The following is a 230,686-nucleotide window of genomic DNA, read 5'->3' as shown; positions in this document are numbered from 1 at the left end:
CGCATCACCCTGTTGCGCGACGCCGATCACGATGGCGTGGCCGAGACGCGCACGGTGTTTCTGCAAAATCTCAACTCGCCATTCGGCATGACGCTGGTCGGCAACGATCTGTATGTCGCCGACACTGATCGACTGCTGCGCTTCCATTACGAAGCCGGCGCCACCGAGATCAAGACCCAGCCGATCAAAGTCGTGGATCTGCCCGGCGGCACGCTGAACCACCACTGGACCAAAAACGTGATCGCCAGCAAGGACGGCAGCAAGCTGTACGTGACCGTAGGCTCAAACAGCAACGTCGGCGAGAACGGTCTGGATAAAGAGGAAGGTCGCGCGGCGATCTGGGAAGTGGATCGCGCCACTGGCAATCACCGCATATTCGCTTCGGGTATCCGTAATCCCAACGGCTTGGCCTGGGAGCCGCAGAGCGGAGCTTTGTGGACAGCGGTGAATGAACGTGACGAAATCGGCAGCGATCTGGTGCCGGACTACATCACCTCAGTCAAGGATGGCGGCTTCTATGGCTGGCCATTCAGCTATTACGGTCAGCACGTCGATGTGCGCGTAGAGCCGCAGAATCCGGATCTGGTAGCCAAGGCAATCGCGCCGGATTACGCGGTCGGCCCGCACACTGCTTCTTTGGGACTGAGCTTCGCTGAAGGCAACACACTGCCGGCACAGTTCAAGGAAGGCGCATTCATCGGCCAGCACGGCTCGTGGAACCGTAAACCGCACAGTGGCTACAAAGTGATTTTCGTGCCGTTTGCGGCGGGCAAGCCGACTGGCAAACCGGTGGATGTGCTGACCGGGTTCCTCGACAAAGACGAGAACGCGCTGGGCAGACCGGTAGGCGTGGTAATCGACCAGCAGGGTGGATTGCTGGTGGCGGATGATGTCGGGAACAAGGTTTGGCGGGTTTCGGCCAGTAAATAACCGATCATTGCCTGACGCATAAAAAATGTGGGAGCCAGCCTGCTGGCTCCCACATTTGTTTTGTGCAGCTTGGGTTACGGGTTATGCGCCAGATGCTCCGGCTGCAACACTCGTTTGGCGCTCAAGTAAGCTTTCTGCCAATAAGCCTTGGACAGACTGTCCAGTTTCACCGTCCCGCCAGTCGCCGGCGCATGCACAAACCGCCCTTCCCCGACGTAAATCCCCGCATGACTGACCTGCGAGCCGCCATTGGTGGCGAAGAAGATCAGGTCACCGGTCTGCAAGCCTTCTTTGCCGACATTCGGCGCCCGCATCACGATCAGCTCGCGGGTCGAACGCGGCAGGCTGATGCCGGCCGCATCGCGGTAAACAAAACCGATCAGACCACTGCAATCAAAACCTGAATCCGGCGTGTTGCCGCCCCAGCGATAAGGCGTGCCAACCAGACCAAGCGCGCGGAACAGCACGTCTTCGGCAGCAGGCGAAAAACTTTGAGAAGGACTGAACACGACCGGCGCGCGAACAACCGGCGCGGGCGGCGGCGTGCGACTGGCGCAGCCACTGAGCAGCGCTGCGAAAAGCATGAAGGTGAGGCGGGCCGACATCGTCATAAGCAGAACATCCTGATCTGGCTGCGGCTTTAACTGCCGATTCGACAGAAAACAAAACCGCCTGCGTCAGACGCAGGCGGTTTGCCATCAATATAGATTCAGGATTCTAGCGGCTACGCGGCAAACTTCAAGTAAGACTTTAACTTCACCTTGTAAAGTTTAGGTCTATTACCCCTGAAGGGCCGTTTTTTGTCGCCACGAACGTGGCGACAACAGGGTGATTACTTGCGAGCGGTAACCACGGTAGGCGCGTTCGCCAAAGCGCGTTTGGCTTCGATGAAGGTCTTGCTCCAGTAGCTGTCACCCAGGCTGTCGATGCGAACACCGCCGCTGCGACGACTGCTGGAATGGATGAACTGATTGTCACCCAGGTAGATCCCGGCGTGACTTACGCGACCGCGACGACCGTTAGTGGCGAAAAACAGCAAATCACCCGGCTCAAGGTTGCTGCGCGCAACCAGCGGTGCATCGACGTTGATCATTTCGCGGGTAGAACGCGGCAGGTTCATGCCGGCCTCTTCGCGGAACAGATAGCCAATGAAACCGCTGCAATCGAAACCGGCTTCAGAGGTACCACCGAAACGGTAACGGGTACCGATCAGGGACATGCCGCGCTCAAGGATGCTGTCAGCCAGAACTGGAAGCTGGTAAGGCTTGCTGCCGTTGAAATTGGCCAGTTCTTTTTCGGTGTCCAGTTCTTCCTGATAAATAACGGAAGACTGAGCAGTGGCAGAATTTTTAACCTGTTGAGGCTGCTCTTGGACTGGAGAATGAGCAGCGCAACCGAATAACAGGGTGACGAGTGCGAGAGGCACGAGGGGTGCGAAGCGCTTTAGCATGGGCACGACCGTGGCTGATAGTTGTAAAGAAGCCGAGACTATGCCCGCTATCATCCTCATTTGCAAATTCAATCGATCTTTTTGTGACTTCCGAGTTTCTCGTTTACATCTAAGCGCTTAAGCCCATTTGAAACGATACGCAGCTGGCACACCGTGCCGGAAAGCGGATTTTCTGGCGCCTGAAAGATGCCGAAACGCGCTGAAAGGTACGTTTCAAGCGGGTCTCACCAGCCGAGGGTTTCTTTCAGAAAGGGGATTGTCAGCTTGCGCTGAGCTTGCAATGACGCCTGATCGAGCTGCTCCAGCAGATCAAACAGTGCGCTCATGCTGCGCGTGCCGCGAGTCAGAATGAAGTGCCCGACTTCATCGGTCAGGTGCAGACCGCGACGCGAAGCGCGCAATTGCAGCGCACGCAATTTGTCTTCGTCGGAAAGAGGACGCATCTGGAAAATCAGCGCCAGGGTCAGGCGTGATTTCAAGTCAGCGAGTTTCACTGGCAGCTCACGTGGCGAAGTCGATGCGGCGATCAACAAGCGCCGGCCGCTGTCACGCAACCGGTTGAACAGGTGAAACATCGCCTCTTCCCAGTCAGCCTTGCCGGCAATCACCTGCAAGTCATCCAGACACACCAGTTCGTACTGCTCAAGGTTGTCGAGGATGCTCACGCCGCGATCCATCAACTCGGCCAGCGGCAGGTACACCGCCGGTTCCCCCATCTGTTCGAAGCGCAGACACGCAGCCTGCAACAGATGCGTACGCCCTACCCCGTGCTTGCCCCACAGATAAATCAGGCTCTCCGTCCAGCCGGCGTCGGCTTCGCAGAGGCGCTCGACATAGCCGAGTGCAGCGGCATTGGCGCCTGGGTAGTAGTTGATGAAGGTGGCGTCGTCACGCAGACGCACACCTAGGGGCAGCTGAATCGGTTTCATGCTGACTGAACAGTTCCCAAGGAACCGTTAGTGGCCTCTGTGTAAAGTGAGCGGAAGTTTATACCCGTCAAGCGGAGCGCACAATGCGACAGACCCCAAGCAAAATCAAAGGTTTGCGTTAATGCAGCGGTTTTATGACAGTTTTACTGACGCTGCAGAGACAAGTATCACCTGCAGAACACGGGCCAACCCGGTTATCCACCGGGCGGCCCGTCGCGATGATTACAGCTTGGGTTCATCCAGGCCGCTGTAAATGTCGGAGTCCTTGTACACATCATGCATATGACGCACTAGCACCATGATGACCGCCGCGACCGGCAATGCCAGCAGCACACCGGTGAACCCGAATAACTCGCCACCCGCCAGGATCGCGAAGATCACCGCCACCGGATGCAGACCAATGCGGTCCCCCACCAGCCATGGCGTCAGCACCATGCCTTCCAGCGCTTGACCGACCATGAATACAGCAACGATTCCGATCATCGGGTACAGATCTCCGCCAAACTGGAACAGTCCGGCGATCAACGCCGCACCGATACCGATCACGAAGCCCATATACGGCACAATCGCCGCCAGACCGGCAATCAAACCGATCAAAAGCCCCAGTTCCAGCCCGACAATCATCAGACCCGCCGAATAGATCACGCCAAGCGCCAGCATCACCAGCAATTGCCCACGCACGAACGCGCCGAGCACTTCGTGGCATTCGCCGGCCAGCGCAACCACACGCTCCTCGCGATCACGCGGCAGCAAGCTGCGGATCTTCGCCATCATCACGTCCCAGTCGCGCAGCAAATAGAAACTCACCACCGGGATCAGCACCAGATTCGCCAGCCAGCCGATCAACGCCAGACTCGAGGCGGTAGCCTGACTCAGTACCACACCGACGATATCAGTGGTCTGGCCCATGTGTTCACTGATCGCCGCTTTGACTTTATCGAACTTCCAGAACCCGTCCGACAATCCGAGCTTGGCCTGCGCCCATGGCACGGCCGTGTGTTGCAGCCAGTCGAGCATTTGCGGCGCCAGTTCATACAGGCGCATCAGTTGCTTGGCGAGCATCGGCACCAGCACCAGCATCAGCGCGGTGACAATCAGCGTAAACAGCGCAAATACCGAAATCACGCCCCAGGTGCGCGACAACCCCAGCTTCTCCAGACGATCCACCAGCGGATCGAAGAGATAGGCGAGCAACAGCGCCACCAGAAACGGCGTCAGGATCGGGTGCAGTAACCAGACAAATGCGCAAAGCAGGGCAACCCCACCGAGCCAGAACCAACGCCGTGTATCGGCCATTTACCACTCCTGCTTCATCTATATAAGGAAAGACTTACCAACGGAAACGCAATGACGGCGCGGCAGGTGTCGGAGCCGGAGCAACGACCGGCGCTGCACCGGGAACCGCAGGCTGCGGCGCCGCTACCGGCGCCGGCGCTTCGGCGGGCAACTCTTGCAACTTGGCCAACGACAATTGCGCGCGCATCTGATCGGCGCTGCCATTCACGCGATACACAATACGATCGCCGTCAACACTCTGCAGACGCACGCCAAACGGTTCGAGTAACCGCAACAGTGCTGCGTAATGCTCAAGATTCATGCCCTGCACTTCCAGGGTCTGCTGACCCGAAGCGCCTGGTCTGGCAATAAAGCGTGGCGCCAACCGCTCGGTGACCGCCAGCATAACCGCATCAGCGACCGCAGCCTGATCGGCGCCCTGCACGTTGCCCGCTTCTTTTTTATCGCCAAGCCACAGCTGCCATTTGGCCTGCCATTGCCCACCCTCTTCACGCGCATGCACTGCCAGCAAGGCGTCAGCGTTATAGCGCTCAGACGCATCACGCAACGGCGCCGGGTCCGCGCCTTCGAGGACTGGGCCGGTAGCCACCAGTTGCTCGCTCAGATCAGCCAGCGGCAGACGCAGTGGCAAACCACGATGCTGAGCCGCGCGGCGCAACGGCGCCGCCGTCGCCTGACCATCGCCAACCAGACTCGAACCTTCAGCGGAATCGTTCAGCCACCAGCTCAGAATCGACGGCCGACTGGCGCCCCACAACGCCAGCCCGGCGCGGCGCAATGCCTGCTCGGTAGTGCCCGGATCGAAATCGACCTTCAACACTTCCGGCGGCCCGGCGTCGAAGCCGAACTGACTGATGATCTGTTGCGGCTCCTTGCGCACTGGCGCCAGCCCTGGGTTCTGCACGGCTTTCGGATCGCCCGTCAGGCGCAGCACCAGCGTGTCCAGCGCAGCCTGCGTCGCGCGATCACGCTCTTCAGGCGTCTGGCCAGTCACCGGCTCACGCACTTGATAAAGACCTTTGAGATTTTCGGCATGACTCGCCAGGCTGACCAGAGACAAACAGCCCACACACAACAATTTACAAAAACGCATGGAGAATTCCCGTCGACAGGAGCGGCTGGAACAGGCCGCGTGAACCGGTTGAGCAATGGCTGTGACCCCCGGCCGTTGCAAAACATTCACACGCTGGCAGTAAGTTTTTGCACAGTGTTAACGATAGACGGTTAATCGCCACACCTTATACAGGCACCCGTAACAGCTTCTAAACCTTCGATTGCAAAATTTTTCCGGTGATATGGCCCTGCCCGTCGGCGCGAGGATGGCCGCTGCCCCTCAAGCCTGATAAAATCGCGCGCCTTCGCAGACCGGCAACAGCCGGGCGTCATGAAAATCGCGTGAGGCAATCGCCCCGTCGATTTTGGCGTCCCCGCTGAATTCGGTCGTTACCCAGAAATCCCCCCTAAAGGCCTGGATCATGAGCAAGCAACCCTCCCTGAGCTACAAGGACGCCGGTGTAGACATCGACGCCGGTGAAGCATTGGTCGAACGCATCAAGAGCGTCGCCAAGCGCACTGCGCGCCCGGAAGTCATGGGCGGCCTGGGCGGTTTCGGCGCCCTCTGCGAAATCCCGGCCGGCTACAAGCAGCCAGTGCTGGTGTCCGGTACTGACGGCGTCGGCACCAAGCTGCGTCTGGCTCTGAACCTGAACAAACACGACAGCATCGGTATCGACCTGGTCGCCATGTGCGTCAACGATCTGGTGGTGTGCGGCGCCGAGCCGCTGTTCTTCCTCGACTACTACGCCACCGGCAAACTCAACGTTGAAACCGCGACCCAGGTTGTGACCGGTATCGGCGCTGGCTGCGAATTGTCCGGTTGCTCGCTGGTTGGCGGCGAAACCGCTGAGATGCCAGGCATGTACGAAGGCGAAGACTACGACCTGGCCGGCTTCTGCGTCGGCGTCGTGGAAAAAGCCGACATCATCGACGGCTCGAAAGTCGCCACCGGTGACGCGCTGATCGCGCTGCCATCGTCCGGTCCGCACTCCAACGGCTACTCGCTGATCCGCAAGATCATCGAAGTATCCGGCGCCGACATCGAAAACACCCAGCTCGACGGCAAACCACTGACCGACCTGCTGATGGCCCCGACCCGCATCTACGTCAAGCCGCTGCTCAAGCTGATCAAAGACACCGGCGCCGTTAAAGCCATGGCCCACATCACCGGTGGCGGCCTGCTCGACAACATCCCGCGCGTTCTGCCTAAAGGCGCTCAGGCCATCGTTGACGTGGCGAGCTGGACCCGCCCTGCGGTGTTCGACTGGCTGCAAGAGAAAGGCAACGTTGACGAAACCGAGATGCACCGCGTGCTGAACTGCGGCGTGGGCATGGTGATCTGCGTGGCGCAAGAGCACGTTGAAATCACTCTGAACACCCTGCGCGAAGCTGGCGAGCAGCCTTGGGTCATCGGCGAGATCGCTGCAGCTGCCGAAGGCGCTGCTCAGGTTGAACTGAAGAACCTTAAGGCTCATTAATGTCCGCAACCTGTGATGTCGTGGTGCTGTTGTCCGGCACCGGCAGTAACTTGCAGGCTTTGATCGATAGCACGCGGACCGGCGACAGCCCGGTCCGCATCGCTGCGGTGATTTCCAACCGCGCCGACGCTTACGGCCTGCAACGCGCCAGAGACGCGGGTATCGAAACCCGCTCGCTGGATCACAAGGCTTTCGAAGGTCGCGAGACCTTCGACGCCGCTCTGGTCGAACTGATCGACGCCTTCAATCCGAAACTCGTGGTACTGGCCGGTTTCATGCGCATTCTCAGCGCTGACTTCGTGCGCCACTATCACGGTCGCCTGCTCAATATCCATCCGTCGCTGCTACCCAAATACAAAGGGTTACACACTCATCAGCGCGCGCTGGAGGCCGGCGATGCCGAACACGGCTGCTCCGTGCACTTCGTCACCGAGGAACTCGATGGCGGACCACTGGTCGTACAGGCAGTAATACCGGTAGAGTTGCACGATTCGCCGCAAAGTCTGGCGCAACGGGTTCACGTTCAAGAACACCTGATCTATCCGCTGGCCGTACGCTGGTTCGCCGAAGGACGGCTGAGCCTCGGCGAGCAAGGTGCTTTACTGGACGGCCAGCCACTCGCGGCCAGCGGTCACTTGATTCGTAACTAGGAGATATTATGCGTCGCGCCCTGCTCTTCGCTTGCGCTCTGCTCGCCCTGCCCTTCGCACAGGCTGCAGACCTTCAACCGTTCTCCGCCAGCTACACCGCCGACTGGAAACAGCTGCCGATGAGCGGCACCGCCGAACGCAGCCTGTCCAAGGATGCCAAAGGCGTCTGGACCCTGAGCTTCAAGGCTTCGATGATGATCGCCAGCCTGACCGAGACCAGCACTCTGACGCTGGACAAGGACACGCTGCTGCCGCAGTCCTACCACTTTGAACGTGGTGGTCTGGGCAAAGCCAAGAAGGCCGATCTGGACTTCGACTGGGCCAACAAACTGGTGACCGGTACCGACCGTGGCGACGCGGTGAAAATTCCGCTGAACCGCGGCATGGTCGACAAATCCACCTACCAACTCGCGCTGCAACATGACGTCGCCGCCGGCAAGAAAAGCATGAGCTATCAGGTGGTTGATGATGGCGAAGTCGACACTTACGACTTCCGCGTGCTGGGTTCGGAGAAAGTCGAAACCAAGGCCGGCCAGATTGATGCGATCAAGGTCGAGCGCGTACGTGACCCGACGCAGAGCAAGCGCATCACGGTTCTGTGGTTCGCCAAGGACTGGGATTACCTGCTGGTGCGTTTGCAACAGGTTGAGACTGACGGCAAGGAGTACAACATCATGCTTCTTGACGGGACGGTCAACGGCAAAGCAGTTAAAGGCAGTTGATTTGACTGGTAGTAAAAGAGCCCCGTGAATGCGGGGCTTTTTTTTGCCTGTCGATCAGTGCTCAAACCGAAAACTTCGCCACCATCCCATTCAAATCCACCGCCAGCCGCGACAGCTCCTGGCTCGCCGCACTGGTCTGATTGGCGCCCGCCGATGTCTGCATCGCCAGATCACGAATATTCATCAAGTTGCGATCCACCTCGCGCGCCACTGCTGCCTGCTGCTCCGAAGCACTGGCAATCACCATATTGCGCTCGTTGATCAGGGTGAACGCCGAAGCAATCTCCTCCAGCGCCACCCCGGCGGCCTTGGCTAACTCCAGCGTCGAACGCGCGCGCACGTTGCTTTGCTGCATCGAGCTGACAGCCGAATCAGTACCCTGCTGAATCCCGCCGATCATCTGCTCGATCTCTCGCGTCGATTGCTGCGTGCGATGCGCCAGCGCGCGCACTTCGTCCGCCACCACTGCGAAACCACGCCCGGCGTCACCGGCCCGTGCAGCCTCGATCGCCGCGTTGAGCGCCAACAAGTTGGTCTGCTCGGCAATCGAGCGAATCACGTCCAGCACTTTGCTGATGCTGTAGACCTTTTGCGCCAGATCTTCGACCTGCGTGGCATTGGCAGTGACGTCGCCGGCCAGTAACTCGATCGAAGAGACCGTTTGCCGCACTTGCTCGCGACCATGCTGAGCAATGCGATCCGACTCGCGCGAGGCCTCGGAAGTGGCCACCGCATTGCTGGCCACCTCTTCAACCGCTGCGGTCATCTGATTCACCGCTGTGGCGGCCTGCTCAATTTCCAGGCTCTGCTGATGCAGCCCGCGCGTGGCGTCTTCCGTGACGCAGCTGAGCTCTTCCGAAGCCGAGGCCAATTGGCTGGAGGACTCGGAAATACGCCGAATGGTGTCGCGCAGGTTGTGTTGCATTGTCTGCAACGCTTGCAGCAATCGCGCCGGCTCGTCCTTGCCGGAGATGTTGATATCACCGGTCAGATCGCCACCGGCAACCACTTCAGCGACATTCAACGATTGCGAAAGCGGCAGGACAATGCTGCGGGTCAGCGTCAATGCCAGCGCAATAGTGATCAACGCAGTGACGCCGATCATCACCCCGACCCACACCCGCGAGTTGCTGAACACCAGTCGCGCCGCCTCAGTGGCCAAATTGGCGTTGTGTTTGTTCAGCTCGACCAGCTCACGCAGCGTGACGGCAATTTCGTCGGCCAACGGGCTCATCTGGCCATTGAGAATCGCCGCCGCCTCGCCCACCCGGTCTTGCGCCGACAGCGTCATCACCTGTGCCTGAAACTCCAGATACTTGTGCTCGGCAGTTTTAAAGCGATCAAACAGCGCGCGCTCCTCGGGCAACACGATCAACACGTTGTAACGTTGCTGGGCCTCGCTGAGCACGCCGCGCAGCTCGGTGAGCTTGGCGATATTCTGTTCCAGTGCCTGCGGATCGCGATTAAGCAGCAGACGCATGGTCAACGCGCGCAAGCGCAGCATGTCCTGGCTCATTTCGCCGACCGCCATCACGCTTGGCAGCCAGTTGTTGTCGACCTGATCGGACTGGGCGCGCATGTTGGACATTTGCAGCAGTGCGAACGCGCCCAGCGCGAACACCATCAACGCCAGCAAGCCAAAACCCAATCCGGCCCGCGGCGCAATATTGAGACTACGGATACTCATTGCTCTGGTTCCTTCCAAAAGCGCTGCATCAACCCTGCAGCTGGTTGCTCTAGAAGGTATCGGCCCTTTAATAATTTGCGTAAGACCAAAACGTGATATCAAAGAGCCTTGATACTTCGAACACTCGGCATTAACGATTCAGCGCTATTGTGCGGACTTCACGACCGTTCGCGGCAAGATTGCCAGAAAGTTATCTCGCGCGACTTTTTGCGCCACGTCCGCTGGCAAAGCATCGAGGAACGGCTTGAAGCTGTGCATTTCCTTACCGAGCTTGTCAAAACGTCCTACGACGTCGGAGCCGAGCATGAAGCGCTCCGGATGACGTTCGACCAACGCCAGCCACTCCGCGCGCGGCTTGCCCTGCTCGTCCAGCAGATAGGGCGTGAGCATGCTCCACGACAGATCGACGTACAGATTCGGATAGGCCTCAAGCATGCGGCTCAAGGTCGGCAGCAGAAAATCCAGTTGGGTTTGATGCCGGTGAATCTCGGCACTGGTGCCGGCGTGCGCCCAGATGATCCGCGTGTGCGGATGATTACGCAGCGGCTGCTCGATTTCCTGCAAATACAGCGGATTCTTCTCACGCTTGGAGGTGATGTTGGAATGCACCATCACCGGAAGATCGTTTTCCGCCGCCAGGTGATAAATCCGCGTCATGGCTTCGTTGTTGGCTCGCGGCGTGTCGCCGGAGGTCAGCGCCGTCAGGTCGTCATGCCGGGTGAAGACTTCGCCAATGCCTTGCCACAGGCCCGGGTACAGATCAAGCATGCGCTGAATGTGCGCAGCGGAGTTCTTGTCGTTGGGGTTGAAGCCCGACAGGAACGGATGGAAATGCCCGCGCTGCTCTGTGGGCAGTTTCTGCACCGCGTCAGCGATGATCACGTCAGTCGCGCTGTACCAATAGGCATCCGCGTCGTCACCAGCGTAATAGCGCGGTCGTTTGGGCTCGTCTTCGTGCCATTTCTTGGCCACGGGAATACCGGAAATCATTACATGCTCGATGGCATTTTCTTTCATGGCCGTCAGCAATTTCGGCATGCCCGCGCTTTCCTGGAAAAAATCCACGTAATGCAGGTGCGCGTCGCTGTAGGTGTATTCCCGCGCATGCGCAGCGCCGGCACACATCAACAGGCAAGCAAGACTCAGACGATACAAGGACACAAGCGTTCTCCGGCAGATAGGCATAGCCTAGACCTCCGCCGCACGAGCAGGGTTCAGCCGGCAACAAAGTGGAACGCGACTCTGTCGGAATGCTCTATACCTGCAAGATCTTTTGATCGAATGACTTCTCCAACCGCATGCGAGGTTCACATGACTGTTACCGTCAATACCGTCTCCGCCGAAGGTTTGCGTCACACCGTACAGATCGATGAGCATGAATTGTTTGCCGATGCCCCGGTCGCTGCGGGTGGCGAAGGCTCGGCACCCGAGCCGCACGATTACTTCGATGCCGCTCTGGGCGCCTGCAAAGCCTTGACGCTGAAGATGTACGCGAAGAAGAAAGATATCCCGCTGACCGGCGTGGGCGTCGAGGTCAAACGCGACAACAGCGAAGAGCAAAAAGGCAAATACGCCCTGCACGTTACCCTGACGCTCAAAGGCGTACTGACCGATGTTCAGCGTGAAGAATTGCATCGCGTGGCCGACCGCTGCCCGATTCACAAGCTGATGACCACCAGCGAAGTCACCATCGAAACCCACGCGCCACAAGGCTTCGACAGCCAGTAATCACTCCGACTGCAGCGGCGGGTTATGCTTCGCGCATCGCCCGCTCAGCCTGGAATGCACCATGGACACGCCACTTCTGATCATCCGCCCGCGCGCCGAAGACGTCGAAGGCCAGCCGATTCTGCGCCCGCTGCCGTCAGCCAAATGCCGCAATGTCGGACCTTTCGTGTTTTTTGACCACATGCTCGAAACGGTTTATCCGCCTGGCACAGGTATGAACATCCGACAGCATCCGCACATCGGTCTGTCGACACTCACCTATTTGTTTGAAGGGCAGATCCAGCACAAGGACAGCCTCGGTTCGGATCAGGTTGTGAGTGCTGGTGATGTCAGCTGGATGACGGCGGGGAGCGCGATTGCCCACGTCGAACGCACGCCCGAGCCGTTGAAGGATAGCGGTTTCAGGTTTCACGGCTTGCAGATCTGGCTGGCTTCGCCGAAAGAACATGAGCAAGGCCCGGGGCATTACAGCCATCACCCGGCCGCGACTTTGCCGATCAGCGATAACCTCGGCGTGCAGATCCGCATGATCGCCGGGTCAGGCTTTTGCCTGGAATCGCCAGTGCCGGTGCTTTCTCCTACGTTGTATGCCGAGTTGAAAATGCAGACGGCGACCACGCTGTTGATTCCGACCGAGCATGCAGAGCGAGCGTTGTATGTGTTGAGTGGCGATGCGCAGTTGAATGGCGAAGCGCTGGAGCCGCATTCGCTGGTGGTGTTGCCGGCGGGTGAAGAGATGAGCTTGTTCGCTGACAGTGACTGTCACGCGGTGTTGTTCGGGGGTGCGCCTCTGGATGGGCCACGGCGGATCAACTGGAATTTTGTCGCGAGTGATCCGGCGGCGATTGATGAAGCGCGGCGCAAGTGGGCGGCTGGGGATTGGCCGACGGTGCCTGGGGAAGTTGAGCGGATTGAGTTGCCGCGTTAGACCGCGTCAGGCCGATGTACCCTCACCCCAGCCCTCCCGAAACGTCGGACCGCCCACAGGGAGAGGGAGCCGACCGAGGTGTCTGGCGCTGTACATTGACCTGAACGGCCGAGTCGATTGTGGATTCGGTGCTGCACGTTCAGGTCGATGTATCTATCAAGCATCCCACGCTCAGTCCCCTCTCCCTCCGGGAGAGGGTTAGGGTGAGGGGCTTTTCAGCCTTTAAACACTTCATCCAGCAGATTGTGCATCGACTTGAACGCCCGCGCAGCGGTCTTCGCGTCATACATCATCTTGCCCGGCACGTTCGCATGCGGATCGGTAAACGAGTGCACCGCACCGCCGTAACTCAACAACTGCCAATCGACACCCGCCGCATTCATTTCATCTTCGAACGCCGGCAACTGCTCTTTCGGCACCAATGGATCGGAAGCGCCATGCAGCACCAGAACCGAGCCTTTGATGTTGTTGGCATCGGCCGGATTCGGTGAGTCCAGCGTGCCATGGAACGACACCGCCGCCTTCACCGGAGCGCCAGTGCGCGCCAGATCCAGCGCGCAACAACCGCCAAAGCAGAAACCGAACACCGCCAGTTTTGAGGTGTCCACTGCCGCCTCACCCTGCGCCTGCAACTGCTCGAAAGCCGCCTGCATGCGCTTGCGCAGTAACGCACGATCGTTCTTCAACGGCATCATCGCCGCGCCAGCCTGATCGGCATTTTGCGGACGCACAGATTGACCATAAACGTCCGCGATCAACACCACGTAACCTTTGGCCGCGACTGACTTGGCGATTTCTTCAGCGCCAGCGCTGACGCCCATCCAGTTCGGCGCCATCAACAAACCCGGACGCGCGTCTTTATGCCCAGCATCAAACGCCAATCGACCTTCATAAGGCTGGCCATCAATCTGGTAGACCACGGAACGCACAGTGACTTGGCTCATTTCTCACTCCTGATTGGCTAAACACCAGAATGAAAAAACCCGCCGAAGCGGGTTTTTCCTACAACGTGATCAAGCTGACAGTTCGACCAGCAGCTTGTTCAGACGGGCCACGTAAGCGGCCGGATCTTTCAAGCTGTCGCCGGCAGCCAAGGCAGCCTGATCGAACAGGATGTGCGAGAGGTCGCCGAAGCGCTCTTCGCTCTGCTCGCTGTCGAGCTTGGCGATCAGCGGGTGAGTCGGGTTGAATTCGAAGATCGGCTTCGAATCCGGTACCTTCTGCCCACTCGCTTCGAGGATCTGACGCATTTGCATACCCAGATCCTGCTCGCCGATAGCCAAAATGGCCGGCGAATCGGTCAGACGATGGGAAACCCGCACTTCAGCAACCGAATCGCCCAGCGCGGCTTTCAGACGCTCAACCAGACCTTCTTTGGACTTGGCGACTTCTTCTGCAGCTTTCTTGTCTTCTTCCGAATCCAGGTTGCCCAGATCGAGGTCACCGCGCGCCACGTCGACAAAGGTCTTGCCGTCGAAGTCGCTCAGGTAGCTCATCAGCCACTCGTCGATACGGTCGGTCAGCAGCAGCACTTCGATGCCTTTCTTGCGGAAGACTTCCAGGTGCGGGCTGTTCTTGACCTGCGCGTAGGTTTCGCCGGTCAGGTAGTAGATCTTGTCCTGACCTTCCTTGGCGCGAGCCAGGTATTCGGCCAGACCGACAACTTGCTCGCCATCGGTGTTGGTCGATGCGAAACGCAGCAGACCGGCGATTTTTTCCTTGTTGGCGAAATCTTCTGCCGGGCCTTCTTTCATGACCTGACCGAAGTTTTTCCAGAAGCCTTTGTATTGCTCAGGCTCGTTTTTCGCCAGTTTTTCCAGCATGTCCAGCACGCGCTTGGTCAGCGCCGATTTCATCGAGTCGATGATCGGGTCTTTCTGCAGGATTTCCCGCGACACGTTCAGCGACAGGTCGTTGGAATCGACCACGCCTTTGATGAAGCGCAGGTACAGCGGCAGGAACGACTCGGCCTGATCCATCACGAACACGCGCTGCACGTACAGCTTCAGGCCTTTCGGCGCTTCACGCTGGTACAGATCGAATGGCGCACGGGCCGGCACGTACAACAGCGAGGTGTATTCGAGCTTGCCTTCGACCTTGTTATGGGTCCAGCTCAGAGGATTCTCGTAATCGTGACCGATGTGCTTGTAGAACTCCTGGTATTCCTCGTCCTTCACTTCTGTGCGCGGACGGGTCCACAGAGCGCTGGCACGGTTGACGGTTTCCCACTCAACGGCCGGCTGCTCTTCGCCTTCGGCAGCCGCAACTTCTTTCGGCACTTCGATCGGCAGAGCGATGTGGTCGGAGTACTTCTTGATGATGTTGCGCAGACGGTAGCCGTCAGCGAACTCGTCTTCACCGGATTTCAGGCGCAGGACGATGCGCGTACCGCGTTCGGTTTTTTCGACGTTGGCGACTTCAAACTCGCCCTCGCCTTTCGACGACCAGTGCACGCCCTCGCTGGCAGGTGCGCCGGCACGACGGCTGTATACGTCAACCTGGTCGGCAACGATGAACGCGGAGTAGAAACCCACACCGAATTGACCGATCAGGTGCGAATCTTTCTTCTGATCGCCCGACAGGTTTTTCATGAAATCGGCAGTGCCGGACTTGGCGATGGTACCCAGATGGGTGACCACATCGTCGCGGTTCATGCCGATGCCGTTGTCTTCGAGGGTGACGGTGTTGGCCGCCTTGTCGAAGCTCACACGGATTTTCAGTTCAGCACCGCCTTCGAGCAACTCTGGCTTGGCCAGGGCTTCGAAGCGCAACTTGTCGACGGCATCAGAGGCGTTCGAGATCAGTTCGCGAAGGAAGATTTCCTTGTTGGAATACAGCGAATGAATCATGAGGTGCAGCAGTTGCTTCACCTCGGTCTGGAAGCCCAGGGTTTCCTTTTGAGTTTCCACGCTCATGGTCATCAAACTCCAATCAGATGGCATTGGCCGCGACCCAAATGGTCGGCGGCGGGTTGTTCATTGAGTTGGGGGCAGCGTTCAGGATTTCAAGGGCTCATCAATTTTGAAATGCGCACGCGCGGTGGCGATCGGTTCGCCCTCGGTGGACTGCCATGCAGTGATCGCGACGTTGGCCACACGCCGACCCTGACGACACACCTGACACTTGGCCCAGGTGTCGCGAAACTGCCCGGTGCGCAGGTAATCCAGCGAGAAATCGATGATCTTCGGCACACCCGGCGCCCCGGTAAAAATCAGCAGATGCAGGGCCGCGGACAACTCCATGAATCCGGCAATCACCCCGCCGTGGATTGCCGGCAATAAAGGGTTACCAATGTTGTCCTTGTTCGCTGGCAGCTTGAACAGCAGCTCATCGCCGACGCGCGAACACTCGATGCCGATCAGACCTGCGTAGGGGATCAATTGCAGCAGCGGCGCGTAGTCGCCATTTTTGTGAGCGTCTTGTAATTGCTGCTTGAGGTCGTCGCTCACAGGCCTTCTCCCCTGATCGCGCCGCCGAAGCCTTTGGTGCCTTTGATGTTCTTACCCATACGCATGAAAGTGCCGACCACATGGGCGATGGGTTGCTCGGGGTCATCCTGATAAGCGAAGCCGCGAGCGAAAATCACGTCGGTGGTGACGCGGTAGCATTGCGCGAAGCCGTAGACGTCTTTGTGCGGCTCGGCGGCGTGCATATAGTCGATACGCAGGTCGAGCGTCGGGCAGACCTCGAATTCCGGCAGCACGCACAGAGTGGACATGCCGCATGCAGTGTCCATCAACGAGGTCAGCGCGCCGCCATGAATGACTCCGGTCTGCGGGTTGCCGACGATTTTTTCGCTGTATGGCAGGATCACCGTCAAGCCGTCATTGCTCGCGCTATGCACTTGCAATCCGAGTACCTGGCAGTGGCGCAAGGCTGAGAGAAATCGTGTCGCACGCTCAAAAACGAGGTTTTCGGCCATTTGATAATTACTCTCGTTAGTCGTCAATTCAGGTAGTAGAGCCTGCACTAAAAGTTCCACTGTAAAAGAAAGTTATATATCTAGAAGAAACGTGGAACTTAACCTGAGGGACCGTGCTCGAAAGGCCAGTAGTTATTTTCCATAAGGAGAAACACCCCATGCGTAAGACTTTAGCTATTGCCTTGATGTTGACCGCTTCCCTCGGTCTCGCTGCCTGCGATAAAAAATCCGAGGACAAAGCTCAAGATGCAAACCAACATGCTGAGCAAGCTCAGCAAGACATGAACAAAGCTCAGGATAAAGTGAACGACGCAGCGAAAGAAAACGCCAAAGCTGCCGAAGCTCAGGCTGAATCGAACAAAGCTGCAGCAGAAGAAGCTGCCAAGAAGCAATAAGCTGCTTCTTGCTTTGATCGCTGTACAAGAAAACCCGCCTAGTGCGGGTTTTCTTTTGCCTGTCACTTGCTGCTAAACCAACTCACCCACCACTAGTTGCCAGCGGCTGAAAGGCACAATCACCGGGATAACCCGGGCGACCATCACACACCTTCAGACAGCCCACCCCGTCCTTGAACTTTGCACTGACCGATAGTACATAGCCGTACTCCGGCGTTATCACGTTCAATGTCGATGCACAGGACGTCTTCGTATCGAAGCGAAAAGTGATCGTTTCATGTCGCTGCCGACGTTGAAACAGCAGAGCGAAGGTATGACCGCTGTTCCACCTCGATTTACTCGGCACCACAAAACGATAGTGCTGTTCGTTCAGGCGCTCGCCAAATACCTTGAATTCGCTGCGTCCCTTCTCAATCCCCGGTATCGGGTAGGGAATTGGCAGTATGTAAGGCAGCCCGGTCAGGCCTGCTCTGACGTCCAGACCCTTCTGGTAATAAGGCACTTCGATATGAGGAAAACCGTCGTGAGTGATCCGGTCATCGCCATGAAATTGATTTTGCGAGGGTGTGTAATCCGGGGGCAACGCGAACTGGACGTCGAAGGTGAGCAATGCCTGGCTGGCATCCAGATTTTCCGAGAGGAATTCTCTGTTGCTCGCGCCATCGTCACTGACACAACCCTCCAGCGACACCACCATTCCTATCAACAGCAGGAAGCCACAACCCGATAGTGAATTTTTCATCAGACTCAGCGCTCGGACAGGGGAAGTGCGGGGCCGAGGCCACGGCCAACCAGTTCCCATGTGTCGTTTTTGGCCTGCCATTGGAAGCGCGTTGCAAACCAGGCAATCTTCATATTCCGGGCCAGCCGGTGTTCGCTGACTTGAGGTACGCCATTCTTGAGCGCCTGGGCTGATTGGGCGCGGGCCGCCCTCCAGATGTCCGTCAGCTCACCAACGTTGGCATCGGGTGGCAACTGATAAGCGGCGGTCAGGCCGTCCTCTCGGCCGGCCACCAATATTTCCTTGGACGTCAGGTACGCCGCCAGCCTATTGTCGGGCGACACCGCCAGCAGATCTCCCCATACCCGATTGCCGTTGGCCTTGACACTCGTATCGAACCACAGCACTTCGCCCGTTCGGGTGTCCAGTGCACGGCCGGACTCGGCGAATAGCAACATGTCTTCACGGCCTGGTTGCGGCACGCCCCAGTCGGGAAACTTTTCATTTTTGAGAGGGCTGAGCTGACGCGACAGGGGCGTGCCGTTCTGGACGCTGACGAGCAGTGTGCTGACCCCATCGTAGCCCGATGTGACGGCCAGAAGCATCGGCTGCCCTTCCCTCAGCGCTATGATCGGACGCACCTCTTTGACTACGCGGGCGCCGAAAGGCCAGTACTCCTGCGACCGAAACGCAATGGCGTAGTGCGGCCCCGGGCCATAGACACTGTCTGCACGCGGGCTGATCAGGAAATCGCCGAATCGCCTTACCCCGGGCGCATCAGCCTCAACGGGTGGCGAAGCTTGCGCTAAAGCAGCGCACGCCATAAGGCCCCATATCCAGCGACCGAGTCGACGGTATGGCGGCTTACACATTTGAAATCCTTTCAAGAACTGCCTTCCATGAAAAACCGAAGCCGGATGTTACAACGTCATTTGCACTAACGCCCAATGATCTGCATAACCGCAGGACCGTCCGCTAGAGCAATAACGTTTTGAATGTCGGACTGATCATCAGCAGTAACGAACACACTAATCCCACCAGCCATACCAGACTGCGAGGCGTGGGCAGATCCGCCAGGTAGAACCACAAGTAGAGGATTCGCGCGATCACGAAAATGATCGCCAGTGTATCGATCAGCCATCCTGCCGTTTGCGTGGTGTGCGCCATCAACACACCCACCGCAAACAATATGAACGCTTCGATACTGTTCTGGTGCGCAGCCAGCGCCCTTGCGCCGTAGCCGGTCAGTTGCGCCTGTTGCTGACGCGGCAGGTGGTTGTTGTAACCGCCCTGCTCTTTCATGGCCTTGCCCACCGGCATACGCGCCACATAGATCATCAACGCGCTGACAAACACACACCAGAACGGAATACTCATTCAAACAACCTCTTTGTTCGCCTCAGGAATAGGCGCCTCTGTAGGGGTATAGACCATCACGTCGAGAACGTCGGAATGGAACTCGCGGCGATACAACACCAGCACCACACCCGTGCTCATCAGCATGAACAGCCACGGGCTGACGAACCAGGCGAGCATGGTCATGCCGAAGTAGTAGGAACGCAGCCCGAAGTTGAACTGGTTGGCCGCCATCGAAATGACTCGTGCGGCGCGCGAAGCGAACGCTTTGCGTTCCTGCTCCGAGACATGCCGCTCACCAATCATCGGCGCCGAACCGATCAGAATCGCCGCGAAGTTGTACTGGCGCATGCACCAGCTGAAGGTGAAGAACGCGTAGACAAACACCATCGCCAGACACAGCAACTTGATCTCCGACATGCCCTGCGACGCCTGCTGCACCATCGGAATATCCGCCAACAACGACACCGCCCGCTCGGACGCGCCGAGCACGGTAAGAATACCGGCGAGGATAATCAGGGTGCTGGAAGCGAAGAACGAGGCGTTGCGCTCGAGGTTGCCGATCACGCTAGCGTCAGCGATGCGGTTGTCACGCAGCAACATGCGGCGCATCCAGTCTTCGCGGTACAGGTGCAGCACGCTGGCCAGACACGCGGTGTCGCGGCCCTTCCATGAGGCATAACGGGTGTAGCCGCCCCAGCAGATGACAAACCACAGCGCGGCGAGCAGGTGGATCAGGTTGGCTTGAATGAACGACATGCAATTCCCTGTGATGAAGATTTCGGCAACCCTTCGACGTTAGCTCAGGGAAAAAGACACTGCCTGACGCGCATAAAAAATGCCCCGTATCGATTGATACGGGGCATTTCTGTTTAAGCGCTCAGAACCCGCTTGTGGCGGACCGGCAATCTTATGCGAGGGCTTCGCTGCGCTTGCCCAGCAGGCGATCGCACACCACCGCGACCATCAGCGTCATCACGCACGGCACCAGCCACGCCAGACCCTGCTCGCTCAGCGGCAACTGAGCCATCTGCGACGGCAGCCAGTCAGCCAGACCAGCGCCTTTCAGGGCGTCGATGCTGCCGAACACGAACGATACCAGCATCACCGGGCCGAGAATGCGGCTGTGCTCATGCCAGAAGTCCTTGCAGAAGCTCAGGCCGACCAGAACGATGCACGGCGGGTAGATCGCGGTGAGCACCGGGATCGAGAACGCGATCAGGTTGGTCAGGCCGAGGTTGGACACCAGCAGCGAAAACGCGGCGAGGATAATGACCAGCGTCTTGTAGGACAGCGGCAGCACGCCGCTGAAGTATTCGGCGCAGGCGCAGGTCAGACCCACAGCAGTCACCAGACACGCCAGAGAAATCAGCACCGCAAGGAAACCGCTGCCCAGCGAACCGAAGGTATGTTGCACGTAAGCGTGCAGCACCGCGGCGCCGTTGGTAGCGCCCGCAGCCACTTCATGGCTGCCGGAACCGAGACGGAACAGGCTGACATACACCAGCGCCAGGCCGACGCCGGCGATCAGCCCGGCGATGATCGCGTAACGGGTGATCAGCGCTGGCGACTCGACGCCACGCGAGCGGATCGCGTTGACGATGACGATGCCGAATACCAGAGCGCCCAACGTATCCATGGTCAGATAACCATTGATGAAGCCTTGGGAGAACGGTGCCGCCACGTATTCCGGCGTGGCCACGCCGATATCACCGGCCGGCAGCGCGAACGCGGCAATGCCGAGCACGGCCAGGGCGATGATCTTCAGCGGCGCGAGGAAGCGGCCTACGGTATCCAGCAGACGGCCCGGATACAGCGAGATGAAGAACACCAGCAGGAAGTACACCGAACTGTAGAGGAACAACGCCAGCGGACTTTCGCCGGTCAATGGCGCCAGGCCCACTTCGAACGATACGGTCGCAGTGCGTGGCGTCGCGAACAACGGGCCGACCGCGAGGTAGCACGCAGCTGCCAGCACACCACCGGCGATTTTGCCGATCGGGCTGCTCAGGGCATCCATCGCACCGCCGACCTTGGCCAGCGCCACGACAGTGATGACCGGAAGGCCAACCGCCGTGATCAGGAAGCCCAGCGCTGCCATCCAGACGTGAGGCCCGGACTGCAGACCGACGATAGGCGGGAAGATGATGTTGCCGGCCCCGACGAACAGGGCGAAGGTCATAAAACCAAGTGCCAGGATGTCCTGACCTTTCAAAACTTTCATTAAGGAAATACCACACTACTGAATCGGAATTTAGAGGGGGATTGCCCTGTGGGATTAGGGAAATGCTGTCGATCCGTATGGGATTGACCCTTATAGCGCGGTGCTGCCTTGTGGGCGGCGGACGCAAAAATGGCTGCTAGCCTAACGAATTTGCCTGACAAACGCACTGTTAGAGGGCGAACTATCCGATACGCGACGTTGCTGTGTCGCATTTACGTATCTAAATTTCCTGCAGAGAACTCTGTGGCGAGGGGATTTATCCCCGTTGGGCTGCGCAGCGGCCCCGAAGCATTTGGGGTTGGAACACCAGACAGAGCACGGTCGCTTGAATTAGGGCCGCTTCGCAGCCCAACGGGGATAAATCCCCTCGCCACAAAAGCCCTCCTATCCTTTTAAGCCAGAAACAACAAAGGCCACCCGAAGGTGGCCTTTGTCTGGTGTAGCGTCAGCTAAGCGCGTGGCTTACTTGACAGCCCAACCGGTCAGCTCGGCCAGGGCCTTGCCGATGTCTGCCAGCGAACGCACGGTTTTTACGCCTGCGTCTTGCAGCGCAGCGAATTTCTCGTCTGCAGTGCCTTTGCCGCCAGAGATGATTGCACCAGCATGGCCCATGCGCTTGCCCGGAGGAGCAGTCACACCAGCGATGTAGGAAACAACCGGCTTGGTCACGTGTGCCTTGATGTAGGCAGCAGCCTCTTCTTCAGCCGAACCGCCGATCTCGCCGATCATCACGATCGCTTCGGTCTTCGGGTCTTCCTGGAACAGCTTCAGGATGTCGATGAAGTTCGAACCCGGGATCGGGTCACCACCGATGCCGACGCAAGTCGACTGACCGAAACCGGCGTCAGTAGTCTGCTTCACAGCTTCGTAGGTCAGGGTGCCGGAACGCGAAACGATACCGACCTTGCCTGGCAAGTGAATGTGACCTGGCATGATGCCGATCTTGCATTCGCCTGGAGTGATCACGCCTGGGCAGTTAGGACCGATCAGGACAATGCCCAGCTCGTCGCAAACTACTTTGGCATCCAGCATGTCCAGGGTAGGAATGCCTTCGGTGATGCAAACGATCAGCTTGATGCCGCCGAAAGCCGCTTCCAGGATCGAGTCCTTGCAGAAAGGAGCCGGAACGTAGATCACGCTGGCGGTAGCGCCAGTGGCCGCTACAGCGTCTTTCACAGTGTTGAACACTGGCAGACCCAGGTGCTCGGTGCCGCCCTTGCCCGGAGTTACGCCACCAACCATCTTGGTGCCGTATTCGATGGCTTGCTGGGTGTGGAAACTACCTTGCGAACCGGTAATACCCTGGCAGATAACTTTGGTGTCTTTATTGATCAGGACGCTCATTACTTGCCCTCCGCAGCTTTAACGACTTGTTGAGCAGCGTCGGTCAGGCTGGTAGCAGCGATGATGTTCAAACCGCTTTCTGCCAGTACTTTAGCGCCCAGTTCAGCGTTGTTGCCTTCAAGACGAACAACAACCGGGATTTTCACGCCGACTTCTTTCACTGCACCGATGATGCCTTCGGCAATCATGTCGCAACGAACGATGCCGCCGAAGATGTTGACCAGTACTGCAGCGACGTTGGAGTCGGACAGGATGATCTTGAACGCTTCGGTAACGCGTTCTTTGGTAGCACCGCCGCCCACGTCGAGGAAGTTGGCTGGTTTGCCGCCATGCAGGTTGACGATGTCCATGGTACCCATGGCCAGGCCAGCACCGTTGACCATGCAACCGATGTTGCCTTCCAGTGCTACGTAGTTCAGTTCGAACTTGGCAGCGTGCGCTTCGCGCGGATCGTCTTGCGACGGATCGTGGAAAGTCTTCAGCTTAGGCTGACGGTACATGGCGTTGGCGTCGATGTTGATCTTGGCGTCGAGGCAGTGCAGATCGCCGTCAGCCTTGATCACCAGCGGATTCACTTCCAGCAGAGCCAGGTCGTGATCCTTGAACAGTTTGGCCAGACCTACGAAGATCTTGGCGAACTGAGCAACCTGCTTGCCTTCCAGACCCAGCTGGAATGCCAGCTCGCGACCCTGGAATGGCTGAGCGCCAACCAGTGGATCGATAGTGGCTTTCAGAATTTTTTCTGGGGTTTCGTGAGCGATCTTCTCGATGTCCACGCCACCTTCGGTGGAAGCCATGAACACGATGCGACGGCTCGAACGGTCAACGACAGCGCCCAGGTACAGCTCTTTAGCGATATCAGTGCACGATTCAACCAGGATCTTGGTGACTGGCTGGCCATTGGCGTCAGTCTGGTAAGTCACCAGACGCTTGCCCAGCCACTGCTGTGCGAAGGCTTTGGCGTCTTCTCTGCTACGAACCAGCTTTACGCCGCCCGCTTTACCGCGACCACCAGCGTGGACCTGGGCTTTGACAACCCACTCACTGCCGCCGATTTTGTCGCAAGCTTCTGCTGCTGCTTCCGGGGTGTCTACTGCGTAACCAGTGGAAACTGGCAGGCCGTATTCAGCGAACAGCTGCTTACCCTGATACTCGTGAAGATTCATGCTTATTACCGTCTTCGTTAGGTACTGCGCATTCGGCGCTGCGCTCTTGATGAGTGCCGCGCCACCTGTGACTGCTGCTTGCGTAGCTGAGCTACGCAAGACTGCGTCCAGCGGACTTTCCGCGGTGAGTCTTGCTCGCAAGGCTCACGACGGGCCATTACCGCCGTGGTTTCTTATTGTGTCTTAACGCTTTTTGCGGTTGGCAATGTGGATGGCGCCGCCATTCACAGCCAGAGCAGCTTCGTGCAAGGCTTCAGACAGGGTCGGATGGGAGAAAACCATCATGCCCAGGTCTTCAGCGCTGGTGCCGAATTCCATACCGATCGCGCCCTGCTGAACCAGCTCTGCAGCGCTCGGGCCAATCACGTGCACGCCCAATACGCGGTCGGTCTTGGCATCAGCGATGACCTTGACGAAACCACCGGTATCGTTGGCGGCCATGGCACGGCCGGAAGCGGCGAACGGGAAGGTGCCGACGTTAACTTCAACGCCTTCGGCTTTCAAGGCCTGCTCGGTTTTGCCAACCCAGGCGATTTCCGGGTGAGTATAAATAACCGAAGGGATCAAGTCATAGTTCATCTGGGCTTTGTGGCCCTTGATGCGCTCGACAACCATGATGCCTTCTTCGGATGCCTTGTGAGCCAGCATCATGCCACGTACCACGTCACCGATGGCGAAAACGCCCGGTACGGTGGTGGCGCAGTGATCGTCAACGTGCACGAAACCGCGCTCGTCGAGGGTCACGCCGCTGTCGGCAGCCAGCAGATCAGTGGTCACCGGACGGCGACCAACGGCTACGATCAGCTTGTCGAAAGTGATGGTCTGTTCGCCATTGGCATCGGTGTAGTTAACAACAACTTCGTTGCCGTTGACTTTCGAACCGGTGACGCGAGCGCCCAGTTTGATGTCCAGACCCTGTTTGGTCAGGGTTTTCAGCGCTTCCTTGGACACAGCGGTGTCCGCTGCCATCAGGAAAGTGTCCAGCGCTTCCAGGACAACCACTTCCGAACCCAGACGCGACCATACCGAACCCAGTTCCAGGCCGATCACGCCTGCGCCGATCACGCCCAGACGTTTTGGTACCGATTGGAATTCCAGTGCGCCAGTCGAATCAACGATGACATTCTGGTCGACCGGAGCCGGTGGAATGTCGATCGGACGCGAACCTGGAGCCAGGATGACGTTTTCGGCTTCGATGATTTCTACCGAACCGTCAGGCTTGGTGACTTCGACTTTCTTGCCAGCCAGCAGTTTGCCGTGGCCCTGGATCGAAGTAACGCCGTTGGCCTTGAACAGGGTAGCAACGCCGCCGGTCAGGTTCTTGACGATGCCAGCCTTGCGGCCAACCATCGCAGCGACGTCCATTTTGACTTCGCCAGTCGAGATGCCGTGAACGTTGAAGCTTTCTTTCGCTTCCTTGTATTTCCAGGAGCTGTCCAGCAGCGCCTTGGAAGGAATGCAGCCGACGTTCAGGCAAGTGCCGCCCAGCGCCAGTTTGTCTTCCTTGTCGGTGTACTTCTCGATGCAGGCGGTCGAAAGGCCCAACTGAGCGGCTTTGATAGCTGCCACGTAGCCACCAGGGCCAGCACCGATCACTACTACGTCAAATTTCTGCGACATTCAAAAAATCCTCTTGAGCGAAAAGCTTCAAGCCGCGCGCTGCAAGCCAGGCTGCCTTTTCGTGCAGCTTGAAGCTTGCAGCGCGTGACTGCTTCTATCAGATATCCAGCAACAGACGAGCCGGATCTTCCAGCAGGTTCTTGATGGTCACCAGGAAGGTCACAGCTTCTTTGCCATCGATCAGACGGTGATCGTAGGACAGTGCCAGGTACATCATCGGACGGATCACGACCTGACCGTTGATTGCCATCGGACGCTGGATGATGTTGTGCATGCCCAGAATCGCTGCCTGCGGCGGGTTGACGATCGGAGTCGACATCATCGAACCGAAGGTACCACCGTTAGTGATGGTGAACGTACCGCCGGTCATTTCGTCCATCGACAGTTTGCCGTCACGGGCTTTCTTGCCGAAGGTGGCGATGCCGCCTTCGATTTCAGCCAGGCTCATCAGTTCGGCGTTACGCAGAACCGGAACCACCAGACCGCGATCGCTGGAAACTGCAACACCAACGTCGGCGTAGCCGTGGTAAACGATGTCGGCACCGTCGATCGAAGCGTTGACAGCCGGGAAGCGCTTCAGCGCTTCGGTGGCAGCCTTGACGAAGAACGACATGAAGCCCAGGCGTACGCCATTGTGGGACTTCTCGAACAGGTCCTTGTACTTCGAACGCAGGGCCATGACTTCGGTCATGTCGACTTCGTTGAAAGTGGTCAGCATCGCCATGTTCGACTGTGCTTCAACCAGACGCTTGGCCACGGTGGCGCGAACGCGGGTCATTGGCACGCGCTTCTCGACGCGGTCGCCAGCAGCCAGTACCGGGGCAGCGGCCGATGGAGCGGCAGCCTTGGCCGGTGCAGCAGCCGGAGCAGCTTTCTTGGCTTCAACAGCGGCAACCACGTCTTCCTTGGTCACACGGCCATCTTTGCCAGTGCCTTTTACGGACGCCAGGTTGATGCCGTTTTCTTCAGCCAGCTTGCGCGCGGCAGGAGCAGCGATAGCATCTTCGTCAGCGCCGGCGGCAGCTGGAGCAGCAGCCGGAGCAGCAGCGGCAGCGGCAGCGGCAGCCGGAGCAGCGGCAGCAGCGCCGCCCGCTTCGATGGAGCCCAGGACTTCGTCGGACAGAACGGTGTCGCCTTCGTTCTTGACGATTGCGCCCAGCACGCCGTCGGCAGTAGCCAGAACTTCCAGTACGACTTTGTCAGTTTCGATGTCGACGATCAGGTCGTCACGCTTGACAGCGTCGCCCGGTTTTTTGTGCCAGGTGGCAACGGTGCCATCGGCAACCGATTCCGGGAAAGTGGGGGCTTTGATCTCGATAGCCATTATCTGTAGTTCCTTAAATTCGGTTTCAAATGCGCGAAGGCGTTAAACGGTAAACGCGGCTTGCAGCAGTTTTTCCTGCTGCTCGGCGTGCATCGATGCGTAACCACAAGCAGGTGCAGCAGAAGCCTCACGGCCCGCGTACTCAAGTACGAGAGACTTGTCGAGGTTGCTGATGCTGCGGCGCAAGTGGTGCTGGCTGCAGTACCAGGCGCCCTGGTTCATCGGCTCTTCCTGACACCAGACGGCATGTTTGACGTTGGTGTAAGGAGCCAGGACTTCTTTCAAGTCGTCCTCAGGGAACGGGTACAGCTGCTCGATACGCACAATGGCGATATCTTCGCGGCCTTCGGCACGGCGTTTTTCCAGCAGGTCGTAGTAGACCTTGCCGCTGCACAGAACAACGCGCTCGACCTTTTGCGGGTCCAGTACATCGATTTCCGGGATCACGGTCTGGAACGAACCTTCGGCCAGATCTTCCAGGGTCGAGATGGCCAGCTTGTGGCGCAGCAGCGACTTCGGAGTCAGGACGACCAATGGTTTGCGCAGCGGACGAATCACCTGACGACGCAGCAAGTGGTAGATCTGAGCCGGCGTGGTCGGTACAGCTACCTGAATGTTGTGCTCGGCGCACAGTTGCAGGTAACGCTCCAGACGAGCCGAAGAGTGCTCAGGACCCTGACCTTCATAACCGTGCGGCAGCAGCATGGTCAGACCGCACAGACGGCCCCACTTGTGCTCGCCACTGGTGATGAACTGGTCGATAACCACTTGGGCACCGTTGGCGAAGTCGCCGAACTGGGCTTCCCAGATCACCAGCGCATCCGGCGTGGTGGTCGAGTAACCGTATTCGAACGCCAGAACGGCTTCTTCCGACAGGAACGAGTCGTACAGGTCAAAGCGCGGCTGACCGTCGTACAGGTGCTGCAACGGAATGTAAGTGCCAGCATCTTTCTGGTTGTGCAGAACAGCGTGACGGTGCGAGAACGTACCGCGACCGATGTCCTGACCGGTCATGCGAATCGGGTGACCTTCGAACGCCAGGGTCGCGTACGCCATGGTTTCGGCGTAACCCCAGTTGATCGGCAGGCCGCCGGCTTGCATTTTCTGGCGATCTTCGTAGATCTTCGCAACCTGGCGCTGAACCACGAAGCCTTCCGGAATTTCCAGCAGCTTGGCGGACAGTTCCTGCAAGGTCTTCAGGTCGAAACTCGTGTCGTGACGCGCAGTCCAGGCGTGGCCCAGATACGGACGCCAGTCCACGAACAACTCTTTGTTCGGCTCTTTGACCAGGCTTTTCACTACGTGCAGACCGTTGTCCAGCGCGTTGCGGTATTCGTCGACTTTCGCCTGAACACGCTCAACGTCGAGCACGCCGCTCTGGGTCAGACTGTCAGCGTACAGCTCACGGGTAGTGCGCTGCTTGGTGATCTGCTGGTACATCAGAGGCTGGGTGCCGCTTGGTTCGTCAGCTTCGTTGTGGCCACGACGGCGGTAGCAGACCAGGTCGATTACCACGTCACGCTTGAACTGCATGCGGTAGTCGATGGCGAGCTGGGTCACGAACAATACGGCTTCCGGATCATCACCATTCACATGGAGGATCGGCGCCTGGATCATCTTCGCAACGTCGGTCGCGTACTCGGTGGAACGCGAGTCCAGCGGGTTGCTGATGGTGAAACCAACCTGGTTGTTGATCACGATGTGCACGGTACCGCCGGTCTTGAAACCGCGGGTCTGCGACATCTGGAAGGTTTCCATCACCACGCCCTGACCGGCGAATGCCGCGTCACCGTGGATCGAGATCGGCAGAACCTTCTCACCGGTAGGGTCGTTACGACGATCCTGACGAGCGCGAACCGAACCTTCTACCACCGGGGAAACGATTTCCAGGTGAGACGGGTTGAACGCCATCGCCAAGTGAACTTCACCGCCGGTGGTCATCACGTTGGACGAGAAGCCCTGGTGGTATTTAACGTCACCGGAACCCAGCTCGACCTTCTTCTTGCCTTCGAACTCGTCGAACAGCTCGCGCGGGTTCTTGCCGAAGGTGTTGACCAGCACGTTGAGACGGCCACGGTGGGCCATGCCGATCACGACTTCCTTAGTCCCGTAGGAACCGGAACGCTGGATCAGCTCGTCGAGCATCGGAATCAGGCTTTCGCCGCCTTCCAGACCGAAACGCTTGGTACCCGGGTATTTGGTACCCAGGTATTTTTCCAGACCTTCGCCGGCGGTGACGCGCTCGAGCAGGTGGCTCTTGATGTCGGCGGAGTACGTTGGACGGCCGCGCACGCTTTCCAGACGCTGCTGGAACCAGTGACGCTGCTCGGAATCGGTGATGTGCGTGAATTCAGCGCCGATGGTGCGGCAATATGTCTGCTGCAACGCTTCGTGAATTTCGCGTAGGCTCGCTTCCTCTTTGCCGATGAACAGGTCGCCGGCACGGAAGGTCGTATCAAGATCGGCATTGGTCAAGCCGTAATGATTGATCGACAGGTCTGCAGGTGCAGGACGCTGCCACAGCCCCAGCGGGTCAAGCTGGGCTGCCTGGTGGCCACGCATACGGTAGGCCTGGATCAATCGCAGCACTTCAACTTGCTTCTTCTCGTGCTCACTGCTCACGCTCCCGGCGGAAACCGGTTGAGCGCGGCGCTGGTTCTTTGCCAGCAGCACGAAATGATCGCGAATTGTGGAGTGCGAAACATCAGTGGCAGAGCCGCCGTCGGCAGGCAGCTTCTGAAAGTAGGTGCGCCACTCTTCTGGCACAGCGTTAGGGTCGTGCAGGTAGAGCTCGTAGAGCTCTTCCACATAGGCAGCGTTTCCACCTGAAAGGTAGGCGCTGTTCCACATGCGCTGCATCACGCTTTCTTGCATGCTTGGTCACCCTCGGTTAGGGGAACACCATCGATGTCGACACCGAGCAAACTTGCAGAAGTCCGAATGCAGCGACTAAAACAAGCCACTTAGGATCACACTGATAGTCCGGGTACCAGCCCGGATGCCCCTGCTTGTCTCATTTCTTCAAAATAAGAGCCGCAGCTTATGGCTGCTGCTCTGGTTATAGCCTTGGCGCGGGTTGAAGCCCGCGCCACGGCCTCTACAGTTGTTGCGGTGCTACAGGTACATCGGCTGAATCACACGCCGCTGGAGAGCAACATGTTACGGATGTGACCGATGGCCTTAGTCGGGTTCAGGCCTTTCGGACATACGTTGACGCAGTTCATGATGCCCCGGCAGCGGAATACGCTGAACGGGTCATCAAGCGAAGCCAGACGCTCGGACGTCTTGGTGTCACGGCTGTCTGCCAGGAAGCGATACGCTTGCAGCAGAGCGGCTGGACCCAGGAACTTGTCCGGGTTCCACCAGAAGGACGGGCAAGAGGTCGAGCAGCAAGCGCACAGGATGCACTCGTACAGACCGTCAAGCTTTTCACGCTCTTCAGGGGACTGCAGACGCTCGATGGCCGGAGCCGGCGTATCGTTCTGCAGGAATGGCTTAACCTTCTCGTATTGCTTGTAGAAGATGCTCATATCGACAACCAGGTCACGGATAACCGGCAAACCTGGCAGCGGACGAACGATCAACTTGTTGCCTTTTACGACAGCGGACAGCGGCGTAACGCACGCCAGACCGTTTTTGCCGTTGATGTTCATGCCGTCGGAACCGCAGACACCTTCACGGCAAGAGCGACGATAGGAGAAACCCTCGTCCTGCTCTTTGATCAGGGCCAGCACGTCCAGCACCATCAGATCTTTACCACCGGTATCGATCTGGAATTCCTGCATGAACGGCGCGGCGTCCTGATCAGGGTTGTAACGATAAACGCTGACTTGCAACATGGCGGCCACCCTTAATAAGTCCGAATCTTAGGTTCAAAAGTCGGAACAGTTTTCGGCGAGAAGTTCACGGCACGCTTGGTTACGCGCTTGTCACCCGGGAAGTACAGGGTGTGGCACAGCCAGTTTTCGTCGTCACGATCTTCAAAGTCTTCACGGGCGTGCGCGCCGCGGGACTCTTTACGGACTTCGGCCGCGATAGCAGTGGCTTCAGCGACTTCCAGCAGGTTTTGCAGCTCAAGCGCTTCGATACGTGCAGTGTTGAACGCCTGCGACTTATCGTTGATCTTGACGTTGGCGATACGCGTACGCAGGTCAGCCAGCTGGGCGATACCTTTCTGCATGTATTCGCCGGTACGGAACACACCGAAGTAGTTCTGCATGCAGCTTTGCAGCTCGCGACGCAGGGTAGCAACGTCTTCGCCGTCGGTACGGGTGTTGAGTGCGTTCAGACGCGACAGGGCTGCATCGATATCAGCTTCGATGGCGTCATCGTATTCGATGCCGTCGGTCAGAGCCTTTTCCAGGTGCAGGCCGGCAGCGCGGCCGAATACCACCAGGTCGAGCAGCGAGTTGCCGCCCAGACGGTTGGCACCGTGAACCGATACGCAAGCCACTTCGCCTACCGCGAACAGACCATGAATGATCTGGTCTTCGCCATCAGCGTTCTGGGTGATCGCCTGACCGTGAATGTTGGTCGGCACGCCGCCCATCATATAGTGGCAAGTCGGAACAACCGGAACCGGAGCAACAACCGGGTCAACGTGGGCGAAAGTCTTCGACAGTTCGCAGATGCCTGGCAGACGGCTGTGCAGCACTTCCTCGCCCAAGTGGTCGAGTTTGAGCATTACGTGGTCGCCATTCGGACCGCAACCGTTACCGGCGATGATCTCTTTAACCATCGAGCGGGCAACCACGTCACGACCGGCAAGGTCTTTGGCGTTCGGAGCATAACGCTCCATGAAACGCTCGCCGTGCTTGTTGATCAGGTATCCACCTTCACCACGGCAACCTTCGGTAACCAGCACACCGGCGCCGGCGATGCCGGTCGGGTGGAACTGCCACATTTCGATGTCTTGTACCGGCACGCCAGCACGCAGAGCCATGCCGACGCCGTCACCGGTGTTGATCAGGGCGTTGGTGGTGGAAGCGTAGATACGACCTGCACCGCCGGTAGCCAGAACAGTAGCCTTGGCGCGGATGTAGGTGGTTTCGCCGGTTTCGATGCAGATTGCGATCACACCAACGAACTCGCCCTTCTGGTTTTTCACCAGATCGACAGCGTAGTACTCGTTGAGGAACACGGTGCCGGCTTTCAGGTTGCCCTGATAAAGGGTGTGCAGCAGCGCGTGGCCAGTACGGTCGGAAGCGGCGCAAGTACGGGCAGCCTGCCCGCCCTTACCGTAATCCTTCGACTGACCGCCGAACGGACGCTGGTAGATACGGCCCTGCTCGGTACGCGAGAACGGCATGCCCATGTGGTCCAGCTCGTAAACGGCAGCCGGGCCTTCCTGACACATGTATTCGATAGCGTCCTGGTCACCGATGTAGTCGGAACCCTTGACGGTATCGTACATGTGCCAGCGCCAGTCATCGTTCGGATCGGCAGAAGCGATCGCGCAGGTGATGCCACCCTGAGCCGATACAGTGTGCGAACGCGTCGGGAAAACCTTGGTGATCACGGCAGTCTTGTGACCGCCCTGTGCCAATTGCAGCGCTGCGCGCATGCCAGCACCGCCGCCACCAATAATGATGGCGTCGAAAGAAATCGTTGGAATGTTAGCCATGAATCAGATACCCCAGAGAATCTGCACACCCCAGACGAAGTAAGCGAACATCGCGACGCCGCATACTGCCTGGAAAAGGAAACGTACTGCAGTCGCGGACTTGCCCAGCGCCATCGGCGTCAGGTAGTCGGTCGCGATGGTCCACATGCCGACCCAGGCGTGAGCGCCCAGGGCAACGAGGGCCAGCAGACTGAAGATACGCATCCCGTTGTGAGCGAACAGGCCGTGCCATTGCTCGTAGCCAATGCCAGGGTTCGCGGCGAGGTAGCCGATCAGGAAGATGAAATAAGCCGCGAGAACGACCGCAGACACACGCTGCGCCATCCAGTCATAGAGGCCCGAACGCGAAAGGTTCGTAACGCTGGTTACCATATCCAAACTCCTGCCAGAACGATCAGCACCACGGAAATGGCGATGATGATTTTCGAGCCCAGGCGGCCGCCTTCCAGCGTCTCACCGATGCCCATGTCCATGATCAAGTGGCGCACGCCGGCAACCAGGTGATACAGCAGAGCGGACAGAAGGCCCCATGCTACGAACTTGGCCAGCGGACTGGTCAAGCATGCCTTCACCTCGACATAACCTTCCTCGGAACCCAGGGATTTGCCCAATGCATAAAGCATGATGCCAAGGCCCAGGAAGAGGATGATGCCGGAAACACGGTGAAGAAACGACGTAACGCCGGTGATGGGGAGTTTGATGGTCCTTAGGTCTAGGTTTACAGGTCGTTGGCTTTTCACGGCTTTTTTTTCACACTGAAGAGCCCCTAACAATCAGGGCAAAGTTGTTGGGGAGTGCACTGGTCAGGTAACCACCACCCAGGGATGCGACCCCCAATGAAAGCAAGCCCAAAAGCCCTTGGCGGTCGGTCGCCGAGTATAGACAGTTAGGCTACTAATGACAACGCAATCACCTACCCCCAATAGCGGATTGCACAAGTTGAATAAAAGGCGTAAATGGCAGGCAATTTCGAGGAAAAAGTACGGTTAAAGCCTTCTGGAGCAAGACTTTAGGCAAATTGACATTCGAATTTATCTCACTATAGTGGTGCGGGCCCTGCGTGGGGGGTCTGTCTGATGATTTCAAGCATAAATAGGAGGCCACATGGCTGACAAAAAAGCGCAGTTGATCATCGAGGGCGCAGCCCCCGTCGAGCTGCCCATTTTAACCGGCACCGTTGGTCCCGATGTTATCGATGTTCGGGGCCTGACGGCCACGGGCCGCTTCACGTTTGACCCGGGTTTCATGTCGACCGCCTCGTGCGAATCGAAGATCACTTATATCGACGGCGACAACGGCATTCTGTTGCACCGTGGCTACCCGATCGAACAACTGGCTGAACAGTCGGACTACCTGGAAACCTGCTATCTGTTGCTCAACGGCGAATTGCCGACTGCAGAACAGAAGGCCCAGTTCGTCAGCACCGTGAAAAACCACACGATGGTTCACGAGCAGTTGAAAACCTTCTTCAACGGCTTCCGTCGCGACGCCCACCCGATGGCCGTCATGTGCGGCGTAGTCGGCGCCCTCTCGGCCTTCTACCACGACTCCCTGGACATCAATAACCCGCAGCATCGCGAAATCTCCGCGATCCGCCTGGTTGCCAAGATGCCGACTCTGGCAGCGATGGTTTACAAGTACTCCATGGGTCAACCCATGATGTACCCGCGCAACGACCTGACGTACGCGGAAAACTTCCTGCACATGATGTTCAACACCCCGTGCGAGATCAAACCGATCAGCCCGGTGCTCGCCAAGGCCATGGACAAGATCTTCATCCTGCATGCCGACCACGAGCAGAACGCGTCGACCTCCACCGTACGTCTGGCGGGCTCTTCGGGTGCCAACCCGTTCGCCTGTATCGCCGCCGGTATCGCCGCACTGTGGGGCCCTGCCCACGGCGGTGCGAACGAAGCCGTATTGACCATGCTCGATGAAATCGGCGATGTCTCGAACATCGACAAGTTCATCGCCAAGGCCAAGGACAAGAACGATCCGTTCAAGTTGATGGGCTTCGGTCACCGCGTTTACAAAAATCGCGATCCGCGCGCTACCGTCATGAAAAAGACTTGCGACGAAGTGCTGAAAGAACTGGGCATCAAAAACGATCCGCAACTCGAACTGGCCATGCGCCTGGAAGAGATCGCGCTGACCGACCCGTACTTCATCGAGCGCTCGCTGTATCCGAACGTCGACTTCTACTCGGGGATCATCCTCAAGGCGATCGGCATTCCGACCAGCATGTTCACTGTGATTTTTGCGCTGGCACGTACTGTTGGCTGGATTTCGCACTGGAAAGAGATGCTCTCCAGCCCGTATAAGATTGGCCGTCCGCGTCAGCTGTACACTGGGTATGAGTCGCGGGACATTACCAAGCTGGAAGATCGCAAATAAGATTTCTTTTGCTTTGATGTCTTGAGTTGCATTCGGGAACGGCCTCTATTTTTATAGGGGCCGTTTTTGTTTGTGTGGCGGTTTTTGGGTTGGGGGCATATCCGTTGCTGCGGTGATGGCTTCTTAGGGTTCCGCCCTTACGGCGGGTCACCTTTTCCAAACGCCGAAAAGGTAACCCAAAAGGCTTTACCCTGACGTACGGCACTTCGCCTAGGCTCAGTGTTCCCTCGCTACGGCGCCCATCAGGGGCATCGCCTCCGGTTTGCTGCGCTGCACCTCCTCTCGATGAATGCGGCTTCGCCGCACGGCGCTGCGCGCCTACCCCTGATGAGCGCCTACGCTCGGCCTGCCGATGGGGCTGGAGATCAAAAGCCACGGCACAGCCACAGCAAAAGCCAGATCAAAAGATCGCAGCCTTCGGCAGCTCCTACAGGGGGTGTGGACATCCGGAAGAGATTGGTCGGCTGTGAGGCCGCCATCGCTGGCAAGTCGAATCGTCGCACCGCAGCTCCCACAGGTTTTGAGATCCATCCGAAAACCGCACTTCGCTTCTCACCACTCAACACAATGAGCGTTAGCTCGAGTACCGCTTTTGATTTCGAGCGCCCGTCGGAAGGCTGAGTGGAGGGATTGATCCGGGGGTGGGAGCGCAGCGACGTTTGGCGAAGCCAAACACATCGAGAGGAGGTGCAGCGAAGCAAACCGGAGGCGATGCCCCCGGATCAATCCCGGAGCGAAGGAACCCGAGCCACAGCGAGGGCCGAACGTCAGGGCAAAGCCTTTTGGGTTACCTTTTCGGCGTCTGGAAAAGGTGACTCGCCGTAAGGGCGAAACCGCAAGAAGCCATCACCGCAGCAACGGATATGCACCCCAAAACCCGATAACCGCCCACACAAAAAAAAATGCCCCAATCTCACGACCAGGGCATTTTCTCAAAACTAATGGCGCTTAGTGCGAAACCGCCCCACTCGCCCCCAACCCAGTCTGCGAACGCACAAATTGCGGGAAGAACAACGCCCGCTCCCTGTCCGCAGCCGCCGACTTGTCAGTAATCGAGAAGAACCAGATCCCCACAAACGCAATAATCATCGAAAACAGCGCCGGATACTCATAAGGGAAAATCGCCTTCTCGTGATGCAGAATCTGCACCCAGATGGTTGGACCAAGGATCATCAAGCCAACCGCGCTGATCAGACCCAACCAGCCACCAATCATCGCCCCACGGGTGGTCAGCTTCTTCCAGTACATCGAAAGCAGCAGCACCGGGAAGTTACAGCTCGCGGCAATCGAGAACGCCAGACCAACCATGAACGCGATGTTCTGGCTTTCGAACAAGATACCCAGGCCGATCGCCAGCACCGCCAAGGCGATGGTGGTGATCTTCGAAACGCGAATCTCGTCCTTCTCGTTCGCCTTGCCCTTCTTGATCACACTGGCGTACAGGTCGTGAGACACCGCCGAGGCACCGGCCAAGGTCAAACCAGCCACAACGGCCAGAATAGTCGCGAAAGCTACCGCAGAAATGAAGCCGAGGAAGATGCTGCCACCGACTGCGTTAGCCAGGTGCACCGCCGCCATGTTGTTGCCGCCGAGCAGAGCGCCCGCTGCATCTTTGAACGCCGGGTTGGTGCTGACCAGCAGGATCGCGCCGAAGCCGATGATGAAAGTCAGGATGTAGAAGTAGCCGATGAAGCCAGTTGCGTAGAGCACGCTCTTGCGAGCTTCTTTCGCGTCACTGACGGTGAAGAAGCGCATCAGGATGTGCGGCAGGCCGGCGGTACCGAACATCAGCGCCAGACCGAGGGAGAACGCCGAGATCGGATCTTTCACCAGCCCGCCCGGGCTCATGATCGCTTCGCCTTTGGCGTGAACCTTGATCGCTTCAGAGAACAGTGTGTTGAAGTCAAAGTTGACGTGTTTCATCACCATCAGTGCCATGAACGAGGCACCGGACAGCAACAGCACGGCCTTGATGATCTGCACCCAAGTGGTCGCCAGCATGCCGCCGAACAGCACGTACATGCACATCAGCACGCCGACCAGGATCACCGCAACGTGGTAGTCAAGGCCGAACAGCAGCTGGATCAGCTTGCCGGCGCCAACCATCTGCGCGATCAGGTAGAACGCCACGACCACCAGCGAACCGCAGGCGGACAGCGAGCGAATCTGGGTTTGCCCGAGGCGGTAGGACGCCACGTCGGCGAAGGTGTACTTGCCCAGGTTACGCAGGCGCTCGGCGATCAGGAACAGAATGATCGGCCAGCCCACCAGGAAGCCGATCGAGTAGATCAGGCCGTCGTAGCCGGAGGTGAACACCAGCGCGGAAATCCCCAGAAAGGACGCCGCCGACATGTAGTCACCGGCAATCGCCAGACCGTTCTGGAAGCCGGTGATCTTGCCACCGGCCGCATAGTAGTCGGCCGCCGAGTTGTTTTTCTTCGACGCCCAATAGGTGATGTACAAGGTCGCGCCAACGAACGCCACGAACATCAGGATCGCCGGAATGTTCAGCGGTTGTTTGGCCACTGCACCGGTCAGGGCGTCAGCCGCCCAGGCACCCGGCGCGAAAGCCGCGACACTCAATAGAGCCAATAGACGCCGGATCATTGCTGAGCCTCCTTGAGAATCGCATTGTTCAGGTCGTCGAATTCGCCGTTGGCGCGTTTCACGTAGATGCCGGTCAGGATGAAGGCCGAGAGAATCAGCCCGACACCGATCGGAATGCCCCAGGTAATGGATGACTCAGGACTGATCTTCGCGCCCAGAATATGCGGCCCGTAAGCAATCAGAAGGATGAATCCGGAGTAAAGCCCGAGCATGATCGCCGAAAGAATCCAGGCGAACTTTTCTCGCTTGCTGACCAGCTCCTTGAAGCGCGGGCTGTTTTGAATCGAGAGGTAAATGCTGTCGTTCATTGTTTTTATCCTCGCAGCACAGATTTTTATAGTTGGAACATATCCACTGTATGCGGCTGCGAGCCGGGTTCCAGACGACCTTAGTAGTAGACCGCCATGACACTTGTGCCAATTTCCAGCACACACAAAAAACTGTGGGAGCTGCGGTGCGACGATTCGACTTGCCAGCGATGGCGTCGTGTCAGCCAACTGATTAGTCAACTGACAGACCGCTATCGCGGGCAAGCCCGCTCCCACAGGTATCGCGCTGCTGCTGCTGTTATTTGGTCCAGTCAGCCACGCGCTCCGGGTGTTTGGCTACCCATGCTTTAGCCGCTGCATCAGGCTTGGCACCATCCTGAATCGCCAACATCACTTCGCCGATTTCGTCTTTCGACGCCCACTGGAAGTTTTTCAGGAACTTGGCCACTTCCGGCGCCTTGGCTTCGAGTTCTTTGCTGCCGATGCTGTTGACGGTTTCAGCCGCGCCGTACACGCCCTTCGGGTCGTCGAGGAAGCGCAGTTTCCACTTGGCGAACATCCAGTGCGGTACCCAACCGGTGACGGCGATGGATTCGTTTTTCTTCTCGGCACGGGTCAGCTCGGCAATCATGCCGGCGCCGGAACTGGCCTTGAGTGAGTACTTATCGAGGCCGTAATCCTTGATCGCCTGGTCAGTCTTGAGCATCACGCCTGAGCCGGCGTCGATGCCGACAATGCGATTTTTGAAGGTGTCATCGGTTTTCAGGTCTTCGATGGACTTGGCTTTCACATATTCCGGCACGATCAGGCCGATTTTCGCATCCTTGAAGTTCGGGCCGTAATCGACGACCTGATCCTTGTTCTTGGTCCAGTAATCGCCGTGGGTCACCGGCAGCCAGGCGGACAGCATTGCATCGAGTTTGCCGGTAGCAACGCCTTGCCACATGATTCCGGTGGCGACGGCTTGCAGTTTCACGTCGTAGCCGAGTTTCTGCTTGATCACTTCGGCCGCCACGTGGGTGGTCGCGACGCTGTCGGACCAGCCGTCAACGTAACCGATGTTCAGGGTTTTGGTTTCAGCACTGGCGAGCGTGGATCCCACCGCAAGCACCAGAGCGGCCCCTGCGCCTAAAAGTCGTCGCATCTTCATCGTTACTTCCCCGAAATGCTGCGCCCGACGGATGCCGGGCGACGTCAACGTATTGTTATGGTGCACAGCGCCCATCACGCCTGACCGCAATCTGGATCGAATGTCAGTGCGCTTTATCAACAGAGAGCTGACGGCTTTGATCATCAACCTGACGCCCATCGCGACCTGCTCTGCCAGCGACCTCAAGCCATCGAGAAACGACATCAGAACGCCATTAATCCCGCGCCGGGAAAGCGCCTCGGGCAATCCGCCCGAACTTTGCATGTCAAAGTGATGCGGGCCACCTGACCGGCGTTAAATGCAGGTAACATGCGTCGCTTTGCAGCCACTCGGCCTGACCATGTCCGCGACTTCACGCTCTCCTCTTCTTCCTTATATATTCGCCAGCCTGCTCGGGCTGTTTGCGCTTTGCGGCTTCTGGTATGGCCTCGGTAAACCGGTGATTCTGCCGGACGCCGCCACGCCGACGCACAAGCTGCAATGCGCCTCCTACACCCCGTTCGATAAAGATCAGTCGCCGTTCGACGTGCCATTCAAACTGCGCCCCGAGCGCATGGACGCCGACCTCGCCCTGCTCGCCACGCGCTTCGAATGTATCCGCACCTACTCCATGACCGGCCTCGATGCTCTGCCGGATCTGGCGCGCAAGCATGGCTTGAAGTTGATGATCGGCGCCTGGGTCAACAGCAACCCGGTGGACACCGAGAAAGAAGTCGACCTGTTGATTGCGTCGGCCAACGCCAACCCGGACGTGGTCAGCGCAGTGATCGTCGGCAACGAAGCCTTGCTGCGCAAGGAAGTCACTGGCGCGCAACTGGCTCGCTTGATCAACAAGGTCAAAAGCCAGGTCAAGCAACCGGTTACGTATGCGGATGTCTGGGAGTTCTGGCTCAAGCACCCGGAAATCGCGCCGGCGGTGGACTTCCTGACCATCCACTTGCTGCCGTACTGGGAAGACGATCCGTCGAACATCGACGCGGCACTGCAACATGTGGCCGAGGTGCGTCAGGTGTTCGGCAAAAAATTTGCGCCTAAAGACGTGATGATTGGCGAAACCGGCTGGCCGAGCGAAGGCCGTCAGCGTGAAACCGCCCTGCCGAGCCGGGTCAATGAGGCCAAGTTCATTCGTGGTTTTGTCACCATGGCCGAGCACGAGGGCTGGCATTACAACCTGATTGAAGCCTTCGATCAGCCGTGGAAACGCGCCAGCGAAGGCGCGGTCGGCGGTTATTGGGGCCTGTTCGATGCAGATCGTCAGGACAAAGCCATCCTCGCCGGCCCGGTGTCGAACGTGCCGTACTGGTCGCAGTGGCTGGCGGTCGGCGGTTTGATTTTCCTTGGCACGCTGTTGCTCGGCGGTCGCGTGCGCAGCACTCGTTCAGCGTTGGTGCTGCCGCTGCTGGGCGCCCTCGCCGCGTGTTCGATTGGCGCGTGGGGCGATCTGGCGCGAGTGACCACACGGTTTGCCAGTGAATGGTTGTGGGTCGGCTTGCTGACGGCTTTGAATCTGCTGATTCTGACGCACGCCGCGTTGACCTTGAGCGCCCGCACCGGCTGGCGTGGGCGCGCATTCACTCTCCTCGAGCGTCGCGCGGGCTGGCTGGTGTCGGCGGCAGGTTTTGCCGCGACGGTGATGATGCTGGAGCTGGTGATCGATCCGCGTTATCGCAGCTTTCCGAGTGTGGCGTTCATTCTGCCGGCGCTGGTGTACCTGTGCCGACCGGTGAGCGTGCCGCGTCGCGAGATTGCCTTGCTTGCCTTCATCATCGGCGCGGGGGTTGCGCCACAGTTGTTTGTTGAAGGGTTGCTGAATCAGCAGGCGTGGGGTTGGGCATTCGTAAGTGTGTTGATGGTTGCCGGGTTGTGGCGCTGTTTGCGGGTTCGCAACTGATCTTTAGCGCCTGCTAAGCCCTCATCGCTGGCAAGCCAGCTCCCACAGTTTTTGTGTCGTACACACATGTTGTGTTCAGCAATTATCCTGTGGGAGCTGGCTTGCCAGCGATGACTGACCGTCAGGCGCTACGGGACTATCTGACCAACCGCAACCCGGCAATCACCACCGCAAACACCGCCAACGTGGTGTTGTACAGCGCCAGCGCCGGCAGCCCGAACACCAACGCCAACACCGCCAGCCACCACCCGGCACGCCCCGGCACGACAAATCCGAGTAGCGCCGCAGCCAACGCCGTCCAGCCCAGCACCTTGAAGTGAATCATCCACCCAAGGTTCGAGCGTAACTGACATTCCCAGCGGCTGGCCTCATCGACACAGATGCCGACCCACTGCCCGTCCTCCATGAAACCGTAACGCGCGCCGTAACTGGCAGCCAGCCACAACGGCAGCAGAACAAGCAGTAGAATCACGGACAAGCGGCGGGACATGAGGTACTCCAATCATCGAAATCGGCGGCCAGCTTAATCTGCCGCCACCCATACGCAAGCGCTAACAACACTTAACTGGCCATTCAATCGCTGCAAAGTGTATCGTTTAGCTACTATTACCCCGAATTCTGCCTGTTTGGTGCCGAGGCATGGCACTTTGGCGCAACCGCGGTGGTCATAGCCTGCGAACTTCATTCGGCACCTTCCTTTAAGGGATTCAGTCATGCTCCGTTCCTTGCGCTTCGCCGCCTTTTTTGGCGGCCTTATTTTGAGTGCGTCCGCACTGGCGGTGGATATCGACGCCGCCAGCTATGGCTATCCCTTGACCAATCCGTTCGAGGCGACCATCGCCACGACGCCGCCGGACTTGCGCCCGGAGTTGCCGCTGGACGAGGACATCAATCAGACCGACCGCAGCCTCACGCTGCGCCCGGAGCGTGAGTTCACCCTGCCGGACAATTTCTGGGCAGTGAAAAAGCTCACCTACCGCATCGCCACCCAAGACAAGCCTGCACCGCTGATCTTCCTGATCGCCGGCACCGGCGCACGCTATGACAGCACGCTCAACGAATACCTGAAAAAGCTTTATTACAAGGCTGGCTACAACGTCGTGCAGCTGTCCTCGCCGACCAGTTTCGACTTCATCAGCGCCGCGTCGCGCTTTGCGACCCCGGGCGTGACCAAAGAAGACGCCGAAGACATGTACCGGGTGATGCAGGCCGTGCGTGCGCAGAATCCGAAAGTGGCGGTCACCGACTATTATCTGAGCGGCTACAGCCTCGGTGCTCTTGATGCCGCCTTCGTTGCGCATCTGGACGAAACCCGCCGCAGCTTCAACTTCAAGAAAGTCCTGCTGCTGAACCCGCCGGTCAACCTCTACACCTCGATCACCAACCTCGACAAGTTGGTACAGACCGAAGTGAAAGGCATCAATAACAGCACCACTTTCTATGAACTGGTGCTGAGCAAGTTGACTCGCTACTTCCAGCAGAAAGGCTACATCGACCTCAACGACGCCCTGCTCTACGACTTTCAACAGTCCAAGCAGCACCTGACCAATGAACAGATGGCGATGCTGATCGGCACCTCGTTCCGTTTCTCGGCGGCTGACATCGCGTTTACCTCGGACCTGATCAACCGTCGCGGCCTGATCACGCCGCCGAAATACCCGATCACCGAAGGCACCAGCCTCTCGCCGTTTCTCAAGCGTGCGCTGCAATGCGACTTCGACTGCTACCTGACCGAACAGGTGATTCCGATGTGGCGCGCCCGTACCGACGGCGGCAGCCTGCTGCAATTGATCGATCAGGTCAGCTTGTACGCACTCAAGGATTACCTGCACGACAGCCCGAAAATCGCCGTCATGCATAACGCCGACGACGTGATTCTCGGCCCGGGCGACCTCGGTTTCCTGCGCAAGACCTTTGGTGATCGCCTGACCGTTTACCCACTCGGCGGCCATTGCGGCAACCTAAACTACCGCGTCAACAGCGACGCCATGCTGGAGTTCTTCCGTGGCTAAATATCTCCTGCTGACCGCAGCGTTACTCTGTGCAGGCGTGGCCCAGGCCGACAACAGCAAAGCCAATGCACCGGTAGTCGTTGACAGCGACGGCTTCAAAGAGCCGTTGACCAAACTTAAATTCAACCCGGGCCTGGATCAGCGCGAGTTCGAGCGTTCGACGCTCAGTGCGCTGAACGTCTACGACCCGCTGGAAGAGTGGAACCGTCGCGTTTATCACTTCAACTACCGCTTCGACCAGTGGGTGTTCCTGCCGGTGGTCGATGGTTATCGCTACATTACGCCGAGCTTTTTGCGTACTGGCGTGAGCAACTTCTTCAACAACATTGGCGACGTGCCGAACCTGGTCAACAGCCTGTTGCAGTTCAAAGGCAAGCGCTCGATGGAAACCACCGCGCGCCTGCTGCTCAACACCACCATCGGCGTCGCCGGTTTGTGGGACCCGGCCACCGCTATGGGCCTGCCGCGCCAGAGCGAAGACTTCGGTCAGACCCTGGGCTTCTACGGCGTACCGGGTGGCGCTTACTTCGTACTGCCGATCCTCGGCCCGTCGAACATCCGCGACACCGCCGGCCTCGCCGTGGACTACACCGCAGAATCGGCGATCAACTTCCTCAATGTCTCGGAAGTCAGCTCCAACCACCCGGAACTATGGGCACTGCGCGGCGTCGACAAGCGCTACCAGACCAGCTTCCGCTACGGCCAGCTGAACTCGCCGTTCGAGTACGAGAAAGTGCGTTACGTGTACACCGAGTCGCGTAAGTTGCAGATCGCCGAGTAAACCCGGCAGCCACAAAAAAGGGCCATTCGATGCGAGTCGAATGGCCCTTTTTGTTTGCGTCCGGGTTTAACCTTTCAACGCTTTCCACAGCTTGCCGATCACCATCACGCCGGCCAACACCACCGCGCCGGCGATAATCCCCGCCACGGCGTTGAGCAGCGTCGGCACCACAAACCCGGCACCACCGGCCGCTGCGCTAACGCCTTCGATCCAGTGATGCACCACCGGCACGCCGTGGGTAAGGATGCCGCCGCCGACCAGGAACATCGCCGCCGTGCCGATCACCGACAGGCTTTTCATCATGTACGGCGCTGCACGCAGGATGCCGTTGCCGATGCTTTTAGCCATTTGCCCAGGCTTCTGGGTCAGCCACAGGCCGAGGTCGTCGAGTTTGACGATGCCCGCCACCAGGCCATAAACACCGACAGTCATCACGATGGCGATGCCCGACAGCACGATCACTTGCTGAGTCAGCGAAGCGCCGGCCACGGTGCCGAGGGTAATGGCAATGATTTCCGCCGACAGAATGAAGTCAGTGCGGATCGCGCCTTTGATCTTGTCTTTCTCGAACGCCACCAGATCAGTCGCGGGATCGGCGACTGCTTCGGTCAGTTGCGCATGCTCCGCTTCGTCTTCAGCCTTGCTATGCAGAAACTTGTGCGCGAGTTTTTCGAAACCTTCGAAACACAGGTAGGCGCCGCCGACCATCAACAGCGGCGTCACCAGCCATGGCACGAACGCACTGATCGCCAGCGCCGATGGCACGAGGATCAGTTTATTCAGGAACGAGCCCTTGGCCACCGCCCACACCACGGGGATTTCCCGTTCGGCGCGCACCCCGGAGACCTGCTGGGCGTTCAGCGCCAAGTCATCGCCAAGCACCCCGGCGGTCTTCTTGGCGGCCATTTTGGTCATCAACGCAACGTCGTCGAGTACGGCGGCGATGTCGTCAATCAGCACCAGCAAACTGCTTCCTGCCATGAATCATGTTTCCTTCTGTGAATAATGCTGCGCAGCATAGCGCGACCGCAGACCACATGGTGCATTGTTGAGCGCCGCGTGAGGCCGGTGCTACCATGCGCAACCGCCAGAACAGGCAAGGAACCACCTGGTTTATGAGCACTATCCGCGAGCGCAACAAAGAACTGATCCTGCGTGCCGCCAGTGAAGAATTTGCCGACAAGGGCTTCGCTGCGACCAAAACCAGTGATATCGCGGCCAAGGCGGGGTTACCCAAACCCAACGTCTACTACTACTTCAAGTCCAAGGAAAACCTCTACCGCGAGGTCCTGGAAAGTATCATCGTGCCGATTCTGCAGGCCTCGACGCCGTTCAACGCGGACGGCGTGCCGAGCGAAGTGCTGAGCGGCTACATCCGCTCGAAGATCCGCATTTCGCGCGACCTGCCGTTTGCCTCGAAGGTGTTCGCCAGCGAAATCATGCACGGCGCTCCACACCTGAGCGCCGACCTGGTGGAACAGCTCAACAGCCAGGCCAAGCACAACATCGACTGCATCCAGACCTGGATCGACCGCGGCCAGATCGCCCCGCTCGACCCCAACCACCTGATGTTCAGCATCTGGGCCGCCACCCAGACCTACGCCGATTTCGACTGGCAGATTTCTGCGGTGACCGGCAAGGACAAACTGGACGAGGCGGATTACGAGGCAGCGGCGCAGACGATTATTCGGTTGGTACTCAAGGGGTGTGAGCCGGACTGAAATACCGCGGTGACCGCATCGCTGGCAAGTCGAATCGTCGCACCGCAGCTCCCACAGGTTTTGCGTCGTTCGCAAAATTCGCGTTCTAAACATAAACCTGTAGGAGCTGGCGTGCTAACTTCCATCGGGATTAGTGGCGTTCGCAGAATTTGGGTTTTACACAAAACCTGTGGGAGCTGGCTTGCCAGCGATGAAGGCAACTCGATTCCGAGTTGTCAAACCCAAATCGCATCCCACAGTGGATAGTCGCCTAGCTTTTCAACCAGTCCAGCCCGCAATGGATTGGCCACCACATACCGCGCCATTTTCACCAAATCCTCTTCGCGCCTCAGTGCACGGTCATGATAGCCCTGCTGCCACAGCGGCCCAGTCCTGCCACTGCGAAGATTCACCTCTCGAGTACTCAGAGATTTGGTCTCACGCATCAGTTTGCGCAGGGAGCAATTTTCCAGCTCCACCAACCAGTGAAAATGATCGGGCATGACGACCCAAGCCAGCGACTTGGCTAACCCGAGATCTTGTGCGCGGCGAAATTGATGAACGACCAATCGTCCCAAAGCGAAGTCAGCGAAAACCGGCTCACGATTGAGGGTGTTGGTGGTCAGTAGATAGATTCGATCAGGTTCGGCATAGCGGCCGGCTCGCAGACGATGTGAAGCGGGAAGATCAGGCAATCCGTTGCCCCTTGATGATGAATTCATCAAGAGGCTAGACCTCAATGATCCATCTAGCTGGACCCGTCTGTTGTCTACATGTGTCTGTGAGGCCTCCATCGCTGGCAAGCCAGCTCCCACAGGGACTAGTGTCGATCGCAGAATTTGTGTTCAACACAGCAAACTGTGGGAGCTGCGGTGCGACGATTCGACTTGCCAGCGATGACTATCGATCAGACGCTAACGATCCAACAGCCATCCGAGGTTTTCAGACCTCTTCACCCATCAACCAGCGCAGTGCTTGCGGGAGTGAGGTGCTCCAGTCGTCGGGGAAGACGTGCCCACCCTCGTGGGTGCGGGACTTGACCTCGTTACCATCGCTGAACAGTTTGCGGAAATCGGCGCTCATCTGCTGATTGCCCGGGCCTTCTTTCTGGCCATTGATGACAAACACACGCTTGCCGCGGGCCTTGCTTTCGGTTGGCGTCGGCTGCATGCCGCCGGGTGACAACAGCAGCGCGCCGGCGTAGTCGTCCGGATGTTGCGCCAGCAAGGCGCCGGCATGTTGCGAACCCTGGGAGAAGCCCATCAGGAACACCCGTTTGCGGTCGATGCATTGTTGCGCTTCCAGGGCTTTGAGGCCCTGCTGCACCGTCTGATGGGTGCCTTCGAAGCCGGGGCCGATCCAGCGGAAGCTGTCGACTGCGTTGATCATCTGCGTGCCGTTGATCCCCAGAATGATTGCGCCAGTATCGGCCAGCGGTTGGTAGCCCTCACCCAGCTCGCCATTGACGCCATAACCGTGCAGCCAGACCACGACGGGGCGGCAGGCTTTTGGCACAGGAATGTTCGCCGACGGGTTGAGCACGGAAATCGCGCCGACCTTGCCTACAGCGATTTTCTTGTAGCGCTCCTGCGCGTTGGTCAGCACCGATTTATAGGTGGCGGTCTCGCGCAGCTCGGAGAAATCTTCGTCACCGGCCAACAGCGGGCCGAACCACAGGCCGCGATCATCGGCTTCTTGCAGATAGCGCAGTGCGAGTTTGTCATCACCACGCCGGGCAAACAGTGCGGCAACCTGATAAGGCGCGAGGATTTGCTTGGGATCTTCACGGCTGGCGGCCAGATAAACTGCGATCGCCTGCAAGGTGTCAGTGTCTGACAGAGTCTCGGCGCGTTCCATCAGTTCGGGAACATCGTCGGCGTTGAGCAGCGCAGAAACTACCGGACTGAGCGCGTTGAAAGCGATTTCGTCGGGATCGAGCTGTTCGGCGGCATGCAGAAAAGAGCTGCTGAGGGTCATGGCCGTGGCCAGAGAGATGGCATATAGCGTCTTCACGCTGATCTTCCTTGATACAAAAACGGGGCGGCAGTCTAACGACGCCGCCCCGCTTAGTCATCACCACAATGCCAGCCGTGGCGATTTAGTTCAGATCAAGCCGCCACGCCTGCATCGGCGCGCAGATCCAGCGCCTCCACCGCTTTGATCGCCACCTGCTCATCAATATCCGACACATCGCCACTGATGCCGATCGCCCCCAGCACATTCCCCGCCTGATCGCGGATCAACACACCACCCGGTGCCGGCACGACGCTGCCCTGGCCCATGCTGTTGAGTGCGGCGAAAAACGCCGGGCGTTGTTGAGCATCCACTGCCAGCAAGCGTGAGCCCTTGCCCAGCGCAATGGCGCCCCAGGCTTTACCGATGGCGATGTCCGGGCGCAGCAGGCTCGCGCCGTCTTCGCGTTGAAGGGTGACCAGGTGGCCACCGGTATCGAGTACCGCGATGGTCAGCGGGGCTGCGGAGATTGCGCGCCCTGCGGCGATGGCCTGATTGACCAGGTTGACTGCAACTTTCAAGGTTAAAGCGCTCATGGTGCCGTCCTCATTTTGTTATAGGAAAAGCTGTTGGCTGCGCGAAAGTGCCGCAGCTCGACTCAACAAATAGAACACAATGAATTATTTTTTTGTATACAATAATTCTCGAAAAGCGCCGCATGCGACGAAAAGCCACAGTAGATACGGCTTCCGACGAATGAAACGGGCGCTTGAGAAAATGGATTGACCTGCGCCGTCCGCCGTGAATAAACTCTGCGCAAAGCCACTTGTATACAATTACAAAACGTAAGAGGCACAAAACCATGAGCAAAATGAGAGCAATCGAAGCCGCCGTTCTGGTGATGCGCCGTGAAGGGGTTGATACCGCTTTTGGCATTCCCGGCGCTGCGATCAACCCGCTGTATTCCGCCCTGCAGAAAGTCGGTGGCATCGATCACGTCCTCGCTCGCCACGTTGAAGGCGCCTCGCACATGGCCGAGGGCTACACCCGCACCAAGGCCGGCAACATCGGCGTGTGCATCGGCACTTCCGGCCCGGCCGGTACCGACATGGTCACCGGTCTGTACAGCGCCTCCGCCGACTCGATCCCGATTCTGTGCATCACCGGCCAGGCGCCGCGTGCTCGCATGCACAAGGAAGATTTCCAGGCTGTCGACATCACCAGCATCGTCAAGCCGGTGACCAAGTGGGCGACCACCGTTCTGGAACCGGGCCAAGTGCCTTACGCGTTCCAGAAAGCCTTCTTCGAAATGCGCTCCGGCCGTCCAGGCCCGGTGCTGATCGACCTGCCGTTCGACGTGCAGATGGCGGAAATCGAATTCGACATCGACGCTTACCAGCCACTGCCGCTGTTCAAGCCGACCGCAACGCGCATTCAAGTTGAAAAAGCCTTGGCCCTGCTCGATCAGGCCGAGCGTCCGTTGCTGGTTGCCGGTGGTGGCATCATCAATGCCGACGCCAGCGATCTGCTGGTGGAGTTCGCCGAGCTGACCGGTATTCCAGTGATCCCGACCCTGATGGGCTGGGGCACGATTCCGGATGATCACCCGTTGATGGTCGGCATGGTCGGCCTGCAGACTTCGCACCGTTACGGCAACGCCACCATGTTGAAATCCGACGTGGTGCTGGGCATCGGTAACCGTTGGGCCAACCGTCACACCGGTTCGGTTGACGTCTACACCGAAGGCCGCAAGTTCATTCACGTGGATATCGAAGGCACGCAGATCGGTCGTGTGTTCACGCCGGATCTGGGCATCGTTTCCGACGCTGCTGCAGCGCTGACCGTGTTCATCGAAGTCGCGCGCGAATGGCAAGCCGCCGGCAAACTGAAAAACCGCAGCGCCTGGCTGCAAGATTGCCAACAGCGCAAAGCCAGCCTGCATCGCAAGACTCACTTCGACAACGTGCCGGTCAAGCCGCAGCGCGTTTACGAAGAAATGAACCAGGTGTTCGGCAAGGACACCTGCTACGTCAGCACCATTGGTCTGTCGCAGATTGCCGGCGCGCAGTTCCTGCACGTCTACAAGCCGCGGCACTGGATCAACTGTGGTCAGGCCGGCCCGCTGGGCTGGACCATTCCGGCAGCGCTGGGCGTGGTCAAGGCCGATCCGAGCCGTAAAGTCGTGGCCCTGTCGGGGGACTATGATTTCCAGTTCATGATCGAAGAACTGGCGGTCGGCGCTCAGTTCAAACTGCCTTACATCCACGTCGTGGTGAACAACTCGTACCTGGGCCTGATCCGTCAGGCACAGCGCGGGTTCGAGATGGACTACTGCGTGCAGTTGTCCTTCGATAACCTCAACGCGCCGGAACTCAACGGTTACGGGGTTGACCACGTCGCAGTTGCCGAAGGCCTCGGTTGCAAGGCACTGCGTGTGTTCGAACCGTCGGAAATCGCCCCTGCCCTGCGCAAGGCCGAACAGATGATCGAAGAGTTCAAAGTGCCGGTGATTGTCGAGATCATCCTGGAGCGTGTGACCAACATCTCCATGGGAACCGAGATCAACGCCGTCAACGAATTCGAAGACCTGGCACTGGTTGGCAACGACGCGCCGACGGCGATTTCGTTGCTCGACTGATTGCCTTTAGCCCCCTCTCCCTTGGGGAGAGGGCTGGGGTGAGGGAACGATGTTGTGTCGTTCGCGGGATTTTGGGCCAACCTTGATTCTCCCCTCACCCTAACCCTCTCCCCCAGGAGAGGGGACTGATCGCGTTTAGTCTGACCCACCGTGTCACATCCGCTTTTAGGAGACCACCATGCCGCGTTTCGCAGCCAACCTGTCCATGCTGTTCACCGAACAGGATTTTCTTGCCCGTTTCGACGCCGCCGCCAAGGCTGGTTTCAGCGGTGTCGAGTACCTGTTCCCGTACGATTTCAGCTCTGCCGAAATCAAGGCCAAACTTGATGCCAATGGCCTGACCCAAGTGCTGTTCAACCTGCCGGCCGGTGACTGGGCCAAGGGCGAGCGCGGCATTGCCTGCCTGCCGGATCGGGTTGAAGAGTTCCGCGCCGGGGTCGATCTGGCCATCGCGTATGCGCAGGTTCTCGGTAACACTCAGGTCAACTGCCTGGCCGGCATCCGGCCGCAAGGCGTGGACGATGCAACTGTTGAAAAAACCTTCGTCGCCAACCTCAAGTACGCCGCCGACAAGCTGCAAGCGGTCGGCATCAAACTGGTGATGGAAGCGATCAACACCCGCGACATTCCGGGTTTCTACCTGAACAACACGGCGCAAGCCCTGTCGATTCGCGAGCAGGTCGGCAGCGCCAATCTGTTCCTGCAATACGACATCTATCACATGCAAATCATGGAAGGCGATCTGGCCCGCACCCTGCAATCGCACCTGGGCGAGATCAACCATGTGCAACTGGCGGACAACCCTGGGCGTAACGAGCCGGGGACTGGCGAGATCAACTATCGCTTCCTGTTCGAACACCTTGATCGCATCGGATATCAGGGCTGGGTTGGCTGTGAATACAAACCGCTGACCACCACCGAGGCAGGCCTGGGCTGGCTCAAGAGCCACAACGCAATCTGAACAAAAATACAAAACCCTGTGGGAGCGGGCTTGCCCGCGATGGCGGCGGCACACACAACAAATATGTTGCCTGACCCACCGTCATCGCTGGCAAGCCAGCTCCCACAATGAATTTGCTGCGTCTCCAAGACCACATTGCAGCATCAGAATAAAAAGAGGATTTTCTCATGGCTAAAATCGGATTTATCGGCACCGGCATCATGGGCCACCCAATGGCGGCGAACCTGCAGAAAGCCGGTCACAGCCTGTTCCTGTCCGCGCACCACGACGCGGCCCCGGCTGATCTGGTCGCTGCTGGCGCCGTCGCCCTGGCCAATCCGCGCGAAGTCGCGCAAGAAGCGGAATTCATCATCGTCATGGTGCCGGATACCCCGCAGGTCGATGACGTGCTGTTCCGCGCCGACGGCGTTGCAGCAGGCCTGAGCAAAGGCAAAATCGTCATCGACATGAGTTCGATCTCGCCGACCGCCACCAAAGCGTTCGCCGCGAAGATCAACGAAAAAGGCGCGCAATACCTCGATGCTCCGGTGTCCGGTGGTGAAGTCGGCGCCAAGGCGGCTACCCTGAGCATCATGATCGGTGGCGACGCCGATGCCTTCGAACGCGCACTGCCGCTGTTCCAGGCCATGGGCAAGAACATCACGCTGGTCGGTGGTAATGGCGACGGTCAGACCGCCAAAGTCGCCAACCAGATTATCGTGGCGCTGAACATTCAGGCCGTTGCCGAAGCCCTGCTGTTCGCTTCGAAAAACGGTGCCGATCCAGCCAAGGTGCGTGAAGCGCTGATGGGCGGTTTTGCGTCCTCGAAGATTCTTGAAGTACACGGCGAGCGCATGATCAAAGGCACCTTCGATCCGGGCTTCCGCATCAGCCTGCACCAGAAGGATCTGAACCTGGCCCTGCAAGGCGCCAAGGAGCTGAACATCAACCTGCCAAACACCGCCAACGCTCAGCAAGTGTTCAGCACCTGCGCGGCCATCGGTGGCAGCAACTGGGATCACTCGGCGCTGATCAAAGGCCTGGAACACATGGCCAACTTCTCGATTCGCGATAAAAAATAATCCGCGCCTGTGGCTCGCTCTCTGTGGGAGCGGGCTTGCCCGCGATGGCATCGACTCGGTTTTCCTGAATGACCTCGGTGCCTGAATCGCTGGCAAGCCAGCTCCCACAAGGACCGCGTCGCTGCACCGTTGTCGCTTTATCCCAATAACAAGAATTCCGGGGGCCCGCCATGTCGGTCGATCCGCAACAACTGCTGCGCGAGCTGTTTACCACAGCCATCGACGCGGCTCATCCGCAGCAAGTCCTTGAAGCTTATCTGCCAGCCGACCGCAGTGGTCGGGTGATTGTCATCGGCGCCGGTAAAGCCGCAGCTGCCATGGCGCAAGTGGTCGAGCGCTGCTGGACCGGCGAAGTTTCCGGGCTGGTAGTGACCCGTTACGGTCACGGCGCACCGTGCGAAAAAATCGAAGTGGTCGAAGCCGCGCATCCGGTGCCGGACGCCGCTGGCCTGGCCGTGGCCAAACGCGTGCTGGATCTCGTTAGTAACCTGACGGAAGACGACCGCGTGATTTTCCTGTTGTCCGGCGGCGGCTCTGCCCTGCTCGCCTTGCCGGCCGCAGGCATCACCCTCGCCGACAAGCAATCGATCAACAAAGCCCTGCTCAAATCCGGCGCGACCATCGGCGAGATGAACTGCGTGCGCAAGCACCTCTCGGCGATCAAGGGCGGACGCCTGGGCAAGGCCTGCTGGCCGGCGACTGTGTATACCTACGCGATTTCCGATGTGCCGGGCGACCTCGCCACGGTCATCGCTTCGGGACCGACCGTGGCCGACCCGAGCACCAGTGCCGAAGCGCTGGCGATCCTCAAACGCTACAACATTGAAGTGCCGGCCTCGGTGCGCAACTGGCTGCAAAGCCCTGAATCGGAAACCGTCAAACCCGGCGACCCGAGCCTGGCGCGCAGTCATTTCCAGTTGATCGCGCGCCCACAGCAATCGCTGGAAGCGGCGGCGGTGAAATGTCGTCAGGCCGGTTTCAGTCCGCTGATTCTCGGTGACCTGGAAGGCGAGTCGCGCGAAGTCGCGAAAGTCCACGCCGGTATCGCGCGGCAGATCGTCCAGCACGGCCAGCCACTGGCGGCGCCGTGCGTGATTCTGTCTGGCGGCGAAACCACAGTCACCGTGCGCGGCAATGGTCGCGGCGGACGCAACGCCGAGTTTCTCCTCAGCCTGACCGACAGCCTCAAAGGCCTGCCCGGTGTCTACGCGCTGGCCGGTGACACCGACGGAATCGACGGTTCGGAAGACAACGCCGGCGCAATCATGACCCCGGACAGCTACGCCCGCGCCGCCGCCCTCGGTCTGAGCGCCAGCGACGAACTGGATAACAACAACGGCTACGGCTATTTCGAGGCGCTCGACGCGCTGATCGTCACCGAGCCGACCCGCACCAACGTCAACGACTTCCGCGCCATCCTGATCCTCGAGAGCCCTAAACATGACGCCTGATAAAAAGGTCAAAATCCTCGCCACCCTCGGGCCTGCGGTGGATGGCATTGCTGATATCCGTGAACTGGTCGAGGCCGGGGTGAATATTTTCCGCCTGAATTTCAGCCACGGCGATCACGCTGACCATGCCAAGCGCTATCAGTGGATCCGCGAAGTCGAGCGCCAGCTCAACTATCCGCTGGGCATCCTGATGGATCTGCAAGGGCCGAAACTGCGAGTTGGCAAGTTCGCCGACGGTAAGGTGCAACTGCATCGCGGCCAGGCATTTCGTCTTGATCTGGATGCGACGCCGGGTGATGAACGCCGGGTGAATCTGCCGCACCCGGAGATCATCGAAGCACTGCAAGCCGGTATGGACCTGCTGCTCGACGACGGCAAACTGCGTCTGCGCGTGGTCACCAAATACGCCGACGCCATCGACACCACCGTGCTGAATGGCGGCGAACTGTCGGACCGCAAAGGCGTGAACGTGCCGCAAGCGGTGCTCGACCTCAGCCCGCTGACGGCCAAGGATCGCCGCGACTTGAGCTTCGGTCTGGAGCTGGGTGTGGACTGGGTCGCGCTGTCGTTCGTGCAGCGTCCGCAAGACATCATCGAGGCCCGCGCGCTGATCGGCGACAAGGCGTTCCTGATGGCGAAAATCGAGAAGCCGTCGGCAGTTGAACAACTGCGCGAGATTGCTGAGCTGAGCGACGCGATCATGGTTGCCCGTGGCGACCTCGGCGTGGAAGTACCGGCCGAAAGCGTGCCGCAGATCCAGAAGAACATCATCAGCACTTGCCGCGAACTGGGCAAACCGGTGGTGGTGGCGACGCAGATGCTTGAGTCGATGCGTTTCTCCCCGGCACCGACCCGCGCCGAAGTCACCGACGTCGCCAACGCGGTGGCCGAAGGTGCCGATGCGGTGATGCTCTCGGCGGAAACCGCGTCCGGCGAGTACCCGCTGGAAGCGGTGCAGATGATGAGCAAGATCATTCGCCAGGTTGAGAATGGCCCGGATTATCAGACTCAACTCGACGTTAGCCGACCGAAAGCCGAGGCCACCGTATCCGATGCAATCAGCTGCGCGATTCGTCGTATCAGCAATGTGTTGCCGGTGGCGGTGCTGGTCAATTACAGCGAGTCCGGCACCTCGAGCTTGCGTGCGGCGCGCGAGCGGCCGAAAGCGCCGATCCTCAACCTGACACCGAACCTGCAAACCGCTCGCCGCCTGAGCGTGGCGTGGGGCATTCACTCGGTGGTCAATGATCGGCTGCGCCAGGTTGACGAGGTGTGTTCGACGGCACTGGAAATCGCCCAGGCGCAAGGGATGGCGCAGCGTGGCGATACGTTGTTGATCACTGCGGGCGTGCCGTTTGGACAGCCTGGATCGACTAACTCACTGCGTATCGAGACGTTGATCTAGAGCGCTCACACCCCTGTGGCGAGGGGATTTATCCCCGTTCGGCTGCGCAGCAGTCGTCGCTTTTAGGCTTGACGGTTTTCAATAGAAAAACCGCACTCGTCCAGATAGGGGCTGCTTCGCAGCCCAACGGGGCGGTGCGACGGTTCGCTAAATCCCCTCGCCACAGTTTTTTTTGCAAGACCTTTTGATTTTCCAACTGCCCAGATTTTCTCAACATGCCTGCCAATCATTTCAACACCCACTGCCCCGACTGGGCCGAGGCTTTGCTCAACGGTTTCAGTCAGATTTTCCTGCAGCGCCATCCGCTCTGCGGGTTGCTGTGCCTGTTGGCCATATTGTTCACCGCGCCGGTGTTGTTCGCCGGCGCGCTGCTCGGCGCGGTCGCCGGGTTGCTTACCGCGCAACGGCGCAACTACGCCAAGGCTGATCGTCAGGCTGGATTGTTCAGCTACAACGGCGTGCTGCTCGGCCTGTTGCTGAGCCTGTACTTCCCGTGGTCGCCGATGCTGCCGCCGCTGATTCTCGCGGCTGGAGGTCTCAGCGCAATGATCACTCAGCAGTGGCTCAAACGCGTGCGGATTGCCGAGCGCCTGCCTGCCTATACCGCGCCTTTCGTGTTGCTGAGCTGGATGTTTTTGCTGTTTGCCGAGCCAGCGGTGCCCGCGCCGGTGCTTGAGCTGGACACTTTCAACCTTCTCGCTGCGGCGCTCAAAGGCTTCGGCCAAGTAATGCTGCTGGATGATCCGCTCGCCGGTGTTTTGATCGCCTTCGGATTATTGGTCGCTGACCGCCGTGCATTTTGCTGGGCGTTGCTGGCTTCGATCATCGGGTTGGGTTCAAGCCTGTTGCACCACGACAGCCAGGTCGCACTGCTGGGCCTCGGCAGCTACAACGCCGTGCTCGCCGCCCTCGCCTTCAGTGCGCAGCGCCAGCAGCCATGGTTGCCGCTGTTCGGCATCGGCCTGGCGCTGTTGTTGACGCCGCTGTTCAGCGCCATCGGAGTAGCCACGCTCACCGCGCCATTCATCCTCGCCTGCTGGCTGCTGCGCACCGGCATCCGGTGGATGCAGCAACCCGCGCCTTGCGCTCATGGGGAGAATCAACCTAGGCTTCGCTGATCATTGGTTCAGGCGGTATCCATGGACAGCAGCAAAAATTGGCGTGAAGAACTTTACGTCATGGTTTTCCAAAGCGACACCAAGGCCGGGCGGCGTTTCGACGGCATCCTGCTGTTGATCATCCTCGCCAGCATTGTCATCGTGATGCTCGACAGCATCGACTCCATTCACCAGAACTACGCCGATGTGCTGGCGTACATCGAGTGGGGCTTCACGCTCATCTTCGCCATTGAATACGGCCTGCGGCTGTATTGTTCGCCCAAACCGTTGCGCTATGCGTTCAGCTTTTATGGGCTGGTGGATTTGCTGGCTATCGTGCCCGGCATTCTTGCGCTGTATTACGCCGACGCGCAGTACCTGCTGATCATCCGCATCATCCGGATGCTGCGGATTTTCCGCGTGCTCAAACTCAGTCCGTACCTCAAGCAAGCCAACTATCTGATGTCGGCGCTGCGCGGCAGCAAGCAGAAGATCGTGGTGTTTCTGGTCAGCGTCTGCACATTGGTGACGGTGTTTGGCACGCTGATGTATGTGATCGAAGGCCCGGAACATGGCTTTACCAGCATTCCCAAAGGCATCTATTGGGCAATCGTGACTCTGACCACCGTGGGCTTCGGCGACATCGTGCCGAAGACTCCGTTGGGCCAGGTGATTTCGTCGCTGGTGATGATCACCGGTTACTCGATCATCGCCGTACCGACCGGGATTTTCACCGCCGAACTGGCCAACGCCATGCGCGGTGAGCAACTGCAACACGACTGCCCGGTGTGCAGGAAGAACAGCCATGAACACGGCGCGGCATTCTGCTCGCGCTGCGGTAATCAGCTGTTCAAGAAACTGGAATAAGCAAAGTCCTTTTTAATCTTTAAAGGACTATGCACGCCCGGCTATAGTCGCTGGCAAAACGGTATCACCCCCAATACAGAACAAGGAATGCGCAGTGAAAAAACTCTTTGGCGCCTCACTTCTCGCCGCCGGTCTGGCCTTCGGTAGCGTGGCTAACGCCGCACCAACCCTGCTCAACGTTTCCTACGACGTGATGCGCGATTTCTACAAAGACTACAACGCTGCCTTTCAGAAACACTGGCAAGCCGAGCACAAGGAAGACATCACTGTGCAGATGTCCTTCGGCGGTTCGAGCAAGCAGGCGCGTTCGGTAATCGACGGCCTGCCGGCCGACGTCATCACCATGAACATGGCGACTGACATCAACGCCCTCGCCGACAACGGGCAACTGGTGCCGAAAGACTGGGTCACCCGTTTGCCGAACAACAGCGCGCCGTTCACTTCAGCCACCGTATTCATCGTGCGTAAAGGCAACCCGAAAGCCCTGAAAGACTGGCCGGATCTGCTCAAGGATGGCGTGCAAGTCATCGTGCCCAACCCGAAAACCTCGGGCAACGGCCGCTACACCTATCTCTCGGCATGGGGCTACGTGCTGAAGAATGGCGGTGACGAAAACAAAGCCAAAGACTTCGTCGGCAAACTGTTCAAGCAGGCGCCAGTGCTGGATACCGGGGGCCGTGCCGCGACCACCACGTTCATGACCAACCAGATCGGCGACGTGCTGGTGACCTTCGAAAACGAAGCGGAAATGATTGCCCGCGAGTTCGGCCGTGATCAGTTCGAAGTGATCTACCCAAGCGTCTCCGCCGAAGCCGAGCCGCCAGTGTCAGTGGTCGACAAAGTGGTCGACAAGAAAGGCACCCGCGACGCTGCCAATGAATACCTGAAATACCTGTGGTCGCCGGAAGGTCAGGAAATCGCTGCTGCAAACTACCTGCGTCCACGTGACCCGGCGGTGCTGGCCAAGTACACCGACCGTTTCCCGAAAGTCGACTTCCTGTCAGTCGAGAAGACCTTCGGTGACTGGCGCACGGTCCAGAAGACCCACTTCAATGATGGTGGGGTGTTTGATCAGATCTACAGCGGGCAGTGATGCCTGAGCAATAACCGAAAAGGCGACCTGACCGGGTCGCCTTTTTGCATTCAGGTTCGCCGATGACGACACTTCCCTCGACGGCTCTCATTACGCAGCGTAATAACTGATATCAATCGAAAGCGCCTACCGCCGGTCCGGCGTGTCCCTTAGCCTCAGCGCATTCCTTTGTTCGCTTGATCGAGAAAAATTCTATGACCGCCACAACTCACACAATGACCCGAGGCATGGTGCTGCTGTTCGCCTTTTGCTGCGGCGCCATCGTTGCGAATATCTACTACGCGCAACCGATCATTGGCCTGATTGCGCCGGACATCGGCCTGACCGACACCATGGCCAGTTTCATCGTGTCGCTGACGCAGATCGGCTATGCGCTGGGCTTGTTCTTTCTGGTGCCGCTGGCTGATCTGCTGGAAAACCGGCGCCTGATGATCATCACCACCGTGGTGGCGATTGCCAGCCTGCTGGCGGCGGCGTTTACCGATCAGCCGAACCTGTTTCTGCTGGTCTCGTTGCTGGTGGGTTTCAGTTCGGTGTCGGTGCAGATCCTGATTCCACTGGCCGCGCATCTGGCGCCGGAAGAATCCCGTGGCCGAGTAGTCGGCGGGATCATGGGCGGCTTGCTGCTGGGTATTCTGCTGGCGCGACCGGTCTCCAGCGTAGTCGCCGATCACCTCGGCTGGCGTGCGATGTTCATGATTGCAGCCGGGTTGATGGCAGCGATCAGCATCGTCCTGGCCCTGACCGTGCCCAAGCGTCAACCAGATCACAGCGCGAGTTACGGTCAACTGCTCGGCTCGTTGTGGACCCTGTTGCGCCAACAACCGGTGCTGCGTCAGCGCGCGTTTTATCAGGGTTGCATGTTCGCCACCTTCAGCCTGTTCTGGACCGCCGTGCCGCTTGAATTGGCGCGCAATCATGGCCTGACCCAGACCCAGATCGCGATCTTCGCTTTGGTCGGGGCCATCGGTGCCATCGCCGCCCCGATCAGCGGACGCCTGGCCGATGCCGGCCACACCCGCATCGCCTCGCTACTGGCGATGTTGTTCGCCAGCCTGAGCTTCCTCCCCGCCTTCATCCACCCGGCCTACAGCGTTATCGGCCTGGCCGTGACCGGCGTAGTCCTCGATTTCTGCGTGCAGATGAACATGGTGCTCGGCCAACGCGCGGTGTATTCCCTCGACGCGAAAAGCCGTGGCCGCCTCAACGCGCTATACATGACCAGCATCTTCATCGGCGGCGCGTTCGGCTCCTCGGTGGCCAGTGCGGTGTACGAGCATGGCGGCTGGTTGTGGATCGTGATCGTCGGCAGCGTGTTTCCGCTGTTGGCGTTGCTACGGTTCTTGAGCGTGTCGGACAAGCGTTCGCTGGCGACTGCTTAAGCCATGAAAAAGCCTTGTCGGATTAAAAATCCGACAAGGCTTGGGACTCAATAACGAACCAGCTTCTCCATCGCCGCGTCCGCCAGAAACGAGGATCGGCTTTTGACATTGTGCTCGCGCACATAACGGTCGATGCGCTGGATGACATAACCGGGCAGCGTCACATTGACCTTCTCGGTCTTGCCCATGTACGGCGCGATGTCCAACTCCAGCATGCCCCAGCCCATCTCGGCAAATTCCGGATTGTTGCGGTGGTTGGCCGCCGAAGTCGGCATGGGAATCGAATCACCGTCGGAAGCGATCTCTTGCAACATGATGTGCGCGATCTCGACGGCGGCGTTGTAGGCATCTTCAAACGTATCCCCGGCCGTAACCGCGCCAGGAATATCGGGGATCTGAATACCGATGGCGGTGTTCTCGTCGCCCCATTCGATACAGATTGGATATTGCATTATGGATCTCCTGAGTAACCGGCTGACGGGTTGTACAACCCCGCGCGCCGCCTGATGCTCTTGACCGTGCCCAGCGGTAAATCCTTTTTCGGGTGCGGGAAGGGAATCGTGTACGGGTTGTAGCGGTGCGTGAAGATATGATGACTGCCGGTGACCCGATCCAGCGTCCAGCCCGCCTCTTCCAGCTCCTTGATCAATAACCTGCTCTGCACCAACCGCCTCCTTGCTTCGGCCTGATAAAAGTAACCCTAGAGTTATCTTTACTCAAGCACAGAAAGTGTCGGGGCGACGTTTGGTTGTTTTGCAGGATGTGAGTTTCTACATAGGGAGAGAACCAATTCCTTCAACAGTTTCGTTTATTGCGATTTTCGTTTAATTCGAATAACGTTCCGGCATTATTCATTCAAAATTCTGGAAATCATCATGCCTACCGTTATTCATACACCGCCCCACCTCCCGCTCGAACGCGAAGTGAAAGCCGCCATTGAAGGCCAACGCGCTCTCGCCGCTTATCTTGCGACGCAATTCGAGACTCAGCACATCCAGATTTTCGATGAGCAAAACGAGGCTCATAAAGTCGAACTTCCTACGACCGCACTGCGCCTGCTGATCGATATCCTCTCGGCGCTGGCTGAAGGCAATGCAGTAAAAGTCGTGCCGGTTCACGCCGAACTGACTACTCAGGAGGCCGCCGACCTGCTCAACGTCTCACGCCCCCACCTCATAAAACTGCTGGAGAGCGGCGAGTTGTCCTACCACAAAACCGGCAAGCACCGACGTGTGCGTTTTGCCGATTTGATGGACTATAAAACCCGGCGCGACACAGCCAGTGAAGAGGCAATGACGCTTCTCGCGGAGCAGGCACAAGCGTTAAGGATTGGGTACGAGTGAGGCATTCCACTTTCACCGCTGTATACGATGCATGTGTTTTATATCCCGCCCCATTAAGAGATTTTTTGATGTGGCTTGCACTGTCGGGACGGTTTCGGGCTCGTTGGTCAAACGAGATTCACTGCGAATGGAAACGCAATCTGTTGAAGAATCGGCCGGACCTGAAAGCCGAACAACTGGATCGCACTTCCGAGTTGATGGATCGGGCGATTCCCGATGCATGCGTCTGCGACTACGAAGAATTGATCGCCGGGTTGAACCTTCCTGACACTGATGACCGCCACGTGCTGGCAGCTGCAATACGTTGCGGGGCCAGCGTGATCGTGACCTTCAATCAGAAAGACTTTCCAAGCGTGGTTCTTCAACCTCTCGGCATCGAGGCGCAACATCCTGACGAATTCGTCGGCAATCTCTTCGATCTTGATCCGGCAGCTGTAATCGCGGCGGCCCAAAAGCAACGCGGGCAACTGAGAATGCCGGCGATGGATGTCGAACCGTTTCTCGATCTTCTAAAACGCCAGGGATTGGTTCAATCGGTCAAGGCGTTGAGTGCCTATCAGGCGATCCTTTGAAAAAGCTAATCGCGCAAAAAACCCACACAGCAAAACGGCGATCCAGGGATCGCCGTTTTTCATTACTGCCCGAACCGTTTACCCAACCCCGCCGGCACGCCGTGGATGTTGGTGTCTTCCCACGGGCCGTTGGGGCTGATGGCGCGGCTCCAGCCGTTGTTCCAGCGGTAGTAGGTGCGCTGACGGTAGAAGGTGTTGGTTTGGTCGTCGAGGACGTAGACGCCGAGTTTCTGGTCCCAATGGCTGTTGCCGCCCGGTGGTGGGGCGAAGCTGGCCGAGGTGCGTGGGACGGGTTTGGCTGGCTTGGCGGGGATGCTGGTTTTACCCGGGGTCGGGGTGGGCGACGGGGTCGGACTTGGCTGCGACGGCGGGATCGGTGGCGGGCTGGTCGGTTCCGGGCGTTGCACCGCACAGGCGCTGACCGCGAGGGTCAGCGAGATGACTGCAATTCGAGCAAAGGCGTTCATGGCGGTGCTTCCAGTGGTCTGCCGGACGATTATTTGTCCGGGCTGTCGATGGTCAGTGTCTGCGGCGCGGTGGTGCTGCTGGCCAGAGGCCCGCTGCGCCCTACCCACTCCCCGGCGGTCGGTTGACCGGCGCGGGAGATGCGTGCAACCAGTTGGACTTCAGGGAAGTTCGACAGTTTCAACTGCGGCATCATCGCGTCGGCATCGCCCAGTTCGACGGTCACCGGCAGGTCGGCGACGGTCAGGCGCTTGGCCGCCAGCGGTGCCGGTGGGCCGGAAGTGGCGCGGGCGAAGATGAACACGCTGTCGCCCGGTTGCACTTTGTCTTTCAGTTCTTTGGCCAGATCGACGCTGACGCGCAGCAATGCTGTTTTCGCTACAGGCGCAACGGCAACCTTGCCGCCGCTGGCTTGCAGTTTCTCGGCAGCGCGGGCGATGCCGCCTTGCAGCGCTTCGCGGGATTTGTCTTCTGGCGGCAGTTGCGCCAGCAGACGGTTCCAGTAATCGATGGCTTCCTGATAACGCTCGCCTTCGAACGCGGCGATGCCCAGTAGACCGAGGCTGGTGACTTCCTTCGGATCGGCTTTCAGCGCTTCGTCGGTCAGCGCCTGCACCTTGTCCGACCACTTCTTGTTGTCGGCAAAATACTGCGCCTGCGCCCACTGCCCGAGCAGTTCCGGCTGGCGACCGGCGAGAGTGACGGTGCGTTCGAACATCTTCGCCGCGTCCGCCGGGCGATCCTGAGCCATGTAGGTGCGACCGAGGAAATACAGGCCTTCGGCCGAATCCGGTTGCGCCGCCACGGCACGCTCAAGGCGTTCGGTCATTTGCTCCATCGACTGCGGCGCCTGGGCGAATTCACGGGTCAGTTCGACCTTGTCGCTGGCACCGAAATGCAGGTACAACGCGAGGCCCAATACCGGCACCAGCACCGCCGCCAGCAACGGTAGAGGTTTCCCCAGTTTGGCAACCCGCGCCGGCGCAACGCCTTCGGTGTCGGCGAGCAATTCACGCGCGGCCTCAGCACGACCGCTGTCCATTTGCGCGGCATCGAGCACGCCTTCGGACTGTTGCGATTGCAACTCGGCCACGCGTTCCTGATACAGCGCAACGTTAAGGGCGGTGCGATCTTCCTCGCGCTGGGCACGACGGCCGCGCAACACGGGGATCAGCAGAAAACTCAGGGCGACCAGAAGCAACAGCCCTGCGGCAAGCCAGAAATCAATCATTCTTGGTTTTTATCCAACAGTTGGTCGAGGCGCTGACGTTCTTCGGTGGACAGCGATTGCGCGGTGTTGCTGCGTTGCTCGCGGCGGCGACGGCGGACGATCACGACAATCACCGCAAACCCACCGAGCAGCAGACCGGCCGGGCCAAACCACAACAGCGCAGTCTTGGCATTCAGTGCCGGCTTGTAGCGCACGAAATCCCCGTAGCGATCAACCATGAAGTCGATGATCTGCTGATTGTCCTTGCCCTCACCGAGCATGCGGAAAATCTCTTTACGCAGGTCGGCGGCAATCGGTGCGTTGGAGTCGGCGATGTCCTGGTTCTGGCATTTCGGGCAGCGCAGTTCCTTGGTCAATTCGCGAAAACGCTCGCGATCACCTTCTTTGGCGAACTCGTAAGTGTCGATGGCGGCGTGGGCCACCCCGGCCAGACTCAAACCCAACACGACAGCGGCTAAAAAGCGCTTCATGGCTTGGCCTCATCGACCAGCGCCTGATACTTGGCCGCGAGTTTTTCACGCCAGACCTGCTCGTCGATCACGCCCACGAATTTGTCGCGAATGATGCCCTTGGCGTCGATGAAGAAGGTTTCCGGCGCGCCGTACACACCAAGATTCAGGCCCAACGAGCCTTCGTCATCGCGGATGTCCAGTTGATACGGATTGTGGAACTCGGCCAGCCACTTCAAGGCATCAGCATTGACGTCCTTGTAGTTGATGCCATAGATCACCACGCCGCGCTCGGCGAGTTTGTTGAGCACCGGATGCTCGACCCGGCAGGAAATGCACCACGTACCCCAAACGTTGACCAGTGCCGGTTTGCCGAGAATATCGGCTTTGGTCAGGGTCTTGTCGCCCTGCACTGACGGCAGGGAAAACTCCGGGAATGGCTTGTTGATCATCGCCGACGGCAGCTCCGCCGGATCGAGGTACAGCCCGCGATACAGAAACACCGCCACCAGCAGAAAAATCGCCAGCGGCACCAGCATCAACCAACGTCTCATGCAGCGGCTCCTTCCATACCCAGCGCTTCGCGCACACGGGCTTTGACCTTGACTCGATAACGCCGATCCAGCGCCGCCAGCAGACCACCTACACCTGTGAGCAAACCGCCGAACCAGATCCAGCGCACGAACGGTTTGACGTGCACGCGCACCGCCCATGCGCCATCACCGAGCGGTTCACCCAAGGCGACGTAAAGATCGCGGGTGAATCCGGCATCGATTCCGGCTTCGGTCATTACCGAATTCTGTACGGTGTACAGACGTTTTTCCGGGTGCAGCACGCTGATTTCCTGGCCATTGCGGATCACCCGAATGGTGCCTTTGTCTGAGGTAAAGTTAGGTCCTTCAAAGTGCTTGGCGCCTTCGAACACGAACTGATAACCGCCCAGCGCCATCGACTCGCCCGGCGCCAGACGCAGGTCGCGCTCGGCACTGTTCTGGCTCGACAACACCACGCCCAGCGCGCACACCGCGATACCGAGGTGAGCGATCTGCATGCCCCAGTAACTGCGGGTCAGCGTCGGCAAGCCTTTGATCAAACCTTTGTGGCGGGTCTTGTCGATCAGGTCACGCACACCAGCGAGCAACACCCACGCGGCGAGCATGAAGGTCGCGAGCACCGCCCAGTTGAAATCGCCGTACGCGATCCCGGCGACCACGGCCAGCGCCGCGCTGCCGAGCAGCACCGGGGTCAGCATGCCCAGCAGCCATTTCACTGGAGTGTCTTTCCAGCGCACGATCACGCCGACCGCCATGACCATCATCAACAGCGCCATCAACGGAATGAACAGTGCGTTGAAGTACGGCGGGCCGACCGACAGCTTGGCGCCGCTGATCGCATCGAGAATCAGCGGATACAGGGTGCCGAGCAGAATCATCGACGCCGCCACCACCAGCACCAGGTTATTGCCCAGCAGCAAGGTTTCGCGCGACCACAGGTTGAAGCCGACCTGACTCTTGACCACTGGCGCACGCAACGCAAACAAGGTCAGCGAACCGCCAACGACAAACAGCAGGAAGATCAGGATAAACACGCCGCGCTCCGGATCGGAGGCAAACGCATGCACCGAAGTCAGCACGCCGGAACGCACGAGGAAGGTGCCAAGCAGGCTCAACGAGAACGCTGCAATCGCCAGCAAAACCGTCCAGCTCTTGAACACGCCGCGTTTTTCAGTGACGGCCAGCGAGTGAATCAGCGCCGTGCCGACCAGCCAAGGCATGAACGAAGCGTTTTCCACCGGGTCCCAGAACCACCAGCCGCCCCAGCCGAGTTCGTAGTAGGCCCACCACGATCCGAGGGTAATGCCGATGCCAAGGAACGCCCAGGCGACAATCGTCCATGGACGCGACCAGCGTGCCCACGCCGCGTCGAGACGACCGCCCATCAACGCGGCGATAGCAAAGGCGAACGCTACCGAAAACCCGACGTAACCCATGTACAACATGGGCGGATGAACGATCAGGCCGATGTCTTGCAGCAATGGATTGAGGTCAGCGCCATTGCTGGGCATTTGCGGCAGGATGCGTTTGAACGGGTTGGACGTGAGAATCAGGAACAGCAGGAAACCGGTGCTGATCATGCCCATCACCGCCAGCACGCGGGCGAGCATGACTTGTGGCAACTGCCGCGAGAACACCGACACCGCGAACGTCCAGCCGCCGAGAATCATTGCCCACAGCAGCAGCGATCCTTCGTGCGCACCCCACACCGCGCTGAATTTGTAATACCACGGCAAAGCGGTATTGGAGTTATTGGCCACATAGGCGACGGAGAAATCATCGCTCATGAACGCGTAGGTCAATGCGCCGAAGGCGAACAGCAAAAACGCAAATTGCCCCCACGCGGCCGGTTGCGCCAGGCTCATCCACAAACGGTCGCCACGCCAAGCACCGAGCAACGGCACCACGGCCTGCACCAGCGCAAAACACAGCGCCAGAATCATCGCCAGATGACCGAGTTCAGGAATAAACAGTGCGGAAGTCATCGATCAACCCTCCTTCGCTGGGGTCGGTGCGGATTGACCGCTGTCTTTCAACGCCTTGGTCACTTCCGGCGGCATGTACTTTTCATCGTGCTTGGCCAGCACTTCGTCGGCAACCACCACGCCGTCGGCGTTGATCTTGCCGAGGGCGACGATGCCTTGGCCTTCACGGAACAGATCCGGGAGGATGCCGCGATAGGTGATGGTTACGGATTTGCTGAAGTCGGTGACCACGAAGCGCACATCGAGTGAATCCTTTGAGCGTTGCAGCGAACCCTTCTCGACCATGCCGCCAGCGCGAATCCGCGTGTCCTGCGGGGCTTCGCCGTTGGCGATCTGGGTCGGCGTGTAAAACAGATTGATGTTCTGCTGCAAGGCACTCAGGGCCAGGCCGACGGCAGCGCCGACCCCGACCAGAATTGCCAGAATGATGATAAGACGCTTTTTACGCAGCGGATTCACTTGCCGTTCTCCCGGCGCAGACGACGCGCCTCTTGTTGCAAATAGCGCTTGCGGGCCGCAATCGGCACCACCACGTTGAGGGCCAGCACCGCGAGGCAGATGCCGTAGGCCGACCAGACATACAGGCCATGATGGCCCATGGCGAGGAAGTCGCCGAACGACGCGAAACTCATCGAGCGGCCTCCAGACTGTGCTGCACTTCGGCTTTCACCCAACTGGCGCGGGCTTCACGCTTGAGCACTTCCAGGCGCATGCGCAGCAACAACACCGCGCCGAAGAAACAGTAGAAGCCCAGCACGGTCAGCAACAGCGGCAGCCACATCTCGGCAGGCATCGCCGGTTTTTCGGTAAGGGTGAACGTCGCGCCCTGGTGCAGTGTGTTCCACCACTCCACCGAGTATTTGATGATTGGAATGTTGATCACGCCGACAATCGCCAGCACCGCGCAGGCCTTCGCCGCACTGTCGCGATTACTGATGGCATTGCCCAGCGCGATCAAGCCGAAGTACAGAAACAGCAGAATCAGCATCGAGGTCAGACGCGCATCCCAGACCCACCACGAACCCCAGGTCGGTTTGCCCCAGATCGCCCCGGTGACCAGCGCCACGGCGGTCATCCACGCACCGATAGGCGCCGCGCATTGCAGGGCGACGTCGGCCAGTTTCATTTTCCACACCAGACCCACCACGCCGCACACCGCGAGCATCACGTAGATCGACTGCGCGAGCATCGCGGCAGGCACGTGGATATAGATGATGCGAAAGCTGTTGCCTTGCTGATAATCCGGCGGCGCGAACGCCAGGCCCCAGACGACGCCGACAGCGATCAGCAGCAACGCAGCGATGCTCAACCACGGCAACAGCTTGCTGCTGATGCCGTAAAACCATTTGGGCGAGCCGAGCTTGTGAAACCAGGTCCAGTTCATACTGTTTCCATCACGGGTGCCGCTCATCGTTGTGAGCGGGCTTAGGGTCTTTACTGGTCAAATTTTGACCAGACCTCATTATTCGCCGACGCTGATCTTCAGGCCAGCAGCTATTGCAAAGGGTGTCAGGGTGATCGCCAGGGCGGTCAGGCTACCAAGCCACAGCAGATACCCGGTCGCCGGCATGCCTTGGAGGGCTGCCTGCAAGGCGCCACTGCCAAGAATCAACACCGGGATGTACAACGGCAGAATCAGCAGCGCCAACAGCAGGCCACCGCGTTTCAGACCGACCGTCAGCGCCGCGCCCACCGCGCCGAGCAAGCTCAGCACCGGTGTACCCAGCAGCAACGAGAGCAGCAACACCGGCAGACACGCGGCCGGCAAGCCAAGCATCAACGCCAGCAACGGCGAGAGTAAAACCAGCGCCAGACCGGAGAACAGCCAGTGTGCCAGCACCTTGGCCAACACCAGAAGTGCCAGGGGGTGCGGCGAAAGGACCCACTGTTCGAGGGACCCGTCTTCGAAATCACTGCGGAACAGCCCGTCCAGCGAGAGCAGGACCGACAACAACGCGGCCACCCAGACTAACCCCGGGGACAGGTTTTGCAACACTTGTGTCTCCGGGCCGACGGCCAGCGGGAACAAAGCGATGACGATGGCGAAGAAAATCAGCGGATTGGCCAGCTCCGCCGGGCGGCGAAACAGCAGGCGGGATTCACGGGCGATCAGCAGACCAAAGACACTCATGCTGTCCAATTCCCCAGATCGATGTCGCGGTAACCGGCCGGCATCCGACTCAGCGTGTGGTGGGTGGTCAACACCACCATGCCGCCACGTTCACAGTGCTCGGCCAAGTGCGCTTCGAGCTGCGCCACGCCTTGCTTGTCGAGGGCGGTGAAGGGTTCGTCGAGGATCCACAGCGGCGGGCTGTCCAGATACAAGCGCGCCAGCGCCACGCGGCGTTGCTGACCAGCGGACAGGCTGTGGCAGGGAACATCTTCGAATCCGCGCAATCCTACAGCGGCCAGTGCTTGCCAGATCGCCTCGCGTGCGGCGGGTTGATGCAGCGCGCACAGCCACGAAAGGTTTTCTTCCGGAGTCAAAAGTTCTTTGATGCCGGCGGCATGGCCGATCCACAGCAGGTTGCGCGCCAGTTCGCTGCGTTGCTCGGCCAGCGGTTTGCCGTTGAGCAGCACTTGCCCCTCGGTCGGCTGCATCAGACCGGACAGAAGACGTAACAAACTGGTTTTGCCGCTGCCATTGGGACCGCTGATCTGCAGCATGTCGCCACTGACCAGGCGCAATTCGAGATTTTCGAAAAGCAGCCGCAGATCACGCTCACAAGCGAGGGCAACAGTTTGCAGGACAGGACTGGTCAAGGGTTCACGGGCCTTATACGGTTCAAGTCGGCTCTGGCGCGGCCGTTAAAGAGTTGCAGCATAGATGCATCGACGGCTCGATCTAGAGAGCTGGGTCAAACAATTGCAATGTTTTCGCCACTCTCGGAACGACGGGCGGCATTATACATGTCGCCACCCTCTCTCCAGAGTGCATTTTCCTCAGGTTGTGTCCGCGTATGACAGGCGAAATGAACATCCTCCCGCTCCCGCCCACCGCCCCGGCGACCGTTCGCCCGCAGGTCGGTGAGTTGCTCAAGCTGCTGACCCCGGTCGAAGGTTTGATCGGCGCCGGGCAAAGCGCCAAGGCCGAGGTGTTGTCGCTGAAGCAGGCCGATCAGACCTTTCAGTTGCTGCTCAAAGTGACGCTCGACAGCGGCCGCCAGACCACCGTGCAAGCCACCAGCACCCAACCGTTGCCGCAGGGCACCAGTCTGGCGATCACCCAGCCATCGGCGGGTAATCTGGCGATCACCGTGCAGCAGGCGATTGCCAGCAGCGTCGCCACCCTCACGCGCATCGACACCGCGCAATTGCCGGTCGGCACCCTGCTGCAAGGCAAGGTGCTGACCTCTCAGGCATTGCCACAGACGCCCGGGCAACCAACGGTGTTTCGCTCGATGGTCAGTTTGCTCAACACCGCGTTGAGCGGCAGCACGTTGAGCATCGACAGTCCGCAACCGCTGCGTATCGGCACTTTGCTGTCAGCGCTGGTGCAGGACACGCAAACCCTGAAATTTCTGCCGCTGAGCAATCGTCAGGAACAGTTGGCAGTCAGCCAGCAACTGGTCAGCCAACAGAGCCGCCAAGGCTCGCTCGATGGTTTGCTGAAACTCCTGCAAAGCCTGCCGGCTGACAGCCCAACCACCCAGGATTTGCGCGCGGCGGTCGATAAATTGCTCGCCGGCCTGCCCGATGTGCAGCAACTCAGTACGCCGAAAGGTCTGGCGATGGCGCTGGCCAATAGCGGCATGTTTCTCGAAGCCAAGCTGCTCACCGGGCAGAACCCGACGCTGGCCCCGGACATGAAAGCCGATCTGCTCAAGCTGATCGCGCAACTCACCCCCGGTCTGCCCGGCAACACCAATCTGAATGCGATCCTCGCAGCCAACACCCTGGCGCAGGCCATGCCGAGTTTCGTGCGCAACGCGCTCGGCATGCTCGGCCAGGTCAGCGCCAAACCTGTGCCAAGCAGTTTCCCGCTGCCCGACCGGCTGCTGCAAAGCCAGGACGGCGAAGGTGATCTGGAACACTTGCTGCGCCTCGCCGCTGCGGCCGTGTCGCGCCTGCAAAGCCATCAGTTGTCGAGCCTGGAACAGACCGGTGTCACCGATGACGGTCGCCTGCTAAGTACCTGGCAGCTGGAAATTCCGATGCGCAACTTGCAAGACATCGTGCCGTTGCAGGTCAAGTTTCAGCGCGAAGAAGCGCCAGAGAAAGAGGAACAAAACGAACAGCGCCGCGATGATCGCGAACCTAAAAAACAACTGTGGCGCGTCGATCTGGCGTTCGACATGGAACCGCTGGGTCCGATGCAGATTCAGGCGCAGTTGAGCAGCGGCAGCTTGTCCAGTCAACTGTGGGCCGAGCGCCCGTACACCGCGAGCCTGATCGAAAGCAATCTGGCCGCACTGCGCCAACGCCTGTTGGATTGCGGGCTGAACGTCGGCGACCTCGACTGCCACCTCGGCAGCCCGCCGCAAGGCAACCAGACCCGTCTCGAACAACGCTGGGTGGATGAAACCGCATGAACGATTCCAGCGCTCCACGCCAGGCCATCGCCCTCAAATACGATGGCAACCACGCGCCGACGCTCACTGCCAAGGGTGACGAAGAACTCGCCGAAGAAATCCTGCGCATCGCCCGCGACTACGAAGTGCCGATCTACGAGAACGCCGAGCTGGTGCGCTTGTTGGCGCGCATGGAATTGGGCGACAGCATCCCGGAAGAGCTGTACCGCACGATCGCCGAGATCATCGCGTTCGCCTGGAACCTGAAGGGCAAATTCCCGGAGGGACAAGACCCGGATGCGCCGATGGTCGAGAAAGACATCACCGAACGTGGCGAGGATTATTGAGATTTCGAAGACGCCATCGCGGGCAAGCCCGCTCCCACAGGGATAGGTGGCGGACACACAATGTGTGAACGCCGCTAATCCTGTGGGAGCGAGCTTGCCCGTGATAGCGATCTGAAACAGATCGCCAAAATCAGTTCTTGTGCAACTTGCGCATCAATTCCGCCTCAGCCTGGGTCAACCCGCAGGACTGAGTCAGTTCATCGACACTCGCGCCCATTCCCACCAGTTTCGCCGCTTGAGCGAATGACAGGCTGGACGGGTCGCGCTGTTCCAGTTGAGCAAGTTTGTCCGGTATCGGCCCGACTACCGCGCGCAATTCGTGCAGGGCGTCGCCCATGCGCACGGTGCCGTTCTGGTAGTCGTCGACACGCTTGGCCAGATCCTTGATGCGCTGATCACGCAGCGCATCGCCCTCGGCCTGTTGCGCAGTGATCACTCGCTGCGCCTTGATGTACGCCACAAACATCGCCAGCGTGCCTGCCCAGAAGAGGAACAGGACAATGACCGCAACCTCAAGAATCAATCAGATGTTCTCCAGATCCGACCATTCTTCTTCGCTCATCATCTTGTCCAGTTCGACAAGGATCAGCAGTTCGTTGTTCTTGTTGCACACGCCTTGAATGAACTTGGCGGATTCTTCGTTACCGACGTTTGGCGCGGTTTCGATTTCCGACTGACGCAGGTAAACCACTTCAGCCACGCTGTCGACCATGATCCCGACCACTTGCTTGTCGGCTTCGATGATGACGATACGGGTGTTGTCGCTGATTTCGCCGCTGTTCAGGCCGAAGCGCTGACGGGTGTCGATCACGGTGACCACGTTACCGCGCAGGTTGATGATGCCCAGCACGTAGCTTGGCGCACCCGGAACCGGAGCGATTTCGGTGTAGCGCAGGACTTCCTGAACGCGCATCACGTTGATGCCGTAGGTTTCGTTGTCCAGCTTGAAGGTTACCCATTGCAGGATCGGATCTTCAGAACCCTTTGCCGCCGTCGCCTTGTCGTTCATACCCTAGCCCCTCGAAATACCGCGCCTGGCGGTGTATGTCTCGTGTGCCGGCATTGAGTGCCGGCGTAGTCTGTTATGTAAGTGTTATGTCGGTTTGTGGTTCGGCTTACTGCCGGACATGTGCTTTGCCCCACCGCTGGCGATCAACTCGGCCAGGGCTGCGACATCCAGCAAGGCGCACATGTGTTCAATCACCGTGCCGGCGAGCCATGGCCGCTGACCTCGATGACTTCTCCATTTGATTTCATTCGGGTCCAGACGCAACGAGCGACTGACCTGATGCACCGCCAGCCCCCACTCGTAGCCTTGTACCGAAATCACGTACTGCAAGCCCTGACGGAAGTCATCGCGATAACGATCCGGCATGACCCAGCGCGCGGTATCCAGCACTTTCAGGTTGCCGGCCTGGCTCGGCAGAATCCCGAGGAACCATTCCGGCTGACCGAACAGCGGCGTCAGCTCGTGACCGGCCAGTGAATAGATCGAGCCGAGGCATACCAGCGGCACTGCCAGGGTCAACCCGGCCACATCGAACAGCAGGCATTCGAAAGCTTCGGATGCCCAGGCCGGACGGCCGTCGGTGTCTACCGGCGGCGGTGGATTGCTGGGCGGCAGATGCACTTCGACCAGTGGCGGAACCAGTGCCTGAACGACCGGCGCTGGTTCGGGTGCTACCGGTTCCGGCGTCGGTTCGACCGGCTCAGGTACAGCCTGCATCAATTGAGTTTGCAACAGCGGTGCGAGTGTCGAGGCCAAGCGCGGCGGCTCTGCCGTTTCCAGCAACACCACCGGCGCCTTGGCCACCGCAGCAGGCGCAGCAACCGGCGCCACAGGCCTGGCCGCTTTCTCGGCATCACGGGCCTGCTCTTCCAGCACTGCAGCCTGGAATTCATCCAGCGCTTCAGCGCTTTCAACCACCTCAGGCTGCGCCGCAATCTCCACCGGCAATTCGTCGGGAATTTCCTCCAACAAACTGTCCAGATACGACTGCAAAGCCATTTGCGGCTTCGACGTCAACTTCACCGGCCGATTCATACTCAAGCCACCTGCGGAACAAGTTGTTGCGCGAGCAGATGCTTGAGCAGCGCGCGATAGGCCAGCACGCCACGGCTCTTGCCGTCGAATTGCGAAGGCGTGACACCGGCCCGGCTGGCGTCGCGCAGACGGGTATCGACCGGGATGTAACCCTGCCAGATATCCTCGGGAAACTTGTCGCGCAGCACGCGCAGGGTATGCATCGAAGCTTGTGTGCGGCGGTCGAACAGGGTCGGCACGATGCTGAACGGCAGCGCCTGTTTGCGCGAGCGGTTGATCATCGCCAAGGTGTTGACCATGCGCTCCAGACCTTTCACGGCCAAGTGCTCGGTCTGCACCGGGATCACCAATTGCTGGCTCGCGGCCAGGGCGTTGACCATCAACACGCCGAGCAACGGCGGGCTGTCGATCACGGCGTAATCGAAGTCCTGCCACAACTGCGCCAGACTCTTGGCGATCACCAAACCCAGGCCACTCTGCCCCGGCGACTGGCGCTCGAGGGTGGCCAGCGCGGTGCTGGACGGCAGCAGGGAAATGCGTGCGTCGCTGGTCGACAGCAGCAACTGACCGGGCAGACCTTGCGGCACGCTGCCCTTGTGCAGGAACAGGTCGTAGTTGCTGTGTTCCAGACTGTCGGGGTCGTAACCGAAGTAGCTGGTCATCGAGCCGTGCGGGTCGAGATCGACCACGACCACGCGCTTGCCCGCCTCCGCCAGCAAACCGGCTAAAGCGATGGAAGATGTGGTTTTACCAACACCACCCTTTTGATTGGCGACTGCCCAGACTCTCATTCGGATCGTTCCTCCCGGCCGATATGCTCGACCGAGACATAGCTCAGCGTATTAATGCGGGCGACGGAGAATTGACGGCACTCTCGCGTCCCGGCGTCTTGACCGGGGTCGGTGCAGTTTGTGTGCCAGCACGCTTCAATGCGGCGTCCGGTTTCGCGTTGGCGGTTCCGGTGCCCGTCAGGCTGCGGCGCACATCGAGGTTGCGCGATACCACCAACACCACGCGCCGGTTTTTCGCCCGGCCTTCGGCGGTAGCGTTATTGGCCACTGGCTGAAACTCGCCGTAGCCGACCGAGGCCAGCCGGCCAGGGTTTACGCCCTGCATCGCCAGCATGCGCACGATGCTCGCCGAACGCGCCGAAGACAGTTCCCAGTTGGTCGGGTACTGCGAGGTACGGATGGGTTGATCGTCGGTAAAGCCTTCGACGTGGATCGGGTTGTCGAACGGTTTGAGGATCGCCGCAACCTTGTCGATGATGTTGAACGCGATGTCGCTCGGCATGGCATCGCCGCTGCCGAACAACAGGCTCGAATTGAGTTCGATCTCGACCCACAGCTCGTTGCCGCGCACGGTCATCTGGTTCGAGCTGATCAGATCGCCAAATGCAGCGCTGATGTCGTCGGCGATGCTTTTCAGCGGATCGCTGGCACCGGCGATACCGGCATCGATCTGTTCGGCGTCCTTGACCAGCGGCTTGGCCGGGGTCACGGTTTTCGGTCGCTCGTCGCCAATCGGGATCGGTTTGAGCGCGCGATCGGAGTCCTTGAACACCCCGACCAGCGCTTCGGAAATCTCTTTGTACTTGCCTTCGTTGATCGACGAAATCGAGTACATGACCACGAAGAACGCAAACAACAAAGTGATGAAGTCAGCGTACGACACGAGCCAGCGCTCGTGGTTTACGTGTTCTTCCTGGTGGCGACGACGTGCCATGAGGTTAGTCCCTTAATCCATGAAGCCCTGAAGCTTCAACTCGATGGAGCGAGGGTTTTCACCTTCGGCGATCGACAAAATGCCTTCCAACAACATTTCGCGATAACGCGACTGCCGCAACGCGATTGACTTCAATTTGGCCGCCACCGGCAACAGGATCAGGTTGGCACTGGCCACGCCATAAATGGTCGCGACGAACGCCACGGCGATGCCGCTGCCCAACTGGGTCGGATCGGCAAGGTTGCCCATCACGTGGATCAGGCCCATCACCGCACCGATAATGCCGATGGTCGGCGCGTAGCCGCCCATGCTTTCAAAGACTTTGGCGGCTTCGATGTCGCGCGCTTCCTGGGTGTAGAAATCCACTTCGAGGATGCTGCGAATGGCTTCCGGCTCGGCGCCGTCGACCAGCAATTGCAGGCCTTTGCGCGAGTAGTTGTCCGGTTCGGCATCGGCCACGCCTTCCAGACCCAGCAGGCCTTCCTTGCGTGCCGTGAGGCTCCAGTTGACCACGCGATCAACGCCGCCGGCCAGGTCGACCCGCGGTGGAAAGAAGATCCACGCCAGAATCTGCATCGCGCGTTTGAACGCGCTCATCGGCGATTGCAGCAGCGCGGCACCAACGGTGCCGCCGATCACGATCAACGCGGCCGGACCGTTGGCCAGCGCGCCGAGGTGACCGCCTTCAAGGTAGTTGCCGCCGATGATGGCGACGAACGCCATGATGATCCCGATCAGGCTTAGAACATCCATCAGACGCACGCCTCGACCAGGTGCTTGCCGATATCGTCGAGGCTGTAGATCGCATCCGCGAGGTCAGCTTTGACGATGGCCATCGGCATGCCGTAGATCACGCAGCTTGCCTCGTCCTGTGCCCAGATCGAACTGCCGCCCTGCTTGAGCAGGCGCGCACCTTCACGGCCATCGGCGCCCATGCCGGTGAGTACCACCGCCAGAACTTTGTCGCCGTAGGATTTCGCCGCCGAACCAAAAGTGATGTCGACGCAGGGCTTGTAGTTCAGACGCTCGTCGCCCGGCAGGATTTTCACCGCGCCCCGGCCATCGATCATCATCTGCTTGCCACCCGGTGCCAGCAGCGCCAGACCCGGACGCAGGATGTCGCCATCCTCGGCTTCCTTGACGGTGATGCGGCACAGCTTGTCCAGACGCTCGGCGAAAGCCTTGGTGAAGGCTGCCGGCATGTGCTGGATCAGCACGATGGGCGCTGGAAAGTTGCCCGGCAACTGGGTCAGCACCCGTTGCAGCGCAACCGGACCACCGGTCGACGTGCCGATGGCTACGAGCTTGTAGGATTTGCGTTTCGGTGCCGGCGACGAGGCGCTGGCTGCCGGAGTGCGCGTCGGCGCAGGAGCCGGTGCCGGACGCGCCGGAGCGCTGTGGCTGCCATAGCTCGACGCTGCCGGTGCAGGCGCTGGTGTCGGCGCCGGTGCAGCGGCAGGCGCTGGTGTGCTGTAGGCACTGAAACGACGGTTACTGCGCGAGATGCTGTGCACCTTTTCGCACAGCATCTGTTTGACCTTCTCGGGATTGCGCGAGATGTCTTCGAAATTCTTCGGCAGGAAATCCACCGCGCCAGCGTCCAGCGCATCCAGAGTTACCCGGGCGCCTTCGTGGGTCAGCGAGGAGAACATCAACACCGGGGTCGGGCAGCGCTGCATGATGTGCCGCACTGCCGTGATGCCATCCATCATCGGCATCTCGTAGTCCATGGTGATCACGTCCGGCTTGAGGGCCAGGGCCTGATCGATCGCCTCTTTACCGTTGGTTGCCGTGCCGACAACCTGGATGCTCGGATCCGCTGAAAGAATTTCCGAGACGCGGCGGCGGAAAAAACCCGAATCGTCCACCACCAGGACTTTGACTGCCATAAACACTCCATTAGGTGCAGCGGGACGTCGTCGCCCCGCCGCCCCGGATTCAAATACGCCGTGCGGCGTAACGCTTGAGCATGCTCGGAACATCGAGAATCAGTGCAATGCGGCCGTCACCCGTGATGGTGGCGCCGGACATGCCCGGAGTTCCCTGGAGCATTTTGCCCAATGGCTTGATGACCACTTCTTCCTGGCCGACCAGTTGATCGACAACGAAGCCGATGCGCTGAGTGCCCACCGAAAGGATCACCACATGGCCTTCACGCTGCTCTTCGTGAGCGGCGGAGCTGACCAGCCAGCGCTTGAGGTAGAACAATGGCAGCGCCTTGTCCCGCACGATCACCACTTCCTGACCGTCCACCACGTTGGTGGTCGACAGATCGAGGTGGAAGATTTCGTTGACGTTGACCAGCGGGAACGCGAACGCCTGATTGCCGAGCATGACCATCAGGGTCGGCATGATCGCCAGGGTCAACGGCACCTTGATGACGATCTTCGAACCCTGGCCCTTGGTCGAGTAGATGTTGATCGAACCGTTGAGCTGGGAAATCTTGGTCTTCACCACGTCCATGCCGACACCACGGCCGGACACATCGGAGATCTCGGTCTTGGTCGAAAAGCCCGGAGCAAAGATCAGGTTGTAGCACTCGGTATCGCTCAGACGATCCGCCGCATCCTTGTCCATCACGCCGCGTTTTACCGCGATGGCGCGCAGGACGTTCGGGTCCATGCCTTTGCCGTCATCGGAGATCGACAGCAGGATGTGATCGCCTTCCTGCTCGGCCGCCAGAATCACCTTGCCGCCACGGGACTTGCCCGAAGCTTCGCGTTCTTCCGGCGACTCGATGCCGTGGTCGACCGCGTTGCGCACCAAGTGGACCAGCGGGTCGGCCAGTGCCTCGACAAGGTTTTTGTCGAGGTCGGTTTCTTCGCCGACCAGTTCCAGGATGATCTCTTTCTTCAGCTGACGCGCCAGGTCGCGAACCAGACGCGGGAAGCGCCCGAAGACCTTCTTGATTGGCTGCATCCGCGTTTTCATCACCGCGGTCTGCAAGTCAGCCGTGACCACGTCGAGGTTCGACACAGCCTTTTGCATGGCTTCGTCGCCGCTGTTCAGGCCCAGGCGCACCAGACGGTTACGCACCAGTACCAACTCGCCGACCATGTTCATGATTTCGTCGAGGCGTGCAGTGTCGACCCGCACGGTGGTCTCGGCTTCGCTCGCCGGTTTTTCCGGTGGCGGTGCAGCAGCCGCAGCACGGGCCGGAGCCGGTGCAGCAGCGGCGGCCGGTTTTGGCGTTTCGGCTTTCGGCTCAGGCGCTTTCGCAACAGGCTTCGGCGCAGCGGCCGGGGCCTTGGCGGCAGGCGTGGCGACGGCAGACGTGCTGCCAGCGGACGCGGTGCCGACTTCAGTGAACTTGCCTTTGCCGTGCAGTTCGTCGAGCAGCGATTCGAACTCGTGATCGCTGATCAGATCGCTGCCGGCAGCCGCTGCCGCCGGCGCTGCTTGCGCAGGCACCGAGGCAATCGCCGATTCCAGCGCATCAACGGCAAAGTTGCCCTTGCCGTGCAACTGATCGAGCAACGCTTCGAATTCGTCGTCGGTGATGTCCGAGTTGTCGCCTTTGGCCGGTGCAGCAGGCGCCGCAGGGGCAGCCGCCGCAGGAGCTACAGCGTCCACCGCGAACTGGCCTTTGCCGTGCAGTTGATCGAGCAACGACTCGAACTCGGCATCGGTGATTTCATCGCTGGCCGCCGCAGTTGCAGCAGGCGCAGCCACAGGTGCCGGGGCTTCAGCTTCGGCCTTGACGGCGTTCAGCGAGTCCAGCAACTGCTCAAATTCGTTATCGGTGATGTCACCCGATTCGCTCTCGGCGACCGGCGCTTCCACCACTTCTTCAACCGCTACGGCGTCAGCCGATTGCGGTTCCGCCAAACGCGCGAGGGCGGCCAGCAGTTCCGGTGTTGCAGCAGTAATCGGGCTGCGCTCGCGCACTTCGGTGAACATGCCGTTCACCGCGTCCAGTGCTTCGAGTACAACGTCCATCAGCTCTGCATCAACGCGACGCTCACCCTTGCGCAGGATGTCGAACACGTTTTCGGCGATGTGACAGCACTCCACCAGCTCATTGAGCTGAAGGAAGCCGGCGCCCCCTTTTACAGTGTGAAAACCGCGAAAAATTGCGTTGAGCAGATCAGCATCATCCGGGCGGCTTTCCAGCTCGACCAATTGTTCTGACAGCTGCTCAAGAATCTCGCCGGCCTCAACCAGGAAATCCTGAAGGATCTCTTCATCGGCGCCGAAGCTCATTAATGGGGTGCTCCTACAGGTCTAAAAACCCAAAAAACCTAAAATTCAACAACTCTAGAATCCGAGGCTGGATAACAAATCGTCCACATCGTCCTGACCGGACACAACGTCTTCTCGTTTATCGGCATGAATCTGCGGACCTTCACCCTGCGAGAGATGTTTTTGTGGATCTTTTTCAGCGAGCATCGCCGCACGGTCATGTTCGATGCCCGCAAAGCGGTCAACCTGACTGGCCATGAGTACGAGTTTGAGCAGATTGCTTTCGACTTCGGTGACCAGTTGGGTCACGCGCTTGATCACCTGACCGGTCAGGTCCTGGTAATCCTGAGCCAGCAGAATGTCGTTGAGGTTGCTCGATACCGCACGGTTGTCCGTGCCGCTGCGTGCCAGAAAACCGTCAACCCGACGCGCCAGCTCGCGGAACTCTTCAGCCCCGACTTCGCGACGCATGAAGCGGCCCCAATCGGCGCTCAGGCTCTGGGCTTCATCAGCCAGGCCATTGACCAGCGGGGTGGCGCTTTCCACCAGATCCATGGTGCGGTTGGCCGCAGCTTCCGTCAGCTTGACCACATAGCCCAGACGCTCGGTTGCGTCGGTGATTTGCGACACTTCCTCGGCCTGCGGCATGTTCGGGTCAATCTGGAAATTGACGATCGCACTGTGCAGTTCACGTGTGAGCTTGCCAACTTCCTGGTACAGGCCACGGTCACGGGTCTGATTGAGCTCATGGATCAGTTGCACAGCGTCGCCGAACTTGCCCTTTTCAAGGCTTTCGACCAATTCGACCGCGTGTTTTTTCAGGGTCGATTCAAAATCGCCCTGTGAAGATTCGTTGTTGTCCATAGCTCCCCCGTGGCGCAGTTTCTCAACCGATGCGTTCGAAAATCTTCTCGATCTTGTCTTTCAACGCCTGGGCCGTGAAGGGTTTCACCACATAGCCGTTAACACCGGCCTGGGCTGCTTCGATGATCTGTTCGCGCTTGGCTTCAGCGGTCACCATCAGCACTGGCAAGTGCTTGAGTTTTTCATCGGCGCGCACGTGGCGCAGCAGGTCGATACCGGTCATGCCCGGCATGTTCCAGTCTGTTACCAGAAAGTCGATGCTGCCGCTGTTGAGAACCGGAATGGCGGTGATGCCATCGTCAGCCTCGACCGTGTTGGTGAACCCAAGGTCACGCAACAGGTTTTTGATGATCCGCCGCATCGTTGAGAAGTCATCAACGATGAGGATTTTCATGTCTTTGTTCAATTCGACCTCCAAGCAGTCTTAAACGCGCCCAGCACCTGGACGCGCCATTTCAATCATTCCGGCAAAGCACTCGATGACTGTCTGGAGCACAACAGAGCAAGACCGGTGCCGTTCACCACCGCACCAGCCTCCTCTACAGTGTCCCCACACTGTCTTCAGCGCGCTCGCCACTCCCCCAAACGCCCCCGCAAACGGGCCGCGCACTGGCTGTGTAACTGGCTGACCCGCGATTCACTGACGCCAAGGACTTCACCGATCTCCTTGAGGTTCAGCTCTTCGTCGTAGTACAGCGCCAACACCAGTCGCTCACGCTCCGGCAAATTGGCAATCGCGTCCGCCAGCGCGGCCTGGAAGCGCTCATCTTCCAGATCGCGCGACGGCTCAAGATGAGCACTCGCGCCGTCCTCGTGCAGCCCTTCATGTTCGCCGTCCTGTAGCAGGTCGTCGAAACTGAACAGGCGGCTGCCCAAGGTATCGTTCAAAATCCCGTAATAATCGTCGAGACTCAATTGGAGTTCGGCCGCAACTTCGTGATCTTTAGCGTCACGGCCGGTTTTAGCTTCAATCGAGCGAATTGCGTCGCTGACCATACGGGTATTGCGGTGAACCGAGCGTGGAGCCCAATCCCCTTTGCGCACTTCATCGAGCATGGCGCCGCGGATCCGGATGCCCGCGTACGTTTCGAAACTGGCGCCTTTGCTGGCGTCGTATTTGGTCGAGACTTCCAGCAGGCCGATCATCCCGGCCTGAATCAGATCTTCGACCTGCACACTGGCCGGCAGTCGCGCCAGCAAGTGGTAGGCGATGCGTTTGACCAGTGGCGCGTAACGCTCGATCAACTCGTACTGCGCGTCACGTGCCGACTTCTTGTAGTAATTCATACCGCTGGCTGTCATAGAACAGGCCCTGCCGTTTGCTGCACGAGGCGCTCGACGAAAAATTCCAGATGCCCACGCGGGTTGGCAGGCAGCGGCCAGGTGTCGACCTTCTGTGCGATCGCCTTGAACGCCAGCGCGCACTTGGAACGCGGGAAGGCTTCATAGACCGCACGCTGCTTCTGCACCGCTTTACGCACACTTTCGTCGTAAGGCACGGCGCCGACGTATTGTAGGGCGACATCGAGAAAGCGATCCGTGACCTTGGTCAACTTGGCGAACAGATTGCGCCCTTCCTGCGGGCTCTGCGCCATGTTGGCGAGGACGCGGAAGCGGTTCATGCCGTAATCGCGGTTGAGCAACTTGATCAGCGCGTAGGCGTCTGTGATCGAAGTCGGCTCGTCGCAGACCACCAGCAACACTTCCTGCGCTGCGCGTACGAAACTGACTACCGAGTCACCAATACCCGCAGCGGTGTCGATCACCAGTACGTCGAGATTGTCGCCGATGTCGCTGAATGCCTGAATCAGACCGGCATGTTGCGCCGGGCTCAGGTGCACCATGCTCTGAGTGCCGGAAGCGGCCGGCACGATGCGAATCCCGCCGGGGCCTTGCAACAACACGTCGCGCAGCTCGCAGCGGCCTTCGATCACGTCGGCCAACGTGCGTTTGGGCGTGAGGCCCAGCAGAACGTCGACGTTCGCCAGCCCCAGGTCAGCGTCCAGCAGCATGACCCGACGGCCAAGTTCTGCCAGCGCCAGGGACAAGTTCACTGAAACGTTAGTCTTGCCGACGCCACCTTTGCCGCCGGTCACCGCGATCACCTGTACGGGATGCATGCTGCCCATGTTATTTCTTTACCTTGTCTTGCATAGACGGAGGCCACATTACTGGCTGCGCGTTCACAACCGGAACAATGCGTGGCAGACCACCGATGTAGGTACAAAAACTGTTCATTACCTCAGCCAACCTGCTTGGTCGGACTGTGGTAGATATCAGCGAACATGTCGGCCATGGCTTCTTCGCTGGGTTCTTCCTGCATTTGCACGCTGACGGCGCGGCTGACCAGTTGATGACGGCGCGGCAGATGCAAATCATCCGGAATCCGTGGGCCGTCGGTCAGGTACGCGACCGGTAATTCATGACTGATCGCCAGGCTCAACACTTCGCCAAGGCTGGCCGTTTCATCCAGTTTAGTCAGGATGCAGCCAGCAAGCCCGCAACGCTTGTAACTGTGATAAGCGGCGGTTAGAACCTGTTTCTGGCTGGTGGTTGCCAATACCAGATAATTTTTTGAACGGATGCCACGCCCGGCCAGGCTTTCGAGCTGCATGCGCAGTGCCGGATCGCTGGCTTGCAGGCCGGCAGTATCGATCAGCACCACGCGTTTGCGCAGCAGTGGATCCAGCGCCTGCACCAGCGATTGGCCCGGGTCGACGTGAGTCACCGAGACGTTGAGGATGCGGCCTAAGGTCTTGAGCTGCTCCTGCGCGCCGATGCGGAAACTGTCCATGCTCACCAGCGCGATGTTCTGCGCGCCGTACTTGAGCACGTAGCGTGCGGCGAGTTTGGCCAGGGTGGTGGTCTTGCCCATGCCGGCGGGGCCGACCATGGCAATCACGCCGCCCTCTTCCAGTGGCTCGACTTCCGGGGTGGCGATCATCCGCGCCAGGTGCGCGAGCAACATGCGCCAGGCCTGACGGGGTTCTTCAATTTCGGTGGTCAGCGCCAGCAGATCGCGCGACAACGGGCCGGACAGGCCGATGCGTTGCAGACGACGATACAGATTGGCCTGCGCCGGACGGCTGCCTTGCAGCTGATTCCAGGCCAGCGTGCCGAGTTGCACTTCCATCAGCTCGCGCAGACTGTTCAGTTCGAAACGCATCGAATCCAGCGCACGCGGGTCGATACCGCCGGAGGCTTGCGCAGGTGCTGGAGCAGGACGCGCCGGAGCGGCGTAAGTCGGCTCGCTCAACGGCTCGGCAGCGGTCAGCGGCAGGCCGGCGGTCAACGGCAGTCCGGAAAACAATTGTTGATTGGTGTTGCCGTCGGCTTCGCCACGCAGGCTCAGCTCGGCCTGGGCGGTGACGATGCGCGACTGGGTCTTGCGCAGCTCATCTTCGAGTTCCATGTTCGGAACACGCGGAGCCAGCGCCGACAATTTGTAATCGAGCGCGGCCGTCAGCTCGACACCGCCGGCAATGCGGCGGTTGCCAATGATGGCGGCATCAGCGCCCAGCTCATCACGAACCAGCTTCATGGCCTGACGCATATCGGCGGCGAAAAAACGCTTAACTTGCATGTACCACTACCTCAGCCGTTGGGCCCTACTGTCGCAACGATCGTCACTTGCTTGTTGTCCGGTATTTCCTGGTAGGCCAGCACGTGCAGTCCAGGGACTGCCAGGCGACCAAAGCGCGAGAGCATCGCGCGCACCGGGCCTGCTACCAGCAGGATAACCGGCTGACCTTGCATTTCCTGACGCTGCGCCGCTTCGATCAACGAACGCTGCAGCTTCTCGGCCATGCTCGGCTCCAGCAGAACGCCCTCTTCCGAGCCTTGTCCTGCCTTCTGCAGACTATTGAGCAATATCTGTTCCAACCTTGGCTCCAGCGTGATAACTGGCAGCTCGGACTCAGTCCCTACAATGCTTTGGACGATGGCACGCGAAACGCCGACCCGCACGGCAGCCACCAGCGCGGCGGTATCTTGACTCTTGGCGGCGTTGTTGGCGATGGCTTCGGCGATGCTGCGGATGTCGCGCACCGGCACATGTTCGGCCAGCAGCGCTTGCAGCACCTTGAGCAACTGCGACAGCGAAACCACGCCCGGCACCAGCTCTTCCGCCAGTTTAGGCGAGCTTTTGGCCAGCAATTGCATGAGTTGCTGCACTTCTTCGTGGCCAATCAGTTCACTGGAGTGCTTGTACAGAATCTGGTTCAAGTGCGTTGCCACTACCGTACTGGCGTCCACCACGGTGTAGCCAAGCGATTGCGCCTGTGCGCGCTGGCTGATTTCAATCCACACCGCCTCCAGGCCGAAAGCCGGATCTTTGGCGGTTATGCCGTTGAGGCTGCCGTAGACCTGACCGGGGTTGATCGCCAGTTCGCGATCCGGGTAGATCTCGGCTTCGGCGAGGATCACGCCCATCAAGGTGAGGCGATAGGCACTCGGCGCCAGATCGAGGTTGTCACGGATATGCACAGTCGGCATCAGGAAGCCCAGATCCTGCGAGAGCTTCTTGCGCACGCCCTTGATCCGCGCCAGCAACTGACCGCCCTGATTGCGATCCACCAACGGGATCAAACGATAGCCAACTTCGAGGCCGATCATGTCGATCGGGGTCACGTCATCCCAGCCGAGTTCTTTGGTTTCCATGGCGCGGGCCGGCGATGGCAGCAGTTCCTGCTGACGCTTGACCTCTTGCAGCGCGACGACTTTGGCCACGTTCTGCTTCTTCCAGAACAGGTAGGCGCCGCCAGCGGCCAGCGCGGCCATGCTGAGAAACGAGAAGTGCGGCATGCCCGGCACCAGACCCATGACCGCCATCAGACCGGCCGCCACCGCCAGCGCTTTGGGTGAGGCGAACATCTGGCGATTGATCTGCTTGCCCATGTCTTCCGAACCGGAAGCACGGGTCACCATGATCGCGGCGGCAGTGGACAACAGCAGTGATGGCAATTGCGCCACCAAACCGTCACCGATGGTCAGCAAGGCGTAAACCCGACCGGCATCACCGAAGGTCATGTCGTGCTGGAAGATACCGACGGCCATGCCGCCGATCAGGTTGATGAACAGAATCAGCAGACCGGCGATGGCGTCACCGCGCACGAACTTGCTGGCACCGTCCATCGAACCGTAAAACTCTGCCTCTTGTGCGACTTCAGTACGCCGCGCCTTGGCCTGGTTCTGGTCGATCAGACCGGCGTTGAGGTCGGCGTCGATCGCCATTTGTTTGCCGGGCATCGCATCGAGGGTGAAGCGCGCGCTCACCTCGGAAATCCGCCCGGCACCCTTGGTCACCACGACGAAGTTGATGATCATCAAGATCGCGAAAACCACGATACCGACCACGTAGTTACCGCCGATCACCACCTCACCAAAGGCCTGGATCACCTTACCGGCGGCGGCGTGACCGTCCTGACCGTGGAGCATCACGACCCGCGTCGACGCCACGTTGAGCGCCAGCCGCATCAGCGTCGCCACCAGCAGGATGGTCGGGAACACCGCAAAATCCAGTGGTCGCAGCGCGTAGACGCAGACCAGCAACACGACGATCGACAAGGCAATGTTGAAGGTGAAAAACACGTCGAGCAGGAACGGCGGTATCGGCAACATCATCATTGCCAACATGACCAGCAGCAACAACGGCACACCCAGATTGCCTCGACTGAGGTCGGCAACGTTAGTGCGTGCAGTGTTGATTAACTGAGAGCGATCCACCGGTTTTCCCCGTTCCTTAAAAGCAAACTTTTGACGCCCAGAGCGGACGTACGGCGGCTACTGCAAGAAGCCTTCCAACTTTTGCCGGAACGAGGAATAGAACGATTTGAACAGTTTCCTGGCAGGCGCTTACGGTTTCGCGGCCGCGAGGATCTGTTGTGGAGTGATATCCCCAAATTGCAGGCCTACGGGGTTTATGTACAAGGTGCCTTCACGCATCCGCGTATCGCCGACTGGAACCAGATCTTCCCCCATATAACCCAAAGTCCCGCGCTCGAAAGGCGCATTTTTCGCTGAGTCATCATGAGCCTCTAAAAGAGTGAGGGCCCATTCGAATAGTATCGTCGGGAGATCTTTGATTGTGATTGGAGGTGATTTGGACTGGCCATCCAGCAGAGGGAATTTGTATCTACGGCGCGCAGTGATGACCAATGGATTTTGCAGCAGGCCGAACTGAGGTTTGGAGACATGCAATTCAAACGGCCATGAGTCGAACCAGCCTGCGTTGTAATGCAGGGGATTGGTAATCAGGTTGAACAACGCTGCAGCAGAATCGATTGATCCTGTGACATCGGCGTATGTCCCATACACCCCTAGCCCGGTCATAGGAACCCTGATGCTGTTGACTCCGGAGTCGAAATATCCCGGGATCAAGTCATTGGCCGCTTCCCTGAGGTAAGTAAAATCCACAAATGCGTGAAACGTCATCTCGTAACCAATGGCCGGTTCGTCTGGATAATCCTTCAATTCGCCCGACACAAATTGCAGCCTCATGCCTTTGAGTTGTTTGTACTCGAACACACTCATAATCCATACCTCCAACGCCGGGGTCATTCCCAACGCTCAGCAAACGCCGAGGGACGCAAAGCGTCTACTGTCAGAACCTGCAGGTTTAGAGGCTGATCAGACGAACGGTACCCGACGTGGGATAGCGGACGTATTTATTTACCAGGCTCCCCCTGCGCCCTCCTCAATCGGGAGCGCGTTTTTTTGTTTAAGCTCGATTCGACGTCACCGTTGAATAGTGTTTAAAGCCATGTCCGCAAGGCCACGCGTCCTTGCGCCTTTGCCTACACGTACGCCAGAATCGGCCGGCTTGTGCGCTTTGGGGTCGGGTTCTATTGTGGGTCGGTCGCTGACGAATCAGCGATCGGGTTTAGCGACTCGGACCATCTCAGTGCACCAGCGTTCGTGGCTTCGTTGTGGGACTATTCGCCCGCAATTACGTTATGGCGGCTGTATGCGGGAGACCTTTGGGTCTACCGGGGTGCCTGTGACCGGTTCGCTAACCTGCGTACAGCTGCCACCTTCACTTGTTTAGCGACAGGGAAAGGGTGGCTCCATAACCTCAGGAGCTTCACCATGATCAAACCAACACCCAACCCACCCGAAATCGACCCCATCTTGCCCTACGAATCCCTAGCGTCAAAAAAGCTCAACGAAGCCGCCGACCGCGCCCTCGATCATTACCTCTGCCCGCCCGGCTCCCCTCCACCTCCACGCAAGACCCGCGGGATGTACGCCGTTACCGCCGACTGCAAAAACGAGGAGCTGCTGGTGGATGCCTGCGAAACACTCGCCTCGGCCAGAACCATCGCCAATGACTTCGCCTACCTCTTGCCGGCGTCGCAGCGCAGGACGCTCTTGGGTGTCACGCAACTGATCATGCTCGGGGAGCTGGCAGTGAATCGGGTGCTGGCTAACCTGGAGTTGCCGACTTAGCCTGCTGACCACAGGTCTGAAGATCGGGGACCAAATGCAATCCCAAGGAGCTGCCGAAGGCTGCGATCTTTTGATGTGTATCTTTCAAAAACAAAATCAAAAGATCGCAGCCTCCGGCAGCTCCTACACTGGCCAGTGCACTCTGCGCCAATGACCACTCGTCGCTACCTGTCAGATCTGTCAGGTGTGCAATTCCCCACAACGCGCTTTGATAGCTCCTGCCTTTCCGTATGCTCAGGAGCTTCGTCTATGACTACCTCAAATCCGCCGGGGAACACCGTTCTTGTGCTCAGCCGGCCAATGATCAACGGCCAGACTGAATCCGTTGTAGGAGCAATGGTTGGCTTGTCGAAGGCGGCCTATGAGTTGGTCGCCGACGGCGAGGGCGCCGTTGTCATCGTCGATCCGCCGAAAGCTGGCGACATGGATCCCGGGGATGTCATGGAGCTTCGGCTTGAAGGCGATCCAGCGGTACTGGACAGCGAAACCATCAAAGATCCAAACGCCAAAACCATCTTGCGCATCCCCAAACGTCGGCTGCATTCGGATAGAGTCAACGAGCTGTTCTATACCATCAGGCGTGGCAGTAACAATATTGGCACTTCCCTGATACTCACCGTGCTTTACAACTTCTTCCGCCCCGGCCTGAAGGATCGCATGACCGAGCCGGGTGGCCACTCTGAACTCGACCTCCTGCTGCCCGACGAGATCAAAAACGGCGTAAACGCGGATTTCGTCAGCGCCCAGGTGTGCATAGCCTATCCCTATTGCAGGGCTTATGACCTGATCAGCCTGAAGTGCAACGGCGAGCTACTGAAGCCGGAGCCCATGGTGAATCCGAATCAGGCGCCGCAACCGCCGAATCCCGGCTCCGAACACCCAATCACCATTTGTTTCACCGTCACTCGCGCTTTTCTCGACAGCGCGAAACGACTGGATAACAAACTGCATTTCTCCGGCAGCGTCACAGATCAGCTTGGCAACGGCCCGGACCCCGAAGAACCGTGGTCGCCAGTGCAAACAGCGGAGGAAGACCTGGATGGCAAGCGCCTGCCGATGCCGATCCTGCTGGAGCAGATCGCGGATTATCCCGGCGACAACGCCGGGGAAATCGATCTGGAGAAACTCGCGGGCGGGCCATTGCTGCTGGTTATACCGACGACAGATTCGCGCTTTGTCGTTGGCTACGAAGTCATCGCGACTTACACGGCGAAAAATACGGGGCAACCCGCTGATGCGGTGGTGACTGTCAGCGGCAAAGTCGAAGCGGACCCGTTCGGGCAGAAAAAACCCTGCATCCTTGAAGTGCCCAACAACCAGATTTTTGCGGCTAGCAACGTCATCGTGACTTACCAACTGAACAAGCCGAACGGCGACCTGGTGGGCAATTCCAAACCGGCGACCGCAACGGTGACGGGGAGTGCTCCGGTTAATCTGCAGCCACCGACACTGGTGGCACCGGCGACCAGTCCGATCGACGTATTGGCTTACGAAGAGGGTGTCACTGTGCGCATCGAGCACCTTTCGGCACTACCTAATGACCAGGCTCGACTGCTAGAAGTTGATCCGCCTCCTCATGCGAAACCCTTTCTACCAATTGCGTTCAACCAAAATAAGCGCGCTAACTTCAAACTCAATCCAGCGTTTTTAGTGTCACGGCGCGGAGCTAGCACCACGCTGCGCTGGGAATTGATTAGACAAGGCAAACCGGTCGGCGAATCGAAGGACTTGGTGTTAAAAATCAACCCGATTGCCGGGGATGATCCACGATTCCCGCCACTGAACATTGCGGGAGATACAGGCGAGGCACTGGACGTTCACAAGCTAGACGCAGGAGCGCAGATTCTCGCGAATAGGTGGCCACTGCAGAAGGCAGGACAACTCATTTGGATAACCTGTAAAGGCTTTGACAAGAGTGGGATTCCGATCAGTAAGGATGTTCGGTCGGGAGAACCCAATGGATCGGCGGACGGGTTGTCACAGGAAGCGCCGGTTGAATGGCTGAAGGGACTCAAGAATGAGACTGAATTGATCATCGAGTGGGCCGTCAACCTTGACGAGTCTCTCGATAAAGTCAAAGCAGTTTCCTTTCCCCGCCGGAGTTATACCGTGAAGGCCTTGCATCCATTCACCATAGACACGACCCTAATGGAGCTTAATGGCCTGAACATCAATGCGGACTTTCTCGCCCTGACCGGAACCCCTGCCCCCGGAACGACGCAAACACGGGTACCAACCTCTGGAGATGGCTGCTATTCCTATTTCTCAAGTGCTGCAGATGTAGCGAAAGTCGATAGCAACGGACTGGTTAGTGGCATCAAAAACGCCAGTGCGACTATTACGGTGCGAGAAAACAGCACCCAGCGTGAAATTTCGTTCCCCGTCACAGTGCGAAATGTTGCGCGCCTTGTCATGACGCCTACACATACCTACAGCATCAGCGCGGCCATTAACTGGATGAACTCAATCGGTGGATCGCCCGTTTCAAATGCAGCTATCGATGTGCTGAAAGTCAAATACAAGCCACTTGTATCCAGCGCAGGCGGCTGGCTCTGCCGTAATGATGGGTGTGGTGCCGGACAGTACCTTTCGGTTGTTACCAATAATCCGAACGCATGGACCATCTCCTGTTTTACGGGCAATAACTCCCAGGCGCATGGCTGGTGCCTTCTACCTGGCTGAGTTTGACGTATAACAAGCGACACGCGTGCTGGGAAAAGGGGCCTAATTTATTTACCGGCGTCCGCCCTGTGCCCCCCCCACCCTCTTCAACCGGGAGCGCGATTTTTTTTGTTTAAGCCCAATTCGACGAAACCGTTGAATAGTGTTTAAAGCCGTGTCCGCAAAGCCACGCGTCCTTGCGCCTTTGCCTACACGTACGCCAGAATCGGCCGGCTTGTGCGCTTTGGGGTCGGGTTCTATTGTGGGTCGGTCGCTGACGAATCAGCGATCGGGTTTAGCGACTCGACTCAGGTTAAAGGTGCATCAGCGTTCCAGGCTTCGTTGCGGATCTGTATATCCGCAATTTCGTTATGGTGGCTGTATGCGGGAGACCCTTGTGGTCTACCGGGTACCTTTGACCGGTTCGCTAACCTGCGTACAGCCGCCACCCTTCCTGTTTAGCGACAGGATTTGGCGGCTCCACCTCAAAGGAGCTTCACCATGATCAAACCAACACCAAACCCACCCGAAATCGACCCCACCTCGCCCTACGAATCCCTCGAATCAAGAAAACTCAACGAAGCCGCCGACCGCGCCCTCGATCATTACCTCTGCCCGCCCGGCTCCCCTCCACCTCCACGCAAGGCCCGCGGGATGTACGCCGTTACCGCCGACTGCAAAAACGAGGAGCTGCTGGTGGATGCCTGCGAAACACTCGCCTCGGCCAGAACCATCGCCAACGACTTCGCCTACCTCTTGCCAGCGTCGCAGCGCAGGACGCTGTTGGGTGTCACGCAACTGATCATGCTCGGGGAGCTGGCAGTGAATCGGGTGCTGGCTAACCTGGAGTTGCCGCAGTAGTAGGCCCCTGTGACAAGCCTTGAATGAAGTGTTGTGGCTGCTGACGTCATCGCGGGCAAGCCCGCTCCCACAGTGATTCGTGGTGTGCACATATTTCCCAAACGACGTGAAACCTGTGGGAGCGCGCTTGCCCGCGATGGCGGTTTCAAAGCCAACACATATCTGCAGGCATAAAAAAACCGCCGCCCCGTTCAATCGGGACGGCGGTTTTTTGTTTCACCAGAGTAGAGTCAGGAATCGCGGCGTAAATCCGGCGGGATCGGCAGGTCGTCCTTGAGCGGATCCGGGCGTTTGCCCTTGCCTGCGCGGTGCTGGCGAATCTGGTAGACGTAGGCCAGTACCTGAGCGACCGCCAAATACAGCCCACCAGGGATTTCTTCGTCGAGTTCGGTGGAGTAGTAGATCGAACGTGCGAGGGCCGGCGATTCGAGGAGCATGACGTTGTTGGCCACGGCGATTTCGCGGATTTTCAACGCGAGGAAATCACTGCCCTTGGCCAGCAGCAGCGGCGCCCCGCCCTTCTCCGAGTCGTACTTGAGCGCGACGGCGTAGTGGGTCGGGTTGGTGATGACCACGTCGGCATCCGGAATCGCCGCCATCATGCGTCGCTGCGACATCTCGCGTTGCAGCTGACGAATGCGTTGCTTGACCTCGGGCTTGCCGTCCTGATCCTTGTGCTCGTCGCGCACTTCCTGCTTGGTCATCTTGAGCTTTTTGATGCTCTCCCAGATCTGCACCGGGACATCCACCGCGGCAATGATCGCCAAGCCGCAAGCCATCCACAACGAACTCCAGCCAACCAGTTGCAAGCTGTGGATGATCGCCCGGTCCAGCGGCTCATGGGCGATACGCAGCAGGTCGTCGACATCGTTCGACAACACCACCAGCGCCACCGCGAGAATAATCAGAAACTTGGCCAGGGCCTTGAGCAGCTCGATTACCGACTTCATCGAGAACATGCGCTTGATGCCGGCACCGGGGTTCATCCGGCTGAATTTCGGGGCCAGGGAACCCGCCGCGAACAACCAGCCGCCGAGGGCAATCGGGCCGATGATCGCTGCCAGCACCAGGGCGATCATGATCGGTTGAATCGCCACCAGCGCGATCAGTCCGGAGTGCATCAGGAACTTGCCCATGTAGGTCTGATCCATGATCTCTTCGCGCGTCAGCGTGAAGTTGATCCGCATCAGGTCCATCAACTCTTGCGCGAGCATGCCGCCGAAAATCAGCAGCGCGCAGGTACCGGTGACCATGATCGCCAGAGTATTGAGCTCTTTGGAACGGGCGATCTCGCCCTTCTCACGGGAATCCTTTTTGCGTTTCTCCGTGGGGTCTTCTGTTTTGTCTTGACCGCTTTCGCTCTCAGCCATGACTCAGCGCGCCCGTGCCAGTTCGCGTAACCACTGCAAAGCCTCGGTGGCCAGCGGTTGGTACTGATTGAGAATATCCGCCAGCCCCACCCAGACAATGAACAGCCCGAGCACCAGGGTCAGCGGGAAACCGATGGAGAAAATATTCAGTTGCGGCGCGGCGCGAGTCATCACGCCAAACGCGATGTTGATCACCAGCAGTGCAGTCACCGCAGGCAAAACCAGCAACAGTGAAGCGCCAAGCACCCAGCCGAGTTTAGTGGCCACGTCCCAATAATGCGTGACCGTCAGGCCACTGCCGACCGGCAGGGTGGTGAAGCTCTCGGTGATGACCTCGAACACCACCAGATGGCCGTTCATCGACAGAAACAGCAGGGTCACCAGCATGGTGAAGAACTGCCCGATCACTGCCACCGATACGCCGTTGGTAGGGTCGATCATCGACGCGAAGCCCATACCCATCTGCACCGCAACGATCTGCCCGGCGATGGCGAACGCCTGGAAAAACAGCTGGAGAGAAAAGCCAAGCAATGCGCCGATCAGAATCTGCTCGGCAATCAGCAGCAACCCGCTCAGATCCAGCGGACTCACCGCAGGCATCGGCGGCAAACCCGGCGTGATCACCACAGTGATCGCCAGCGCCAGATACAGACGCACGCGTTTCGGTACGAGGGTAGTGCCGAAGACCGGCATGACCATCAGCAGCGAGCCGATGCGAAACAGCGGCAACATGAAACTCGCCACCCAGGTACTGATCTGAGTGTCGGTCAACTGCAACAGCGACTGCATGGCTTAGCCGATCACCAGCGGAATGTTTTTGTACAACTGGATGATGTACTCCATGAAGGTCTGCACCATCCATGGGCCGGCGACGATCAGGCTCACCAGCATCACCAGCAGACGCGGCAGGAAGCTCAGGGTCTGTTCGTTGATCTGCGTGGCCGCCTGAAACATCGACACCAACAGACCCACCAGCAAGCTCGGCACTACCAGAATCGCCACCATCATGGTGGTCAGCCACAAGGCTTCACGAAAGATATCGACGGCGACTTCTGGCGTCATGGCGAAACACCTCCGAAACTGCTGGCCAGGGTGCCGATGATCAGCGCCCAGCCATCCACCAGCACGAACAGCATGATTTTGAACGGCAGGGAAATGATCAGCGGCGAGAGCATCATCATACCCATCGCCATCAGCACGCTCGCGACCACCAGGTCGATGATCAGGAACGGGATGAAGATCATGAAGCCGATCTGAAACGCGGTTTTAAGTTCGGAGGTGACGAAGGCTGGCACCAGAATGGTCAGCGGCGCCGCGTCCGGAGTGGCGATGTCGGTACGCTTGGACAGGCGCATGAACAGCTCCAGATCGCTGGAGCGGGTCTGCGCGAGCATGAAGTCCTTGATCGGCACCTGAGCTTTTTCCACCGCTTGCTGCGCGGTGAGTTTTTCCGCCAGATACGGTTGCAGCGCATCGTTGTTCACCCGGTCGAACACCGGCGCCATGATGAACATCGTCAGGAACAGCGCCATGCCCGTGAGGATCTGGTTCGACGGCGTCTGTTGCAGGCCGAGGGCCTGACGCAGAATCGAGAACACGATGATGATCCGCGTGAAACTGGTCATCAGGATCACGGCCGCCGGAATGAAGCTCAGGGCGGTCATGATCAGCAGGATCTGCAAGCTGACCGAATATTCCTGCGCGCCGCTGGCGTTGGTGCCCAGCGTGATCGCCGGAATCTGCAACGGATCGGCGGCCAGTGCCAGCGGCGCGGCCAGCATCAGGGCCAGGGTCAAGACGATGCGCAACGCACCCATTACTTCGTATCCTTTTGATCCTTGCCGAGAATCTTCAACAGATGCTGGGCAAATTCCGGGGTCGCTTTTTCAGGGGTGCTCGGTACCACGACCGGCTCCTTGAGCACATGCAGCGCGGTGATGGTGCCCGGACTCAGACCGAGCAGAATCTGCTCGTTGCCGACCTGCACCAGCAGCAAACGGTCACGCGGACCGAGTGCACGCGAGGCGATCAGATCGATCACCTGGCCTTTGCCCGCAGGCCCGGCCTGCTGCACGCGGCGCATCAGCCAGGCGAGGAAGAAGATCAACCCCACGACCAGCAACAGCCCCAACACCAGTTGAGTCAGTTGCCCGGCGACGCTACCGCTGACGGCGGGAACGGCGGCAGCCGCAGCCGTGGCGCTGGCAGCCGGGTCGGCCGCCAGCACACTGAACGGCAACGCCAGCACTGCGCCGAGCACACAACCGAGAAGCTTTTTCACTCAGCGCAGCTTCTTGATGCGTTCGCTTGGGCTGATCACGTCAGTCAGGCGGATGCCGAACTTCTCGTTGACCACAACCACTTCGCCGTGCGCGATCAGCGTGCCGTTGACCAGCACATCGAGCGGCTCACCGGCCAGACGATCGAGCTCGATCACCGAACCCTGGTTGAGTTGCAGCAGGTTGCGGATGTTGATGTCGGTGCTGCCGACTTCCATCGAGATCGATACCGGAATGTCGAGAATCACATCCAGGTTCGGGCCATCAAGGGTCACCGGATCGTTGTTCTTCGGCACGCTGCCGAACTCTTCCATTGGCATACGCGAACCGCTGGATGCGTCGGCGGCCAGCAGTGCGTCGATTTCGGATTGGCCGTCGCCGGTTTCTTCCAGGGCAGCAGCCCATTCATCAGCCAGAGCCTGGTCGTCCTGGGCGTTCATATCGTCGTTCATCGTGTGTCCTCGGCGGGCAACAATTCAGTTAAATGCGTAGGGGGTGTTGCGCCGCTTCAGCGACGCTCGATCGGCTCGATCACTTGCAACGCGAGGTTGCCTTTGTGCGAGCCCATCTTGACCTTGAAGGCCGGCACGCCGTTGGCGCGCATGATCATTTCTTCCGGCATCTCGACCGGGATCACATCCCCCGGCTGCATGTGCAGGATGTCGCGCAGCTTGAGCTGACGACGAGCAACGGTGGCACCAATCGGTACATCGACGTCGAGCACGTCCTGGCGCAGGGCGTTGACCCAGCGCTCGTCCTGATCGTCGAGATCGGACTGGAAACCGGCGTCGAGCATTTCGCGTACCGGCTCGATCATCGAGTACGGCATGGTCACGTGCAGATCGCCGCCACCGCCATCGAGTTCGATGTGGAAGGTCGAAACCACAATTGCTTCGCTCGGGCCGACGATGTTGGCCATGGCCGGGTTCACTTCCGAGTTGATGTACTCGAAGTTGACTTCCATGATCGCCTGCCAGGCTTCTTTCAAATCGACGAACGCCTGCTCCAGCACCATGCGCACTACACGCAGTTCGGTCGGGGTGAATTCACGCCCTTCGATCTTCGCGTGACGGCCGTCGCCGCCAAAAAAGTTGTCCACCAGTTTGAACACCAGTTTGGCGTCCAGAATGAACAGCGCGGTGCCGCGCAACGGTTTGATCTTGACCAGGTTGAGGCTGGTCGGCACGTACAGCGAGTGCACGTATTCGCCGAACTTCATCACCTGCACGCCACCGACAGCAACGTCCGCCGAGCGGCGCAGCATGTTGAACATGCTGATGCGGGTGTAACGGGCGAAACGCTCGTTGATCATTTCCAGAGTCGGCATGCGTCCGCGGACGATGCGATCCTGGCTGGTCAGGTCGTAGCTTTTGACACTGCCGGGTTCGGCAGCGTTATCGGTCTGTACCAGACCATCGTCGACGCCATGCAGCAACGCATCGATTTCATCCTGGGACAGCAGATCCTGCACGGCCATGTCGTGTTCCTACTGCAGTACGAAATTAGTGAAAAGCAACTGTTCGATCACCACTTTGCCCAGCTCTTTCTGCGCCACTTCCTGCACGCTCGCTGTAGCCTTCTGGCGCAACATCTCCTGACCGACCGGCGTCGCCAATGTGGCGAAATCCTGACCGGAGAAGAGCATGACCAGGTTGTTGCGGATCACCGGCATGTGCACTTTGAGCGCTTCCAGATCAGCCTGATTGCGCCCGAGCATGGTGATGCTCACCTGCATGTAACGCTGACGCCCGTTCTGCGTGTAGTTGGCCACGAAGGCCGGAGCCATCGGCTCGAAAATCGCTGGCTGCTTGCCTACCGGGCCTGCCTCGGCTGCTTCGGCCGGTTTACTCTGAGCGCTGTGCATGAAGAACCAGGTCGCCCCCACGGACGCGCCGATCGCCAGCAGCAACCCCAGCACGATCACGATGATCATCTTGAGTTTGCCTTTGGTTGCCGGGTCTTTTACCGCTGGTGCTGCTTCGCTCTTCGCCATGCCAATAATCCGTCACTAATCGGGTTTTCACAGTCGCACGGCTAGGCAAGAGCAAGTGTTATGCCAGAAGTGTTCGAGGATAGGAGGAGAGGGATCGGCGGAACGATGCGAGACCTGTGGGAGCTGCGGTGCGACGACTCGACTTGCCAGCGATAGCGATGGGTCTGACACATTGATGTTGAATGTGCCGCCGCCATCGCTGGCAAGTCGAGTCGTCGCACCGCAGCTCCCACAGGTTTTTATGGCTGTTTTGAATCAGGCGTAATAATCGACGGCGCTGGAACCAATGACGCTGGTGGTCTGCGCAGCAGCTTCAGCCACGCTGGCCGCCGCCAATTCTTCATCGGCCGAATCCAGACGACCGCCGGAAGCGCTGGTGCGACCACCCTGCCCCTGCTGCGCCTGTTCCTGGCCCTGCCAGCCACGCCCCTGATCGGCAACGTTGACGTCAACCTGGCCCATGCCCTGTTGGACAAACATGTCGCGTAGCCGATGCATCTGGCCATCGAGGGCTTCACGCACGCTCGGATGGGCGCTCATGAAGGTGATTTGCGTCTGCTGATCCGGAACCATGTTCACGCGGATATCCAGACGTCCGAGCTCGGCTGGCTGCAACTGGATATCGGCCGCCTTCAGATTGACGCTCGACAGGTACATGACGCGATTGACCACTTCTTCGGTCCAGCCACTCTGATGCATGGCGATCGGCTGATTCACCGGCACGGCATTCGCGGTTTTCGGCGTAGCCGCCTGAGTCAGCGCCGCCAGACGGTTGGCGAAGTCATCGACCCGGGTGTCGCTGGTGGCGGACTTCAGATCCTTCAGGCCATCGTCGAGCAAGCCGCTGAAGGCCTTTTCACCGCCCTGACTGGTGCTGTCCTTGTCCGCCTGCACATTGAGCATGCTGGCCATGCCGGTGGCAAAGGTCTGCGCGGCGGTCAATTCACCGTCGGCTTGTGCCTGATTGGCGGCAGCTTTGGGCTGCGCCTGGCTGGAAGCGGAGATGTGCCCACTCTGCTCCATCGCCATGCGCACGGCTGGCAACGCATCAAGCGGGTCAGCCTCGGGATCGAATGCGCTGTCGCCAGTGGCGGCTGGGTCTTTGACGATCCCCGGCAATACCGCGACCAGTGGTGTTTCAACCTCAGGCTTGGCCGAGGCGTCGACTACCGGAGCCGACACAACTGGCGGCGTGACCTGCGGCTGCACGGTGGCTATCAGCGCGGGATCCAGCGTCGGATCAACCGGAGCCGTGTCGGCAACTGGCGTTTGCGCAGTATCAGTCGAGTCGTCGCTGGCGGTTTTATCTTCAGTCACCGCTGCCGGTTTGTCGGCGGGCAAGGCATTGCCGCTATCGGCAACGGCTGGCTCAGAGGCGGCAGACTGTTCCTTGCTGACATCCTTTTTACCGCTGTCGTCAGAAACCTTGTCACGCGCGGTTTTCTGCGTACTGTCGGCAGACACTGAAGGCTTGTTCTGACCTTGGTCGGCGAACACCTTAGCGAAGCCGGAAGCCTTGTCCCCGGGCTCTGCGGCCACTGCCGATGGTTTGGCAGAGGCGGCTTGCGCCTTGGCCTGGGCGGCGGTCTGAAGAAAAATGTTGGGACTTGCAGGCATGACACGGTCTCCGCTGCACTGGGATCGTAGGTACAGGTACCAGAGATGGCTGCAAGCGTCGGGCCAGTTTCGCCGGGCGCTGTATAAAAGCGCCGGGCGGTTGACTCAATGGGCGTGGGAACGCAGGCGTTCAGCCTCATAAACCGGGCGCACTTCGCCGAACTCGCTATGGATGTCGGCCACCAGCTTGAGGATTTCGGAGGGACTTTTGTTTCTCGCGTGCTGCTCCAGCTCCTGGCACAGCTCGGCGAGGCGGGTTGCGCCCATATTGCTGCTGCTGCCCTTGAAGCTATGGGCGACGGAAGACAACACCTCGGCGTCGGCCGTCTGCTGCAATTCGCGCAGGCGATTGTCGGAATCGACGAGGAAGGTATCCAGCAATTCCGGATAAGCCTCCTCCATGACCTCGCGCAAAGTGTTGAGCACGTCGCGATCCACATGTTTATCAGCCACTTGCTCACTCCTTGATCAAGAATGCGCGGATTATGCCAGAGCTTCCCAGAAAAACTCCACGCGGGCACTGCGACCATCGTCGGACCAGCCAGCATTTGCGGCCAGTTGCCGCACAAGGCTGACCCCACGGCCCGACAGACGGACACCATCCAGCGGCCGCTCCATCACGCGCGCCACATCAAAACCCTTGCCGCTGTCCTCGACCCGCACCACCAGGCAACCGCCCGCACCCTGCGGCGTGATCTGCAAATGCACGCGCACGTAACCATCCTGCAAAGCCTCAAGGCGCGCATTGCGTTGTTCATAGTAGCGGGCGAATCCCGAGGCATCGCGCTTGAGGCTGGATTCCAGACCGAGCACGCCATGCTCCAGCGCATTCGAATAGAGTTCGGCGAGCACGCTGTACAGCGCTCCGCTCTGAGCGCGCAGGCCATGGACTTCCATCATCAGTTGCAGCAAGAACGGCAACGGGTTGAAACGCTTGAGCGTGGCGCCACGGAACTCGAAACTCACCGACCAGTCCAGCGGACACGACTGGCCGCTGTCGGAGTACACCGGCGCCGACGGGTTGAGCCGCACCGCGTCAAGCAGGCTGACTTCGACCATGCTCACATCGTCACGCGCCTCGCCACGAAAATCCTGCAATGCCTGCTCGATCTCTTCGAACAGGCGCTCAGGCTGGCGATTGGCGGCAAACACTCGCTGTAAACGCTCGACACCAAACAACTGGTCATTGGCGTCACAGGTGTCGATAACCCCGTCGGACAACAAAAACACCCGATCCCCCGCCGCCATCGAGTGCACTTCGGTGCGATCGTCAAACATCTGCGGGCTCAGTACGCCAAGCGGCAAGTGCCGCGCCGCCAGCGGTGTGCGCTCTCCCGTGGCGATACGATGCAAGTAGCCGTCGGGCATGCCACCGTTCCACACCTCGACCGATCGCCGTTGAACACTCAGACACAGCAGCGTCGCACAACAGAACATATCGACCGGCAAAATGCGCTTGAGCTTGGCGTTCATCTCGCGCAGGGTTTCCGCCAGGCCGTAGCCCTTGGCGGTCATGCCGTAGAACACCTCCGCCAGCGGCATGGCACCGACCGCCGCCGGCAGACCGTGGCCAGTGAAATCGCCGAGCAGCACGTGCATATCACCCGCCGGGGTGTAGGCCGCCAGCAGCAGATCGCCGTTGAACAGCGCATAGGGCGATTGCAGGTAGCGGATGTTCGGCGCGCTCAGGCAACCGGAGTGCGCGACTTTGTCGAATACCGCTTTAGCGACACGTTGCTCATTGAGCAAATAGTCATGGTGCCTGGCGATCAGGTCGCGCTGTTGCAGCACCGTCGCCTGCAAGCGACGCAAGCGATCCATCGCCTTGATTTTGGCGGACAGGATCACCTGGTTATAGGGCTTCGCCAAAAAGTCGTCACCACCGGCATCCAGACACCGGGCCAACGCTTCGCTTTCGGTCAGCGAGGTGAGGAAGATGATCGGCACCAGGGTTTCGCCGGCCAGCGCCTTGATCTGGCGCGCCGCTTCGAAGCCATCCATCACCGGCATCATCGCGTCCATCAACACCAGCTGCGGTTGCTGACTGCGGAACAGTTCGACCGCTTCGGCGCCATTGGCCGCTGTCAGCACCGAATGCCCCTGACGACGGACGATGGTCGACAACAGCAAGCGGTCGGCAGCACTGTCCTCGGCAATCAGGATCGTCAGCGGCTCTTGCGCCTGCATGGTTGTCAACTGATGTCGAAGAGTTTGTCGAAATTGGAGATGGCGAGAATCTTGCGCACGTCGGAGTTGCTGTTGATCACCTGCACATCCGAGTCGTCGCCGCCAGCATGGTCACGCAGCAACAGCAGCATGCCCAGCGCCGAGCTGTCGAGGTAGGTGGCCTCTTTCAGGTCGACGACGATAGATTCAGGTTTTTTATTGAGTCGCTCGTAGGACTCGCGAAATTCCTGATGGCGACCGAAATCGAATCGACCCTTGACCGAAATCGTCAGTTTTTGCCCATCCGCAGATACTTCTGTAACGACTGACATTGTCTGGCTTCCTTGTCATGAACAAACCTGTACAAGGTTTAGCACCTGGTATGGGTTGGGGCAAGGAGCAAGCAAGATCAAAAAACATCACGCCGTGGCAGGCGCTGGGATAATTCGTCGAGCAGCTTCTGCTCGCGCTTGTCTTCGGCGCGCTGCGCTTCGTCGCGGTAGCGCTGGACCAGTTTGCGCAAGCCTTCGACGCGGGCGAACGCCTGTTGCCAGGCATCACGCGCCTTGTCGAGGTTGTTTTGATGCCATTGCAGGCTTTGCCGCTGCTGATCGACGGCAGTGTCGAGTTGCGCGAGAAAGCCCTGAAAACCCAGCAGCCATTGGCCGGACACGCCAGTGCTGCCGCGTACGATCCACTGTTCCGAGTAATCCAGACGAAAGGCGTTGAGGTCGGCGAGTTTGCTTTCGGCAACCTTGACCTGGCCCTGGAAATGACCGAGGCGCAGCACGGCGGTTTTCTCGGCCTTTTCAGCCATGTCCACCACCGGTGCCAGACGTGCAGCGCGGCTCAGGGCCATGACCGGTTACCCGCCGGCCGCAGGCGCGAAAATCGTTTCGAGGTAAGCCTCGCTCTCGCCCAGGCTGATCTTATCGTTCAGGCCTTGGCGCAGGTAGCGCACCAACTGCGGTTGCAGGGAAATCGCCAGATCGGTCTCGCGATCACCGCCAGCGACATAGGCGCCCACGCTGATCAGGTCGCGACTCTGTTGATAGCGCGACCACAGTTGTTTGAAGTATTGCGCGCGCCGCATATGCTCGGCCGAGACCACCGCCGGCATGACCCGGCTGATCGACGCTTCGATATCGATGGCCGGATAGTGACCTTCTTCGGCCAGACGCCGCGACAACACGATATGTCCGTCGAGCACGCCTCGCGCAGCATCGGCAATCGGGTCCTGCTGGTCGTCGCCCTCGGACAACACGGTGTAGAACGCGGTAATCGAACCCCCGCCCTTCTCCGCATTACCGGCGCGCTCCACCAGTTTCGGCAGTTTGGCGAACACCGACGGCGGGTAACCCTTGGTCGCTGGTGGTTCGCCGATGGCCAACGCGATTTCCCGCTGCGCCTGAGCGAAACGGGTCAGCGAATCCATCAGCAACAGGACGTTCTTGCCCTTGTCGCGGAAATACTCGGCGATGCGCGTGCAATACATCGCCGCACGCAGACGCATCAGCGGCGCATCGTCCGCAGGCGACGCCACGACGACGGAGCGCTTGAGGCCTTCTTCACCGAGGATGTGCTCGATGAATTCCTTGACTTCGCGACCGCGCTCACCGATCAGCCCGACGACGATAATGTCGGCCTCGGTGAAGCGCGTCATCATGCCCAGCAATACCGATTTACCCACGCCAGTACCGGCGAACAGACCGAGACGCTGACCGCGACCGACCGTCAACAAACCGTTGATCGAACGAATGCCCACGTCCAGCGGCTCGCTGATCGGATCACGGTTGAGCGGGTTGATCGTCGGGCCGTCCATCGGCACCCAGTCTTCGGCTTTCATGCCGCCCTTGCCGTCCAGCGCGCGACCGGCGCCGTCGAGTACGCGACCGAGCATGCTCATGCCCATCGGCAAGCGACCGGTGTCGACCATTGGCACCACACGGGCGCCGGGGGCGATACCGGCGACGCTACCAACCGGCATCAGGAAGACTTTGTTGCCGGAGAAGCCCATGACTTCGGCTTCAACCTGCGAAGGGTGATAGCTGTCGTCGTTGATCACCATGCAGCGCGTGCCCATGGCGGCGCGCAGGCCTTCGGCTTCGAGGGTCAGGCCGACCATGCGTAGCAGGCGCCCTTCGAGAATCGGCGCAGCAGCTATTTCGACGGCCTCGGCGTAACTGCCCAGGCGCTTGGCGAAACTGGTGCGTTCAAGGCGCATCGGCTTGGTCCGCGAGCGGCTCTTCGGCGATGGCAGCCGGTTTGACGGCTTCAGGCAATTCCAGGCTCAGGTCCGGCTCGGCCGGGTGCAAAGCCTGTTCATGCAACTGATCGAACAGCTTGGCCATGACCTGGCTGACGCGGGTTTCGATGCTCGCGTCGATCCGGCTGTGCTCGGTTTCGACCCGGCAACCGCCCGGCAGCAAGGCTTCGTCTTCAACGATGCGCCAGGTTTCCTCATGGCGTTCGCGCAGGGCTTTGACCTGCTCGAAATCCTGCGGATTGACGTACAGCCGCACGTTGCCCACGCCCAGCGGCAGCAGCTTGAGGGCGTCGCGCATGACGTGTTCGATCTGCGTCGAGTCGATGGCCAGTTCGCGCTGAATCACCTGTTTGGTGATGTGCTGCACGAGGTCGACCAGCGATTTTTCGATCTGCGTGTCTTGCTCGGCAATTGGCTCGAACAGGTTCGCCATCAGTTGCTCGAGGCTGGCTACTTTCGCCGCCAGCGCCACTTCGGCTTCCTGGCGCACCTTCAAAGTGGTGCTGTGAAAACCTTCTTTTTCGCCGGTAGCAAAGCCCTCGTTGTAAGCCTCCTGACGGATGCTTTCGAGTTCTTCCAGGGTCAGTGGCTGGACTTCTTCCAGCGGCACTTCTTCCATTTCCGGCGGTTCAGGCTCGGGTTCCGGCTCAGGTTCGGGTTTCGGCGGATCGAAGCTGGGGATGGCCCAGGTTTCGAAACCGCGGACATCGCGGGCACGGATCAGATCCGTCACATCGTCGTCGTGCTTGTCCATGGGCTTAGATCATTTCCTCGCCGCCCTTGCCACCGAGCACGATTTCTCCGGCTTCGGCCATACGGCGGGCGATGGTGAGGATTTCCTTCTGCGCGGTTTCGACGTCGCTGACGCGCACCGGGCCTTTGGCCTCGAGGTCGTCGCGCAACAGTTCGGCCGCACGTTTGGACATGTTCTTGAAGATCTTTTCTTTGACGCCTTCGTCCGAACCCTTGAGGGCCAGCACCAGCACGTCCGAGGACACTTCGCGCAGCAACGCCTGAATGCCACGGTCGTCGACATCGGCGAGGTTGTTGAACACGAACATGAGGTCTTCGATCTGACCGGACAGGTCTTCGTCGACTTCGCGGATCGAGTCCATGAGCTGACCTTCGATGGAGCTGTCGAGGAAGTTCATGATGTCCGCCGCACGCTTGATGCCACCCAGGGTGGTGCGCGAGGCATTCGAGTTGCCGGAGAACTGCTTCTCGAGAATCTGGTTCAACTCTTTCAGCGCGGCAGGCTGCACGGTGTTCAACGACGAAACGCGCAGGATGATGTCCAGACGCACTTTGTGGTCGAAGTTGCCGAGCACTTCACCGGCCTGATCCGGGTCGAGGTACGCGACGACGATGGCTTGAATCTGCGGGTGCTCGTAACGGATCACGTCCGCCACGGCACGCGGTTCCATCCACTTCAGGCTGTCCAGACCGCTGGTGTTGCCACCCAGCAGAATCCGGTCGATCAGGCCGTTGGCCTTGTCTTCGCCCAAGGCCTGAGTGAGCATTTTGCGCACGTAGTCGTCGGAGCCGACCCCGAGGCTGGTCTGGTCGCCGACGATGTCGACGAACTCGCTCATCACCTGCTCGACCTGCTCGCGGTGGACGTTGCCCATTTGGGCCATCGCCACACCGACACGCTGAACCTCTTTGGGGCCCATGTGGCGCAGCACTTGGGCGGCGTCGGTCGAACCCAGGGACAGCAGCAGAATCGCGGCTTTATCGACCCGGGACAATTTGGCGACGGCGGCTCGGTTATCACTCATCTGCGTTAATCCACTCTTTCACGACCTGGGCCACACGACCCGGATCTTCTGCCACCAGACTCTTGATTGCGTTCAACTGTGCGTCATAGCCTTCGCTCGGGCTCGGCAGCAAGATGCTGGTCGGGCCGCCGAGGCTTACGCGATCATTCGACAGTTCGCCGTCCAGACCGCCCATGCCGCCCAGTTCCATGTCGCCGCCCAAACCGGCCAGCTCCTTGGATTTGCCGCCGCCGGTGATGTTGTTGAGCACCGGACGCAGCACGCCGAACACCAGCACGAGGATGAACAACACACCCAGCACTTGTTTGACGATGTCCCAGAACCATGGCTGGGAATAGAACGGAATATCGGCGATCACTTCGCCGCGTTCGGCGGAGAACGGCATGTTGATCACGCTGACGCTGTCGCCACGGCTGGCGTCGAAACCGACGGCGTCCTGCACCAGACGAGTGAAGCGCGCCAATTCGTCGGTGGTCCACGGCGCACGCGTAGTCTCGCCGTTGGCTGCGTTGACCTTGACCTGATCGTCGACAACAACCGACACCGACAGACGATTCAGGCGACCCTGCTGCTGTTTGGTGTGGCTGATGGAACGGTCGAGCTCGAAGTTCTTGGTGGATTGTTGACGCTTGTCTGCCGGGTACGGCGCGAGCATTGGCTGGCCGGTGGCCGGGTCCATGATCTGCTGACCGTTGGCATCGACCAGTGGCTGACCCGGTTGCACCATGCTCGCCGGCGCGGCTGCGCCACCGGTGGTTTGCGGGGCCGAGGCTGGCGCTGGCGGCTGGTTGCTCAGAGCACCCGGCACGCCTTGCGGGCCATTGCTGGCGGTGCGCTGTTCGTTGACCGACTGTTCGCTGCGCAACGCCGGTTGATCCGGGTTGAACTGCTCGGCAGTCGATTCGACGGCGCTGAAATCGACATCGGCCGAGACTTCAGCCTTGTAGCGATCGTTACCCAGTACCGGTTGCAGAATGTTGTGTACGCGCTGGGTGAGCATGCTTTCCATGCGGCGGCTGTAATCGAACTGCTTGCCGGCCATGGTCATTTCGGAGTTTTCCGCCTGATCCGAGAGCAGCGTGCCCTTCTGATCGACGACGGTGATCTGCGATTTGCTCAACTCGGGAACCGAGGTTGCGACCAGGTTGATGATCGCCACCACCTGGCCCGGCTCCAGCGAACGACCGGAGTACAGCTCGACCAATACCGAAGCACTCGGCTTGCGCTCGTCACGCACGAACACCGAACTCTTCGGAATCGCCAAATGCACGCGCGCGCCCTTGACGTTGTTCAGGCTGGAGATGGTGCGCGCCAGTTCACCTTCGAGGCCGCGACGATAACGGGTCGCTTCCATGAACTGGCTGGTGCCCAGACCCTGTTCCTTGTCGAGGATTTCAAAACCGATATTGCCATCGCTGGGAGTGACACCAGCGGCCGCGAGCTTGAGCCGCGCACGGGACAGGTCATCGGCCTTGACCAGCAAGGCACCGGAGTTCGGTTCGACGGTGTAGGGAATGTCGGCGGCGGCCAGGGTATCCATGACCTGCTTGGCGTCCATCCCGGCCAGGCTACCGTACAGAGGACGGTAATCCGGCTGCTGCGACCACAGCACCACGGCAAAGCCAATCGCCACGCTCGCAGCCAGGCCGACCAACAGGCCAACCTGACGCAGCACGGTCATCTCGGAGAGGTTTTCCAGGAAGGACAGGCCGAAAAGCGGCGGTTTGCCGTCAATCGGGGTGGCCTTGGCCGGAACGTTATCGGCGACTGCTTCTGCCATGACTCAATCTCGTCCTTATACCGGCATCTGCATGATGTCTTGATACGCCTGAACCAGCTTGTTGCGTACTTGGGTCAGCGCTTGAAACGACACGCTGGCTTTCTGCGAGGAAATCATCACGTCCGTCAGATCGACGCCGCTTTTACCGATTTCGAACGCATTGGCCATCTGGGAGGAGGCCTGCTGGGTATCGCTGACTTTGTTGATCGCCTGACCGAGCATGTCGGAAAAGCTGCTGCCGGACATTTCCGGGACAGCGGCCGATTTCGGCGCAGACATGGCGTCCATTTGCATGGCGCGCATGTCCAGCATCAACCGATTAAATTCAATACCTTGGCTCATGGTCTACTCTCTTGGGCGGCCCGCAATTTTTTGACACTCACTCGGCGGGTACACAGGTGTTAGCAACAAGGGTGCCAGCTCTCGGCCGGCGCTTTCAGAAATACCGCTCAAACGTTTCGCAGTGATTCAGATGGCGAACAGATACGCCTCGACATCCATCCCCGCATCACGCATTTGCGCCAGTTTGTAGCGCAGCGTGCGTGGGCTGATTCCGAGTTTTTCCGCCGCCTCTTTGCGCCGGCCACGCTCGGCGCGCAGGGTGTCGATGATCATTTGAAACTCATGCCGACGCAGGTCATCGCCCAGCGCGCCGGGCGCATCGGACTCGATTTCGATCTCGCGAACCACCGGTTGCGCAGCTGCCGTCATCGGCAATGCCGCAAATGTCACCGCACCGGCAAGACAGAAATCCTGCGGCTGGATCAACCCGCCCTGCTGCAAGATCAGCGCGCGCTGAATCGCGTTGTCCAGTTCCCGCACATTGCCCGGCCACGGATATCCGGTCAGGCACGCGCACGCCTCAGGCGAAAGTTTCGCCGCTGCGTGCTTCATTTTATTGACGTGTTTGGCCAACAGCCTTTCAGCCAGCGGCAGGATATCGGCAGTTCTTTCGCGAAGTGGACGCCAGGCCAGGGGAAATACCGACAGACGGTAAAAAAGATCTTCACGAAAGCGCCCCGCCGCCACTTCACCGGCCAAATCACGGTTGGTGGTCGCGACCACGCGGATGTCGAGGCTGATCGGCTTGCGCGCGCCGACGCGCTCGACTTCGCGCTCTTGCAGCACCCGCAGCAACTTGGCCTGCAGGCCCAGCGGCATCTCGGAAATTTCATCGAGCAGCAGCGTGCCGCCGTCGGCCTGTTCGAACTTGCCCGCCTGCGCCGCGATGGCGCCGGTGAACGAACCTTTTTCGTGACCGAACAACGTCGCTTCGAGCATGTTGTCGGGAATCGCTGCGCAGTTGATCGCAATGAAGGGCTGCGTGGCGCGACGGGATTGCTGATGGATGTAGCGCGCCAGCACTTCTTTGCCGGTGCCGGATTCGCCGGAGATCAAAACCGTGGAATCACTGCGTGCCACGCGCGCGGCCAATTCGAGTAACTGTGCTGACGCAGGTTCGACCGCAATCGGGCCTTCGCCTTCAATCGCACCGATGCTGCCCAACGCATGCCGCGCCACCAGATCCAGCAGCGCCTTGGGTTCGAATGGCTTGACCAGATAATCCGCCGCGCCTTGGCGCATCGCATCGACCGCGCGCTCGACTGCGCCGTGCGCGGTCATCAACAGCACCGGCAATTGCGGCTGACGTGCGCGCAACAGGCACAGCAACTGATGGCCATCCATGCCCGGCATGTTGACGTCGCTGAGCACCAGACTGAACGGCTCACGCTCCACGGCTTTCAGTGCCTCTTCGGCCGAACCGACCGCGTGGTAGTCATGGCCGGCGAGCAGCAGCGTATCCGCCAGTGCTTCACGCAGCGCGCGGTCATCCTCGACCAGCAAAACCTTGATGCCCATATTTTTTACTCAGCTCCGTGTACAGCGCAAAACAGCGGCAGGATCACCTGCGCGCAGGTGCCGCGCCCGACCCGCGAGCGCAGCTGCAATTCTCCCTGATGGGCACGCGCCACCGCTTTGACCACGGTCAGCCCGAGGCCGGTGCCGGTGACTTTGGTGGTGAAAAACGGCTCACCGAGGCGCGCCAGCACCACTGGATCGATACCGCTGCCGCTGTCACTCACGCTCAGACGCAGAGTGTTGTCGCGGGTGTAGCAATGCACTTTCAGGCGCACTGCACCGGCGCTGGCCTGAATCGCGTTTTCGATCAGATTGAGAATCGCCCCGACCAGCGTGTCGCGATTGCACAGCAACTCGCCGGCATGGCTGTCGCACTGCCAGCGGATTGGCAGGTCCTGGACGTGGGTCGACGCCGCAGACTGCAACGCCTGCATCAAAGCAGTCGGTGTGATGCGGTCGGTCATTGGCAACTCGCCGCGAGCGAACACCAGCATGTCGCGCACTTGATGCTCCAGCTCGTGCAGTCGCTCCTTGAGCCGCCCGGCAAAGCGCTGCTGCGTGGCGACCGGCAGTTCCTGCTCGGTCAAATGACTGGCGTAGAGCAACGCGGCGGACAGCGGCGTGCGGATCTGATGCGCCAGCGAAGCGACCATGCGCCCCAACGACGATAGACGTTCGTGGCGCGCCAGTTGATCTTGCAGATGACGGGTTTCAGTCAGGTCGTTGAGCAGCACCAACTGCCCCGGCTCGGCATCCAGCGAGCGCGTGGCAATCGACAGGCGTCGACCGTTCTTCAGAGAGATTTCGTGGCCGTCGTCTTCACGCGGCGCGAAGCAGCGAGCAATCACGTGACGCCACAACTCGCCTTCCAGCGGCAAACCCAGCAGTTCGGTGGCGGTCGGGTTGGCTTCGCAGACGACACCGTGCCCATCGATGACGATAACGCCACCAGGCAACAGATCGAGGAGGTTTTGCAGACGGTTGGCCAGGCGTTCTTTTTCCGCCAGCTCTTGCATGCGCTGGGCACTGACCACAGCCAGCTCGCCCTTGAGCTCGGTCACCCGTGCTTCAAGCATGCTGTAGGAGTCGGTCAACTGGCTGGACATCTGATTGAACAGCGCGAAGGCCTGCTCAAGTCCCTGACGGCTCGCCTGTTCTGCGCACGGCAGCTGCGCCGAAGAGTCGGCAACTGGAGACATCTGGGAGGCTTGGGGCATTGTGCTCACTCGCTTGGCTGACCGTCAGTTAAACGGAACGTTGCGAGGGCTATAGCAATACCCGTGCCTAAAAAAAACTGCTTATAAATGAAGCAGTTGAAAAACAGGCGTCAATCCTCCGCCTGTTCGTCTCCGTCGCGCCGGCTCATGCCGTACTTGCGCATCTTTTCCACCAGCGTAGTGCGGCGAATGCGCAGCCGTTCAGCGGCGCGCGCCACAATGCCATTGGCATCGTCGAGCGCTTGCTGGATCAGGCCCTGCTCCAGACCACCGAGGTAATCTTTCAAGTCCAGACCTTCCGGCGGCAACATGGCGTTGGCGGAGAAGTCCGGCGTATGGCCGTTGATCGCTACGCGTTCTTCAAGATCACTGCGCAGGCTGTCGACCAGTTGCTCGTCCTCGTCATCGACGTAGCGGAATTTCTTCGGCAACTCGACCACACCGATCACCCCGTACGGATGCATGATCGCCATGCGTTCCACCAGGTTGGCCAGCTCACGGACGTTGCCCGGCCAGCCGTGACGGCACAGCGACATGATCGCAGCCGAGTTGAAGCGGATCGAACCGCGCTTCTCGTGCTCCATGCGCGAGATCAATTCGTTCATCAGCAACGGAATATCTTCGACGCGCTCACGCAGCGGCGCCATCTCGATCGGGAACACGTTCAGGCGATAGTACAAATCTTCGCGGAAGGTGCCGATCTCGATCATGCTTTCGAGGTTCTTGTGAGTCGCGGCGATGATGCGCACGTCGACACTTTGGGTCTTGTTGCTGCCCACGCGCTCGAAGGTGCGCTCCTGCAACACGCGCAGCAGTTTGACCTGCATTGGCAACGGCATGTCGCCGATTTCGTCGAGGAACAACGTGCCGCCGTTGGCCAGCTCGAAGCGGCCCGCACGGCTGGTGATCGCGCCGGTGAAAGCGCCCTTCTCGTGGCCGAACAATTCGCTTTCCAGCAACTCGGCCGGGATCGCCCCGCAGTTGACTGGCACGAACGGCGCGTCGCGGCGCTTGGAATGGTAATGCAGGTTGCGTGCGACCACTTCCTTGCCGGTGCCAGACTCGCCGAGGATCAGCACGCTGGCGTCGGTGTCGGCCACTTGCTGCATCATCTGGCGCACGTGCTGGATCGCGCGGCTGGTGCCGACGAGGCTGCGAAACAGATTGGGTTCGCGATGACGACCGCGCTCACGGGCCTGGTCATACATCTCGCGATAGACCTGGGCACGGTGCAGGGAGTCGAGCAATTTGCTGTAGCTGGGCGGCATTTCGAGGGTAGAAAGCACGCGGCGGCGCTGGTCGTCAGGCAGGTCGACGGAAGAATTGTCGCCCATCAACAAAACCGGAAGGAACTCATCCCAGGTTGAGAGTGTCTTTAACAAGCCCAAAAGTGCACCTGGAGCATTGACCGTCCCGATCAATACACAAATGACTTCACGACTTGATGACAAAGAGCCGACTGCCTGCTGCCAGTCATGGCTACCGCAGGGTAAATTTTCTTCGCCAAGAAAATTTAAAATCACCGCCAGGTCGCGGCGGCGGACGCTATCGTCATCGATCAGCAGAATTTTGGTTTCACGCCACATGCAATAGCAACTTCCCTAGTCAACTCAATGCCCGAAAATAAGGGGCAAGCGAGACGCTTGCAGGACACCATGTGCCTGTAGACGCCCGAAATCTGTAATCAGCCACTAGTTAAGTCAAAAAACCGTGCACAGTCAAATTTATGGCGCACGTGTCTGGATTAACTGAGGGTTAATTAACCAAACAGATGGTAAACCTTTGCCGCATTCTGCGCTTGGGTGATCTGCGACATCTCATCGGCAATTGCCTGACGCTCACCCATGGCAGCGTCAAGCAGTTGCTTGTAGACGTGCAGCAACTCCTCAAGATTGTCGCGCAACGCCACCTCATCCAGCGCAGCCTCACTCAAGACGTCTTCCATGCAGGAACGGCAATCGAGATCCAATTGGCCGATGACTTCCCAGTTGCGGTCGGCCAGGGCACCGATCAGCGCTTGCCGGGTGTCTTCGATTCGCTGCAATACAAGACTCATGGTGATCTCCTTAGAACTGAGGAGCTGGCGTAGGCGCGATGGCGTCCCAGCCTTCTTTGACCGTGCGCAGCAAACCGGCAACTTCATCGAGAATGCGCGGGTCGCTGGCGATGTTCGCTTCAGCCAGACGCTTCATCATGTAGATGTACAGACTGTCCAGATCACTCAGCGTATCCGCGCAGTTGTCCAGATCCAGGCCTTCACGCAGCCCGCTGACAATGCCAATGGCCTTGCTGATCGACGTGCATTTGGCCGGTACGTCTTTTCGCTCGATGGCGCCTTTGGCCTGAGCGATGCGATCCAGGCCACCTTCCATGAGCATCTGGACCAGACGGTGCGGGCTCGCTTCGGAGGTCTGAGCGTGTGCGCCGATCTTCTGATATTGCCGCAGCGCTAACATTGGGTTCATGGTCTACCTCATTGCCACAATGACTCGTATGACCAGTGTATCGCCATCGAGCCAAAAAACTTTAGCGCAAAAGACAAAAACCCGGCGCGCCTCTGAAAGCGCAGCCGGGTTTTTGTCGTTCGAGATTTACTTCGCGGATTGCTGCGCGTTCAACGACGCGAAGAACGAGGTAATGTTGCTCGCCGTCGCTTTCATCTGCCCAACCAGCAAGTCCATGGCGTTGTATTTGGCCGTCAGGGTCTTGGTCAGGTTGGCGACACGAATATCGAGTGCCTCCTGCTGATTGGCAATCTTCTTGCCGTTCGCGGTCAGATCAGCAAGGCGCTGATCAAGCATACCTTTGGATGTGATACTGGCGGGCTTGAGATACGGGTCGAGCGACTTGCTCATACGCGACAACAGGCCATTGGTGTCGTTGGTGCCCGCGAACAGTTGCTGTATCTGACCAGTGGTGCCGGGCGTAGCCATGCTTTTGGTAAACGCGGCTGCGTCGAACTTCAGCTCGCCCGTGTTCTGGTCGGTCATTACACCAATTTGCGACAAAACGCCTACTGGGCCACCCGTCGTGTTATTGGTCAGTTCTGCGCGGATGTCGCTCATCAGCTTGCGCGTCATCGAATCGCCAGTGAACGCAGCCTGCACGGTCAGCTTGCCATCCTCGTCCGGCGTCGCTTTGGACAAGGTATCAATGGTTTTCTTGAGTGTGTTGTACGCATCAACGAAGGATTGAATCGAGGTCTGCAGACCTTTGGTGTTGGGCTCGACGCCCACCGTCACAGCTGTGCCTGGCGCAGTGGTGGTCACCAGATTCAGGGTCAGGCCGCTGACTGCACCCGTCACGGTATTGGTCTTGCTGGTCACCGGCAGACCGTCGATGGTCAGGCTCGCATCCTTGGCCAGACCGTTGATCGAACCGGAACTGCCCGCCGTCGGTGTAGCGCCCATTTCCTGAGTGCCATCGATCTCCAGGCCGGCGATGCCGCTGAGTTTGAGATCTGTACCTGCGCCAGTCTTGTTCGAACTGACGACCAGACGCGAAGCACCGCTGCTGTCAGTCACGATATTGGCGGAAATACCGGCAGGACCCGCCGAGGCGTTGATAGCGTCGCGCGTGCTCTGCAACGTCGCGTTGGCCGGAATCGTGACCGGGATATCAATACCATTTTGAGTGATTTTCAGAGTACCACTCGGAATGGCACTGGCTGCACCGCCGGCGAAGGCTGCGCTGGCTACTTTCGAGCCGGTGGCCAAGGACGAGACGAAAACATTGTAAGTGCCGGCAACTGCAGTGTTATCACTCGTCGCGGTAAGCACCGAAGGCGTACCTGAAGTCGCCGAGAAACCGGCAAACGCAGGCGCGGTCTTGCTGCCCAGGTTGGTCATGGCGGTCTGGAATGCGGTCAACGCACTCTTCAACGAACCGACACCGGAAATCTTCAGAGAATTGTTCTTCGTCTGGGTGTCGATCTGCGTCTGTTTCGGCGCTTTGTCAGCATTGACCAGTGCGGTCACGATTGCGCCGATGTCCAGGCCGGAACCCAGGCCGGAGCCGGGTAGAATTGGACTTGCCATGTGCATCTCCTTTCATGATGTTGCCAGTCTTTTGACCTTTGCCAGCGCCTAAAGCACTTCAAACACTATTCATGCCAGCTATCAGACTTTAGCGTCGAACAATACATGACTCGCATTGCTCAGACTTTCAGCCAGCTTGAGGGCTTCTGCGGAAGGGATCTGTCGTACAACCTCACCCGTTTCGCTCGCGATCACCTTGACGATGACCTTTCCAGAATGCTCGTCAATCGAGAACTCCAGGTTGCGCTTGATCGACTGTACAAACTTTTCGATCTCCTGCACCGCCAGTTTCAGCTTGGTCTCATCCGAATCACCGCTCTTTTCGGGAGCAGCGACCACAGCGACGACCTGAGGCTTCGTCTCTGGCTGTTTGTCAGCGACGATGTTGGCTGGCTTGGGCGCCGGATAAGCCACGTTAAGCTTGACGCTCATGTCCATGCTCATCACCTCTGAACGTAAAAAGCGAGAGAGCACGACAAGCGCACTCCCCCGCTAAAACTTATTCCGAAATTACTGAAGCAGCTTCAGTACAGCGGAAGGCAGTTGGTTGGCTTGAGCCAGTACGGAGGTCGAAGCCTGTTGCAGGGTTTGCTGCTTGGTCAGGTTAGCAGTCTCAGCGGCGAAGTCGGTATCTTGTACGCGACCTTGTGCTGCAGTGGTGTTTTCCACGATGTTCTGCAGGTTGGAGATGGTGCTGGTCAGACGGTTTTGCGAAGCACCCAGGCTCGAACGAGTGCTGTTGATCGTGGCAATTGCAGCGTCGATCGCGGTGATTGCGTTGTCGATGTTGACAGCAGCGCCCGATACGCTTGCACCGGTCAGAACTACAGTACCGCTACCTACGTTCAGGCTGACGGCGTCGAACTTGGAGCTCAGTACCAGGTCGATGTGGTTAGCCGAACCGGTGTTTGCGCCCACTTGCAGGGTCACAGTACCAGCCGAACCGTCCAGCAGGTTTTTGCCGTTCAGGTTGGTCGAAGCCGAGATACGGGTGATCTCGTCGGACAACTGAGCGAATTCGTCGTTCGTTGCTTTCTGGTCGATGCTGCCGTTGGTACCGGTACGGGCTTTAACAGCCAGTTCACGCATACGCTGCAGAATGTCGGTCGAAGCTTGCAGAGCGCCTTCAGCGGTCTGAGCAACGGAGATACCGTCGTTGGCGTTCTGGATCGCCTGGTTGCCACCACGGATCTGGGAAGTCATGCGGGTAGCGATCTGCAGGCCAGCGGCGTCGTCTTTAGCGCTGTTGATTTTCAGGCCGGAAGACAGGCGCTGCATCGAAGTCGACAGAGCGTCGGAAGCTTTGTTCAGGTTTTTCTGAACGTTCAACGACGTAGTGTTGGTGTTTACTGTTAAAGCCATGACGAATTCCTCGTTGGTTGGGTACTGCGGCTTCCGGCCCTGGCAACCGCCGGGTATGGCCTAGAGAACCTTCGTAATAGTTATCGTCGGGTTTGCAGGTTGCTTGAGGGCTTTTTGAAAAAATATTGCCATCACCCTGCCACTCCCAAAAAAACAACGGCTTAGGGCGCTCCACCCACGAAAAAAATGACGCCATAAAACTGTCCGTACCACCAACCCTTGTGCCAGAGCCGTCGATCCCCCTTCAGCGCTGCGCGCTGTCGAGCAATTCAATCAGTTCATACTCGACGAAATCGGCAAGCCCCAACCAATCCTGGCGTTCCTGACACGCCAATATGTGTGTCAGCACCTGTGCCCACGACTGCTGAACCTCCTCAGAGGCGAGTGAAAAAAACCGCTGCGCCTCGTCGAATACGTCGACCATGGTCAGCGCCGCTTCGACATCACGCCCCAAACGAAACAATCCGGCGCATTGCCGGCATGCGCTGATGCAATCCACCTGCGCACTCATTGCACAAACTCCGGATTGAATTGCGTGCCCACGATCATCGCCCCTACCCGACTGCTGTTAAGGAAGCTGACCTCTGGATGCAGCGCGATGTAACGCTCCAGCACGCACAGGTAGCCACGAAAGTTCAACTGCGTCCTGACCCGTTCGCCATTGCCGTCACGGACCCAGTGCCGAGCCTGCTCCAGGGCTGGCCCCAGATCGCCATCGTTCCATCCGGCATGCGTCTTGTTCATCGGGAAGGCAAAGTCGGCGCCGAACAGGGTGATGCGCGTGCCGCCCATTTTCACGGCCAGGTCCACGGCGGGGTGAATCACACTGCCACCCGCATGCAATTCGGCCCGAGGGTGCTGATCACGCAACGTGGCGTAGACAGGGCTGGCGGTATAAGCGCCATAGCGCTTGCCCCTCCAGGCCTTCAACACCTGCGGTGAGCTCATGGGCAGGTACACCAGCGGGATGCCGTCGGACTCCTCGAAAGGCAGGTGCCGAAAGCTGATCAACTGATCGATCGTCACCACCAGATCGGGGATGATCCCGTGCTTGCGCAAAGGCCGATAGGCCGTGTCGACACAAATGAACAGCGGACGGTCGACCTGACCGCGCACCGACGCCAGCCGTTCAAAATGCCCTTCCAGACTCGGCCCGGTGCCGATCACATAGATTTCGCGGCCGCTGCAGGTGCCAAACAGTTGCGCCACGTCATCATCGCCAAGCAGCACCTCCAGGCTATCGCGCAAGCGCTGCTGAATCGCCGGCAATTGCGGATCGAACTCGCGATTGTTGAAACTCAGGTGAACCTCATTGACCAGCCGATCACGAATCTTCGCGCTGAAGTCATCGGCCAGGAGCATTTCGGCGGGCAGCGCAAAAAACGGCGTGTAGATATCCGCATGATCGCCGGCATACATCAGCTCCACTCTGGGGTCTTCAAGCCATGGCCGCTGGTCGAGCAACTGCAGAACCAACGCAAACAAGGCGCCGTTGAGGATGTGCACGTACAACCGCTCCAGTGCGGCGCGCTCGAGCAACACCGACGGCAGGTCGCCAAGGCCGGTGCCGTAGATGTGCACCCGGGGCTTTTCCGGCAGGCTGGCCGCCTGGACCCGGGCCTCGTGGATCCGGTCGTGGCGACTGGTCAGTTGAATCCCGTCCACGCTCAGCGTAGAGCCCTGGCCTTGCACCAGTTCGGCTTGAATGGCCGACGCGTCCTCAGCCACCAATCGTGCAAACACCGCCGGCCAGCGTTGCTGGATCACCTGGGCGTTGGCTTGGAAAAACTCGCTCATGGCGCCTTGCGCTCCGTTTCAGGCAAAAAAAATAGCGTTCAAGGTTAACCTTGAACGCTATTTTTGTATCCGCCGTTTTTGACCAGACTCAAGGACGATAGATGATCGCCGAGCCCCACGACAGGCCAACGCCGAAACCGCTGATCGCCACGCGCTGCCATTGCGAGTCGAGCGCATGTTTTTCCAGCAGCAACGGAATGCTCGACGACACGGTGTTGCCGGTCTCGACCATGTCCTTGATGAACTTCTCCGGCTCGCCTTCGAAGCGTCGCGCCACGGCATCGACGATCGCCGCACTGCCCTGGTGGATGCAGAACGCATCGATGTCATCGGACTTCAGACCGGAGTCGTCGAGCAACTCATGCAAGTGCGCCGGGACTTTGAGCAGCGCGAAGTTGAACACCTGACGACCGTTCATGAAGAACACGCCATCGGTCACCTTCAAGTGCGGTGCGCCGGCACCGTCGGTGCCGAACTTGGCTTTGCCCAAGGCCCAGAGCGGATCTTCGCCCATCCAGGTCGCGGTGGCGGCATCGCCGAAGAGCATGGTGGTGTTGCGATCTTCCGGGTCGACGATCTTCGAATACGGGTCAGCGGTGATCAGCAGACCGTTTTTCAGGCCGGCGGCTTCCATGAAACCCTTGATCGCGTAGATGCCGTAGACGTAACCGGAGCAGCCCAGGGAAATATCGAACGCCGCGACCGTGGTCGGCAGGCCGAGCTTGTCCTGGACGATGGCTGCGGTGTGCGGCAGACCTTCTTCGTCACCGTTCTGGGTGACCACGATCAGCGCGTCAATCGCTTCACGTTTCAGCGCAGGGTTGCTGGCGAACAGCGCATTGGCTGCTTCAACACACAGATCGGAGGTTTCCTGATCAGCGTCTTTGCGTGGCAGAAAGGCTGAACCGATCTTGCCGAGGATGAAATCTTCATCCTTCTCGAATTTTGCACCTTGTGCGTAATTGTCCACGCCGGCTACAGGAACGTAGCTCGCAATGCTTTTTATGCCAATCATTACGGCTTCCCAATAATAAACAGCCCAATACCACCGCTCGCAAGGATTCGAGGGGCGCCGACAGACAGACAAAAGCCGCCACAACGGGCAGCCACGGGGAGCGCAAAGGGCTATCACTGCAACCGATAACGGGTCAGGCGCCATCTCCCCGGTCAATACAATACAGTGAAGATGCGCGTTATGACTCACAGGTCACGCTATTTTGCCGAATCGGTGCAGATCGGCTTATTCGATCAGTGACCAGTCCAGCGGCGTGCCGCGTTTGATCGGCGCGCGAGCGCGGCGCCCGAGAATGGCTTCGGTGTGCTTGGGCGGCAAGCCGCTACCTGGGCGAATGGCGCGCAGATTGTCCCGGCTAAAGGATTCACCGGCGACCATATCAGCGGTGACGTACAGCGAACGACGGTAAACCACCGACTTCAGTTCGGCCTCGGTCGGGCCGTATTGCACCTGGCCCATGGCCTGCCAGGCGCGTTCGGTTTCCAGCACCAGGCAGGCCATTTCGGCCGGCTCGAGCGAGAAGCTGGCGTCCACGCCACCCGCCGCGCGGTCCAGCGTGAAGTGTTTTTCCACCACGGTCGCACCCAGCGCCACAGCGGCCACCGATACGCCAACCCCCATCGAGTGATCGGACAGCCCGACTTCACAGCCAAACAACTCGCGCAGATGCGGGATGGTGCGCACGTTGCTGTTGGCGGGCGTAGCCGGATAAGTGCTGGTGCACTTGAGCAACACCAGATCCTTGCACCCCGCCTCACGCGCCGCGCGTACGGTCTCGTCGAGTTCAGCGATGCTGGCCATGCCGGTGGAGATGATCAGTGGTTTGCCGGTGGCGGCCACGCGGCGGATCAACGGCAGATCAGTGTTTTCAAAACTGGCGATCTTGTAGGCCGGCACATCCAGGCTTTCGAGAAAATCCACCGCCGTGTCATCGAATGGCGTCGAAAACGCGAGCATCCCCAGTTCTTTCGCCCGGGCGAAGATCGGTGCGTGCCATTCCCAAGGCGTGTGGGCCTTTTCATACAAGTCATACAGCGATGTGCCGGCCCACAGACTTCCCGGATCCTTGATGAAGAATTCGCCCTCAGTCAGATCCAGAGTCATGGTTTCGGCGGTATAGGTTTGCAACTTCAAGGCATGCGCGCCGGCCTTGGCCGCCGCTTCGACGATCTGCAGCGCCACGTCCAGCGACTGGTTATGGTTGCCGCTCATCTCGGCAATGATGAAGGGCGGCGCGTCGGCACCGATCAGACGGTGGCCAATCTTGAAACTGCTCATGTGCGGTGTTCCTTGAAAACTCGGGTAAACCCGCCAGCGCCGAGGATCAACCCGGCCTGGCGAAATACATTAAATGAGGCTCGATTGGCCATCCTGCGTTGCCGGGCGCACGTTGAGCACCGCGTCAGCCAATGCCGCCGCCACCCGCCGCGCACCGCGCCCATCCACCAGTTGCCGCGAACGCTCGGCCAGGCTCTGGCGCAAATAATAGTTGTCGGCGACAAAACCGATCGCCAGTCGCAGTTGCTCGACACTGACCTGCTCACGCGCGCCCATGAACACATGCGCGCCCGCCGCCGCCATGATCTCGCCGTTGGCCTGCTGGTTGTTCGACACCGCAATGCAGATCGTCGGCAAACCCAGCGCCGCACGCTCCCAACTGGTGCCGCCGCCGGCGCCGATAAACACATCGGCTTGAGTCATGCGCTGATAGAAATCGCTGACAAAACTGTGCAGGCGCCAGTGTGGGCGCGTCTCGGCAAGGGTCTGCATCTGCGCCCATGCCGGGTTGTCGGCACCGGCGAGAAAATCCACTTCCAGCTCCGGGAAATCCGCCAGCGCGAGCATCGCGTGATGAGTCTGCATGGCAGCGTCGAAGCCACCGAAATTCACCAGCACGCGCGTCGCCTTGGGTTTGATCTCGATGGCCGGGCAGATGAACTCTTCACGCAGCATCGCGTAACGCGGGCCGAGCAGGGTTTGGCAGTGTTCCGGCAGCAGCGGCGCATAGTTTTCGTGCAGGCCGGACAGATTCTGATTGAGCAGCAGATCGACGCTATAACGCCGGGTCGCCAGATCGTCGACCGCAGCAATCCGAGGTGCCCAGCGGCGCGCGGCGGTTTGCCAGTGATGATCGAGACCGTAGTGGTCAGCGATGATCCAGTCGAACCCGGCCTGCCCTTCGAGCAGTGCCGCCAACGCGTCGATATCCGCCTGCCACGGCAGCATCGCTTCGATGGCCTGGTGCGGGTCTTCATCGGCGTAGCACTCGGGCAGCGCGAAAGTCTGAAAACCTTCAGCGTGCAAGAAATCGAGTCGATGCCCCGGCAAGCGTCGGCAGGCAAATGCGACATGACTGCCCTGCGCGCGCAGCACTCGCGCCAGCGTCAGGCAACGGGCGATGTGGCCGCTGCCGATAGTTGGCGAGGCGTCGGCGCGGATCAGCACTCTCATTGCAGCTCTCCACCGGCCTTGAGCGCAGCGTACAGGTATTCGGCACGCTGCCAGTCTTCGGGCGTATCGATGTCCTGCACCAGATGCCGGGGCAGAATCACTGGCAGACTGGCCGAAGAAAACATGACCTCGCCACTCAGCCAGGCCGCACTGCGTCCCCAGTAGAACTGGCCTGCATCCTGAAAGGCTTCAGGCAAATCCTGCGAGCGGGTATCGCGAAACTGCGGATACAGCGGCGTCAATGCGCCCTGCCCGTCCAGAGTCAGCGCGCGCTGCACCGGAAAACCGAAACTGCACACCGAAAACGCGAACGACTTGTCTGCATGCTGCTCAAGCAACTCAAAGCCCTGACGCAGATACCGCGTCTGCAACAACGGTGCGGTGGCGTACACACAACAGGCATAGTCGAAGGCCGGCAGTTGCTGCAAGGCATGCACGATCACCGCCGCAGTGCCGGCGAAATCGTCAGCCAACTCCGCCGGACGCATGAACGGCACCTCGGCGCCATGCGCGCGGGCGATCTCGGCGATCTCCTGATCATCGGTGCTGACCACCACCTGATCGAACAACCCCGACGCCAGCGCCGTGCGAATCGAACGCACGATCATCGGCACGCCGTCGAACGCTTTGAGGTTCTTGCGCGGGATGCGCTTGCTGCCACCGCGCGCCGGAATGATCGCCACACAACTCACGTAAAACTACTCCTCAAGCAGCAGCCGACGCAGATGCTCGACCACATGGTCCTGTTGTTCTTCGCTGAGCAGCGGGAACAGCGGCAAGCTGATCGCCTCGGCGTAATAACGTTCGGCCTCGGGGAAATCGCCCTCGGCAAAACCCAGGTCGCGATAGTACGGCTGCAGATGCACGGGAATATAGTGCAGATTCACCCCGATCCCGGCCGCGCGCAAACCTTCGAACACCTGACGATGGCTGAGATTGCAGCGCTCAGTCTGCAAGCGCACCACGTACAGATGCCAGGCCGACTCGGCCTCCGGCTGCGGGCTGGGCAAGGTCAGTGGCAAGTAGGCGAGCAGTTGATCGTAACGCGCCGCCAGTTCACGGCGACGCGCTACGAAATCATCCAGTTTGCTCAGTTGCGACAGCCCCAGCGCCGCTTGCAGATCGGTGATCCGGTAATTGAAACCGAGTTCGATCTGCTGGTAGTACCACGGGCCGTGACTGGCTTCGCTCATCTGCTGCGGGTCGCGGGTCATGCCGTGGCTGCGCAGGCGTTGCAGACGCTCGGCCAGCTCCGGGCGATTGGTCAACACCATGCCGCCCTCGCCACTGGTGATGATTTTCACCGGGTGGAAACTGAACACCGTCATCGCGGCGAATTCGCCGCAACCGACCGGACGCCCCGCGTAGGACGCACCCACCGCGTGCGAAGCATCTTCGATCACAGTGAAGTTGTAGCGCGTCGCCAGTTCGGCAATCTGGCGCATGTCGCAGCTCTGCCCGGAGAACGCCACCGCCACTAGGACCTTCGGCAATTTTTCGTCGCGCTCGGCCTGTTCAAGCTTGGCCGCCAGCGCAAAAGCGTCGAGGTTCCAGGTCAGCCGGTCGATATCCACGAAGTCGACATCGGCCCCGCAGTAACGCCCGCAATTGGCCGACGCGAGAAAGGTGTTCGGCGTGGTCCACAGTCGATCACCCGGCCCGAGGCCCGCCGCCAGACAGGCAATGTGCAGCGCCGCCGTGGCGTTGCACACCGCTACACCGTAAGCCGCCTGGCAACGTTCGGCCATGGCCTGTTCGAAGCGCTCGATGGTCGGCCCTTGGGTCAGCCAGTCGGACTGCAGCACCTCGACAACGGCGTCGATGTCCGCCTGATCAACGCTCTGCCGACCGTAGGGAATCATGCCGAAAGGTCCGCGTGCAGGTCAGCGATCTGCCCCACCGAGAGGAACTGCGGATTGGTGTCGGAGCGGTATTCGAAATCTTCGCCCACCGGATGGCCACGTTCGCCGAGCTGATCCACGGCAAAGTCGACGTCGACGCTGGTGAAACGAATCGACGGCTGAATTGTGTAGTGATCGTCGAACTCCAAGGTCATCCGTGCATCGTCCAGCGGCACCATCAATTCATGCAGTTTCTCGCCCGGACGAATGCCGACATTCTTGTGCGGCAAATGCCCGGCCATGCCGCGCGCCAGATCGACGATGCGGATCGACGGAATCTTCGGCACGAACACTTCGCCGCCATGCATGCGCGCAAAGCTGTCGAGCACAAATTGCACGCCGTGATCGAGGGTGATCCAGAAACGCGTCATGCGCTCGTCGGTGATCGGCAACTCGGTCGCGCCTTCAGCAATCAGCTTGTTGAAGAACGGCACTACCGAGCCGCGCGAACCGGCGACGTTGCCATAGCGCACCACGGCGAAACGCGTGTGCTGCTCGCCGGCAATGTTGTTGGCCGCAACAAACAGTTTGTCCGACAGCAGCTTGGTTGCGCCGTACAGATTGATCGGGCTGGCCGCTTTGTCGGTGGACAGCGCCACAACCTTTTGCACGCCATTGTCGATGGCCGCCGCAATGATGTTTTCCGCGCCGTTGACGTTGGTGCGGATGCATTCGGTCGGGTTGTATTCGGCCGCCGGCACCTGCTTCAACGCCGCCGCATGGATCACGTAATCGATGCCGCGCATGGCTTGGCGCAGACGGTCCGCATCGCGCACGTCACCGAGAAAATAACGCATGCACGGCGCGTTGAACGTCTGCTGCATCTCGTACTGCTTGAGCTCATCGCGCGAAAACACCACCACGCGCTTGGGCTGATATTGCTCCAGCAAGCGGCGGATGAAGTTGCGCCCGAACGAGCCGGTGCCGCCGGAGATGAAAATCGATTTACCGTTGAACATGTCTTGAGTCCTGTTTGCTGTGCGCAAGGCTTAAGCGAGCAATTGCGCCCAATCAATCGGAGCACTCGGTGCCAAGGTAAAACCCTTGCCGGTCAGCGCCAGATTGGCGTTGTACAGCGGATCGGCGGCGAACATGCCCGGCCATTTTTCGCGCAGCGCCGCCAGAGCTTCTGGCGCATCAGGTGTGCGACCCTGATGGATGACCTGCACCAGCGGCGTCCACACCGTGAGGTAACCGGCAGCACCGGCCTTGAGGCACAGATCGACATCGCTGTAAGCGTCAGCAAAGGTCTCCTCATCCAGCCCGCCGAGCGCATTGAACAGCTCTTTGCGCACCATCAGGCACACGCCAGAGACGGCCGAGTAGTTCTGCTCCACCAGCAGGCGTTGCATGTACACCTCGGCGTCGTGCTTCTCGCCAACAAACGCCGAGCCGACGCCGTCATTCATCCCCAGAATCAGCCCGGCATGGGCAATCTTGCGGTCGCGGTTGATCAGCTTGGCACCGACGATCCCGACTTCCGGACGCTGCGCGTGGTTGAGCAGCGATTCGATCCAGTTCGGGTTGACCACTTCACTGTCCGCCGCCATCAGCACCAGGAACTCACCTTGCGCCTGCTCGCTCGCGGCATTGCACAACGCCGCCTCGCTCAGTGGCTGGTTGCTGCGCAGCACCTGCACCCGGGGGTTGTTCAGCGCGCCGAGCCAATCGTTGACCGCTGCCGAGTGATTCGGATTGGCCGCAATCAACACCTCGTACTGGGTGTAGCGGGTTCGCAGCAGCAAGCCTTCGAGGCAACGTTGCAGCGCCGGCAGATCATCCGAGGCCGGCACAATCACCGACACCTGCGGGCGGCCCGGATGGCGATAATCCACCTGCCAGGTGCCCGGCAACGACGAGGTGACCTGCGCCTTGTAGCCGCGCGTGCTCAGGTGACGCAACAACGCCTGACGTTCATCCGGGTTGTCTTCCAGCGCTTGCGCCTGCGTGATCAGCAAAGGTTCGTCGAGGTGCGCCAGACCGCCCACGCCACCCTGTTCGATGATGCGCAGCAGCAGGTCGAATTCCAGCGCCTTGCTGAAATCAGGCTGATAACCACCGGCCTCGACCAGCACGTCGCGACGAATCAGCCAGTGCCGCGCCATCAGCGCCGGGACACTTTGCAGCAGGTCGAGGTTGAAGCCGCTGCGGAATACGTTGACCAGCGCGCCTTCGGACGTGCGCTGGATTTCATCGGTCGCGACGGCGCGGCAGTCACCGGCAGCCTGCAACTCCAGACCTGCACGCAACAGACCACTGGCGGTAAATTCGTCGCCGGCCTCAGCCAGCAGCAACCAGTCGGCGGACGACTGGCCAACACTCGCGTTCAGCTTGTCGACGAAGTTGCCCTGAGTGACGCGCACAAAGTGCAGGACGTTTTGCGCGGTGGTCGCGGCCGGCGGCTCGCCGGTGGTGAACACCACTACTTTGAAGGCCTTGCTACCGCTTTCCAGCAAACTGTCCAGCGTGACTTGGATCTTATCGATGTCGTTGTCCAGATCGAGCAGCAAAATGCCGAACTGCGGACCACCATCATTCGCCGCCAGATGACGCGAAATTGCATGCGTCTGTTCGGCATCAGGTTGGCGCTCGGCGAGCCATTGGATCAAGCGACCCGTCAGCATCTTGCTGAATGCCGAGTGATTGCCTTCCAGCGACACGGCTTCCAAACGCGCAAGCCAGTCACCGAGTTCTTGCGCTTCTTGCGATTCGCCCATTGCTTGCAGCTGAGTCACCAGACGCCTGATCACATCGCGATTGAACACGTTGCTGTCGTGGGCCTGCCACAACCGGTCAATCACACTCTCCGGCGTGTCGTTGTTGCGCGCCAGCATCAGGTGCTGTTGCCGCGCCCAGATGCCCTCCAGCCCTCTCAACTGGACGCGGCCCGCCGGCATTGCATGGATCAGAAACTCGAAGTGGGTCAACTGATCGAAGAACGCCTGATTGTAGAACGGCATTTCGACGTACTGTTTCGGGCCGAAACGGCGCTGTGGGTCGGCATCGGAGTCAGTCCAGGTCGAATCCAGAATCAACTCGGCGGTCAACGCACGATTGGTGCGCAGACTGTCGGCCAGTGCTTCGAAGCTCTCGAGCGCAAAGGCTTTACCCTGCTGCGGATCCGCATGCTGCACTTGGGTTGGCAAGCTGGCGAGGAAACCGGCGAAGGCTTCACGCTCGGCGACATGCTTGGCGTCGGTATAGGCCAGCGAGTGGTAGATCTCGGTGTTGTGGTCGGATTGCTCATAGTTGAGCTCACGCACCACGTAGGGGATCGGCAGAATTCGCGCCTTGCCCCGGGCCAGCATGTACCAGGTGTGGCCAACCTCTTGCCATTGGAAGATCGTGTCTTCGGGCATTGCGGCATACCAGTCACGCAGAATTGCAGTGCGCTGTACGGCGTAAAACGGCGGCAGGTACTGCCGCATGTATTCCGTCAGGCGCTCTTGGGCCAGATCGGAGCAGTAGTCCTCGCAGACCTTCTTGTCACGGCGGTAGTAGCTGACGCTGTTGGGCAGCGCCAGGTACATCATGCTGTAGCCATGGCACAGGCTGTAATCGGGGTTGGCTTGCATGAAGGCCACCGCCTCATGCAGAGCATCGTGCACGAGGAAGTCATCGTCGGCGGCAAACACCATGTACGGCGTCTGCAACTGCTCCACGCCATACGCCAGCTTGGCGCGGATGCCCCAATAGCCGAACTGCGGCAAGTGCCGGTAATCAACATTGGCAAACTGTGCGGCCATGCCCGGTTGAGCCTCGACCGAGGAGTCCAGCACAAGAATCCTGCACGGCAGGCTGCTGTAAAAACGCACGGCACGACGCAGAAACGCCGGTCGTTCGTGAGAAATCAGCACAACGGTCAACTGATCGTCGAGTGCCAAACCGTGTTCAGAACTATTCTTGCCTTGCATACTTTCCCCACAAACGGCGAGTCGCCGAAAACTCAATTCTGTCGATTAACGTACGCGACGTAGATAGCCGTCCGGCGCCACTGTGATCAGCAACTTGCTGTGAATGGCCTGGTCGATTTCAAAAGCATTGGTTTCTTTCAGGTAAGCCCACACTGCGGTTTTCGGGTTATCACCTTTGCCCCACGGACGATCCGGAAAAGCGTCTGTCGGCATGTCCTCGACCACGGTATCCATGACCACGCAGTAGCTGCCCACCGAGACCATCGGCGCATACAGGCGCAGCTCTTCGAGCACGTGTTCATGGGTGTGGTTGGAGTCGAGCACCACCAGCACTTTCTTGCCCTCGATGCGCGCGCGCACCTGGTCGACAATCGCAGTATCGATGCTCGAACCCTGGATCATGCTGATGCGTTTGCTCATCGGGTGAGCTTCGATCGCTTCGCGGTTGTGCTGACGGATATCGATATCAACGCCCAACACTTCACCATGGCCGACCAGTTCCAGCATCGAGGCGTAAAACACCAGCGAACCGCCATGAGCAATGCCGGTTTCCACGATGATGTCCGGACGCAGATTCCAGATGATCTCCTGCATCGCGACCATGTCCTGCGGGAACTGAATGATCGGGCGTCCCATCCAGCTGAAGTTATAGGTGTACTTGTGCTTTGCGGTGGTGCCGACCCAGGCGAGGGATTCGGCTTGCAGCGCCTTGTCCTGTTGCAGGCCTTCGATGTTGGTTTTTACTTCTTCGCGAAACTGCTCATGAGGATTCATTGCAACTCTCCAAAAAAAGGGGAAACGCTTACTTGAATACCTTGCCGTCGGGGTAAGGCACTGCGTTGGTCTTGATGATCCTGGCGGGGTTGCCCACCACGACTGAAAAATCCGGGACGTCCCTGGTCACCACGGCGCCCGCACCGATCATGACCCAGCGGCCGATGCGCAGGCGCGGCAGGATCGTGGCATTGGTACCGATGAACGTGCCGTCGCCGACCTCCACGCAACCGGCGATGCACACGCCGGGCGCCAGGAACACCGAATGGCCGATCCGGCCTTCGTGCCCCACTACACTGCCGGCGCTGATGCTGGTGTTATCGCCAAGCGTCACTTCAGCTTGCAGCAACACGCCTTCCTGCAAATAGCTGCCCTGCCCCATGCGGGTCATTGTCAGGTCGATGCCAGGGTGGATGAACTGGCCCAGGCAGGCACCCGCCTCGACCAGTTCACAGGTGGTTTCGTAGCGCAGTCGCGTGCTGCCGGTAATCAGGTTGACGAACCGCACGTCCGGCCCCTTGAGTTCTGCGACACACTGCGAACCGCCAATCACCGGAACACCATGAAACAGCGTGCCGTGCTTGCGCGGATCATTGTCCAGAAACGCAAATTCGGCGTTCGGCGTATGCCGCTTGACCGCGTGCAGCATGCGCACCGCTTCCGGGTTGGCGGCGCCCAACAGATAGGTCTTCACAATGTTTGCCTGCGAGCAAGCAAGTCGAGGATCACGGCGACGACACGCTGCTGATCGGCGTCGGTCATTTCGTGATAGCTCGGCAGGTTGAAAGCGCGCTCGGGCAACGCGAACGCTACAGGCGTTTCAACTATTCGTTCACTGAACATTGGCAGCGAGGACAGCGGCCAGAAAAACACTCGGGCATCGATATCGGCGGCCTGAAATGCCGCGATCAACTCATTGCGATGGATGCCGGTATCGGCATCAAACACTACGGTCGGCATCCAGTAACCGTTGCGCCCATGGGTCGGTTCCGGGTTCAAGGACACACCCGGCACGCCTTCAAGTGCGTGCGCATAGTTGGCGAAAATCGCCCGTTTGCGCTCGATAAGCTCTTCAATGCGTTCGACCTGAGCGCAGCCGATCGCCGCTTGCAGGTTGCTCATCTTGTATTTGAAGCCGACGAAATCCGGCCAGAATTGCTTGGTGCTGCCCGCCACTCGACCATGATTGGAGAGCGTCAGGACGCGTTCGTACAAGGCTTTGTCCGAGGTGACAAACATGCCGCCCTCGCCCGTGGTCATGGTTTTCGTGCCATGGAACGAGAAGGCACCGAAAGCGCCAAGCGAACCGGCAGCCTGGCCGCGCCACTGCGAGCCGATGGCTTCCGCCGCATCTTCGATCACCGGGATGCCGAACTCGCGACCGATCGCCAGCAAGGCGTCCATGTCACACAGATTGCCGTACAGATGCACGGCCAGAATCGCCTTGGTACGCGGGCTGATCGCGTTTCGCACTTGTTGTGGATCGAGGCACCAGCTATCGCTGAGCACGTCGACAAACACCGGGGTCGCGCCCAGATAAGTGATCGGCGCCGCCGAAGCGATCCAGTTGGTGTTGCCCAGAATCACTTCGTCGCCGGCACCCACGCCGAGGGCGGCCATGCCCATGTGCAAGGCACCGGTACAACTGGAGGTGGCAATCGCATAAGTCGCGCCCAGATGCTCGGCAAACCCGTGCTCGAAGCGCGTCAGGTATTCGTAGCAGCGCTCGCCCCAGCCGTTTTGCACGGCATCCAGAACGTAACGTGCCTCAAGTTCGCCGACACTCGGCTTGGTGTAATGAATTCTGCTCATCGAACGCTTAACTCCGGAACCGCCACCACAAATCGTGCACCCCATGTTTTGGCCTCGGCCAACTGCTCGGTCACTTCGCTCAACAGGTTCCATGGCAGCACGAGGATGTAGTCGGGTTTTTCCACTGCGATGCGCTCGGGCGCGACGATTGGAATACGGCTGCCGGGCAGGAACTTGCCCTGCTTGTGCGGGTTGGCATCGGCGACCCAGGCCAACAGATCGGCGCGGATGCCGGCGTAGTTGAGCAAGGTGTTGCCCTTGGCCGCCGCGCCGTAACCGACCACGCGCTTGCCATCAGCCTTGGCCTGCAACAGGAAACGCAGCAGCTCATGCTTGATGCGTTCAGCGGCCGGCGCCAGCGTGGCGTAGTACTCGGCGGTTTTCACGCCGGCCGCGAGTTCGGCCTGCAATTGCGCTTGCACCGCAGGCTGCACCGCGCGGCGTTCGCCGTCTTTGCGCTGCACGAACACCCGCAGCGATCCGCCATGGGTAGCGAGCTGGCTGACGTCGAATACTTCCAGGCCATTGCGCTCGCACAAGGTCTGCACGGCGGTCAGCGACAGATAGGAATAATGCTCGTGATACAGGGTGTCGAACTGCGCGCCAGCCATCAGCGTCAGCAGTTGCGGAAATTCGAAGGTGGCGACGCCGCTCGGCTTGAGCAGCGCGGCGAACCCGCCAAGGAAATCATTGATGTCCGGCACATGCGCGAGCACGTTATTGGCGGCCATCAAATCAGCAGCCCAGCCTTCGCTGTTCAGTTGCGCGGCGGTGTCGCGGCCGAAGAACAGCTCGCGAATTTCCAGACCTTTCGCGCGCGCGGCTTGTGCAGTGCTGCGGGTTGGTTCGACGCCCAGGCAGGCGATGCCGCGCTGGGCCACGTACTGCAACAGATAACCGTCGTTGGCGGCGACTTCCACCACGCGGCTGTCGGCGCTCAAGCCGAAGCGCTCGACCATCTCGGCCACATAACGCTCGGCGTGGGTCAGCCAAGTGCTGGAGAACGAACTGAAGTAGGCGTACTCGGCATCGAACAGGCTGTCGGCGCGAGTGTAATCCTCGGTCTGCACCAGCCAGCATTGCTCGCACACCGCGACTTTCAGCGGCACCCATTGCTCGGCCTGTTCCAGCCGATCGGCATGCACGTAGGCGTTGGACGGCGGCGAGGTGCCGAGGTCGATCAATGGCAGGCTCAGCGGTGCGGCGCACCCACGGCAGTTCATAGACGCACTCCAGCAAAATGTTGATCGAGCGCGGGATGGCTGGAATCCCGGGCTGACAGATTATTGACGGGTAACGGCCAGGCAATCGCCAGCCGTGGATCGTTGACCGACAAACCGGCCTCATACGCAGGCGCGTAATCAGCGCTGTGCAGATAGAGCAATTCGGCGTCGTCGGTCAGGGTCTGGAAGCCATGGGCAAAGCCCGCCGGGATCAGCAGACTGCGACCGTCGCCGGCCTTGAGGTGCTCGGCGTGCCAGTGCAGAAAAGTCTCTGAGTCGGGGCGCAGATCGACCGCCACATCCCACACTTCACCGCGCAGGCAGGTGATCAGCTTGGCTTCCGGCGCGTTGGCATTCTGATAATGCAGACCACGCACACTGCCGCGCTCACGGGTGCAGGAATGGTTGATCTGGCGAATATGAAACGCCGCGCCAAAGGCACTCAGACTGCCTTCGCAAAACAGCCGCGCGAAGTGCCCGCGATCATCTTCAAAGCGCTTGTGCACGACGTTGAACAGCCCGGCCAATGGCAAAGCCTGTAAAGAAAACTCGCTCACAGCGCGCCTCGGTACAGGTTCAATTGGCCAAGGGTCACGGCGCGCATGTCATCGCCGTTCTGCCACGCCAAGTGCCAGTCGAGCGTCTGGGTCAGGCAGTCCTGCAACGACCAGCGCGGTTGCCAGCCGAGCAGTTGACGCGCGCGGCTGCTGTCCAGGCGCAGCAGACCGGCTTCGTGCAAGTCACTCGGCTCGATGCGCAAGCCACGCGCCTGTGGCCAGCGGCTGGCGAGCAGTTCGACCACTTCGCCGACGCTGCACATGTCCGCTTCGCTCGGGCCGAAGTTCCACGCCCCGGCATATTCCGGGCCTTGTTCGTAGAGCCCGGCGGCCAGTTGCAGATAACCGGCCAACGGCTCCAGCGCGTGCTGCCATGGGCGCACGGCTTGCGGGTAACGCAGGGTTACCGGCTCATCAGCCGTCCACGCCTTGAGCACGTCGGGAATCAAGCGTTCCGGAGCAAAGTCGCCGCCACCCAGCACGTTGCCGGCGCGCGCGGTGGCCAGCGCCAGACCGTGCTCGGCGTGCTTCTCGGCCGGGAAAAACGACGCCGCATAGGATTGCGCCAACAGCTCGCAGCAAGCCTTGCTGCTGCTGTAAGGATCGTGCCCTCCAAGCGCTTCGTCTTCGCGGTACGGCCACAGCCATTCCTTGTTCGCGTAGACCTTGTCGGTGGTCACCAGCACGCAGGCGCGCACGCAACCGACCTGACGAATCGCTTCGAGCAGGTTGAGCGTGCCCATCACGTTGCTCGAATAAGTGCCGAGCGGATCACGGTAGCCTTCACGCACCAGCGGCTGGGCTGCGAGGTGCAGCACGATCTCGGGCTCGGTGTCGGCGATGATCTCAAGCAGAGCGCCGAGGTCACGCAGGTCGCCGCGCTGATCGTTGATGCCTTCGTGTACGCGCGCCAGTTCGAACAGGCTCGGCTCGGTCGACGGATCCAGCGAAAATCCGCTGACATCGGCACCGAGGCTTTGCAGCCACAGCGTCAGCCAACTGCCTTTGAAACCGGTGTGACCGGTGACCAGAACACGTTTGCCCCGCCAGAAGTTTGCACTCAGGCCCACTGCTTCCATGGGGCCTCCCCGCTCTGCCACAACGCTTCGAGGTGGTTTTTATCGCGCAGGGTGTCCATCGGTTGCCAGAAGCCGTCGTGCTGGTACGCCATCAGCTCGCCGCGCGCGGCCAGACCATCGAGCGGGCCGGATTCCCACGAAGTCTCATCGCTGTCGATCAGCGGCAGGACTTTGGGTGACAGCACAAAGAAGCCGCCGTTGATCCAGCCGCCGTCGCCGCGCGGCTTTTCGGTGAAACCGAGCACGCGATCGCCTTCACGATCCAGCGCGCCGTAGCGTCCCGGTGGTTGTACGGCGGTGACTGTCGCCAGCTTGCCGTGGGTCAGGTGGAAGTCGACCAAGGCACTGATGTTCAGATCCGAAACACCGTCGCCATAGGTAAAGCAGAACGCTTTTTCGTCTTCCAGATACCGCGAGGCGCGCCGCAGACGGCCACCGGTCATGGTTTCTTCACCGGTATCGATCAGCGTGACGCGCCATGGCTCGCTGAAGTTCTGGTGCACGTCCATGCGGTTTTCGCGCATGTCGAATGTCACGTCGGAGGTGTGCAGAAAGTAGTTGGCGAAGAAGTCCTTGATCGCGTAGCCCTTGTAGCCGAGGCAGATCACGAAGTCGTGAATCCCGTGCGCGGAATACTGCTTCATGATGTGCCAGAGAATTGGCTTGCCGCCGATCTCGATCATCGGTTTCGGCTTGAGGTGCGACTCCTCACTGATGCGCGTGCCCAGGCCACCCGCCAAAATAACTGCCTTCATCGTCTCCCCTCTTGTTCTTCACAGGGCTGCGCGTCGCTTTCTGAAGCTTGCGGCCTTCTGGCTAAACCTTTGCGCCGGTTCGGGCGCAGGGGCAATGGCCGCGAGCGCTCGTTTTATGGCGATTTACGGGGGACTTGCAGGAAACGCGCCAGCTCGCTGGCCGCCCGGGTACTTACGTCGGCAGCAGCGACGAGTGTTCGGATATAAAAAGGGAGCCCGATCCATCACGATCGGGCTCCCTTCGTTACAGCTCAAAAATGCCTTCAATGCCACAAGGCAGATGGATCAACCAAACATGCTGAATCCATCGGGGTTGATCGGCAGTATGTCACCGTTGTTGGCCTTGAAGTGCTCGATAGTGTTATAGCCAGCGAACCAGTCCTGCAGCTTGACGCCTTGGGCGGTCGGGTCGGACGACGCGTGATATTTATCGTTGAGGTACAGGTCGTTACCCACCCGATCCAGCTGCAGCGTACTGGCCGACTCGATGTTATTCAGGATCAGGGTGTCATTGGTGCTGAGCCCGTCATCGCGGATGGTCACCTGCAGGCGGGTGTTGACGTAATAGGTGTCATCACCCTCTCCGCCGTTGGCAAAACCACTGGCTATCATCTGCCCGGGTGGAGTGAACAGGGCACCAAACGTCATGTCGTCATTGCCCGCGCCACCGAGCAAGACAAAATTCTTACCCGTACCGAGCAGATTATCATTGCCTGCGCCGCCATCCGCGGTGCCATTGACGACAGAAATCGCGTCATTACCATCTTCACCAAAAGCGAAGGTGCCACGGTCATCTGCAGCGCTGAAGATCCGATCGCTACCATTGCCGCCGTACAGCATGTCCGCTTGCGGCCCACCGGCCGCAACATCGACCGAGAAAGGTCCGAGCGGGGTGTTGAAGCTGCCGTAAATGACATCGTTGCCGTCGCCGCCGTAAATCACGTCATTACCCAGCCCACCTTCAAAACCGTTGGCCAGCGCGTTGCCTGTCAACGTGTCATTGAAGTTGCTGCCGATGATGTTCTCGACGTTGATCAGCATATCGCCTTGCGCATCGCCACCTTGATTGACGCCGGTTTGCAGATTGATGTTTACCGCCGTGGCGCTGTTGACGTACCAGGCCGTGTCGATCCCTTCACGGCCGTCAATTACGTCGGCACCAGCGCCACCGACAATGTTGTCGTTGAGCGCAGTACCGGACAAGGTATCGGCAAAATTACTGCCCTGGAGAATCTCGATCGCGGCGAAGGTATCACCAGCGGCATCACCGGCGTTGACGTTGGTTTTCAGGTCAATGGTGACCGCACTGTCGGACGACTCGTAGCTGACCAGATCCAGACCTGTGCCGCCATCGAATGCATGGGCGGCAGTACCGCCAACAAATACGTCATTGAAATTCGAACCACGCATCGCTTCGATGCTGCTGTAAGTGTCACCCAGCGCGATCCCGGTATTGATTCCGGTTTTCAGGTTGATGCTGACGCCAACAGTGCTATCGGCATACGACACAGTGTCCATGCCGCCACCGCCGATGAACTGGTCGGCACCGCCACCGCCATACAGCAGGTCGTTGCCATTGCCGCCAGTGATGATGTTGTCGAGGGCATTGCCGATACCGGTAAACGCTCCGGTCCCGGTGTAGGTCAGGCGCTCGACGTTGGCCGCCAACGTATGGTCCTTGTAGCTGACCCGTACTTCGTCGTTGCCGCCGCCGGCTTGCTCGATGACCGTCACACCACCGCCATTGACGTAGTAAGTGTCGTCACCTGCACCGCCCTCATAAGTGGCGAAGAGGTACGCGTCAGTGGTAAAGCTGTCGTTAAACGCCGTGCCGATGACTTTTTCAATACCGGCCAGGGTCACGCCCTGCGAATCACCGCCAACACCTGCCAGACCGGTGCCCGGACGGATATCAACGTTGATGCCGGCAGTCGAAGTCGAATAATCAACGGTATCAAAACCTTCACCGCCATCGACGCCAGTGATCCGGCTATCGACAACGAAGGTGTCGTTGAATTTGGAGCCGGCTACCACTTCGATACCATTGTAGGTATCGCCCGCACCGATTCCCGAGATGACGCCGGTTTTCAGGTTGATGTTCATCGCAACAGTGCTGTCGAGGTACGACACGGTATCGCGGCCGGCGCCGCCGATGAATTGGTCGGCACCGCCACCGCCATAAAACAGGTCGTTGCCATTGCCGCCAGTGATGATGTTGTCGAGGGCATTGCCCCAGCCGGTAAACGCTCCGGTCCCGGTGTAGGTCAGGCGCTCGACGTTGGCCGCCAACGTATGGTCCTTGTAGCTGACCCGCACCTCATCGTTGCCACCGCCAGCCTGTTCGATGACGGTTACACCGCCACCGTTGACGTAGTAAGTGTCGTCACCCGCACCGCCCTCGTAAGTGGCGAAGAGGTAGGCGTCAGTGGTGAAGCTGTCGTTGAAAGCCGAGCCAATGACTTTTTCAACACCGGCCAGGGTCACGCCCTGCGAATCACCGCCAACACCTGCCAGACCGGTGCCCGGACGGATATCAACGTTAACGCCTGCTGTCGAAGTCGAGTAATCGACGGTATCAAAACCTTCGCCGCCATCGACGCCAGTGATCCGGCTATCGACAACGAAGGTGTCGTTGTATTTGGAGCCGGCGACCACTTCGATACCGTTGTAGGTATCGCCCGCACCGATTCCCGAGATGACGCCGGTTTTCAGGTTGATGTTCATCGCGACCGTGCTGTCGAGGTACGACACGGTATCGCGACCGGCGCCGCCGATGAACTGGTCGGCACCGCCACCACCATAGAACAGGTCGTTGCCATTGCCGCCAGTGATGATGTTGTCGAGGGCATTGCCCCAGCCGGTAAACGAGCCAGTACCGGTGTAGGTCAGACGCTCGACGTTGGCCGCGAGCATGTGGTCCTTGTAGCTGACCCGCACCTCATCGTTGCCACCGCCAACCTGTTCGATGACGGTTACACCGCCGCCGTTGACGTAGTAAGTGTCGTCACCTGCACCGCCCTCGTAAGTGGCGAAGAGGTAGGCGTCAGTGGTGAAGCTGTCGTTGAAAGCCGAGCCAATGACTTTTTCAACACCGGCCAGGGTCACGCCCTGCGAATCACCGCCAACACCTGCCAGACCGGTGCCCGGACGGATATCAACGTTAACGCCTGCTGTCGAAGTCGAGTAATCGACGGTATCAAAACCTTCGCCGCCATCGACGCCAGTGATCCGGCTATCGACAACGAAGGTGTCGTTGTATTTGGAGCCGGCGACCACTTCGATACCGTTGTAGGTATCGCCCGCACCGATTCCCGAGATGACGCCGGTTTTCAGGTTGATGTTCATCGCGACCGTGCTGTCGAGGTACGACACGGTATCGCGACCGGCGCCGCCGATGAATTGGTCGGCACCGCCACCGCCATAAAACAGGTCGTTGCCATTGCCGCCAGTGATGATGTTGTCGAGGGCATTGCCCCAGCCGGTAAACGAGCCAGTACCGGTATAGGTCAGACGCTCGACGTTGGCCGCGAGCATATGGTCCTTGTAGCTGACCCGTACTTCATCATTACCACCGCCAGCCTGTTCGATGACGGTTACGCCGCCACCGTTGACGTAGTAGATGTCGTCTCCCGCGCCACCGTCGTAGGTTGCGAAGAGATAGGCGTCGGTGGTGAACGTATCGTTGAACGCCGAGCCAATGACTTTTTCAACACCGGTCAAAGTATCGCCCTGCGCATCGCCGCCGACACCTGCCAAACCGGTGCCTGGCCGGATGTCGATATTGACGCCCGCTGCGGAAGCCGAGTAATCGACCGTGTCGACACCCTCACCGCCATTCAACTTGTCTGCACCGGCTCCACCGATGAGGATGTCATTACCGGCCCACCCATTGATCTCATCATCACCCGCAGTACCCGTCAGCGTATCCGCGCCGTTTGTCCCGTTTATTACAGCCATTATTTCTTCCTTGCCTTGTTGTTGAACCGGTACCGATTCGCGTGGCGATCACACGTTGTCGCAGCGAACGTTAAAGAGTCACGAATGTGTTGATATCGACAGGAAACGATTACAGCTTTAGGTGTGACTCAGAAAATGTATCTGGATTGATGCAAATACGAACTTCACAGAAAAAAAAACAGGCGACTGCAACAAGTCACCTGTTTTTTAAATGTGGCCGATACGAGTCGTATCAATCCGCCAGCCAGCCATTTTCCCAGTAGCGCAGGTTGTCGCCGCGCAACACGTAATCGCGCAGCACCACTTCGCGCAACTCGTCGCCCATGCGGTAACTGGCGTCCGGATCGGCCAGGTGCATGCGGATCGCTTGCAGCCATTCATCCGTGGAGTTGCTCTTGATCCGCGTACACGGCAAGTAACCGCGATAGGCCTCGGTGTCGGTGCAGATCACCGGGTAGCCACAGGCGCCATATTCCAGCAGCCGCAGGTTGCTCTTGCAGTCGTTGAAGATGTGGAATTCCAACGGCGCCAAGGCCAGATCAAGATTCAGGCTGGCGAGTTTTGCCGGATAAACCTCCAGCGGAATCACCCCGTGGAATTCATGCATGTACGGCAGCAGATCGTCCGGGCACATGCCGAAGAACACCCAGTCGACTTCATTGGCCAGCTCGCGCACCACCTCGGCGATCACCGCCAGGTCACCGTGGTGACTGGTGCCACCGCCCCAGCCGACGCGCGGTTTTTTCGTGGTACGGCGCTGGCTGCGCAGGTCGCACCACAAATCTTTGGAGAGCATGTTCGGCACCACGCGGATGTCGTGATGCATGTCGGACAACGCGTTGGCCAACGGCTCGGTCGACACGACCACGCGATCACACAGACCGATCGCGCGGCGCACCATGCGCTCCATGTCTGGTTTGACCGGCATGTTGCGGATATGCGCATTACGATGCGGGACGTCGATCACGTAGTCATCGAGTTCGAAGATGCGCCGCGCATTGAAGAATTTCTTCAGCGGTGGAATTTCGTCGATGGCGTGTTCCGAATAGCGCCCTTGCAGCACGATCACATCGGGTGACTGCCGCTCGATTTCGATGATTGAGGGCAAGCCATAGCAAATGCGCCCTTGCGCCCTGCTCGCCGCTTCCAGTTCGATCATCGGCTGGCTCATCCGGTAGTGACCGATGGCAGAAGCATTGATCGGTACTGCCAGCACGTTGGGCAATTGCGCCTTGGAAAAAGCGCTCCAACCGGTACGCAGGCCAGGCTCGAGACTGAAGCTGGTGGCACCGATGCCCTGCAACGTCAGATTGACGTTGTACGCCGGGTCACGCGCAACCAGCGGCAGCCAGCGCTGATAAAACGTCTCCTGCTCATCCGCATGTTGTTGCAGCTCTTGCGGCGTCGCCGCGACCACTGGCTGCGCACCCAGTGCCAGCAAGGCGTGAGGATTCCACACCACCAGGTAACCTTGCTGACCGACGCGCAAACACAGGTCGATGGCATTTAGTTCCTGGGTCAGATCCTGCTCGTCGAGTCCGCCGGCAGCCTCGAATACCGCCTTGCGGATCAGCAGGCAATCGCCGCCGACCGCACTCAGGTCATGCGCAACTTGCAGGCGGAACATGTAGCCGTCCGACTGCAATGGCTGGCCATAAAACGGCAAGCCGGCCGGCCCTTGCAGGCCGAGTATCAGCCCCGCGTGCAACACGCAGCCGTCCGGGTTGAACAACTTGGCACCGACCACGCCGACTTCCGGGCGCTGCGCATGGTTGAGCAACTCGTCCAGCCACTCCGCGTGGGTGATGACCGCAAAGGCATTGAGCTGCAGCACGTACTCACCACGCGCCTGCCCCACCGCAAAGTTGTACATGGCCGAAGCGTTGCCCTGCTGCGGATACGTCAGAACGCGTACCCGGTCGCTGCCCAACTGCGCCATGCCCTCGAGCCATGCCAGCGCCTCGGGGCTCTGACTGCCGTTGTCTACCAACAGCAACTCATATTCGGAGTAAGCGGTCTTTTCCAGCAGTGTCTCGACACAGCGCTGCATAGCGGCGGTCTGATCCCGGGCGGCAATGATGATCGACACCAGCGGGCGACGAACGTGCTTATAGTCGATCCGATTGAGCAGCGGGGAGCCGCTTTCGCGTAGCTCATGAGCGATCCCGAGACGTTGCAGATGCGCTTCAAGCAGGCGCGGATTTTGCGCCAGCACGCCAGGTTCGGAGAGCCATTTCGACAGATCGAATGACGACTCCAGCAACACCTCGGCAACGTGCCCGATCACCTGCGTACCGTCGCTCTCGACCATCCGCCAGAGCAGATCGTGTGGCGCCAGCTCGGCGAACGTCGACTCAAACCCGCCCAGCGCGAGGAATCGCTCACGCTGAAACGCCAGCGCCCGCCCGACGTAGGGAAAGCTGCGCATCAAGTCGAGGTTGAAATCCGGCTTGAACGCAGGCTCCGCCGATTCGCCATCGCGCAGGCTGCCTTCATCGCTGTACAGACAGCTCAGCGCGGGCGACTGCGCGATCCGCTCGGCCATGACCAGCAGCGCCGGCGCCACTGGACGATCGCCGGCCTGCAACAGATAGATCCAGTCGGCGCCCTCCAGTTGCGGCAGGAGCGCGTTGATCTGCTCGAGTCCGTCGTCCTCCAGCGGCATATGGAAAACTCGCCCGTCCAGACGTGCTTCCGTACAGGAGGCGGACAGCACCAGGATCAACTCCGCCGGATAGTCTTGCGCGGCAAGCGCGTCCAGTGTGCGCTTGAGGCCCGCACGACTGCCCTGCGCGTCAATGATGATCGGCACCATGCGCGGCTGATACGACCAACCGGCGAGCGTTTCCGGGAGCAACCTGCGCTGCCCGTCAGTCAGCACCCGACATTGCAGCCACTGTGCGTAAAGTTCGGCAAAACTGAAGCTGTCGACACCGACACAGCATTCCTGGCGGCTTTGCTTGGAGCCGAGGGTACGGCTCAGCGGCAGCTCTTCCCATACGCGTGGCGACTCGTCGGCCTTGGTCAACGGGATGTAACGCACCCACCCGGACGCAGGTGCCTGCTCACCGCTGCGTGCCTTGAGCATCTGCAAAATCCATTCGCGCTCGATTTCAACCGCGTCTTTCATCGGTTGTTGCGCGCTCAGACGTTCCGGGTACAGCCGTTCGGCACTCAGTACGTTGTTCGACACCGCGAGATTGCCGCGCCGCAGCAAGCAGACAAACAAGGCGAAATCGAGGGTCGCGACGAAGCAGTGACCTTCCTGGGTCAGCGCCGGCAACAGCTCTTCGACATCGGCACGACGGAACAACGCATTGCTGAATCCGCCAAGCACGTTGACCGGGAATTTTTCAAAGACGCTCAGCAGGTCGTCGCCCTTGAACAGGCCGCTGACCGGCGACAACGCAGTGTTTTCCAGGCGCGACGGCAGGACGATGTCGCTGGCATCCCATAACAGTCGCTGGGCCAACACCAGGCTGACTTCGGCGCGTGACATCTCGTGCGCCTGCTGCTCGATGCAATCGGCATAGAGATGATCGTCGTCACACAGGATCTTGATGTACTCGCCCTGCGCTTCCTTCACGCACGCCTGCAGATTGCCGATCAGGCCCAGCGTGCGCGGGTTGCGCACGTAGCGCACCGCGACCGCCGATTGCTCGACTACGCGCGCCACGATGCTTTCAATCTCGTTGCCCCGGCTATCGTCGCAGACAATGATCTCGAGATTGGCGTAGCGCTGAGTCACGGCACTGCTCAAGGCCTTGCTGAAAAAGCGCGGGTTGAAGGCCGGAATGACCAGGCTGACGAGGGGAAGTGAATTCACGGCGGGCTCACAGGCGGTGCGAGCCCGCTCAGAAAAGCGAGCCCTTGAAACCGCTAAAGACATTAACTATTGAAGGGACAGGGTATACCGGGCGCTGGGCGCCCGGCTGTCGTCAGATTTTGTTGAACAGACCCAGCTGGCTGATTTTGCTGAACGCCAGTTGCGCGGCTTGCAGCATGGTCTGTTGCAAGGTCAGACGCGTCATCACTTCGGCCGGATCCGAATCACGGATCGAGCCTTGGGTCGTGGCGTTCGCCAGCGTCAGGCTCTGGTTGGTGGTGCTCTGGTCATCCAGCGACTGACCCCGCGCACCGATCGAAGTGATGGCGGCGCCGATCTGGTTGCCGGCGCTGTCGAGGTTGCCGAGGGCCGATTCCATCGCGCCCTGGAACTTCTGCTTGGCCACCGCATCGCCGTCGAGCGGAGTATTCAATGCAGCCATCATCTGGCCCAGGGTGTCGAGCACGTTCTGGGTCTGGTGGTCGTTGGGCTGGATCGAAAACTGGTCGCCATTGGCCGGTGTACCGCCAATGGCGAAAGTCACACCGGCCGCTGTGGCATTGCCGCCGACCATGGTGCCTGACGATACGGGTTTGCTGTCGGCAGTCACCGGTGCCGCGTACAGATCGAAGTCAGTGGCGCTGGTGAACTTGAGCACGGCGCCACCCGGGAAGGTGCTGGTGTACGCCGCCTGGTTGGAAACGCTGGAGCCAGTGATCACGGCAGTCGACGGGTTGCCCGGGCTGCGCGCAGTGGTGAACGAGTCAGGCGTTACCGACAGCTGGAAGCTATGGCCGGCAATCACCGCATCCGGGTTGGTATCACCGGTCTTGAGGTTGATGTTCAGCTTCAGATCGACGCCACGGAAACTCACGGTCTGGTTGGCGCCGTTGGCATTGCTGACCACGCCGTTCTGAGTGGCCTCAGAGGTCACGTCGTTACCCAGCGCATCCGTGATTTTCAACTGGGTGCTGCTGAGGAAGCTGACGGTGTACGGCTCGCCACCGGTGAATTTCGAGTTGTAGGTGGCGGCAGTGCCAACCGTACCGTTGGTCAGCACTACGCGACCGTCATCCACGGCCGGTGCAGTCATTTGCGTCTGCGTGCGGCTGGTGTTGATGGTCTGCTGGAAGGCATCCCAACCGGTGGTGTTGGTCGCAACGTTCAGACCATCGCCAATGCCCAGATTGATGCTGGTCTGGTCACCGTTGTAGGTGTAAGTCCCATCGACATTTTGCGAATACGGTGCAGTGTCAGTCTTGGAGCCGGAGAACAGGTAATTACCGTCGGCATCCTTGGCGTTCATCAGGCCCAGCACTTGTTGCTGGATCTGGCTCAGCTCGGCCGCATAAGCCTTGCGGTCCGCGTCGGTCTTGTTGCCGTTGTTCGCCGCCAGGCCGATTTCCTTGGCGCGCTGCAAGGCGTCAGTGATCGAATCCAGTGTCGATTCCTGCACGGTCAACGCGCTTTTGGTGGATTGGATGTTGCCTTTGTATTGATCGAGCAAGGCACTCTGCTGACCCAGGCGCAGCAAACGGCCGGCACCGACCGGATCATCGGCAGCGGTGTTGATGCGTTGCAGGCTGCTCGCCTCGGCAGCGGTCGCCAGCGCATTGTTGAAGTTACGCTGATAGTCCGCAGCTTGCGTGCCGTAATATTGGGCGGTGGAAATGCGCATGAATTACGACTCCTTAAAGGCTGTTGATCAGCGTAGCGAAAGTTTCCTGCGCCGCTTTGATGATCTGCGACGAGGCGGTGTAGTACTGCTGATATTTGACCAGGTTGCCGGTTTCTTCATCGAGGTTGACCCCGGACAACGAATCGCGGGCGCCTTTGGCCTGAGTCAGAATCGCCGAGGTGGCGGTGTTGTCCGACTTGCTCTGCGCAGCCTTGGTGCCCACGTTGGTCACCAGTTTGTTGTAGGCGTCGGTCAGGCTGATGCCCTTGCTCGCCGTACCGGTGTCTACGGTTTGCTTGGTTTGCAGTGCGACCAGCGACTGGGCATTGCGGTTGTCCGAGGACGCCGCGCCGGTCAGGTTCATCGTGAAGGTTTCACCGGCCTTCGGCGTGGCGCTGACGGTGGTCTGCACGGTGAAGGTCTTTTGTACGTTCGGGATGACGGTGGTGTCCATCACCGGGTTGCCGCTGGCATCGACGATGCCGACCTTGAGATTCAAGGTGTTGGCCTGCCCCGGCACGATGGTGCCGGTGCCCATGGAGAAGCCCTTGGCGTCAACCAGCTTATACGGCTGACTGCCGTTGGCGGCAGTACCGAACTCCAGTCTGACTGGCGTCGAGTACTTGAGCGCGGCCTGCATGTCGGCCTGCGCCACCGGGTTGTAGATGTCGATGGTGCTGCTGAGCGTCGGCTGGGTGTAGCTGCCGGAATTGTTCGCGCTCGCCACCCCGGTCAACGGCCCTGCTGCGGCGATTTTCTTCGCGTCGGTGAGCACGGTCTGAATGCTGGCTGCCGCGTTACGGGTCGGCGTCACCTTGAAGCTGTCGCCAGCACTCAACGCGCCGCCATTCAGCGCCAGGGTAAAGCCGTCAATCACCGGCGGCGGTGTGGTCGTGGTGCTGAAAGCGCCCATGTCGGTGCCGTCGGAACGCTTGACGCTGTAGTCGGTGGCGCTGGTGAAAGTGATCTGATAATCGCTGGTGGTCAGCTTGCCGGTGTCCTTGATGGTCACATCAAGGTTGCCCGAACCGGCACTGTTGCTGTCTTTGGCGATGCTGCGCTGACTGATCAGTGCGGCACTGTTGATGTTGTTGAAAATCGCCGCGCCGAAATCACCGTTCTTGTCGATACCCTGGGCTTGCTGGCTGTTGACCTGATCGGCCACCACCAGCGCCACACGGCCCAGCTCGTTGAGCGCAGGGTCGAGGACTTCGTTGCGATACGTCAGCAGACCGCCGATTTCGCCACCGCTGATCACCGAAGTGATATCGATGGTGCTCGAACCACGATCCATCTGGATGCCCATGCGCGTCGGGTCACCCTTGCTCGGCACGGCGCTCAGGGTGTTGGTGGTGTTGCCGACCACCAGTGGCTGGCCGGTGCCGACGTATACGTCGAAGCTGGTGCCACGCTCTACCACCTGCGCGCTGACCAGCTCGGACAGCTGACGTACGGCTTCGTTACGAGTGTCGAGCAGATCGTTGGGCTGGCCACCGCTGGTGGAGATCTCGCCGATCTTCTGGTTCAGATTGGCGATCGAGGTGGCGAGTTTGTTCACCTGGGACGCCATGTCCGACAGGTTGCCGTTGATCGCGGTGTTCTGATCGGTGAGCTGCTTCGACAGCGCGTTGAAACGGCCGGTCAGCGCCTGCGCGCCGGTCAGCACCGACTGACGCGAAGTGTCGTCGGTGGCCGAAGTCGATACAGCCTGCATCGAGGTGAAAAATTTCTGCAGCACGCCGGTCAGGCCGGTGTTGCTGTCGGACAGCGAAGCGTCGAGGCCGATGGCCTGAGCGCCGTACGCCGCGGCTTCGCTATTGAGCGAAGTGGCAGTGTGCAGTTGCGTTTCCAGATAGGAGTTGTACACGCGGCGCACATCGGCCAGCGTGGTGCCGGTGCCGATGAAAACGCTGCCGTACTGCTGCGAGGACTTGGTGCCCTGCACGGTTTGCTGGCGTGAATAACCGGCGGTGTCGACGTTGGCAATGTTGTTGCCGGTCGTGGCCAGAGAGGATTGGCTTGCAGACAACCCCGACATCCCGATATTGAGCAAACTCATGATTCAAACCTTACCTTATGTTTATAAAGGCGTCGTGGACACGCCCGCCGCAGCGTAGTTCGGGGTGTAGCCCTGGGTGTTACCCATCTGCCTGGCAATCTGCGAAATCTTGCTTGCGTAGTTCGGGTCGGTTGCGTAACCGGCCTTCTGCAACTCGCGTACAAACTGTTCTGGGTTATCGGCCGACTTCAGCACTTCTTGATAGCGATTGTTGCTCTGCAACAAAGTCACCAGGTCATGGAAGCTGTCCTTGTACGAGGCATAGGAACGGAACTCGGCCGTCTCCTTGACCATCGCACCATTGCGGAACTCGCTGGTGATCGCCCGCGCCGAATCGCCCTGCCAATTGCTGCTGGCCTTGATGCCGAACAGGTTGTGGCTGCTGCTGCCATCCTGGGCGCGCATGACCGATTTGCCCCAGCCGGTTTCCAGTGCAGCCTGAGCCACGAGGTAACGCGGATCGACACCGATACGCTCGGCAGCCTCTTTGGCCATCGGCAGCATGGTGTTGACGAATTCGTCGGCCGAACTGAAGGCTTTCTTCGCCGGCGCCAGCGGAATCTGCGCCATCGCGCGACCGTAGACCTGCATCTGCCCGCCCGACGCCTTGTCGGCCTCGGCACGCGACAGCCAGTCGCCGTTGTACAGCGGGCCGGTGCCAGTGCTGGCGAGCGTGGTGCTGCGATCCGGCAATGCAGTCTTGTTGACCGGCGTGCTCGCGGCGGTGGCCGACGGCACCAGACCTGCAAGCAAGCGATCAGCCAGTTTCGGCGGCAGTGCCAGACGACGCTGGTTGATCAACGCCATGTCATTGCTGTGCGTGAGCTGAGTGCTCGGCACTTTGGCCGAACGCGAGGCCCACAGCGGACGCTCGCCATTGAGTCGCGACAGCGCGCCGTTGGTGCCGAGGGTGCCCGCGGCAATCGGCGTCGCCATGTTCGCGGCAGCGGCTTTCGCTTCTGCCTGCTTGGCAGCGGACGCAGCTTCAGCCTCGCCCGGTGCCATTGGTTTGTTCTTCGACATCTGGCGCATCAGCACGTCGGCCAGACCGATACCACCGCCCTCGCGGGACATGGAAACCGCCAGTTGCTGGTCGTACATTTCCTGATACTGCTTGGCGGCCGGCGTATTGAGCGGATTGTCCTCGCCCAGTGCGTTGGTCGCCGAGCGCATCGATTTGAGCATTTCACCGAGAAACAGCGATTCGAATTCCTGCGCAACCTTGCGCATGTTCGCATCGCTGTCCTTGTCGCCGACCTTGAGCTGATTCAGACGATTGAGGTCGGAGTAGGAACCCGAATCGCTACTGCCAACCACACCGCTTTTGCGCATATCCATAGTGGCCGTCCTCAGATCACGATCAGGTCGGCTTGCAACGCGCCGGCCTGCTTCAGTGCTTCAAGGATCGCCATCAAGTCACCCGGTGCCGCGCCGACCTGGTTCACCGCCCGCACGATCTCGTCGAGGGTAGTGCCCGGGCCGAACTTGAACATCGGTTTGGCTTCCTGCTCGGCGTTCACACGCGAGCGCGGTACCACCGCCGTCTGGCCGTTGGACAACGGGCCAGGCTGGCTGACAATCGGGTCTTCGGTGATGGTCACGGTCAGGCTGCCGTGGGTCACGGCGGCCGGCGAGACTTTCACGTTCTGGCCAATGACAATGGTGCCGGTGCGCGAATTGATGATGACTTTCGCCACCGCCTGACCCGGATCGACTTCGAGGTTTTCCAGGATCGACAAGTAGTCGACACGCTGGCTCGGATCGAGTGGCGCGGTCACGCGAATCGAACCGCCATCAATCGCTTGCGCGACGCCAGGGCCGAGCATGTCGTTGATCTTGTCGACGATGCGCTTGGCAGTGGTGAAGTCGGAACGGTTGAGGTTCAGCGTCAGGCTGTTGCCCTGGTTGAAACCGCTCGGCACCGAACGCTCCACCGACGCACCGCCGGGGATGCGACCGGCCGACGGAACGTTGACGGTGATCTTCGAACCGTCACGTCCTTCCGCATCAAAACCGCCGACCACGAGGTTGCCCTGAGCGACCGCATAGACGTTGCCGTCGATACCCTTGAGCGGGGTCAGCAACAGTGTGCCGCCGCGCAGGCTCTTGGAGTTACCGATCGACGAAACGGTGATGTCGACTTGCTGACCGGGCTTGGCAAACGCCGGCAGATCAGCACTGATCGACACCGCTGCAACGTTCTTCAACTGCACGTTGCCCGACCCGGGCGGCACCTTGATGCCGAACTGCGAGAGCATGTTGTTGAAGGTCTGCAGGGTGAACGGGGTCTGCGTCGTCTGGTCACCGGTGCCGTTAAGCCCGACCACCAGGCCATAGCCGATCAATTGGTTGGAACGCACGCCGGAGATACTGGCGATGTCCTTCAACCGTTCGGCTTGTGCAGTGAATGCCACCGGCAACAACAGCGCGGCCAGCATCAGGCTTTTCAGATTCAACGTGGCCACCTAGAAAGGGAACAGCGGGCTGAGGAAGAAACGGTCGAACCAGCCTGGCTGACTCGTATCGGCAAACGCACCGGTACCCGAATAGGTGATGCGTGCATCGGCGACCCGGGTCGACGAAACGGTGTTGTCGGTGGCGATGTCATCGGCGCGAACCATGCCGGCAATGCGCACCAGTTCGTCACCGGTGTTCAGGGTCAGCCACTTCTCGCCACGCACGGCGATGATGCCGTTGGGCAACACATCGGCAACGGTGACGGTGATCGAACCGGTCAGGCTGTTGCTCTGCCCCGACTTGGCATCGCCCTTGGTCGAACGGTCGGCGCTGTAGCCGGCGTTCAGGCTCAGGTCGTTGCCACCAATCGGATTGTTGGTGGTCAGGCTGGAGCCGAACAACGAGCTCAGACCAACCGAGTTGTCACTGTTCTTGTCCATCTGCGAGTTGGCGTTCTTGCTCGCCTGCGTGCGCTCGTTCAGGGTGATGGTGATGATGTCACCGACCCGGAACGCCTTGCGGTCGCTGTACAGGTTCTGCTCGAAACCGGCCTGATAGATCGAGCCGTTATTGGCCGCAGCCGGCAACGGCGTGCGCGGCAGCACCGGAGCGTAGTAAGGGTCATTGGGCTTGGGCGTCGGAGCGACGCAGCCCGCGAGCGAGACCACCCCACTCAATGCCAGAACAGATACAAAGCGATTCATGACCCTACCTCACGGTGTTGCAGGCAGCCTCATGGCCGCCCCAAAGACTTGATTACAGATTCTGCGTTACGAACGAGAGCATCTGGTCGGCGGTGGAAATCACCTTGGAGTTCATCTCGTAAGCGCGCTGAGTGGTGATCATGTTGACCATCTCTTCAACGGTGCTGACGTTGGACGTTTCCAGGGTGTTCTGCAGCGTGGTACCGAAACCGGCCAGCCCCGGAGTGCCGACTTGCGGCGCGCCGGAAGCAGCAGTTTCCAGGAACAGGTTGTTGCCCACGGCTTGCAGACCGGCCGGGTTGATGAAGTCAGCGGTCTGCAGGTTGCCGATCACTTGCGAAGCGGCGTTGCCAGGCAGGGTGACGGAAACGGTGCCGTCATTGCCGACGGTGAAGGTTTGCGCGTCATTCGGGATAACGATCGCAGGCTCCAGAGCGAAACCGCTGGCGTTGACGATCTGGCCATTGGAATCGAGGTGGAACGTACCGTCACGGGTGTAGGACGTGGTGCCGTCCGGCTGCAGGATCTGGAAGAAACCGCGACCGTTGATGGCCATGTCCAGCGGCTGCTCAGTCGTTTGCAGGCTGCCGGCGGTGAAGTTTTTCTGAGTGCCGACGATGCGCACACCGGTACCCAATTGCAGACCCGTCGGCAGTTCGCTGTCTTGAGTCGACTGGGCGCCTGGCTGGCGTTTGATCTGGTACAGCAGGTCCTGGAATTCTGCGCGGTCACGTTTGAAACCCGTGGTCGACACGTTGGCCAGGTTGTTGGAAATGGTAGTCAGGTTGGTGTCCTGAGCGGACAGACCTGTTTTGGCAACCCATAGAGCCGGAAGCATTCGATTCTCCTCGTGCGCCTGTTTTACGGCGCGACGTTCTGATAATTAGCTGATCTGCAAGACCCGAGCCATGGCCTGGTCGTCGTCTTTGGCGGTGTTCATCATCTTGATGTGCAACTCGAACTGCTTGGCCAGGGCCAGCACCGAGGTCATCTCTTCGACGGCATTGACGTTGCTCGACTCAAGAAAACCCGAGACCAGTTTGACGTTGGCATCGGCCTGCGCCGGCTGGCCGTCCTTGGTGTAGATCGAGCCGTCGAGGCCTTTATTCATGTTCTTGATGTCCGGGTTGACCAGTTTGATCCGGTCGACTTCGGCCATCACGCGCGGGCCTTCACCCATCGCGCGAATACTGATGGTGCCGTCTTCACCGACTTCGATCTGCTGCTCGGGCGGCACGGCGATCGGACCGCCATTGCCCATCACCGGCATGCCGTTGCCGGCGCGCAACACACCGAGGGCATCGACGTTCAGGCTGCCGGTGCGCACGTAGCTTTCGCCACCGCTCGGGTTCTGCACGGCGATCCAGCCGTTGCCGGTCACGGCCACGTCGAGGTCACGACCGGTCTGCACCAGCGAGCCAGGCGTGAAGTCGGTAGCGGGCCGCTCGCTCATGGCAAACGCACGCGCCGGAAAGCTGTCACCGAACACCGGCATCGAACGCGCCTGCTCCAGGTCGCGCTGAAAACCGTTGGTGGAGATGTTCGCCAGGTTGTTGGCATGCGCCTTTTGCGCCAGTGCATTCTGGCTGGCGCCGGTCATTGCCACATAAAGGTACTTGTCCACACTCTTTCCTCTGCATGCCGGACGTTTGCCGCCCACCGCTGTACTGCTGAGCCTTAAGCAATTTGCAGACCAACTTTTTTCTGGCAGCACGAAGCCCGGCAAACAAAGGACTTGAAGGGTTTTAGGGGGAAAAGGGAAATGTATCGAAGTCGAAAAACCGGCGGTGGAATGCCGCTATGCGGCAATCACAGGTTTCAAGAGCGATGAGAGCCTGTGGCGAGGGAGCTTGCTCCCGCTCGGCTGCGAAGCAGTCGCAAACCCTGCGAATGCGGTATGCCTGATTACCTTATTGAATGGATTTGGGGCTGCTGCGCAACCCAGCGGGAGCAAGCTCCCTCGCCACAGAATCTCCTCAGTTTCCGGAATCTTTGCCGACTTCGTATTCGCGCAATTTGTTAGCAATCGTTGTGTGCGAAACCCCCAACCGCTTACCCAACTGCCGACTACTCGGATGTTCCGAATACAGCCGTTCCAGCACAGCCTTCTCAAAGCGCCCGACAATTTCGTCCAGCCCGCCCTCAAGCGAGAAATCGCCAAGCGGCTGACGCACGCCATAATCCGGCAGGCGAATATGCTCAGCCTTGACCGTGCCGCCGTCACACAGCGAAACCGCCTGAAACAGCACGTTCTCCAGTTGCCGCACATTGCCCGGCCAATGGTAGTGACTGAGCCGATCCATCGCCGCTGGCGCCAGTTTCGGCAGCGCGCAGCCGATCTGCCGACTGGCCTGATCGAGGAAGTGTTCAACCAGCGGTGTCAGCCCGTCGAGGCATTCACGCAGTGGCGGGATGTGCAGCGAAAGCACGTTCAAGCGATGGTACAAATCCTGACGAAACTCACCGCGCGCGCACAGTTCGGACAAGTCCACCTGCGTCGCGCAGATCACCCGCACATCCAGATACACCTCTTCATCACTGCCGACGCGACGGAAGCAACCGTCCTGCAAGAAGCGCAGCAATTTCACCTGCAAGCGCGGGCTCATTTCGCCGACACCATCGAGAAACAACGTACCGCCCGCCGTCAGCTCCAGCAGCCCGAGCTTGCCTTCGGCGCGCGCACCTTCGAAGGCGCCGGGGCCGTAGCCGAACAGCTCGGTCTCGGCCATCGACTCCGGCAAACCCGCGCAGTTGAGCGCCATCAACGGCGACTGCCCGCGCGGACTCGCCAGGTGACAGGCGCGCGCCAGCAATTCTTTGCCGGTGCCGGTTTCGCCTTCTATCAATAGCGGCGCATCCAGCGGTGCCATACGCCGAGCTTCGCGCACCACGGCGGCCATGACTTTGGAACTCTGGAAGATGCTGTCGAAGCCGCGCAGCTCCTGTTTGCGCACGTTATAGATACGCTCGCCGACCCGGTCCGCGCGGTGCAACGTCAGCACCGCGCCGGCCATGGCTTCGCTGTCGTCGTGTTCGGATTGCAGCGGTGCGATGTCGGCGAGAAACACATCACCCTTGACCTTGACCCGCATGCCGTTGATCCGCGATTTGTTGGCGCGCACCAGTTCCGGCAAGTCGAAATCTTCGGCGTAACGCGACAGCGGAATTCCCGGAACCTCGTCGACGCGCACCCCGAGCAACTGCGCCGCCGCGCGGTTGGCCGCCACGATCGAGCCGCCCATGTCGATCGACAGCACCGGAAACTCCAGCGCGCCGAGCAAGGCGTTCAATTCCATATGCCGCCGTTCGCTGGGCATCAGCCCGACGCGCTTGACGCCAAACACCCCGGCAATCGCCTCGAACTTCGGGCGCAGCGCCTGGAACTGGATGTTGATCAGGTTCGGGCAATGCAGGTAGATCGCGTTGCCGTGCTCGCCACCAACTTCGCCACGCGCGACGTTGATCCCGTACTCCACCAGCAAGTTGAGAATGTCGCGCAGGATGCCGATGCGGTTCTGGCAGTGGACTTTGATACGCATATGAAAGGCCCGATACAGGTCAATGGGCGGGTTGGCGCGGATTTTTCTGCGCCGGTCGCAAGATAATCGTCAAGATTATGTGACAGCCAAGCGTCTTTTCAAACCCGCCAATCACCGCAAACACGACTTTTCCCACAATACGTAACGAAAAGTTTACGGATGATGCCGAATTTTCCCACTTCAAACTATTTCAACCTGCTGCATCAACCCACGCTCTCAGGTAATTCTGAATCCATCGCTGGACATAACAAGAACGAATTCCCCTAGCAGGAGAGCAGTATGAAGCAGACGCAATACGTGGCTCGCGAGCCCGATGCGCAAGGTTTTATCGACTACCCCGCCGAAGAACACGCGGTGTGGAACACGCTGATCACCCGCCAGTTGAAAGTGATCGAGGGTCGCGCGTGCCAGGAATACCTGGACGGTATCGAAAAACTCGGTCTGCCCCACGACCGCATTCCGCAACTCGGCGAGATCAACAAAGTCCTTGGCGAGACCACCGGCTGGCAGGTCGAACGCGTGCCTGCGCTGATTCCCTTCCAGACCTTCTTCGAATTGCTCGCCAGCAAGCGCTTCCCGGTGGCCACGTTCATTCGTACCCGTGAAGAACTGGACTACCTGCAAGAGCCAGACATTTTCCACGAGATCTTTGGTCACTGCCCGCTGCTGACCAACCCGTGGTTCGCTGAATTCACCCACACCTACGGCAAGCTCGGCCTGCAAGCCAGCAAGGAAGAACGCGTGTACCTGGCGCGTCTGTACTGGATGACCATCGAGTTCGGTCTGGTCGACACGCCACAAGGCCAGCGCATCTACGGCGGCGGCATTCTGTCCTCGCCCAAAGAAACCGTTTACTCGCTGTCGGACGAACCTGAGCATCAGGCCTTCGATCCGCTGGAAGCCATGCGTACGCCGTACCGCATCGACATCCTGCAACCGGTGTACTTTGTCCTGCCGAACCTCAAGCGCCTGTTCGACCTCGCCCACGAAGACATCATGGGTCTGGTCAAGCAAGGTATGCAGTTGGGTCTGCACGCGCCAAAATTTCCGCCAAAACCGAAAGCGGCGTGACCCGCCACTTTTGCTGACAAGTGAGTCTGTCAGTTGCCGCCACTTTGGTTTAGCGTGGCGGCATTGACGGCCAATATAAAAAAACACCTCCAGATTTCAGGAAGCCCACCATGTCCACTTTGAACCAAGCCCACTGCGAAGCCTGCCGCGCCGATGCGCCACAAGTCAGCGACGAAGAACTGCCGATTCTGATCAAGCAGATCCCTGACTGGAACATCGAAGTGCGCGACAGCATCATGCAGCTGGAAAAAGTTTTCCTGTTCAAGAATTTCAAGCACGCGCTGGCGTTCACCAACGCGGTCGGCGAAATCTCCGAGGCCGAAGGTCACCACCCGGGCCTGCTCACCGAGTGGGGCAAAGTCACCGTGACCTGGTGGAGCCACTCGATCAAAGGCCTGCACCGCAACGACTTCATCATGGCCGCGCGCACTGACGAAGTGGCCAAGACCGCAGAAGGACGCAAGTAATGCACTTCGACGCCATTGGCCGGGTGCCCGGCGATCCGATCCTCGGTCTGATGGAGGCTTATGCGCAGGATGCCAATCCGCGCAAATTCGACCTTGGCGTCGGTGTCTACAAGGATGCTCAAGGCCTGACGCCGATCCCCGAGGCGGTGAAAATCGCCGAGGCGCGTCTGGTCGAGAGCCAGAACACCAAGACCTACATCGGTGGCCACGGCAATCCGCTGTTCGGCAAAGTCATCAATGAGCTGGTACTCGGCGCCGATTCGGCACTGATCGCCGAACAGCGTGCCGGCGCCACCCAGACGCCGGGCGGCACCGGTGCCCTGCGTCTGGCTGCGGACTTCATCGCCCAGTGTCTGCCGGGCAAAGGCGTCTGGCTGAGCAACCCGACCTGGCCGATCCACGAAACGATTTTCGCGGCGGCCGGGGTCAAGGTCAGCCATTACCCATACGTGGGCAGTGACAACCGTCTCGACGTTGAAGCGATGCTCGAAGTGCTCAATCAAGTGCCGAAGGGCGACGTGGTTCTGCTGCACGCCTGCTGCCACAACCCGACCGGTTTCGACCTCAGTCATGACGACTGGCGCCGAGTGCTCGACGTGGTGCGCAGCCGCGATCTGCTGCCGCTGATCGACTTCGCCTATCAAGGCTTTGGTGATGGTCTGGAGCAGGACGCGTGGTCAACCCGACTGTTCGCCGCTGAAGTGCCGGAACTGTTGATCACCAGTTCCTGCTCGAAGAACTTCGGCCTGTATCGCGACCGCACCGGTGCGCTGATCGTCTGCGCAAAAAGCGCCGACAAGCTCATCGACATCCGCAGCCAACTGGCCAACATCGCCCGCAACCTGTGGTCGACCCCGCCGGATCACGGCGCGGCAGTCGTCGCCACCATCCTCGCCGACCCGGAACTGAAAAGCCGCTGGGCCGACGAAGTCGAAGCCATGCGCCTGCGCATCGCCCAACTGCGCAGCGGTCTGGTCGAAGCGCTGGAACCGCACGGCTTGCGCGAGAAGTTCGCACACATTGGCGTGCAACGCGGGATGTTCTCCTACACCGGTCTGTCGCCGGAACAGGTGAAACAACTGCGCGAGCATCACAGCGTGTACATGGTCAGCTCGGGCCGGGCCAACGTGGCCGGTATCGATGCAACCCGCCTCGACCTGTTGGCCGAAGCGATCGCCAACGTCTGCAAATAACCAAATGTGGGAGCGAGCTTGCTCGCGAAAGCGCCGGATCAATCGACACCTGTGTCGGCTGAGAGGGCCCCTTCGCGAGCAAGCTCGCTCCCACAGTCGTTTGTGCGCTGCCTTCTCCCGTGCGGCCATTTGTCGCAATAAATCGAATTAAAAGTCTGATTGTCATTTTTCCTGCTGTATCCTGCGCAGGCTTTCTGAAAGCGCGGATCTACCAGATCTATCAACAGACTTAGCGAGGAGCGCAACCATGCACGAGATTCCTAATCTCCCCTTCCCAAGCCTGCACGAACCTGAGCAGACGACCACGCAACAAGCCGGCGCAGCACAGGCCGAGCCGCAAGAAGCAGTTGAAAGCCGTCCGGCCGACAGCGACGAGTAAGCAATACCCGCCGTACAGACCGTGTGGAAAGCGCTAAGATGCGCTTTCCACACTGCCTGAAACCTGAGCCACCATGTCCAAAGAATTCGATGAACAGCAGGCCGCGACCCTGATCGGTGCCACCGAGAAGATGATCGAGATCTGGAGTCGCCTCTCACCGGAGAAGCAAGCCGCCCTGCTTGCCCGTTTCGGCAGCGAAGAAAACGCCCTCGCCGCGCTGGTCACCACGCAATTGGTCGCCCCGGCCAAATAGTTTTACTTTTCCCCGCCTCACACACGCCCACGCCGGTATCATGAGCAGCCTATCTATTCTGCTCGCCCCGTGGATCGTTACCCATGTCGTTGTCTATGCCAGAACCCCAGCGCCCCCTGGCGGTTACGCTGCAAGTCGTTTCCATCGTCCTTTTCACGTTCATCGGCTACCTGAATATCGGCATTCCACTCGCCGTGCTACCCGGTTACGTCCACAGTGACCTGGGTTTTGGCGCGGTAATCGCCGGGCTGGTGATCAGCGTGCAATACCTCGCCACCCTGCTCAGCCGCCCGTATGCCGGCAAGATCATTGATAACAAGGGCAGCAAACTGGCGGTGATGTATGGCTTGGCCGGGTGCGGTCTGAGCGGTGTGTTCATGCTGATTTCGGCGTGGACGCAGAGCTTGCCGATGCTCAGCTTGATCAGTCTGTTGATTGGTCGCCTGGTGCTGGGCAGCGCGGAAAGTCTGGTCGGCTCGGGCTCGATCGGCTGGGGCATTGGCCGGGTCGGCGCGGCGAATACCGCCAAGGTCATTTCGTGGAACGGCATCGCCAGTTACGGCGCCATCGCCATTGGTGCGCCACTGGGCGTGTGGCTGGTCAGCCAGTTGGGGTTGTGGAGCATGGGCGTGAGCATCGTGCTGCTGTCTTCGCTTGGATTATTGCTGGCATGGCCAAAAATTGCGGCGCCGATTGTGGTCGGCGAGCGCCTACCGTTCATGCATGTGCTGGGCCGGGTCTTTCCCCACGGTTGCGGTCTGGCACTGGGTTCAATCGGTTTCGGCACCATCGCGACTTTCATCACGCTGTATTACGCGACGCAACATTGGGATAACGCGGTGCTGTGCCTGAGCCTGTTCGGTGCCAGTTTCATTGGCGCGCGGCTGCTGTTTGGCAATCTGATCAACCGTCTCGGCGGGTTCCGCGTGGCGATTGCCTGTCTGTCGGTGGAAACCCTGGGCCTGCTCCTGCTGTGGCTGGCGCCGGACGCGCATTGGGCGTTGGCCGGTGCGGCGTTGAGCGGTTTCGGTTTCTCGCTGGTGTTCCCCGCGCTCGGGGTGGAAGCGGTGAACCTGGTGCCGGCCTCCAGCCGTGGTGCGGCAGTCGGGGCTTATTCGCTGTTCATCGATTTGTCGCTGGGTATCACCGGGCCGCTGGCCGGGGCGATTGCGGCGGGCTTCGGCTTTGCTTCGATCTTTCTGTTTGCCGCCCTCGCTGCCCTAAGCGGTCTGGGCTTGAGCATCTATCTGTACCGGCACACCGCCAAGTACCGCGGAGACTAGAAATCCACCTTGCCGCGCCCGGCCTTGATGCTGCCGCGCTTGGTTTTCGATTCGAGCCGACGCTTCTTCGAACCGAGAGTCGGCTTGGTCGGGCGGCGTTTCTTTTCGACTTTGGTGGCGCTTAGAATCAGCTCGGTCAGGCGCTCCAGCGCATCGGCGCGGTTAGCTTCCTGCGTACGATATTGCTGAGCCTTGATGATCAACACGCCATCGCTGGTGATGCGACTGTCGCGCAACGCGAGCAGACGCTCCTTGTAGAACTCCGGCAAGGACGAAGCAGGAATGTCGAAGCGCAGGTGCATGGCACTCGAGACCTTGTTGACGTTCTGTCCACCCGCGCCTTGCGCACGAATGGCGGTCAACTCGATCTCGGCATCCGGCAGATGCACAGTGTTGGAAATCTTCAGCATTGCATTCTCATCGTGAAACCTGACGTCTCGTTACATCCCTGAAGCTGCTCGTGGGCACGGCTTCAAGGGCATTTCCAATTTCTGACCGGCCACTATACACAGATGAAGTATCATCCCCGCCCATACAACCTTGGCCCTAACTATCCCAATGCAGGAAGCATAAGCATGACCAGCAAAGCAGTTATCGTTTTCAGTGGCGGACAGGACTCCACAACCTGCCTGATTCACGCCCTCGCCCACTACGATGAAATTCACTGCATCACCTTCGACTATGGTCAGCGCCATCGCGCAGAAATTGAAGTCGCCCAGCATCTGGCCAAGAAGCTCGGCGTCATCGTGCATAAAGTTCTGGATGCATCGTTGTTGAATGAGCTGGCAATCAGCAGCCTGACACGCGACAACATCCCGGTGCCGACCGTGAACAGCTCCGGTGAAAGTATTCCAAGTACCTTCGTGCCGGGCAGAAATATTCTGTTTTTAACCCTGGCTTCGATTTATGCGTATCAAGTTCAAGCCAAAACAGTCATCACCGGTGTTTGCGAGACTGATTTCTCTGGCTATCCAGACTGTCGAGATGAGTTCGTCAAGGCTTTGAACAAAGCCATTGAGCTAGGCATGGATTACCCATTGACGCTGGAAACGCCGCTGATGTGGCTGAACAAGGCAGAAACCTGGGCCTTGGCCGATTACCACAATCAACTGGATTTGATTCGCGAACAAACACTGACTTGCTACAACGGCATTATGGGCAGCGGATGTGCCGATTGCGATGCTTGCAATCTTCGCGCGAAAGGACTGAACGAGTTCTTGAATAACAAATCGCAAGTTACACAGAGCTTGAAAGCCAAGCTTAAACTTTCGTAAAACACAAAAGCGCTCACTCGGACATGCACACAATGGCATGTCAAGTGAGCGCCAGCCTTGGCTTATCGAGTCTGGACTGCGCCTGTCAAATATTTCTTGAACAATGACCTCGCGCCGTATGCAGGCAAGACGTTAAAGAACGCAAAGCAGACTTTAATCGCGATCTGAACGTAGATCATGCTGAGGATCGCACTGTTCTCCATAACGCCATAAAACGCGATATAGCAGAACAGAAAACTGTCGATGATCACCGCGAACAACGTACTCAAAAACACCCGCAGGAACAGAAACTTCGAGTTGGTGAGTTCTTTGATTTTGCACAACAACCACGAATTTATGTTTTCAGACACCAGAAATGAAATAGAAGATGCAACCAGCACTGAAGACAACTGGCTGATGACATCATTGTAAGGCCCATCGAGTTTCCAGCCTGGCAAGCCAGGAAGATGAGTGGTAATGGCCAACAGAATAATAATGGCCGCATTGCTGATGAAGGCAAAAAGTATCGCCTTGCGCGCCAGTCTCAGGCCAAACGTCTCATTCAGCAAATCAACGATCAGAAACGTCAGGGGATACAGGAATGTCCCCGGTGTCACGACGATATCGAAGTATTCCAGATAAATTGGCTTGGTCGCGGCAATACTGGTGAAGATATAGAGTGTGAACAGCATCAGGTTCAGAATGATGTAAATCATCCATGAACTCTCATGACGGTCGTTCATTTCGTAGGCGGTGAGCGCCCCGCCCTGGGAGTAGAACTTCTTGTACAGGTTTTTCACTTCGATTTTATTCAGATTATCCATAATCTCACTATTCAACACTTCGCTCAGTTTTATTTTAATGATCTTGCCCGTCGCGATAATCATGATCACGGCGAGGCTTTTTTCGTTTTCAAATCCCAATAGCTTGTATTTGCTGTTTTCCATTTCAACACTACAGCCCATTAAATCGTTCCTCGATTATGTCTCCGACAACACAAAAACGATCCGCAACAACGCCGACCTCTTTGGTTATCAGCAGCTTTTTGGTGATGTGGTCATACACCAGCTTTTCCCTGTCGCTGGTTGATGAACCTTTTTGCACTATCAATAAATCGCCCGACTCATTTTTGCCGCTGATTTCGTTTTCCAGCAGCACACCGATCAAATTGAAGGATGTTCCGAAATAGTAGGTCAATGGGTAAATGGTCGCCAGCTCACCAATTCGCTTATCCAGATTCTGTAGAACCAGACTCTCTTTCAGAATAGGCACTGCGGCGGGATTCATATTCCCCTGCGGTGAAATACTGCTGTCTATTATTTCCTTCTCTTGAAAATCGATAGTTTCTATTTCTTCATAAGAAACGCCGAAAAAATCAGAAATCTTACGCACCGTGGACTGCTGTACGTTTACCACCTTACCTTCGAGAATATTGTAGATGGTAGTTCTGGTCAGGCCACTGGAGTTGCATAAGGACAGTTGAGTTTCACCGCGACTTTTTATCAAGTACTTGATGTTGTTCTTGAGATTCTCCGATCTTTCTTTTCTGTGCATGAAATGCTTACCCGTCCTTTTTATCCGCAACCAAGGATACGCCCTGAATACTCACTCAGTACTCACAAGCGAAGTACTTGATTGCGGCTTTCTCCGTATGAAAGCCGCGAGCGATCATAGCATCGCTCCATTCCTTGAGCCCGGCACACGCAGTTTTACACCTAACCCCCATGCAAAAAGAATCATTTTCTTTGAACAATGTTCATTTTTTTGATTAATTCGGTGGCATTCCTGACTGAAAAATCTATGATGCACCCAGCCGTCCTGCGCTCAAAGCATCATGCGCAGGTATGAAACGCTGGCTGCCGGTACAGACGTTAGTTGGGCGCGCATGGGCGCCACAACACGGATCGTCTGCATCGGAGGTACACCACGCAAGCTCAGGAAAGTCGCGCTGTTGTTCGCAGCGCGCAACACACAGGGAAGGTAAACAGACAATGGCAGTCATGACTGAACAGCCTGCGAGCCAGGTAGATTTGCTGCGCCGTGGCCTGGCGGATCTTCGTGCAGAAGATGCCGAACTGGCGCAGATCCTCGACGCTGAAATCACGCGTCAACACCGCACGCTGTCGCTGATCTCCTCCTCCAGCGCAGTCAAGCCGCGCACTTTGGTGGCGTCCGCTTCGACGCTGGTCAACGTAACCGCTGAAGGCATGCTCGGCCGACGCGGTCACACCGGTTGCGAAAACGCCGATCGGGTTGAGTCGCTGGCCGTGCGCAGAGCGCGCGAATTGTTCGGCGCCCAATACGCAAACGTGCAATCGCATTCGGCGTCGAACGCCAATTACCAAGTGCTGACGGCCCTGCTTGAGCCTGGCGATACTCTGTTGGGAATGGCCGTCGAACATGGCGGGCACCTCACCCATGGCTGCCCGACTGCATTCTCCAGCGACTACTACAAGGCCATCCAGTACGGCACGACTGCGCAAGGCCTGATCGATTACGACGAGGTGCGCACACTGGCGCTGGCGCATCGCCCGCGTATCATCATGTGCGGCGCAACGGCTTACTCGCGTGTGGTGGATTTCCAGCGTTTTCGCGAAATTGCCGATGAAGCCGGCTCGCTCCTGCTGGCTGACATTTCGCACATCGCCGGACTGGTTGCCACCGGGCGCCATCCGAATCCGATCGACGTTGCGCACGTCACCACCACTTGCACTCACAAGCAACTCGCCGGCCCGCGTGGTGGCTTGATTCTGTCCGGCCGAGACGCGAACACCAAAGTCCCCGGCCTGCGGATCACCTTCAGCCGTGCGCTTGAGCAAGCCGTATATCCGGGCATGCAGGGCGCGCCGGCGGTGAACATGATCGCGGCCAAAGCGGCGGCGCTGGGCTACGCGATGTCTGCCGAATTCGACGCTGACATGGCGCGCATCCGCGCTACGGCAGAGGCGATGGCCAGCGCGTTTCAGGCGCATGACTACGAGGTCATCGGCGGCGGCAGTGACAACCATACGATTCTGCTGCGCCTGCGTGGCGGCATCACCGGCTGCATGGCGCAATCGGCGCTGGATCAGTGCGGGATCATCGTCAACCGCCATCGCGTACCCGGCGAAACCCGAGCGTCCCACATCACCAGCGGCTTGCGCATCGGCACAGGCTGCATGGCGCAGCGTCACATCGATGCCCAAGGCTGCCGCGAAGTCGTCGAGCTGATCTGCCGGATCCTCGACAACCTCACGCCACTCGGCGAGCAGGATTACACGCTGCAACCTGCACTGCGTGAGCAACTGCGCCTACAGACCGAAGCGCTGTGCACGCGCTATCCCATCGCAGATTACGCATAACCCTTCTTGCGCAGACAAAAAACCCGGCGCTTGGCCGGGTTAGTTGTTTGTGCGTCAGCGCTTACTTGGCAGCACCTGCCGCCTGCACAGCTTGTTGCGCACCGCGTTTGTTCTTGATCACGTAGCAGACCCACATGAACACGACCCACACCGGAATCGCGTACACCGAGATCTGGATGCCCGGAATCAGCAGCATCACACCCAGAATGAATGCAACGAATGCCAGGCAGATGTAGTTGCCGTACGGATACCACAGCGCTTTGAACAACGGCGTCTGCCGGGTCTTGTTCATGTGCTGGCGGAACTTGAAGTGCGAGAAGCTGATCATCGCCCAGTTGATCACCAGCGTCGCTACAACCAGCGACATCAGCAGCTCAAGCGCGTGCTGCGGGATCAGGTAGTTGAGCAACACTGCCACCAGCGTCACCGCTGCGGAAGCAAGGATCGAACGCACCGGCACGCCGCGCTTGTCGATCTTCGCCAGCGCTTTCGGCGCATCACCTTGCTCGGCCATGCCCAACAACATGCGGCTGTTGCAGTAGGTGCCGCTGTTGTATACCGACAACGCAGCGGTCAAGACCACGAAGTTGAGGATGTGCGCGGCGGTGTTACTGCCGAGCATCGAGAACACTTGTACGAACGGGCTACCGCTGTAGGAATCGCCGGAGGCATTGATGTTGGCCAGCAGGGCATCCCACGGCGTCAGCGACAGCAGGATCACCAGTGCGCCGATGTAGAAAATCAGGATGCGGTAGATCACCTGGTTGATGGCTTTCGGGATCACGGTCTTCGGCTGGTCGGCTTCAGCGGCGGTGAAACCGAGCATTTCCAGACCGCCGAAGGAAAACATGATGATTGCCATGGCCATCACCAGACCGCTGACGCCATTGGGGAAGAAACCACCGTGCGACCACAGGTTGCTCACCGAGGCTTGCGGGCCGCCATTGCCGCTGACCAGCAGGTAGCTGCCCAGCGCGATCATGCCGACGATCGCCACGACCTTGATGATCGCGAACCAGAATTCGGCTTCACCGAAGACTTTGACGTTGGCCAGGTTGATCAGATTGATCAGTACGAAGAAGCCGGCTGCGGTCACCCAGGTCGGGATATCCGGCGCCCAGTAGTGCACGTACTTGCCGACCGCTGTCAGCTCCGACATACCCACCAGAATGTACAGAATCCAGCAGTTCCAGCCCGACAGGAAACCGGCAAAGCCGCCCCAGTACTTGTGCGCGAAATGGCTGAAGGAGCCGGCTACCGGCTCTTCGACGATCATTTCGCCGAGCTGGCGCATGATCATGAACGCGATGAAGCCGCAGATGGCGTAGCCGAGGATCATCGACGGGCCGGCGGATTTCAGGACCCCGGCCGAGCCGAGGAACAATCCGGTACCGATCGCGCCACCGAGGGCGATCAGTTGAATGTGTCTGTTTTTCAGGCCGCGTTTCAGCTCGCCTGATTGCGAGGGTTGTCCACTCATGAAAAAGGTCTCACGCAAGGTTTGATGATGTTCAGTAGACGTTGCTGCAAGGTTGCGATTTGGCAGCCTCGATCAAACCCCAGCGCAGGCACCAGGAGTTCAGCTTTTTTACAACGGTCATGCGTCACCTGTTTGTTTTTATCTGTGACGAAATCGAACCCGGCACGCTCGTGACGCGACGGAGTGAACAAGGCGGATGGCCTTGAGATTTACGCGATTACGCAGAGGGTCACAGCTAAAACGCGGCGCATTGTACACCGCTAACCCCCTGCTGCCAGACACCGCTGGATCAGCGTGTCGGTTGCCGGGATTGCGCGTGTCCGCCTCGAGTAGCCCGGGCGACTGCAAAATTTGATTCAGGCCTTTGCAGGCCGTCGGTATGGACGAGTGAAAAGTCGCCCACTGAGGAGAGGTGAAATCGGATTACGGCGTTCATTGCGCCTCCTTCTTGTTATGCACCTGCACGACAGGCATAGGGCGCATCTCATCGTTCAAAGCGTTCGGAAACAAGCGCGCCAGAGCCTTGCACGGCTCAGCACAGACGGGCCTTCGGCATGAATTCCTTACAGCCGCGCCAAGCTCCCTGATCCATGGGACTAAAGCGCGTATTTCGTAAACAATACGTTACATCGCGTAACGCATAGTTTCCGATTCAGAAAAATCTGTAGGTCGTCTGCAAATTGACGGTGGCAAGCTTGCTAACGAAAAAGCCGTTTAGTTTTTTGTTTTCAAATAAGAAAACGCCGTCAGAAAAACGGAATAAAAAGTTTATTTAAAAATTAAATGGATAATTTTTTGCGCAACAAAACATCGTCAACTAGGTTCTTCACGTCCTGCCGGGGTTCGTGACCGGCAAGTCAGCGCACTGTTCCGCGAGCCATTGGCAGTTGAGAGTGCGCCGCTATTCCAATCGTGAAAGTCATCTAGGAGATCGACCATGCAAGTACTGGAAAAAGACCTGGACACCGAACTGCAACTGGACGAATGGTTCGAAGCACCGACTCATGACGCCGCCGTGGAAATGATGCAAGCCGACGCGGTCGTACCGTTCGGCACGGCGATGTGGCCTCTGTAACACGTCCCGGGCAGGCACGATCCGGCCGGTCGTGCCTGCCGCTTTTCTCACGGTCTGTCCGGGAGGGCTCATGGATAAGCCACGCGCGATTTCGCATTTCCTCTACTACCTCGAACATCACCCAGCCTTGGCCGGACTTGAATCAGCCAAGGTGCTGCTGGGGCACACTGCCGATTACGAAGCGCTGACCGGCGCCATCGCCGAAAAATCCGGCGATCATCCGCGCTTCAAGTTCAGCGCCCGACGCCTGGACCTGGAATCCACCGCAGCGCTGACTTCGGCGATCACCGACAGCGATCTGTACATTTTCTTCTACGACTCTTCCACCCTGCCTAACCCGCGCCCCGACGGCCCGGAGTTTGTCCGCGCGCTGCAAACGGTGATGGCCGAGAACTGGAAGAAATCGCTGCTGTTCAAGGATTACGGCGATTATTTCTACGACACCTTCAGCGTCACGCCGCAACGCATTGCCGGGTTGAATAGCCATCTGATCCAGCGCATGTCGCAGGCCACCACACTGAGTTTCAAGGACGAGCACGGCTCATGGTTCGAAACGCCGATGAGCAGCATCAAGAAATGGACCGACATCAACGGTGTCGGCAATTTCGATCTCGCGCCCGGTGAAATCGCCACTCACAGTGAAGCGATCAATGGCCATGTGAAGTTCAAGGGCACGTTCCTCAGCACCATTCCGTTTGCGCGCAAATACGGCGTGCTGGAATCGCCGCTGGAGCTGTGGATCGAGAATTCGACCATCAGCCGCATCGCCACCGAGGTGCCGGGGCTGGAGCATGATTTCAACAAGTACCTGGATGCCAACCCGTCGAACCGGCGGATCGAGGAGTTGGGCATCGGTACTAACGAAGGCGTGAAAAAGCTGTATGCGCGCAATGCCGGATTCGAGGAGCGCCATTGTGGTTTGCATCTGGGGTTGGGTGGTGGAGCCAAGGGCAGTCATCACCTGGATCTGATTTTCTCCAGCGGAGTGTTGGCGCTGGATGACAAACCGGTGTTTGACGGCAGGTTTGTTTTTTAGGCGACTGACGCCATCGCTGGCAAGCCAGCTCCCACAGGGATTATGTCGATTACAGAATTTGAATCCACCCCGAATCCTGTGGGAGCTGGCTTGCCAGCGATGACGGCCTCAAAACCACGACATAACTTTCGCCAGACGAAAAAAAACGCCAACCCTGAGGTTGGCGTTTCTGGTTCAGCGCAAAAACCGCTTACTCAGGCTTGCGACGACCAAAGCCCGGACGCTGACCGGAACCAGCCGGTGCGCCACGGCGCTTGCCCGATGGCTTGTCGCCGTCGACCAGTTTGATACCTGGACGCTTCGGCGCCGGTTTGGCCGGGCGCTTGTTGGTGGTGTCCGCTGGACGATCCGCCACTGGCGTACCGCGACCGGCAGGAGCACCACGCTCGCCACGCTCAGTGCGACCGTTGGCCGGACGCGGAGCGCGCTCGCCGTCACGGGCGCCAGCAGGCTTGCGCGCTGGACGCTCGCCTTCGATGTGCGGCTCACGCGATGGACGCGGGCCGGTCGGGGCGCCAGCGGCTGGACGCAGCGTGCGCACGCGCTCGGTCTTGCCCATCGGGCGCGACGATTTGCGTTGCAGACGCTCGAGCTTGTCTTTGCTCTTGGCATTCAGTTGCGGCATGGCCACCGGCGTCAGGCCGACTTCAGCGCTCAGAATGTCGACTTCATACTGGCTCATTTCGCGCCAGCGGCCCATCGGCAGGTCGGAGTTGAGGAACACCGGACCGAAACGCACGCGCTTCAGACGGCTGACCACCAGACCCTGGGATTCCCACAGACGACGAACCTCACGGTTACGGCCTTCCATCACCACGCAGTGGTACCAGTGATTGAAGCCTTCGCCGCCCGGAGCCTGCTTGATATCGGTGAACTTGGCCGGGCCGTCTTCCAGCACCACGCCAGCCTTCAGACGCTCGATCATCTCGTCATCGACTTCACCACGAACACGCACGGCGTACTCACGGTCCATTTCGTAGGACGGGTGCATCAGACGGTTGGCCAGTTCACCGTCAGTGGTGAACATCAGCAGACCGGTGGTGTTGATGTCGAGACGGCCGATGTTGATCCAGCGCCCTTCTTTCGGACGTGGCAGCTTGTCGAACACGGTTGGACGACGCTCAGGGTCGTCACGGGTGCAGATCTCGCCATCGGGCTTGTTGTACATGATCACGCGGCGTACCGACTCGGCGGCTTCTTCGCGCTTGATGACCTTGCCATCGATGGTGATTGCGTCGTGCAGGTCGACGCGCAGGCCCAAGGTGGCGTCTTTGCCATTGACCTTGATGCGGCCGGCAGTGATCCAGGATTCAACATCGCGGCGCGAGCCGACGCCGATACGGGCGAGGACTTTTTGCAGTTTCTCGCCTGCTGGGCCGATTTCCTGGTCGTCTTTCTGGTCGTTGATACTCATCTGGGCACCTCCCGGTGTGGTCTGTTCAGAACGCTCTGAATTAAGCGCGCTGAAGCTTTGAAATCTGGGTTCTTTGCCGAAGGGATCGACGAAGGGTCGCGAATCATACGCGGATGTGCGCGTTGGCGCATCAAAGACTAGCTGATCGATCGACAGTTATTTGCTTTTCCGCCGACCGGCCTTGCGAAGTTTGATCAGGCGCAGCGCGGCTTCGGCGAGTACCGTGCGCTTGTCGTCCTTGTCGAGTTTCTTCCAGGCTTTGATCTCGCGCTTGCTGCGCCCGCATCCGATGCAGATGTCATCGGTGAATTTGCAGAGGCTGATGCACGGGTCTTTGGTTGAGCTCATGCTCAATCCTCGAATTCGCGCCGTTCGGCTTCGATGGCTTCGGCCAGGGCGCGGGCTTCGGCTTCTTCTTCGCTCAGTTCGGGTTCGGGCGGCTGAAGGGCGGCCACGGCGGCGAGCAGTTTCTCCCTGGCCTCGGCGACGCCTAATACGTCGTCTTCGTGCTCCGGTTCGGGCTCGGGCTCGGGCTCAACCGTCGGCGCAACTGGCTCGGCGTCAAACTCTGCCGACATCGGCGGACCGTCCGCCACATCCCGCAGCAAGTCGTCGAAGTCGGTCTTGATCCCCTCCTCCATGCTGTCCAGCTCAAGCAGCAAGGTGTGGAAACTGGTTTCTTCCTTCTCCTCCTCCGGCTCGGCGCTGGCGTCGGCCAACTCCTGCAAACTGGCGGGCACCGGTGCGTCGTCAAAGTCCAGAATCGGGTCCGGTTCCAGCTCGCGCAGTTCGGCCAGCGGCGGCAGATCGTCGAGGTTCTTCAGATTGAAATGATCGAGAAAAGCCTTGGTGGTGGCGAACATCGCCGGTTTGCCCGGCACGTCGCGGTAACCAACGACGCGGATCCACTCGCGCTCCATCAGCGTTTTGACGATGTTGCTGTTGACCGCCACGCCACGCACGTCTTCGATTTCGCCACGGGTGATCGGCTGGCGATAGGCGATCAGCGCCATGGTTTCCAGCAAGGCGCGGGAATAGCGCTGCGGGCGTTCTTCCCACAAGCGCCCGACCCACGGCGAAAACTTCTCGCGGATTTGCAGGCGGTAGCCGGACGCGACTTCTTTAAGCTCGAACGCACGGCCGTCGCAGGACTTGGCGAGCAAGCTCAGGGCTTTCTTGAAGACCGGCGGTTCCGGGCGTTCGCCTTCTTCGAACAGCTCGAAAAGGCGTTCAAGCGATTGCGGTTTTCCCGAGGCCAACAGAAAGGCTTCAAGCAGGGGCGCCAGCTCGCGGGGTTCAGTCAGGTTCATGTTTCGACTCGTTATTCGGCTCGGGCTCGCACGTGGATCGCGGCGAACGGCTCATTCTGCACCAGCTCGACCAAGGATTCCTTGACCAGTTCAAGGATCGCCATAAAGGTCACCACCACGCCGAGCTTGCCTTCCTCGGCGGTGAACAGTTCGATAAACGGCACAAACCCGCCGCCCTTGAGCCGCTCGAGCACATCGCTCATACGTTCGCGGGTGGACAGCGCTTCGCGGCTGACCTGGTGGCTTTCAAACATGTCGCCACGGCGCAAGACCTCGGCCATGCACATCAGAATTTCTTCCAGCGCCACGTCCGGCAACAGCTTGCGCGCGCGGGCTTCCGGGGCGTCAAGCTTGGGTACCACCACGTCGCGGCCGACCCGGCTCAGGCCATCAATGCCTTCGGCGGCAGCCTTGAAGCGCTCGTATTCCTGCAAGCGGCGAATCAGTTCGGCACGCGGGTCGTCCTCTTCGTCTTCGACGGTTTCCGCTCGCGGCAGCAACATCCGTGACTTGATCTCGGCGAGCATGGCGGCCATCACCAGATACTCGGCGGCCAGCTCCAGACGCACCGATTGCATCAGCTCGACGTAACCCATGTATTGGCGGGTGATTTCCGCCACCGGGATATCGAGGATGTTGATGTTCTGTTTGCGGATCAAATACAGCAGCAGGTCGAGCGGGCCTTCGAAGGCTTCGAGGAACACCTCGAGCGCATCTGGCGGAATGTACAGATCGAGCGGCATTTCCATGACCGCCTGGCCATAGACCATGGCAAACGGCAGTTCTTGCTGGGCGCCGGCCTGCGGATCGACGGTTTCCACTGCGGACATTCAGGCCTCGACCATGAACGGAGCCGGGTCGCCGCAACCGACGCGCACCACTTCCGGATCGTCGCCGGTCAAGTCTATGACCGTGGACGCCTTGATCCCGCCAAAGCCGCCGTCGATGATCAGATCAACCTGATGCTCGAGCAACTGGCGCATTTCATAGGGATCGGTCAGCGGATCTTCATCGCCGGGCATGATCAGGGTCACGCTCATCAGCGGCTCACCCAGTTCGGCCAGCAGCGCCAGCGCAATCGGATGGCTCGGCACGCGCAGGCCGATGGTGCGTTTCTTCGGATGCAGCAGCAGGCGTGGCACTTCGCGGGTGGCGTTGAGAATGAAGGTGTAAGGGCCGGGCAGATGCGCCTTGAGAATGCGGAATGTGCCGGTGTCGATCTTGGCGAACAGGCCGAGTTGCGACAGATCGCTGCAGATCATCGCAAAGTTGTGTTTCTCATCGAGTTGACGCAAGCGCCGCACGCGCTCCACAGCATTCTTGTCGCCCATCTGGCAACCGATAGCGTAGGAAGAGTCAGTGGGATAAATCACCACCCCGCCCTTGCGGATGATTTCAACAGCCTGTTTGATCAGGCGCGCTTGCGGGTTTTCCGGATGGATCTGGAAAAATTGACTCACATTCTCTACCTGTTCAGACGGCGGCAATAACTGTGTCATGTTTGAACCGGCACCACAGGGGCGGCAGGTCCTCAGGAAGCGGCCGGTACTGGCCGATCTCGGACCAGCCACCAGGGCCATGAAAATCACTGCCGGCACTGACCAGCAGACCGAACTCACGGGCAAGGATCGCCAGGCTGCCCACCTGTTCTGCGGGCTGATGGCCATTGACCACCTCGATTGCGTGCCCGCCTGCTTGAATATAGTCGGCAATCAGTTTTCGGCGCTTGCTGCGGGTGAAATCGTAGTGCCACGGATGCGCCAGACTGACCCAGGCCCCGGCGGCGCGCAGCGTGCCGACAGTCTCTTCCAGGGTCGGCCAGTGTTGTTTGACGTCACCGAGCTTGCCGGCGCCGAGCCATTTGCGAAACGCTTCGGCGCGATCCTTGACGAAGCCTTCACGCACCATCCAGTCGGCGAAATGCGGACGGGCCGGGGCGTTGCCGCTGTCGCCGAGTTCCTGCTGGATCTGCCGTGCGCCTTCGAGAGCGCCGGGCATGCCTTTGAGCGCAAGCTTGCGGCTTATCTCTTCCGACCGTAGCCAGCGGCCATCGTGCAATCTGGCGATTGCCTCGACCAACGGTACGGCGTTGACGTCGAAACCGTAGCCCAGCACATGAATGGTCGCGCCGCCCCAGGTGCAGGACAATTCGACGCCGTTGACCAGTTGCATCCCCAGCTCGGTGGCGGCGCTGCGCGCTTCGGCGAGGCCTTCGAGGGTGTCGTGATCGGTCAGGGCCAGAACTCGCACGCCATTTTCAAACGCACGCGCAACCAGTACCGCAGGCGCCAATGCGCCGTCGGAGGCCGTGCTGTGGCAGTGCAAATCAACATTCACGGGGATGTGTAACCTCAAATAAGCTGGCGCTATCGCGCGCCGATATGTTTGTTATTATGCCGCCACATCCGGCATCTGGCTCTCACTGTGAAACAATTCATCGATTTCATCCCGCTTCTGCTGTTCTTCATCGTCTACAAACTCGATCCACGCACCGTCGATATCGCCGGGCATGAGTTGACTGTAGGCGGTATTTACAGCGCCACCGCGATGCTGATCATCAGCTCCCTGGTGGTGTATGGCGCCCTCTTCATCAAACAGCGCAAGCTGGAGAAGAGCCAGTGGCTGACCCTGATCGCCTGCCTCGTGTTCGGCAGCCTGACCCTGGCCTTCCACAGCGAAACGTTCCTCAAATGGAAAGCCCCGGTGGTCAACTGGCTGTTCGCCGTGGCCTTCATCGGCAGCCATTTCATCGGTGACCGCCTGTTGATCAAACGCATCATGGGCCACGCGCTGACCTTGCCGGATCCGGTCTGGACGCGCTTGAACATCGCCTGGATCGCGTTTTTCCTGTTCTGCGGCGCGGCCAACCTGTTTGTCGCCTTCACCTTCCAGAGCTACTGGGTCGACTTCAAGGTGTTCGGCAGCCTGGGCATGACCGTGCTGTTCCTGATCGCACAGGGTATTTACCTGTCGCGTCACCTGCATGACACCGATACCACAACGCCAAAAACCGAGGACTGACATGCTCTACGCAATCATTGCTACCGACGTCGCCAACTCTCTGGAAGCCCGACTGGCTGCCCGCCCTGCACACCTTGAGCGCCTGCAGGTACTCAAGGGTGAAGGCCGCATCGTCCTGGCCGGCCCGCACCCGGCGGTCGACAGCAATGATCCGGGCGCAGCGGGTTTCACCGGCAGCCTGATCGTCGCCGAGTTCGACTCACTCAGCGCCGCCCAGGCCTGGGCCGATGCCGATCCGTTTATCGCCGCGGGCGTCTACGCCAACGTCAGCGTCAAACCGTTCAAGCAAGTCCTGCCTTAACAAGTAGAGAACCTTGTGGCGAGGGAGCTTGCTCCCGCTGGGGCGCGGAGCGGCCCCGCTGTTCAACTCACGAAGCTGGAGACTGCTGCGCAGTCTAGCGGGAGCAAGCTCCCTCGCCACGGTTACCTATCCCCTCACGGTCGGCGAAATGGTTTCTGGCACTGAACCTTGATAGTTCTTGCTGCTCTCAATCGCTCATTATTCTCGTTTGCCTGCCGACAACCTGCCCAATATCCATTTGGAAACAGGTGTCGCGATGCGCAAGGGTCCGTTGTGTCTGATGTTGTTGACGTTGTCGATCGTGGCCCCCGCCCATGGCGAGGAAGGGACTGAGGGCGGCAACACGACGCCATTGTCGTTAAGTGCCGGCAGCCAGATCACCGAATTGCAGCAGCGCCTCAAGGCCAGCGAGCAGCAGCGCGAAGAACTGAGCAAACAATTGCAAAGTGCCGACAACGAACGCGAAAGCGCCCAGCTCGGCCGCTTGCGTCAGGAAAATCAACGTTTGAAGCTGCAACTCAAGGAAGCCCAGGCCAGTCCAATGCCGCGTCTGCTGACTGATCAGCAGCAATGGTTCGTCACTGGGGCCGGAGTTGCGCTATTGGCGCTGCTCTGCGGTATCTTTGCCAGTGGTGCAAGTCGAAAACGTCGACAATGGCTAAATTGAGTGAGTCATGAGCGAGCTGTTACTGATTGATGATGACCAGGAGTTGTGTGAACTCCTGAGTAGCTGGCTGAGCCAGGAAGGCTTCCAGGTGCGCGCCTGCCACGACGGCCAGAGCGCCCGCAAGGCACTGGCCGAAACCTCACCCGCCGCCGTGGTGCTGGACGTCATGCTGCCCGACGGCAGCGGTCTGGAACTGCTCAAGCAATTGCGCAGCGATCACGCCGACCTGCCGGTGCTGATGCTCTCGGCCCGTGGCGAACCGCTGGATCGCATCCTCGGTCTGGAACTGGGAGCCGACGACTACCTGGCCAAACCCTGCGATCCGCGCGAACTCACCGCCCGCCTGCGCGCCGTATTGCGCCGCAGTCATCCGACGGCCGTGACCACTCAGGTCGAACTCGGCGATCTGATGTTCAGCCCGGTGCGCGGCGTGGTCAGCATCGAGGAAAAGGAATTCACCCTCACCGTCTCCGAAAGCCGCCTGCTCGAAGCCCTGCTCAAGCAACCCGGCGAGCCGCTGGACAAACAGGAACTGGCGCAGATCGCCCTCGGCCGCAAGCTGACCCTGTACGACCGCAGCCTCGACATGCACGTCAGCAACCTGCGCAAAAAGATCGGCCCGCACCCCGACGGCCGCCCACGGATCGTGGCGCTGCGCAGCCGCGGCTACTATTACAGCCTGTAAGTTTTGTCAGGTCGGCACCAAAGCGTGTTTACCCAAGCTTTACACTGCGCTGACCGCCGCTGACCTTGATCTCCGTAATCTGAACTCATCCGGAACGTACCGGGAACGAGACAAGGAGATACACCATGCGCAAGACTCTTATCGCTCTGATGTTCGCTGCCGCTCTGCCAACCGTCGCCATGGCCATGCCCCAAGATGGCGGCCCGATGGGTGGCCCGCTCGACGGTCCGCGCCACGGCGGTCAGATGCACGGCATGCACGGCAAAGGCCCGTACAGCGAGCTTGACCTGTCCCGCGAACAGCGCGAGCAGATCCGCAAGATCATGGGCGAGCAGATGCACGAGCGTAAGCAGACGGTCGACAAGTACCTGGAAAAGCTCTCGCCAGCCGATCAGAAAGCTCTGAAAGACGAAATGGCCGCCAACCACAAGAAAGCCGAATCTGACGTACGTGCGGTACTGAAGCCGGATCAACAGAAGAAATTCGACGAGATCCAGAAGAAGAAAGCCGAACGCCGCGCCGAATGGGCCGAGTTCAAAGCCTGGAAAGCGCAACAGCCGCAAAAGGCGCAATAATGCTCTAGTGTCACGCCCAACCCAACGGCTCAGCGCCGTTGGGTTTTCTTTGCTTGAGGATTTTCTGTGCGTTCATTGTTCTGGCGTATCCTCGCCAGCTTCTGGCTGGCCATCGCTCTGGTTGCAGGGCTCTCCATTCTGCTCGGGCACATGCTCAATCAGGATGCGTGGATTCTCAGCCGCCATCCGGGCCTCAACACCCTGGCAGCCGACTGGACCCAGACCTATGAAGCCCAGGGCGAAGACGCCGCTCAGAACATCCTCGAACAGCGCAAACGCCAATACCACATCGACGTGCAAGTGCTAAACGAGAGCGGCGACCCGGTAGTGCGCGGCACCTTTCCACGCCGAGCGGCCGCCTTCGAAGCACGCCAGAACAACGATGACCGACGCCTGCCATGGCGGCGTCTGACCGACGAGTTCACCAGCGACAAAAGCGGCGACACTTACCTCTTTATCTACCGCATCCCCCATCCCGAACTCGACTCCTGGCATCGCGAAAGCCTGCTCTGGCCATTGAGTGCGCTGGGCATCGCGCTGGTGGTATTGACCCTGTTCAGTCTGCTGGTAACGCTATCCATCACCCGCCCGCTCAGCCGTTTGCGCGGTGCGGTGCATGACCTGGGGCAGACCACCTATCAACAAAACAGCCTGGCGCGACTGGCCAACCGGCGCGATGAGTTCGGCGTGCTGGCCAACGATTTCAACCGTATGGGCGCGCGCCTGCAAAGTCTGATCGGCAGTCAGCGCCAGTTGCTGCGTGACGTTTCCCACGAACTGCGTTCACCGCTGGCGCGATTGCGGATTGCCTTGGCGCTGGCCGAACGGGCCAATCCTGAAGAGCGCGAGAAACTCTGGCCACGCCTGACCCGCGAGTGTGATCGGCTGGAGGCGTTGATCAGTGAGATTCTGGTACTGGCACGGGTGGATGCCGACAATGCCAGCGCCGAAGATGTCGACTTGAATGCCTTGCTCGGCACGCTGCAAAAGGATGCGCAACTTGGCTCGCCGGAGCAGACCGTGCGGCTGGAGGTCGAGCCGCAACTGAACCTCAAAGGCTGGCCGACCATGATCGAGCGCGCGGTGGACAATCTGTTGCGCAATGCTCAGCGCTTCAATCCGGTCGGGCAGGCGATTGAATTGCAGGCTACACGTCAGGGCGAGCGGATTGTGGTGAGTGTGCGCGACCATGGGCCGGGGGTGCAGGCTGAGCATTTGAGCCAGTTGGGCGAGCCGTTTTATCGGGCGCCGGGACAGACTGCTGCCGGGCATGGTTTGGGGCTGGCGATTGCGCGGCGGGCGGCGGAGCGCCATGGCGGGAGTTTGCTGCTGGCGAATCATCCGCAGGGCGGGTTTGTGGCCAGTCTGGAGTTGCCGTTGGTGCCGGGGATTGTGGTGCAACCCTGAAGAGCCCCTCACCCCAGCCCTCTCCCGGAGGGAGAGGGGGCCGACCGAGGTGTCTGGCGACATCCATCGACCTGAATGACCGAGTCGATTATGGATTGGCCTAAGCACTTGAACCGCGTCAATTCCGGATTCGGCCAAGTCCTTTCAGGTCGGTGGACCTCTGAAGCATCCCCCAGTCAGTCCCCTCTCCCTCTGGGAGAGGGCTAGGGTGAGGGGTTTGCTTTTAACGCTTTCAGGCTTTACCAGGCCAGGCACTAACAAACTCCGCCAGATCAACCTTCTCTGCAACACGCGGCTCTTTCTGCGGCGTCCCCAGATACAGGAACGCAATCACTTCCTCACCCTCGACCAACCCCAAGCCTTGCGCCACGTGCTGCGAATAAGCCAGATCCCCAGTACGCCACACCGCACCAATCCCCTGCGCATACGCCGCCAGCAAGATCCCGTGCGCCGCACACCCGGCCGCCAGCAACTGCTCAGCCTTCGGGTACTTGATGTGATCCTGCAACTTCGCGATCACCACAACCACCAACGGTGCGCGCAGCGGCCCGTTACGCGCCTTGTCGATCACCGCCTCGGTCACTTCGCCGCCCTGCAATTTAGCCGCTTCAGCCAGCAACTCGCCCATCTGCTCACGTGCCGCGCCTTCGATAGTGAGGAAGCGATAAGGCTGCAAATGCCCGTGATCCGGTGCGCGCAACGCGGCGCCAAACAGGGCTTCGCGCTGTTCGGCAGTCGGGGCCGGATCGATCAGTCGTGGGACGGAAACACGGTTGAGCAAAGCGTCGAGAGCCTGCATCGGCCACCTCCTGGAAAAAATGTCCGACTATTCTAGCGGTATCTTCCACCGGGATGCCGGTTTACATGCCCTGCCCCACGGGTAGAATGGCGACCTTCCCACATCAGCCCGAGCGGACTTCATGGCGTTGCCGACCTTACGCATCATTGGTTTCATCATCGGCATCTTCCTGATCACCCTGGCCATCGCCATGGTCGTGCCCATGGCCACGCTGGTGATCTACGAGCGCACCGGCGATCTGCCGTCGTTCCTCTGGGCGAGCATGATCACCTTCGTCGCCGGCCTCGCGCTGGTGATTCCCGGACGCCCGGAACACATTCACCTGCGCCCGCGCGACATGTATCTGTTGACGGTCAGCAGTTGGCTGGTGGTGTGTATTTTCGCTGCGTTGCCGTTTCTGCTGACCCAGCACATCAGCTACACCGACTCGTTTTTCGAAAGCATGTCCGGGATTACGGCCACCGGCGCCACCGTGCTCAACGGTCTGGACAACATGTCGCCGGGCATTTTGATGTGGCGCTCGCTGCTGCACTGGATCGGCGGTATCGGCTTTATCGGCATGGCGGTTGCGATTTTGCCGCTGCTGCGAATCGGCGGCATGCGCCTGTTCCAGACCGAATCTTCCGACCGTTCGGAAAAGGTCATGCCGCGCTCGCACATGGTGGCGCGCCTGATCGTGGCGGCGTATGTCGGCATCACCATTCTCGGCAGCCTGGCCTTCTGGTGGGCCGGGATGAGTCCGTTCGATGCGATCAACCACGCGATGTCGGCAATTTCCACCGGCGGTTTCTCGACGTCCGACCAATCGCTCGCCAAGTGGACACAACCGGCGGTGCACTGGGTTGCAATCGTCATCATGATTCTCGGCAGCCTTCCCTTCACCCTGTACGTGGCCACGTTACGCGGCAACCGTCGGGCGCTGATCAAGGATCAGCAAGTGCAGGGCTTGCTGGGGATGTTGCTGGTGACCTGGCTGGTGCTCGGCACTTGGTATTGGTGGACCACACAGCTGCATTGGCTGGAAGCGTTGCGCCATGTGGCGCTGAACGTGACTTCGGTGGTCACCACTACAGGGTTCGCACTGGGGGACTACAGCCTGTGGGGCAATTTCTCGCTGATGCTGTTCTTCTATCTGGGTTTCGTCGGTGGCTGCTCCGGCTCGACGGCGGGCGGGATCAAGATTTTCCGCTTTCAGGTCGCCTACATCCTGCTCAAGGCCAACCTTAATCAGCTGATCCACCCGCGCGCGGTGATCAAGCAGAAATACAACGGTCACCGCCTCGACGAAGAAATCGTGCGTTCGATCCTGACGTTTTCGTTCTTCTTCGCCATCACCATCTGTGTGATCGCCCTGCTGCTGTCGCTGCTCGGGGTCGACTGGATGACGGCATTGACGGGCGCCGCCAGCACCGTGTCGGGCGTCGGCCCGGGTCTGGGCGAAACCATCGGCCCGGCCGGCAACTTTGCGACGCTGCCGGATGCGGCCAAGTGGATTCTGTCGTTCGGCATGCTGCTCGGCCGACTGGAGATCATTACGGTGTTCGTGCTGTGTATTCCGGCGTTCTGGCGTCACTGACAGCGTTCGACGTTTGCAGCAGTCGCGCCCGGTAATCGCCGGGCGTGGTGTCAAACCAGCGGCGGAAAGCGCGGAAGAAATTGCTCGGGTCAGCGAAGCCCAAGAGATAGGCAATTTCCAGCAGAGTCATGCTCGCCTGCGCGAGGTATTGCTCGGCCAGTTCACGGCGCGTGTCATCAAGCAACTGCTGAAAACTGGTGCCCTCCTCCTGCAAGCGACGCTGCAACGTGCGCTGGGACAAGTGCAGGGTTTGCGCCACCGTATCGCGCTTGGGCTCACCCTGTGGCAGCAAGCGGCACAGCACCTGGCGTGCCTTGTGCGTCACGCGACTTTCGGAAAACCGCGCCAGATATTCCCCGGCAAACCGGTCATGCAGCAGCGCCATCGCCTCATTGGCAGTCGGTAGCGGCGCTTCCATGTCGGCACGCTCGAAGATCAACGCGTCATACGCCGCGTTGAACACCAGCGGTGCATGAAAAGCTTGTCTGTAAGGTTCCAGATCATCCGGCTGATCGCCCTGCACCAACACTTTGCGCGGGTGCAGCGTGCGCCCGGTCAGCCAACCGCACAGGGCCAGCGCGCAGGCCAGCGAGGCTTCGCCACTTTGCCGGGTGGGTGGCAGATGGTCGCCATGCACCGTCAAAATCAGTGCATACCCTTCATCGAGCAGACGGAAACTCAGGTCAGCACTCTCTGCGATGATCCGCTGATAACGCACCAGCCGCTGAAAGCCTTCGGCCAGCGTGTTGCTCGACATCAGCGCATAACCAGCGACATGAAACGATGCCGGGCGCACCACTTTGCCCATATTCAGGCCGATAGCGGGATTGCCGGACAACTCGACTGCCCGTTGCCAGAGTCGGGTCATGGAATCTTGCGGGAAGCGCGCATCCGGATCATCCAGCGCCGCGTAGTCGAGCCCCAGTTGCCTGAACAGAACCCGGCAATCCAGACCGTCCATTTCCAGTGCTTTGACAATCCCCATCGCCCAGCTTGCAGAAGTCGTTCGTTCGCTCATGGCGTTTTTCTTTTAGAGAACGGGCCGCATGCCACGGCCTGATTTGCGAAGGATACTAAAGTGGCGCCGATTGTCACTGGCCGACGCCAATGATCACTCTAGACTCAAATAAGCTACCCGCCGAACATCTTGCCATCAGAACAATAACCACAGAGATCGCAGTCGTGGAAAACATCAAGCCGTTCAACAGCTTCGCCGAGTTCTATCCGTACTACCTCGGCGAGCACAACAACAGCACGTGCCGGCGCCTGCATTTCGTCGGCACCACACTGGTGATCTGCATTCTTGCGCTGAGCATCGCCAAAGGCGCCTGGCTGCTGTTGCTCGCCCTGCCGGTCGCCGGGTACACCTTTGCGTGGATCGGGCACTTCTTCTTCGAAAAAAACCGCCCGGCGACTTTTCAGCATCCGTGGTACAGCCTGCTCGGCGACTTCGTGATGTACCGCGACATGATCCTTGGCCGTGTGCCGTTCTGAATACGTTGTGTGCCCGGAGGATGGCCGATGAATGCCAATGCCCGCTTCACCCATATGCAGGACGGTACGCAAGAGGACTGGGCGATCATCGCCGCAGACTTCAGCGCCTACGCCCGCCAGTTGCCGGGGCGGATCCTCGCTCACCTGAAATTGCTCGAAGGCGATTTCGGCGGGTTCCCGGTGGATCGCCTGACCCACTCGCTGCAAACCGCGACCCGCGCCTTTCGCGATGGCCGCGACGAGGAGTACGTGGTCTGCGCGTTGCTGCATGACATTGGTGACACCCTCGGGTCCTACAATCATCCGGACATTGCGGCGGCGATTCTCAAGCCGTTCGTCAGTGCCGAGAATCTGTGGATGGTCGAGAAGCACGGAATTTTTCAGGGCTACTACTTCTTCCATCACTTGGGCATGGATCGGCACCTGCGCGAGCAGTTCAGTGAGCATCCGCAGTACCACGCGACGGTCGAGTTTTGCGCCAAGTACGATGCGGCGGCGTTTGATCCGGATTACGACACGTTGCCGATGAGTTTCTTCGAGCCGATGCTGGAAAGGCTGTTTGCCCAGCCGAAGAACTCCATCTACAAAGCGGCGATGGAAGAACACGCCCCGGCTTGACGTTGTCTGCACCGGCCTCATCGCTGGCAAGTCGAATCGTCGCACCGCAGCTCCCACAGGTTTCGTGTACACCGCGATCACTGTGGGAGCTGGCTTGCCAGCGATGAGGCCAGTAAAACCAACACAAATGTTTGCCTCTTCTAGGCCAGTTCGGCGACTTTTGCGGCCTTAAGCTCAGCCTCCCGCGCCTGCGCATCCGCCAGCCGATACAGCTCGATCGTGCCATCCCAATGCTCGATCAACGCGGTACACGACTCCACCCAATCACCACAATTGAGGTAATCCACCTCGCCGACCTTGCGAATCTCGGCATGGTGAATGTGCCCGCAGACCACGCCATGCAGTCCGCGCTTCACGCATTCATGGGCAATCGCTTCTTCGAAGTCGCTGATGAAACTAACCGCCGTCTTCACTTTGTGCTTGAGGTACGCCGACAGCGACCAATAACCGTAGCCGTAACGGGCGCGCCAGTGATTGAGCCAACGGTTGAGCGTCAGCGTGAACTCATAAGCCGAGTCGCCGAGAAACGCCAGCCAGCGGTGATAACGCGTGATCACATCAAACTGATCGCCGTGAATCACCAGCAAATGCCGGCCGTCTGCCGTGACATGCACCGCTTCATCGACCAGTTGAATATTGCCGAGGATCAACTTCGAATAACGCCGCAGAAATTCGTCATGGTTGCCGGTGACGTAGATCACCTCGGTGCCGCGCTTGCTCATGGTCAGCAAGCGGCGAATCACGTTGGTGTGCGCTTGCGGCCAGTACATGCCGCCGCGCAGTTTCCAGCCGTCGATGATGTCGCCAACCAGATAGACCTTATCGGCGTGATAGCCCTTGAGAAACTGCGACAGATGCTCGGCCTGACAATCTTTGGTGCCAAGGTGCACGTCGGAGATCCACAGGGTCCGCACGCGTTGTTTACGGCTGGGTCTGGCAAGCTCGGCGCTGGTCATGGGCGACCCTCTACGATGTTTTTGCCACTCTGCGCCCGGTGGGTTAATCGTCCATGACAACTGTGCGTCAGTCTCGTGACAACGCTTGAACAATTCACAGGACGACTTCAGGATGTCTCCTACACAAATGCGACACGGGGCTGACGACAACTGTCGGTAGTCTGCTGACAGACACATCAGGCAGAACACGATTCAATGGCGCAAATGTATTCGATCCAAGGACAGCAATGACTCCCCGTACCGCCCTCGGCGCCCTGCATATTGGCGCACTGATGTTCGGCCTGACCGGCGTATTCGGCAAACTCGCGGCCGCCTCGCCTGCGGTGATCGTGTTCGGCCGTGCCGCGTTTGCCGTGCTCGCACTGGCCTTTTTCGCGCGCTTCGCCAGTCAGCAGGGCTGGCAAAAACTTCAGGCTGTGGACTGGCGTCGATTGGCGTTGAGCGGCGTATTGCTGGCCGGGCACTGGGTGAGTTTTTTCATCGCGGTAAAAGTCGCCGGAGTCGCTATCGCTACGCTGGGTTTCGCCAGTTTCCCGGCCTTCACAGTGATTCTTGAAGGGCTGATCTTCCGCGAACGCATCCGCGCCAACGAGATTCTGTTGGTGGTGCTGGTGAGCGTCGGTCTGGTGCTGGTGACCCCGGCGTTCGATCTCGCCAGCGGCGCGACCACCGGGTTGCTCTGGGCGATTCTCTCTGGCCTGCTGTTTTCCCTCTTGTCACTGACCAACCGCGCCAGCTCCGGGCGCATTCCGGCGGTGCAGGCGGCGCTGTGTCAGAACGTGGTGGTGGCGCTGTGTCTGCTGCCGGTGGCGGCGCCGCAACTCAGCGAAGTGCGGGCCATTGACTGGCTGTGGATTGCCCTGCTCGGAGTATTCTGCACAGCCGTCGCGCACAGTCTGTTTGTCGCCAGCCTCGCGGTGATCAAGGCGCGCACCGCTGCGGTGGTGTTTGCCATGGAGCCGGTGTACGGCATCACCGTCGCCTGGCTGCTATTCGATGAAAACCCGACGCTGCGCATGTTGCTCGGTGGCGCGCTGATCATTGTCGCCATCGTGGTGTCGAGCCGGATGTCAGGCAGCGCCGACAAGAAAACCGTCGCCGCCGAAGCTGCCTCTCACTGAGTGCGGTCGTTGTGGCCGAGGTCACGCTCGGGATCGATCTGATCACGGACTCGCTGCTTGAGCACCTTGGCCTCGGGAAACCCGCCGTCGGCCTTGCGCTCCCAGATCTGCGTGCCGTCGCAGGTGATGTGAAACACGCCGCCGGTGCCCGGCACCAGTGACACTTTGCCGAGGTCATCGCCGAAGGTGCTGAGCAGCTCTTGCGCCAGCCATGCGGCGCGCAGTAGCCACTGGCACTGCGTGCAATAAGTAATGACGATTTCCGCTTTTGTTACGGTCATGATCGCTGAAACTCCTGATCCAGAGAGGCGCCGCTATAATAACCGGCTTTATCGCTCTGCCCGAGACTCACGATGCGCCGTCTGCTGATCTGCCTGCTGCTTGGTTTCCTTCCAATCTTCGTCCATGCCGCTGAAGTGCCGCGACCGAAAGTCGGCCTGGTGCTGTCCGGTGGCGCTGCCCGTGGGTTGGCGCACATTGGCGTGCTCAAAGCGCTCGAGGAGCAAGGCATCAAAATCGATGCGATTGCCGGCACCAGCATGGGCGCGGTGATTGGCGGGTTGTACGCCTCGGGTTACAAAATCGACGAGCTGGAAAAACTTGCCCTGAACATCGACTGGCAACAGGCGCTGTCCGACGCCCCGCCGCGCGGCGACGTACCGTTCCGGCGCAAGCAGGATGACCGCGACTTCCTGGTTAAACAGAAACTCAGCTTCCGCGACGACGGCAGTCTCGGCTTGCCGTTGGGAGTGATTCAGGGCCAGAACCTCGCGCTGCTGCTGGAGAGCTTATTGGCGCACACCAGCGACACGCGGGATTTCGACAAGCTGCCAATCCCGTTCCGCGCCGTGACCACCGACATCGCCAATGGCGAAAAAGTGGTGTTTCGCAAAGGTCATCTACCGCAAGTGATTCGCGCCAGCATGTCGATCCCGGCGGTGTTCGCCCCGGTCGAGCTCGATGGCCGATTGCTGGTGGACGGCGGCATGACCGACAACATCCCCCTCGACGTGGCGCGGGAAATGGGCGTCGACGTGGCCATCGTGGTCGACATCGGTACGCCGCTGCGCAACCGCAAGGAACTGGTCACCGTGGTTGACGTGCTGAATCAGTCGATCACTCTGATGACCCGGCGCAACTCCGAAGAACAACTGGCGACCCTGCACCCGAATGACGTGCTGATCCAGCCACCGCTGGCGAGCTTCGGTTCAACCGATTTCGGCCGTGGCCAGGAAATGATCGACGCCGGCTACCGTGCGACTAAAATCCTCGATGCGCGCCTCGCCCGTCTCAGACCCGCGCAGACTCAGGATGCCGAGCTCAACGCTGCCCGCGCCCCCGGTCAGCGCACGCCGATCATCACCGCGATCAAGGTCGAGAACGACTCGAAAGTCGGCGACGACGTGATCCGCTATTACATCCGCCAGCACATCGGCGAACCGCTGGACATGGGCCGCCTGCAATCGGACATGGGCACCTTGTACGGCCTCGATTACTTTGAGCAAGTGCAATACCGCGTGGCGCACAAAGGTGACAATCACACGCTGGTGATCACCGCGCGCGGCAAACGCAGCGGCACCGATTATCTGCGCGTCGGCCTGAACCTGTCGGACGATATGCGCGGTGACAGCGCCTTCAACCTGGGCGCCAGTTACCGGGTCAACGGTATCAACCGTCTTGGTGCCGAGTGGCTGACGCGGGCGCAGATCGGCGACAAACAAGAGTTGTACAGCGAGTTCTATCAGCCGCTGGATGTTGGCTCGCGTTACTTCGTCGCGCCCTACGCCGCGTTCGAAGCGCAGAACGTCGAGTCGGTGCTCGACAACGATCCGGTCGCCCAGTACCGCGTCGAGCGCTATGGTTTTGGTTTGAATGTCGGCCGGCAGATCGGCAATAGCGGTGAAGTGCGCTTCGGCGTCGGCGAGGCCTGGGGCAAGGCCGACGTGCGGATTGGCGATCAGGATCTGCCGAGCGAGAGCTTCACCGAAGGTTTCTACACGCTGAAGTACTCGTTCGACTCGCTGGACAACGTGTACTTCCCGCACGAAGGCGAAGACATCGGCCTGACCCTGACCCAGTTCGAACCAAGCCTGGGTTCGGATACACGCTACCGGCAATGGGAGTTCAAACTCGACAAAGCCATGAGTCGTGGGCCGGACACGCTGATCCTTGGCGGGCGCTATGGCCGCACCCTGGATGATGCCAACGTGGTGACTTCAAGCTTTCTGCTGGGTGGCGCGCGGCAGTTGTCCGGGTTTCGCGAGGATGCGATTTCCGGGCAGAACGTCAGCCTGATGCGCGCGGTGTATTACCGTCGCCTGACGCCGCGCTCGTATCTGCCACTGGACTTCCCGCTGTATGCAGGTGCTTCGCTGGAGCGCGGTCGAGCGTGGAACAACGACAATGAATTCGACAGCGGCTACATCAATGCAGCCAGTGTATTCATTGGGTTTGATACACCGCTGGGGCCGCTGAATTTCAGCTACGGCTTGAATGACGCGGATGAGCAAGCGGTTTATCTGAATCTGGGCCAGACCTTCTGACCCGGATTCAACGAATCCCCGCCAACAACGTCCGCGCCGTTTGTCTGAGCGGCTCGTCGGCCTCCTTGAGCAATTCGTTGAGCAAGGCAATCGCGCTGTCGAGGTCGCCGTCGTCAATGCAGGTCTGCGCTTGTTCGAGTTTCCCGGCGCTGGCGACTTGCACAGGTTCTGCCGGTTGCAGCTCGAGGGGTTCGAGTTCAAGTGACTGATCGGGATCGCCAAATGCATCAAGAAATTCGTCGTCGAGCGACTTATCGGTAGCCGAAAGACCGTCATCCAGGTCCCAACTGGAATCGATCGACAGATCTTCCAGATTCAATTCGAAGTCGTCCTCGGCAGCCAGGGGCGCGGGCTCGGCAGGAATAACCGGCGCAGCGGAAACAAAGGGTAACACCGGTATCAACGCCGCAGCACTGACCAGTTTCGGGTGGCGCGCGCGGATGTCTCGCAATTGCTGCTGATCAACCCCGAGTTCTCGCAGATGGTTTTCCTGCTCGTCATAAGCGGGTGTATCGCCCTGACGCCCCAGCACTTCGAGTAATTGCAAGCCAAGGTCGATGCGCTGCGGTTCTTTGTGCAAGGCATCGCGCAGCAGACCGACCGCTTCGCCAAGCCGTCCATAGGCCATATAAATGCCCACTGCCTCAAGAACATCGCCAGCTACCGGTTCGTCGCGCTGCTCGTCGCGATGACTCGCAGTCATCGCCTGCCCCGGCTCAGCGTCTTCAACTTCAGGCTCATTGCGCAGCGGTAACGGTGGTGGCGCGTCCGAGCCAAAGGTCTGTTGCCGCCGACGCCGTACAAACAGCCCCGCTCCCAGCAACGCCAACACCACCAACAAGCCACCCAGTAGCGGCCAGTTCAAAGCGTCTTCCTCAGCCTGGGCAGGTGCAGTCACCGGAGTCGGTGTCGGCGCTGCAACGACCGGTGCTGGCGGCGTTTGTTGCACCTCAGCCAATCTCACCTGCAAATCACTGATCTGTTTTTTGCCATCGGCGATCAGAATGTCCTGTGCCTGAAGCTTCAAGTTCAGCTCATCGACAGTCTTTTGCAGTTGCTGATTCAGCAGCACGCTGGCCGCCAGTTGCTCGGCCAACGGATCATTGGCCGGCGTGGTGGGCGGTTGCTGCACGGGTACGGACGCGCGCTTGGCCAGCTCGACCGGAGACAGCGCATCAGGGACGGGAAATCCGGATGATTGCGGCCGCGCATCCGGCTCGTCGGTAGCCGGTACGATGCCCGGTGTACCCGGTGGATCGATCAGCACCGTGTACTCGCGCAGCAGACGGCCGTTGGGCTGATTGAGCTGCACCAGAAAATTCAGGAAAGGTTCGTTGACCGGTTTGCTCGAGGTCACGCGGATCATTGCGCGGTTGCCGCGCAGGATCGGGGTGAATTTGAGGCCATTGAGGAAAAACACCCGCTCGATCCCGGCCTGAGCGAATTCGTCGGCCGTCGCCAGACTGACCGACAGCTCGCTCTCGCTCAGCCCTCCGGCATCCAGCAGCGCGATGTCAGCTTTGAGCGGTTGATTGAGCGCCGAGTGCACGGTGATGTCACCGAGCCCCAGCGCCCATGACGCGTTGGACCAGACAAGTACACCGGCCAGCAACAACGAATTGGCGCAACGCAGTACAACGTGCCGACTTTCGAGCATGAGCATCCCTTTTATAAGCAAAACCGACTTCTATGCGTTCGCACATCCGGTACGAACACGATATTGCCCAGTAGTTCTTATAGTCGGCCCAGCGCGATCTCTCAAAAAACCAGCGTGCGGTTATGCCTCAAGATTTTTCCAGATTGCCCAGAATGTGCCCGTGAACACGCATGCAGACCTTTAAATCCGCCTCGTCCACGCCATCGAACAATTCGTGGCGCAGTTGCGTGGCAATGGTTTCGATCTGTTCGATCAGGGGTAGAGCCGGGGCGCACAAGACGATTTTTTTCGCCCGACGGTCTTCCACAACAGACTGGCGCTGCACCAGGCCCTGGCCTTCCAGACTGTCGAGCAACCGCGCGAGGGTCGGCCCTTCAACACCGACGCTCTGCGCCAGTTCACGTTGAGTCGGGGCTTCTGCGAAGCGTGCCAGATGCAGCAGCACCAGCCAGCGCGCCTGGGACAAGCCCAGCCCGGCCAGACGGCGGTCCAGTTCGGCACGCCAGCCGCGTGACATCTGGGCCAGTTGCATGCCAAAACGGTGTTGATCGGTTAACGGCATAAAACACTCGTGATTAGACTGACAAATAGAGAAAAACTAATTATTAGTCAGCTAAGCATGACATTTGGCTATAGGCAAGAGCCGTTCCGTACTGAATCGTTACATCGGTATAACGTTGGCAGAAACGCCGTCTCGCATCGTTTACATCTCGCTCACATTTCAAATTCGGATTGCAACGCAGCCCGCACGCAGTACAGGACGCCTTCCGGCACACGACCGGCGAACAGCGCTGCGATCTCGGCGACCGGCGGCAGTTCGCCTTCGCCATCGAGAAACGCGTCCTGAACCTCGCCCATCAAGTCTTCCGGCAGATCCAGCGCCTGCTCCAGCGACAACTGCTGCTTGCCAATCGCCTCGGCGAGCATGGTGTAGACGTTCTTCTCCGAACACTGCAATTGCCCGGCGATCTGCACCGGCGTCATGCCGGCACGGGCCAGGGTGATCAGCTCGTGGCGCACATCGGCCACAACCTTCGGCGCCTCGGCCTGACCGCCAAGCACTTCGAGGAAAGCGTCGCCGTAACGCTCAAGCTTGCGCGCGCCGACGCCGCTGACGCGGCCCATTTCCGCCAGCGAGGTCGGCTGGCTGCGGAGCATTTCCAGCAGTGTCGAATCGGGGAAGATGACGTACGGCGGCACGCCGTGTTCTTCCGCCAGTTTGCGCCGCAGTGCGCGCAGGGCTTCCCACTGCTCGCGCTCTTCGCCGCGCACCAGTTGACTGGCCGGGCTCTTGCTGGCGCTTTTGGCGGTGGTCTGCGCCTTGAGGTCGCGACGCAACTCAAGAGTCACTTCGCCCTTGAGCAACGGCCGACAGGTGTCGCTCAGACGCAATCCGCCGTAGCCTTCGTGGTCGACATCCGCCAGACCACGCGCGACCAACTGGCGGAACAGCGAGCGCCATTCGCTCTCGCCCAGCGCCTTGCCGACACCGTAGACCGACAGATGCTGATGGCCGAAGCTGCGGACTTTTTCGTTGTCCTTGCCCAGCAACACGTCCACCAGATGACCGACGCCATAGCGCTGACCGGTACGGAAAATCGCCGACAACGCCTGACGCGCGGGCTCGGTGGCATCCCAGGTCTGCACGCCGTCGACGCAGTTGTCGCAGTGGCCGCACGGCTCGGGCATGTCTTCGTCGAAATACGCCAACAGCGTCTGACGCCGGCAGCGGGTTTCTTCGCAGAGCGAGAGCATGGCGTCGAGCTTGTGTTGCTCCAGACGCTTGTGACGCTCGTCGCCTTCGGAGTTCTGCAGCAATTGCTTGAGCATCACCACGTCTTGCAGGCCGTAAGCCATCCACGCGTCCGCCGGCAGACCGTCACGGCCGCCGCGTCCTGTTTCCTGGTAATAGGCTTCAAGAGATTTCGGCAGATCGAGGTGCGCGACGAAGCGCACGTTGGGTTTGTCGATGCCCATGCCGAACGCCACGGTAGCGACCATGATCAGGCCTTCCTCGTTGAGGAAGCGCTTCTGATTGAACGCGCGCAGCTCGTTGGGCAGACCGGCGTGATACGGCAGCGCCGGGAAACCCTGCTCGCTGAGGAACGTCGCGACTTCTTCGACCTTCTTGCGCGACAGGCAATAAACGATGCCGGCATCGCTGCGCCGCTCGGCGAGGAACGCCAGCAACTGCTTGCGCGGCTGCTCCTTGGGCACGATGCGGTAAAAAATGTTTGGCCGGTCAAAGCTCGACAGAAAACGCTCGGCGTTCTGCAAGTGCAGGCGCTCGACGATTTCTTCGCGGGTACGTTTGTCCGCCGTGGCAGTCAGCGCGATGCGCGGCACATTCGGGAACAGTTCAGCGAGTTGGCCGAGTTGCAGGTACTCGCGACGGAAGTCGTGGCCCCATTGCGACACGCAATGCGCTTCGTCGATGGCGAACAGGGCGATTTCCAGGCTCTGCAAAAACGCCAGCATGCGCGGCTGCACCAGACGCTCGGGCGCCAGATAGAGCATTTTCACTTCGCCACGCTTGATGCGGTTGGCAAGATCGCGCTGCTGTTCGGCGCTCAGCGTGGAGTTCAAAGCAGCAGCGGCCACGCCCAACTCTTCAAGAGTGGCGACCTGATCGTCCATCAACGCGATCAGCGGCGAAACCACTACCGCCAAGCCTTCGCGCAGCAGCGCCGGGACCTGGAAGCACAACGATTTGCCACCGCCGGTCGGCATCAGCACGAGGGCGTCACCGCCACTGGCCACGCGCTCAATGATTGCACCCTGGCGACCACGGAAACTGTCGTAGCCGAAGATGTCCTTGAGGACGCGTTGAGCCTGTTCGAGCATAAAAACTCCAAAAATCTACCGAAACATCCCTGCACAGGCTGGTTCAAGGCAGCCAACGCTGCTTAAACAAAACGTAAGGGCGCATTGCACGGCGCCGTTCGTCTCAGCCGCGATGCCGGCAGGGATCGCAAAGCGCGGCAGTATACCCGAGCCCTCCCCCGCAGAGGGCGCCGCCGAGAAGAAGCTTGTGCGGGCAAATCTGCCGCGCGGCTGGCTTGAGCGCTCAAGAAGGCCTAGAATTCGCGCATTGTTTATTATTCCCAAGGTAACCCCTCAATGTCCTTCGCTGAGCAACTGACCCGCCTGCAAGTCTTCCTCGACGCCGACGAACTGCATGACGAGGCGCTGGACTACGTGGCCGCCCACGGTTACCTGACCGCGCTGTCGATCTGTTCCGAAGAGGTTCCGGAGCGCGAGTGGATCGACGCGCTGTTCTCCGAAGAGCCGCGTTACAGCAGCGAAGCCGAGCGCGCCGAGATCGAAGCCACATTGATCGGCCTCAAGGCGCACATCGCCCGCCAACTGGCGTCCGACGAAGAATTCGAGCTGCCATGCGAGCTGGATCTGGGCGACGACCCGGACGATTCCGAACTGCGCGGCTGGTGCATCGGCTTCATGGAAGGCGTGTTCCTGCGTGAAGCGGCCTGGTTCGAAACCGCCGAAGAAGAAGTCAGCGAAATGCTTCTGCCGATCATGGTTGGTTCGGGCCTGTTCGACGAACAGCCAGAGTTCGAAGACATCGCCAAAGACGCCAACCTGATGGACGACATGATCGTGCAGATCCCGGAAGCCCTGACCGCGCTGTACCTGCTGTGCAACGCGCCAGACGAAAAACCGGCGATCCTCAAGCCACGTCACCACTAAGATCCGGCCTATGGACAACCCCATAGGCAACCGCCCCCTGATGTTGCGCTACTTGCTGCTGGCCATCGGCTGGCTCAGCGTGGCATTGGGGGTGATCGGAATTTTCCTGCCTGTCCTCCCCACCACCCCCTTCCTGTTACTCGCGGCGGCCTGCTTCGCCCGCAGTTCCCCACGTTTCTATCAATGGCTGGTCGAGCACCCACGGCTCGGGCCATGGATCCGCGATTACCTCGACGGCAACGGCATTCCACTCAAGGGCAAGGTCTACGCGATCGGGCTGATGTGGGTGAGCATTCTGTTCTCGTGTTACCTGGTGCCGCTGATGTGGGCGCGCGGGTTCATGTTGACCAGTGCGGTGTTGGTGACCGTTTACATCCTTCGGCAGAAGACTTTGCGTAAGTCCTGACACAACCGCTTGTCTGAAACCCGCGTTCACCTGTCAGATCTGACAGTAGGCAGACGATCAGAGCAGCGCTCTAATCCTTCGTCAACGGTGCCGGCGTTCAGAGATTCGTGCACCTCTTATGAAGGTGCGTTTTTATGAACAGTCCTCCGTCAGTGTCCGGCACTCCTTCCAATACAGTCGTTGTGTTTCCACTTGACCGCAGCGCTATCGGTGTACTCGTCGTACCCCCGCCCTATCCGGTTGGATACAAGCCTCAGCCGGATGGCAGCCTGGGGATCAACCGCAACATGGTGCATGACGACCGCGATGGTTTGCTGATCTACCTCCTCGCCTATCTGAACATGGCCGTCGGCGACTTCATCCGAGTCTACATCGAAACGAAAAACGCACCGGTGGTGGAGTTTTCGATTACCGACGCGCATTTCGACAGCAACGGGATCGCCAAAGATATCCCGTTCCATATCCCCGCCGACGACATGCACGACAAGTTTGCGCCCCTGCTATCGGAAAAGAAGGATATCTGGGTCGAGGTCCGTCGTATCAGCGACAACTCTACAGAAGACTCTCCACATGCTCTGCTGTTCTACAAACACCCGGTCCCGGGCGAGCCAGACACGGACGGTGGCAAGCCATTCAATCAGGGCCTCAAATTACCTGTCGCCTCGGAGAGTCTCATCGATCAGACCGTGATCGACGACGGGATGTTTGTGACCATACCGGCGTACTTCAATCAACAGATCGGCGACACCGTGGTGCTTGCTTTCGGCTCGCTGCTGCTGGAAATCGAAGTCACCGCACTGGGCGATGTCCGGTTCGAACTGACGCCGGAAATGCTCGCCACGCTAAAGCCCACCAACACAATCATCGCGCGCTGGGAAGTCTTCGATGTCGTTGAGAATTCCAGTGGCTGGTCGGACTCTCTCGTAATTGTGTTCAAGCCCGGCATTGTGTTGCTGGCTCCACCGATTTTCGAACAGGCCGATATCAATAACGTGGTGCACCACGATTGGCTCGCGGGCGCCAGCATGTCGATATTGATCACAGGGGTTTTCGCGATTGGCGACGTGGTGGTGCTTTTACTTGAGGGTGTCACCGAAGGAGGAGACACCGTTAGCCATAGCTACTCGATACCGGTGGCGGCCGCCACTCGCTCGCTGAGGGTAGATGTCGAAAACTATCGTGTGCAAAACGTCATCAGGGGAAGTTTACGAGCCACATATACGCAGAACAGAGCGGGAAAAATTCAACAGTCGAAACCCGCCGATGCCATAGTCGCGGGCGGAGCTTTCAAGTTGGGCCAGCCAACTGTCACACCACTGGAGAACAACGACACCGTACCCGTGGATACCGTCGAGGTCACGGTGCAGTTCCCGGAGTATTGGCCGCTGAAGCCAGGAGCGATAGTCGAACTGCTCTGGCAAACTGTCGACGATGAAGGTATTCGGGTCCTGATCATTCTTCAACAGATCGTCACTGACCCTACGCAGCCGGTCGTGTTCAAGATACCCGCCAAATACATTGGTCGTTTTCCCGGCTCCGCGCTGACAGTGCAGTGTGCGGTTACCAACCCCGGCGAGGTCCGCGTTGTATCCGAACCGCTGCCGTTGAAGATCGGTGACGAAAAGGCCATCGTGCTTGACCCGCCGACGCTGGTGGGCGCTCCTGCACCGATTGATCCATTGGCCGGCGCACGGACCATGCGGGTTGAATTTGCTGCCAAAATAACGGGCGACCAAGCAAGACTGGTACACGTGAAAGCGCCTGTCGGCTCCGCCCCGTTTGCGCTTGAGGTTTTGAATCAGAACAACCGAGCCAACTGGTCGCTCGATAGCACCTTTCTGGTCGCAAATAATGGCAAAACAGTTCGGCTTCGCTGGAACCTGAGACGCAAAAACCAGAAGGTTGCCTCATCGCGAGGCGTAGACCTGGAGATCATGCCGATCGCGCCCGCCGACGCCCGACTTCCGATGGTCAAAATCAGCGGCGTCGAAGGGGTTGTCGACGTCCAGAAGTTGACCGCGGCAAATAGACTGGTTGCTGATGCGTGGATAGGTCAGCGCGAAGGACAGGCTCGACATCTGCAACTGATCGGAACTGCAAACAACGGAAAAGAAACAATTTTCGATGTATTTAAAGGCGAGCCGACTGGTGAGGAAAAAGGTCTGGATGCGCCCGTGCCGATCCCTTGGTTTCGGACGCTGAAAGATAACTCCACGGTGCATCTTGCTTTGCATGTGAACGTAGACGGTTCCACCAGCCGGGAAACCGCCTTGAAGTTTCCCCCGAACTCGTACCTTGTCGATACGCTGGATGAAAAGCAGCCAGTCGTCACGAAAGTGCTCGACGCTCAGGGTCGTGAAATACCCCAAAACTCAGAAACCATAACGACTACCGTTAGAGTTCATGTCAATGGCACACCTGATAAGAGGATCAAACTCCTGCTGAACGGAGCGCTGCAAACCACCGTGACCACCGATAAAGCAGGGAACGCGTCAGCTAACGTTTCGGCGGGCAGCTTCGATGCCTATAACCACCTCATCGCCCAAGCGGAGTACGGCCAGAACCTTTCGTCCCCACCCCGAAGCTGGCTCCTTCGTCGCGCCCTGCAAATCGACACCACGCGCAGACTCCTAAAGGGCTACAGGGTATACACAGGCTGGGCGGAAACCGGCGCAAAATGGATTGATAACTGGCTGCAACTTAGCCCATCTTTCGGCGTAGGTAGGCGCACCTTTACCTCCAGCAATCCGTCCGTGGTCTCCGTTGATGCCAACGGGGTGGTAACCGGGTTGCGTTGTGGAGCTGCTTACATTTATGTTCAAGACCAGTTCAGCAGCTTTGCGATCTATGTAGACTCAATCAATATCTTCACATTGGCCATCCTTCCGCCTGGCATGACCCATGCGCAAAGCGTGCAGTGGCTCAAGAGCGTTCCCGGCTCAATTCCCCTGACTCACGTCTTTGGCTACATGCGCGTAGTTTATGGTCCCGAGCAAAACTGGCCATTGGCAGCCGGTTGGACGTCATGGATGTGCGACGACACCGCGTGCCCTCCGAATCACGTTGGTTTTTACGTTTGGAAGGGTGGCGGTCACTTGTGTACTCAGAACGTGAATAACCATTATTGGCCGTGGTGTCTAAGACCTCATTGATCACAGGGGTCATGTAGCATGATATGAGACCCGCGTTCTCCCTCAATCGGCAGCGCGGGTTTTGTCGTTTAAGATCAATCCGTAGCGCTTGTTGAATAGTGTTTAAGGCCATGTCCGCAAAGCCACACGGCCTTGCGCCTTTGCCTACACGTACGCCAGATTCGGCTGCCTTGTGCGCCTTGAGGGCGGGGCTTATCGTTTCCGGGTCGCTGACGAATCAGCGATCGGGTCTCGCAGCCCGCGATCTCTGGACGCACAACACCTCCATTGTTATGGCGGCTGTACGTGGGAGACCTTCGGGTCTGCCGGTTCTAGAGTCCCGGTCTGCGACCCGCGTATGGCTGCCACCCTTTCGTATCGCAGCGAATGTGGCAGCTCCATGACCCTGGAGATTTCACCTTGATCAAACCAACACCATCTACAAAATCGCCCCCGGCATCGACAGCGAAGAATTGCTGGCCAACGCTTGCGAAACCCTGACCTCGGCCAAGGTCATGGCCAATGATTTCGCGGGGATGCTCGACGCGTCGCAGCGGCATGTGCTGCTGGGGATTGCGCAGTTGATCATGCTCGGGGAATTGGTGGTGAATCGGGTGCTGGATAATCTGGAGTTGAAGGCTGACACAGCCCCGTAGGCTGACGAGCTGTTGTGGCGAGGGAGCTTGCTCCCGCTCGAGTGCGCAGCGCTCGCAATACTTTTTTGGGGCTGCTTCGCAACCCAGCGGGAGCAAGCTCCCTCGCCACAGGTTTATGCCTGACATGAAAAACCCGCCGTCCCGTTTGATCGGGGCGGCGGGTTTTGTCGTTTCAGCGCTCAGGTCAGACGGTGTCCACCTTCAACGAATGATCATTCAGCATCCCGGTGATGATCGTCGCCGTGTCGTGGCCGCTGGCAATCAATCCGCCTGCGCCCGGTGTCACGCCGTAGTGGCTGGCGAGGTTGACGCCGGCCAGATCGATGGTCTGGTTCGGCGTGGCGCCGGCCATGGCGCTGACGTCGATGCTGGTCATGACCGATGCACCGCTGCCGCTGACGGTGAAGTGCAGATAGTCATCGAGTGACGCCGTGGTGCCGTTTTCGCCTTGCAGCAGTTGCGACAGATCGAGCTTGTCGGTGCCGGGGGTGAAGTCGGTGACGACGTCGTGGCCGCTGTTGCCTTTGAGCCACTGGAAGGTGTCGGCCCCTGCCCCGCCAGTCAGAGTGTTGTTGCCCATGCCGCCGATCAGCAGGTCATCGCCACCGCCACCGTTGAGGACGTCATTGCCGAGGCCGCCGGTGATCACGTTGCTGTTGTTGTCGCCGGTCAGGCTGTCGTTGAAGTTCGAGCCGACGAGGTTTTCGATACCGGTCAGGATATCCGTGCCGGCGCCCAAGGTATTTTGCGCGACGAGGGTACCGAGGTTGACCGTTACGCCTGCGGTGGCATGGGCGTAGCTGGCGGTGTCGATGCCGGTGCCGCCGTCGAGCAGGTCATTGCCCGGCCCGCTGTAGAGCAAGTCATTGCCGGCGCCGCCGTGCAGTTCGTTGTTGCCCGAGCCTGCGGTCAGCACATCGTTGCCGTCGCCGGCGTTGATGATGTTGTTGCCGGTGCCTGCCACCAGCACGTCATCGCCTGCAGTACCGGTGAGGGTGTGGCCGTCCTGATAGCTGATGGTCACGTTGGCGCTGTCGCTGCCGCCGTGGTTGTCGTTGGCGGTGTAGGTGCCGTGGTAGTCCGGGGTGATGTCCTGCGCCCCGGCGTAGTTGAGGGTCATGGTCAGTTGGTAGTTTTCCGCCGCGTTGGCGTTGCTGCCCGTGGTGTTGGTGATGTTGGTGATGTGGATCTGGTAGGTGCCGTCCGCCGAAGCGGTCAGGGTTTGACCGTCGGCCAGGGCGATCCAGCTGCCGCCATTGAGCGAGTACTCCATGCTCACATGACCGGCCGCCAGATTGTGATCCAGGTTGAGGGTTTCACCCTGGCGCAGGTTGACGGTGATGCGGTCTTCATCGTTGGCATTGACGTTGCTCACAGCACCGAGGTAGCCGCTGACCACAAGTACGGCCGTCATGGTCGCTGCGTTGGCGCTGAACGAATTGCGCACGTTGGCCAGGTTCTGGTTGGCGGCGGTGTTGCCGATCCCGGTGAAGCTGATCGCACCAGTGCCGGTGAAGTCCGCCGCTTTCGAAATCCAGCCCGTGTTGAACGAGGTCGGTGTGGCGTTGAGCGGGTCGCCATTGGGGTCGGTGTCGTTGGCCAGCAGCAGCTCGCCGGGCACCACAATGTTGCTCGACAGCACGTTGGTGATGACGTGGTCGTCCATCGCCACTGGAGGCGCGTTGGGAATCACTTTCACCGTCAGCGTGGAGCTGGCGAGGTCGCCGTCGTTGTCGCTGACGGTGAAGCCGATGTTTTCGGTGATCACCACGGCGGTGGTTTTTTGCGAGGTGTAGGTGTAGTCGCCGGTGTCTAGGTTGATCACCAGGGTGCCGCCATTGTTGGTGGCGATGCTCAGGCTGTTGGTCGCCGTATTGAAGGTGCCGTGGTTGACGCCGCCACTCGGGGTCAGCGAGCCCTGGCCGCTGAGGGCTTTGGGATCGTAGGTGTAGGTGGTGCCGTCGACGACGATGGATTTGATGAAACCGCCATCCGCGCCGAAGGTCCCGCCCTCGCCCAGCAACGAGCCGGTGACAGGTGCGCCCTGTACGGTGCCCGACAGCACCGAGTTGAGTTGATTGAGATCCGTCACCACCACCGCATTGGTGTTGGTGTGGCTGATGCCGTCGTAGGCCAGTGGGTCGAGGTTGGCGTTGCTCACGCCGCTGCCGAGGCCGATCGCGTAGTTTTTGATGTTGTTGGCATCGAGGAAGTTTTTCAGCGCAGCTTCGTCTGCGGCGTTGATGTCGCCCTCGTTGGGTTTGCCGTCGGAGAAGAAGTAACCGACGTTTTGCGCCCCGGTGAGTTTGCCCGAGGTGTTGAACGCGGTTTGCATCACCGCCACGGCAGCATCGTAGTTGGTGCCGCCACCAGCGGTGAGGCCTGCGAGGATGGTCTTGGCGGTGGCAACATCGACCCACACCGCGGTGCGATCGGTGGCGTTGCTGCTGAAGGTCACCAACTGCACTTTCACATCGCCGAGATCATCGTACTTGTCGAGCAAGGCACTGATCGCCTGCTTGGCCAGCGCCAGCCGCGACAGGCCAGGTACGCCGGAGGCATCGGCCATGCTGCCGGAGATGTCGAGGACGATCAGCAGGTTGGAATCGATCTCCACCGCTGCCACCGAACGATCCGAGGCCACGGCTTTGGGCACGTCATCGACAATGTTGACGACGATGGTGCTGGTGGTGCTGTTGCCCAGTGCATCAGTGGCTTTGTAGGTGAACGATTCGCTGAGGGTATTAGGTCCGTCGTTGGCGTTCGGCGAGGTTTTTGGCGCCGAGGTCAGGGTGTAGGTGTACGTGCCGTTGGGGTTGAGCAGGATCTGCCCGTAACTGCCCGTGGCACTGCCAACCAGCGTGTAAGTCAGCGCGCCGCTGCCGCCGGTGACCGCACCGACCAGTGTGCCCGTGGCGGTTTCGCCGGTGTTGCCTGGCTCGCTGCCGGTGACCGTGCCGGGGGCCAGATCCTGGCCGTCCTTGGTCAGGTCGAGGGCTTTCTCGTAGACGGTTACGTCCTGATCGACCGAGGCCAGCAGTTTGCTGTCGGCGACGTTGATGGTGATGGTCGTGGTGCTTTCATCACCGTCACTGTCGCGGATGCTGTAGGTGAACGTGTCGGTGGCGCCCGGTGGGCTGACCGAGTTCGGGTTGCTGTGGTAGACGGCGTTGCCCGCCGCATCGAGGGTCAGGTAACCGTAGGCGCCATTGATGTTGCTGTTCAGTCCGCCGACGGCCGAAGTCGCGGTGTTGCTGCCGGCGCGCACGCCAATAATCGTCGCCGCGCCATCGGCACCGCTGACGTCATTGCCCAGCACGCTGATGTTGACCGTGCCGCCCTCCGCCACCGAGCCACTGTCCGCTTGGGCGGTCGGCAGGTCGTCGACGATGTTGACGTTGATCTGGCCGGTGGCGGTGCTGCCATCGGTGTCAGTCGCTACGACATTGAAGTTCTCAGTGATGCTGTTGGCGCCGTTGGCGTACGGGTGGGTTTCGTTATCCACCAGGGTGTAGCTGTAGCTGACCACGCCGGTGGTTGCGTTGAACCCGGTGATGGTCAGCGTGCTGCCCAGCGGCGTCACCACCGATTGCGGGAAGCCTGCGGCCACACCGTTGATGACCAGCGCGATGCCGCCCACGGTCAGGGTTTGCAGACCGTCAAGCGCGGTGACGGTGAAGGTGCCGCTCTGGGTCAGCGCCGGAGTGTTGGGGCTGGTGCCGTCACTGAGGTTTTTCTCGTAGACGGTGAGTTCGCCGCCATAGACGTTGAGGCCGTTGAGCACCACAGGGTCGTCGTTGTTGTGAATGTTCAGCACCAGGTTGGCGGTGCTGGTATCGCCGTCGGCATCGGTCAGGGTGTAGGTGAAGGTTTCAGTGCCGTTGCCACCGCCGTGCAGATTTTTGAAGTCCGCATCGTTGGTGTTGAGCGTGTAGGTGTAAGTGCCATTGGCGTTGAGCACCAGGGTGCCGTAAGTACCATTGAAGGTGCCGGGGGTGATAGGACCTGTCGCGACGACATCCGCGCCTTGCACGTCGTTGGTCAGCACGTTGCCGTTGAGGGTCAGCAACGATTCGGAGGCAGTGTTGGCATTGCTGTCGTTCACCGCTGTCGGCACGTCATCGACGATGCTCACCACGATAGTGCTGGTGACGACGTTGCCCAGCGAATCGGTGGCTTGATAGGTGAAGGTTTCGGTCAGCGTGTTAGCCCCGTCATCGGCTTGCGGCGTGGTGCTGGCCGGTGAGGTCAGGGTGTAGGTGTAGGTGCCGTTGGAATTCAGCACGATCTGCCCGTAGTTGCCGGTGGCGCTGCCGACCAGCGCGTAGCTGATCGCGCCGACTGCGCCGGTGACCGAGCCGACCAGTGTGCCGGATGCGGTTTCGCCAGTGCTGGTGGGGTCGCTGCCGACCACAGTGCCAGGGGCCAGATCCTGGCCGTCCTTGACCAGATCCAAGGCTTTTTCGTAGACGGTAACGTCGGTATCGCTGGTCGCGTACAGCTTGCTGTTGGCCACATCGATGGTGATGGTGGTGGTGCTTTCATCGCCGTCGGAATCGCGCACGGTGTAGACGAACACGTCAACTGCGCCCGGGCCACTGACGGTATTCGGATTGCTGTGATAAACCGCGTTGCCATTGGCATCCAGTGTCAGGTAGCCATAGGTGCCGTTGATCTGTGAATTGAGACCGGTAGTGGCCGAAGTCGAGGTATCGGAACCGGCGCGCACGCCGATCACCGCGCCAGTCACGGCCGGGCCATCAGCGCCACCGATGTCGTTGTTAAGCACGTTGCCGCTGACGGTTGCGCCCTCTTGCACCGAAGCTGCATCGGGTTTGGCGGTGGGCAGGTCATCGACGATGTTGACGTTGATCTGGCCGCTGGCAGTGCTGCCGTCGGTGTCGGTCGCCACCACGTTGAAGTTTTCCGTGATGCTGTTGGTGCCGTTGGCGGTTGGATGCGCTTCGTTATCGACCAGGGTGTAGCTGTAGCTGACGACACCCGTGGCCGCGTTGAACCCGGTGATGGTCAGCGTGCTGCCCAGCGGCGTGACCACCGATTGCGGGAAGCCTGCTGCCACACCGTTGGTGACCACGGCTATGCCGCCAACGGTGAGGGTTTGCAGACCGTCGAGCGCGGTGACAGTGAAAGTGCCGCTTTGAGTCAACGCCGGGGTATTGGGACTGGTGCCGTCGCTGAGGTTTTTTTCGTAGACCGTCAGCTCACCGCCATTCACATCGAGACCGTTAATGATCACCGGATCGTCGTTGTTGTGGATCTGCAGAACGAGGTTGGCTGTGCTGGTATCGCCGTCGGCATCGGTCAGGGTGTAGGTGAAGGTTTCGGTAGCGTTGCCACCGCCGTTTAGCGCTTTGAAATCGGCGTCGCTGGTGTTCAGGGTGTAGGTGTAGGTGCCGTTGGCGTTGAGCACCAAGGTGCCGTAGGTGCCGGTGAAAGTGCCGGCAGTGATCGGCCCGGCGTTGGGGTCGGTCGGTACGCGGTCGGCGCCTTGCACATCGTTGGGCAGGACATTGCCTTCGAGCGTGAGCAGGGTTTCCGAGGCGGTGCTTGCGTTGCTGTCGTCCACCGCTTTCGGCAGGTCATCGACGATGTTCACGTCGAGCGTAGCGTTGGCAGTGGTGCCGTTGTCATCGACCACGGTCACGGCGAATTGCTCGTTCAGCGTGTTGGCGCCGTTGGCATTCGGGTGTGCTTCGTTATCGACCAAGGTGTAGCTGTAACTGACCACGCCAGTGGTCGCGTTGAACCCGGTGATGGTCAGCGTGCTGCCCAGCGGAGTGACGACGGATTGCGGAAAACCTGCGGCCACGCCATTGGTGACCACGGCGATGCCGCCGATGGTCAGCGAGGTCACGCCGTCGAGTGCGGTGATGGTGAAGGTGCCGTTTTGCGTCAGCGCGTTAGCATCCGGAGCGCTGCCGTCGCTGAGGTTTTGCTCGTAGACAGTCAGTTCACCGCCGTTGACGTTCAGGCCATCGATGATCACCGGATCGTCGTTGTTGTGGATCTGCAGAACGAGGTTGGCGGTGCTGGTATCGCCATCGGCATCGGTGATGGTGTAGGCGAAAGTTTCAGTGCCGTTGCCGCCGCCAGTCAGGGCTTTGAAATCGGCGTCGCTGGTGTTCAGGGTGTAGGTGTAGGTGCCGTTGGCGTTGAGCACCAAGGTGCCGTAGGTGCCGGTGAAAGTGCCGGCAGTGATCGGCCCGGCGTTGGGGCCGGTCGGTACGCGGTCGGCGCCTTGCACATCGTTGGGCAGGACATTGCCTTCGAGCGTGAGCAGGGTTTCCGAGGCGGTGCTTGCGTTGCTGTCGTCCACCGCTTTCGGCAGGTCATCGACGATGTTCACGTCGAGCGTAGCGTTGGCAGTGGTGCCGTTGTCATCGACCACGGTCACGGCGAATTGCTCGTTCAGCGTGTTGGCGCCGTTGGCATTCGGGTGTGCTTCGTTATCGACCAAGGTGTAGCTGTAACTGACCACGCCAGTGGTCGCGTTGAACCCGGTGATGGTCAGCGTGCTGCCCAGCGGAGTGACGACGGATTGCGGAAAACCTGCGGCCACGCCATTGGTGACCACGGCGATGCCGCCGATGGTCAGCGAGGTCACGCCGTCCTGCGCGGTGATGGTGAAGGTGCCGCTTTGGGTCAACGCGTTAGCATCCGGAGCGCTACCGTCGCTGAGGTTTTTTTCGTAAACGGTGAGTTCGCCGCCGTTGACGTTCAGGCCATCGATGATCACCGGATCGTCGTTGTTGTGGATCTGCAGAACCAGATTCGCGGTGCTGGTATCGCCGTCGGCATCGGTAATGGTGTAGGCGAAAGTTTCGGTGCCATTGCCGCCGCCAGTCAGCGCTTTGAAATCTGCATCGCTGGTGTTCAGCGTGTAGGTGTAGGTGCCGTTGGCATTCAGCACCAAGGTGCCGTAAGTACCAGTGAAAGTGCCGGCAGTGATCGGCCCGGCGTTGGGGCCGGTCGCAACGCGGTCGGCGCCTTGCACATCGTTGGGCAGGACATTGCCTTCGAGCGTGAGCAGTGTTTCGGAGGCAGTGCTTGCGTTGCTGTCGTCCACCGCTTTCGGCAGGTCATCGACGATGTTTACGTCCAACGTGGCATTGGCAGTGGTGCCATTGTCATCGACCACGGTCACGGCGAATTGCTCGTTCAGCACGTTGGCGCCGTTGGCAGTCGGGTGTGCTTCGTTATCGACCAGGGTGTAGCTGTAACTGACCACGCCCGTGGTCGCGTTGAACCCGGTGATGGTCAGCGTGCTGCCCAACGGCGTGACAACGGATTGCGGGAAACCTGCGGCCACGCCATTGGTGACCACGGCAATGCCGCCGATGGTCAGCGAGGTCACGCCGTCCTGCGCGGTGATGGTGAAGGTGCCGCTTTGGGTCAGTGCGCTGGAGTCCGGCGCGCTGCCGTCAGCGAGGTTTTTCTCGAAGACTGTCAGCTCGCCACCTTCAACGTTCAAGCCGTTGATGATCACCGGATCGTCGTTATTCTGGATCTGCAAAACCAGGTTCGCAGTGCTGGTATCGCCGTCAGCATCGGTCAGGGTGTAGGTGAAGGTTTCCGTGCCGCTGCCGCCGCCAGTCAGCGCTTTGAAATCAGCATCGCTGGTGTTCAGGGTGTAGGTGTAAGAACCGTTCGGATTGAGCACCAAGGTGCCGTAAGTACCAGTGAAAGTGCCGCCAATCACCGGGCCGCTGTTCGGGCCAACCGGGATGCGGTCGGCGCCCTGAATGTCGTTGGGCAACACGCTGCCGGTCAAGGTCAGCAGGGTTTCCGAGGCGCTGTTGGCGTTGGTGTCATCAACCGCTTTGGGCACGTCGTCGGTGATGTTGACATCGAGGGTGCCGGTCGCGGTGTCGCCATTGCTATCGCCGGCGACCACGGTGAATTGTTCGCTGAGGCTGTTCGCGCCGTCACCGGCCGCATGGGTTTCATTGCCGTTGAGGGTGTAGCTGTAACTGACCACGCCGGTCGCCGGGTTGTAGCCGGTGATGGTCAGCGTGCTGCCGAGTTGCGTGGTGATCGATTGTGGGAAACCGACCGCTACGCCGCCGACCACCACATTGACGCCGCCGATGCTCAGACTGGTCAATCCGTCCGGAGCATTCACGGTGAAGCTGCCGGTCTGGGTCAGCGCGCCAGGGTTGGCGGCGGAGCCGTCGCTCAGATTGGCTTCATTGAGATTCAATTCGCCGCCATCGACAGACAAGCCGCCGAGGGTCACAAGGTTGTTGACGGGAGGTGGTGGCGGAACAATCGGCGCGACCGGATCAGCATCGCCATCGCCGTTATCCAGCGCCGCCTCGCGGCGTTCCAGCGGAAACTCGGGGATCCCGCCAAAACCGGCAGTCGGGAAACCGATAGTCGGATCGACCCGCCCGCCGACTTCTTCCAGCAACACAAAAGTATGCCCGCCACCTAACTCACCGGTCGTGTTGCCCGGGGTGTTGGGGCCGGCGGCAGTGGCTTCAGCGGTTTTGCTCGGGTCTTCACCGGCAGCGATGGCTTTCTGGATCTGTTCGACGTCGGTCAGCTGTGAATCGGTCGGGGTCAACGCATCAGCCGTGTGCACTTGACCAGGCTGATCGGCAAGCAACTGCGCAGTCAATTCCAGGCTGCTGCCTCGGCCCAAAGTCAATTCCTTGCCATTTTGCAGATGAACGGCAACCGCGCCCTCGGCGCCAGTGACCAATTGATCCCCTGCAAACAGGCGGTCGCCCTCGACGAGTGCGCGGCGAGTACCGTCGCCCGCAACCGCAAAAACCTGACCAATGACTTTAGTGACGATCCCGATGAGCGTTGCCATGTGCATCTCCTGGGCGCCGACCACCGTCGGCACTGGTTAACGAAGCAGCCCATGGCTCAATCGGGTTGTCGGGGTGACGCTCGCACCTCGACAGTTCGTTTCGCCGGTGACGCGAAATCAGAAACTCCCGCGCCTTCAAGCACTTGGAATTCCTGATCAATGCCGCCAACCGACTAACGCTACGTAACGGTGATGAATCACTCGAGTGACAAAAATCTGTCGCTCATCAACCGCTACGCGTCCCTCCCCTTTAGCAGTACTTCGCCGTATGTCGCAAAGTTGATTGGAACTTTCCTCAAGCCTTTTTGTGCTCCCTAAAGCGCATGAAACAAAGGCTTTCGAGTGGAACAATGTGCCGGATTTCGAGAAGCGCATAAGTTTTTTTTGGAATAACCGTTATGAAAATTTTTTCTTAGCTACGCTTCAGGATGTTCTTAGCTCTGTTGTTACAGGCATGAAACGCTTTTCACTATAAAAGACGTCAAATAATTGGCGACAACGAAATACCATCAGGACTCAGGGAGATGCACCCATGCGCGTTTTAACCCCCCTCTGCAGCGCGGTTTTGCTGGCCATGGCTTGCACTTCTCAAGCCCAGGCCATGAACCTCACCGAAGCCATCCAGAGCACTATCGCCACGCACCCCGAATTGGCTTCGCGCGTGGATGCGCGCCTGTCGGCTGATGAACAGGTGAAAGTCGCCAAGGGGGGCTTCTACCCTTCCGTCGACTTGAACGCCGCTTACGGGCGCGGCTACAGCGACAACACCAATACTCGGGCTTTGGGTAATCACAACACTGAAATCCTCACCTACACCCAGTCCGAATTGCGCATGCGGCAGATGATCTTCGACGGTTTCAATACCGCCAACGAGGTCGAGCGCACCAAAGGCGTGTCCAACTCGCGCGCTTACTACGCGCAAGGCACCGCTCAGGATCTGGCCCTGCGCACCATCGAGGTCTACCTCGAAGTGCTCAAGCGCCGCGAACTGGTGACCCTCGCCACCAACAACTTGCAGGCCCACTTGCGCGTGAATGATCAGATCGGGCTGCGCACCGAGCGCGGCATCGGCAGCACCGCCGACTCCGACCAATCGGTTGCACGTAAAGCGCTGGCGCAGAACAACCTCGACACTGCCGAAGTCGATCTGGCCGACGCCGAAGCGAATTTCTACAGCGTGGTCGGACGTATGCCCGATGAGCTGGAAACCCCGGCCTCGACTCGCGGCGAATTGCCTACCGACCTGCGCGAAGCCCAGCAAAGCATGGTCGAGAACAATCCTTATCTGAAGTCTGCGCAGGCCGACGTGCAGTCAGCCGAGAGCCAGTACGAAGTCGCCAAATCGCCGTTCTATCCACGCTTCGATGCTGAAGCGGCAGTCGGCGCCAACAACAATGTGCAGGGTGACGAAGGCCACGACAACGAATGGCGCGTCGGCGTGGTGATGAACTACAACCTGTTCCGTGGTGGCAGCGACAAGGCGCGTCTGGCCGCCAATGCGCATGACATCAACCAGGCGATGGACATCCGCAACAACGCGCTGCGTCAGCTCAACGAGAACATTCGTCTGGCGTGGAACGCCATGACCAACGCCAAGAAACAAACCCCGACCGCCCGCGAATACGCCGACACCACCAAACGCGTGCGTGCGGCTTATCAGGATCAGTTCGGCTTGGGCCAACGCACCCTGCTCGACTTGCTCGACAGTGAAAACGAGCTGTACAACGCCAACCGCCGCTACGTCGAAGTGCGCTACACCGAGGAGTACTCGATGTACCGCGTGCTGGCCAACATGGGCCAACTGCTGAGCAAACAACGGGTGGTGCTGCCAGCGGATGCGATTGCGTCCAGCGAGGTGAAAAACGAAGCGCGCCTGCCCGAGTTGAAATGATCGCTCTGTGGCGAGGGAGCTTGCTCCCGCCGGGTTGCGCAGCAACCCCAAGATCGTTCAACGATGAAGATTTTGTGAGTGCTGCGCACTCAAGCGGGAGCAAGCTCCCTCGCCACAGGTACTTGGCCAGTCATCTCCGGGAGCGATCAATATGACCAGCATGGAACCCGGCAACACCGGGATCGATCCGCGGCTGAGCTTCGATGATCCGTTACTCGACGGTCTGTTGATCCTCTGCAAACTCCACGGCGCGACAGTCAGTCGCGCCAGCCTGAGTGCCGGGTTGCCTTTGAACAAACAACGCCTGAGCCTCGACCTGCTGCCCCGTGCAGCGGCCCGGGCCGGGTTGCAGGCTCGATTGTTACGGCGTGAACTGAAAGACATCTCGCCACTCAACTTGCCGATTCTACTGTTGCTCAACGATGGTCGTACCGCCGTGCTGCGGCGCTTCGGCGACGACGGCAAGGCACTGATTCTGCCCAGCGAAGCCGATGGCGGCGAGCAATGGGTCAGCCGTGAAGAACTCACCGAACACTACGCCGGTCAGGCGCTGTTCGCCCGGCCGAGGCACGAACTCGAAGACCTGCGCTCACCCTTGGTGCCACGCGTGCAGGCATGGTTTCGCGACACGCTGAAGCTGTCGAAATGGCTGTACAGCGACGCAATCCTCGCCAGTTTCCTGATCAACCTGTTGGGCCTGATGGTGCCGCTGTTCGTCATGCAGACCTACGACCGCGTGGTGCCGAACCAGGCCACCTCAACCTTGTGGGTGCTGTCGATCGGCCTGCTGATCGGCACCGGTTTCGAACTGGTACTGCGGGTGGTGCGCGCGCACTTGCTGGACACCGCCGGCAAGAAAACCGATGTGATCCTTTCCGCGACTTTATTTGAACGCATCACCGGCATGTCGATGAAGGCGCGGCCGGCGACCATCGGCGGATTCGCGCAGAGCATTCATGACTTTCAGGGCCTGCGTGAATTCCTCACCGCCGTGACCCTGACCAGTTTGATCGACCTGCCGTTTGTGGTGCTGATGCTGGTGGTGATCGGCCTGCTCGGCGGCTGGCTGGTGGTCATTCCGCTGCTGGCGTTCCCGCTGACGATCATTTTCGCCATGATTATTCAGGCGCGCCTGCGCGACACCGTGCAGAAGAGTTTGAGCCTTGGCGCCGAGCGTCAGGCGCTGCTGATCGAAACCCTCGGCGGCCTGGAAACCCTCAAGGCGTGCAGCGCCGAGAGCGAGCGCCAGCACAAATGGGAAAGCACCCACGGCGCCCTCACCCGCCTCGACAGCCATGCGCGCAATCTGTCGGCGCTGGCCACCAACGGCACGTTGTTCATCCAGCAGTTTTCCGGGATGGCGACGATTGTCGCCGGGGTCTACAGCATCATTGCCGGCAACCTCAGCGTCGGTGCGCTGGTCGCGACCTACATGCTCGGCAGCCGCGTGCTCGCACCGCTGGGGCAGATCGCCGGGCTGATCACCCGCTACCAGCAAGCGCAACTGACGATGAAAAGCACCGACGCGCTGATGTCGCTGCCGCAGGAACGCGACGGCAAACAACGGCCGCTGGAGCGCACGCAATTGCAAGGCGCGCTGGAGGTCAACGGCGTGACTTTTCACTACAACGGCCAGAACGCTCCGGCCCTGAACAACATCAGCTTCAGCATGCAGGCTGGCGAACGCATCGGCATCATCGGTCGCAGCGGCTCGGGCAAAAGCACGCTGGCGCGGCTGGTGATGGGCTTCTATGAACCGGAGGAAGGCCAGCTCCTGCTCGACGGCCTCGACCTGCGGCAACTGGATGTCGCCGACCTGCGCCAACAGATCGGCTACGTCGCCCACGACTTGCCGCTGCTGGCCGGAAGCCTGCGCGACAACCTGACCCTCGGCGCGCGTTACGTCAGCGATGCGCGCATGCTCGAAGTCGCCGAACTGACCGGAGTCACCGAACTGGCGCGCCAACATCCGCAGGGTTTCGACCGGCCGGTGGGCGAGCGCGGGCAACTGCTTTCCGGTGGCCAGCGCCAAGCGGTGTTGCTGGCGCGGGCGCTGTTGCTCGATCCGCCGATCATGCTGCTCGACGAACCCACCAGCGCCATGGACAACAGCAGCGAAGACGCCCTGCGCCAGAAACTGCACGGGTGGGTGCAAGGCAAGACGCTGCTGCTGGTCACCCACCGCACCTCGATGCTGAGTCTGGTGGATCGCTTGCTGGTGCTGGACAACGGCCGGATCGTCGCCGACGGTCCGAAAGAAGCGGTCATCGATGCACTGCGCAAGGGCCGTGTCGGCTCGGCGGCGGTCTAGGAGTTGCGCATGTCTGCTTCATCGAAAGATCGCGGCTACTTCGACAGTTTCGGCAAGAGTGCCGAAGTCGAGTTCATGCCGGAAACCGCCGGCGCCTCGTTGCAGGATTCGCCGCGCTGGTCGCGCATCACCGTGTGGCTGGCGGCAGGGTTGCTGATCAGTGCGCTGGTCTGGGCCAAGTTCGCCGTGCTGCAGGAAGTGACCATGGGCGAAGGCAAGGCGATTCCATCGAGCAAGATCCAGGTGATCCAGAATCTTGAGGGCGGGATCGTTACTGAGATCTTCGTGCGCGAAGGGCAAATGGTCGCCAAGGGTGACACCCTGCTGCGCCTGGATGACACGCGTTTTCGTTCGAACAAAGGCGAGAGCGAGGCTGATCGTTATGCCTTGACCGCGCAAGTCGAACGCTTGTCCGCCGAGGCTGAAGGTCGGCCGTTCAAGCTCTCGGCAGAAGTGATTGCCAAAGCCCCGCAAGTCGCCGAAGACGAGCGCTCACTGCATGAGCAGCGCCAACGCCGTCTGGCCAGCGAACAGCGCACTCTCACCGAACAGCTGCGGCAGAAGACTCAAGAGCTGGCCGAATTTCGCTCGAAACAGGGGCAGTTCAGTTCCAGCCTGGCGTTGCTGCAACAAGAGATGAACATGTCCGAACCGCTGGTGAAAACCGGTGCGGTGTCGCCTGTGGAAATCCTCCGGTTAAGACGCAGCGCAGTGGAAATTCGCGGCTCGCTGAACGCCACGACGTTGGCGATCCCGCGCGCCGAATCGGCGATCAACGAGATCAAAAGCAAGATCGACGAATCGGAGCAGACCTTTCGTTCGGAAGCGGCCAAGGAGCTCAATGAGAAACGCACCGACCTGTCGAAAATCACCGCGTCGAGCATCGCCATCGACGACCGTGTCAGCCGCACCACGGTGACCTCGCCGGTGCGCGGGGTGATCAAGCAAATGAAGGTCAACACCATCGGCGGCGTGGTGCAGCCGGGCAGTGACATGGTGGAAATCGTGCCGCTGGAAGACAACCTGCTGATCGAAGCCAAGGTGCGTCCGCAAGACGTGGCGTTCCTGCATCCGGGCCAGAAAGCCATGGTCAAGTTCAGCGCTTACGACTACACGATCTACGGCGGGCTGAGCGCCAAGCTCGAACTGATCGGCGCGGACACCATCACCGATGACAAGGGCAACAGCTTCTACCTGATTCAGGTGCGCACCGATAAAAACCATTTGGGCGGGGACGTGAAACCGCTGCTGATCATTCCGGGGATGGTCGCGACGGTGGACATTATTACCGGGGAGAAAAGTGTGCTGGATTACCTGCTGAAACCGGTGCTCAAAGCCCGGACCGAGGCGATGCGCGAAAGATAACATCAAAAGATCGCAGCCTTCGGCAGCTCCTACAGGAGGATCGCGTACACCCTTGTAGGAGCTGCCGAAGGCTGCGATCTTTTGATCTTCAGCCACCATGATTCTTTTGGTAAGTTTCCTGCCCCATCGCCGCAATCTGCCCTTCGATCAACGCTTCGAACGGCTTGAGCAATGGTTCGAATGAAGTCGGCGCTTCCAGAGTCTGCAACGCCTGAACAATCGCCTCAATCGTCGACAACGCCCCTGGCCCCGGTGCCTTGCGCAAGCGATACCGCGACACCCCGCCATCCGCCAGCGTCACCCGTGGCAACGCCGCCAGCAGCGGATTCAGGTGCAGCATCTTACGCGCCTTGCGCCAGGTGCCATCCGGAACCACCAGCAGCAGCGGTTCATCAGACGCGGCATAAGCCTGCATCGGCTGCGCATCCTCGGCGGGAAACAACAAACGCGCCCGATACCCCGGCTGATTCAGCAGCGCCGGCAGATCCTCGAACACTTCCCCGACAATCAGCTCGGCATTGGTCAACCCCAGCGCAGCCAGCCGCGCGGTGTTCAGTGCATGACTGACCTCGCTCGGATGCTGCAACAGCAACACCCGGGTGCGGCTGTCGAGGCTGGGGATCAGCGGGCACAGGCAGTGGGTTTGTGGGCGCAGGCAGCGCGGGCATTGGAGTCTGGACATGGTTACTTTTCCTTCAAGCTCAAGCCTGATTGAGCTGTGCTTTGAGCAGATCGCGGAAGGTCTGGATCAGCGGTTCGCGACTGCGGCCGCGGCGCATGATCATCGAAAACGGCGCCTGATAACCGAAGGTCGCCGGCAGCAATACGCGCAGATCACCCTTGTCGGCCCAGGCTTGCGCGTAGTGCTCCGGCAAGTAACCGACGTAGGCGCCGGACAGCACCAGAATCAGCTGCGCTTCCATACTTTCCACCGTCGCGGCGCTGTGTTTGAAACCGTGGCGGGCCAGTTCGGCCTGGCTCCAGTAACCGCGCCCGACCATACGCTGCTGGGTGATGACTTGCTCGGGAATCCGCCGTTCGTTGAACAACGGATGCCGGCTGCTGCAATACAACCAGTGCTGCTCGCGGTACAGCGGCATGTACACCAGCCCGCTCATGCGCGTGGAAAACGCGCCGATGGCCAGGTCGAGGCGATTGTCCTGTACGCCGAGCTGCAGTTCATACGGGCTCATCACCGACAGATGCAAATGTACCGCCGGGTGTTCCTGACTATAGGCACCGATGGCCTCGGCGAAAGGCAAGGCCTTGTCGCTGACCGTGGAGTCGATCACCCCGAGGTTGAGCGTGCCGCGCAGTTCGCCCTTGAGCGCGGCGGCGTATTGCTCGAAGCCTTCGAGTTCGGCCAGCAGGCGCAGGGTTTCCTGATGAAACAGCTCGCCTTTGCTGGTCAGACTGAACCCGCCCCTGCCGCGATGACACAGCACCAGTCCGAGCGCGGCTTCGAGCTGGCTCATGTAGGTGCTGATGGCCGAGGTCGACAGGTTGAGTTCCTGCTGCGCGTTGGCGAAGCCTTGATGGCGGACCACGCTGGTGAAGATGCGCAGGAGTTTCAGGTCGGGTAGAGCGTTGGCCATGGGTTACTCCCGGCTTTCGAGTTATCTGTGGGAACTGCCCCTCACCCCAGCCCTCTCCCGGAGGGAGAGGGAGCCTACGGAGTTGTTCTCAGGATCTACATCGACCTGATACCTCGAGTCGAACTGAGGATTTGAAAGCCATGGAGATCAGCCCCCTCTCCCTCCGGGAGAGGGCTGGGGTGAGGGCAACAAAGTCTAATCCGCCATCGCCCATTAGTTTAGAAAAATCTGAACTAAGTATTTGCCCGTAGCGATTCTTCCCCGTCACTACATTTCGCAGAATCGGCCCCCAGCGGCGCCCTTCCTCCATGAAACCGGCGCGCCGACATAAATAAAACAATGACGATGAGGCCTTACCCGTGGACAAGATTCTTCACCAACCACTGGGCGGCAATGAAATGCCGCGCTTCGGCGGCATCGCCACCATGCTCCGACTCCCCCACTTGCCAACCGCTGCCGGTCTGGACGCTGCCTTCGTTGGCGTGCCGCTGGACATCGGTACGTCGCTGCGCCCCGGTACTCGCTTCGGGCCGCGCGACATTCGCACCGAATCGGTGATGATCCGCCCGTACAACATGGCCACCGGCGCCGCTCCGTTCGACTCGCTGTCGGTCGCCGACATCGGTGACGTGGCGATCAACACCTTCAACCTGCTCGACGCCGTGCGCATCATCGAAGAAGCCTACGACAACATCCTCGAACACAACGCGATCCCGATGACCCTGGGTGGCGACCACACCATCACCTTGCCGATCCTGCGTGCGATTCACAAAAAACACGGCAAGGTCGGTCTGGTGCACATCGATGCTCACGCTGACGTCAACGATCACATGTTCGGCGAGAAAATCGCCCACGGCACCACCTTCCGTCGCGCTGTCGAAGAAGGCCTGCTGGACTGTGATCGTGTGGTGCAGATCGGTCTGCGCGCGCAGGGCTACACCGCTGATGACTTCAACTGGAGCCGCGATCAGGGCTTCCGCGTGGTGCAGGCCGAAGAGTGCTGGCACAAGTCGCTGGCGCCGTTGATGGCTGAAGTGCGCGAGAAAGTCGGCGGCGGGCCGGTGTACCTGAGTTTCGACATTGACGGCATCGATCCGGCCTGGGCGCCGGGCACCGGCACCCCGGAAATCGGTGGTCTGACGACCATTCAGGCAATTGAAATCATTCGCGGCTGCCAAGGCCTCGACCTGATCGGCTGCGATCTGGTAGAAGTCTCGCCCGCTTACGACACCACCGGCAACACCTCGCTGCTGGCCGCCAACCTGCTGTACGAAATGCTCTGCGTACTGCCTGGCGTCGTCCATCGCTGAGGATCGGTCATGAACGAGCTCGATCAGGTTCTGAAAGCCGCTGCCGATCTGGTGACGGCGTTTGCCCGCAATGATCGCGAAGCTTACTTCGCTGCATTCAGCAGCGACGCAAGCTTCGTGTTCTACACCCTCGACCAACCGCTGCTGTCGCGCGATGCCTATCAGGCGTTGTGGGACCGCTGGCGCGCCGAGGATGGCTTCGAGGTGCTTTCCTGCACCTCAAGCAACGCCTTCGTCAGCCTGCAAGGTGACGTGGCGATTTTCATCCATGACGTGGCCACCGAGCTGCGCATGCAAGGGGAGCAACACTTCAGCCAGGAGCGCGAGACGATTGTTTTCAAGAAACAAACGTCGAGCCTAGAACAACAAGGCCATTGGCTGGCCTGCCACGAACATTTGTCCGCAATGCCGGAAGGGCTGCCATCCCCTTAGCCAAGACAGGTGACGCTCACGCACGATGAGCGCGCCTTTATGATCGGAGCAGATCATGAATAACAACAACAACGAAAAAAGCCTTAGCAGCATTGAAACAAACGGGGTCGAACAGATCCCGGATCATGAGCGTGACGCCCGACCCAGCGATCTGTTTCGCTTGATCTTCGGCGGCGCCAACACCTTTGCCACCGCCGTGCTCGGCAGTTTCCCGGTGCTGTTCGGTCTGTCGTTTCAGGCCGGTGTCTGGGCGATTGTGCTGGGCGTGCTGGTCGGTGCACTGATCCTCGCGCCGATGGGTCTGTTCGGCCCGCTCAACGGCACCAACAACGCCGTGTCTTCCGGTGCGCACTTCGGCGTGCATGGGCGGATCGTCGGTTCCTTCCTGTCGTTGTTGACGGCTATCGCGTTCTTCTCGCTCTCGGTGTGGAGTTCGGGCGATGCGCTGGTCGGCGGCGCCAAACGCTTGATCGGCCTGCCGGAAACCGACCTGACGCTGGGCCTGGCCTACGGCTTGTTCGCGCTTCTGGTGCTGACAGTCTGCATCTACGGCTTCCGCTTCATGTTGTGGGTCAACCGCATTGCGGTGTGGGCCGCGAGCCTGTTGTTTTTGCTCGGCATCTTTGCCTTCGCTCCTGCGTTCGACAGCCAGTACGCCGGCAGCCTGGCCCTGGGTCAGGCCGGGTTCTGGGCGGCGTTCATCGGTGCGGCACTGGTCGCCATGAGCAACCCGATTTCCTTCGGTGCGTTCCTCGGCGACTGGTCACGCTACATCCCGCGAGACACGCCGAAGGGCCGCATCATGTTCGCAGTGATCGCCGCACAACTGGCGACGCTGATTCCGTTCCTGTTCGGCCTGACCACCGCGACCATTGTGGCGATCAAGGCCCCGGACTACATCGCGGCCAACAACTATGTCGGTGGTCTGCTTGCGGTGTCGCCGAGCTGGTTCTTCCTGCCGGTGTGCCTGATTGCAGTGATTGGCGGCATGTCCACCGGCACCACCTCGCTGTATGGCACCGGGCTGGACATGTCCAGCGTGTTTCCGCGCCTGCTGTCGCGGGTCAAGGCGACGCTGCTGATCGGAGTGCTGTCGATTGCCTTTATCTTCATCGGACGCTTCGCGGCGAATCTGGTGCAGAGCGTGTCGACCTTCGCTGTCCTCATCATCACCTGCACCACGCCATGGATGGTGATCATGATCATCGGCCTGGTGGTGCGTCGCGGCTTCTACTGCCCGGATGACCTGCAAGTGTTCACTCGCGGCGAACAGGGCGGGCGCTACTGGTTCAGCCACGGCTGGAACTGGCGCGGCCTGGGCGCGTGGATCCCGAGCGCGGCAGTGGGTTTGTGCTTCGTCAACTTGCCGGGGCAGTTCGTCGGCCCGCTGGGTGAATTGGCCGGTGGCATCGACATCAGCCTGCTGGTGACCCTCGGCCTGGCCTCGCTGCTGTACCTGATGCTGCTCAGCCTGTTCCCGGAACCGCCGGCGGTGTACGGCCCGAAGGATGCGCGCCGTGAAGGCGGAGTAAAACCGGCACTGCGTCAGGCTGCCTGAGTAGCAAAGAATTTCTGAAGGATTGGAGTTTTTGTGGCGAGGGAGCTTGCTCCCGCTCGACTGCGCAGCAGTCGCAGAGCATCGGTTGAGTTTCACTGAAGAAACTCGGTTGCAAGACTTGGGGCCGCTTCGCAGCCCAGCGGGACGGTGCGACGATTCGACAAGCTCCCTCGCCACAACAGCCCGCCACAGCAACGCAATTCAGCCTCACCATAAAAAAGACAATCGGAGACACGCCACCATGGCTTTGGATTTATTCGTCGTCCTCATCTACGCCGCCGGCATGCTTTTGCTCGGCTACTTCGGCATGCGCAAAGCCAAGACCAATGAAGATTTTCTGGTCGCTGGTCGCAACCTTGGCCCGAGCCTGTACATGGGCACCATGGCCGCAACGGTTCTCGGCGGTGCTTCGACCGTCGGCACTGTGCGTCTGGGTTACGTGCACGGGATTTCCGGTTTCTGGCTGTGCGCGGCGCTCGGTTGCGGCATCGTCGCGCTGAACCTGTTCCTCGCCAAACCGCTGCTGAAACTGAAGATCTACACCGTCACCCAGGTGCTGGAAAAACGCTACAACCCGATGGCCCGCTCAGCGAGCGCGGTAATCATGCTGGCGTACGCGCTGATGATCGGCGTGACCTCGATCCTCGCCATCGGCACCGTGCTGCAAGTGTTGTTTGACCTGCCATTCTGGGTCTCGGTACTCGTCGGTGGTGGCGTGGTGGTGATCTACTCGGCCATCGGCGGCATGTGGTCGCTGACCCTGACTGACATCGTCCAGTTCATCATCAAGACCGTCGGCCTGATGTTCATCCTGCTGCCGATCTGCCTGTACCGCGTCGGCGGCTGGGACGAACTGGTGCTGAAGCTGCCGGCCACCGCCTTCAGTTTCACCACGATCGGTTGGGACACGATCATCACCTACTTCATGATCTACTTCTTCGGCATCCTGATCGGTCAGGACATCTGGCAACGGGTGTTCACAGTCAAGACCGCCAAAGTCGCGCAATACGCGGGCAGCATCGCCGGCATCTACTGCATCGTCTACGGCCTGGCGTGCGCGCTGATCGGCATGGCGGCGCATGTGCTGATCCCGGATCTGGATAACGTCAACAACGCCTTCGCCGCCATCGTCAAACTGTCGCTGCCGGACGGCATCCGGGGGCTGGTGATCGCTGCGGCACTGGCGGCGATGATGTCCACCGCCAGCGCCGGCCTGCTCGCCGCTGCCACCACACTGACCGAAGACCTGCTGCCGAAGCTGCGCGGCGGCAAGCCGTCGAGCTTGCGTATCAACCGTCTGTTCACCTTGCTGACCGGTATCGTGGTGCTGGGCATCGCGCTGGTGGTCAATGATGTGATCAGTGCGCTGACGCTGGCCTACAACCTGCTGGTTGGCGGCATGCTGATCCCGCTGATGGGCGCAATTTTCTGGAAGCGCGCCACCACCGCCGGCGCCATCGCCAGCATGGGCCTGGGCTTCGCCACGGCGCTGTTGTTCATGTTCAAGGATGGTCTGGATGCCAACACGCCGATCTATTACAGCCTCGGTGTGGGTCTGGTGAGTTTTGTGCTGGTCAGTCTGATGTCCCGCCGCCCGGCCATCGCCGCCAGTGCGATTTAAGCTGAAGCAATAGCAACACGTTTCTTCGACGGGTGTGGCGTCGGTTGCCACACCCGTTTTTTTTCGCCTGCACAAAGCAAAAAATCGCAGCCTTCGGCAGCTCCTACACTGATTTCTGTAGGAGCTGCCGAAGGCTGCGATCTTTTGATCTCTAAATCGTGCGACCCTTCAGCCCGGGGGCATTACCGCCGACGTTGCTGACGCCGACGCTGTTCGTCATCGGTGCGAATCGGGATCGGTTGCATTGGCGGTTCGATCAAGCCCAGAGCAACACCCAAATCGTGCAGCCAGTTTTGAATTTTCTCTTTCATCGTCATGCCCCCTTCAGGGTAGTGCTGAGCGGCCGGAATTCTGAGGTCGCTTCGCACTGATAATAGTCCGAAGTCCTACGCAATGCTCGGGCAAATCCGCAATGATCTGTTACTGAATTGATCAGGATTGGCCCAAAGCCTTACGCAGACGCCGGCGTACCCACTGCTCGGCGCTGACGAACGTGATACCGAGCAATACCAGCACCGCGCCGATGATGAAGTTCAGGCTCAATTCTTCGCCCAATAGCACCACGCCAAAGGTCACGCCGAACAACGGCGTCATGAACGAAAAAACTGCCAGGTTGGCCGCCAGATAACGTCGCAGCAGCCAGAACCACGTCAAGTAGCTGAAGAACGACACCACCAGCCCTTGAAACAGCACGCTGCCCACTGCTACCGCTGTCAGGCTGACATGGGTGATCTGCCCGCTGAGCAAAGCGATCGCCAGCAAACCGATGAAGCCGACAATCAACTGGTAGAACAGCGTCAGCGTCACCGGCGCTTCCGACAGGCGCGAGGCGCGCACGACTACGGTGGTCGCGCCCCAACTGGCCCCGGCCAGCACGCCAAGGGCATCGCCGAGCAGCATGCGCCGGTCAAGGTTGTCCCACGACACGCCGCCGGCAAACGCGATGGCGATGCCGACAAACGCGAGGAAAATCCCCAGCCACTGCACCGGCCGCAGGCGTTCACTTGGCAACAGAAAATGCACGCCCAATGCGGTGAAAATCGGCGCGGTATAAAGGAACACCGACATGTGCGCCGCCGTGGTCAGTTGCAAGCCTTCGGAGATAAACAGGAACTCCAGACCGAACAGCCCACCGGCCAGCAGGCCGCCCTTCCAGGTACTGCCGACCTGATCCCAGCCGCCCTTCCAGCAGATCAGCAATCCCACCAGCAATGCGGAAATCCCTGAACGCCCCGCTGCCTGCATCACCGGCGCAATGTCGGTGGCGGCCCACTTGATCAGCACTTGTTGAACGCCCCAGATCAGGCACAGGCCGATCATCACTTGCAGGGCAAAACCGTCGGCGTTGCGCCGAGTGATGCTCATCGCGAAACCTCGAAAACACCCAACATGGTGGCCATCCAATGGTCAAAAACAGTGCCGAGGATTATCAATCAGTCAGACAGAAAAAGCCGTCTGGAAAAGACATTTGTTTCTCCCGTGGCGTCAGCGGTGAATGGCTGCCGGCTGCGCCGTCAATCGCGGGCAAGCCCGGCTCCCACAGTGTCCGCGTCGTATTCAGAATTTGCGACCGACCACAAAACCTGTGGGAGCTGCGGTGCGACGATTCGACTTGCCAGCGATGAGGCCCGCACTGGCCAAACACATTACGAGTTCGAACCAGTGACCTTGCGTGCGACCAAAAACCCCACCGTACAAGCCACCGCCGTAGCCAACGTCCCCCACGCCCAATCCATCAACGACACTTGCACCGACCATCCGCGCAACGTCGCCCAATTGGTCAGATCATAAGTGCCGTACGCCACCAGCCCGAGCAGTGCACCCATGCGCGCGGCGCTCTGCCAGGTCAGTGCGGGTAAAACCACGAACATCAGGCAACCTAAAACGTACAGGCAATAAAAAACCGCTGCTGGCACCAGCAACGGTTTTTCGAGCATCAGCGGACCAAGCAGTTCGCGATAGGTCGGCGCCATCAGGACGCCGAGCCAGAGCCCGTCGAGCATTAGAAATGCCGCCAGCGTGGCGACATAGGCAATCAAATTTCTCTTCATCACGCCGCCCTCTATGTCTTACATGGGGCCGGCGGTGATCAGGTTAGTTCAATGCGATCCGCATGAATGATGATCTTGCCATCCTTGTACAACGCACCGATGGCCTTCTTGAAGTTGCCCTTGCTCACGCCGAACAGGCTGCTGATCAGCGCCGGATCGCTCTTGTCGCTGACCGGCAAGGTGCCGTCGTTGTCGCGCAACTTGGCGAGGATCTTCGAGTTCAGGCTGCTCGCGGCTTCCTGACCCACTGGTTGCAGGCTCAAGCTGATCTTGCCGTCGGCGCGCACTTCCTTGATGAAACCTTTCTCGCTCATGCCGGCGCGCATGAATTTGAAGATTTCGTTCTTGTGGATCAAACCCCAGTGCTTGTTGTTGATGATCGCCTTGAAGCCCATGTCAGTGGGTTCGGCAACCAGCAAATCGACTTCCTGACCCACGCTGTAGTTGGCCGGTGTCTTGTCGAGATAACGATCCAGACGCGCCGTGGCGGTGATGCGGCGGGTGTGTTTGTCGAGGTAGACATGCACCACGCAGTATTCGCCGGCCGTCATCTGACGTTTTTCTTCGGAATACGGCAGCAACAGATCCTTCGGCAAGCCCCAATCGAGGAACACACCGATGCTGTTGACTTCAACTACTTTCAAACTGGCAAATTCACCGACCTGAACTTTAGGCTTTTCAGTGGTGGCGAGAAGTTTGTCTTCGCTGTCCAGATAAATGAAAACGTTGAGCCAATCTTCATCTTCGCTTGGAATATCTTTAGGGATATAACGGTTGGGCAAAAGAATCTCGCCATCGGCACCGCCGTCCAGATATAAACCGAAGTTAGTGTGTTTAACCACTTGCAAACTGTTGTAGCGCCCGACTAAAGCCATTTCCAATACCCTCATTGCGTGGGCGGCATTCTACCCGTTTTTGCCCGGTGGGATCGCTGGCAGATCCGTGGTCGGCAGAAAATCTGCTGTAGAGCTTGAGAATCAAGCGTTTACCGTGGGCCAGCCGCCGCTCGTCAGACCAGCGTCAGCGCTTGCCGGTGGCTACGCTCACCTGCATCACGCGCAAATCTGCTTAATGTTGTTATTTAAAACAGCAGGTTAGCGCAATATTCCGGTTAATTAATCGAGAATATCTCAGTGACGGGGTGGGTTATTCCGGGAGATATTTACCAAGCAACTGTCAAGTATTTACTGTACGATGCCTGGCCGAGTTACTTTTCTACAGGTTAATGGCCGCCATGCGTGTAAAAGCATCCACCAGCAAAGCAAAGCCAGCTCCAGCCGTTGAAACCAGCGAATCGATCAACAATCAGATCGCAGCGTTTCTGAAGTCCGGCGGTGAGATTCAGCAAATTGCCAAAGGCGTCAGCGGCCAGACGTTCGGCCCGTCCAAGCAGATCAGCCTGGGCAAAAAGTAATACCGGAATACCCCCGTCCAGAGACGCTTTGCGTTTCGAAGCGTCTGGACTGGAACCGCGCAACACCCTCCTCGCTTTAAACATATTCCAAATCAATAACGCATAAATCGACGAACGGCCCTCAACGCCGATCATTCGTCGGTATCCTTGCACGCGTCTGGATCAAGCGTTTCAGCAGGTTTTTATCCCCTGCGCTCGCTGCTCATGGAGTGACGCATGCTCAAAACCATCTGTTTATTTCTCGCAAGTCTGCTGGCCTCAATGACTGCGCACGCGCAGATTTTCCAACGCGAACTCGGCGACTTCGACCTCAAACTCGGCACCACGCCCAGCCGCAGCATGGCTGAAGGCCTGGTCAAACCGTCAGCGGTCGGCTCGTTTCACGGCGGCCTTGATCTGACGCACAACAGCGGCCTGTACATCGGCCAGTGGTCGCCGAGCATGGGTATCACGCCGGGGAAGAATCTGGAAATCGACTCCTACGTTGGCTTCAAGCAACCCTTCGACCAGACCCTCGGCTACGAAATCGGCATGATTCATTACAGCTACCCGAAGGTCGATACCCTCGACAGCCAGGAGTTGTTCGGTGGCCTGACTTTGCTCGGCAGCCGTTTCGGCGCTGCATTCAGCAACGACCCGGATAAACAGAACAGCACGCTGTTCGCCGACCTCGGCGGCAACCAGCCGTTCGGCATCGGGATCAGCATGAAATACACCACCCATGAGCTCACCACACCGGTTTCGGTGGACGGCGGTTATGTCAGCAGTTTTACCGATTGGTCGGTGAAATTTTCCCGGCCGTTCATGGGCGTCGATCTCGACCTGACCTACAGCAATTCGAGCCTCAGCGGCAGCGACTGCTCGGCCTACTCCGGGCATAACAGCGAGTGCGACGGACTGGTCACGCTCAAGGCCCAGCGCACGTTCTATTGATCGGCTGAACTGCCGGGTCCATCCTGCGTTCACATAAGAATCAGTTTCCCGAAGCCAGGCTCACGCAAGGATTCGCCCATGTCTCGCTGGTGCAAAAACATCGCCGTTCTGCTGATTGTCTCCCTCGCCCTCGGCGCTTGCAGCCGCGTTGGCCTGGCCTACCGCAACCTCGACGTGATCATTCCGTGGACGCTCGGCGACTACCTGGACATGAACGGCGAGCAAAAAAGCTGGTTCAACGAACGCCTGCGCGAACACCTGAGCTGGCACTGCAGCACGCAACTACCGGGTTATCTGGACTGGCTGGACCGCTTGCAGGTGATGGTCGAGACCAATCAGGTCACTGATGCCGCCCTTCAGGCCCGCACGCTTGAGGCCAAAAAGGCGATTGCTGAAACGGCACAGGAGATCACTCCATCGGCCATCGAATTGCTGCAAGGTCTGGACGACAAGCAGGTCGCGGAGATGAACGATGCGTTCGCCAAGGATCAGCGCAAACGTGAGCAGGAATACCTCAAGCCGCCGCTGGCACAGCAGATTGCCGAACGCAGCGAGCGCATGCAAAAACGCCTGAATGACTGGCTTGGCCCGCTGAGTAAAACCCAGCAACAACGGGTGGTGAACTGGTCGACTGCGCTGGGTGATCAGAACACCCAGTGGATTGCCAACCGCGTGCATTGGCAGAAGCAGTTCAGTGCGGCGGTTGCCCAGCGCAAGAGTGCAGAATTCCCACAGCGGATCGAGACGCTTCTGGTCAATCGCGAGAGTTTATGGACGGCGGATTATCAAAAGGCCTACGCCGATACCGAAGCTCAGGCGCGTTCGCTGTTTGTGGACTTGATGGCGGAGAGTACGCCGGAGCAACGCCAGCGGTTGTTGAAGAAGATTGAAGGGGTGCGCAAAGACTTCAATGATCTGAAATGCCTCAAAGCTGCAAAACAGAGCTAAAGATCAAAAGATCAAAAGATCGCAGCCTGCGGCAGCTCCTACAGGGATTGTGTAGGAGCTGCCGCAGGCTGCGATCTTTTGATCTTGCTTCTAATAAAACTCAGGCAATCTGCGCCTTGGAAGCCACTTCATCAAACGTCCCTTCCGCCAGCGCATCGTCCTGATCATCCAGCACCTGACGCGGGTGATCATTCCCGGGAATGCTGCTGTCGATCATGCTCAACAGGCTGGAGCCGCGCGGGGTCAGGCTGAAGTTGTTACCGGTGCTGCCCTCATCTTCCCCACGTGGCCCAATGTAACCGCGCAGCAGCAACATCCGTTCATAGTCACAGGCCAGCGTTTTTAGATGATCCAGATTATCGATCGGCTCGCCTGCCGCAGCTTTTGCTGCCGCATAATCTTCGGCGACAGAGCGCGGCGCAAAGCTGTGGCCGGCGCCGTTCTGCACTTCATGCAGCAAGCGCTCAATCAAATCCCAGTTATAAGTCGTCATCCTGATACAACCTCCGGTGCGCGTGATTAATGGCGCGTTCATAGGTTGTGACCGGAGCCAATCGTAGCCGTTCAGCCGCATTCGTCGCTGCGACCGACGGGCGGTCTGTCGAATTGCGATAGCGCCAGACGACTAGGCTGTGAAAGACGGTTCAACTCGCAGGAGATTTCTCCATGAACGTTCAGAATCATCCGGTGGTGTCGCGCGAAGAATGGCTCGCCGCCCGCATTCAACACTTGGCAGACGAAAAAGCCTTCACCAAGGAACGCGATCGCCTCAGCGCACAACGCCGAGCGTTGCCTTGGGTAAAGATCGACAAGGACTATCACTTCCAGGGGCCGCAAGGAGAGCTGAAACTTGCCGACCTGTTCGGCAAACACAGCCAACTGATCATTTACCACTTCATGTTCGCCAAGGGCTGGGAGGAAGGCTGTCCTGGCTGCTCGTTTCTTTCCGACCACATCGACGGCGCCAATCAGCATCTGGCGCATCACGATATTGCGGTGGTGGCGGTTTCCCACGCGCCGTTTAACGAATTCCAGGACTTTAAACGCAGGATGGGCTGGAAGTTTGACTGGGTTTCGTCAGAAGGATGCGACTTCAACTATGACTTCGGCGTGTGCGCCCGCGCTGAAGATGTTGCCGAAGGAAAGGCTACGTACAACTACGAAAAGACTGACAGCGCCGAGGAAGAAATGCCCGGGCTGAGCGTGTTTTACCGCGACGCCAACGGCGAGATTTTCCACACTTACTCGACCTACGCACGCGGGCTGGACATGCTGGTCGGCGCCTACAACTACCTCGACCTCACGCCCAAGGGCCGGAATGAGGACGAGATCATGGAGTGGGTGCGGCATCATGATCGGTATGAGGGCGGTGCTAAATCGAATTGCTGTCATGAGACTTAGTCTTCAAATCCACTGTAGATGCAACTCCGCTTGTTTAACACCTCACCGGCGTTGCTGCATCTCTTACACCTTTTATCAACATATGGTCCCGGTGGCGACGAGTGGGTTCAACGACGCATTTGAATGTGCGATGCTAAGTCAATCACGTCGTCAGGTCTGCGGCCGACTACAATTGCCAGATACAGATTTCAGGAGGCCCATATGGAAAAGCTGAGTTTGCAAACCAAAAAAACCTGGTTCGCGAAGCACCGTAAAGCCAATTTCGCGGCCAGCCTTCGCCTGGAAGGCTTTGTCCCATCCCCGTCCGATGGCGATATCAAACTGCCGACCAGAGACGCGGCGTTAAGCGCCGTCCGGCTCGTGAAAGTTTGAGCGACGACAAGTATGGCACCGACCAGGCCCCGGATTGCTATCCGGGCACCGATGTCATGATCAATCTGCTCGACTTACGTAATGCCGAAGACCTTGACGAGGCAGAGCGCTACATCAACGAGATGGCAGCTGTGCAGTTGGAATTCGTCTTACCCCCATACAGCCTCGCGACTTTGAAACAGGTGCATCGCACTCTGTTTGAAAAAGTCTACGCGTGGGCCGGAGAAATTCGAACACTGGCGATCAGCAAAGGCAGCACCAGATTTTGTAGCCCTGAATACATTGAAGGTGAGATTGCCAAAGAGTTTTCGAAGATGGCTGCTGCAGGCTGGTTCGAAAGCTTCTCACGGGACCAATTGGTCTCAGCAGTCGCCGAATCCTACGGCACACTCAACGTGGCTCACCCCTTCAGAGAAGGTAACGGTCGCACACAACGCATTTTGTTCGAATTTATCATTTTCAACGCAGGCTATCTGATCGACTGGGGATCGGTCGAGCGCGAGGAGTGGATCGACGCATGCATTCATTCGTTCCACTGTGACGACAGCCTCCTTGAAAAGATATTCGACCGATGCATCGGCGCGTCAATCCTGTAAGTCGAACGCAAGCTCACTGAACTTTCCCCGCGCAAAACTCCTCAACCGGTTACCCCGTCTTAACCGGAACTGAGGCCATCCCATGAAAACCCTGATCAGGCTCACCCTCGCCGCCAGCCTGGCCTGCGCCCTGCCCGTCTGGGCCTGCACGCCAGAAGAAGCTACCGCCAAACGCGAGCAACTGGCCAAGGAAGTCACCAAGCTGACGCAGCAAAATCCGGCCAAGGCCAAAGAGATCAACGCCGAATTGCAGAAGATGGACTTAGGCACGGCCAGTGCCGATCTGCCGGACAAGTGCCAGTTGATTGATCAGCGTTTGAAAGAGCTGGGTACGGCTGAGAAGAAAACTGAGGGTTAAACACAAGATCAAAAGATCGTCCGATCGCGGCCCGAGCCTTCGGCAGTTCCTACAAAATAGGTATGGGGCTGTTGAAGGCTGCGATTTTTTGGTGTCAATTATGCGCTAGCGCATTTATTTATTTGCACAAACGCATATTCACATCTAGGGTTACCTCAAGCCAGAGTGGAATCGCCACCAACCATGGCAAACCTTGAACGCCGCTGGCTCGGCAACAACGCTACACACGCACAAGCTGGACGCTTGTTTTCACTCATGGAGGATTGAAAAATGTTAACCACTGAAACAACCCGAATCACCGGCGACACACTGCCCAACTGCCTGGTCGGTCATCTGCTCGACGCGCAACTGGTCGAAGTCGAAGACGCCCCTCAAGCCCGAGCATTGGCTGCCGCCAGCCTCAACTTCAGCATGCAGCCGCAAACCCAGACCAACTGGTGCTGGGCCGCGGTTTCTGCCTCGGTCGGCAACTACTACGGCACCGGGTCCTGGACTCAGTGCGGGGTGGCCAGCAGCGAACTGGATCGCAACTGCTGCAATCAGCCTGGCCCGTGCAACGTCTACGGCTATCTGGATTCCGCCCTGCGCACCACGCGCAGCTACAACGGCATGAATCAAGGCTCGCTGCAGATGTCGGCCATTCAGAACCAGATCAATATGGGCCGTCCAATCGGCTTGCGTTGCGCCTGGTACGGCGGCGGCGCGCACTTTCTGGTGATCTATGGCACCAATGGCAACTACCTGCTGATCGCGGATTCGATCTACGGTTACTCGACCCGCGCGCTGAACTCGTTCCCCGGTTCGTACAACGGCGGCGGCAACTGGACCAACACTTACTTCACCGTGAAAAACTGAGGAGGGCGACATCATGCAACTGACTTACCCAAAGGCGCCCTCCAACGGCGTACAGACACTGCGCCCGGCGCTGCAAGCCGCGCTGCAAACCCTGGGTTTCGGCATTAATCGGCAGTTCGCCGCTGCGGCTCCGGCCAAGATCAGCCTGAGCGAAGCCTATCGCGGCTACTCGCTCAGCCTGGAAGATCTGAGCCACGGTAAAGGTCTCAAAGAAGCCAAGGTTGGCGACTGGCATTACATGGTGTTCGCCGACGGCGTGACGATTGCGGACGCGCAATTGGCCGACGTTCGCGGTCACGTCGAGTTCGCCTCGCTGAACCACGGGACGCTGGCAGCGGCCACGGTGGATGCGCTGAAGCTGGCGGAACAGTCGCCACAACTGCACGGCAAAAGCGTTGAACTGCGGGTGCTGTTCATTTCGGCACTGCACGTTGTAGCGATCTGGCTGCATGCCGCCGGAGAAGATGTGCTGATCCCGATCGAACCGACGCCCAAGGAACTGGCGGTCACTCAGTTGTACAGCGAAGCGGCCCTGCTGGCGCAGCTCAAGCCCGCGGCTGATCAGGCGCGTCAGCGCTTCGACGCTGATACCAGTGGCCTGCTGGGGAGCTGATAAACCCCAGGCGTAAAAAAACCCGGACACGCTGTCCGGGTTTTTTATTGCAGCACTACGCAGCTTTATTCAGCTGCAGGCTCTGCCGGCTTGCGACGCTTAAGCGGTGCCATGCCGTCGCTGCTGACCAATGCGTCCGGCTTCGGACGATTGGCGCTCTTGCGCTTGGTCGGCGTCTTGGCGGCAGTTTTTTTCTTGTCGCCTTTGGCGTCGGTCTTTTTCTTCTTCACGCCGACAGCTTTGCCCGAGGCCTTGACCTTTTTCGGTCCGCCGTAGGTGCCTTTGACTTCCTTGATGGTGCGGCGCTCGAAGCTCTGCTTCAGATAGCGCTCGATGCTCGACATCAGGTTCCAGTCGCCGTGGCAGATCAGCGAGATCGCCAGGCCATCGTTACCGGCACGCCCGGTACGACCGATACGGTGTACGTATTCGTCGCCGCTGCGTGGCATGTCAAAGTTGATCACCATGTCCAGACCTTCAACGTCCAGACCACGGGCCGCCACGTCGGTGGCCACGAGGATCTTCACGCCGCCCTGCTTCAGACGGTCGATCGCCAGTTTGCGATCCTTCTGGTCTTTCTCGCCGTGCAGCACGAACGCTTTGTATTCCTGAGCCACCAGACGACCGTAGATGCGGTCGGCCATGGCGCGGGTGTTGGTGAACACGATGGCCTTCTGATAGGTCTCGTTGGCCAGCAGCCAGTTCACAATCTGTTCTTTGTGCTGGTTGTGGTCAGCGGTGATCACCTGCTGACGGGTGGTCGAGTTCAGCTGGCTGACCGCGTTGAGCTGCAGGTGCTCAGGGTTGTTCAGGACCTTGGCGATCATCTCGCGCAGGCCGGAACCGCCGGTGGTCGCGGAGAACAGCATGGTCTGCTGACGGTTGGTGCACTCGTCAACCAGACGTTGCACGTCCTCGGAGAAACCCATGTCGAGCATGCGGTCGGCTTCGTCGAGCACCAACACTTCGACTTCTTTCAAGTCGAGGTTGCCAGCGTTGAGTTGCTCGATCATCCGCCCCGGCGTACCGATGAGGATGTCTGGCACTTTGCGCAGCATCGCCGCCTGTACTTTGAAGTCTTCCCCGCCAGTGATCAGGCCGGACTTGATGAAAGTGAACTGCGCGAAGCGCTCTACTTCTTTCAAAGTTTGCTGGGCCAGCTCACGGGTCGGCAGCAGGATCAGCGTCTTGATGCTGACGCGAACCTTGGCCGGGCCGATCAGGCGGTTGAGGATCGGCAGGACAAATGCGGCGGTCTTGCCGCTACCGGTTTGCGCCGTCACCCGCAGGTCACGCCCCTGGAGCGCCAGCGGGATGGCCGCGGCTTGCACAGGCGTTGGCTCGACAAATTTCAGCTCGGCCACAGCTTTTAGCAGGCGTTCGTGCAGGGCGAATTGGGAAAACACGGGTGCTACCTCGAAGATATGCAAAAAAACAGCTGCATAGGTTACCGGTTTCGAGCGCTCAGGCCGAGCCTCTTTATGTAATCGGCCACAAACAGTGGCTTTTTTGTTGCCTGATTTGTCTTCAACGCTAATACGTAGCGTCTTAAATGCTCTAATCGTCCGTCGCGTCTTACAGAAGAATCTTTACTCCCATGGATTTCAAACAGCTCTGGCTCAACGCCCAAGACCTCTGGGGTGCCCTCGATCAGCACCCACTCCTGCACGCCAGCCTGGCGCTGATGCTGCTTTTAGTGATCGCGCTGGTCCTCGGACGAGTGGCACGCTATCTGATCCTGCACGCCAGCCGCATCCTCGGCCGGCAGCCGGCGCTGCACTGGCTCAACGACTTTCGCCACAACAAGGTGTTTCAGCGCCTGGCGCAGATGACGCCGTCGCTGGTGATTCAGTTCGGTCTGCATCTGGTGCCGGAGCTGAGCAAAACCGCGATGCTGTTCCTCGGCAATGTTGCGCTGGCGTTCACCATCCTGTTCCTGACGCTGTCGATCAGCGCCCTGCTCAACGCGTTGCTGGATATCTACGCGCGCACCGAACACGCGCGCACGCGTTCGATCAAAGGCTACGTGCAGCTCGGCAAGATGGTTTTGTACGTGTTTGGCGCGATCATCATCGTTGCCACGCTGATCGACCGTTCGCCGCTGTTGTTGCTGTTCGGTCTGGGTGCAATGTCGGCGGTGATTCTGTTGGTCTACAAGGACACGCTGCTGTCGTTCGTCGCCAGCGTGCAACTGACCAGCAACGACATGCTGCGGGTCGGTGACTGGATCGAAATGCCGCAAGTCGGCGCTGATGGCGATGTGGTCGACATCACGCTGCACACGGTCAAGGTGCAGAATTTCGACAAGACCATCGTCTCGATCCCGACCTGGCGCCTGATGTCCGAGTCGTTCAAGAACTGGCGCGGCATGCAGCAATCCGGCGGTCGACGGATCAAGCGCAGTCTGTTCATCGACGCCAGCGGCGTGCGTTTCATTCGTGACGATGAAGAGCTGAAGCTGACGCAGGTGCATCTGCTGACCGATTACATGAGCCGCAAGAAAGCCGAGCTCAAGGCGTGGAACGAAGCGCAGGGCAACGTTGCGGCGATGGCCGCCAACCGTCGGCGCATGACCAACATCGGTACTTTCCGCGCTTATGCTCTGGCCTATCTGAAAAGTCATCCGGAGATCCAGCCGAACATGACCTGCATGGTGCGTCAGATGCAAACCACCGCGCAGGGCATTCCGCTGGAGATCTACTGCTTTACCCGCACTACCGCGTGGGCCGATTACGAGCGGATTCAGGGGGATATTTTCGATTATCTGCTGGCGGTGTTACCGGAGTTTGGGCTGAGTCTGTATCAGCAGCCGAGTGGCGGGGATTTGCGTTCCGGGTTGTTGCCGGCGGTGTTGGGTGCTGCGCACATTCCTGAAGCCGAAAAACACCTGATGTAACACCGCAAAACCCTGTAGGAGCTGCCGCAGGCTGCGATCTTTTGATCTTAAAAAATCAAAAGATCGCAGCCTGCGGCAGCTCCTACAGGGGTCATGCGGTGCGTCTGATGCCCAGGCGGCTGATCCAGACGGCGGCGAGGATGACACTCCCTCCAAGGAACAACCGCCCCAGCTCCTCATGCTGATTCCAGATCAGCAGGTTCAGCAGCAAGCCCACCGGCACATGCAGGTTGTTCATCACCGCCAGGGTGCCGCCGTTGACCAGGCACGCGCCCTTGTTCCACCAGTACAGACCTAGTGCGGTCGAGACCAGGCCGAGGAATACCAGCACGCCCCATTGCAGTGGCGCTTCCGGCAGGAAATTGGATTTGCCGAACAGCAGAAATGCCGGCAATGCAACCGCCAGTGCACCGAGGTAGAAGAAACCGAAACGCCGGTAATGCGGCAGATCGCTCGGGTGTTTCGCCACCAGATGTTTGTACAAAACCTGCCCGGCGGCGTAGGTGAAGTTGGCCAGTTGCAGCAACAGGAAACCCATGAAGAAGTCCGGGTTGATCCGGTCATAGCGGATCACTGCAGCACCGCATACGGCCACCAATGCCGCGACCAGCGCCCATGGATTGAAACGTCGGTTCAGCGCATCTTCGATCAGGGTCACATGCAGCGGCGTGAGGATGGTGAACAGCAGCACTTCCGGTACCGTCAAAACGCGGAAGCTCAGATAGAGGCAGACGTAGGTCACGCCAAACTGCAACGCGCCGATCAGCAGCATGCCGCGCATGAATGCCGGTTCGACCGAGCGCCAGCGCGTCAGCGGGATGAACACCAGCCCGGCCAGCACTACGCGCACCAGCACCGCGAAGTAGCTGTCGACATGCCCGGCCAGGTATTCGCCGATCAGACTGAAGGAAAACGCCTGGATCAACGTGACAAAAAGTAGATAGCCCATGCTCGCCTCGATTTTCAATGGCGGCGACGATAGCGGTTTTTTCTTCCAGCCGCGAACCTTCAGGCAACGATGAACCCTGTGGGAGCGGGCTTGCCCGCGATAGCGGTGTGTCAGCAAACAAATTTATGGCTGACACGCCCTCATCGCGGGCAAGCCCGCTCCCACAGGGATGTGCTGCGCTACAAAAATCGCAGGCAAAAAAAAGCCCGATCTCGCATAGGCGTTCAATCGGGCTGCAGCACTCAGGAGCAACAAGTGCAAAGGGAGGTTCGATGCGCGTGAAACCTTGAAGGGGTTGCGCCAGGTCACTAGACCATTCGGTGATTATCTGGCGATTAACGGGTCAGGCGACCTGGGACAGTTTGGCGTTGGCCTGATTCAGGCCCTTCTCCTGGAAGTCGCCACCGAGGTTCATGCCTTCGGCGTGAATGAAGGTCACGTCGTGGATGCCGATGAACGCCATGACCTGACGCAGGTACGGTTCCTGATGATCGGCCGGGCCGCCGGCGTAGATCCCGCCGCGAGCGGTGAGCACGTAGGCACGCTTGCCGCTGAGCAGACCTTGCGGGCCGGTGTCGGTGTATTTGAAGGTCACACCGGCACGCAGCACATGGTCGAGCCAGGCTTTGAGGGTGCTCGGGATCGCGAAGTTGTACATCGGCGCGGCCATCACCAGCACGTCAGCGGCGAGCAATTCATCGGTCAGTTCGTTGGAGCGCTCCAGCGAAGCCTGTTCGCTGTCGCTGCGCTGCTCGGCGGGTTTCATCCAGCCGCCCAGCAGATTGATATCGAGATGCGGGACCGGGTTGACGGCGACGTCGCGGACGGTGATCTGATCGGCCGGGTGCGCCGCTTTCCACTGACTGATGAAGGTCTGGGTCAGTTGACGGGATACCGAGTCTTGCTGGCGGGCGCTGCTTTCGATGATCAGAACGCGGGACATGTTGTGTAGCCTCCATCCGAGATTGTTGTAAGTCGATGGAGTGAAGGTTAAGCAATGTCGTATCGATGAAAAAGCGCAAATAACTGCTATAAAGCATCGATTAATTCGTTTATAAGCTGAGCACACCCAAGGTGATGTGCTCAGCCGATATTCATTTCGGCGAGCAGCTCAGCTTGATACGCAGCTTGATGATGGTGCGGGTGAACTTGGCCGTAGCGTTTTTATGCTTGCCCGCCGCGACCTCGATGTTGCGCGTACGCGGTGCTTCCGGCCCGTTGCTGAACACCACCTTACAGGTTGCATCGACATCGCCATAGTTGCTGACCCGGATGGAGCCGATGTCGTTATCGGTGTCATAGGACTCGTAGTCGATCTTCAGGCCATTGAGGTCTTTTTCCACATCGATCGGGTACGCGAACGCCGTCAGCGGCAGCAGCGCCAGCAACACACAACAGAATTTTTTCATTCGGCAGTCTCCATGAGGGACAGCCAGCTTAGGACAAGAGGAGCTATTGATGAAAGCGCCCCGCGTGACCCTTGATCAATGGCGCACGTTGCAGGCCGTGGTCGACCACGGTGGATTCGCCCAGGCGGCCGAGGCTCTGCACCGTTCGCAATCGTCGGTGAGCTACACCGTCGCCCGCATGCAGGATCAGCTCGGCGTGCCGTTGCTGCGCATCGACGGCCGTAAAGCGGTGCTCACCGATGCCGGCGGCGTGCTGCTGCGCCGTTCGCGGCAACTGGTGAAACAGGCCAGCCAGCTGGAAGACCTCGCCCACCACATGGAGCAAGGCTGGGAGGCGGAAGTGCGACTGGTGGTCGATGCGGCTTACCCGAGTGCGCGCCTTGTCCGCGCCCTGACTGCGTTCATGCCGCAAAGCCGTGGCTGCCGCGTGCGCTTGCGCGAAGAGGTTCTGTCGGGCGTGGAAGAGGTACTGCTCGAAGGCGTGGCCGATCTGGCGATTACCGGGTTCAGCATTCCCGGTTACCTCGGCACTGAGCTGAGTGATGTCGAGTTCGTCGCCGTCGCCCACCCCGAACACGCACTGCATCGCATGAACCGCGAACTGAGTTTTCAGGACCTGGAAAGCCAGATGCAAGTGGTGATCCGCGACTCGGGCCGCCAGCAACCCCGCGACGTCGGCTGGCTCGGCGCAGAACAGCGCTGGACGGTCGGCAGCCTTGCCACCGCCGCCAATTTCGTTTCCAGCGGTCTGGGTTTTGCCTGGCTGCCACGGCACATGATCGAACGTGAATTGAAGGAAGGTGTGCTCAAGCTGCTACCGTTGGATCAGGGCGGCAGCCGCAACCCGAGTTTTTATCTGTATTCGAACAAGGACAAACCACTGGGTCCGGCGTCGCAGATTCTCGTCGACCTGCTGCGCACGTTCGACACGCTGCCGCTGGATGCCCCATTCGCCGCCCCTGAACAAGCCTGACAAGGAGTCCACCGATGGCCTATTTCGAGCACGAAGGTTGCAACCTGCACTACGAGGAATATGGCCTCGGCGCGCCATTGCTGCTGGTTCACGGACTCGGTTCGAGCACGCTGGACTGGGAAATGCAGATCCCGGCGCTTTCCGCGCACTATCGAGTGATCGTGCCGGACGTGCGCGGTCATGGCCGCTCGGACAAACCGCGCGAGCGCTACAGCATCGCCGGGTTCAGCGCCGATCTGGTGGCACTGATCGAGCACTTGAACCTCGGCCCGGTGCACTACGTCGGCCTGTCGATGGGCGGCATGATCGGTTTTCAACTGGCGGTCGATCAGCCGCAACTGCTCAAGAGCCTGACCATCGTCAACTCTGCGCCCGAGGTCAAACTGCGCACTCGCGACGATTATTGGCAGTGGTTCAAGCGCTGGAGCCTGATGCGCGCGCTCAGCCTCGCGACCATCGGCAAAGCCCTTGGCAGCAAGTTGTTCCCCAAGCCGGAACAGGCCGATCTGCGGCAGAAAATGGCTGAACGCTGGGCAAAAAACGACAAACGTGCTTATCTCGCCAGCTTCGATGCGATTGTCGGCTGGGGGGTTCAGGAACGTCTTTCGCGCGTGACCTGTCCAACCCTGATCGTCAGCGCCGACCGTGATTACACACCGGTTGCACTGAAAGAAACCTATGTAAAACTGCTGCCCGATGCGCGGCTGGTGGTGATCGCCGATTCGCGCCACGCCACCCCGCTCGATCAACCCGAACGCTTCAATCAAACGCTGCTGGAGTTTCTCGCCACAGCCGATACTAAAAACCTCAGGATCACTGACCCATGCTGAAAAAACTCGCCCTCGCCGCCGGCACCGTATTGTTCGCCGCCAACCTGATGGCCGCCACGCCGGCCAAGGCACCGCACGTGCTGCTCGACACCACCAACGGCCAGATCGAAATCGAACTGGACCCGGTCAAGGCACCGATCAGCACCAAGAATTTCCTTGAGTACGTCGACAGCGGCTTCTACACCAACACGATTTTCCACCGCGTGATTCCGGGCTTCATGGTCCAGGGCGGCGGTTTCACCCAGCAGATGGCGCAGAAAGACACCAAAGCCCCGATCAAGAACGAAGCCAGCAACGGCCTGCACAACGTGCGTGGCACGCTGTCGATGGCGCGTACTTCGAATCCGGATTCGGCCACCAGCCAGTTCTTCATCAACGTGGCTGACAACGCTTTCCTCGACCCGGGCCGTGACGCCGGTTACGCGGTATTCGCCAAAGTGGTCAAGGGCATGGACGTGGTCGACATCATCGTCAACTCGCAGACCACCACCAAACAAGGCATGCAGAACGTGCCTGTCGACCCTGTGATCATCAAGTCGGCCAAGCGCATCGACTGAGTCTCGCGGGGCATTTCGAGCGGTGCTGGCCTCAGGCCTCGCCGCTCACACTGATAAAAGGAGAGCCCGTATCCGGGCGGTTATCTGATGCTTTATCGCCGTTTTGAACAACTGATCGACATATTCCGTGACGCCCCGACGGCGGCTCCGCCCGACCGAGTTCTCCCCTTCTATATCTATTACCTCAAGCAGGTCTGGCCAAGTTTCGCCGCCCTGCTGGTGGTCGGCCTGTTTGCCGCGCTGATCGAAGTGGCGCTGTTCAGTTACCTGAGCCGCATCATCGACCTGGCCCAAGGCACGCCCAACCCGAATTTCTTCAGCGACCATGCCCTCGAACTGACCTGGATGGTGGTGGTCGCTTTAGTGCTGCGCCCGATTTTTTTCGGCCTGCACGACCTGCTGGTGCACCAGACACTGAGCCCCGGCATGACCAGCATGATTCGCTGGCAGAACCACAGCTACGTGCTCAAGCAGAGCCTGAATTTCTTCCAGAACGACTTCGCCGGGCGCATCGCCCAACGCATCATGCAGACCGGCAACTCGCTGCGGGACTCGGCCGTGCAAGCGGTGGATGCGCTGTGGCACGTGCTGATCTACGCGATCAGTTCGCTGGTGTTGTTTGCCGAGGCCGACTGGCGCCTGATGATTCCGCTGCTGACGTGGATCGTCGCCTACATCGGCGCGCTGTATTACTTCGTGCCGAGGGTCAAAGATCGCTCGGTGGAAGCCTCGGATGCGCGCTCGAAACTGATGGGGCGCATTGTCGATGGCTACACCAACATCGCCACCCTGAAGCTGTTCGCCCACACCAATTTCGAACAGCACTACGCCCGCGAAGCGATTCAGGAACAGACCGAAAAAGCCCAGTTGGCCGGCCGCGTGGTGACCAGCATGGACGTCGCGATTACCGCCATGAACGGCTTGCTGATCGTCGGCACCACCGCGCTGGCGCTCTGGCTGTGGACGCAGTCGCTGATCACCGTGGGCGCGATTGCGCTGGCGACCGGTCTGGTGATTCGTATCGTCAACATGTCCGGCTGGATCATGTGGGTGGTCACCGGGATTTTCGAAAACATCGGTATGGTGCAGGACGGTTTGCAGACCATCGCGCAACCGGTCAGCGTCACCGATCGCGAGCAGGCCAAACCGCTGGCCGTAGAGCGTGGCGAAGTGCGTTTCGAGCACGTCGATTTTCACTACGGCAAGAAGAAAGGCATCATCGGCGACCTCAATCTGAACATCAAAGCAGGCGAGAAAATTGGCTTGATCGGCCCGTCCGGCGCCGGCAAATCGACCTTGGTCAACCTGCTGCTGCGCCTGTACGACGTTGAGGGCGGGCGCATCCTGATCGACGGGCAGAACATCGCCGAAGTCGGCCAGGAAAGCCTGCGCGAGCGCATCGGCATGATCACCCAGGACACCTCGCTGTTGCATCGTTCGATCCGCGACAATTTGTTGTATGGCAAGCCTGATGCAACCGACGCCGAACTGTGGGACGCGGTGCACAAGGCGCGCGCCGACGAGTTCATCCCGTTGCTGTCGGACGCCGAGGGTCGTAGTGGTTTCGACGCGCATGTCGGCGAACGTGGCGTCAAGCTGTCCGGCGGCCAGCGTCAGCGCATTGCGATTGCGCGGGTGCTGCTCAAGGACGCGCCGATCCTGATCATGGACGAAGCGACCTCGGCGCTGGATTCGGAAGTCGAAGCGGCGATCCAGGAAAGCCTGGAAACCCTGATGCAGGGCAAAACCGTGATCGCCATCGCCCACCGTCTCTCGACCATCGCCCGGATGGATCGCTTGGTCGTGTTGGAAAACGGCCAGATCGCCGAGAGCGGTACCCACGCCGAGCTGCTGGCGCATGGCGGCTTGTATGCGCGGTTGTGGCAACACCAGACCGGAGGTTTTGTCGGCATCGATTAAGGATCAAAAGATCGCAGCGTGGCGCCTGGCCCAAAAGGTCCTGGGGTGGGGCTTGGGGCCGCGGCGGGCCTTGGTTGTATTGTAGGGGG

214 protein-coding genes and 2 pseudogenes (1 of these 216 cut by a window edge) are annotated in these 230,686 nt (G+C 59.4%); 74 read left to right on the top strand and 142 right to left on the bottom strand.

Annotated features, from left to right (window positions below):
- Window positions 1-930, top strand: the 3' portion of a protein-coding gene (locus tag ACP7EE_RS16220) for a PQQ-dependent sugar dehydrogenase (protein ID WP_426235222.1). 384 nt of this gene lie to the left of the window's left edge; 930 of the gene's 1,314 nt are visible here — the last part of the coding sequence; its start codon lies beyond the left edge, outside the window; the stop codon is at window positions 928-930.
- 74 nt (window positions 931-1,004) lie between these two features.
- Here ACP7EE_RS16220 and ACP7EE_RS16215 read toward each other — a convergent pair whose 3' ends face one another.
- The 6 genes from ACP7EE_RS16215 to ACP7EE_RS16190 form a co-directional block, all read right to left on the bottom strand.
- The gene (locus ACP7EE_RS16215; RefSeq protein ID WP_426235220.1) at window positions 1,005-1,541 is read right to left on the bottom strand and encodes a C40 family peptidase; all 537 of its coding nucleotides are present in this window, start codon (window positions 1,539-1,541) and stop codon (window positions 1,005-1,007) included.
- Window positions 1,542-1,762: 221 nt separating this feature from the next.
- A complete protein-coding gene (locus ACP7EE_RS16210; RefSeq protein WP_420648058.1) occupies window positions 1,763-2,380 on the bottom strand; it encodes a C40 family peptidase in 618 nt (205 codons plus the stop codon).
- A gap of 224 nt (window positions 2,381-2,604) precedes the next feature.
- A complete protein-coding gene (hda, locus tag ACP7EE_RS16205) occupies window positions 2,605-3,309 on the bottom strand; it encodes a DnaA regulatory inactivator Hda (RefSeq protein ID WP_426205045.1) in 705 nt (234 codons plus the stop codon).
- 222 nt (window positions 3,310-3,531) lie between these two features.
- On the bottom strand, window positions 3,532-4,605 hold the full coding sequence (locus tag ACP7EE_RS16200; protein ID WP_426235218.1) for an AI-2E family transporter: 1,074 nt from the start codon (window positions 4,603-4,605) through the stop codon (window positions 3,532-3,534).
- A gap of 34 nt (window positions 4,606-4,639) precedes the next feature.
- Window positions 4,640-5,698 (bottom strand): DUF2066 domain-containing protein, encoded by a 1,059-nt coding sequence (locus ACP7EE_RS16195; protein ID WP_426235216.1) that lies wholly within the window; start codon window positions 5,696-5,698, stop codon window positions 4,640-4,642.
- A gap of 240 nt (window positions 5,699-5,938) precedes the next feature.
- Window positions 5,939-6,088 (bottom strand): hypothetical protein, encoded by a 150-nt coding sequence (locus tag ACP7EE_RS16190; RefSeq protein WP_420651428.1) that lies wholly within the window; start codon window positions 6,086-6,088, stop codon window positions 5,939-5,941.
- Between ACP7EE_RS16190 and purM the strand changes: the two genes are divergently transcribed.
- From purM to ACP7EE_RS16175, 3 genes are read left to right on the top strand one after another with little or no spacing between them, the layout of a single operon-like run.
- Window positions 6,081-7,139 carry a phosphoribosylformylglycinamidine cyclo-ligase gene (gene purM, locus ACP7EE_RS16185; RefSeq protein WP_420648053.1) on the top strand — a complete coding sequence of 353 codons (1,059 nt, stop codon included), beginning with the start codon at window positions 6,081-6,083 and terminating at the stop codon, window positions 7,137-7,139. The genes ACP7EE_RS16190 and purM overlap by 8 nt on opposite strands.
- Window positions 7,139-7,789, top strand: a complete 651-nt coding sequence (gene purN / locus ACP7EE_RS16180; protein WP_426235214.1) for a phosphoribosylglycinamide formyltransferase — start codon at window positions 7,139-7,141, stop codon at window positions 7,787-7,789. Before purM ends, purN begins: the two co-directional genes overlap by 1 nt.
- Window positions 7,790-7,797: 8 nt before the next feature.
- Window positions 7,798-8,511: a DUF3108 domain-containing protein gene (locus ACP7EE_RS16175; RefSeq protein WP_426235212.1), complete on the top strand. Its 714-nt coding sequence runs from the start codon at window positions 7,798-7,800 to the stop codon at window positions 8,509-8,511.
- Window positions 8,512-8,572: 61 nt separating this feature from the next.
- Here ACP7EE_RS16175 and ACP7EE_RS16170 read toward each other — a convergent pair whose 3' ends face one another.
- Together ACP7EE_RS16170 and ACP7EE_RS16165 are read right to left on the bottom strand one after the other, a co-directional pair.
- Window positions 8,573-10,198, bottom strand: a complete 1,626-nt coding sequence (locus tag ACP7EE_RS16170; RefSeq protein WP_426235210.1) for a methyl-accepting chemotaxis protein — start codon at window positions 10,196-10,198, stop codon at window positions 8,573-8,575.
- Between the two features lie 144 nt (window positions 10,199-10,342).
- Window positions 10,343-11,383 (bottom strand): amidohydrolase family protein, encoded by a 1,041-nt coding sequence (locus ACP7EE_RS16165; RefSeq protein WP_426235208.1) that lies wholly within the window; start codon window positions 11,381-11,383, stop codon window positions 10,343-10,345.
- Between the two features lie 126 nt (window positions 11,384-11,509).
- Here ACP7EE_RS16165 and ACP7EE_RS16160 point away from each other — a divergent pair, with 126 nt between their 5' ends.
- Together ACP7EE_RS16160 and ACP7EE_RS16155 are read left to right on the top strand one after the other, a co-directional pair.
- Entirely contained in the window at window positions 11,510-11,926 is a 417-nt protein-coding gene (locus tag ACP7EE_RS16160; protein ID WP_426235206.1) for an OsmC family protein, read from the top strand.
- Window positions 11,927-11,987: 61 nt separating this feature from the next.
- Entirely contained in the window at window positions 11,988-12,854 is an 867-nt protein-coding gene (locus ACP7EE_RS16155; RefSeq protein ID WP_426235204.1) for a pirin family protein, read from the top strand.
- A gap of 215 nt (window positions 12,855-13,069) precedes the next feature.
- Here ACP7EE_RS16155 and ACP7EE_RS16150 read toward each other — a convergent pair whose 3' ends face one another.
- From ACP7EE_RS16150 to ACP7EE_RS16135, 4 genes are all read right to left on the bottom strand, one after another.
- A complete protein-coding gene (locus tag ACP7EE_RS16150; RefSeq protein ID WP_426235202.1) occupies window positions 13,070-13,798 on the bottom strand; it encodes a dienelactone hydrolase family protein in 729 nt (242 codons plus the stop codon).
- A gap of 69 nt (window positions 13,799-13,867) precedes the next feature.
- Window positions 13,868-15,769 carry a molecular chaperone HtpG gene (htpG, locus tag ACP7EE_RS16145; RefSeq protein ID WP_426235200.1) on the bottom strand — a complete coding sequence of 634 codons (1,902 nt, stop codon included), beginning with the start codon at window positions 15,767-15,769 and terminating at the stop codon, window positions 13,868-13,870.
- Window positions 15,770-15,850: 81 nt separating this feature from the next.
- Window positions 15,851-16,303, bottom strand: coding sequence for a PaaI family thioesterase (locus tag ACP7EE_RS16140; protein WP_420648044.1), 453 nt, complete (start codon window positions 16,301-16,303; stop codon window positions 15,851-15,853).
- Complete coding sequence (locus ACP7EE_RS16135) at window positions 16,300-16,776, bottom strand: PaaI family thioesterase (RefSeq protein WP_420648043.1); 477 nt, start codon at window positions 16,774-16,776, stop codon at window positions 16,300-16,302. The genes ACP7EE_RS16140 and ACP7EE_RS16135 overlap by 4 nt, the downstream gene beginning before the upstream one ends.
- 158 nt (window positions 16,777-16,934) lie before the next feature.
- Between ACP7EE_RS16135 and ACP7EE_RS16130 the strand changes: the two genes are divergently transcribed.
- Window positions 16,935-17,171, top strand: a complete 237-nt coding sequence (locus ACP7EE_RS16130; protein WP_420648042.1) for a hypothetical protein — start codon at window positions 16,935-16,937, stop codon at window positions 17,169-17,171.
- 82 nt (window positions 17,172-17,253) lie between these two features.
- Here the strand turns inward: ACP7EE_RS16130 and ACP7EE_RS16125 are convergent, their stop codons facing one another.
- From ACP7EE_RS16125 to sdhC, 14 genes are all read right to left on the bottom strand, one after another.
- On the bottom strand, window positions 17,254-17,913 hold the full coding sequence (locus tag ACP7EE_RS16125) for a hypothetical protein (protein ID WP_420648041.1): 660 nt from the start codon (window positions 17,911-17,913) through the stop codon (window positions 17,254-17,256).
- Window positions 17,914-17,918: 5 nt separating this feature from the next.
- Window positions 17,919-18,497, bottom strand: coding sequence for a hypothetical protein (locus ACP7EE_RS16120; protein ID WP_420648040.1), 579 nt, complete (start codon window positions 18,495-18,497; stop codon window positions 17,919-17,921).
- A 370-nt stretch (window positions 18,498-18,867) separates the two neighbouring features.
- Window positions 18,868-19,269, bottom strand: coding sequence for an MAPEG family protein (locus tag ACP7EE_RS16115; RefSeq protein ID WP_426235197.1), 402 nt, complete (start codon window positions 19,267-19,269; stop codon window positions 18,868-18,870).
- Entirely contained in the window at window positions 19,270-20,007 is a 738-nt protein-coding gene (locus ACP7EE_RS16110) for a DUF599 domain-containing protein (protein ID WP_426235195.1), read from the bottom strand. It abuts the gene before it with no gap.
- 151 nt (window positions 20,008-20,158) lie between these two features.
- The gene (gene brnQ / locus ACP7EE_RS16105; RefSeq protein WP_426235193.1) at window positions 20,159-21,472 is read right to left on the bottom strand and encodes a branched-chain amino acid transport system II carrier protein; all 1,314 of its coding nucleotides are present in this window, start codon (window positions 21,470-21,472) and stop codon (window positions 20,159-20,161) included.
- A 462-nt stretch (window positions 21,473-21,934) separates the two neighbouring features.
- Window positions 21,935-22,816 (bottom strand): succinate--CoA ligase subunit alpha, encoded by an 882-nt coding sequence (gene sucD, locus ACP7EE_RS16100; protein WP_128608023.1) that lies wholly within the window; start codon window positions 22,814-22,816, stop codon window positions 21,935-21,937.
- Entirely contained in the window at window positions 22,816-23,982 is a 1,167-nt protein-coding gene (gene sucC, locus ACP7EE_RS16095) for an ADP-forming succinate--CoA ligase subunit beta (protein WP_420648036.1), read from the bottom strand. The genes sucD and sucC overlap by 1 nt, the downstream gene beginning before the upstream one ends.
- A 183-nt stretch (window positions 23,983-24,165) precedes the next feature.
- Complete coding sequence (lpdA, locus tag ACP7EE_RS16090) at window positions 24,166-25,602, bottom strand: dihydrolipoyl dehydrogenase (RefSeq protein WP_426235191.1); 1,437 nt, start codon at window positions 25,600-25,602, stop codon at window positions 24,166-24,168.
- Between the two features lie 97 nt (window positions 25,603-25,699).
- Window positions 25,700-26,926, bottom strand: coding sequence for a 2-oxoglutarate dehydrogenase complex dihydrolipoyllysine-residue succinyltransferase (gene odhB, locus ACP7EE_RS16085; protein ID WP_426235189.1), 1,227 nt, complete (start codon window positions 26,924-26,926; stop codon window positions 25,700-25,702).
- A 42-nt stretch (window positions 26,927-26,968) separates the two neighbouring features.
- On the bottom strand, window positions 26,969-29,800 hold the full coding sequence (locus ACP7EE_RS16080; protein WP_426235187.1) for a 2-oxoglutarate dehydrogenase E1 component: 2,832 nt from the start codon (window positions 29,798-29,800) through the stop codon (window positions 26,969-26,971).
- Between the two features lie 260 nt (window positions 29,801-30,060).
- The gene (locus ACP7EE_RS16075; protein WP_420648032.1) at window positions 30,061-30,765 is read right to left on the bottom strand and encodes a succinate dehydrogenase iron-sulfur subunit; all 705 of its coding nucleotides are present in this window, start codon (window positions 30,763-30,765) and stop codon (window positions 30,061-30,063) included.
- Between the two features lie 11 nt (window positions 30,766-30,776).
- Window positions 30,777-32,549: a succinate dehydrogenase flavoprotein subunit gene (sdhA, locus tag ACP7EE_RS16070; RefSeq protein ID WP_426235185.1), complete on the bottom strand. Its 1,773-nt coding sequence runs from the start codon at window positions 32,547-32,549 to the stop codon at window positions 30,777-30,779.
- 3 nt (window positions 32,550-32,552) lie between these two features.
- Complete coding sequence (gene sdhD / locus ACP7EE_RS16065) at window positions 32,553-32,921, bottom strand: succinate dehydrogenase, hydrophobic membrane anchor protein (RefSeq protein ID WP_045057756.1); 369 nt, start codon at window positions 32,919-32,921, stop codon at window positions 32,553-32,555.
- Window positions 32,915-33,289 (bottom strand): succinate dehydrogenase, cytochrome b556 subunit, encoded by a 375-nt coding sequence (gene sdhC / locus ACP7EE_RS16060; protein WP_420648030.1) that lies wholly within the window; start codon window positions 33,287-33,289, stop codon window positions 32,915-32,917. Before sdhC ends, sdhD begins: the two co-directional genes overlap by 7 nt.
- Before the next feature lie 364 nt (window positions 33,290-33,653).
- On the opposite strand from sdhC, the gene gltA reads away from it, so the two are divergent.
- Window positions 33,654-34,943, top strand: a complete 1,290-nt coding sequence (gltA, locus tag ACP7EE_RS16055) for a citrate synthase (protein WP_071486445.1) — start codon at window positions 33,654-33,656, stop codon at window positions 34,941-34,943.
- A gap of 948 nt (window positions 34,944-35,891) precedes the next feature.
- Here the strand turns inward: gltA and ACP7EE_RS16050 are convergent.
- The 3 genes from ACP7EE_RS16050 to ACP7EE_RS16040 form a co-directional block, all read right to left on the bottom strand.
- Complete coding sequence (locus ACP7EE_RS16050) at window positions 35,892-37,550, bottom strand: cation acetate symporter (protein ID WP_426205021.1); 1,659 nt, start codon at window positions 37,548-37,550, stop codon at window positions 35,892-35,894.
- Window positions 37,547-37,858: a DUF485 domain-containing protein gene (locus ACP7EE_RS16045; protein ID WP_266018425.1), complete on the bottom strand. Its 312-nt coding sequence runs from the start codon at window positions 37,856-37,858 to the stop codon at window positions 37,547-37,549. Before ACP7EE_RS16045 ends, ACP7EE_RS16050 begins: the two co-directional genes overlap by 4 nt.
- A gap of 259 nt (window positions 37,859-38,117) precedes the next feature.
- Entirely contained in the window at window positions 38,118-38,969 is an 852-nt protein-coding gene (locus ACP7EE_RS16040; protein ID WP_426235183.1) for a glycine betaine ABC transporter substrate-binding protein, read from the bottom strand.
- Window positions 38,970-39,267: 298 nt separating this feature from the next.
- Between ACP7EE_RS16040 and ACP7EE_RS16035 the strand changes: the two genes are divergently transcribed.
- Window positions 39,268-40,860, top strand: coding sequence for a beta (1-6) glucans synthase (locus ACP7EE_RS16035; protein ID WP_426235181.1), 1,593 nt, complete (start codon window positions 39,268-39,270; stop codon window positions 40,858-40,860).
- 136 nt (window positions 40,861-40,996) lie between these two features.
- On the opposite strand, the gene ACP7EE_RS16030 is transcribed toward ACP7EE_RS16035, so the two are convergent.
- Complete coding sequence (locus tag ACP7EE_RS16030; protein WP_426235179.1) at window positions 40,997-41,350, bottom strand: hypothetical protein; 354 nt, start codon at window positions 41,348-41,350, stop codon at window positions 40,997-40,999.
- A 223-nt stretch (window positions 41,351-41,573) separates the two neighbouring features.
- Between ACP7EE_RS16030 and ACP7EE_RS16025 the strand changes: the two genes are divergently transcribed.
- Window positions 41,574-42,872, top strand: coding sequence for a serine/threonine protein kinase (locus ACP7EE_RS16025; RefSeq protein ID WP_426235177.1), 1,299 nt, complete (start codon window positions 41,574-41,576; stop codon window positions 42,870-42,872).
- Window positions 42,865-43,653 (top strand): MlaA family lipoprotein, encoded by a 789-nt coding sequence (locus ACP7EE_RS16020; RefSeq protein ID WP_426235175.1) that lies wholly within the window; start codon window positions 42,865-42,867, stop codon window positions 43,651-43,653. Before ACP7EE_RS16025 ends, ACP7EE_RS16020 begins: the two co-directional genes overlap by 8 nt.
- A 66-nt stretch (window positions 43,654-43,719) precedes the next feature.
- Here ACP7EE_RS16020 and ACP7EE_RS16015 read toward each other — a convergent pair whose 3' ends face one another.
- Window positions 43,720-44,634 carry a DUF808 domain-containing protein gene (locus ACP7EE_RS16015; RefSeq protein WP_426235173.1) on the bottom strand — a complete coding sequence of 305 codons (915 nt, stop codon included), beginning with the start codon at window positions 44,632-44,634 and terminating at the stop codon, window positions 43,720-43,722.
- A 134-nt stretch (window positions 44,635-44,768) separates the two neighbouring features.
- Here ACP7EE_RS16015 and ACP7EE_RS16010 point away from each other — a divergent pair, with 134 nt between their 5' ends.
- Entirely contained in the window at window positions 44,769-45,374 is a 606-nt protein-coding gene (locus ACP7EE_RS16010; RefSeq protein ID WP_420648022.1) for a TetR/AcrR family transcriptional regulator, read from the top strand.
- A gap of 215 nt (window positions 45,375-45,589) precedes the next feature.
- Here ACP7EE_RS16010 and ACP7EE_RS16005 read toward each other — a convergent pair whose 3' ends face one another.
- From ACP7EE_RS16005 to ACP7EE_RS15995, 3 genes are all read right to left on the bottom strand, one after another.
- Complete coding sequence (locus tag ACP7EE_RS16005) at window positions 45,590-46,048, bottom strand: REP-associated tyrosine transposase (protein ID WP_426235171.1); 459 nt, start codon at window positions 46,046-46,048, stop codon at window positions 45,590-45,592.
- 247 nt (window positions 46,049-46,295) lie between these two features.
- A complete protein-coding gene (locus ACP7EE_RS16000) occupies window positions 46,296-47,366 on the bottom strand; it encodes a hypothetical protein (RefSeq protein WP_426235169.1) in 1,071 nt (356 codons plus the stop codon).
- 95 nt (window positions 47,367-47,461) lie between these two features.
- Window positions 47,462-47,902: a GlcG/HbpS family heme-binding protein gene (locus tag ACP7EE_RS15995; RefSeq protein WP_420648019.1), complete on the bottom strand. Its 441-nt coding sequence runs from the start codon at window positions 47,900-47,902 to the stop codon at window positions 47,462-47,464.
- A gap of 266 nt (window positions 47,903-48,168) precedes the next feature.
- On the opposite strand from ACP7EE_RS15995, the gene gcl reads away from it, so the two are divergent.
- From gcl to ACP7EE_RS15950, 9 genes are all read left to right on the top strand, one after another.
- The gene (gene gcl, locus ACP7EE_RS15990) at window positions 48,169-49,944 is read left to right on the top strand and encodes a glyoxylate carboligase (RefSeq protein ID WP_420648018.1); all 1,776 of its coding nucleotides are present in this window, start codon (window positions 48,169-48,171) and stop codon (window positions 49,942-49,944) included.
- A 178-nt stretch (window positions 49,945-50,122) separates the two neighbouring features.
- Entirely contained in the window at window positions 50,123-50,905 is a 783-nt protein-coding gene (gene hyi / locus ACP7EE_RS15985; protein ID WP_420648017.1) for a hydroxypyruvate isomerase, read from the top strand.
- A 167-nt stretch (window positions 50,906-51,072) separates the two neighbouring features.
- Window positions 51,073-51,966 (top strand): 2-hydroxy-3-oxopropionate reductase, encoded by an 894-nt coding sequence (locus ACP7EE_RS15980; protein ID WP_401396019.1) that lies wholly within the window; start codon window positions 51,073-51,075, stop codon window positions 51,964-51,966.
- 170 nt (window positions 51,967-52,136) lie between these two features.
- Window positions 52,137-53,417 carry a glycerate kinase type-2 family protein gene (locus ACP7EE_RS15975; RefSeq protein ID WP_426235166.1) on the top strand — a complete coding sequence of 427 codons (1,281 nt, stop codon included), beginning with the start codon at window positions 52,137-52,139 and terminating at the stop codon, window positions 53,415-53,417.
- Window positions 53,407-54,822, top strand: coding sequence for a pyruvate kinase (pyk, locus tag ACP7EE_RS15970; protein WP_426204998.1), 1,416 nt, complete (start codon window positions 53,407-53,409; stop codon window positions 54,820-54,822). The genes ACP7EE_RS15975 and pyk overlap by 11 nt, the downstream gene beginning before the upstream one ends.
- Before the next feature lie 215 nt (window positions 54,823-55,037).
- Window positions 55,038-55,940 (top strand): urea transporter, encoded by a 903-nt coding sequence (locus ACP7EE_RS15965; RefSeq protein WP_426235164.1) that lies wholly within the window; start codon window positions 55,038-55,040, stop codon window positions 55,938-55,940.
- Window positions 55,941-55,961: 21 nt separating this feature from the next.
- On the top strand, window positions 55,962-56,786 hold the full coding sequence (locus ACP7EE_RS15960) for an ion transporter (RefSeq protein WP_426204994.1): 825 nt from the start codon (window positions 55,962-55,964) through the stop codon (window positions 56,784-56,786).
- A 94-nt stretch (window positions 56,787-56,880) separates the two neighbouring features.
- Entirely contained in the window at window positions 56,881-57,879 is a 999-nt protein-coding gene (locus ACP7EE_RS15955; protein WP_426235162.1) for a sulfate ABC transporter substrate-binding protein, read from the top strand.
- A 194-nt stretch (window positions 57,880-58,073) separates the two neighbouring features.
- Window positions 58,074-59,261, top strand: coding sequence for an MFS transporter (locus tag ACP7EE_RS15950; protein ID WP_426235160.1), 1,188 nt, complete (start codon window positions 58,074-58,076; stop codon window positions 59,259-59,261).
- Between the two features lie 47 nt (window positions 59,262-59,308).
- Here the strand turns inward: ACP7EE_RS15950 and ACP7EE_RS15945 are convergent, their stop codons facing one another.
- A complete protein-coding gene (locus ACP7EE_RS15945; RefSeq protein WP_420648009.1) occupies window positions 59,309-59,713 on the bottom strand; it encodes a type II toxin-antitoxin system HicB family antitoxin in 405 nt (134 codons plus the stop codon).
- Window positions 59,713-59,925, bottom strand: a complete 213-nt coding sequence (locus ACP7EE_RS15940) for a type II toxin-antitoxin system HicA family toxin (protein ID WP_426235158.1) — start codon at window positions 59,923-59,925, stop codon at window positions 59,713-59,715. Before ACP7EE_RS15940 ends, ACP7EE_RS15945 begins: the two co-directional genes overlap by 1 nt.
- Window positions 59,926-60,136: 211 nt before the next feature.
- Here ACP7EE_RS15940 and ACP7EE_RS15935 point away from each other — a divergent pair, with 211 nt between their 5' ends.
- A complete protein-coding gene (locus tag ACP7EE_RS15935; RefSeq protein WP_426204986.1) occupies window positions 60,137-60,604 on the top strand; it encodes a helix-turn-helix domain-containing protein in 468 nt (155 codons plus the stop codon).
- A complete protein-coding gene (locus ACP7EE_RS15930) occupies window positions 60,601-61,176 on the top strand; it encodes a PIN domain-containing protein (RefSeq protein WP_426204984.1) in 576 nt (191 codons plus the stop codon). The genes ACP7EE_RS15935 and ACP7EE_RS15930 overlap by 4 nt, the downstream gene beginning before the upstream one ends.
- 62 nt (window positions 61,177-61,238) lie before the next feature.
- Here ACP7EE_RS15930 and ACP7EE_RS15925 read toward each other — a convergent pair whose 3' ends face one another.
- The 10 genes from ACP7EE_RS15925 to ccmA form a co-directional block, all read right to left on the bottom strand.
- Window positions 61,239-61,643 carry a hypothetical protein gene (locus tag ACP7EE_RS15925; protein WP_426235156.1) on the bottom strand — a complete coding sequence of 135 codons (405 nt, stop codon included), beginning with the start codon at window positions 61,641-61,643 and terminating at the stop codon, window positions 61,239-61,241.
- Window positions 61,644-61,672: 29 nt separating this feature from the next.
- Entirely contained in the window at window positions 61,673-62,872 is a 1,200-nt protein-coding gene (ccmI, locus tag ACP7EE_RS15920; protein WP_426235154.1) for a c-type cytochrome biogenesis protein CcmI, read from the bottom strand.
- Window positions 62,869-63,342 (bottom strand): cytochrome c-type biogenesis protein, encoded by a 474-nt coding sequence (locus ACP7EE_RS15915; protein ID WP_426235152.1) that lies wholly within the window; start codon window positions 63,340-63,342, stop codon window positions 62,869-62,871. The genes ccmI and ACP7EE_RS15915 overlap by 4 nt, the downstream gene beginning before the upstream one ends.
- Complete coding sequence (locus ACP7EE_RS15910; protein WP_426204978.1) at window positions 63,339-63,875, bottom strand: DsbE family thiol:disulfide interchange protein; 537 nt, start codon at window positions 63,873-63,875, stop codon at window positions 63,339-63,341. Before ACP7EE_RS15910 ends, ACP7EE_RS15915 begins: the two co-directional genes overlap by 4 nt.
- The gene (locus ACP7EE_RS15905) at window positions 63,872-65,860 is read right to left on the bottom strand and encodes a heme lyase CcmF/NrfE family subunit (protein ID WP_426235150.1); all 1,989 of its coding nucleotides are present in this window, start codon (window positions 65,858-65,860) and stop codon (window positions 63,872-63,874) included. Before ACP7EE_RS15905 ends, ACP7EE_RS15910 begins: the two co-directional genes overlap by 4 nt.
- Window positions 65,861-65,863: 3 nt before the next feature.
- Complete coding sequence (gene ccmE / locus ACP7EE_RS15900) at window positions 65,864-66,319, bottom strand: cytochrome c maturation protein CcmE (RefSeq protein WP_420648003.1); 456 nt, start codon at window positions 66,317-66,319, stop codon at window positions 65,864-65,866.
- Entirely contained in the window at window positions 66,316-66,492 is a 177-nt protein-coding gene (gene ccmD, locus ACP7EE_RS15895) for a heme exporter protein CcmD (protein ID WP_420648002.1), read from the bottom strand. Before ccmD ends, ccmE begins: the two co-directional genes overlap by 4 nt.
- The gene (locus ACP7EE_RS15890; protein ID WP_420648001.1) at window positions 66,489-67,244 is read right to left on the bottom strand and encodes a heme ABC transporter permease; all 756 of its coding nucleotides are present in this window, start codon (window positions 67,242-67,244) and stop codon (window positions 66,489-66,491) included. Before ACP7EE_RS15890 ends, ccmD begins: the two co-directional genes overlap by 4 nt.
- A 78-nt stretch (window positions 67,245-67,322) precedes the next feature.
- Window positions 67,323-67,991, bottom strand: coding sequence for a heme exporter protein CcmB (gene ccmB, locus ACP7EE_RS15885; protein ID WP_420648000.1), 669 nt, complete (start codon window positions 67,989-67,991; stop codon window positions 67,323-67,325).
- Entirely contained in the window at window positions 67,988-68,623 is a 636-nt protein-coding gene (gene ccmA, locus ACP7EE_RS15880; RefSeq protein ID WP_426235147.1) for a cytochrome c biogenesis heme-transporting ATPase CcmA, read from the bottom strand. The genes ccmB and ccmA overlap by 4 nt, the downstream gene beginning before the upstream one ends.
- 197 nt (window positions 68,624-68,820) lie before the next feature.
- Between ccmA and ACP7EE_RS15875 the strand changes: the two genes are divergently transcribed.
- Complete coding sequence (locus ACP7EE_RS15875; protein WP_426235145.1) at window positions 68,821-70,392, top strand: flagellar hook-length control protein FliK; 1,572 nt, start codon at window positions 68,821-68,823, stop codon at window positions 70,390-70,392.
- A complete protein-coding gene (locus ACP7EE_RS15870; RefSeq protein WP_426235143.1) occupies window positions 70,389-70,718 on the top strand; it encodes an EscU/YscU/HrcU family type III secretion system export apparatus switch protein in 330 nt (109 codons plus the stop codon). Before ACP7EE_RS15875 ends, ACP7EE_RS15870 begins: the two co-directional genes overlap by 4 nt.
- A gap of 130 nt (window positions 70,719-70,848) precedes the next feature.
- On the opposite strand, the gene ACP7EE_RS15865 is transcribed toward ACP7EE_RS15870, so the two are convergent.
- From ACP7EE_RS15865 to ACP7EE_RS15795, 15 genes are all read right to left on the bottom strand, one after another.
- Window positions 70,849-71,241, bottom strand: a complete 393-nt coding sequence (locus ACP7EE_RS15865) for a DUF2802 domain-containing protein (protein ID WP_420647996.1) — start codon at window positions 71,239-71,241, stop codon at window positions 70,849-70,851.
- On the bottom strand, window positions 71,242-71,727 hold the full coding sequence (locus ACP7EE_RS15860) for a chemotaxis protein CheW (RefSeq protein ID WP_108226832.1): 486 nt from the start codon (window positions 71,725-71,727) through the stop codon (window positions 71,242-71,244). It abuts the gene before it with no gap.
- 84 nt (window positions 71,728-71,811) lie between these two features.
- A complete protein-coding gene (locus ACP7EE_RS15855; protein WP_426235141.1) occupies window positions 71,812-72,762 on the bottom strand; it encodes a CheW domain-containing protein in 951 nt (316 codons plus the stop codon).
- 2 nt (window positions 72,763-72,764) lie between these two features.
- The gene (locus tag ACP7EE_RS15850) at window positions 72,765-73,553 is read right to left on the bottom strand and encodes a ParA family protein (protein WP_420647994.1); all 789 of its coding nucleotides are present in this window, start codon (window positions 73,551-73,553) and stop codon (window positions 72,765-72,767) included.
- A 43-nt stretch (window positions 73,554-73,596) separates the two neighbouring features.
- Window positions 73,597-74,487, bottom strand: a complete 891-nt coding sequence (gene motD, locus ACP7EE_RS15845) for a flagellar motor protein MotD (RefSeq protein WP_420647993.1) — start codon at window positions 74,485-74,487, stop codon at window positions 73,597-73,599.
- A gap of 12 nt (window positions 74,488-74,499) precedes the next feature.
- Entirely contained in the window at window positions 74,500-75,240 is a 741-nt protein-coding gene (locus tag ACP7EE_RS15840; RefSeq protein ID WP_420647992.1) for a flagellar motor protein, read from the bottom strand.
- On the bottom strand, window positions 75,240-76,376 hold the full coding sequence (locus tag ACP7EE_RS15835; RefSeq protein WP_426235138.1) for a protein-glutamate methylesterase/protein-glutamine glutaminase: 1,137 nt from the start codon (window positions 76,374-76,376) through the stop codon (window positions 75,240-75,242). Before ACP7EE_RS15835 ends, ACP7EE_RS15840 begins: the two co-directional genes overlap by 1 nt.
- 49 nt (window positions 76,377-76,425) lie before the next feature.
- Window positions 76,426-78,690 carry a chemotaxis protein CheA gene (locus tag ACP7EE_RS15830; protein ID WP_426235136.1) on the bottom strand — a complete coding sequence of 755 codons (2,265 nt, stop codon included), beginning with the start codon at window positions 78,688-78,690 and terminating at the stop codon, window positions 76,426-76,428.
- 54 nt (window positions 78,691-78,744) lie between these two features.
- Window positions 78,745-79,533: a protein phosphatase CheZ gene (locus ACP7EE_RS15825; RefSeq protein ID WP_420647989.1), complete on the bottom strand. Its 789-nt coding sequence runs from the start codon at window positions 79,531-79,533 to the stop codon at window positions 78,745-78,747.
- 22 nt (window positions 79,534-79,555) lie between these two features.
- Window positions 79,556-79,927 (bottom strand): chemotaxis response regulator CheY, encoded by a 372-nt coding sequence (locus ACP7EE_RS15820; RefSeq protein ID WP_008072643.1) that lies wholly within the window; start codon window positions 79,925-79,927, stop codon window positions 79,556-79,558.
- Window positions 79,928-80,094: 167 nt separating this feature from the next.
- Entirely contained in the window at window positions 80,095-80,835 is a 741-nt protein-coding gene (fliA, locus tag ACP7EE_RS15815) for an RNA polymerase sigma factor FliA (protein ID WP_007920004.1), read from the bottom strand.
- Window positions 80,832-81,662 (bottom strand): flagellar synthesis regulator FleN, encoded by an 831-nt coding sequence (fleN, locus tag ACP7EE_RS15810; RefSeq protein WP_003222917.1) that lies wholly within the window; start codon window positions 81,660-81,662, stop codon window positions 80,832-80,834. The genes fliA and fleN overlap by 4 nt, the downstream gene beginning before the upstream one ends.
- A gap of 113 nt (window positions 81,663-81,775) precedes the next feature.
- On the bottom strand, window positions 81,776-83,116 hold the full coding sequence (gene flhF, locus ACP7EE_RS15805; RefSeq protein WP_420647988.1) for a flagellar biosynthesis protein FlhF: 1,341 nt from the start codon (window positions 83,114-83,116) through the stop codon (window positions 81,776-81,778).
- An 11-nt stretch (window positions 83,117-83,127) separates the two neighbouring features.
- Window positions 83,128-85,257: a flagellar biosynthesis protein FlhA gene (gene flhA / locus ACP7EE_RS15800; RefSeq protein ID WP_420647987.1), complete on the bottom strand. Its 2,130-nt coding sequence runs from the start codon at window positions 85,255-85,257 to the stop codon at window positions 83,128-83,130.
- 129 nt (window positions 85,258-85,386) lie between these two features.
- Window positions 85,387-86,064, bottom strand: coding sequence for a hypothetical protein (locus ACP7EE_RS15795; RefSeq protein WP_426235133.1), 678 nt, complete (start codon window positions 86,062-86,064; stop codon window positions 85,387-85,389).
- 555 nt (window positions 86,065-86,619) lie between these two features.
- Here ACP7EE_RS15795 and ACP7EE_RS15790 point away from each other — a divergent pair.
- From ACP7EE_RS15790 to ACP7EE_RS15780, 3 genes are all read left to right on the top strand, one after another.
- Window positions 86,620-86,979: a DUF6124 family protein gene (locus ACP7EE_RS15790; protein ID WP_426235131.1), complete on the top strand. Its 360-nt coding sequence runs from the start codon at window positions 86,620-86,622 to the stop codon at window positions 86,977-86,979.
- Between the two features lie 249 nt (window positions 86,980-87,228).
- Entirely contained in the window at window positions 87,229-89,661 is a 2,433-nt protein-coding gene (locus ACP7EE_RS15785) for an Ig-like domain-containing protein (protein WP_426235129.1), read from the top strand.
- A 480-nt stretch (window positions 89,662-90,141) separates the two neighbouring features.
- The gene (locus tag ACP7EE_RS15780; protein ID WP_426235127.1) at window positions 90,142-90,501 is read left to right on the top strand and encodes a DUF6124 family protein; all 360 of its coding nucleotides are present in this window, start codon (window positions 90,142-90,144) and stop codon (window positions 90,499-90,501) included.
- Between the two features lie 230 nt (window positions 90,502-90,731).
- On the opposite strand, the gene flhB is transcribed toward ACP7EE_RS15780, so the two are convergent.
- From flhB to ACP7EE_RS15520, 52 genes and pseudogenes are all read right to left on the bottom strand, one after another.
- On the bottom strand, window positions 90,732-91,871 hold the full coding sequence (gene flhB / locus ACP7EE_RS15775; protein ID WP_420647984.1) for a flagellar biosynthesis protein FlhB: 1,140 nt from the start codon (window positions 91,869-91,871) through the stop codon (window positions 90,732-90,734).
- Between the two features lie 3 nt (window positions 91,872-91,874).
- Window positions 91,875-92,660, bottom strand: a complete 786-nt coding sequence (gene fliR / locus ACP7EE_RS15770; RefSeq protein WP_420647983.1) for a flagellar biosynthetic protein FliR — start codon at window positions 92,658-92,660, stop codon at window positions 91,875-91,877.
- A gap of 3 nt (window positions 92,661-92,663) precedes the next feature.
- Window positions 92,664-92,933: a flagellar biosynthesis protein FliQ gene (gene fliQ / locus ACP7EE_RS15765; RefSeq protein WP_420647982.1), complete on the bottom strand. Its 270-nt coding sequence runs from the start codon at window positions 92,931-92,933 to the stop codon at window positions 92,664-92,666.
- Complete coding sequence (fliP, locus tag ACP7EE_RS15760) at window positions 92,930-93,688, bottom strand: flagellar type III secretion system pore protein FliP (protein WP_426235124.1); 759 nt, start codon at window positions 93,686-93,688, stop codon at window positions 92,930-92,932. Before fliP ends, fliQ begins: the two co-directional genes overlap by 4 nt.
- Window positions 93,688-94,152, bottom strand: a complete 465-nt coding sequence (fliO, locus tag ACP7EE_RS15755; RefSeq protein ID WP_426235122.1) for a flagellar biosynthetic protein FliO — start codon at window positions 94,150-94,152, stop codon at window positions 93,688-93,690. Before fliO ends, fliP begins: the two co-directional genes overlap by 1 nt.
- Window positions 94,153-94,602, bottom strand: coding sequence for a flagellar motor switch protein FliN (fliN, locus tag ACP7EE_RS15750; RefSeq protein WP_426204953.1), 450 nt, complete (start codon window positions 94,600-94,602; stop codon window positions 94,153-94,155).
- A gap of 56 nt (window positions 94,603-94,658) precedes the next feature.
- A complete protein-coding gene (gene fliM / locus ACP7EE_RS15745) occupies window positions 94,659-95,627 on the bottom strand; it encodes a flagellar motor switch protein FliM (RefSeq protein WP_038363850.1) in 969 nt (322 codons plus the stop codon).
- A gap of 9 nt (window positions 95,628-95,636) precedes the next feature.
- Complete coding sequence (gene fliL / locus ACP7EE_RS15740; protein WP_426204951.1) at window positions 95,637-96,143, bottom strand: flagellar basal body-associated protein FliL; 507 nt, start codon at window positions 96,141-96,143, stop codon at window positions 95,637-95,639.
- A gap of 255 nt (window positions 96,144-96,398) precedes the next feature.
- Window positions 96,399-97,760, bottom strand: a complete 1,362-nt coding sequence (locus ACP7EE_RS15735; RefSeq protein ID WP_426235120.1) for a flagellar hook-length control protein FliK — start codon at window positions 97,758-97,760, stop codon at window positions 96,399-96,401.
- Window positions 97,761-97,865: 105 nt separating this feature from the next.
- Entirely contained in the window at window positions 97,866-98,213 is a 348-nt protein-coding gene (locus ACP7EE_RS15730) for an Hpt domain-containing protein (RefSeq protein WP_426235118.1), read from the bottom strand.
- A gap of 30 nt (window positions 98,214-98,243) precedes the next feature.
- Entirely contained in the window at window positions 98,244-99,947 is a 1,704-nt protein-coding gene (locus ACP7EE_RS15725; RefSeq protein WP_426235116.1) for an ATP-binding SpoIIE family protein phosphatase, read from the bottom strand.
- Window positions 99,948-99,952: 5 nt separating this feature from the next.
- Window positions 99,953-100,258, bottom strand: a complete 306-nt coding sequence (locus ACP7EE_RS15720; protein ID WP_420647975.1) for an STAS domain-containing protein — start codon at window positions 100,256-100,258, stop codon at window positions 99,953-99,955.
- A gap of 77 nt (window positions 100,259-100,335) precedes the next feature.
- Entirely contained in the window at window positions 100,336-100,785 is a 450-nt protein-coding gene (fliJ, locus tag ACP7EE_RS15715) for a flagellar export protein FliJ (RefSeq protein ID WP_420647974.1), read from the bottom strand.
- Window positions 100,786-100,791: 6 nt separating this feature from the next.
- Window positions 100,792-102,150 (bottom strand): flagellar protein export ATPase FliI, encoded by a 1,359-nt coding sequence (fliI, locus tag ACP7EE_RS15710; RefSeq protein ID WP_420647973.1) that lies wholly within the window; start codon window positions 102,148-102,150, stop codon window positions 100,792-100,794.
- Window positions 102,140-102,946 (bottom strand): flagellar assembly protein FliH, encoded by an 807-nt coding sequence (fliH, locus tag ACP7EE_RS15705; RefSeq protein ID WP_420647972.1) that lies wholly within the window; start codon window positions 102,944-102,946, stop codon window positions 102,140-102,142. Before fliH ends, fliI begins: the two co-directional genes overlap by 11 nt.
- Before the next feature lie 4 nt (window positions 102,947-102,950).
- Window positions 102,951-103,970 carry a flagellar motor switch protein FliG gene (fliG, locus tag ACP7EE_RS15700; protein ID WP_007958288.1) on the bottom strand — a complete coding sequence of 340 codons (1,020 nt, stop codon included), beginning with the start codon at window positions 103,968-103,970 and terminating at the stop codon, window positions 102,951-102,953.
- A complete protein-coding gene (fliF, locus tag ACP7EE_RS15695; protein WP_420647971.1) occupies window positions 103,963-105,750 on the bottom strand; it encodes a flagellar basal-body MS-ring/collar protein FliF in 1,788 nt (595 codons plus the stop codon). Before fliF ends, fliG begins: the two co-directional genes overlap by 8 nt.
- 15 nt (window positions 105,751-105,765) lie before the next feature.
- Window positions 105,766-106,092, bottom strand: a complete 327-nt coding sequence (fliE, locus tag ACP7EE_RS15690; protein WP_420647970.1) for a flagellar hook-basal body complex protein FliE — start codon at window positions 106,090-106,092, stop codon at window positions 105,766-105,768.
- A gap of 126 nt (window positions 106,093-106,218) precedes the next feature.
- On the bottom strand, window positions 106,219-107,610 hold the full coding sequence (locus ACP7EE_RS15685) for a sigma-54-dependent transcriptional regulator (RefSeq protein WP_426235111.1): 1,392 nt from the start codon (window positions 107,608-107,610) through the stop codon (window positions 106,219-106,221).
- A 5-nt stretch (window positions 107,611-107,615) separates the two neighbouring features.
- Complete coding sequence (locus tag ACP7EE_RS15680; RefSeq protein ID WP_426204936.1) at window positions 107,616-108,827, bottom strand: sensor histidine kinase; 1,212 nt, start codon at window positions 108,825-108,827, stop codon at window positions 107,616-107,618.
- 110 nt (window positions 108,828-108,937) lie between these two features.
- Entirely contained in the window at window positions 108,938-110,413 is a 1,476-nt protein-coding gene (locus ACP7EE_RS15675) for a sigma-54 dependent transcriptional regulator (protein WP_420647968.1), read from the bottom strand.
- 173 nt (window positions 110,414-110,586) lie between these two features.
- Entirely contained in the window at window positions 110,587-110,883 is a 297-nt protein-coding gene (locus ACP7EE_RS15670; protein ID WP_420647967.1) for a flagellar protein FliT, read from the bottom strand.
- Window positions 110,884-110,893: 10 nt separating this feature from the next.
- Window positions 110,894-111,292 carry a flagellar export chaperone FliS gene (fliS, locus tag ACP7EE_RS15665; RefSeq protein ID WP_420647966.1) on the bottom strand — a complete coding sequence of 133 codons (399 nt, stop codon included), beginning with the start codon at window positions 111,290-111,292 and terminating at the stop codon, window positions 110,894-110,896.
- 126 nt (window positions 111,293-111,418) lie between these two features.
- Window positions 111,419-112,864 (bottom strand): flagellar filament capping protein FliD, encoded by a 1,446-nt coding sequence (gene fliD / locus ACP7EE_RS15660; protein ID WP_426235110.1) that lies wholly within the window; start codon window positions 112,862-112,864, stop codon window positions 111,419-111,421.
- Between the two features lie 81 nt (window positions 112,865-112,945).
- The gene (locus tag ACP7EE_RS15655; protein WP_420647964.1) at window positions 112,946-113,302 is read right to left on the bottom strand and encodes a flagellar protein FlaG; all 357 of its coding nucleotides are present in this window, start codon (window positions 113,300-113,302) and stop codon (window positions 112,946-112,948) included.
- Window positions 113,303-113,374: 72 nt separating this feature from the next.
- Window positions 113,375-114,226, bottom strand: coding sequence for a flagellin domain-containing protein (locus tag ACP7EE_RS15650; protein WP_426204929.1), 852 nt, complete (start codon window positions 114,224-114,226; stop codon window positions 113,375-113,377).
- Window positions 114,227-114,470: 244 nt separating this feature from the next.
- A complete protein-coding gene (locus ACP7EE_RS15645; protein WP_426204927.1) occupies window positions 114,471-114,737 on the bottom strand; it encodes a hypothetical protein in 267 nt (88 codons plus the stop codon).
- The gene (locus tag ACP7EE_RS15640; protein WP_426235109.1) at window positions 114,734-116,023 is read right to left on the bottom strand and encodes a motility associated factor glycosyltransferase family protein; all 1,290 of its coding nucleotides are present in this window, start codon (window positions 116,021-116,023) and stop codon (window positions 114,734-114,736) included. The genes ACP7EE_RS15645 and ACP7EE_RS15640 overlap by 4 nt, the downstream gene beginning before the upstream one ends.
- Before the next feature lie 88 nt (window positions 116,024-116,111).
- Complete coding sequence (locus ACP7EE_RS15635) at window positions 116,112-117,038, bottom strand: ketoacyl-ACP synthase III (RefSeq protein WP_420647960.1); 927 nt, start codon at window positions 117,036-117,038, stop codon at window positions 116,112-116,114.
- Between the two features lie 225 nt (window positions 117,039-117,263).
- Entirely contained in the window at window positions 117,264-118,316 is a 1,053-nt protein-coding gene (gene pseI / locus ACP7EE_RS15630) for a pseudaminic acid synthase (protein WP_426235108.1), read from the bottom strand.
- A gap of 90 nt (window positions 118,317-118,406) precedes the next feature.
- Window positions 118,407-119,489: pseudogene (gene pseG / locus ACP7EE_RS15625) on the bottom strand (UDP-2,4-diacetamido-2,4,6-trideoxy-beta-L-altropyranose hydrolase); the annotation flags it as partial.
- Window positions 119,486-120,181: a pseudaminic acid cytidylyltransferase gene (gene pseF / locus ACP7EE_RS15620; RefSeq protein WP_426235107.1), complete on the bottom strand. Its 696-nt coding sequence runs from the start codon at window positions 120,179-120,181 to the stop codon at window positions 119,486-119,488. The pseudogene pseG and the gene pseF, both read right to left, overlap by 4 nt.
- 6 nt (window positions 120,182-120,187) lie before the next feature.
- Window positions 120,188-121,351 carry a UDP-4-amino-4,6-dideoxy-N-acetyl-beta-L-altrosamine transaminase gene (gene pseC / locus ACP7EE_RS15615; protein WP_426235106.1) on the bottom strand — a complete coding sequence of 388 codons (1,164 nt, stop codon included), beginning with the start codon at window positions 121,349-121,351 and terminating at the stop codon, window positions 120,188-120,190.
- Window positions 121,348-122,349 (bottom strand): UDP-N-acetylglucosamine 4,6-dehydratase (inverting), encoded by a 1,002-nt coding sequence (gene pseB / locus ACP7EE_RS15610; RefSeq protein ID WP_426235105.1) that lies wholly within the window; start codon window positions 122,347-122,349, stop codon window positions 121,348-121,350. The genes pseC and pseB overlap by 4 nt, the downstream gene beginning before the upstream one ends.
- 30 nt (window positions 122,350-122,379) lie before the next feature.
- On the bottom strand, window positions 122,380-125,304 hold the full coding sequence (locus ACP7EE_RS15605) for a glycosyltransferase family 2 protein (protein ID WP_426235104.1): 2,925 nt from the start codon (window positions 125,302-125,304) through the stop codon (window positions 122,380-122,382).
- 45 nt (window positions 125,305-125,349) lie between these two features.
- Window positions 125,350-126,078, bottom strand: coding sequence for a cephalosporin hydroxylase family protein (locus tag ACP7EE_RS15600; RefSeq protein WP_426204914.1), 729 nt, complete (start codon window positions 126,076-126,078; stop codon window positions 125,350-125,352).
- A 28-nt stretch (window positions 126,079-126,106) separates the two neighbouring features.
- Entirely contained in the window at window positions 126,107-126,772 is a 666-nt protein-coding gene (locus tag ACP7EE_RS15595; RefSeq protein WP_426235103.1) for an acetyltransferase, read from the bottom strand.
- Window positions 126,769-127,890 carry a DegT/DnrJ/EryC1/StrS family aminotransferase gene (locus ACP7EE_RS15590; protein ID WP_426204912.1) on the bottom strand — a complete coding sequence of 374 codons (1,122 nt, stop codon included), beginning with the start codon at window positions 127,888-127,890 and terminating at the stop codon, window positions 126,769-126,771. The genes ACP7EE_RS15595 and ACP7EE_RS15590 overlap by 4 nt, the downstream gene beginning before the upstream one ends.
- Window positions 127,887-129,113, bottom strand: a complete 1,227-nt coding sequence (locus ACP7EE_RS15585) for a methyltransferase domain-containing protein (protein WP_426235102.1) — start codon at window positions 129,111-129,113, stop codon at window positions 127,887-127,889. Before ACP7EE_RS15585 ends, ACP7EE_RS15590 begins: the two co-directional genes overlap by 4 nt.
- Window positions 129,110-129,670 carry a dTDP-4-dehydrorhamnose 3,5-epimerase family protein gene (locus tag ACP7EE_RS15580; RefSeq protein ID WP_426235101.1) on the bottom strand — a complete coding sequence of 187 codons (561 nt, stop codon included), beginning with the start codon at window positions 129,668-129,670 and terminating at the stop codon, window positions 129,110-129,112. The genes ACP7EE_RS15585 and ACP7EE_RS15580 overlap by 4 nt, the downstream gene beginning before the upstream one ends.
- Window positions 129,667-130,749, bottom strand: coding sequence for a CDP-glucose 4,6-dehydratase (rfbG, locus tag ACP7EE_RS15575; protein ID WP_426204907.1), 1,083 nt, complete (start codon window positions 130,747-130,749; stop codon window positions 129,667-129,669). The genes ACP7EE_RS15580 and rfbG overlap by 4 nt, the downstream gene beginning before the upstream one ends.
- Complete coding sequence (gene rfbF / locus ACP7EE_RS15570; protein ID WP_420647948.1) at window positions 130,731-131,504, bottom strand: glucose-1-phosphate cytidylyltransferase; 774 nt, start codon at window positions 131,502-131,504, stop codon at window positions 130,731-130,733. The genes rfbG and rfbF overlap by 19 nt, the downstream gene beginning before the upstream one ends.
- 285 nt (window positions 131,505-131,789) lie before the next feature.
- On the bottom strand, window positions 131,790-135,461 hold the full coding sequence (locus tag ACP7EE_RS15565; RefSeq protein ID WP_426235100.1) for a beta strand repeat-containing protein: 3,672 nt from the start codon (window positions 135,459-135,461) through the stop codon (window positions 131,790-131,792).
- A gap of 232 nt (window positions 135,462-135,693) precedes the next feature.
- Window positions 135,694-139,287 (bottom strand): glycosyltransferase, encoded by a 3,594-nt coding sequence (locus ACP7EE_RS15560; protein ID WP_426235099.1) that lies wholly within the window; start codon window positions 139,285-139,287, stop codon window positions 135,694-135,696.
- Between the two features lie 112 nt (window positions 139,288-139,399).
- Window positions 139,400-140,965 carry a flagellar hook-associated protein 3 gene (locus tag ACP7EE_RS15555; RefSeq protein WP_426235098.1) on the bottom strand — a complete coding sequence of 522 codons (1,566 nt, stop codon included), beginning with the start codon at window positions 140,963-140,965 and terminating at the stop codon, window positions 139,400-139,402.
- A gap of 13 nt (window positions 140,966-140,978) precedes the next feature.
- Complete coding sequence (flgK, locus tag ACP7EE_RS15550) at window positions 140,979-143,024, bottom strand: flagellar hook-associated protein FlgK (RefSeq protein WP_426235097.1); 2,046 nt, start codon at window positions 143,022-143,024, stop codon at window positions 140,979-140,981.
- A gap of 21 nt (window positions 143,025-143,045) precedes the next feature.
- Window positions 143,046-144,362 (bottom strand): flagellar assembly peptidoglycan hydrolase FlgJ, encoded by a 1,317-nt coding sequence (gene flgJ, locus ACP7EE_RS15545; protein ID WP_426204899.1) that lies wholly within the window; start codon window positions 144,360-144,362, stop codon window positions 143,046-143,048.
- 11 nt (window positions 144,363-144,373) lie between these two features.
- Entirely contained in the window at window positions 144,374-145,462 is a 1,089-nt protein-coding gene (locus ACP7EE_RS15540) for a flagellar basal body P-ring protein FlgI (RefSeq protein ID WP_420648096.1), read from the bottom strand.
- Between the two features lie 27 nt (window positions 145,463-145,489).
- Entirely contained in the window at window positions 145,490-146,185 is a 696-nt protein-coding gene (flgH, locus tag ACP7EE_RS15535; protein WP_426235096.1) for a flagellar basal body L-ring protein FlgH, read from the bottom strand.
- 52 nt (window positions 146,186-146,237) lie between these two features.
- Entirely contained in the window at window positions 146,238-147,023 is a 786-nt protein-coding gene (gene flgG / locus ACP7EE_RS15530) for a flagellar basal-body rod protein FlgG (RefSeq protein WP_420647942.1), read from the bottom strand.
- Between the two features lie 45 nt (window positions 147,024-147,068).
- Entirely contained in the window at window positions 147,069-147,809 is a 741-nt protein-coding gene (locus tag ACP7EE_RS15525; RefSeq protein ID WP_420647941.1) for a flagellar basal body rod protein FlgF, read from the bottom strand.
- Window positions 147,810-148,161: 352 nt separating this feature from the next.
- Window positions 148,162-149,724, bottom strand: a complete 1,563-nt coding sequence (locus tag ACP7EE_RS15520) for a sigma-54-dependent transcriptional regulator (protein ID WP_426235095.1) — start codon at window positions 149,722-149,724, stop codon at window positions 148,162-148,164.
- Between the two features lie 279 nt (window positions 149,725-150,003).
- On the opposite strand from ACP7EE_RS15520, the gene phhA reads away from it, so the two are divergent.
- The 6 genes from phhA to ACP7EE_RS15490 all read left to right on the top strand — a co-directional run bounded on the left by phhA (window position 150,004) and on the right by ACP7EE_RS15490 (window position 154,370).
- Window positions 150,004-150,795, top strand: coding sequence for a phenylalanine 4-monooxygenase (gene phhA / locus ACP7EE_RS15515; RefSeq protein ID WP_426235094.1), 792 nt, complete (start codon window positions 150,004-150,006; stop codon window positions 150,793-150,795).
- A 110-nt stretch (window positions 150,796-150,905) separates the two neighbouring features.
- Window positions 150,906-151,262: a 4a-hydroxytetrahydrobiopterin dehydratase gene (locus ACP7EE_RS15510; RefSeq protein ID WP_003222798.1), complete on the top strand. Its 357-nt coding sequence runs from the start codon at window positions 150,906-150,908 to the stop codon at window positions 151,260-151,262.
- Entirely contained in the window at window positions 151,262-152,455 is a 1,194-nt protein-coding gene (locus ACP7EE_RS15505) for an amino acid aminotransferase (protein WP_426235093.1), read from the top strand. Before ACP7EE_RS15510 ends, ACP7EE_RS15505 begins: the two co-directional genes overlap by 1 nt.
- 247 nt (window positions 152,456-152,702) lie before the next feature.
- The gene (locus tag ACP7EE_RS15500) at window positions 152,703-152,834 is read left to right on the top strand and encodes a hypothetical protein (RefSeq protein WP_420647936.1); all 132 of its coding nucleotides are present in this window, start codon (window positions 152,703-152,705) and stop codon (window positions 152,832-152,834) included.
- Window positions 152,835-152,907: 73 nt separating this feature from the next.
- Window positions 152,908-153,087 carry a hypothetical protein gene (locus tag ACP7EE_RS15495; protein ID WP_420647935.1) on the top strand — a complete coding sequence of 60 codons (180 nt, stop codon included), beginning with the start codon at window positions 152,908-152,910 and terminating at the stop codon, window positions 153,085-153,087.
- 83 nt (window positions 153,088-153,170) lie between these two features.
- Window positions 153,171-154,370: an MFS transporter gene (locus tag ACP7EE_RS15490; RefSeq protein WP_426235092.1), complete on the top strand. Its 1,200-nt coding sequence runs from the start codon at window positions 153,171-153,173 to the stop codon at window positions 154,368-154,370.
- On the opposite strand, the gene arfB is transcribed toward ACP7EE_RS15490, so the two are convergent.
- Window positions 154,367-154,780 (bottom strand): alternative ribosome rescue aminoacyl-tRNA hydrolase ArfB, encoded by a 414-nt coding sequence (gene arfB, locus ACP7EE_RS15485; RefSeq protein WP_420647933.1) that lies wholly within the window; start codon window positions 154,778-154,780, stop codon window positions 154,367-154,369. The genes ACP7EE_RS15490 and arfB overlap by 4 nt on opposite strands.
- A 165-nt stretch (window positions 154,781-154,945) precedes the next feature.
- Here arfB and queC point away from each other — a divergent pair, with 165 nt between their 5' ends.
- Window positions 154,946-155,644 carry a 7-cyano-7-deazaguanine synthase QueC gene (gene queC / locus ACP7EE_RS15480; protein WP_426235091.1) on the top strand — a complete coding sequence of 233 codons (699 nt, stop codon included), beginning with the start codon at window positions 154,946-154,948 and terminating at the stop codon, window positions 155,642-155,644.
- Between the two features lie 62 nt (window positions 155,645-155,706).
- Here the strand turns inward: queC and ACP7EE_RS15475 are convergent, their stop codons facing one another.
- Entirely contained in the window at window positions 155,707-156,588 is an 882-nt protein-coding gene (locus ACP7EE_RS15475) for a queuosine precursor transporter (RefSeq protein ID WP_426204884.1), read from the bottom strand.
- A complete protein-coding gene (locus tag ACP7EE_RS15470; protein WP_426204882.1) occupies window positions 156,578-157,177 on the bottom strand; it encodes a helix-turn-helix transcriptional regulator in 600 nt (199 codons plus the stop codon). Before ACP7EE_RS15470 ends, ACP7EE_RS15475 begins: the two co-directional genes overlap by 11 nt.
- 437 nt (window positions 157,178-157,614) lie before the next feature.
- Between ACP7EE_RS15470 and glyA the strand changes: the two genes are divergently transcribed.
- Window positions 157,615-158,964, top strand: coding sequence for a serine hydroxymethyltransferase (gene glyA / locus ACP7EE_RS15465; protein ID WP_426235090.1), 1,350 nt, complete (start codon window positions 157,615-157,617; stop codon window positions 158,962-158,964).
- Between the two features lie 61 nt (window positions 158,965-159,025).
- Here the strand turns inward: glyA and ACP7EE_RS15460 are convergent, their stop codons facing one another.
- Window positions 159,026-160,444: an amino acid permease gene (locus ACP7EE_RS15460; RefSeq protein WP_420647928.1), complete on the bottom strand. Its 1,419-nt coding sequence runs from the start codon at window positions 160,442-160,444 to the stop codon at window positions 159,026-159,028.
- A 937-nt stretch (window positions 160,445-161,381) separates the two neighbouring features.
- Between ACP7EE_RS15460 and ACP7EE_RS15455 the strand changes: the two genes are divergently transcribed.
- Together ACP7EE_RS15455 and ACP7EE_RS15450 are read left to right on the top strand one after the other, a co-directional pair.
- A complete protein-coding gene (locus ACP7EE_RS15455) occupies window positions 161,382-161,519 on the top strand; it encodes a hypothetical protein (RefSeq protein ID WP_420647927.1) in 138 nt (45 codons plus the stop codon).
- Window positions 161,520-161,589: 70 nt separating this feature from the next.
- Window positions 161,590-162,555 carry a leucyl aminopeptidase gene (locus tag ACP7EE_RS15450; RefSeq protein WP_426235089.1) on the top strand — a complete coding sequence of 322 codons (966 nt, stop codon included), beginning with the start codon at window positions 161,590-161,592 and terminating at the stop codon, window positions 162,553-162,555.
- 190 nt (window positions 162,556-162,745) lie between these two features.
- On the opposite strand, the gene rluB is transcribed toward ACP7EE_RS15450, so the two are convergent.
- The 6 genes from rluB to ACP7EE_RS15420 all read right to left on the bottom strand — a co-directional run bounded on the left by rluB (window position 162,746) and on the right by ACP7EE_RS15420 (window position 167,616).
- Window positions 162,746-163,969, bottom strand: coding sequence for a 23S rRNA pseudouridine(2605) synthase RluB (rluB, locus tag ACP7EE_RS15445; RefSeq protein ID WP_426204876.1), 1,224 nt, complete (start codon window positions 163,967-163,969; stop codon window positions 162,746-162,748).
- A gap of 156 nt (window positions 163,970-164,125) precedes the next feature.
- Window positions 164,126-164,317: a DUF1289 domain-containing protein gene (locus tag ACP7EE_RS15440; RefSeq protein ID WP_426235088.1), complete on the bottom strand. Its 192-nt coding sequence runs from the start codon at window positions 164,315-164,317 to the stop codon at window positions 164,126-164,128.
- A 2-nt stretch (window positions 164,318-164,319) separates the two neighbouring features.
- Window positions 164,320-165,279, bottom strand: a complete 960-nt coding sequence (scpB, locus tag ACP7EE_RS15435; protein WP_426235087.1) for an SMC-Scp complex subunit ScpB — start codon at window positions 165,277-165,279, stop codon at window positions 164,320-164,322.
- Between the two features lie 11 nt (window positions 165,280-165,290).
- A complete protein-coding gene (locus tag ACP7EE_RS15430) occupies window positions 165,291-166,049 on the bottom strand; it encodes a segregation and condensation protein A (RefSeq protein ID WP_426205053.1) in 759 nt (252 codons plus the stop codon).
- A 60-nt stretch (window positions 166,050-166,109) separates the two neighbouring features.
- Window positions 166,110-166,739, bottom strand: a complete 630-nt coding sequence (locus tag ACP7EE_RS15425) for an L-threonylcarbamoyladenylate synthase (RefSeq protein WP_420647922.1) — start codon at window positions 166,737-166,739, stop codon at window positions 166,110-166,112.
- Window positions 166,740-166,752: 13 nt separating this feature from the next.
- Window positions 166,753-167,616, bottom strand: coding sequence for a PHP domain-containing protein (locus ACP7EE_RS15420; protein ID WP_426235086.1), 864 nt, complete (start codon window positions 167,614-167,616; stop codon window positions 166,753-166,755).
- 87 nt (window positions 167,617-167,703) lie between these two features.
- Here ACP7EE_RS15420 and ACP7EE_RS15415 point away from each other — a divergent pair, with 87 nt between their 5' ends.
- The 6 genes from ACP7EE_RS15415 to ACP7EE_RS15390 all read left to right on the top strand — a co-directional run bounded on the left by ACP7EE_RS15415 (window position 167,704) and on the right by ACP7EE_RS15390 (window position 171,935).
- Window positions 167,704-168,300, top strand: a complete 597-nt coding sequence (locus ACP7EE_RS15415) for a septation protein A (protein WP_420647920.1) — start codon at window positions 167,704-167,706, stop codon at window positions 168,298-168,300.
- A 1-nt stretch (window position 168,301) separates the two neighbouring features.
- On the top strand, window positions 168,302-168,601 hold the full coding sequence (locus ACP7EE_RS15410; RefSeq protein WP_420647919.1) for a YciI family protein: 300 nt from the start codon (window positions 168,302-168,304) through the stop codon (window positions 168,599-168,601).
- Between the two features lie 256 nt (window positions 168,602-168,857).
- Window positions 168,858-169,268 carry a translation initiation factor 2 gene (locus ACP7EE_RS15405; RefSeq protein WP_426235085.1) on the top strand — a complete coding sequence of 137 codons (411 nt, stop codon included), beginning with the start codon at window positions 168,858-168,860 and terminating at the stop codon, window positions 169,266-169,268.
- Window positions 169,269-169,275: 7 nt separating this feature from the next.
- On the top strand, window positions 169,276-169,953 hold the full coding sequence (locus ACP7EE_RS15400) for a response regulator transcription factor (protein ID WP_420647917.1): 678 nt from the start codon (window positions 169,276-169,278) through the stop codon (window positions 169,951-169,953).
- A 125-nt stretch (window positions 169,954-170,078) separates the two neighbouring features.
- On the top strand, window positions 170,079-170,528 hold the full coding sequence (locus tag ACP7EE_RS15395) for a Spy/CpxP family protein refolding chaperone (protein ID WP_426235084.1): 450 nt from the start codon (window positions 170,079-170,081) through the stop codon (window positions 170,526-170,528).
- A 66-nt stretch (window positions 170,529-170,594) separates the two neighbouring features.
- Window positions 170,595-171,935 (top strand): ATP-binding protein, encoded by a 1,341-nt coding sequence (locus ACP7EE_RS15390; protein ID WP_426235083.1) that lies wholly within the window; start codon window positions 170,595-170,597, stop codon window positions 171,933-171,935.
- A 232-nt stretch (window positions 171,936-172,167) separates the two neighbouring features.
- Here ACP7EE_RS15390 and ACP7EE_RS15385 read toward each other — a convergent pair whose 3' ends face one another.
- Window positions 172,168-172,734, bottom strand: a complete 567-nt coding sequence (locus tag ACP7EE_RS15385; protein WP_426235082.1) for a nitroreductase family protein — start codon at window positions 172,732-172,734, stop codon at window positions 172,168-172,170.
- Window positions 172,735-172,855: 121 nt separating this feature from the next.
- On the opposite strand from ACP7EE_RS15385, the gene ACP7EE_RS15380 reads away from it, so the two are divergent.
- Window positions 172,856-174,310, top strand: a complete 1,455-nt coding sequence (locus ACP7EE_RS15380; protein WP_420647913.1) for a TrkH family potassium uptake protein — start codon at window positions 172,856-172,858, stop codon at window positions 174,308-174,310.
- Here ACP7EE_RS15380 and ACP7EE_RS15375 read toward each other — a convergent pair.
- Entirely contained in the window at window positions 174,267-175,328 is a 1,062-nt protein-coding gene (locus tag ACP7EE_RS15375; protein ID WP_426204860.1) for an AraC family transcriptional regulator, read from the bottom strand. The two genes, ACP7EE_RS15380 and ACP7EE_RS15375, sit on opposite strands and share 44 nt — an antisense overlap.
- Before the next feature lie 164 nt (window positions 175,329-175,492).
- Here ACP7EE_RS15375 and ACP7EE_RS15370 point away from each other — a divergent pair, with 164 nt between their 5' ends.
- Together ACP7EE_RS15370 and ACP7EE_RS15365 are read left to right on the top strand one after the other, a co-directional pair.
- Entirely contained in the window at window positions 175,493-175,804 is a 312-nt protein-coding gene (locus ACP7EE_RS15370) for an Mpo1-like protein (RefSeq protein WP_426235081.1), read from the top strand.
- Window positions 175,805-175,831: 27 nt separating this feature from the next.
- Window positions 175,832-176,422, top strand: coding sequence for an HD domain-containing protein (locus tag ACP7EE_RS15365; protein WP_426204858.1), 591 nt, complete (start codon window positions 175,832-175,834; stop codon window positions 176,420-176,422).
- Between the two features lie 140 nt (window positions 176,423-176,562).
- On the opposite strand, the gene ACP7EE_RS15360 is transcribed toward ACP7EE_RS15365, so the two are convergent.
- Entirely contained in the window at window positions 176,563-177,378 is an 816-nt protein-coding gene (locus tag ACP7EE_RS15360) for a UDP-2,3-diacylglucosamine diphosphatase (RefSeq protein WP_426204856.1), read from the bottom strand.
- A gap of 227 nt (window positions 177,379-177,605) precedes the next feature.
- Between ACP7EE_RS15360 and ACP7EE_RS15355 the strand changes: the two genes are divergently transcribed.
- On the top strand, window positions 177,606-178,499 hold the full coding sequence (locus ACP7EE_RS15355; protein WP_426204854.1) for a DMT family transporter: 894 nt from the start codon (window positions 177,606-177,608) through the stop codon (window positions 178,497-178,499).
- On the opposite strand, the gene ACP7EE_RS15350 is transcribed toward ACP7EE_RS15355, so the two are convergent.
- Window positions 178,493-178,780, bottom strand: coding sequence for a SelT/SelW/SelH family protein (locus tag ACP7EE_RS15350; protein ID WP_426235080.1), 288 nt, complete (start codon window positions 178,778-178,780; stop codon window positions 178,493-178,495). The two genes, ACP7EE_RS15355 and ACP7EE_RS15350, sit on opposite strands and share 7 nt — an antisense overlap.
- Window positions 178,781-178,852: 72 nt before the next feature.
- Here ACP7EE_RS15350 and ACP7EE_RS15345 point away from each other — a divergent pair, with 72 nt between their 5' ends.
- A complete protein-coding gene (locus tag ACP7EE_RS15345; RefSeq protein WP_426235079.1) occupies window positions 178,853-181,042 on the top strand; it encodes a patatin-like phospholipase family protein in 2,190 nt (729 codons plus the stop codon).
- Between the two features lie 7 nt (window positions 181,043-181,049).
- Here ACP7EE_RS15345 and ACP7EE_RS15340 read toward each other — a convergent pair whose 3' ends face one another.
- The 3 genes from ACP7EE_RS15340 to recQ form a co-directional block, all read right to left on the bottom strand.
- On the bottom strand, window positions 181,050-182,699 hold the full coding sequence (locus ACP7EE_RS15340; protein WP_426235078.1) for a FimV/HubP family polar landmark protein: 1,650 nt from the start codon (window positions 182,697-182,699) through the stop codon (window positions 181,050-181,052).
- A 127-nt stretch (window positions 182,700-182,826) separates the two neighbouring features.
- Window positions 182,827-183,261 (bottom strand): MarR family transcriptional regulator, encoded by a 435-nt coding sequence (locus ACP7EE_RS15335; RefSeq protein WP_420647904.1) that lies wholly within the window; start codon window positions 183,259-183,261, stop codon window positions 182,827-182,829.
- 152 nt (window positions 183,262-183,413) lie between these two features.
- The gene (gene recQ / locus ACP7EE_RS15330; protein ID WP_426235077.1) at window positions 183,414-185,543 is read right to left on the bottom strand and encodes a DNA helicase RecQ; all 2,130 of its coding nucleotides are present in this window, start codon (window positions 185,541-185,543) and stop codon (window positions 183,414-183,416) included.
- A 276-nt stretch (window positions 185,544-185,819) separates the two neighbouring features.
- Between recQ and ACP7EE_RS15325 the strand changes: the two genes are divergently transcribed.
- The 4 genes and pseudogenes from ACP7EE_RS15325 to ACP7EE_RS15310 form a co-directional block, all read left to right on the top strand.
- A complete protein-coding gene (locus ACP7EE_RS15325; protein ID WP_426204844.1) occupies window positions 185,820-186,407 on the top strand; it encodes a UPF0149 family protein in 588 nt (195 codons plus the stop codon).
- A 10-nt stretch (window positions 186,408-186,417) separates the two neighbouring features.
- Window positions 186,418-186,813, top strand: a complete 396-nt coding sequence (locus tag ACP7EE_RS15320) for a YbaN family protein (RefSeq protein WP_426235076.1) — start codon at window positions 186,418-186,420, stop codon at window positions 186,811-186,813.
- Between the two features lie 134 nt (window positions 186,814-186,947).
- Window positions 186,948-189,965 carry an Ig-like domain-containing protein gene (locus ACP7EE_RS15315; protein WP_426235075.1) on the top strand — a complete coding sequence of 1,006 codons (3,018 nt, stop codon included), beginning with the start codon at window positions 186,948-186,950 and terminating at the stop codon, window positions 189,963-189,965.
- A 410-nt stretch (window positions 189,966-190,375) separates the two neighbouring features.
- Window positions 190,376-190,600 (top strand): annotated as a pseudogene (locus ACP7EE_RS15310) (DUF6124 family protein); the annotation flags it as partial.
- A gap of 184 nt (window positions 190,601-190,784) precedes the next feature.
- Here ACP7EE_RS15310 and ACP7EE_RS15305 read toward each other — a convergent pair.
- Window positions 190,785-199,439 carry a retention module-containing protein gene (locus ACP7EE_RS15305; RefSeq protein WP_426235074.1) on the bottom strand — a complete coding sequence of 2,885 codons (8,655 nt, stop codon included), beginning with the start codon at window positions 199,437-199,439 and terminating at the stop codon, window positions 190,785-190,787.
- A 532-nt stretch (window positions 199,440-199,971) separates the two neighbouring features.
- Between ACP7EE_RS15305 and ACP7EE_RS15300 the strand changes: the two genes are divergently transcribed.
- From ACP7EE_RS15300 to ACP7EE_RS15290, 3 genes are all read left to right on the top strand, one after another.
- Window positions 199,972-201,330: a TolC family outer membrane protein gene (locus ACP7EE_RS15300; protein ID WP_420647899.1), complete on the top strand. Its 1,359-nt coding sequence runs from the start codon at window positions 199,972-199,974 to the stop codon at window positions 201,328-201,330.
- A 151-nt stretch (window positions 201,331-201,481) separates the two neighbouring features.
- Complete coding sequence (locus ACP7EE_RS15295) at window positions 201,482-203,641, top strand: type I secretion system permease/ATPase (RefSeq protein WP_426235073.1); 2,160 nt, start codon at window positions 201,482-201,484, stop codon at window positions 203,639-203,641.
- 9 nt (window positions 203,642-203,650) lie between these two features.
- Window positions 203,651-205,006, top strand: a complete 1,356-nt coding sequence (locus ACP7EE_RS15290) for an HlyD family type I secretion periplasmic adaptor subunit (protein WP_426235072.1) — start codon at window positions 203,651-203,653, stop codon at window positions 205,004-205,006.
- An 88-nt stretch (window positions 205,007-205,094) separates the two neighbouring features.
- Here ACP7EE_RS15290 and ACP7EE_RS15285 read toward each other — a convergent pair whose 3' ends face one another.
- A complete protein-coding gene (locus ACP7EE_RS15285; protein WP_426235071.1) occupies window positions 205,095-205,688 on the bottom strand; it encodes a tRNA-uridine aminocarboxypropyltransferase in 594 nt (197 codons plus the stop codon).
- Window positions 205,689-205,707: 19 nt separating this feature from the next.
- On the bottom strand, window positions 205,708-206,601 hold the full coding sequence (locus ACP7EE_RS15280; RefSeq protein WP_420647895.1) for a LysR family transcriptional regulator: 894 nt from the start codon (window positions 206,599-206,601) through the stop codon (window positions 205,708-205,710).
- Window positions 206,602-206,960: 359 nt separating this feature from the next.
- Between ACP7EE_RS15280 and speB the strand changes: the two genes are divergently transcribed.
- The 4 genes from speB (at window position 206,961) to ACP7EE_RS15260 (ending at window position 211,522) form a co-directional block, all read left to right on the top strand.
- Window positions 206,961-207,911: an agmatinase gene (gene speB / locus ACP7EE_RS15275; protein WP_420647894.1), complete on the top strand. Its 951-nt coding sequence runs from the start codon at window positions 206,961-206,963 to the stop codon at window positions 207,909-207,911.
- A 9-nt stretch (window positions 207,912-207,920) separates the two neighbouring features.
- Window positions 207,921-208,343, top strand: coding sequence for a YybH family protein (locus ACP7EE_RS15270; protein ID WP_426235070.1), 423 nt, complete (start codon window positions 207,921-207,923; stop codon window positions 208,341-208,343).
- A gap of 55 nt (window positions 208,344-208,398) precedes the next feature.
- Window positions 208,399-209,901 (top strand): purine-cytosine permease family protein, encoded by a 1,503-nt coding sequence (locus tag ACP7EE_RS15265; protein WP_426235069.1) that lies wholly within the window; start codon window positions 208,399-208,401, stop codon window positions 209,899-209,901.
- A gap of 241 nt (window positions 209,902-210,142) precedes the next feature.
- Entirely contained in the window at window positions 210,143-211,522 is a 1,380-nt protein-coding gene (locus ACP7EE_RS15260; RefSeq protein WP_426235068.1) for a sodium:solute symporter, read from the top strand.
- Between the two features lie 182 nt (window positions 211,523-211,704).
- Here the strand turns inward: ACP7EE_RS15260 and ACP7EE_RS15255 are convergent, their stop codons facing one another.
- The 4 genes from ACP7EE_RS15255 to ACP7EE_RS15240 form a co-directional block, all read right to left on the bottom strand.
- Entirely contained in the window at window positions 211,705-211,833 is a 129-nt protein-coding gene (locus ACP7EE_RS15255) for a PA1414 family protein (RefSeq protein ID WP_420647890.1), read from the bottom strand.
- 121 nt (window positions 211,834-211,954) lie between these two features.
- Window positions 211,955-212,887, bottom strand: a complete 933-nt coding sequence (locus ACP7EE_RS15250; protein WP_426235067.1) for a DMT family transporter — start codon at window positions 212,885-212,887, stop codon at window positions 211,955-211,957.
- Between the two features lie 281 nt (window positions 212,888-213,168).
- On the bottom strand, window positions 213,169-213,573 hold the full coding sequence (locus ACP7EE_RS15245; RefSeq protein ID WP_426235066.1) for a DUF2177 family protein: 405 nt from the start codon (window positions 213,571-213,573) through the stop codon (window positions 213,169-213,171).
- A gap of 38 nt (window positions 213,574-213,611) precedes the next feature.
- Window positions 213,612-214,448, bottom strand: coding sequence for a CvfB family protein (locus tag ACP7EE_RS15240; RefSeq protein ID WP_426235065.1), 837 nt, complete (start codon window positions 214,446-214,448; stop codon window positions 213,612-213,614).
- A 350-nt stretch (window positions 214,449-214,798) separates the two neighbouring features.
- On the opposite strand from ACP7EE_RS15240, the gene ACP7EE_RS15235 reads away from it, so the two are divergent.
- The 3 genes from ACP7EE_RS15235 to ACP7EE_RS15225 all read left to right on the top strand — a co-directional run bounded on the left by ACP7EE_RS15235 (window position 214,799) and on the right by ACP7EE_RS15225 (window position 216,868).
- The gene (locus tag ACP7EE_RS15235) at window positions 214,799-214,987 is read left to right on the top strand and encodes a hypothetical protein (RefSeq protein ID WP_186532130.1); all 189 of its coding nucleotides are present in this window, start codon (window positions 214,799-214,801) and stop codon (window positions 214,985-214,987) included.
- Between the two features lie 216 nt (window positions 214,988-215,203).
- Window positions 215,204-215,920 (top strand): TorF family putative porin, encoded by a 717-nt coding sequence (locus ACP7EE_RS15230; RefSeq protein ID WP_426204816.1) that lies wholly within the window; start codon window positions 215,204-215,206, stop codon window positions 215,918-215,920.
- 78 nt (window positions 215,921-215,998) lie between these two features.
- On the top strand, window positions 215,999-216,868 hold the full coding sequence (locus tag ACP7EE_RS15225) for a DUF6279 family lipoprotein (protein ID WP_426235064.1): 870 nt from the start codon (window positions 215,999-216,001) through the stop codon (window positions 216,866-216,868).
- Between the two features lie 100 nt (window positions 216,869-216,968).
- Here ACP7EE_RS15225 and ACP7EE_RS15220 read toward each other — a convergent pair whose 3' ends face one another.
- Window positions 216,969-217,361: a transcriptional regulator gene (locus ACP7EE_RS15220; RefSeq protein WP_426235063.1), complete on the bottom strand. Its 393-nt coding sequence runs from the start codon at window positions 217,359-217,361 to the stop codon at window positions 216,969-216,971.
- Window positions 217,362-217,534: 173 nt separating this feature from the next.
- Between ACP7EE_RS15220 and ACP7EE_RS15215 the strand changes: the two genes are divergently transcribed.
- From ACP7EE_RS15215 to ACP7EE_RS15190, 6 genes are all read left to right on the top strand, one after another.
- On the top strand, window positions 217,535-218,269 hold the full coding sequence (locus ACP7EE_RS15215; RefSeq protein WP_426235062.1) for a DUF899 domain-containing protein: 735 nt from the start codon (window positions 217,535-217,537) through the stop codon (window positions 218,267-218,269).
- A gap of 201 nt (window positions 218,270-218,470) precedes the next feature.
- Window positions 218,471-218,641, top strand: a complete 171-nt coding sequence (locus ACP7EE_RS15210) for a YhfG family protein (RefSeq protein WP_426235061.1) — start codon at window positions 218,471-218,473, stop codon at window positions 218,639-218,641.
- Window positions 218,638-219,237 carry a Fic/DOC family protein gene (locus ACP7EE_RS15205; protein WP_426235060.1) on the top strand — a complete coding sequence of 200 codons (600 nt, stop codon included), beginning with the start codon at window positions 218,638-218,640 and terminating at the stop codon, window positions 219,235-219,237. The genes ACP7EE_RS15210 and ACP7EE_RS15205 overlap by 4 nt, the downstream gene beginning before the upstream one ends.
- Before the next feature lie 82 nt (window positions 219,238-219,319).
- Window positions 219,320-219,595, top strand: a complete 276-nt coding sequence (locus tag ACP7EE_RS15200) for a hypothetical protein (protein WP_426235059.1) — start codon at window positions 219,320-219,322, stop codon at window positions 219,593-219,595.
- 270 nt (window positions 219,596-219,865) lie between these two features.
- Complete coding sequence (locus ACP7EE_RS15195; protein ID WP_426235058.1) at window positions 219,866-220,450, top strand: papain-like cysteine protease family protein; 585 nt, start codon at window positions 219,866-219,868, stop codon at window positions 220,448-220,450.
- Between the two features lie 13 nt (window positions 220,451-220,463).
- A complete protein-coding gene (locus ACP7EE_RS15190; protein ID WP_426235057.1) occupies window positions 220,464-221,063 on the top strand; it encodes a hypothetical protein in 600 nt (199 codons plus the stop codon).
- Between the two features lie 65 nt (window positions 221,064-221,128).
- Here the strand turns inward: ACP7EE_RS15190 and ACP7EE_RS15185 are convergent, their stop codons facing one another.
- The gene (locus ACP7EE_RS15185; protein ID WP_420647875.1) at window positions 221,129-222,469 is read right to left on the bottom strand and encodes a DEAD/DEAH box helicase; all 1,341 of its coding nucleotides are present in this window, start codon (window positions 222,467-222,469) and stop codon (window positions 221,129-221,131) included.
- 191 nt (window positions 222,470-222,660) lie between these two features.
- On the opposite strand from ACP7EE_RS15185, the gene ACP7EE_RS15180 reads away from it, so the two are divergent.
- Window positions 222,661-223,959, top strand: a complete 1,299-nt coding sequence (locus ACP7EE_RS15180) for a mechanosensitive ion channel family protein (protein WP_426235056.1) — start codon at window positions 222,661-222,663, stop codon at window positions 223,957-223,959.
- 91 nt (window positions 223,960-224,050) lie between these two features.
- Here ACP7EE_RS15180 and ACP7EE_RS15175 read toward each other — a convergent pair whose 3' ends face one another.
- From ACP7EE_RS15175 to ACP7EE_RS15165, 3 genes are all read right to left on the bottom strand, one after another.
- Window positions 224,051-224,908 carry a carboxylate/amino acid/amine transporter gene (locus ACP7EE_RS15175; protein ID WP_426235055.1) on the bottom strand — a complete coding sequence of 286 codons (858 nt, stop codon included), beginning with the start codon at window positions 224,906-224,908 and terminating at the stop codon, window positions 224,051-224,053.
- 343 nt (window positions 224,909-225,251) lie between these two features.
- On the bottom strand, window positions 225,252-225,851 hold the full coding sequence (locus ACP7EE_RS15170; protein ID WP_426206697.1) for an FMN-dependent NADH-azoreductase: 600 nt from the start codon (window positions 225,849-225,851) through the stop codon (window positions 225,252-225,254).
- A gap of 151 nt (window positions 225,852-226,002) precedes the next feature.
- Complete coding sequence (locus ACP7EE_RS15165) at window positions 226,003-226,317, bottom strand: 3-phosphoglycerate kinase (protein WP_426235054.1); 315 nt, start codon at window positions 226,315-226,317, stop codon at window positions 226,003-226,005.
- 49 nt (window positions 226,318-226,366) lie between these two features.
- Between ACP7EE_RS15165 and ACP7EE_RS15160 the strand changes: the two genes are divergently transcribed.
- From ACP7EE_RS15160 to ACP7EE_RS15145, 4 genes are all read left to right on the top strand, one after another.
- Complete coding sequence (locus ACP7EE_RS15160) at window positions 226,367-227,290, top strand: LysR family transcriptional regulator (RefSeq protein WP_420647870.1); 924 nt, start codon at window positions 226,367-226,369, stop codon at window positions 227,288-227,290.
- A 14-nt stretch (window positions 227,291-227,304) separates the two neighbouring features.
- Entirely contained in the window at window positions 227,305-228,120 is an 816-nt protein-coding gene (locus tag ACP7EE_RS15155) for an alpha/beta fold hydrolase (RefSeq protein ID WP_426235053.1), read from the top strand.
- Entirely contained in the window at window positions 228,114-228,677 is a 564-nt protein-coding gene (locus ACP7EE_RS15150) for a peptidylprolyl isomerase (RefSeq protein ID WP_426235052.1), read from the top strand. Before ACP7EE_RS15155 ends, ACP7EE_RS15150 begins: the two co-directional genes overlap by 7 nt.
- Window positions 228,678-228,764: 87 nt before the next feature.
- A complete protein-coding gene (locus ACP7EE_RS15145; RefSeq protein WP_426235051.1) occupies window positions 228,765-230,597 on the top strand; it encodes an ABC transporter ATP-binding protein in 1,833 nt (610 codons plus the stop codon).
- Window positions 230,598-230,686: the final 89 nt, after the last annotated feature.

Origin of the sequence: Pseudomonas sp. TWP3-2, from assembly GCF_049897765.1 — a bacterium.
GTDB lineage: Bacteria > Pseudomonadota > Gammaproteobacteria > Pseudomonadales > Pseudomonadaceae > Aquipseudomonas.
The sequence above is the reverse complement of the archived record's forward strand: the minus strand, read 5'-3'. Positions and strand labels throughout refer to the sequence as shown.

Bases quoted from the DNA above. Each gene is read 5' to 3' on its own strand.
- ACP7EE_RS16175 (WP_426235212.1), top strand. From the start codon at position 7,798: ATGCGTCGCGCCCTGCTCTTCGCTTGCGCTCTGCTCGCCCTGCCCTTC.
- fliP (WP_426235124.1), bottom strand. From the start codon at position 93,688: ATGGGTGCGTTGCGCATCGTCTTGACCCTGGCCCTGATGCTGGCCGCG.
- pseB (WP_426235105.1), bottom strand. From the start codon at position 122,349: ATGTTCAACGGTAAATCGATTTTCATCTCCGGCGGCACCGGCTCGTTC.
- ACP7EE_RS15935 (WP_426204986.1), top strand. From the start codon at position 60,137: ATGCCTACCGTTATTCATACACCGCCCCACCTCCCGCTCGAACGCGAA.
- arfB (WP_420647933.1), bottom strand. From the start codon at position 154,780: ATGCTGAAGATTTCCAACACTGTGCATCTGCCGGATGCCGAGATCGAG.
- ACP7EE_RS15195 (WP_426235058.1), top strand. From the start codon at position 219,866: ATGTTAACCACTGAAACAACCCGAATCACCGGCGACACACTGCCCAAC.
- lpdA (WP_426235191.1), bottom strand. From the start codon at position 25,602: ATGTCGCAGAAATTTGACGTAGTAGTGATCGGTGCTGGCCCTGGTGGC.
- ACP7EE_RS15155 (WP_426235053.1), top strand. From the start codon at position 227,305: ATGGCCTATTTCGAGCACGAAGGTTGCAACCTGCACTACGAGGAATAT.
- odhB (WP_426235189.1), bottom strand. From the start codon at position 26,926: ATGGCTATCGAGATCAAAGCCCCCACTTTCCCGGAATCGGTTGCCGAT.
- ACP7EE_RS15240 (WP_426235065.1), bottom strand. From the start codon at position 214,448: ATGGCTTTAGTCGGGCGCTACAACAGTTTGCAAGTGGTTAAACACACT.
- ACP7EE_RS16015 (WP_426235173.1), bottom strand. From the start codon at position 44,634: ATGGCAGGAAGCAGTTTGCTGGTGCTGATTGACGACATCGCCGCCGTA.
- ACP7EE_RS16210 (WP_420648058.1), bottom strand. From the start codon at position 2,380: ATGCTAAAGCGCTTCGCACCCCTCGTGCCTCTCGCACTCGTCACCCTG.
- fliE (WP_420647970.1), bottom strand. From the start codon at position 106,092: ATGAGCCAAGGTATTGAATTTAATCGGTTGATGCTGGACATGCGCGCC.
- recQ (WP_426235077.1), bottom strand. From the start codon at position 185,543: ATGCTCGAACAGGCTCAACGCGTCCTCAAGGACATCTTCGGCTACGAC.
- ACP7EE_RS15555 (WP_426235098.1), bottom strand. From the start codon at position 140,965: ATGCGCATTTCCACCGCCCAATATTACGGCACGCAAGCTGCGGACTAT.
- ACP7EE_RS15180 (WP_426235056.1), top strand. From the start codon at position 222,661: ATGGATTTCAAACAGCTCTGGCTCAACGCCCAAGACCTCTGGGGTGCC.
- ACP7EE_RS15565 (WP_426235100.1), bottom strand. From the start codon at position 135,461: ATGGCTGTAATAAACGGGACAAACGGCGCGGATACGCTGACGGGTACT.
- fliH (WP_420647972.1), bottom strand. From the start codon at position 102,946: ATGGACAAGCACGACGACGATGTGACGGATCTGATCCGTGCCCGCGAT.
- ACP7EE_RS15875 (WP_426235145.1), top strand. From the start codon at position 68,821: ATGACAGGCGAAATGAACATCCTCCCGCTCCCGCCCACCGCCCCGGCG.
- ACP7EE_RS15490 (WP_426235092.1), top strand. From the start codon at position 153,171: ATGTCGTTGTCTATGCCAGAACCCCAGCGCCCCCTGGCGGTTACGCTG.
- ACP7EE_RS15325 (WP_426204844.1), top strand. From the start codon at position 185,820: ATGTCCTTCGCTGAGCAACTGACCCGCCTGCAAGTCTTCCTCGACGCC.
- fliQ (WP_420647982.1), bottom strand. From the start codon at position 92,933: ATGACGCCAGAAGTCGCCGTCGATATCTTTCGTGAAGCCTTGTGGCTG.
- ACP7EE_RS15375 (WP_426204860.1), bottom strand. From the start codon at position 175,328: ATGAGCGAACGAACGACTTCTGCAAGCTGGGCGATGGGGATTGTCAAA.
- ACP7EE_RS16030 (WP_426235179.1), bottom strand. From the start codon at position 41,350: ATGTCCCGCCGCTTGTCCGTGATTCTACTGCTTGTTCTGCTGCCGTTG.
- ACP7EE_RS15785 (WP_426235129.1), top strand. From the start codon at position 87,229: ATGACTACCTCAAATCCGCCGGGGAACACCGTTCTTGTGCTCAGCCGG.
- ACP7EE_RS15410 (WP_420647919.1), top strand. From the start codon at position 168,302: ATGCTCTACGCAATCATTGCTACCGACGTCGCCAACTCTCTGGAAGCC.
- queC (WP_426235091.1), top strand. From the start codon at position 154,946: ATGACCAGCAAAGCAGTTATCGTTTTCAGTGGCGGACAGGACTCCACA.
- ACP7EE_RS15385 (WP_426235082.1), bottom strand. From the start codon at position 172,734: ATGCAGGCTCTCGACGCTTTGCTCAACCGTGTTTCCGTCCCACGACTG.
- ccmB (WP_420648000.1), bottom strand. From the start codon at position 67,991: ATGAGTGTCTTTGGTCTGCTGATCGCCCGTGAATCCCGCCTGCTGTTT.
- hda (WP_426205045.1), bottom strand. From the start codon at position 3,309: ATGAAACCGATTCAGCTGCCCCTAGGTGTGCGTCTGCGTGACGACGCC.
- fliR (WP_420647983.1), bottom strand. From the start codon at position 92,660: ATGCAGTCGCTGTTGCAGTTGACCGACACTCAGATCAGTACCTGGGTG.
- ACP7EE_RS15965 (WP_426235164.1), top strand. From the start codon at position 55,038: ATGCCTGCCAATCATTTCAACACCCACTGCCCCGACTGGGCCGAGGCT.
- fliG (WP_007958288.1), bottom strand. From the start codon at position 103,970: ATGAGTGATAACCGAGCCGCCGTCGCCAAATTGTCCCGGGTCGATAAA.
- ACP7EE_RS15320 (WP_426235076.1), top strand. From the start codon at position 186,418: ATGGACAACCCCATAGGCAACCGCCCCCTGATGTTGCGCTACTTGCTG.
- ACP7EE_RS15675 (WP_420647968.1), bottom strand. From the start codon at position 110,413: ATGTGGCGTGAAACCAAAATTCTGCTGATCGATGACGATAGCGTCCGC.
- ACP7EE_RS15245 (WP_426235066.1), bottom strand. From the start codon at position 213,573: ATGAAGAGAAATTTGATTGCCTATGTCGCCACGCTGGCGGCATTTCTA.
- ACP7EE_RS15590 (WP_426204912.1), bottom strand. From the start codon at position 127,890: ATGAGCAGAATTCATTACACCAAGCCGAGTGTCGGCGAACTTGAGGCA.
- glyA (WP_426235090.1), top strand. From the start codon at position 157,615: ATGGCAGTCATGACTGAACAGCCTGCGAGCCAGGTAGATTTGCTGCGC.
- ACP7EE_RS15685 (WP_426235111.1), bottom strand. From the start codon at position 107,610: ATGGGCATCAAGGTTTTGCTGGTCGAGGATGACCGCGCGCTGCGTGAA.
- gltA (WP_071486445.1), top strand. From the start codon at position 33,654: ATGGCTGACAAAAAAGCGCAGTTGATCATCGAGGGCGCAGCCCCCGTC.
- ACP7EE_RS15145 (WP_426235051.1), top strand. From the start codon at position 228,765: ATGCTTTATCGCCGTTTTGAACAACTGATCGACATATTCCGTGACGCC.
- gcl (WP_420648018.1), top strand. From the start codon at position 48,169: ATGAGCAAAATGAGAGCAATCGAAGCCGCCGTTCTGGTGATGCGCCGT.
- ACP7EE_RS15915 (WP_426235152.1), bottom strand. From the start codon at position 63,342: ATGAAGCGCTTTTTAGCCGCTGTCGTGTTGGGTTTGAGTCTGGCCGGG.
- ACP7EE_RS15400 (WP_420647917.1), top strand. From the start codon at position 169,276: ATGAGCGAGCTGTTACTGATTGATGATGACCAGGAGTTGTGTGAACTC.
- ACP7EE_RS15405 (WP_426235085.1), top strand. From the start codon at position 168,858: ATGCGCAAGGGTCCGTTGTGTCTGATGTTGTTGACGTTGTCGATCGTG.
- fliJ (WP_420647974.1), bottom strand. From the start codon at position 100,785: ATGGCCCTGAGCCGCGCTGCACGTCTGGCACCGGTGGTGGACATGGCT.
- rluB (WP_426204876.1), bottom strand. From the start codon at position 163,969: ATGAGTATCAACGACCAGAAAGACGACCAGGAAATCGGCCCAGCAGGC.
- rfbG (WP_426204907.1), bottom strand. From the start codon at position 130,749: ATGGAAGCAGTGGGCCTGAGTGCAAACTTCTGGCGGGGCAAACGTGTT.
- rfbF (WP_420647948.1), bottom strand. From the start codon at position 131,504: ATGAAGGCAGTTATTTTGGCGGGTGGCCTGGGCACGCGCATCAGTGAG.
- motD (WP_420647993.1), bottom strand. From the start codon at position 74,487: ATGGCACGTCGTCGCCACCAGGAAGAACACGTAAACCACGAGCGCTGG.
- ACP7EE_RS16035 (WP_426235181.1), top strand. From the start codon at position 39,268: ATGCAGGTAACATGCGTCGCTTTGCAGCCACTCGGCCTGACCATGTCC.
- ACP7EE_RS15720 (WP_420647975.1), bottom strand. From the start codon at position 100,258: ATGTCAGTCGTTACAGAAGTATCTGCGGATGGGCAAAAACTGACGATT.
- ACP7EE_RS15225 (WP_426235064.1), top strand. From the start codon at position 215,999: ATGTCTCGCTGGTGCAAAAACATCGCCGTTCTGCTGATTGTCTCCCTC.
- ACP7EE_RS16045 (WP_266018425.1), bottom strand. From the start codon at position 37,858: ATGAACGACAGCATTTACCTCTCGATTCAAAACAGCCCGCGCTTCAAG.
- ACP7EE_RS15780 (WP_426235127.1), top strand. From the start codon at position 90,142: ATGATCAAACCAACACCAAACCCACCCGAAATCGACCCCACCTCGCCC.
- ACP7EE_RS15870 (WP_426235143.1), top strand. From the start codon at position 70,389: ATGAACGATTCCAGCGCTCCACGCCAGGCCATCGCCCTCAAATACGAT.
- htpG (WP_426235200.1), bottom strand. From the start codon at position 15,769: ATGAGCGTGGAAACTCAAAAGGAAACCCTGGGCTTCCAGACCGAGGTG.
- ACP7EE_RS15830 (WP_426235136.1), bottom strand. From the start codon at position 78,690: ATGAGCTTCGGCGCCGATGAAGAGATCCTTCAGGATTTCCTGGTTGAG.
- ACP7EE_RS15820 (WP_008072643.1), bottom strand. From the start codon at position 79,927: ATGAAAATCCTCATCGTTGATGACTTCTCAACGATGCGGCGGATCATC.
- purM (WP_420648053.1), top strand. From the start codon at position 6,081: ATGAGCAAGCAACCCTCCCTGAGCTACAAGGACGCCGGTGTAGACATC.
- ACP7EE_RS15170 (WP_426206697.1), bottom strand. From the start codon at position 225,851: ATGTCCCGCGTTCTGATCATCGAAAGCAGCGCCCGCCAGCAAGACTCG.
- flhB (WP_420647984.1), bottom strand. From the start codon at position 91,871: ATGGCTGAGAGCGAAAGCGGTCAAGACAAAACAGAAGACCCCACGGAG.
- fliN (WP_426204953.1), bottom strand. From the start codon at position 94,602: ATGAACGACGATATGAACGCCCAGGACGACCAGGCTCTGGCTGATGAA.
- ACP7EE_RS15795 (WP_426235133.1), bottom strand. From the start codon at position 86,064: ATGAGTGTGTTCGAGTACAAACAACTCAAAGGCATGAGGCTGCAATTT.
- ACP7EE_RS15150 (WP_426235052.1), top strand. From the start codon at position 228,114: ATGCTGAAAAAACTCGCCCTCGCCGCCGGCACCGTATTGTTCGCCGCC.
- ACP7EE_RS15725 (WP_426235116.1), bottom strand. From the start codon at position 99,947: ATGCAGGCGCAAGAGCCGCTGACGATCCTGATTGCCGAGGACAGTGCT.
- ACP7EE_RS16025 (WP_426235177.1), top strand. From the start codon at position 41,574: ATGCTCCGTTCCTTGCGCTTCGCCGCCTTTTTTGGCGGCCTTATTTTG.
- ACP7EE_RS16195 (WP_426235216.1), bottom strand. From the start codon at position 5,698: ATGCGTTTTTGTAAATTGTTGTGTGTGGGCTGTTTGTCTCTGGTCAGC.
- ACP7EE_RS15860 (WP_108226832.1), bottom strand. From the start codon at position 71,727: ATGAACGACAAGGCGACGGCGGCAAAGGGTTCTGAAGATCCGATCCTG.
- ACP7EE_RS16050 (WP_426205021.1), bottom strand. From the start codon at position 37,550: ATGATCCGGCGTCTATTGGCTCTATTGAGTGTCGCGGCTTTCGCGCCG.
- ACP7EE_RS16080 (WP_426235187.1), bottom strand. From the start codon at position 29,800: ATGCAAGAAAGCGTGATGCAGCGCATGTGGAACAGCGCCTACCTTTCA.
- ACP7EE_RS16110 (WP_426235195.1), bottom strand. From the start codon at position 20,007: ATGTCGTTCATTCAAGCCAACCTGATCCACCTGCTCGCCGCGCTGTGG.
- ACP7EE_RS16215 (WP_426235220.1), bottom strand. From the start codon at position 1,541: ATGACGATGTCGGCCCGCCTCACCTTCATGCTTTTCGCAGCGCTGCTC.
- ACP7EE_RS15855 (WP_426235141.1), bottom strand. From the start codon at position 72,762: ATGAATCGGCCGGTGAAGTTGACGTCGAAGCCGCAAATGGCTTTGCAG.
- ACP7EE_RS16040 (WP_426235183.1), bottom strand. From the start codon at position 38,969: ATGAAGATGCGACGACTTTTAGGCGCAGGGGCCGCTCTGGTGCTTGCG.
- ACP7EE_RS15395 (WP_426235084.1), top strand. From the start codon at position 170,079: ATGCGCAAGACTCTTATCGCTCTGATGTTCGCTGCCGCTCTGCCAACC.
- fliA (WP_007920004.1), bottom strand. From the start codon at position 80,835: ATGACAGCCAGCGGTATGAATTACTACAAGAAGTCGGCACGTGACGCG.
- ACP7EE_RS15475 (WP_426204884.1), bottom strand. From the start codon at position 156,588: ATGGGCTGTAGTGTTGAAATGGAAAACAGCAAATACAAGCTATTGGGA.
- ACP7EE_RS15655 (WP_420647964.1), bottom strand. From the start codon at position 113,302: ATGGACATGAGCGTCAAGCTTAACGTGGCTTATCCGGCGCCCAAGCCA.
- ACP7EE_RS16155 (WP_426235204.1), top strand. From the start codon at position 11,988: ATGGACACGCCACTTCTGATCATCCGCCCGCGCGCCGAAGACGTCGAA.
- ACP7EE_RS15945 (WP_420648009.1), bottom strand. From the start codon at position 59,713: ATGCAATATCCAATCTGTATCGAATGGGGCGACGAGAACACCGCCATC.
- ACP7EE_RS15305 (WP_426235074.1), bottom strand. From the start codon at position 199,439: ATGGCAACGCTCATCGGGATCGTCACTAAAGTCATTGGTCAGGTTTTT.
- ACP7EE_RS15670 (WP_420647967.1), bottom strand. From the start codon at position 110,883: ATGAGTCTTGTATTGCAGCGAATCGAAGACACCCGGCAAGCGCTGATC.
- ACP7EE_RS15295 (WP_426235073.1), top strand. From the start codon at position 201,482: ATGACCAGCATGGAACCCGGCAACACCGGGATCGATCCGCGGCTGAGC.
- sucC (WP_420648036.1), bottom strand. From the start codon at position 23,982: ATGAATCTTCACGAGTATCAGGGTAAGCAGCTGTTCGCTGAATACGGC.
- purN (WP_426235214.1), top strand. From the start codon at position 7,139: ATGTCCGCAACCTGTGATGTCGTGGTGCTGTTGTCCGGCACCGGCAGT.
- flgJ (WP_426204899.1), bottom strand. From the start codon at position 144,362: ATGGATATGCGCAAAAGCGGTGTGGTTGGCAGTAGCGATTCGGGTTCC.
- flhF (WP_420647988.1), bottom strand. From the start codon at position 83,116: ATGCAAGTTAAGCGTTTTTTCGCCGCCGATATGCGTCAGGCCATGAAG.
- ACP7EE_RS15340 (WP_426235078.1), bottom strand. From the start codon at position 182,699: ATGCTCGAAAGTCGGCACGTTGTACTGCGTTGCGCCAATTCGTTGTTG.
- ACP7EE_RS15380 (WP_420647913.1), top strand. From the start codon at position 172,856: ATGGCGTTGCCGACCTTACGCATCATTGGTTTCATCATCGGCATCTTC.
- ACP7EE_RS16010 (WP_420648022.1), top strand. From the start codon at position 44,769: ATGAGCACTATCCGCGAGCGCAACAAAGAACTGATCCTGCGTGCCGCC.
- ACP7EE_RS15995 (WP_420648019.1), bottom strand. From the start codon at position 47,902: ATGAGCGCTTTAACCTTGAAAGTTGCAGTCAACCTGGTCAATCAGGCC.
- ACP7EE_RS15190 (WP_426235057.1), top strand. From the start codon at position 220,464: ATGCAACTGACTTACCCAAAGGCGCCCTCCAACGGCGTACAGACACTG.
- ccmI (WP_426235154.1), bottom strand. From the start codon at position 62,872: ATGATTGATTTCTGGCTTGCCGCAGGGCTGTTGCTTCTGGTCGCCCTG.
- fliM (WP_038363850.1), bottom strand. From the start codon at position 95,627: ATGGCCGTGCAGGATCTGCTGTCCCAGGATGAAATCGATGCGTTGCTG.
- ACP7EE_RS15440 (WP_426235088.1), bottom strand. From the start codon at position 164,317: ATGAGCTCAACCAAAGACCCGTGCATCAGCCTCTGCAAATTCACCGAT.
- ACP7EE_RS16135 (WP_420648043.1), bottom strand. From the start codon at position 16,776: ATGGCCGAAAACCTCGTTTTTGAGCGTGCGACACGATTTCTCTCAGCC.
- ACP7EE_RS16170 (WP_426235210.1), bottom strand. From the start codon at position 10,198: ATGAGTATCCGTAGTCTCAATATTGCGCCGCGGGCCGGATTGGGTTTT.
- ACP7EE_RS15585 (WP_426235102.1), bottom strand. From the start codon at position 129,113: ATGAACTGCCGTGGGTGCGCCGCACCGCTGAGCCTGCCATTGATCGAC.
- ACP7EE_RS15680 (WP_426204936.1), bottom strand. From the start codon at position 108,827: ATGCCCCAAGCCTCCCAGATGTCTCCAGTTGCCGACTCTTCGGCGCAG.
- pseI (WP_426235108.1), bottom strand. From the start codon at position 118,316: ATGAGCAGTTTCAAGATTGGCCACCGTCTGATCGGTGCCGACGCGCCG.
- ACP7EE_RS15890 (WP_420648001.1), bottom strand. From the start codon at position 67,244: ATGAACTGGACCTGGTTTCACAAGCTCGGCTCGCCCAAATGGTTTTAC.
- ACP7EE_RS15735 (WP_426235120.1), bottom strand. From the start codon at position 97,760: ATGCCTGCAAGTCCCAACATTTTTCTTCAGACCGCCGCCCAGGCCAAG.
- fliI (WP_420647973.1), bottom strand. From the start codon at position 102,150: ATGCGCCTTGAACGCACCAGTTTCGCCAAGCGCCTGGGCAGTTACGCC.
- pyk (WP_426204998.1), top strand. From the start codon at position 53,407: ATGACGCCTGATAAAAAGGTCAAAATCCTCGCCACCCTCGGGCCTGCG.
- ACP7EE_RS15230 (WP_426204816.1), top strand. From the start codon at position 215,204: ATGCTCAAAACCATCTGTTTATTTCTCGCAAGTCTGCTGGCCTCAATG.
- ACP7EE_RS15160 (WP_420647870.1), top strand. From the start codon at position 226,367: ATGAAAGCGCCCCGCGTGACCCTTGATCAATGGCGCACGTTGCAGGCC.
- ACP7EE_RS15175 (WP_426235055.1), bottom strand. From the start codon at position 224,908: ATGGGCTATCTACTTTTTGTCACGTTGATCCAGGCGTTTTCCTTCAGT.
- ACP7EE_RS15520 (WP_426235095.1), bottom strand. From the start codon at position 149,724: ATGCGTATCAAAGTCCACTGCCAGAACCGCATCGGCATCCTGCGCGAC.
- flgG (WP_420647942.1), bottom strand. From the start codon at position 147,023: ATGCTTCCGGCTCTATGGGTTGCCAAAACAGGTCTGTCCGCTCAGGAC.
- ACP7EE_RS15215 (WP_426235062.1), top strand. From the start codon at position 217,535: ATGAACGTTCAGAATCATCCGGTGGTGTCGCGCGAAGAATGGCTCGCC.
- sucD (WP_128608023.1), bottom strand. From the start codon at position 22,816: ATGAGCGTCCTGATCAATAAAGACACCAAAGTTATCTGCCAGGGTATT.
- ACP7EE_RS15280 (WP_420647895.1), bottom strand. From the start codon at position 206,601: ATGGCCAACGCTCTACCCGACCTGAAACTCCTGCGCATCTTCACCAGC.
- ACP7EE_RS15790 (WP_426235131.1), top strand. From the start codon at position 86,620: ATGATCAAACCAACACCCAACCCACCCGAAATCGACCCCATCTTGCCC.
- ACP7EE_RS15460 (WP_420647928.1), bottom strand. From the start codon at position 160,444: ATGAGTGGACAACCCTCGCAATCAGGCGAGCTGAAACGCGGCCTGAAA.
- ACP7EE_RS15210 (WP_426235061.1), top strand. From the start codon at position 218,471: ATGGAAAAGCTGAGTTTGCAAACCAAAAAAACCTGGTTCGCGAAGCAC.
- ACP7EE_RS15640 (WP_426235109.1), bottom strand. From the start codon at position 116,023: ATGAGCGAGTTTTTCCAAGCCAACGCCCAGGTGATCCAGCAACGCTGG.
- ACP7EE_RS15360 (WP_426204856.1), bottom strand. From the start codon at position 177,378: ATGACCAGCGCCGAGCTTGCCAGACCCAGCCGTAAACAACGCGTGCGG.
- ACP7EE_RS16125 (WP_420648041.1), bottom strand. From the start codon at position 17,913: ATGAAAAATTCACTATCGGGTTGTGGCTTCCTGCTGTTGATAGGAATG.
- ACP7EE_RS15635 (WP_420647960.1), bottom strand. From the start codon at position 117,038: ATGATTGGCATAAAAAGCATTGCGAGCTACGTTCCTGTAGCCGGCGTG.
- ACP7EE_RS15430 (WP_426205053.1), bottom strand. From the start codon at position 166,049: ATGGTCTATGGCCAGGCGGTCATGGAAATGCCGCTCGATCTGTACATT.
- ACP7EE_RS15905 (WP_426235150.1), bottom strand. From the start codon at position 65,860: ATGACTTCCGCACTGTTTATTCCTGAACTCGGTCATCTGGCGATGATT.
- pseC (WP_426235106.1), bottom strand. From the start codon at position 121,351: ATGATTCCCTACGGTCGGCAGAGCGTTGATCAGGCGGACATCGACGCC.
- ACP7EE_RS15645 (WP_426204927.1), bottom strand. From the start codon at position 114,737: ATGAGTGCGCAGGTGGATTGCATCAGCGCATGCCGGCAATGCGCCGGA.
- ACP7EE_RS15960 (WP_426204994.1), top strand. From the start codon at position 55,962: ATGGACAGCAGCAAAAATTGGCGTGAAGAACTTTACGTCATGGTTTTC.
- ACP7EE_RS15165 (WP_426235054.1), bottom strand. From the start codon at position 226,317: ATGAAAAAATTCTGTTGTGTGTTGCTGGCGCTGCTGCCGCTGACGGCG.
- ACP7EE_RS15290 (WP_426235072.1), top strand. From the start codon at position 203,651: ATGTCTGCTTCATCGAAAGATCGCGGCTACTTCGACAGTTTCGGCAAG.
- ACP7EE_RS15925 (WP_426235156.1), bottom strand. From the start codon at position 61,643: ATGAACGCCTTTGCTCGAATTGCAGTCATCTCGCTGACCCTCGCGGTC.
- ACP7EE_RS15335 (WP_420647904.1), bottom strand. From the start codon at position 183,261: ATGCCGTTAACCGATCAACACCGTTTTGGCATGCAACTGGCCCAGATG.
- ACP7EE_RS15605 (WP_426235104.1), bottom strand. From the start codon at position 125,304: ATGCAAGGCAAGAATAGTTCTGAACACGGTTTGGCACTCGACGATCAG.
- ACP7EE_RS15495 (WP_420647935.1), top strand. From the start codon at position 152,908: ATGTCCAAAGAATTCGATGAACAGCAGGCCGCGACCCTGATCGGTGCC.
- ACP7EE_RS15835 (WP_426235138.1), bottom strand. From the start codon at position 76,376: ATGGCAGTCAAAGTCCTGGTGGTGGACGATTCGGGTTTTTTCCGCCGC.
- ACP7EE_RS16165 (WP_426235208.1), bottom strand. From the start codon at position 11,383: ATGCCTATCTGCCGGAGAACGCTTGTGTCCTTGTATCGTCTGAGTCTT.
- ACP7EE_RS16120 (WP_420648040.1), bottom strand. From the start codon at position 18,497: ATGCTTCTGGCCGTCACATCGGGCTACGATGGGGTCAGCACACTGCTC.
- phhA (WP_426235094.1), top strand. From the start codon at position 150,004: ATGAAGCAGACGCAATACGTGGCTCGCGAGCCCGATGCGCAAGGTTTT.
- ACP7EE_RS15255 (WP_420647890.1), bottom strand. From the start codon at position 211,833: ATGAAAGAGAAAATTCAAAACTGGCTGCACGATTTGGGTGTTGCTCTG.
- ACP7EE_RS15500 (WP_420647936.1), top strand. From the start codon at position 152,703: ATGCACGAGATTCCTAATCTCCCCTTCCCAAGCCTGCACGAACCTGAG.
- ACP7EE_RS15850 (WP_420647994.1), bottom strand. From the start codon at position 73,553: ATGAGAGTCTGGGCAGTCGCCAATCAAAAGGGTGGTGTTGGTAAAACC.
- ACP7EE_RS15350 (WP_426235080.1), bottom strand. From the start codon at position 178,780: ATGACCGTAACAAAAGCGGAAATCGTCATTACTTATTGCACGCAGTGC.
- ACP7EE_RS15355 (WP_426204854.1), top strand. From the start codon at position 177,606: ATGACTCCCCGTACCGCCCTCGGCGCCCTGCATATTGGCGCACTGATG.
- ACP7EE_RS15950 (WP_426235160.1), top strand. From the start codon at position 58,074: ATGACCGCCACAACTCACACAATGACCCGAGGCATGGTGCTGCTGTTC.
- flgH (WP_426235096.1), bottom strand. From the start codon at position 146,185: ATGAATCGCTTTGTATCTGTTCTGGCATTGAGTGGGGTGGTCTCGCTC.
- ACP7EE_RS15345 (WP_426235079.1), top strand. From the start codon at position 178,853: ATGCGCCGTCTGCTGATCTGCCTGCTGCTTGGTTTCCTTCCAATCTTC.
- ACP7EE_RS15220 (WP_426235063.1), bottom strand. From the start codon at position 217,361: ATGACGACTTATAACTGGGATTTGATTGAGCGCTTGCTGCATGAAGTG.
- ACP7EE_RS15540 (WP_420648096.1), bottom strand. From the start codon at position 145,462: ATGCTGGCCGCGCTGTTGTTGCCGGTGGCATTCACTGCACAAGCCGAA.
- ACP7EE_RS16150 (WP_426235202.1), bottom strand. From the start codon at position 13,798: ATGAGCCAAGTCACTGTGCGTTCCGTGGTCTACCAGATTGATGGCCAG.
- ACP7EE_RS15825 (WP_420647989.1), bottom strand. From the start codon at position 79,533: ATGGACAACAACGAATCTTCACAGGGCGATTTTGAATCGACCCTGAAA.
- ACP7EE_RS15315 (WP_426235075.1), top strand. From the start codon at position 186,948: ATGAACAGTCCTCCGTCAGTGTCCGGCACTCCTTCCAATACAGTCGTT.
- ACP7EE_RS15365 (WP_426204858.1), top strand. From the start codon at position 175,832: ATGAATGCCAATGCCCGCTTCACCCATATGCAGGACGGTACGCAAGAG.
- ACP7EE_RS16115 (WP_426235197.1), bottom strand. From the start codon at position 19,269: ATGAGTATTCCGTTCTGGTGTGTGTTTGTCAGCGCGTTGATGATCTAT.
- ACP7EE_RS15235 (WP_186532130.1), top strand. From the start codon at position 214,799: ATGGCCGCCATGCGTGTAAAAGCATCCACCAGCAAAGCAAAGCCAGCT.
- ACP7EE_RS15505 (WP_426235093.1), top strand. From the start codon at position 151,262: ATGCACTTCGACGCCATTGGCCGGGTGCCCGGCGATCCGATCCTCGGT.
- fliD (WP_426235110.1), bottom strand. From the start codon at position 112,864: ATGGCAAGTCCAATTCTACCCGGCTCCGGCCTGGGTTCCGGCCTGGAC.
- ACP7EE_RS15260 (WP_426235068.1), top strand. From the start codon at position 210,143: ATGGCTTTGGATTTATTCGTCGTCCTCATCTACGCCGCCGGCATGCTT.
- fleN (WP_003222917.1), bottom strand. From the start codon at position 81,662: ATGGGCAGCATGCATCCCGTACAGGTGATCGCGGTGACCGGCGGCAAA.
- ACP7EE_RS15840 (WP_420647992.1), bottom strand. From the start codon at position 75,240: ATGGATGTTCTAAGCCTGATCGGGATCATCATGGCGTTCGTCGCCATC.
- fliL (WP_426204951.1), bottom strand. From the start codon at position 96,143: ATGGCGAAGAGCGAAGCAGCACCAGCGGTAAAAGACCCGGCAACCAAA.
- ACP7EE_RS15980 (WP_401396019.1), top strand. From the start codon at position 51,073: ATGGCTAAAATCGGATTTATCGGCACCGGCATCATGGGCCACCCAATG.
- ACP7EE_RS15285 (WP_426235071.1), bottom strand. From the start codon at position 205,688: ATGTCCAGACTCCAATGCCCGCGCTGCCTGCGCCCACAAACCCACTGC.
- ACP7EE_RS16160 (WP_426235206.1), top strand. From the start codon at position 11,510: ATGACTGTTACCGTCAATACCGTCTCCGCCGAAGGTTTGCGTCACACC.
- ACP7EE_RS15250 (WP_426235067.1), bottom strand. From the start codon at position 212,887: ATGAGCATCACTCGGCGCAACGCCGACGGTTTTGCCCTGCAAGTGATG.
- scpB (WP_426235087.1), bottom strand. From the start codon at position 165,279: ATGAACCTGACTGAACCCCGCGAGCTGGCGCCCCTGCTTGAAGCCTTT.
- ccmD (WP_420648002.1), bottom strand. From the start codon at position 66,492: ATGAGTTTCGCGTCGTTCGGCGACTTCCTCGCCATGGGCCATCATGGC.
- ACP7EE_RS15265 (WP_426235069.1), top strand. From the start codon at position 208,399: ATGAATAACAACAACAACGAAAAAAGCCTTAGCAGCATTGAAACAAAC.
- sdhD (WP_045057756.1), bottom strand. From the start codon at position 32,921: ATGGTAACCAGCGTTACGAACCTTTCGCGTTCGGGCCTCTATGACTGG.
- ACP7EE_RS15200 (WP_426235059.1), top strand. From the start codon at position 219,320: ATGAAAACCCTGATCAGGCTCACCCTCGCCGCCAGCCTGGCCTGCGCC.
- sdhA (WP_426235185.1), bottom strand. From the start codon at position 32,549: ATGGCTAACATTCCAACGATTTCTTTCGACGCCATCATTATTGGTGGC.
- ACP7EE_RS15450 (WP_426235089.1), top strand. From the start codon at position 161,590: ATGGATAAGCCACGCGCGATTTCGCATTTCCTCTACTACCTCGAACAT.
- ACP7EE_RS15470 (WP_426204882.1), bottom strand. From the start codon at position 157,177: ATGCACAGAAAAGAAAGATCGGAGAATCTCAAGAACAACATCAAGTAC.
- hyi (WP_420648017.1), top strand. From the start codon at position 50,123: ATGCCGCGTTTCGCAGCCAACCTGTCCATGCTGTTCACCGAACAGGAT.
- ACP7EE_RS15600 (WP_426204914.1), bottom strand. From the start codon at position 126,078: ATGAATCCTCATGAGCAGTTTCGCGAAGAAGTAAAAACCAACATCGAA.
- ACP7EE_RS15510 (WP_003222798.1), top strand. From the start codon at position 150,906: ATGTCCACTTTGAACCAAGCCCACTGCGAAGCCTGCCGCGCCGATGCG.
- ACP7EE_RS16200 (WP_426235218.1), bottom strand. From the start codon at position 4,605: ATGGCCGATACACGGCGTTGGTTCTGGCTCGGTGGGGTTGCCCTGCTT.
- fliF (WP_420647971.1), bottom strand. From the start codon at position 105,750: ATGGCAGAAGCAGTCGCCGATAACGTTCCGGCCAAGGCCACCCCGATT.
- ACP7EE_RS16075 (WP_420648032.1), bottom strand. From the start codon at position 30,765: ATGTTGCAAGTCAGCGTTTATCGTTACAACCCTGATCAGGACGCCGCG.
- ACP7EE_RS15650 (WP_426204929.1), bottom strand. From the start codon at position 114,226: ATGGCTTTAACAGTAAACACCAACACTACGTCGTTGAACGTTCAGAAA.
- ACP7EE_RS16130 (WP_420648042.1), top strand. From the start codon at position 16,935: ATGCGTAAGACTTTAGCTATTGCCTTGATGTTGACCGCTTCCCTCGGT.
- fliS (WP_420647966.1), bottom strand. From the start codon at position 111,292: ATGAACCCAATGTTAGCGCTGCGGCAATATCAGAAGATCGGCGCACAC.
- ACP7EE_RS15910 (WP_426204978.1), bottom strand. From the start codon at position 63,875: ATGAGACGTTGGTTGATGCTGGTGCCGCTGGCGATTTTTCTGCTGGTG.
- ACP7EE_RS15270 (WP_426235070.1), top strand. From the start codon at position 207,921: ATGAACGAGCTCGATCAGGTTCTGAAAGCCGCTGCCGATCTGGTGACG.
- brnQ (WP_426235193.1), bottom strand. From the start codon at position 21,472: ATGAAAGTTTTGAAAGGTCAGGACATCCTGGCACTTGGTTTTATGACC.
- ACP7EE_RS15455 (WP_420647927.1), top strand. From the start codon at position 161,382: ATGCAAGTACTGGAAAAAGACCTGGACACCGAACTGCAACTGGACGAA.
- ACP7EE_RS15975 (WP_426235166.1), top strand. From the start codon at position 52,137: ATGTCGGTCGATCCGCAACAACTGCTGCGCGAGCTGTTTACCACAGCC.
- flgK (WP_426235097.1), bottom strand. From the start codon at position 143,024: ATGAGTTTGCTCAATATCGGGATGTCGGGGTTGTCTGCAAGCCAATCC.
- ACP7EE_RS15300 (WP_420647899.1), top strand. From the start codon at position 199,972: ATGCGCGTTTTAACCCCCCTCTGCAGCGCGGTTTTGCTGGCCATGGCT.